Source organism: Aeoliella sp. (assembly GCF_965227375.1).
In the GTDB taxonomy this organism is placed as follows: Bacteria; Planctomycetota; Planctomycetia; order Pirellulales; family Lacipirellulaceae; genus Aeoliella.
In genome coordinates this window covers 2,471,894-2,702,579 of record NZ_CBDDFX010000001.1, presented here as the reverse complement: position 1 = coordinate 2,702,579, position 230,686 = coordinate 2,471,894, and the positions used below count along the sequence as shown (strand labels likewise).

Genomic DNA, 230,686 nt, shown 5'->3' with positions numbered 1-230,686 from the left:
CCACGTGGTTTGCCCCAACGAGCACTGCGGCCACTACATGGGCCGTCAGATGGTGCAGGCGGCTTCGTAGCGGCGCGCGGCGCGGCATGACGACGTAGGCCTTAGACGCTTTCGCCACCGCCAGCGCCCGCCATTCCGTTTTCCCATTCCTTGTCACTCGCGCGAGGGAGTTCCGTGGGCAAGACCGCATTTCTGTTTCCAGGCCAAGGCGCGCAATCGGTCGGCATGGCTGCCGAACTGTGCGCTGAGTTTCCCCAAGCCAAGGAGCGATTCGCTCAGGCGGAGGAAATCCTCGGATACGACCTGCTGGCGCTGTGCACCAACGGTCCGGCTGAACAGCTCGACTCGACCGCCCACAGCCAACCAGCGATTTACGTCGCCAGCCTGGCCGCGCTCGAGCGACTCGACGCCGAGCGGCCCGAGATCGTCGACTCGTGCGTGGTGACCGCCGGGCTGAGCCTGGGTGAGTACACCGCGCTGACGTTTGCCGGTTCGTTGTCGTTCGCCGATGGCTTGCGCGTGGTGGCCGAACGCGGCGCGGCGATGCAGGACGCTTCCGAGGCGTCGCCCAGCGGCATGGTCAGCGTGCTGGGCATGGAACTGGCCGATATCGAAAAGATCGTCGAAGAAGCATCGCAAGGCGAAGTGCTGGCCGTGGCCAATCACTTGTGCCCTGGCAACATCGTGGTTTCCGGCGCGAACAGCGCGTGCGAGCGAGCCGCCGAATTGGCCGAACAAGGCGGCGCCATGCGTGTGGTGCCACTGGCCGTGGCGGGAGCGTTTCACACCGAGCTGATGCGATCGGCCGTCGCCCGACTGGAAGCGGTGCTGGAAACGGTCGACCTGCGCCCACCGCGAATTCCCGTGATTTCCAACGTCGACGCCCAGGCGCACGACGACCCGGTGGAGATCCGCCGGCTGCTGGGCGAGCAAGTGGTCAATCCCGTGCGCTGGGAAGATTCGATTCGCAGAGTGCTCGCCGACTATGGAATCGACACCTGCTGGGAAATCGGTCCAGGCCGTGTGCTGCGTGGCCTGCTGAAGCGGATCGAGCGGAAGTTCCCCTGCGAAGGTGTCACCGCCTAAGCGTTTGTGCGTGTCATTTCGAACGAATGACACGAGACTGAAGCCGACTGCCCCTCCAACATTGACAACCTCATGCCCTCCCTCACAGTCGATCTTTCTGGCCAAACAGCCCTCGTAACCGGCGCGTCACAAGGCATTGGCAAGGCCATCGCCCTGTCGCTCGCCAAGAGCGGCGCTAAAGTAGCCTGCCTGGCGCGCAACGCCGAGAAGCTCGCGGCCACGGCCGACGAAATCGAACAAGCGGGCGGCGAAGCGATGGTGATCGCCGCCGACGCCACCGACAGCGAAGCCGCTCAGGCGGCCGTGGATAAAGTGGTCGAGGAGTGGGGCAAGCTCGACATCCTGGTGAACAACGCCGGCATCACCCGCGACACGTTGTTGCCGCGGATGAGCGACGAGGACTGGGACGCGGTGTTGGCCACCAACCTGCGGAGTGTGTTCCTCTACACCCGAGCCGGCGCGGGAGCCATGATGCGTGCGAAGAAAGGCCGCATCATCAACATTTCCAGCGTCTCGGGCTTGATGGGCAATCCCGGCCAGTCCAACTACTCGGCCTCGAAGGCGGGCATCATCGGGTTCACGCAAACGGTCTCCCGCGAGCTGGCCAGCAAGCGTCGCCAGATCACCGTGAACGCGATTTGCCCTGGCTTTATTGCCTCGGATATGACCGACGCCCTGGGCCCCGCCCTGGAACAGGTGATCAAGGAGAAAATCCCGTTGGGCCGGCTGGGCGAGGCGGACGAGATCGCTCAGGCGGTGCTGTACCTGGCTAGCGATGCTGGCAGCTACGTCACGGGGCAGGTGCTCGTGGTGGACGGCGGCCTAACCGCCTAAGCCGGCGAGACTTACAACCGGCGGCTACCCGAGCGGAAGCCGCCTAGACACCCATAGCGAAACGCGGTATATCTTGACCACTCTTGTGTAGACGCTCTATCTTGAGAGGCTTACACACGACCCATTAATCGGTAACCACCCGAGGCCGGTACCCTACCGGTGAACAGGCGCCCCGGCGGACCCGGACTCCTGATGCCTCGGTTTTGACAACATTGTGCGGTATTTTAGGAGGACCTGACGTGGCCTCAGTTCTGGAACGAGTAGCAGACATCGTCGCCGAACAGCTCGGTGTCGACAAAGACAAAATTACGCCCGAAACGTCGTTTGTGAACGACCTGGGCGCCGACTCGCTCGACACTGTCGAGTTGGTTATGGAACTGGAAGAAGAGTTCGACATCAACATCCCCGACGACGCAGCGGAAAAGATCCAAACCGTCGGTCAGGCGGTGGAATACATCGAGGCGAACGGTAACGGCTGAACGCCGCCGGCGACCGACACCGCGCCGATACCCTTGTGGCGGTGCGCAGAACTATCGAAGGCGCACGCTTCAACAACGTGCGCCTTTTTTATTGAATAGAGTCAGTAAGTGAGATTGGTGGGATCAACCGCGATTTACCCCCTACAGCACTCACTCACCCGATACGCTACTCACCCAACCCGGAAAGCGACAGGACGATGAAACGGCGCGTGGTAGTAACCGGCCTGGGAACAGTGACTTCACTGAGCCTGAAGGTGGACGATCTGTGGCAGAAAATTCTCGCCGGACAGAGCGGTATCCATGAGTTCAAGCTGTTCGACACCACCAATCACAAGGTGAAGTTCGGCGGTGACATCCACGATTGGAACCCGCAAGATTACATCGAACGCAAAGACCTCAAGAAGCTCGATCGCTTCACGCAGTTTGCTTTGGTCTGTGCGGTCGACGCCGTGAACGACTCGGGACTCGACTTCTCCAAGGAAGATCCCTTCCGCTGCGGGGTGATCGTCGGTTCGGGTATCGGCGGGCTGAATGAGATTGAAGAGCAGGTCGGACGACTCATCAAGAAAGGTCCCGATCGTGTTTCGGCATTCACCATTCCCAAGCTGATGGTCAACGCGGCAGCCGGGCACGTGTCGATTCGCTACGGGCTGCGGGGCATCAACTTCGCCGTGGCCACCGCGTGCGCCAGCGCCACCAACGCCATGGGCTCCGCCTTCCAGTCCATCCGCGCTGGCGAGACCGATATCGTTATCACCGGCGGAACCGAAGCGGCTTGCACGCCGATGGGCCTGGCGGGCTTTGCCAACATGAAGGCGCTGAGCGAGCGCCACGACGATCCACAGGGCGCCAGCCGACCGTTCGATTCCGACCGCGACGGCTTCGTGCTCTCCGAAGGCGCCGGCCTGTTGGTGTTCGAAGAGTACGAACACGCCAAGGCACGCGGCGCGGACATCTACGCCGAGATCCTGGGCTACGGCGCCAGCGCCGACGGAGGTCACATCACCCAACCCGACGCCGAAGGCACCGGCGCCGGTCACGCCATGGCCCTAGCGCTGAAGGACGCGGAGATCTCACCCGAACGGGTCGACTACATCAACGCCCACGGCACCAGCACTCCGCTGGGCGACAAAGCCGAGACCACCGCCATCAAGCGCGTGTATGGCGACCACGCCTACAAGCTGAGTGTCTCGAGTACCAAGAGCGAACTTGGCCACCTGCTCGGCGCGAGCGGCGGCGTCGAAATGATCTTGAGCCTCATGGCGCTCAAGCACAACGTGGTTCCGCCAACCATCAACCTCCAATCGCCCGACCCCGAGTGCGATCTGGACTACACTCCCAACGAGCCCAAAGAGAAGCAGCTGAACATCGCCATGAGCAACAGCTTCGGCTTCGGCGGCCACAACGCCAGCATCGTGGCAGGTCGAGTGTAGCAGCCTTCCAAGGGCTTGTTGTTTCGGCGTTTTTCTCCGCACATTTCGTCCTAAATACTCCGAAAGGGCGGATTGGTGGTTGTCCGCAGATGGCTCCAGGAGGATACTACGCACTCTTTGGCCGCCCGCGCCGCGTGAGTGCTTCATGACGCGGCGTTTACTCCTTGAGAAAGAGACCTCTGATGCGCCACTGCCAGTCTGCTGCCGCGATACACACGGTTCTCCTGCTGATGTTCATCGGCACCCCTTTGGCCATGGCCGGCGCGCCGCTACCCGACCCGGGGCTGGCTGAATTCGACAACGAGACACTGTTTCTCAACCAGACCGGCGGCAGCACCATCGAGCTTCCCGGCGGCGGAGTGCCAGGCACACCAAGCTTCGGTGGCGTGACGATTTCCGCCCACACCGGGTCGACGTTGGCCAACAATGTGACGCCGCTGTTGGATCCTGATTTCGGCCTCAGTGGCGTTGAGAGTTTCAACGTCGCGCTCGACAGTCCTGCCTTTGGGTTCGGCTTCCAGTTCGTCGATCAACCGGCGGTCGCATCGACCTTCTCTTTCACGCTTTACAACAGTGGCCCGTCTGGGCTCCTGGTCGACTCGTTGTTGTTCGAGCGCCCCATCACCGGCGTTGGGTTCGTGGGTGGTGTGAGCAACACCGCGTTCGACTACATCGAGATCCGCGAGATCGTCGGCAGCGACGATAACGAAGGCTTCGGCAGGCTCTCGATTAGTTCCACGCCGGGTAAGTTCTGGGGCGAGTCGGACGGCAGTTGGGACACCGGCGCCAATTGGGCCGACTTCGTTGCGCCGATCTCCACCGACAACGTGTTCATCACGCCCAGTGCCTCCGTTACCATCGCCGGACCAGCCGCCGCGACGACCGTGGCATCGCTCACCATCGACAACCAGGACCACACCCTCTCGGGCGGCGCTGGAACCACCACGCTCAACCTCGATGGTGGACCGCTAACTGTTACCGGTGGGCTCGTGCTGGGAGCGACCGCTACCGACTCAGGTAGTTCGCTGCTGAACGTTGGTACCGGCACGTTGAACGTGGGCGGCGACACCAACATCCGCCCCGGCGGAACTCTGAGCATCCCCAGTGGCGGAACGTTTGCACCCACCGGTGCGGTGAATCTCGAAGGGGGAACACTATCGGTCGACTCCATCGGTTCGCTCACGCCCACTTGGACCAGTGGCACACTGGAAGTGACGGGCGCGGGTGGTTTCTCGGTGAATGCTGGCGGTCCGCTGGGAGGCAATCCCATCGACATCGGTTCGGGCAAGACCTTGAGCGTGACCAACACGCTCAACATCTTTCAAGCGGCCGACTTTCAAGTCACTGGTGGAACCGTTAACGCCGGCTCTTATACCAGCTCGACGCTGGGCACTCTGACGGTCACCAGCGGCGACGTGAACATCGCCGGCACGCTGGATAACCAGGCCGATGTCGTGCTCCAAGGCGGCACCACCACCGTCAACACGTTCGATACGCGGTTTGGCAATTTCGCCTTCGACGACGGGGAGTTGGTGATCGATGGTGGCTCCTTCATGCCTTCGGCGTTGTCCAACGACTTCAACCTCTCCGGCGACCCCGGCACACCGACTTTGACGCTCCAGAACGGCGCGACGATGGCCCTATCGACCGCGGGTACATTCAGTGTCGCTCTTGGAGCAAACGATAACGCGGTGCTCAATATTCACAGCGGAAGTACCGTGACTTCCGGCATGGCCGATGTCGGCGGGATCTCCTACGCCTCGGATGCCATTATCAATGTCGACGGAACTGGCTCGAGCTGGGAGGTCACTGGCAATCTCGAGCTTGGCCACGGAAACGTCACCAACCAAGACAGCAACCGTGGACGCGATCAGCTCAACGTCTCGGATGGCGCGGAGGTCGAAGTTTCTGGTACGGTCACCATCGCCACCACAGGCATCGTCACGCTTTCCGGCGGCAGCATTACCGCCACGACTTGGGTTCGCAACGCCGAAAGCCAGTTCACCCACACAGGTGGTACGCTCACCATCGATGGTGGCAGTTTCGGTTCTGGCAGTAGCAACTTCTCGCTGACCGGCGCCGACCGTCCCGAGATCCAGATGATCAATGGAGCAACACATAGCGGTGGCAACATTAACGTTATCAACGGCGAGTGGCAATTGCTTTCCGGATCGACCATCAACGCCACGGACTTCCAGGTCTACAACGCAAGTGGATCCGCCGGATACGCTCAGATCGATGGCGCGGATTCAACCGCCACTTTTTCCAGCATCGTGTCGGTCGGAACCCTCGGTGGCCATGGCGTGATGCACATCACCAACGGAGCATCCGTCAGCAACAACAACTACTTCGAGATCGGTGCCGGCGAAGGCGTCAACGGAGTCCTCCTGGTCGATGGCACCGACACGACGCTAAACGTCAGCGGCGGCAGTGGCTTGTTTGTCGGCAACGAGGGGCTCGGCCTCATGGACGTCACCGGCGGCGCGGTTGTCACGGCCAACATCCTCACGGTTGCCGACAGCGACGTGGGGGGCAATTCGCCGACCAGCGTGTTGACCATCTCTGGCGACGATGGCAATGGCAATCTTTCCACGCTCAGCGTGATCGGCAGCAGCTTCATCGGTGGATCGACCAACGAAGACGGTGGCACTGGAGTCCTGATTGTCGAAGCCGGCGCGCGGTACAACTCCAACGGTGGTATCATCGGCAGCGGCGATGGCTCCGGACCCGATGGCACTGGCACTGTGACTGTGACCGGTGCAGGATCGTTTTGGAATTCGATCGCCAACGGCACCAGTGACATTTATGTTGGTGACACCGGGTCTGGAAAGCTCGATGTCCTAGAGGGCGGCCGAGTCGATGCCGACGCGATGTTCATCGGAAGACTAGCAGGCTCCGAAGCGGCTTCGGTAATCATCGATGGTTCCACGTCGGTTGTGAACGTGAGTGGCGTCATGGTCGTCGGCAGTCAACGCCGTGGCACCCTGACGCTCACCGACGGCGCCACTCTGAATACCAGCACGGCGGGAAATGCTGAGTTCCTAATTGGCAACACCACCACCGCAGACAATTCGCCAGTGCTGGTCGACGACTCGGATATCGTTCATAACGGCACTGGCCGAGTCGCCGTGGGCGATGAATCGAATGGCACCGCGTCGTCGCTCACTCTACAGAACGGGGGCACTTTCACTGCAGCCAATAGCACCCTATTCGTGGCGGACATCAGCGGCTCGACGGGCGCACTGACCGTCGATGGCGAAGGATCGCTTCTGAGCGTCGGCCCGCGCATCGCCATGGGCGACAACGGTATCGGCACCATGACCGTCAGCAACGGCGGCGACGTGGAAGTAACCGACGCCAGTGGCTACTTCGAGGTGGCCGCCGCGTCCGGCGGCGGCGGCATGCTCACCGTTACCGACCCCGGCTCAACGCTCACGGTCGGCAACTACCTTTCTGTGGGTGATGAAGCCAACGTTACCGGAACTCTTGCCATTCAAAATGGTGGGCTGGTTTCCACCGGAGGCCACGCCTACATCTCCCGCCAAAACAGCGGAACCGTCGGCGTGATCACTGTGGAAGATCTCGATCTGAACGACGGTTCGACGGGCTCGACGCTCAACGTCGGCGAAGGCCTCTACCTGGGTGGCAACGTTTCCGGGGGCGGCGGCAATGCGACGCTGAACGTCAACGCTGGTGGCACCGTGAACGTGACGACTCTGCTGAAGCTGTGGGACAACGGCAAAGTGAACCTCAACGGCGGCACCATCAACACCGCCACGTTCGACCTGGAAAACCCACCCGAATTCCCGCAGCCGGACTTCATGTTCACCAGCGGCACCTTCCGCTACACCGGCGGGGCAACGCTCAACGCAGAGACGCTCAACGACCTCTTAGGTCCTGCTGTGCCGACACTCGCCGCTGGCCAGAACTTGGTAGTCACCGATCAGGCAGTGCTCAACTCGGCACTGCGGCTCAACGGAGGCTCGCTCTCGGTTGGCTCGGTATTCGGTAACGACCTGTCCACGCTCGACTTCGACACCGGCACGTTCAATCTCACCCAAGCGAACCTCACCGTGGGCGCTGGTGGGTTGTTCGGCTCGGCCATGGTGGTCGACCTCGGCCAAACGGTGAACGTCACCAACCAGGCGACCATCGACGCTGGCTCGGAACTCACCATCCTGGGCGACTTCAGCTCCGGCGGGCTTACCAACAATGGCGACCTGATCGTCATCGACACCACCGGCAGCGGAAAGACGATCAACGGATCCATCAACAGCCCCGCCGGATCGAACATCACGCTGGTTGGCAATATCGAGTTTGCCGACGGCGTCAGCGGCGGAGCCGACTTCTTTGGGCCGGGCACACCTGAGTTCGCCGCCAGCTACAGCCCAGGCGACAGCCCGGCCGAGGTGTTCTTCGAGAGCGGCTTGACGCTGGCCGAGACCAATACGCTGCTGATCGAGATCGCCGGCGCGATTGCGGGCGATGAGTACGACACGCTGAGCGTCGCCGGCGACGCCATGCTCGACGGGGTGCTCAGCGTTGCGCTCGATGGCTTCACGCCCACCGCAGGGCAGCAGTTCACCATCCTCACGGCCAATAGCGTGATCGACAACGGTCTCGTGCTCGGCGGTCCGGACGCCAGTTCCTTCAGTCTGCTGGTGAATAGCGACAGCGTCATCCTCCAAGCCCTCGACGGCACCGCCCTGCCCGGCGACTTCAACGGCGATGGAACCGTGAACCTGGCCGACTACACCCTGTGGCGCAACCACCTCGGCGCGGCCGACGACACGGCCATCAACAACGCCGGCGACAACGTGCCGGGCATCACCACGGCCGACTACGACGTTTGGAAGGGCAACTTCGGGGCGACGAGTTCCTCGGCGGCAGCTATAATCGATCCGGTGCCGGAGCCCTCGACCGCTTGCACGCTGCTGTTGGTCGCGGTGGGTCTCGGCGGTTGGCGAGCCCGACAGACGATACTCTCTTAACGTTATGAATCAGCGCGGTTTGTTTGTCTTCCTCCTCGCCCTGGCCATCGGCAGCAACGCCGGTGCGTACACCGACCTCGTGGTGTTCGGCGATAGCCTGTCCGATGCGGGCAACTCGACGTCCGTCTCCCTGGGTGTGGTCCCCGGTGCGGCGTACTGGAAGGGACGTTACTCCAACGGGCCGATCTACGTCGAACGACTGGCCAAGCACCTGGAACTCGGCGAAGTGAAGTGTAGCAACGCCGGTGGAAACATCTTCGCCTCCGGCGGGGCGCACACCTCGGGTACCAAAGGCAACCGCGAGGCGTTCGTCGACGACCTGGATGAGCAGGTCGCCCGATTCCTGGCACGCAAGAAGGTCGACAGCCAAGCGCTCTACGTCATCTGGATCGGCGCGAACGACCTGCTCGACGGACAGCGCAATGTGAAAGTGCCGGTCACGAACATCGGCAAGAGCCTCACGAAGCTGTACGACGCCGGGGCGCGACGGTTCCTGGTGATGAACTTGCCACAACTCGGCAGCGCACCCCGCTACCACCGCCGGCCCGATCGCGCCAAGTACATGAACAAGCTGACACTCGACTTCAACCAGCGACTGGCTCGCGAGTTGAATCGTATCGACAGGCGTCTCGGCGAGGCGGAGTTGCTGCGGTTCGACATCCAGGCGTACTTTGAAGACGTGGTGGCAAACCCCGACAAGTTCGGCCTGACCGACACCAGGAACTCGGCCGCTCCGGGGCTCGACGTGGGCACCTTTTTGTACGACAAGCGAGTCATCTCTCCCACGCCGGAAAAATTCCTGTACTGGGATATCGTGCACCCCACCACCACCATGCACGCCCAACTTGCCGACTCGCTGCACGCGTTCCTCCAAGAACAGGATGAGCAACACCCCGTCGGCTCGACTGCGGCGGGAGGCGAGTAGATGCGCGCGCCGCCAAAAACCGCTTCGCTGGCAGGACACCTGGCCTGGCTGGTCGCCCTGGTCATCCACGGCAGCCCCGCGAGTGCTTACAGCGACCTGTTCGTCTTCGGCGACAGCCTCTCCGACGTCGGCAACACACAAGCGGCAACCGCCAGCACCATCTTCTTCGTGAATCCAGGTCCGAGCTACTATCAAGGTCGGTTCTCCAACGGTCCTGTCTACTCCGAGTTGCTCTCCGAGCACCTCGGCTTGGGCACACTCAGTCGAAGCTCGGCGGGTGGAGACAACTTCGCCTACGGCGGGGCCAAAACCGAGGGCACCGATGGCATTAGCGGCCTGTTTATCGACGACCTGGCCGAACAGGTCGCCGACTACGTCGACAACCGCACTGGCGACCCCGACGCACTGTACATCGTATGGGCCGGCGCGAACGACCTGTTCACGGGGCAGCAAAACATGTCGATCCCCGTCGGTAACATCACAAGCAATATCCAGAACCTCTACGACGACGGAGCGCGGCAGTTCCTGGTAATGAACCTGCCCAAGATCGGCGCGACGCCCGACTACAACGGCACCGCCGCCAGCCGAGCCGACTGGAACAACCGCACGCAAGTGTTCAACACCACGCTCGCCGGCGGGCTCGACAGCCTGGAAGCGACCATCGCCGACATCTCGATCCAACGCTTCGACATCGAAGCGCTGTTCGACGCCGTGCTGGCTAGTCCCGCCGAGTACGGACTCTCCAACATCACGAGCCCGGCCGCGCCGGGACTCGAGTCGGGCGACCTGTTCTACGACTCGGACAACATCGTACCCAATCCCGACGAATACTTGTTCTGGGACGGCGTGCATCCCACGCGCGCGATGCACGCTCACTTGGCCGACGCCATCTACGAGTTCCTCACCACGCCCGCAGCTCTCACCGGCGACTTCAACAGCGACGGCCTTGTGAGCATCGCCGACTACACCGTGTGGCGCAACAACCTCGGCGCGACGGACGACGCAACCATCGGCAACGCGGGCGACGGGGTCGCTGGTGTGGATGCTGGTGACTACTCGGTTTGGCGGGACAATTTCGGGGCAACAAGAGAGTCGTTGGCGCTGTCTTCCCACGCGTTGCACGTGCCCGAAGCGAGCGGTTTGTCGATGGCGGTGCTGGCCTTGGCCGCGAGTTTGCTGACCGCCCAGCATAGCGTTTTGCGCACGCGTTTCTCGCTTCAGCGATAAAGTGGTTCGAGTACCCGAAAAAGGGTCGCTGGGGTGCGACTTCGGTTTGCACGTCTCGTAAAACGCAGGCAAAATGCGGAGATGACAAGCTGCCCTCGCCTGCCGCACACGTGTGCCTCGTTCATGAAAATCTTCAACCTCGCCAGTTGCCTGCTCGCGCTGTGGTTCTGCGCGCCGGTAGCCGTGGCCTTGACCACCATGTCGGCTTGGGACGCGGCCGAGTTCCGCATCTGGGGCTTCGTGCCCGATTGGACTCCGCAGTCGCAGGTCACTTCGTTCTCCACCGACGGCGTCTACGACCATGTGTCGGACGTGCTGTACTTCGGCGGCGTCCGACCCACTGCTAGTGGCAACTTGGTCACCACTTCCGCAGGCGCGCAGCACCTCAGTAAGCTCACCGCTCACTCGGCAGCGCACGACTTCCGCTTGCACATGAGCATGTTCACCGTCTCGGGCGGCAGCGTCGACGACGTATGGAATTCCATCGTCGGCAGCAGCACCAACCGGGCCAACTTCGTTTCCAACGTGGTCGACTTGATGGACACCCACAACATGTCGGGTTTCAATCTCGACTGGGAACGGCCCAGCACCGACACCGAATGGGCGAACTACACGCAACTGGCCAAGGACCTGAAAGCGGCGTTCGGTTCTTCGCGCGAAGTGTCGGTCGACGACTTTGGTTTCTCCGATTCCGATTGGGACGACACGCCGGTGTTCGACGCGCGGACGTACGACCAGTTGTTCATCATGGGCTATCATTACCCGGCCGATAATGGAACCAACCTCGACTACCAGTCGTTCGCTGGCTACAAGCGCAATTTGACCGACCAAGGCGTGGAGAAGGCCTTCGTAAACGAACAACTGGTGGTCGGCATCGGCACATGGGGAGCCGATGGCCCCGCGACGGTGAGTCTCAAGAACATTGTGGCCGTCGATCCCGACCTGCCGGCCGATGCCACCTCGTTCACCGGAACAGTCGCCGACCTGAACGGCACGCTGCGGACCGGCACGTGGGACATCGAAAGCCGTTACGAAGTGCGCGACAAGGTGAAGTTCGCCATCGACAACAACATGCCGGGCGTGATGTCGTGGACCTTGCATTACGACGCCACGAACGAGTACAGCCTGCACCGTGTTGCCCACCAATACGCGATGTTCCTGCAAGAGATTCCCGACTTGAATCTCGATGGCCTGGTCGACCACCAGGACGCGAACATCTTGGCCGACAACATGGGCACCGTGCCAGGCTGGACCGGCACCAACACGGACGCCCGCCTCGAAAACTACTACATGCGCGGCAACTGGGAGCGCGGCGACCACGAAGGCAACGGTTTCGTGCGCCAGGACGACGCCGATTGGCTGGCCGAGCGGTTCAGCGCGCTGGGCATGACCCTGCCCGACCGTCTGAGCTACACCGGCACCTTCGAGAACTTCGCCGACGCCCGGGGCACCGTCGGGCGATGGCTCGCGGGACGCGACACGGGCGGCAACCTCGAAGAGACCGGCAACTTCACCCAACATGGCGAAGGTCACTTGACGTTCAGTGCCACCGGCATCGGCGCAGCGATGCACAGCACCTCGGCGATCACGATTCGCAACCAGAACGCGGCCGAGCGATTCGACACGCTCAACACCGATCCCCGCACGATGAGCATTCCGCTCGATGCGCCGATCGACCTGAACACCGAGGACGAGCGTTACTTTACAATGCTGGTCCGTCAAAATACCGATCCTCTCTTGTCGGCCCACGAAACGTCGCTCGATCGCCAGCTGGCGCTACAGTTCCTCGACTCGGCCGGCGATAACCAGTTCGATGTCGCCCTGCACGGACTGCAAGAAACCGTTTCCATTCGCAGCCAGGCCGATACCGCGGGCGACGATGTCTCCACCACGGGCTTCGCACCCGATGCCACGTTCATGCTGGTCGGCCGCGTGCAAGGCAACGGGTCCGGCGCGAACACCATCTCCGTGTCGCTGCTGGCGGAAGGAGCCAACATTGGCAACTTCGCCGCCGACAGCTTCGTGTGGGACCTCACCGCCAACGGCAGTGGTGGATTCAACCCGGTGATCACGGATCTCGGCCTCCAAAGTTTGTATGAGGGACACTTCACGGTCAGCAACGTGTGGGTCGGCACCGCGGCCGAACTGTTCGCCCTGCCGTCGGCCGCGATGGGCGACTTCAACGGAGACGGTGTCGTGAACCTCGCCGACTATTCCGTGTGGCGAAACTCGCTCGGCACTACCGGCAACTACCTCGCGGCGGACGCAGATGGCAACGGGACCGTCGACCAGCAAGACTACGCCGTGTGGAGGAGCAATTTCGGCTCGTCCACCCCTGCTTCGCTGGAGAGCGTAGCGGCTGTGCCCGAACCTCGGACTATCCTACTATTGAGCCTCGCGCTTTCACTGCTGGTTGTCCGGCGACGCTGAAGCGTTGTCGGTGTCGTCGAAGAAGTAATCGGTGTAGTTGAGTTCGAGCAGCCCTTTCTTCACGTCGCCGTCGTCGTGGCATGCGTAGATCTCCTGCTTCAACCGCTGCAAGTTCTCCTCGTTCAGTAGCGGGTCAGCGGAGCGCTCCCGCCAAGCGGTCAGTTCCTGCTTCAGGTCGGCCAGCACCTCCGCGTGCTCGGGATCGTCCGCCAGGTTGTGGAACTCGTACGGGTCGTTCTTCAAGTCGTACAGTTCGAACTCCGGCGGATTCTGCAGTCGGGCGTATACCGCTTGCAGATCGCTCGAGGCCGTCTTGATGTGCTGCTCTTCGAAGCCGGGCGAGAACCTTGAGCTCAGCGTGTGCGCGTAGTCGGGATGCTCCTCTCCCACCAGCAGGCTTTGGATCAACTTGTATCGCTCGTTGCGCACGGTCCGCTGGGGATAGAAGTCATGCGCCGAGTGCGTGTGGTACTCGGTAAACAGATGCTCCCGCCAGTCGGCCTGCGAGTCGCCAAACAGCGGTAGCAACGACCGCCCCGCCAGGTTGTCCACTCGGTGAGCCATCGCCACCTGCAGGAACGTCGGCATCAGGTCAAGCGTCGAGACCAGCTCGGTGCGGACCACACCCCCTTCGGCATGTTCGGGCCAGTAAACGATCATCGGCACGCGCACACCGCCTTCGTAGGAACTCCGCTTCCCACGAAACATGTCGGCGCCATGGTCGCCGAAGTACACGACCAGCGTATTGTCCGCCTTACCCGATCGCTCGAGCGCTTCGAGCAAGTCACCGATGAGCGCATCAAGTCGATTCATGCAGTTGTAGTAGTCGGCCGTCTGCTCGCGCAGCTCCTGGCAGTCGAGTCCCATGTACGCCAGCGGCTTCACCTCCTCGGCGGTCAACACGTTCTTGGGCAGCTTGGCCGCGCGCGGAAGGAACGGGCGGTGGGCGTCGGGGTAATTCACCGCCAGAAAGAACGGACCGTCGTCGGCGGTCATGAACTCCTCGGCATGCTTCGCGTAGCGGCCGAGGTTCTTACGGCCAAAGTTGGCGCCAGGGATCTTCTTGTAATCAAACGGAAACGCCGACTCGGGGTTGATGTGCAGCTTGCCAATGATGCCGGTGCGGTACCCGGCGTGCTTCAAGTTGCGCGGCAGGTTTGGCGTGTCCTCGCGGTACAAGCTGAACTTCCACGTCGCCAGGCCGATCTGCCCATTCTGGTGCGGGTACAGCCCGGTGAGGTACGCCGCCCGCGACTGGCTGCACCCAGCCTGTGGCACGTAGGCGTTCTCGAACCGCACGCCCCGCTCCGCCAGCCCATCGAGCACCGGCGTGGTGACGTACCGGTCGCCGTAGCAACCGAGTTCCGGGCCATTGTCTTCCGAGACGATCACCAGGATGTTCGGCCGCGACACGTTCGGCGCCTCGGTCGCCAGTGCCTGGCCGGCCATCGCGACGATCAGTAGACACTTCCAAGCATTCATGCTCATGCTAACTCCGTAGTTCGTCATCGTTGCTTCAAGCGGTCGATTGCCAGACACCATATTAAGTTCAGGTTAACCGTAATAATACCGCGCCGCGATTTGCTAGCTGCCCGCATGCTCATTTATTGGGCACTCCCCGCTTGCTGGACCTTCGCACCGCCAACCCTGGTGTCCCAGGCCGGGTGCAACGATCCACAATTCGGACGTTTCTTCTCGGGAAATCGGAACTCTGTCTGCGGAAAGGTGCGAAATCGCATTCATTGGCACGACGGTTGCAAACGGTATGGCTCCCTCCCCAACCATAGGCCTCGCCGGCCAGCAGACCGCCGGCCCCGAGGCTCCCACCAACGATCCCTCCCTGCGGAACGAGACGATGAAAAAAGGATTCCTGATTGACATGGATGGAGTGATCTACCGCTCCAGTGAGCTGATTCCCGGCGCCCGGGAGTTTATCGCGACACTCGAGCGGTGCGAGATTCCGTTCATGTTTTTGACCAACAACAGCCAGCGAACCCGCCGCGACGTCGCTACGAAGCTCGAGCGGATGGGCATTCCGGTGACTGAAAAACACATCTTTACGTGCGCGATGGCCACCGCGCGGTTCCTGGCGCGGCAGCAGCCAGGAGGCACCGCGTACGTAATTGGCGAAGGCGGCCTGCAAACCGCCCTGCACAAGAACGGCTACGCGGTGGTCGACCGCTCGCCCGACTACGTGGTGGTGGGCGAGGGCCGCACGCTGTCGTTCGAGATGCTGGAGACCGCTGTGCAGATGGTGCTCGACGGGGCGAAGCTCATCGCCACGAACCTCGACCCCAACTGCCCCACCAAATCCGGCACCCGCCCTGGCTGCGGCGCGATCGTCAGCCTCATCGAGGAAGCGACCGGCATCAAAGCGTTCAGCGTCGGCAAGCCCAGCCCAGTGATGATGCGGCAAGCTCGCAAGGAACTTGGCATGGCCACCAGCGAGACCATCATGGTGGGCGACACCATGGAGACCGACATCCTGGGCGGCGTGCAAATGGGCTACCGCACCGTGCTGGTGCTGTCCGGCGGCACCAAGCGCGAGGACCTGGCCAACTACGCCTACCAGCCCGACCTGGTCGTCGACTCGGTCGCCGACCTGTGCGACACCTCGATGCTGATTCACCAGGTGCTGCCGACCAACAACCGCGAAGACGACACCCCGCTGGACATCGACGCCTGGAGCAAAGCGCACGCGTAAGTCGAATGACGAAATACCCAAACACCCAAATACCCAATCAGCGACGCTTGCGCGCTGATTGGTCATTGGGTGCTTCGAGATTGGGTACTTCATCATTGGGTATTTCGTCATTGGGTATTTGGGTACTTCGCCGGGGTTTTGGGCCAGTTTTGGGGCAAAACGATCCATTGGCCCAAAACCCCAACCGGATTGTCCCCTCCCGTTTGCAGAAACCGCTTGTTTTTCCGAGCATTTCTCAACCCCACGGGTCCAAAACCCTCCACGTTGTTCCCCGCATGTCTCACCGTTGGCCCAAAACCCCACAAGCTCCCCTCCCGGAGATAGTGGCCGTTCGCTCCGCGCTCCAAGCTTGCGCTGCGCCAACACTGAATTCCCGAGCCCGCGCACACCTCCCCGTCGTCGAACTCACAAGAGTTCGGACACCGCGCTGGTTCACAATTCCTCACCCCGCATTCTCCCCCACCGGGTGTAAGATTCCCACCAGCACCGCACAAGAAATAGAAGAAACCTGGAGGCCCCTACGTGCCTTCCACAAATGTGGATTCTCACGGGGTAGTAGGTGGCGGCTTCCAGCCAAGGGGGTTATCAAACAAGTCGCAACCAGCGATCGGCTTCTCCTTGGCTCCTTGGACGCTAGTCTCCCAAAGAGTGAACTTCCCAACGCCTGAAGGGCCATTGGGCCATTCTTCGCTCAAAAAGAACAGACGATTGCCGCCATGCGTGAAGGTGGGTCGATAGCACCCACTGATGTTCGGCGTGAGGACACGTTCCGATTCTCCATCCGCATCGGTCACGACCACTTTCAAGTCGCCTGAGAACTTCCCCTTGGAGTAGGCAATCAAATTTCCATCAGGGGATGCCACAGCACCGGCAGGACCAGCAACGGGTTGAGGTGCGGCTGTACCGTCCACCGCGATCGACATCCTGCCATCCGCACTCGAGTACACGACTCGCGTTCCATCGGCGGTGAACGACGGCTCGAAGGCGTAGTCGTCGTCGGAAGTCAGCTGCCGCAGGTTGGCTCCGTCGGCATCCATCACACATATCACGCCCCCTGGCTCCCAGTTGGCAGCCAGACCACCCCACTGGTAGGTCTTGTCGCGAGCGAACACGATCTGCTTGCCATCTGGCGAGAATCGCGGCGAGGTATCGTTCGCGTCGATGTCGGTCAGTTGTGTCTTCTCACTCCCGTCGAGTCGCATCTTAAACAGATGATCGGCACGGTCGCCCGGCACACCAGCCGCGTAGACCACCCATTGTCCATCCGGCGAAAAGCTCGCCGCGGTCTCGTAGTCTGGCGTGTCCGCGATGCGTGTCACATTGTGATCGGACAGAGCGAGGAGAAACAGATCGCGCCCACCCGATCCGACTGCATTGAAGAGAATTGCATCGTCCGCGGGCGACACCGCAATCGTAATGTCCCCGTGCCCTGGCGGACGGTAGTGATCGCGGGGCGTACCGAATGGACAACCACACAAACAAACGAGGAACGTACAGACCAACAGGCGGAGTGCAATACGCATGGTCTCCCCAAACTTGTCCTGGGGTGAAAACATCCAGCATCAACGCAAAGCTCCCTCTCAAGATACCCGCGGCAGGGACGAGCCGTCCAGAGAATTCGCACAGACCAACGATAGTCGCGATTCGCTCCGCGAATCAGCGCAGGCCCAAAGATCAGGACGCCTTGCCCGCCAATGAACACCAATCCTCGCGAATAGGCCTCGGCTACACGCCTACCCCGAAGGGGTATCGTCAAAGTAGCCCAGGGTTGCGTTCAAGCGAGTCCTGCGAGCTTGGACGCTACCCTGGGTACTGTGATGAACGCACCAAGCGGTCGAGGAGTACGCTCTCCACTAGCCGGAGCGTTGCCGAGACCGCAACGATTCCGCGATATCCATGAGTAGCGATTGGGATTCTAGATCACTCCCTCACGTGTTACATTGCCCCCTGCGGATGGCCTAATTCTCGGATGTCCAGCCTGTTGATGCTTTCCATGGAGGAATCCGCTCGTGACGAGATACATGACGTCGGTCGTTGTTTTGGCATTTGCGATCCTTGATACTTCGGCGCTGGCCAGCACGCTCATTCCCATGAGCGATCATAACTTCGAGCATACCTACGACCCGGTTCGCAATCGGCTCTACATTCCTACAAAGAATGGAGTCTTACAGCGGTATGACATCGCTACCAATCAGTTGCTCGATCCTGTCGCAATCGGTAATGATCTCCGGGGCTCGGACATTACGCCCGACGGAAGCCATCTATACATCACCGACTTTCGCAAGACTGGTACATATGCCGAACTCTACAAGCTAAATCTGGATACTCTCGAATACCAAACAATCGATTTGCCCACGTTGGGTCCCGAGGGAACATACGACGTCGTCATTACCCTGGACGGCTTGGCGTTCACTACAGGGCCTGTTCCATGGAGCCCAGGTGGTTTGAAGATCTTGGCGGTAGATACTGAGACGGAAGTCTTGGTTGGCATTCAACCGGTGAGCAATCCCGATAACAATGTTATATCTCCCGCGTCCGCTGCCCGATCCGCCGATCGTTCTTTGGCAATCTTTGTCAGCGCGGGTACGATTGGAGACGGTGTCGCCCGCTACGACGCTCGTGCGGAGTCATATCGCTCCTACAAAGAGCGCATCTCAGGCTGGACGCACAAGGGGACTGTTGCTGTCAATCGTGATGGGTCACTTCTGGCGGTGGATGGGAAGGTTTACGAGCCGGATGCGACGTTAGTTTATGAGTTTCCTTTTAACGACTATCACATCGGTGGTTTGGCGTTTGATCCGTTGCAGGATGTGCTGTACGTGGCCGATCGGCGGTCGGATGCCATTGAGGTGTACGACACCAACACTTGGGACGTGCTGGGCGGTCTGCCGGTGGGAGAGGACATCGGCGCGGAGTTCTCACCGGTGCCTAACTTCGTATCCACCTCGGCCAATGCCCGACTGTTGTTCGTGAACACCGGTTCGGGCGTGCGGATGCTGGAGAATCCCTTCGCGGTGCCGGAGGCAAGTTCGCTGCTGCTCTCCCTCTCACTTCTGGGCTTCGCGACGCTTCAAGGTGCATTGAATCCCCAGAATTTGCGATCCCCGTGACGCACCTGTATATTGAGCGGGATGCTCGGGGAGAACGGCTGACAGATTCTGGGGGATCTGCTGTCAGGTTCTCTGGGGTGATGGCTGTTGCCTCTTGTCTGGTTGCGCTTCACGCAAAGGGGAATTCCATGTACCGGCCAATCTGCCACGTGTCGTCGCTGCCTGCGCTTGCTGCGATCTTCGGCCTGACGATCGGTTGCTCGGGGGCCATGGCCCTCAACATCACGGTCAACTACGTGCCGATGGCCACCAACCCCAACGACCCGACGGGCGCGGGGGCGATTGCCGCTGTGGAGGCGGCTGCCAGCCATTGGGAAGACCTCATCGAAGACGCCCACAACATGACACTCAACGTGTCGTACTACGTGAACGACGGCATGGGCAACGGGGTCTGTGGGAACGGAGTCGCGACCGCCTGCGCGCCGGTGACCGCAACTTCGCAATTTAATGGCTTCGACCGCACGGCCACAGGCAACCTGTTTCTGTTCGCCAACCGCAACTGGTACATCGACCCGACTCCGGCGCAGAACTCGGAGTTCAATCTCTCACAAACCATCTACAGCGACCTGTCGATGTCCGATCAGACGGCTGGGTTCGATGGCACGAACCTGATTCCGCAACTCGAAATTGGCTATCGCGGATCCACCAACTTCAGCGACCCGAACGCGTCCAACTCGGTGGATATGGTAAGCACCGCGTTGCATGAGATCGGTCACCATTTGGGCGTGACCAACCAATTAGATTCGGCGATCAACGAACAGTCGGATGACGACTTCGATTTTCCTACTGCGTTGATTGCCGGAATGAACATGGCAGCCAACTCGGTATCGAACTTCCATCTGGTCGACGCCTTCCCGCTGATGAGCAACGTCGGCTCGCCCCTTGGCGAGCGGCGCTTTCCCACCGCCACCGACGTGCTGGCCGCCGCGGCCGGCAGCGGTTGGACCCAAATCGATCTGAAGCGACAGGACTACCTGAGCGTCAATGGCAACTTCGCCCAGGCGGCTCACTGGATCGGCAATCAGGTGCCCGGCCCTACCGATGATGCTTACCTGCGCCACGGCGGCATCGTGTTCCTCAGCGCCAACGACATCGTCAATTCGATCCTCATCAGCGAAGGTTCACATCTACGCACGTTTGCCAACTCGCTAATCGTGCAAGGTGCCGCCACGCTCGGCGACTCGAGCGGCGCCGGCGTATCGCGAATCGAAGTGCACAACGGTGGATCGTTCCTGGCCGACCAGGTGCAACTCGATGCGGGCGAGGTGATCCTCTCCGGCGGCCAGTTCGGTGTCTCCGCCCAGGGAGATGACATCGAGAACGATACCACGATCCGGGGACACGGCACCCTTCTCGTCGGCGACCGATTCATCCATCGAGGCTCGCTGAACGCCGAAGGTGGCACCCTCACCATCAACGAGCAAATCTCCGGAGTCGGCAGCATGCGGTTCGGCTCCGCGATCGACAACCCCATCGTACTGGCCACCAGCGGCAACATTGACATCAACGTACCGCTCGGCACCGCGCTGTTCGGTTCGATGACCATCGGTGGCGGACGCTTCGTCGACGTCGCTGGGCCATGGCGAATGCAGGGCGAACTGACATTGGACGGCACTGGCGCCCTGACAGCCGAGGTGCGCGGCGGCGATCTGCAACTGGCCGGCGACGTGGTGGTCGACCGCCTCGCCCTGCTCGACGCGAACGTACAAGTGACCGGCCTGGCCGACATCACCGTTCCCCAGGCCAACGACCAGCTCACTTTCGGCGGCAACACGACCTACCAGGGCGGCAACCACACCGGAGCGGGCACGCATGTTTACGATGGAGATGTGATCGTCCAGGCAGGCACGCTGGAAGTCGACAACATCGATGCCGATGGCGTTCCGTTTCTGCAGGAAGGCGGAACCATCGAGTTTGAGGAATTCATCGGCAAGTACGAAATGTCAGGCGGAACTCTTTCCACTCGTGGCAAGTCGGTGATCGAAGGATCGCTCACGCAGGGTGGGGGACAAATTGCCTTCTCCATCGGCGGGCCCGACGTGGGTGAGTTCACCACGCTCGCCATCGCCAGCGAAGCAGCTCTCGACGGACTGCTGCACGTGTCGCTCGCCAGTGGTTACATGCCGCCAGTCGGTCTGCAATTCCCAGTGCTCACGGCCGACAAGCTCGTGGTCGACTCGCTGTCCCTCATCGGCCCGGCGGCATCGCTGTTCGACCTCGACATCAACGGCGACACCATCGTTCTCGAAGCCCTGTCCGCGGTGCTCGCAGGCGATTTCAACGACGACGGCATCGTGAACATCGCCGACTACACTCTCTGGCGAAACAACCTCGGCGCGGCGAACGAATCGGCCATCAACAACGCTGGCAACGGCTCCGGCGGCGTCGGCGCGGGCGACTTTGCGGTGTGGAGAGACAACTTCGGAGCCACGAGCGGGGCGATCACCTCGCCAGTCACGGTGCCGGAGCCTTCCAATTGGATGCTCCCTACGGTTCTTGTGGGGCTAACCGTTTCTCGCTGGCTAAGTCGTCGTCTCTTGGAGAAGTGAACAGGCATTATTGAAGGCCAACCATGGTCTTGACCAGCCTTGAATTGCCGCATTCTGGGCAGATGACGTCTACTTCTACGTCGCTTACTGCAAGAGGAATCTCTATCATCCGGCGCTCGCCATTGGAAAACGCTTGACACAACCTCGCGCTGGCGCCAGGAGCATGGAGATCAACCGTCTCCTCGACAATCTTGCCTGGTATGTCGACGACGGAGATCGCATGCGAATCTCTGTCCTGAAAGACAAAGGAATACGTCCCATCGTAAAGGTCGGGAGCATCTCCAAATGCCTCGGATTTGTAGTCGCAAGAAGGGCAAGTGAGCTTAGACACGATCATTGTCGGCACCATCGGTTTACGTATGGCGATTTGAAAGCAGTACCGTAGGATGGGTCAAGCGAGTCTCAGCTCGCGCGGACCCATCATGGGGTGAACTACGAAATACCCAAACACCAAAATACCCAATGACGAAGCACCCAATGACCAATCGGCGCGCAAGCGTCGCTCATTGGGTATTTGGGTGCTTCGTCATTCGTCATTAAACCTCGCCGATTCTACTCCATCAAGCACGACGCCAGTTGCTCGCTGTCGCCGAACTCGATGGCTAGGGCCAGTTGCGAACAGCGGTCTTGGAATTGGGCGCCGGTGTCGCCGTGGCCGGCTTCGACCAGGGTGTCCCACAGTTCCGGCTGGTCCGGCAGCACGCAGCTTGCCAGGTGCTGGCGGCCGGCGCGGTCGAGCGGGCGGAACTCCACCACGCGGTCGACTCGGCCCGGGCGGGTCGAGCGTCCTTCGAGCGGAATGCCCAGTGCCGGGTCGATGCGGTCCAGGTGGTTGGTCGTAATCACCAACAGCAAACCATCGGCCCGCTGCACACCGTCGAGGCAGTTCAAGAGACAGTCAAACGTCAGTCCGCCCTTCTCGCCAGCCGCGACGTTTTCGCGACCATGGAACACCGCGTCGATGTCTTCGAGCAGCGCCATGCAGGGCACCTCGGTCAGCATGTGCGACCACTCGCTCTGCAGCTCGTCGTTGTACAAGCTCGCCAGGTCGAACGAGAACACCGGCAGGTCGAGGTCCTCTGCCACCGCGCGGGCGAAGGCCGTCTTGCCGGTGCCCGGCTCGCCATGCAGCAGCCAACCGCGCCGCCAAGGCAAACCGCGATCGCGGTGCCAGTCTTCGCTGGCGAGCCATCGCTCGGCCTCGGTCACCAGCTCGCGCTTCTCGTCGTCGAGCGCCAGGCGGTCGATCGCCTGATGGCCGCTACGCCGCGGCGTGCCCAGCTCGCTGAACTCCCACCGCAGCGGGCGGTATTGCAGGCAGCTACGCAGGTCGTTGTGCGAGCCGCTCCGCGCCCGATGGTTCTGCTGCGAACCACCGAACCGCATCTTGCCGGCCGAACCGAACACGTGCTTCACGTAGTGCCGGCCAGCGGCTTCGCAGTTCTCGTGCACTTGGCGGTTGAAGAACTCGGTGGCTTCGATCACCAGCTTGTCGGGGTTGAACATGCCGCGGAGGAACGTCAGGCAGAGGCTCTTCTGGTCGTAGTCGCTGGCGTTCACGCCGTCTTCGAGCGACACGCCCGAGCGGCCGCCGTTGGTAGCCCACAGCGGTCGCCAACCACGCCAGTAAATACGACCGGCCGGCGGAGTGATCTCCATCGACACCACCTGCACACGCCGCTTGGGCTGCACGTACAGCATCCAACCCACGTACGCCCGCGGTCCCCAACTCGAAGCGTTCATCTGACTTCGCAGGTAACAGAGCATCGCTTCGGATTGATAGCCGTCGAGCGTGACCGACATCAGCACGCGGCTGGCCATCACCTGGTACGCACTGCGCAGGTGCGACCAGAACGCGGCCAGCAGCGAACCAATCGCAGCGCCGGAAGCAAACAGCCAGGGTGAGTGTTCAGAAAACATGAGCTAGTCCTTGTGAAAAACCGTTCGAGGAAGGACAGCCGCAGTGGAGGAGAAGTTCGCACTAGATTACGCAAATACGAGAGGTTCTATTCCCGAGAACCAGTCGCGCGGATGATCGCCCGCAAATCCACGCGAATGACACGAATGGAAAAAGCGTTGGTCGAGATTTCCCAGAAGGGGAATCACAGCAGAGCGACGAAGCGCAGATCTCTCTGTGCAAGCAGTCACGCGTCCATCCCGAGATCGGTATCCCTGGTGGCATCCGGAAATAAATCGGCGAGCCACCCATGAACCTGGCGAAACCACTGCAGTCGCTCTGGCGAGAAACCATCGGAAGAGAGGGCAACCTCACCATTGACGTCAATTTGAATGTTGCCACGCCCCTTCGCTGGCTTCGAATACGCCAACTCGATCTCTCTTACGGTACTCGAGTGCCAAGTTGCCTCGTCGATGCCCGCGATGAGACCAAAACGGTCGTCATTGGGTGAAACCCAGCAAACCAGAGACGAGTTGTTGACTTCTTCCGTGTACCGCTGGCGTACAACTTCCGGGGTCAGATCGTGGCGTCCATCCGGGGCGACATAGTGGAGCCTGACCGCGACCGGCAGTGGTGCTAAGACGCGCCAAGTTAATTGGGACATGAGACTATTGGGGCGATAGACACCAGCAGTGAAAACCTGGGAACGACTCGTGCTATCATTATGCCCTCGTTCGCACGCCGCGGTCCACATTGCGGGGTCAGCAATGTCGAAACTTGCAATGACGCATTGACCAATGAGCATCGCTTGCGCTTCATTGGTCATTGGGTATTTCGTCATTGTGTATTTCACTCGTTGGGTACTTGGGTATTTCGTCATTCCCCGCCGATGGGTCTGCGTCGCTTAGGCTCCTGGACCCATCCTACGACGCTAGCATTGCTACTCTCGCCCCTCACCCCTCGATCCTCGCCCCTCCATTCTGCTTCGCCCTTGCCTGCTAAACGAGCCCTTCCTATACTCGCCGCCCGCGTGCGGCTCCTGGACGCCAATGCGCTTGCTACCGAACTCTTCCACGGACGGAGAACGACATGATGGGCGAACGAAATGTGGCCTTCTGCTTCGCCACCTTGCTGCTCGTAGGCTGTGGCAACGCACTAGCCCAGCAGCCTGGCGGTTGGCAATCGGCGGCGACCAGTCGCTACTCCAACGAGTCAGCCACCGCAGCACCGCTGCCTGCGACCACTCAACCGGCGGCCACCGCGACGACTCCGGCGGCCAACACGGCTCCCGCCGCAGCGCCGGCCACGACCGCACCCATCGCGCCGATTGTTGGACCTCCGCCGACCCGCGCCCGCGTGACCAAAGGCTCCGGTACGCTGCCTCGCGATCACGGACAAGTGTGGCGCGAGTACGACATTCGCCCTTACACCGCTCGCGCGCAAAGCTCCACCAAGCCCGAGCAGGCGGTGGTCGACTGGATCCTTCGCGAAACCGGCTACGAAGCCTGGCACAGCGAGCCGCTGGGCATCCTGAGCGCCGGCCGCGACACACTACGCGTGTACCACACGCCGGAAATGCAGGCGATGGTGGCCGACATCGTCGATCGGTTCGTCAACCAACAATCCGAAAGCGAGGCCTTCTCCCTCCGCGTGGCCACGGTCACCAACCCCAACTGGCGTTCGAAGGCGCTGCCGCTGATGACGCCGATCCCCGTCCAGTCGCCGGGCGTGCAGGGTTGGATCATGGCCAAGGAGAACGTCGCGGTGCTGCTGAGCGATCTGACGCGCCGCACCGATTACCGCGAATACAACTCGCCCACGCAATTGGTGGGCAACGGGCAATCGATTGTCATCAGCACCATGCGGCCCCGCGGCTACATCAAAGGCGTGATGCCCACGCCGCAGATCTGGCCAGGCTTCCAACCCGAGCAGGGTCAACTGCAGGAAGGTTTCTCGCTGGAGTTCAGCCCACTCATGGCGCTCGACAAGGCAACCTGCGACGCGGTGATCAAGCTCAAGTTGCACCAGGTGGAAAAGATGGTGCCAGTGAAGCTCGACATTCAAACGCCGGTGGCCGAACAGCAACGCATGGAGGTCGAAGTGCCGCAAGTCACGATGGCCAACCTGCACGAGCGATTCCGCTGGCCCACCGACCAGGTGCTGCTGCTTTCGATGGGCGTGATCGGCACCCCCGGCCCCACGCGCGACAACGCCCTCACGGCGGCGCTGCCCATCCTGAAGACCGCCCCCCGGGCCGACGCCCTGTTGTTCATCGAGGCCAAGGGCAGCGTGCTGCCGCCGGCCGCACCAAACGCCCCCGTGTCCACGGCCGGCCGCAACCCGGCCCAATTCCACGGACGCTACTAGGAAAGTCGCCGTTCGCTCCGCGAACGAGCGTTTGTAGCAGGGTCCGTTCGCGGAGCGAACGACCACTATCCCGAATCGGCCGCGATTTGCTATCCTGCGCAGACTATGACTGACTCCTCCGCCAAGTGCCGTCGCGTTGTGATTACTGGTATCGGTGTGATCTGCCCGCTCGGCAGCCATCCCGAAGAGCTGTGGAATGGCCTCTCCACCGGCACCAGCGGCGTGGTGACCTGCGACATGCTGCCCGTCAAGTCGGCGGGGCTCTCGCTGAAGTACGCCGGTGAGTGCCGCCAGTTCTCCGGCGACATCGACAACTTCGGCGACTTGGAAAAGGGTAAGAAGAAGTCCATTCGCAAGGCGCTGAAGATGATGTGCCGCGAGACGCAGATGGCCGTGGCGGCTGCAGAGCTCGCGCTCTTCGACGCCAAAGTGGCGGATGGCTCGCTCGATCCTGAACGAAGCGGCGTGGTACTCGGTAGCGACTACATGCTCACCATGCCCGAGGACTACATCGACAGCATCAACAAGTGCACCGAAGAGGGCAAGTTCGACTACGAGGACTGGGGCACCGACGGGCTGGGGCAAATGACTCCGCTGTGGATGCTCAAGTACCTGCCGAATATGCCGGCCAGTCACATCGCGATCCTTAACGACTTGCGCGGACCGAACAACTCGCTCACGCTCCGCGAAGCTTCCAGCAACATGGCCGTCGGCGAAGCGTTCACCACGGTGGCCCGCGGCCACGCCGACTTCATGCTGGCCGGCGCAACCGGCACCCGCATCCTGCCGATGCAGGCGATCCACGCGATGCAAACCGAGCAACTGGCCGACGCCGATTGCGACCCCGCGGCCGCCTGCCGCCCGTTCGACAAGAATCGCATCGGCATGGTGGCCGGCGAAGGTTCCGGCGTGGTGGTGCTGGAAGAACTCGAGCACGCCCAAGCCCGCGGCGCGAAGATCTACGGCGAGGTGACCGGTATCGGCTCCAGCCTGGTGGCCGATCGCAACCTGGTGGGCGATACCGAAAAGGCCATGGCCAACGCGATCACAGCCTGCCTGCGCGATGCGGAACTCGCCCCGAGTGACCTCGGCCACCTCAACGCGCACGGACTCGCCACGACAGAAGGCGACCGCAAGGAAGCCGCCGCCATCGGCACGGCGCTCGGCGACGCTGGGAAGAACATCCCGGTCACCGCGCTCAAAAGCTACTTCGGCAACCTCGGCGCAGCTAGCGGCGTGGTGGAACTCGCCGGCAGCCTCTTGGCAATGCAGCATGGCCAACTACCTGCGGTGCTGAACTACACCGAGGCCGACCCCGAGTGCGACCTCACCATCGCAACCTCTGGCGCCCAACCCGGCAGTAGCTTCTTGAATCTGAGCGTCACACCCCAAGGCCAGGCATCGGTCTTGGCGGTCGTGGCCAGCTAATCGGCGCCGATTGAACTTAGGCGAGCCGGAAGCGTCAGCGCCCGGAGTGTACTGGAATTTCCAAGAGCCGTCCCGCGATTCAAATCAGTCGCGGATCAGCGCGGATCAGAGTTCTTGGCAGTGCGCTGGTGGAACATTGTGTAGAATGGCAAACCGCAGTGCCGGCGGAACCATCCACCCACCCAATGTGACTTTTTGGGGAGCACCAAGATGGCGGAATTGAATCTAATCTCGGTTTCAGAGTCGTCATCTCGCGAGCTAACGGCCGATGGTGCGGAGATCGTCGTCCGGATCGCCGGGCAGTCATTTTTCACTGGCCAGCAAGCTTTCGAGAAGGCCAAAGAGGTTGCCGATTGCACAGCCGCGCTCACTCAGTTGGGTCTTGCTGAGGATGCCATCAGTCTCCTCAGTGTTCTCACCGAAGTGGAAACGGGCCTGCTGACCAAGTCTTCGTCGGCCATCTATCACTTGATGGTCAAGCTGACAGACTTCGAGTTGCTCGGCCCCGTGCTGGCCGCCATCAGCGCCCAAAAGAACGCGCTTGTGGAGTCCGTGGATTGGCAGTATTCCGAACTGGAATGCATCAAGCGAGAAGTGCTGCATCAGGCCGTGAAAAAAGCCAAGTCCTCGGCCGAACAAATCGCCGAAGCACTCTCGGCAACTCTCGCTGGAGTCCATCGCCTATCTTACAAAGTATCGGGCCTGGAAACGGAACCAAGCAGACTTTCGGATCTTCGTGCATTCGGCAGGGCAAAGGCAAGGCAATTCGCGGAGTCCGATCTGGCACAGATGTCGCTTAGTCACAAGACGCGTTTGACCGTAAGCACCTCAGCAGAATTCCTGGTGGCCGACCCACAGTGAATACCATGAACCCCCAAACATCCAGCCAAACCAACTTCTGCCTTCGCTGGAAGCCCGGCGACGGGCAGGCGCTCGCGCTGGAGGTCTACGCGCTCACTTGCCGAACCGACTTCGACGCGCCGGGGTTCTGTCTGGTGAATCTTGGCTCCACCATCGACTCGGTCACCTTTCGCCAGCGGATGGTCGAACTAAAACAAGCGATGGCGGCGATCCACGAGTCCCGCACCGGCGATACGCTGGTGTACCTTTCGGCCGGGCGGTTCGACCAGCAGGAGACCACCAAGCCGCACCTCGACGCCGGCCCCGAAGAGTGCTTCCTGATGCTTGGCTACGAGCCGAGCCTGGTGGAAGCGGAAGTCGAGATTTGCGACTATGCAAAGTGCGCCTTCGAATTGGGACTATCGCCGCAAGAGTTCATGGCCAAACACAACCCGATGTTCTGCACCGGCTACGAGATGCTGCGGCCGTACTCAACGCGGATTCCGTGCTTCTCGCCATCCGACTATCAGATCATCTGCATCAACAACTCGTCGGCCGCCTACAGCGCGACGAATCCCAAGTGGCAAGGCACAATGCACACCGCCACGATCCTTGCGCCAGACGAGTCGCAACGCCGCGTGATCAACTCCACGATGATCGCCACCGCACCAGCCGGCTCGGACGACCGCGTCACGGCGGCCGATCTCGATGAGTTCATGCACACCTCGCAGGTCCGACGCCGAGGGTACGACAAGCAGCACTTGGAGGATGATTGAACCTCGCTGCAAATTCCACCTCGAACAACAGACTGGCGAACTCATCTCACGCAAAGGCGCAAAGGCGCCAAGGAACTGAAGTTGGGCGAGTGTAGGCTATACAAATACGTCGGCCCGCCCGAGATTGCCAAGTCGGTCAATCTCTCGTCATCACGCACAGCGGTAACCTGTGGTGAGGACGTGATGAGGTTAACCTCCGGACGAAGCCTTACTTTTACGTTCATCATCGACCCACAGCGGACCCTATGGATCGCGGACCGGCAGAGTGAGCACGTTGCGTGCGCGCGAGGTGGTCCCGTCTTGTCGGCTGGCGAGATCACTTTCGAAGTCTCAGACGGCAAAGCGATCGCGACGTACGTCACCAACCAATCGACCGGCTACTGCCCCGAACCGGTGTCCTGGAGTGCGGTCGCCTCGGCGCTCGATCGTGCAGGAATCGAACACTACGGGCGATTCGACCTGGCATGCGAATTCCGCCGCTGCGACTGCGGGCAGATCAATATCGTGAAAGATGGTGTGTTCGAGTGCGCCGTGTGTGGGGCAGAACTTTCCAAGTTTTGGAACCTCGCGGAATAGCTGCGGCTACCATAATCAGACGCGGATCGGCGCGGATTTTGGCGGATTGTCGCCGATCTGAATACTATTTCGAAATCCGCGAAGATCCGTTCCAACCCGCGCCAATCCGCGACTAATTCTCCTAGGCGTGCAACTCCCGCGCAAGCTCCGCGGCCAACGCCTCCGCCAAATACTCATACTGCTCCAAGCTGTTATAAAGCTGCGCGCTAATGCGGACGTATCGGCGGCCGTTCCATGGCTGGCCGGGCTTCGACGGGCGGATGATCGGCACTTGGATGTGGTGGCGCGTCAGTAGCGCGTCCTGCAGAGCGTCGGCGAAGTAGGTCTCTCGGGCGAGCAGCTTCTCGCGGTTCGGTTCCGGCACGATCGGCAGCGGGATGGTTGCCATCGGGCCGACAAGTGCGTCGGCGTAAGGAGCTTCAGTGCCGAGCTTAGTGCAAATCAAGTCCCGGGCTTTCAGCACCAACGAACGATTGCGGGCGACGATGCCCGACCAGTCGCAGCCGGCGATCTTGGGTAGTACTTCGACCGCATCGGCAATCGCGGCGGCGGCCGTGTAGTCGTCGGTGCCGGTGTAGTCGAACTCCATTTGAAAGCGACTGCGCGCCTGGGCACCGAGTGGCAAGGTGGCCGATGCTTGTGCGTGGTTACTGAGCACGAGCGGCCGAAAGCCAGGTTGCAGGTCAGGCCGCACCCACAGCAGCGCCGAGCCCTTGGGCGAGCAGAGCCACTTGTGGCAGTTCGAAGTGTAGAACGCGCAGCCAAGGCTCTCGATGTCGATCTCTACCGCGCCAGGGCCGTGAGCACCGTCGACGATCGTCACCACGCCGCGCGATTCCAACTGTCGCACGATACTGGCGACTGGCAGCACTGCGCCGCTGGCGCTGGTGATGTGGCTGAGCAGACAAACGCGCGTGCGCGGTGTCACGGCGGACAATAGCGATTGGGTGATTAGCTCGCCATCGATTCTCGGACCTCCGTCGCGCTCGATGGGCATCTCGGCGACGACGACCTTCGCGCCGGTTTGCTCGGCGGTGCGCTCGAGGTTGTTCAGGCACGCGCGGTATTCGTGGTCGAGCGCCAGGAGTTCGTCGCCCGCTGCGAGAGGACGATCATCAATGAGTCCATGCCCCCGCGCGACGTTGTCCAGAATCGTGGCGATGGCCGTCGTTGCGTTGCGGCAGAACACATAGTCTTCGGCCCGCCCGCCCATCACGCTCACCAGCGCTTGTCGCGAGCGGTCGAGTAACCCGAACAGTTCTTGGCTCAAGAACGACACTGCGTCGGCTTCCATCCACTCGCGCAGCGCGGCTTGCGCTTCGAGCACCTCGATGGGGCACGCGCCGTACGAGCCGTGATTCAAATAGGTAAGCCCCGGCGCGAGCCGCCAGTGCCTGGCCTCGGGCGAGGGTTCGGGTGGAGTCTGCATGCGTGGGAGCATACACCAGTAGAGGGGGTCCGCCAACTTGTGGACGTCCGTAACTACGCTCGCCAGAGCTTGGATGGCCCAAACGCATGGCATCAGGGACAGCCAATGTCAGCTGCATGGCATCCACCGTCTGGCGACGGTTGCTACAGGAGGGCAACTACGGCAAATTCGGTATTTCGTGTCTGGTTTCGCTCTTTCCGCGGGGGGCGTGCCGAACGTAAAATAATATGCCAGCGGCAACTGCCGCTCCCCGCCCCCCTTCGCGACCCGCCTGGGTCGTCCCGCCTAAAACGTGATGGGAGTTTCCCTCGTGCCGCAGTTCGCGCGTTTGCTTTGTTGTGTTGTGTCGATGCTTTTGCCAAGTGTTGCCTTGGCGGCTGAGTCTTCCCTGGTCGATGTTTGTGCCAAGTACTCGTCGTATGATCGCACCGGCGACGGGACGCTGGAGATCGAGTCGCTAAAGCCACTGGCCGCCGAGAGTGCCGAACAACCGAGCGGACGGATGGTGCTGTTGGTGGAGCATCGCCTGATCGACAACGATACCGATGCGAAGTTGCAACCCGCCCTGGTGCAGTGGGCCGCGGACCTGAAGTCCGAAGGCTACGCGGCGGATGTGCTGGCGATCGACTTCGCACCGAGCGACGTTCACCGCGATGGAGAGTACCTGCTCGCGCTGCGCGAGGTATTGCGCGAGCTGCACCGTGATCATCAACTGAACGGAGTGGTGCTGGTAGGGCGTTTTCCCGATGCGTTCCTGGTGAGAACTTGCAACTGGCACCGAGGCGGCAACATCACGTTGCACAACAAGAAGCCAAACCAGGCGAGCTACAAGAAGGTGCGTTACGTGCGCCGCGTACCCGAGCCGGTGGCTCGCCGATGCGACATCGTGCTGGCCGACCTCGATGGGCACTGGGAAGATCTGTACGTTCAGCCGAAGACCGCTTTCGAGAGCATCACCGCCGTGTTCGAAGGCAAGATTCCCGCCGAAGGTGGCGAGGTGCTGGACGTGCAAACCAGTAGCAGAAGCTACGAAGACTGCTTCCACGTGGCCGACGGCTCGCTCACGATTGAACAACCAGCCGAAGAGGGTGGCAAGACCATCGTGCGATTGGGCAACGAGACCAGTAATCGCGAATGCACGCCGGCCGATCGCGAACTGCCGAACGTGATTTCGCATCCTGAGATCGTCGTGTCGCGGGTGAACGCCGCCGGCATCGCCTGGAGCCCCCGCGAGGATATTGTCGGCACCGCCGGCGAGAAGCTGCTCGACGCCAACGGCAAGCCACAAGCGGTCGCATTCGACAGCAAAGACAAGGTACCCGGCTGGAAGAACGATGTGTGGCAAGCCAACCCACAGATGGAACTCGAACTGCTGGTCGACTACTTCCAGCGCAACCACGCTTACCGCACCGGCGAGGCCACCGTGGCCTGGCGGCCTTCGTCCATTTCGTGCGATCTGCCCTCGGGCTACCGCGTGATGCGCCGCGCGGCCGACGACTGGGTTCCGCACACGGACAAATCCCTGGCAAACGTCGCCCGACGTCCGAAGCTCGACCAGTTCGCCGAGTGGATCAACTACCCGGCCATCCTTCGCACGGTCCGCGCGCACACCTTCCCGCAGGGTAGCCAGTTCCGCCGCGGTAATGTCGGCGAGCTCGACGAAATGCTCGCCGGCAACATCTGGTCGTGGACTCCGCGCGGCAATCGACTCGAGCCTTCGCTGTCGTCCGCGTGCGGACGCGGTATGCTCAACTGGTTCCTGCTGCGGTCGTTGTGGGAAAACGATCAAGTGGCCGAAGAACCCGCGTTCTATCACCACACCGGCTGCGACTCCGTCTCTCCCTACGGGGCCAGCAAGTTGCCGTTCACTCACCGGGACTACGGCCGCTATCAAAGCGCCGAAGCGTTGCTGCTGATGGGCAACGGGCTAGCGCTGGTTGGCAGGGCGAAGGTCTATTACGACGAGCCGCGCGGCTTCGTCGAATCGCTCGGCCGTGGCGAGACGTTCGGCACCGCGTGGAGTGACTACTTCGCCTACGAGTCGGGCGCGAAGGGCAAGCCTCACATGGGCGAGATCGGCCGCAAGCGATCTTACTTCTGGAACGTGCTGGGCGACGCGACGCTGGTGCTGAAGCGGCCAGAGAATGAAGAGGTCGAGGTGGCGCAAGCCGGCGATACAATATCGCCACGGTAACTAGCATTTCGGATTCACTCAGCGGGCGGACAAGATGCAAAACAACCAGGGCGGTCAGCAAGAGTCCCTTCCCGTTATCAATCTCAGCAGGCGCGGATTCCTGGCCACCGGCAGCGCTGCGATGGGGCTGGTCGCGGGGCCGTTCTCGCAGCAGTCGTTCGCCGCCGAGCAGGGCGCGCCGCACGAAGTGCCAGCCGACAAGCAACTAGCGCCCGACTGGCTCCAGTCGCTCAGCACGCGGGGCAAACCGCGCGTTTACCAGGGCGAAACCAACCAACGGGTCGGCATGCCGGTAGGCGGCGTGGCTGCGGGTCAACTGTACGTGACCGGCGATGGCACGCTCGACTGCTGGTGGATCCACAACCGCTGGAATAAAACCGGCCGCCGAGACAACTACCAACGCCCGCTGTCCGGCCGGAAACTTCGCCAAGGGTACGCGGTGCGGGTCCGCCGCGAAGGGGCCAAACAGCAGGTCCGCACGCTGGATCGCCGCGGTTATCCCGAAGTGCAGTTCATCGGCCAGTATCCCATCAATCGCGTGCTCTATCGCGAAGAAGGCCTCGGCCTGGCGATCGACATGGAGGCATTCTCGCCGTTCGTGCCGCTCAGTTCCAACGACTCGATGCTGCCAGCGACGCTCATGGAGTTCACGCTGCAGAACGAAACCAATGCCGCGATGGAAGTCGATTTGCTCGGCTACCTGCAAAACCCAGTAGGCGTTCTCTCCCGCGACGCCCAGGTCGAAGGGCAGTTAACGCAGCGCGTGGTGCGACAGGGCGACACAACCGCCTTGGAGTTCGCTGGTCGACCGCCAATCGCACGCCCCGACGAGGCAACCCCGCGACCGGCGATCGAACTTGCCAACTTCGAGGGCGACGACTACGGCGACTGGCAAGCCTCCGGAGACGCGCTCGGTGATGCCCCAGCCGATGGAGCGATCGGCAGGCAAAACCCGGTGAGCGGTTTCGAGGGCGAACAACTGGTGAACACTTACCGGCCCAACGACCGCACCCGCGGCACTTTGCGCTCTCCCGAGTTCACCATTCAGCGAAAGTACATCAACTTCCTGGTGGGCGGCGGCAATGCGCGGCGCGATACCTACCTGCGGCTGCTGGTCGAAGGCAAAGAGGTCGAGCGAACCGGAGGGCGCGACGCCGAAACGCTCGCCTGGAGCACTTGGGACGTTGCCGCGCACGAGGGCAAGCCCGCCCGCATCGAAATCGTCGACAACGCGACCGGCGCGTGGGGACATATTAACGTCGACACGATCGAGCAGGCGGACGAGCACCGCAACGGCGTGGGCGACTTCGTCGATCAATCCGATTTCGGCACGGCATGCCTGGCGCTGCTGGACGGCGATGACGTGCGGGCCACGGCCGACGCCGCAACGCCGCTCGACGTAAAGCGACTGCTGAGTGACGGGGACGGCCCAACCGAGGTGGCTTATCCGCTGGCCGAAACGTGCACTGGCGCGCTCGGCACCACGGTCTCGCTGGCCGCGGGTGAAAGGAAGACCTTGCGGTTCCTGCTCGCATGGCACTTCCCGATCCGCCGCGGGCCGTTCCTCCGCAACGGCCAACACAACAAGGAGGTGCTTGGTACCGAGAACATCGGCAACTACTACGCCACGCTGTTCAGCTCCGCCAGTGATGTGGTTCGCTACGTCGACGAAAACTACGACCGCCTGGCAGGCGACACGCGTCTGTACCATCGCACGTTTTACGAAGACTCGACGCTGCCGTGGTGGTTCCTGGAGCGCGTGGGGCAGACGCCCTCGATCCTGGCCACCGAAACGGTGCACGTTCGCAGCAATGGCCGGCTGTGGGGTTGGGAAGGCGTGGGCTGCTGCGGTGGCACTTGCACCCACGTGTGGAACTACGAGCAAGCCCTCGCCCGACTGTTCCCCGACTTGGAGCGCTCGGTCCGCGAGATGCAAGACTTCGGCGTGGGGCTCGGACCCACCGGCATCATCAGCTTTCGCGGCGACAGCTACACGGTCGAAGCCCGCTACGCCGCCGACGGCCAGGCGGGCACCATCATGCGGGCCTACCGCGAACACTTGATGAGCCCCGACGACTCGTTCCTCAAGCGCATCTGGCCCGCGGTGAAGAAGGCAACCGAGTTCTGCCTCGAGCGCGACGCGAACAACGACGGACTGATCGAAGACCGCCAGCACAACACCTACGACAACGACTTCTACGGCCCGAACACGCTGATTGGCTCCCTGTACTTGGGCGCACTCCGCGCGGCAGCCGAGATGGCCAGCATCGTGGGCGATGGGGCGTTCGCCGAGAAGTGCCGACAGGTGTTCGAAGCCGGCAAGCGCAAGAGCGGCGAGCGGTTGTTCAACGGCGAGTACTTTATGCATGACGTCATGCCGGGAGAAGGTCGCCAATACGGCCAGGGCTGCCTGTCCGATCAAATGATGGGCCAGAGCCTCGCGCATCAAGTCGGCTTGGGCTACCTGTACGAGCCCGAACAGGTGCGCTCCGCATTGTCGGCCGTGTACAAGTACAACTGGACACCGGACGTGGGTGCCTACAACAAGCTGCACGCACCTTGGCGATGGTACGCTCGCCAAGGCGAAGCAGGACTGTTCGTCTGCACGTGGCCCAAGTCGCCCCGCCCCGGCAAGACGGAACTGTCGTATCGCAACGAAGTTTGGAACGGCGTGGAGTACCACACCGCCGCCGGCATGATCTACGAGGGTCAGGTGGAACAAGGCATGGCCATAGTCCGCGGCATCCACGACCGCTACAACGGCATCCGCCAGAACCCGTTCAACGAAGTGGAATGCGGCGAGCACTACGCACGATCGATGGCCGCCTGGGGTTGCCTGCTAGCGGTGTGTGGCTACCACTACGATGGCCCGCAGGGAGTGCTACGATTCGCCCCTCGAATGCAGCAGGACAAGTTCCGCGCCTTCTTCACCGCCGCCGAAGGCTGGGGCTCGCTCAACCAACGCGAAGCCGATGGAGTGCGCACCTGCCGAGTGGAACTAGCATGGGGCAAGCTGCATCTAACGCAATTAGAGCTCGACGGCGCGAACGTAACCGACTCCGCGAAAACCAAAGTCGCCGTTAACAACGAGCCAATCGCAGCCAACTCGGTGAAACTGGTAAACGGCCGGTTGGTGCTTGAGTTGCCGGAAACGACCATCGAAGCGGGGCAGGCGATTGAGGTTACTTGCGTTGTGGGCTAGCGGCTAGCAACTTTCTTTCGTCATCTCTCCGAATTTAGCTCTTGATAGGATTCCATCTAGAGCCCTCATCCTCCGTCGAAGCCTTCTGCGATGTGAGTCTGACCCTTGAGCCAACCGCCTTGTCGCTTGGCTTGCCCCGCCCGAACTCCGCCAGGGTTGGGGCAAGTGTAGGGGCACATCTCATATATGAGCGAAACTCACGATTTTACCCACCACAATTTCGTGAAAAATCGGAAGAATATTGTCTGATAACGTAGAAGCCTATCGGCTCGATGTATGCGTGCAAACAATTCGGACTCGTTTTGTTTTTGCTTCTTGGAGATTCATGTAAAGTGGCTATACTCGCTGGTGCTTTCGCTTCTCACAGGACCTCGATTCCTACTTGCCACTAACTCTGAGAAGGTCTAGTACGATGCTTTTTAAATGCACCTATGCTTCCACAACCTTCGCTTGGCGACGCTGCCTTCTGGCGTGTGTCGCCGCGGCATTCGTTGCCCACCTTCCTCTGCTAGCCAATGCGGAAGTGAAGATCTATGACTTCGACGACGGAACTAGCCAAGGATGGTCGAGCGTCCTCCTGCCAACTTCGCCTGCTTTGGAATTCACCATCCAAGCGGACCCGCTGGGCCAAGGCAATGGCGATCACAGACCCTGGGGCTGGGAAGAAGCGCTGCCGAGTCCAACCTTCATGGTAGCAGTCAATCCGTTCAACCAGCGCGATCAGGCGCACGACGCACCCATGGTGTACCGATCGCCCACCTTCTCGCTGGTGCCGGGCGAACAGATTGCGGCATGGCTCTTGGGCGGCGATGGCGCAGGGTCGGGTGGCGACGCCGCGCTAGTGCCCACAAACTTCTCGACGTTGCCCACCGAGTCGTCCAGCACCAACCCCGATAGTGGCAATGGCTACCTGGGCATTGCCCTGCGTCGCGAGAGCGACGGGGCGTACCTGATGCAGGAGACGAGGGCCAACAACTCCAGGACAGGCTGGGACCAGATTGCGTTCACTCCCACTGAATTGCAACCCATCATCGCCAACAACCCGGGCGAGACCTTTACGCTCGACTTGATCGACACAGCCCACGGAAGCTGGGGTGCGGTTGCGCTGGATCACGTGAGCATTCCACATGCGGAAAGTGGTTCGCTGTTCACCGGGGGCGGCACTTGGAACGTTACCAATCGTTGGATGTTCGATCCCAGCGCCGAAGGTGGTTACCGATTGCTCAGCGTAGCAGCGGCCAGGCAACTGCTGGAGGAGCCCTCCAGCAATGAGAACATCCTCTACGAAGAGATCATTGATAACAGTTCGTACGAGACGATCAACTTCAACGACTTCGGCGCGTCCTTTATCGATGGCACCTCGTTCAATGGCCAGTTTGGGAACGACGAGTTCTTCGAGTATCAGGAAGACTTTGTGATCAGCGCCACCGGAACCATCAACCTCACCTCATCCGGCATGGTCACCTTCGGCATGCTTCTGAACGACGGCGGCGAGCTATTGATCGACGGCGAAGTCGTCGTCTCTGCCGATCGAGCTGGTGGAGCCCAGAACTTCTTGGGGGCGACGTTCCTCGAGGCGGGCGAGCACAGCGTGGAAGTGATCTACTTCCAAGACCTCTTCGCATCCACCGTCGAAGTGTTTGTGGCCACCGAGCATGGCGACTTCACTTCGAGTCCCACTCAGGCACCCGGCGACTACAACGGTGATGGCACTGTGAATCTGGCGGACTACACCGTGTGGCGTAACAACCTCGGCGCCACCATGGCACTACCAAACGAAGACCCGAATGCCACGCCCGGCGAGGTGACCGTTGAAGACTACGAGATTTGGAAATCGAATCTTGGCGCAGTCGCCGGCTTGGGCCAATCGATGAACGCCACGACCTTCGAACTGCTTAAGGTCAGCGCGCCCCTCTCCGCATCCGGGTCTGTTGCTGTGCCCGAACCTTCATCGCTGGTCGCCGCCCTTGGCCTGCTGTTGGCGGGATTCACTTTCTACGCCCGGTCGCCCAAGACGAGCTAGCCGGGCATTTCATCGGACCCAAATAAACTTGGACTCTATGGAACAACGAGAGCACATGCGAAACATGAAACGACAAGCGTTTACGCTGGTGGAATTGTTGGTCGTCATCGCGATCATTGGCATTCTGGTCGCCCTGCTATTGCCTGCCGTGCAGGCCGCGCGGGAAGCTGCCCGAGCGACGCAATGCAAGAACCAACTGAAGCAACTTGCGCTCGCCTTCCATTTGTTTCACGAGACCAATGACGCCTTTCCCTCGGCTGGCACGGAAATCGGACACGCCCCCGACCCAGACAAAGGGGTGGGAATCGATCAACCCGGTGGCTGGGCTTACTCCCTGTTGCCCTACTACGAGCAGCAAGCCCTCTTCGATCTCGGCACGGGACTCAAAGGAAACGCCAAGCGCGAAGCCAACGTCATTCGGCTCAGCACGCCGCTAGCCGTGCACTACTGCCCCAGCCGCCGCCCGGCGAAGAATTACCCCATCGACCAAACGTACCCCAAGATCTTTATCCAGCGCCCTACCGGGTCGAATCCTCTGGTCGAAGGGTGCCGCGTCGATTACGCGGTGAACGGTGGGCACGACAATTACTCGAGGGCCAACACCGATCACGAGCTTTGCACGGGCGTCACGAAGTTTCGGCACCAGTTCAGCTTGCGTCAGTTTCCGGACGGCACCAGCAACACTTACTTGATGGGCGAAAAGGCCATTAACACTCGATTCATCGAGAACGGAGGCTCTAAGGGCGACAATCAGGGTCCGTTTGCAGCCGACGACTACGACTCCATGCGATGGGCGTACTTGCAACCCGAGCAAGACCAAGACCTCCCAGGAGATGTGATCCACGAGAACTTCGGCAGCGCACACCCAGGCGGGTTCTTCATGGCGCTGTGCGACGGATCGGTCAACCGCTTTGCCTACGACATCGACATCAACCTGCACATCAATATGGCCAATCGCAAGGATGGCAGAGTGGGTGATGAAGCCGCGCCGTAGCGCATGCCGGGATGGCGTTCACCCCAATCCATCAGTTCGGCCCCGAAGGTTCTCGCGATGTCCAAGCGCCTGCTACTTACGCTACTCATTGTGCTTCCGGGTTGTGGCGGCAACGATATTGGCATCTCGGTTCCCGACTACAATCCGCCGAGTTTCGCCCAGGCCGTGGTCGCAGCGGCCGATGCGGACTCGAGCGCGAGCCTCTCGAAGCAAGAAGCCGCGAGCTTACCCGGAATCGCCTCAAGGTGGGATCGGTACGACACCGATGGCGACGGAGCGCTCACTATCGAGGAGATTGAGCAGCGCGCCCAGAAGTGGGTGGATCGCGATGTGGCCATCGGGGTGGTGGGGTTCAAAGTGATGCACCAAGGCCGCCAGATTTCGCAGGTCAGCGTTCAACTCGTGCCCGAAGAGGTTCACAACGGCGCCATCCTGCCGGGCATGGGCGAGTCGCAGGAGCACCGAGACGGCTACTTCCACATACCCAACGACCTCAAGGGCGAGAAGTGGAAGGACCGCCGCGGAATTCAGCTAGGTCTCTATCGCGTCGAAGTCAGCCACCCCAAGCTCGATCTTGAACTCGAGAATGACAGTCTGGGGCTCGACATCGGTCGATTGGACGAGGTCGACCCTGTGGTGATTCGCGTGAAGTCGAAACCCTAGCCGGCGCGAAGCTTGGCTCATGCTGTAGCATCCACGAATGGCGATTGGGATTCTATTGTCCCGGCGAGGCAACGCTCGCTGGCCTCGTCGCCCCGGTTGACACCCCCCGCTCAGCAAGCTAGGCTAGCGGATTACCGCCTGACTTTAAGTCTTGATCCTACAACGGGTTTCGTCGCCCCGAGCAGGTCGAGACCACCCCGCTCAGGCGGTCTACAATCCGACTCACAATCCGACAACTCGAATTGCCTCGCGCGGTAGGCGAATAGGCCGCGGGAAACAGGACTGCCATGAACGCCAGCGAAGTGCTGAGAATCGTCGACGCCATTCACCGCGACAAAAACATCGACAAAGAAATCGTGTTCGAGGGCATTGAAGCGGCCCTCGTCTCGGCAGCGAAAAAGCACTACGGCGAAGAGTCGGACATCATCGTCAACATCGACCGCCAGGACGGCACCATCCGTGCCAGCATCGATGGCGAGGAACTCGAGTCGGAAGAGGCCGTGGGCCGCATCGGAGCCCAGACTGCCAAGCAGGTGATGATCCAGAAAATCCGCGAAGCGGAGCGGGACGCCCTGTACGACGAGTACGAAGAGCTGCTGAACCACATGGTCAGCGGTATTATCCAGCGGTACGAGGGCGGCGCGGCCACCGTGGCCCTGACAAACGTCGAAGCCATCCTGCCCCGCAGCGAGCAGATCCCCGGTGAGACGCACCACGCCAACGAGCGGGTTCGGGCAACCGTGTACGAGGTTCGCAAGGCCGGCAGCCGCGTGAAGGTAATCCTCAGCCGCCGCTCGCCCAGCTTGGTGCAGCGGTTGTTCGAGCAGGAAATTCCCGAAATCGCCGACGGCGTGATCGAGGTCCGCGGCATCTCGCGCGAGCCAGGCTACCGCTCGAAGGTGGCCGTCTCCAGCAGCGACGCCCGCGTGGACTGCGTCGGTGCTTGCGTCGGCGTGCGTGGAAACCGCATCAAGAACATCGTGGACGAGTTGGCCGGCGAGCGAATCGACATCGTCCGCTGGGATGAGGACCTGGAGGTTCTGATCCCCAATGCCCTGTCGCCCGCCACCGTGGAGCAGGTGATCCTGTGCCGGATGCTCGGTCGGGCGATCGTGCTGGTGAGCGAAGACCAACTGTCGCTGGCCATCGGCCGCCGTGGCCAGAACGTGCGGCTCGCTAGCAAGCTATCGGGCTGGGACATCGAAATCATGACTCAGGAGGAGTTGGCCGAGTCGATCGATCGAGCGGTCGATGGCTTCAGCCAGCTGGAGGGCATGACGCTCGAAGTGGCAGAAAAGCTCGTGGAAGAGGGCTTCCTGAGCTACGACGACCTGTCGATCATCGAGCCCGACGACCTGATGCAAATGGGGTCGTTGAGTGAAGAAACGGTTAATTTGATCGTGGAACAGGCGGAAGAGCGAGCCGAGGCCGCCGAAGAAGCTGCCGCCGAGGCCCGTCGGCAGAAACGTGAACAAGAGCGGCTGGCGGCCGAAGTGGCCGAAGCCGAGGCTGCCGCTGCCGAGGCACGTGGCGATCAACCAGGCGAGGGCGACGGCGAAGCCGAAACGGCTGCCGAAGGTGGGGAGCCGGAGGCCGCAGAGGCCAACGGGACCGAATCGGCTGCCGAAGAGGGGGAAGAGAGCGAAAAACAGGCCGCGGACGCTGGACAACAGCCCCCCGCGTAGCCGATAGTACAGGGCTCGGCGGCTTAGCAAAGCTGCTGCCTCAGAGGACTGTTTTGCTCCCTGAGATTTTTCCCTGGCACGCGCGAGACTCCAAGCCACTGGCGCAACGACCAGATGGGGGCCCGCCAGGCCGGGGAGTTAACGTAACGTACAATACAGTTTAGTTTTAATCCGCAATCATCACGGGAGACGTGGCTATGATTCGGTGACCGATTTGTCAGGCCGACGGGCGACGCGACCGGGGCTGCTTTGTAGAGCAGCGGTCGACGAGAACCGAGGCCGAATGGAGAACGCATCTTGGCGGTTCGCATTTACGCTCTTGCCAAAGAGCTAAAACTTGACACGAAAGAGCTGGCTGACATCTGCACGCGCGCCGGTATTCCCGGCAAGGGTTCTGCGCTTGCCAGCTTGAGCGAAAGCGAAGTCGAGAAGGTCAAACAGTACATCGATGGCGGCAGCAAGAAGTCCGCCAAGCCGACCAAGGCCTCCGGCGCGCCGCCGGCGATGGAACGACCCAAGCAGAGTCCGGCGCAAAGCGATCGCATGAAAGTGATCGTCACGCCCAAGTCGGCTACCCCTCTGGAAGCGGTGAAAGCAGCCCGCGAGGCCAAAGCCACGGAGTCCGAAGAGACCACCGCGCCGCAAGAGGCTCCGGAAGCCGCCGAGGCTCAGCAGCCAGTAGCCGAGGCGCCCCCCCAAGTCGAAGAACCAACCGCGGCGCAAGACACCTCGCCATCGCCCGAAGGCGAAGGCCCGCTGGCAGGTATGGTGCGTCGCGAAGACTACATCGGCCCCGGCGCTGCTGCCGAAGGCAAGCCGCCGGTCGTGGGACAGCAACCAAAGAAGAAGCCCAAGCCTGGCGGAGCTGGTGGGCGCGCACGCCCGGCGATCAAGCTGGCGCCAATTCCCAGCCCCACCGAAGCGCCCAAGCCCAAGCCCAAGAAAGAGGAAGCCGCTCAGAAGCCCGATATGCGACTGCCGGCCGAAGTGTTGGGAGGCAAGGCCGGCGACAAGCCGCTAGCGGGCATCATGCGCCGCGCCGAGCGGAATCTCGAAGCCGAAAAGGCGCGCAAGACCGGCGGCTTCACCGACGGCGAAGAAGGAGACAACAAGAAACATGGCCGCGGCAAAGGCCGTGGGCGTGGCGGAGAAGAAAACCGCCCCATGCTGGGTGGACGCGAACAGCGCCAGCTCAATCGCCGTCGCAGCAACCGCGGCAACGACGAAGAGGGCGGTGGTGGTGGACGCTCGCGGCGCACTATTCGCCGCACCGCGCGTCGCAGCGGCGCCAGCACGGCCGCTCCGCGAAAGGAACGCGTCGCAGTGCAACTGCCATGTACGGTTCGCGATTTGAGCGAAGCGGCTGGCATCCCCGCCATGCAGATCCAACGGATCCTCATGGAAGAAGGGGTGATGGCGAAGATCAACGACACGATGGACGAGGAACTCACCGAGTTCGTCGCCGCCGAGTTGGGCGTGGATGTCGACTTCGTGCAAGCGGTCACGCTGGAAGACCAGATCCTCACCTCAATTCGCGACACCGAGGATCCCGAAGACGAGCTGGAACCCCGCCCGCCGGTGATCACCTTCCTGGGTCACGTCGACCACGGAAAGACCTCGTTGCTCGACCGCTTGATTGGCATCGACGTCGTAAGCGGCGAGAGCGGCGGTATCACTCAGCACATTCGTGCGTATCAAATCGAGAAGGACGGGGCGGGCATCTCGTTTGTCGACACGCCCGGCCACGAAGCGTTTACCGAGATGCGTGCTCGCGGAGCCAATGTGACCGACATCGCCGTTCTGGTCGTGGCGGCCGACGACGGGGTGATGCCGCAGACCGAAGAAGCCATCAGCCACGCCAAGGCGGCCGAAGTGCCCATCGTCGTGGCGCTCAACAAGATCGACATCCCTGGCGTCGACCCCAATAAGGCAATGGCCGACCTGTCCGCCAATGGCCTGCAACCCAGTGAGTGGGGCGGCGATATCGAAGTCGTGAAGACCAGCGCCATCACTGGCGAGGGCATGGACGACTTGCTCGAAACGCTGCTCACCGTGGCCGACCTGCACGAATACAAGGCCAACCCCAGCCGACCGGCGCTCGGTACTTCGCTGGAAGCCCAGCAGGAAGCCGGCCATGGTGTGGTGGCCAAGGTGATTGTCGAGAACGGCACCCTCCGCGTGGGCGACAACGTCGTGTGCGGCGAGTCCTTCGGCAAAGTGCGAGCCATGTTCGACACGCTGCGTCCGGAAGTCGGCATCCAGGAAGCCGGCCCCAGCACGCCTGTGAATCTTCTGGGCTTGGACGTCGCGCCGGCCGCCGGCGAACACTTCTATGTACTGGAAGACATTGCCCAGGCGCGCGAGTTGGCCGAGTCGCGCCGCGACCAGGCTCGCAAGGAGTCGCTTGGCAGCACGGGTCCGGTACACGTGACGCTCGAGAACCTGTTCGATCGGCTGGAGCACACCGACGAGGTGCAGACGCTCAACCTGATCCTACGTTCCGACGTGCGTGGTTCGCTCGAAGCGATCCAAAAGGAGTTCACCAAGCTCGATCACCCCGAGGTGAAGCTCAAGACGCTGCTGTCGACCGTCGGCGGTGTGACCGAGGGCGACGTGCAACTGGCGCATGCTTCCGACGCGGTGATCTTGGCGTTTAACGTCGTGCCCGACGAAAAGGCGCGGCAGTTGGCCGACCGATTGGGCGTGCAGATTCGCCGCTACGACGTCATCTACAAGATCACCGACGACCTGAAGCTGGCCCTCGAAGGCATGCTGAAGCCCGAGGAACGCGAGGTCGAACTCGGCCGTGCCCTGGTGCAGCAGGTGTTCCGCATTAGCCGTATCGGCGCGGTGGCCGGTTGTCGTGTCCTCGCGGGTGCGATCGAGCGAAACGGCCGCGCCCGAGTGGTTCGCGACAGCACGGTGATTGGCGACTACGCGATCGATACACTTCGCCGCGAGAAGGACGACGCCAAGGAGGTGCGCGAAGGTTACGAGTGCGGCATCAAGCTGGCCGGCTTTAACGACGTGAAGGAAGGCGACCTGTTTGAAGTGTACAAGGTAGAGGAGATCGGCCGTACGTTTGACGAGTAGCCGCTGAGCCCGCCGTGCCGAGTCACGGTGGCTGGTGCGACTGCCGCATGCTAGCCGGCCTTTCGTCGAACAGCCCCACACCAACGCCTTATGCCCTCCCGTCGAGTCTTAAAAGCCGCCGAAGCCATTCGCGAGGTCGTCAGCATGGCGATCCTCACGGACCTGCACGATCCGCGCATCGAAGACGTGACCGTCACCTACGTGGAAGTCACGCCCGACATGCGAGGTGCCAAGGTTCACGTGTCGGTGATGGGCAGCGAGAGCAAGCAAAAAACCTGCCTGAAGGGCCTGGAGAGTTCGGCCGGATACCTGCAGTCGAAGATCGCCCAACGGATCGATACACGCTACACGCCGCGACTGAAGTTCGAACTCGATCAAGGAGTCAAACAGTCGATCGCCATCAGCAAGATGCTCCGAGAGGTGCTGCCCGAGGACGAGACGCAAGGCGCCGCCGAAGCCACCGACAAGTTGGTGGCGGACGACACGGCGGACATCGAAAACCCACCGCACGAGGCGGATAACTAGTCACGGAAGAGTTTCCAGCAAGATCGGCAACCGCCGGTCGCCCGCGGGCAGCGGCCCGCCTCACCAGCACAACAGAGAAGTGGATCGACCTAGGGGCAACCATGACAGCACAAAACCGTGGCACACGCATCACCAAGCTCTTGGGTCAGATCAAGAAGCACTTTAAGCCGGTCAACGTGCCGAAAGAACGTTCGCTGATCGAGCACCTGATCTTCGCTTGCTTGCTGGAGAACTCGTCGCACGAAGCGGCCGAAGGAGCCTTCGAGCGACTGAAAACCGAGTACTTCGACTGGAACGAAGTTCGGGTAAGCACCAAGCGGGAACTCGCCGAAACGCTCAAGGCGCTGAACGACCCTGAGTCGGCCGCGGAACGCCTGAAACGCGCGCTGCACAGCGTGTTCGAGTCGGTGTACGTTTATGATCTGGAACACCTGAAGAAGCAGAACCTGGGCCAGGCGACCAAGACCATCGAGAAGTACGAAGGGACCTCGCCCTTCACAGTGGCGTTCGTCACGCAAAACGCACTGGGCGGCCACGCCATCCCCGCCAACCAGGGTTTGCTGACCGCCTTCCGCGTGTTCGACATCATCAGCCAGAAAGAAGCCGACGCCTGGCACATCCCCGGCCTGGAGCGGGCGGTGCCGAAGAGCAAGGGCGTGGAGATGGGCACCATTCTGCACCAGCTGGGTGTGGAAGTCGGCAAGAACCCGTACGGTCAGTCGGCCAAGAAGTTGCTGCAGGCGATCGACCCCGATTGCAAAAGCCGCTTGCCCAAGAAACCTGCTCCCGAGCCCGAGCCGGCCAAGCCGAAGAAGAAGAAAAAGGTGGCCAAGAAGAAGGTGGCTGGCGACGCCAAGCCGACCAAGAAGAAGAAGGTGAAGAAAGCCCCAGCACCGGCGGCCCCCGCACCAACCAAGAAGGCGAAGAAGAAGGTCAAAAAGAAGGTGGCCAAGAAAGCCTCCTCCACGGCCGGCAAGAAGAAAGCCGCCCCGACCAAAAAGAAGAAGAAAGTCAAACGCAAACCGCGCTAAGAACTGATCGCCCTGACACCCGACCCCTGACCCCTTCTCCCTGATCATGGCAGGACATTCGCATTGGGCGAACATCGCCCGCAAAAAGTCGGCCGTCGACGCAAAGCGCGGCAAGCTGTGGAGCAAGCTTTCCAAGGCCATCATCGTCGCTGCGCGGATGGGCGGCGGCGACCCCGACGCCAACCTTCGGCTACGCTACGCTATCAACGACGCCAAAGCGGTCTCGATGCCCAAGGACAACATCGAGCGAGCGATCAAGAAGGGCACTGGCGAACTCGACGGCGGCAACCTCGAAGAGGTGCTGTACGAGGGCATCGGCCCGGCGGGCGTGGCCATCATGTGCGACATCTTGACCGATAACCGCAATCGCACGGCTCCGGAGATTCGCAAAATGTTCGAAGTGTGCGGCGGCAAGCTCGGCGCAACCGGGTGCGCGGCCTGGACCTTCGATCGCAAAGGCGTGATTCTCATCTCGGCCGACAAGACGGACGAGGAGTCGCTGATGGAACTGGCCATCGAAGCCGGCGCCGACGACGTGCGCCGCGATGGCGACAGCTTCGAGGTGACCTGCGAACCGGACGCCTATTCTGATGTGTGCGACGCAGTGGCCGCGGCGGACCTCGAAACCGAGAGCCGCGAACTGACCTGGGTGCCCAAAGACACCATCGACCTGGCCGTCGGCGACGCCCGCAACGTACTGAAACTGATGGAACGCCTCGACGACCACGACGACGTGCAAAGCGTGGCGGCGAACTTCGATATCTCGGACGAAGTAATGGCGGAGATCGACGCGGAAGATTGATCGCTGCTCTGAACGCCCCAGAGCGAGAGAGCATCGAAAACGCGCACAGGTCTTGCGGTAGCCCAGCCCCCTGAGTTACCAACGCTATTGATCGAGTCAACTCAGTCTCGCAACCGGAGTCCCTCATGTTCCAACGAGCGGTGATGCTGTGCGTCTTGTTGTCCCTCGCTAGCGGTGTGCTGGCCAGCGAGCGGCCCAACATTCTCTTCTGCCTGGCGGACGATTGGGGATGGCCCCACGCGGGCGTGTATGGCGATCCGGTCGTGCAGACACCGACGTTCGATCGGCTCGCGCGCGAGGGAGCGCTGTTCGATCGGGCCTACATCTCCAGCCCCTCCTGCACGCCGAGTCGCAACGCGATGCTCACCGGGCAGCAGTTCTACCGGCTCGACCAAGGCGCGAACCTGCACAGTTCGCTCGATCCCAAGCATCCCAACTTCATGTTCCTGCTGCGCGACGCAGGCTATGAGATCGGGCACTGGCGGAAAGCATGGGGCCCCGGCGACCACACGGCGCTCGGCTACACCGAACACCCTTGCGGCCCAGGTTCGACGTTCAACAAGTTCTTCAACCAGCGCGACAAGGACAAACCGTTCTGCTTCTGGTTCGGCACCTCCGACCCGCATCGCAAGTACAAGAAAGGTAGCGGCGCCGAGTCCGGCATGGATCTGGCCAAGGTGCCGGTGCCGAGTTTCTATCCCGATGTGCCCGAAGTGCGTAGCGACATCGCCGACTACTACTGGGAAGTACAGCGGTGGGACAGCGACGTTGCTGCGGCCATCGAGTTGCTCGAGCAGGCGGGCGAGCTGGACAACACGATCATTGTGATGACCGGCGACCACGGCATGCCGTTCCCGCGGTGCAAAGGCAACCTGTACGACTGGGGCTCGCGCGTTCCGCTGGCGGTGCGGTGGGGCAAGCAGATCAAGCCAGGGCAACGATTCGACGAGTTCGTCTCGCTGACGGACCTCGCACCGACGTTTCTCGAAGCGGCCGGCGTCGAGGTGCCCGAAGAGATGACTGGTCGGTCGCTCGTGAGCGTCACGACCACCGGCGAAGACGACGCAGAGCGCGGATACGTCGTGTACGGCCGCGAGCGGCACACGCCGGCGCAGAAGATGCCTTCGATGGACGGCTATCCGTCCCGCGCGATTCGCACGGATCGCTGGCTGTTGATTATGAATTCCGAGCCCGACCGCTGGCCGGCCGGCGTGGCCACTGGTTCGACGCACCCGTACGACTCGTTGGCTGATTGCGACGCTGGTCCCACAAAGACCTTCCTGGTGGAGCATCAGAACGACCCCGAGTACGCACCCTTCTACGCCCTGTCATTCGCCCAGCGGCCGCCGATCGAACTCTACGATTGCCAGGCAGACCCCGACCAGATAAACAACCTGGCCAACGATCCAGAGCACGCCGAAACGGTCGCCGAACTCCGTGGCAAGCTCGTGGAGTACCTTCAATCGACCGGCGATCCACGGTTTAGCGAAGGCGATGCGCCGTTTGATGGCTATCCCTACCGTGCGAAGTACCTGAAGGCCTATCTGGAGAAAAATGGTTACTAGGAGTTCCCCATCAGAGAGATCGCTCCTTGCGAAACTGGCGGCAACGAGAAGATGCTGCGGCAACAACTGCGGCTGCCATCAGGAACATTGCACTCGGTTCCGGGACCGCTGAGACGCTTGTAACTTGTGCGGCGAGAGAGCCAACGACCACTTCGTCTCCCGTGGCAAACTCAATGCTTAGCAATCCCACTGGAAATGCCCGCCAAGTGCCAACATCCGACAATGCTGCACCTTCTTGCAAAACATCGTCTTGGAACAACAGAGTTGGCCGCCACTCTATTTGGTTGCTTCCCGGCACCTCGCCATGGATGCAGGTGAGGGAGTCATTGAGTCCTGCTGAGTAACAGCCAAGGGCGATGAGATCAAATGGTCCGAACACTGGGGGGCCACCGGTATCCCCAATGTAGAAATTGGAACGCATCCGGCCGTAAGCGTCTTGTATCGCAAGGGAAGATTGTTGAATCTCAGCTGTAATCTCGATACCCTCGATGTCGCCTGACATAAACTCAACCATCGGCACAGAGAATGTACCTCGAATTGTATCACTCTCATTGATGGTGAATGGCAAAGATGCCGGCGAAGAAATATCAGCACTAGCGACCACGGCCTCGAACTGAAATCTGGCTGTCGCAGCCTTGGATGACTTACAACCGATTAGCGTGACCACTAAGGCTATCAGGAAGTAATTCGGAGTGGTTGTCATTCTGATTCTTCCTAGACTTCTGTTCCGGAACTGAAGACTCAATATTGCAGCCGCATGATAGCCGTCTACTGAGTGCTACACCATATCGAACTGCAACGCAGGCTGCACTTGGCGCGCGAGTGTCAGCTAGCGGCCCAAGCGACCGAAAAACCCAGTCTTACACTCCGGTCGACCTCCGGTCGAAAGACCTTTGATTGTGTCCTATGCGGTGGGCTATAATGCACTCCTCCCACCTCCCCTTTCTCCCCACCAGGCGAGCCCTCTCATGTCTCGATTGCACCTGTGCTGTACGCTGTCGCTCCTGCTAGTTGCTTGTCACACCTGCGCGGCGGACGAGTGGACTTCGATGTTCAACGGCAAGACACTGGAAGGCTGGACGCTCAAGAACGGCTCGGCCAAGTACAGCGTCGAAGACGGCGCCATCGTGGGCCGCACAAACACCGGCAGCCCCAACTCGTTCCTCTGCTCGGTCGAGGAGTACGGCGATTTCGAACTGGAGTTCGAAACCAAGGTGCACAACCGGCTGAATTCCGGCGTGCAGATTCGCTCGCAAACCGAACAGGGGCCCGACAAGACCGTCTACAACACGGGACGCGTGAATGGGCCGCAGGTCGAGATTGAAGCGAGCGGGCGCGAGGGCGCCGAGGCGGGATACGTGTACGGCGAAGCTACCGGTCGCGGTTGGCTGGTGCCGGACGACAAGCGAACGCCGCACAAGCACTTCAAAGACGGCGAGTGGAATCACTACCGCGTGGTGGCCAAAGGTCCGCGGATCCAGACCTACATCAATGGCCAACTGATCTACGATCTCACCCACGAGGAGATCTACAAGACGCACCCCAAAGGTTTCATCGGCCTGCAAGTGCACTCTATCGGCGCGAATGAGGGTCCGTACGAAGTTCGCTGGCGGAATTTGCGGATTAAGAAGCTGTGAGCCCGCCTTCGGACTGCTTCTCCAACTCCTCCGGCGGATCAAAACTCCGTGCGTAGCGGAGCTCCGGGAACAGCCGTAGCCAGGCGAGAGTCACCAGGATGGCACCGGCGCCGCCGACGATTACCGCGGCCACTGGACCGATGAGCGCGGCGAGGAAACCGCTTTCGGCTTCGCCCAGTTCGTTGGAGGCCGAAATGGTGAGCATCGACACCGAGCCTACACGGCCGCGCATGGCGTCTGGCGTGTGGATTTGGATGAGCGTCTGGCGCACGAACACCGAGACCATGTCGGCAGCGCCCCACAACACCATTGCGGCGAGCGCGACGTTGAGGCTAATCGACTCTGGCATAAACGCAGTTGCGCCAAACAGCATCGTGGCGAGACCAAAGATCACTACCGACCACATCATCTTGGGACCAACGTTGTACTTCAGTGGTGAGTACGAGAACCAAATCGCCGTGAGCGCCGCGCCGATGCCCGGCGCGGCGGCCAGTTGCCCCAGTCCTTTCGAACCAACGTGCAGAAGGTCGTGCGCGTACACCGGTAGCAGCGCCGTGGTGCCAGCGAGCAACACCGCGAACAAGTCGAGCGTGATCGCGCCGAACACCAGTCGATTGCCGCGCACGTAGAGCAGCCCGTCGAGTATCTGTCGCACCGGGTGGCGGTCTTTCTGCGGCGGAGCTTGCGGCACGTGCCCCACCAGCACGAGTCCCCCTAGCGCCAGACCAAACAACAACGCGCTCAGCAAATAGGCGTAGTGCGGCGCCCACGCGTAGGCATAGCCGGCAATCGCAGGACCCACGATGGCGCCTGTTTGCCAGGTGATGGAACTGAAGGCAATCGCCCGCGGCAGGAGCAACGGCGGCACGATATTTGGCGCCAGCGCACCGATGGCCGGCCCCTGAAACGCGCGGACCGCGCCCAGCATGGTGGCCAGAAAGAAGATGAGCGGCAAGCTCACCCAACCACCGTAGCTAGCCACAGCCAGCACGAGCGACACGCCTATCAGGAGCAGTAGAGTTGTCTTGGCGATCAGGGTCCGCTTGATGTTATCGGCGACCAGACCGGCAACTGGCGTGCAGACAAGCAGTGGTACGAACTGGAGCAGTCCGATCAGCCCTAGCACGGCCGCTGCCCAGCCTGTTGACATCGTGTCGCGAGCGACAATGTAGGCTTGCCAAGCGATGATCAGCCGCATGCCAGTGGCGCTCACAATGGTGAAGAGCCTCACCATCAAGTACGAACAGAACGCCGGAATCAGCAGGGGATGCGTTGGTGAAAACTCCGCGCCAGGCTCTTCGGGTTCCTGAGGCGAGTCGTTATCGGTCGTCATGCGCTAGGGTCACCCGATCATCTTAACGACCAGCGCAGCGACTACCGCGCCGGCAATTGGACCGACCACGGGCACCCACGCGTACGGCCAGTCGTTATCGCCCTTCCCGGCAATCGGCAGGATCGCGTGAGCAATGCGAGGTCCGAGGTCGCGTGCGGGATTGATCGCGTAGCCCGTGGGGCCGCCGAGGCACAAGCCGATGGCCAGCACCAACAGTCCAACCGGAAGCGCACCGAGCGCGCCGAGACCAACCTCGGCGGTGACAGGCTCCTCAGCGCCAGGGGTAATCGGCGAAGGAAAGTCGAACGACGGGTCGACCGCCAACAGCACGGCCAGCACCAGCACGAACGTGCCGGCCGCCTCGGCGAGCGCGTTGAGCGGGTAGTTGCGGATCGCTGGCGCGGTAGAGAACACGCCCAGCTTGGCGCCCGGGTCGTCGCAGGCGGCAAAGTGATCTCGATGCACCAACCACACGAGCGACGCGCCGAGGATGGCGCCCAACATCTGCGCGATCACATAGCCGGGAAGTTCCGCCCATGGCAACTCGCCGGAGACAGCCAGGCCAACGCTCACGGCCGGGTTGATGTGCGCGCCGCTCATGTCGGTGACACACCACACGGCGACAAACACGGCCATCGCCCAACCAAAGGAGATGACGATCCAGCCACTCCCCTGCCCCTTGGTGAGCGGCAGCGACACGTTGGCATTCACCCCGCAACCAAGCAGGATCAACAGCGTGGTTCCCAGAAACTCGCCGAGGTACTTTTCCATCGAGACCGCCTTGATTCGTGTCCTGGAGTCAGCGCCGCGCAACCAGCAGCGCGGAAGACACGGTTATAACGGCTGGCGCACTGGCTGTGGAGAGTCCCGCTACTGAAGCGGTGTCACCAGCGTACACATCATCAGGGCAACCACCAGCAATGTCCCCAGCAACACTGCGTAATTCGCCAGTGGCAGAACATTGTCCGCCAAAAACCGGTTCCAGCCTAAGAGGCACACGATCACAATGTCGGCCACCAGCACCACGCCGACGATGGCATACCAGTACCAGACGGCGTACTTCGATAACGCTACCAATCCGATGACAGTGTGCGAAAGAGGTAGGTCCAAATCCTCATACAACTGCTGCAGTTGCGGCACTACAAAGATCAACACCATCAGCAACGCGACCAGCGCCACCATGTGCATCGTCACCGCCAACACAATACTGCCCAACCGAGGAAGCGGTGTGGTGTTCGAATCATCCATGCAACCAGCCTGGGAATTGGGACACCATGTCCATGGATTGACACCGATGAAACACGGATGTATTCCGCTCTAGCTTGTCGAGTCGGCCAGTTCGTCAGACGTGGGGGCGTGGCTCTTTTCCAGCCACGCGGCTCCGCCACCGTCGGTGTCGCACTGCATGATGGCGGTGCGCGGTACAACGTCGATCGGCTCATAGGAGGAGTGCTGCGACTCCTTGAACGGGCTGTTGGTGCGTGCGTTGTAGCAACAGATCATGCACCAGCGGGGATGGTCCGAGCGATTGGCGTCCGAGCGATGTAAGGTGTTGCCGTGGAAGACAATGATGTCGCCCGGATCGAGTTCGCAGTAGATCAACTCCAACTGGTCGCCTAGCGCGGCGATGCGCTCGGGGTCGGCGCCCGCTTGTTCGCCACTGCGAATGTGATCGATGCGGCCGAGGTGATGTGAGCCGCGCAGTACTTGCAGGCAGCCGTTTTCTTTGGTCGCCTTGTCGACCGCAATCATCACGCTGCACGTATCGGATCGCAGCAGCCCGTGGTGATACCAATAGCCGTAGTCTTGGTGCCAAGCGAAGGCTCCGCCGACTTGCGGCTGCTTCATGATCATCTTCGAGTGGAAATGATACGGCTCTTCGCCGATCACTTGTGCTGCCAGGCCGACGATGGGCTCGCAGCGGGCGAACATCCCGTACAGACCGTCGCCTGGCTGATTCCAGACCGCCAGCCGCGTTTGCCCCCCTTCCCCATCGGCTCTGGAGAGTTGGTGTTCGTCGAGCTGTTGGTCGCGACGCGCCGTGGCGCCCAGTCGCTCGATTTCCTCCTGCTGGAAGAACCCACGGAGGATCAGGTAACCGTCCTGTTGATACGCCCGCATCTGATCATCGCTCAGCACTTTGCCGTGCATTTTGATATCTCCAACTCAGTTATATGTCGGTACAACCCTCGCGCATTGCCGAACGCCGGGCGTACGGACCATCATACCGATTAAACGGGAGAAGGGGCTCAACTTCGCGGTTAAAAGATCCGGTTTCCCAGTTTGCAAGGACCAGCTAGCCCCGAGCAAGATTGCTCGGGCTAGGGAAGGTCCAGAATACTCAAGAGAATGAGAGTTCCTCGTCTCGGAGGTCTACTTTCGGCGGCGGTACCAAACCAGTGCCGCGCCGCTGCTCAACAGCACCAACGCTACGCTGCTGGGCTCTGGCACCATCGTGGCGTCGGCGATCGACGTAAGCAACATGCCGTCGGCCTCCGACAAACCCAACGAACCAAGCACGCCCGACAAGTCGATGTCGCTAGTGGTCGGATCGTCGTAGATGGTGCCGTACAGCACCAGGGCGTTGAGCAGCGTGCCGCGGTTGTTGGCATGGTAGATGTCGCCCGAGTAGAAGTTCAACGGAAAGCCGCCGTTCTCCCACGCATCGCCAGCCGGGGCGTAAAGCGCTGCGCCCCCATTGTCGATGATGTTATCGGTCGACATGAGATACCCATCGCGGAGTTCCGCTTGCATCTGGGCAGGGCCACCAGGAAACGCGGGGCTTCCACCGGTGTAGAACGAGTGTCCCGGGCCGCGGGCCCAGGTCTCGTACATTACGGCCGTCACATCCGCGCTGTGCGCGGCAACCTGTTGGTACATCGCAAGTGTGCTAGACAGGTGCAGCGGCAGATTGCCGATGTGCGTTGGGTTGGTGGAAAAGTCCTGCAGCACAACGAACTCCCACTCCTCGCCAGCGCCGATGCCGCTTGAAATGGGCGCGGTGTTGTTCGCCAAGTGCCACGAAATCGACTGGCCATCGACCGCCGCGTTGAAATAGTTGGGCGCGGGATGCCCGGCCGCGACGGCGATGTCCGACACCAAACTTGGCACCGAGCGCGACGCGCCGCAGCACCTCGCGTTGGTGAAGCTGTTGCCGTAGTACAGGATATCGATCGCCTGCGCCGTATTCGACACAGTTGAGGCCACGAGGCACGCGGCCCCACAGCAAGCTAGAAAGTAACGTAACATGCGACATTGGCTCCAGAAGTACATTGAAAACAATGAATCGCTAGACCGCCGTTAGCGGCGATAGCGCAGAGCCAGCAGCACTCCACCCAAGCCCAGCAGCGCAATCGTGCTCGGTTCGGGAATCGTGGTGCTCGTCACTTCCATGGCACCCAAGTAGAAGAAGCCAACGCCGTTGCTGTTGTTGGGGCCCTTCTCCACGGTGATGACGATCTCGCCGGCGGGCGTGGGAGTAATGCCGTTGACGTACGCCAGGTTGCTGGTGTTGTTGGCGGCGTCCAGCACGTCGTCGCCGCTGTTCAAGCCGGCAACCGTGTAGCGGGCGTCGCGGACATCGCTTACACCCATACGCGAAGCAAAGAACGAGAAGTCGTAGGTGGTGTTGCCACTGCCGTCCAGGCCGCTCATGGTCAGGGTGCCGGTGGTTCGAGGCGGAGCCGATCCCCAACCAGCGTTGGCGTGGCCGTAGAGGCTGTCGATCGTGGCGTTGGGATCGAGGCCTGCCGCGTCGCCGGCGGGAGCGTTGGTGCCGCTTTCGTTGCCGCCGAACTCATGGAAGCCAGCCGTCACCATCGAGATGCCGGTCGCTGCGCCGGTTGAATCGACGGCGTTGGGAAGATTGTGCGATGTAGCCGAGTAGACCAGATTGTAGTTGCCGCCCGCCTCGAAAGTACCGTTGCCAAAATCAAACTGCATCGTGGCGGCATTTGCGCTCGTACCAACCAGCAGCACAATGGCAGCAACCAAATTCAACTTCTTCATTAGACTCACCTTTCATTATCCAAGAGAGAACAAATCTTCGCTGCATTGAAAGTGGAATCCGCCGCAGCAACGAGAAGACGGTCGCCAGAAAGACGCATAGCGTCGCGTTCGCAAACACCCAGAAGGCGTGCGCTAGAGACCCCTTCGACTGAAAAACTCACAAGTTGGTGCTCGGCCAACCTGCAATCCAGGTACGCCAACGAGGCACCAGAGAAACACACCTGTCAGCGGCCAGCCGCTGTTCCTCCCCGTGCTGCGGGAGCGGCTGGCACGCCGGGGAACGCCGCAAAAACCGCGGTGCCCCCCTAATTCAACTACTTTACCAGCCCACCCCGAAGCGTTCAACTAAAAATTCCCCGAACGCGATAATTTACAGGGCTGCGAAGGAACTCATGGTGGCCGAAAATCCGCGGGCTTTGGGCTACCATGGCGGCTATGAATCTGCGAATCCTCCCCGTCCTGTTTCTGGCCAGCCGACTGCTCCCCTGTGCTTTGGCCACCGAGCTCTACGTGGCCACCGACGGCGACGACGGCAACGCGGGAACACTCGCGGCGCCGTTTGCCAGTCTCGAGCGTGCCCAGCGCGCCGCTTCTCCCGGCGATACGGTGTGGATTCGTGGAGGCGTTTACAAGTTCTCGGGCGGCCGGGACGCCGGCGCCGCCGCGGTGACGTTCGACAAGAGCGGCGCGCCGGAGCAGCGCATCCACTACTGGGCGTACCAGGACGAGCGGCCGATCTTCGATTTCTACGACTACCAACCGCGACAGCGGATTCGCGGATTCCGCGTCACTGCCGATTGGCTGCACTTCAAGGGGCTGGAGCTGCGCGGGGTGCAACAAACGATATCGCGGGCCAACGAATCGTGGGGCATCCGCGTCGAAGGTCGCCGTGGCGCGGACCACAACATCTTCGAGCAGCTCGACCTGCATCACAATGAAGGTCCCGGACTGTTCATCCAGAATGGCGCGCACAATCTGGTGCTGAACTGCGACTCGCACCACAACTACGATCCCGATCGTCGTGGCGAGAACGCCGACGGGTTTGGCTGCCACTCGGATGACGATGGCAACCAACTGATCGGCTGCCGCGCCTGGCATAACAGCGACGATGGTTACGACCTGGTGAACTCGCGCGGCCGTGTGGAGATGCGAGGGTGCTGGGCGTGGCACAATGGATTTGTGCCCGACAGCGACCGCCGCGCCGGCAACGGCGCCGGCTTCAAAGCGGGTGGTTTTCTGCTCGACGCCCGCCAGTTCCCTCCGCCCGACTTGGTACCGCGTCACTTGGTGCAGGGCTGTCTGGCGTTCGACAACCGCGCGCAGGGTTTCTACGCCAATCATCACCCGGGCGGCATCGATTGGGTAAACAACACGGCCTTCCACAACCCACATGGCTTCAACCTGAAGGCCGACGTCGAAACCGATACCTGGCCGGCCAGGCACATGCTCCGCAACAATCTGGCGTTCAGCAACCGCCGCGATGTGTCGAACGTTGACGCCAACAACGTGGAGGCTACGAACAACTCCTGGCAGCTAGATACCACCGTGAGCGAGGGCGACTTTCAAAGCATCGATCCCGCCGGCGTCGATGGACCGCGCGGAGCGGAAGGTGAGCTGCCCGAATTACGCTTCCTGCGTCTGGCCAAAGGCTCGCCGCTAGTCGATTCCGGCTTGGGAGCCATTCAGGAATCGAAGGAAACCGAAGCCACCAAGCCTCGCTAAGGATAGCCTGCAAATCCACGCGAGTAGCATGTAGGCCGCAACTAGCTTCCTCAGTTACGGCATGGCGGAATGGGCAGGTGTGTCACGCTTGGGCAGACTAACTCCACCATGTTTTCGGCCAGGGGCGGCGAAGCATCTGTGGCCGATTGCCGGAATCGCCACCATGGCTTCTCTAAATCACTCGCCCCACATATCCTTATTCATCTTGACCAGGCCGAAAGGCCAAAACTGAATTAAGCCTTCGCCATCTTGCAGGACATGTAGCTTGGGACGAGCTTTTTCGAGCTGTCGGATACCAGCCGGAGTGAGCTTGGTTCCACCGACGTACAGAGCTCTCAGAGTATGAATATCCAACAGGCGTGGGATGCAGGCATCGGTGAATCCGCTGTCAACCAAGCTCAGCCCGGTCAACTGCTTGAAACTCAACAAGTGGCACAGTCGGGCATCGGGTAAACTGCGACGCTCGAGTTGTATCCAGTGGACTCTGCCTTCTTCGTTGAGATGTGCCTGCTCCGGTCCGATCCCAAGTTCGGACATTGCTACACGTTCGGACCAATCATATTGTGCTTGCCAAGTACACTTACCATATCGCCAGTGGGATGGACGTTCGTGGAATGGTCGAGAGTCTAGAAATGTCTCAGACACAAGTGTCTCCTCTTCGGACAGGCTAATAGAGCAAGTGTAGCCGCTCCCGACTGGGAGGCATAATCTCCCTCGGTCACATCGTCCGAACACTCTCGCGGCCTCGGTCGCACACGGACTAATAGAGAACGTGTTACTTCGACCGCGAGTGCAGTGAATCTCCGCCGTCTGGCGACGGCAGCTACGGAGATTCGCTCGCTAGTTTTTGCCTTCGTGCTTCACCGGATTCTCTTCGCGGTCCCAGTATTCCTGGAAGTCGAAGTCGGGGGAGTTGTCCAGGTCGTGGCATTCCAGGCAGTTCTTCACCACGTCGCCCAGTACCTGGCCTTCCATGTTCCCTTCGTTGGGCACGACTTTCATCCGCAGCGCGGCGCGGAAGTTCTCGATCTCCACGTCCGTCGCGTCGATGTTGCCGCTCTCGGCGTCGTAGTGATCCTTGGCCGGGCCGTGGCAATTCTCACAGCCTTGCGTCACGAGATGAGGTGTCTTCTCGAGGCTCTCGTAACCCGACACGTAAGGGGCGAAGCCTTGCGGATTCCAACCCGTGACGTGGCAACTCAGGCACTCGGGGTCGAAATGCCGCGGCGGGTCGAGTTTCACCAATGTTTCGGTGGCGTGAGCGTGCGGGCTGTTCATGAACACTTCGCAGGCGTCGGTGTGGCAGTCGGCGCACACTTCGCTGCCGGCGAACCCTCCGCCACCGCGGGGCAGCGGCAACGGATTGCCACCGGTCAGTGGTTTGAAACTGCCTGCCGCGGTCACCAACGTCTTGAGCTGATCCTGGTAGTCGGCCAGCAGTTGCTGCATCTCGGGCGCGTCTTCGAAGCGATGATCCATCGGCACCTTCTGATAGCGGTACCGCGGCTCGCCCTGCTTGTAGATGCCAATCACCAACGCGTACATGCCCTTGTGGCCGATCTCGATCAGTCGCGCCCCCGACTTGGGAATGGTGGTGGGCTGCTTGGGTGGCTCGTCGCCTCCCTTGCCGGCTACGACCCAGCGGAACTGAGGGAACTTCTCGCTTAGGTCCTTGGCCTCGGCCACTTCGCCGTAAACCAGCAGCACCAGCTCGTCGCAGTTCTCGGCTAGCAACTTGGGCAGCACTTCGGCGATGGCTTCGTCGGGCGGCATGGTCACCAGGTCGCGCATCGCAGCGGCGGCCGCGGTCTCCTGCTTGCCGAGCACCGAAGTCATGCCGACCTTCATGCCGGCCCGCTCCACCACCAGGTAGCGTTTGGTAAACCCAGCGTCGAAATCCACCAGTCCGATGTTGGCCGACAATAGCGGATTCGGATCGAGGTTGGCCGCTTCGGAGAGCACATCGAGTCGCAGTTCCTTGTCGCCCAGTCCAACCGCCTCGTAGCCCATCTCGACGAGCCCCTCGTAGATGCGGGCGAGCTTGATCTGCGCCTGCGGTCCGAACCGCCGCACCAGGCCGCCGGTGTCCATGGCGATCAGCGGCCAGTCTTGCTGGCGCAGCTGCTTGACCAGGGTCATCCGCCGCTTGAAGCCGCCCTTCTGGTTCTCCAGCCCCGCGCAACCGCACGGTTCGAGGAAGCCCATCTGCTCGCCGGTGAACATTAGCGCCAGGTCGGGCTTGGGCCAATCGACGAAGATCGGGCCGTTCGCTTCGATGGGATCGACCTGAGGCTTCCCGCCAGCGGCCAGGCGGACCACTGGCTTGGAGACGAAACGGGCTTCGAATTTCGGGCCAACGCGGATCACGTCGTGAGGCGACTCGCTCGCCGCGCGGTTGGTCACTGCAAAAGTGGCCCACATGGGAGCGACAAACAGCGCGAGCATGAACACAAAGGGTCGCGAACGACGGATGGCGGGGTGCTTCGTCATGAGGGGATTTGGGGGGATAGTGTGCGGACTGGGGCGTACTCGGATTGTCGGAACTTCCGGCAAACTTCTCCACCCCCACCTGTGCGGGCTGGAAAAGTCGCCGCAAGCGTGAGTGTCGACCCTAGCTGGACGAAGCAGCTACCTGGTGACACCCGCACCTTTGATGACAAACCGGACGCCGAAACTGATCTCGGGATTCTTCGGATGGTTGGTCTTGAGTACCACGTGGCCCGCCTCGCCCTGGCCGGTGCCGTTCCGGATGACCGGTGGCAAGCCCGGCGGCAGTCGCACCACCAGCGGCACGTGGTACAGGTCGTCGCGGAGCTTACGCGGCTCGCCGAGTTCGATCTCAAGGTAGTCGGGATCGACCTCGCCGACTTCGAACGTGGTATCGGCAGCATGCTCGCCGCCCACGTTGATGAACAACTTGACCTCCGCTCCTTCGGCGCTCTTCACGTCGCCAAAGTGAATCGAACCGGTCACGTCGTTGTACGCCGAGGGACCGCGGAGTTCGATGTCGCCCACCACCGTGCCCATGATCGGCACGCGAAGTTCGCGGGCGCTTTCGATGTTGGTCTTGAGCAATACCCAATCATGCAGCGGGCCGAGCGCCAGCCCATCGAGCGGAGTGACATCCACACGATAGCCGGCCTTCGCCTGAGGATCGGGCAGTTCGTCCTTGGGCACTTCGACCACCTCGACCTTGTACTTACCAGCCGCTTCTTCGTTCTCGATCTCGGCCGACTCGATCACGAGTTCTTCGTCCTCGGTCGCCATGAGATAGATCGACTCGGTGCGGCCTTCGCCCAGGCGGAGTTTGTCGAAGAACCACTCCTTCGGCTCCACGGTGCTGACGTCAGTCACCATGCCTTCGACGGTCAGCTCCACGCGACGGGCGCGGGGGTCGTTGGTCTCCACCGTAGCGGTCTGGCGGAACGTGCCCACGTTCACTTTGGCCACCCAATTGAGTGTCAGGTCGACCGTCTCGCCCGGCGGGATTGGATTCTTGGCCATGTCGCCGGCGGTGCACTTGCACGTGGTGCCGACGACCTCGACGTTAAGCGGTTTGTCTCCCGAGTTGGTGACCTTGAAGCTGTGACTGCGAGAGGTGCCGCGCTGCATGGTGCCGAACTCGTGGCTCAGCGAGTCGATTTCGAATTTGGGCAGTTCGCTTCCGTCGCCCACTTCGTCGCCCCGCAGGGCGGCGATCTCTTCGGCCGTTCGCTGACTACCCACGCTGTGATACGCCGACCACGCGCCGACACCGCTTCCAAGGATCAACGACACCACAACAACCGGAAGAACACGCATCGGATAACGCTCGCTATGAATTACAACAGATAGAAGATGAAGACCTCCCCAAATCTTAGGCCGCGACGCCCCGACGGGTCAATCAATCGCCAATTCCTCGCCCGGCGGCCGGCTGCGGAGCGCCTGGCGGAGGTACCCCCGCGCGGTGGTAAAAAACTGCTGAAAGTCGGCCCGCTGGTAGTCGGGATAGGTCCACGGCATCGACTTCCAGCCGGCCGTGCGGGAGTAGCCGAGCGTGATCTCGGCGAAGATGCCGCGCGACAGATAGATACGGTGCGAGTGATTCTTGGTCGACGCCAGCACCAGCTTCGACTCGGCGATGTAGCCCGGATCGAGATTCAGCGGCCGCGGCTCAGCGTGATCCGCAGCAGCAGCATACTCGGCCTCCCACGCGTTGGTAAGGTGCTTCACCTCGGCCAACTCCCCCGGATTCGCCAGCGCCGCCGAGCAGACGAACTGCTTCTTTAGTTCGGTACCCATCTCGGCATCGTAGTAGTCGGTATCGTGAAACGCGAACGCGTCACTTACCAGCGCGTGCGGCCCCCACTCTGCCTCAATTTTGCCGCGTGCCCAAGTGAGCGCTTCGTCGTAGCGACTGACAATCGGTACGAGCCGCAGGACGGGTTGTGGGGGGTTTATAGAGCCCATGCACTGCAGGATACCACGGCTAAGCCGCAAGCGGCAGTCGCTTGCGGCTTAGCTCGCGCAGTGCCCTAGTAAGCTCGCGCGAACACTCCTCGCTGTGTGCTCTCCTCGCCGGTGAAGATGCACTTGCCTTTCTCCTCTTTCCCGTCGAGCGGGATGCACCGTGCGGTGAGTTTCATCGCTTTGAGCTTGGCTTCCATTTCCGGACCATCGACGAAGTGGCAGTAAGCCAAGCCGCCGGGGGCGTCGTCGGCGAAGTACTTTTCGAAGTCGGCCATCGTATCGATTTCAATGGTCGACTCGTCGCGGAGCTTGGCAGCGCGGTCGAACAGGTTCTGCTGCATCTCGGTGAGCATCTTGGTGATGCTGCCAACCAACTCGTCGCGGGGAGTGCCAGTGCCTTTGCCGCCAACGTCGCGTCGAGCGACGAAGGCTCCGCCGCCCTTCACGTCGCGAGGGCCGATCTCGGCGCGGATCGGTACACCGCGCTTCACCCATTGCCACTTCTTGTCGCCGCCGCGGATGTCGCGGTCGTCGAGCTTCACGCGGACCGCAGCGCCGTCGTAGGTTTGGGCTTCGAGTTCCGCTTTGAGCGACTCGCAGTACGGCAGCACTTCGGCGCGCTCCTCGTCGTTCTTGTAGATCGGCAGGATCGCCACGTGCGCCGGGGCGAGCTTCGGTGGGATCACCATTCCATCGTCGTCGGCGTGGGTCATGATCAGTCCGCCGATCAATCGCGTGGAGACGCCCCAACTGGTAGTCCAGGCGTGGGTGAGTTCGCCCGACTCGCTTTGGAACTTGATGTCTTGCGCCTTGGCGAAGTTCTGCCCCAGGAAGTGGCTGGTACCGGCCTGCAGTGCTTTGCGATCCTGCATCATCGCTTCGATCGAGAGCGTGTCGACCGCGCCCGGGAACCGCTCGCCGGCCGTCTTGCGACCTTTGATCACCGGCATCGCCATGTGCTTCTCGGCGAAGTCGGCGTACAGATCGAGGATCATGGCCGTCTCGCGCTGGGCGTCTTCGCTCGTAGCGTGCACCGTGTGGCCTTCCTGCCAGAGGAATTCGGCGGTGCGCAGGAACATTCGCGTTCGCATCTCCCAGCGGACCACATTGGCCCACTGGTTGATGAGAATCGGCAGGTCGCGGTAGCTCTGCACCCACTTGGCAAATGTCGCGCCGATGATCGTTTCGCTCGTGGGGCGGACGATCAGCGGCTCTTCGAGCTTCGCGCCAGGGTCGGGCATCAGTCCGCCTTCGCCGTTGTCGACCAGGCGGTGATGCGTCACCACGGCGCATTCCTTGGCGAATCCCTCGACGTGTTCGGCCTCTTTTTCCAGGAAGCTCATCGGGATGAACAGCGGGAAGTACGCGTTCTCATGCCCGGTGGCCTTGAACATGTCGTCGAGCTGCCGCTGCATGTTCTCCCACAGGGCGTAGCCCCACGGTTTGATGACCATGCAGCCGCGAACGTCGGACGTCTCGGCCAGATCGGCCGCCTTGATCACCTGCTGGTACCATTCGGGGTAATCTTCTTCGCGGGTGGGGGTGATAGCAGTCTTGGCCATGGGGGAGTGAGGATTCAGGGGGCTGGGGTTGGGGGGTCAGGGCCTCAAGGTCTCGACATTCTAGAGGAGTTGGATGTTCAGTTAAATCCGAGTCCCGTTTCCGGCGGCCCATCGATCGTCGGCTAGTGTCGATCCGCAAGAACGTGTTAACCTAAGCTCCCTGAACCCCGACCCCTGACCCCCGAATCCTCCGAAATGTCCCGACGCTACGCGACCCAATTGGCCCACAACGAGCAAGTTCACCAGGTGTTCATTGCCAGCGACAAGAATCTGCGGCCCAACCGCAACGGTAATTACTACCTGCAGTTGCAGTTGGCCGATCGTAGCGGCCAGATCGACTCGCGGCTGTGGAACGCCAGCGAGAAGGACTACAAGGACTTCGACAACGGCGACTACGTGCTGGTCGACGGTAATACGCAGTTGTTTCAGGGCAATATGCAGTTGATCATCAATTCGATCCGCCGCGCCCGACCCGACGAGGTGAACGAGGGCGACTTTATGGTCCGGCAGCCGGCCGAGATCGACCAGTACGCGACGCGGCTGGCCGAGATGCTCCGCGACATCAAGACACCAGAGTTGAGGAACCTGGCGGAGTGCTTCCTGATGGACGAGGACTTCATGAAGAAGTTCGCCACCGCCCCGGCCGGTATGAAGAACCACCACGCGTACCGTGGCGGCCTGGTGGAGCACGTGGTGAGCGTGATGGAACTGGTGCTGCTGGTCGCCCCGCGGTACCCACAGCTCGACCAGGACAAGCTGCTCATCGGCGCTTTCTTGCACGACGCTTCCAAGATTGACGAGCTGTCGTACGAACGGGAGATTGGCTACACCGACGAAGGCCAATTACTGGGCCACATGGTGATGGCCATGAGTTTGCTCGACAACAAGATCGTCGAAGCCGAACGACTGAGCGGCGAGCCGTTCCCCAAGCCGCTGGCCACCGAAATCAAACACATGATCATCAGCCACCACGGCGAGTACGAATACGGCAGCGCCAAACTGCCGATGACGCTCGAAGCAGTGGCCCTGCACCACCTGGACAACCTAGACGCGAAGATCAACAGCTTCGGCAACCTGATCGCCGACTGTCCGAACTCCGACAGCAACTGGACGCAGTACTTTGGGAATCTGGGGAGGAAGTTGTATAAGGGAGCGGCGGAGGAATGAGTGGGAGTAGGTGAGTAGGTAAGGATGTGAGTAGGTCGTGTCATCCTGAGGGAGCCTAAGCGACTGAAGGATCAACGTTGCCATTTGAGGAAGCTTGTATTAGCCACGGATGGACACGGATCGACACGGATTTTTTGAGCAGAGGGATCCTACGAGCACAGCTCCGAAGGAGCGAACTTCGAGAGTCCAGGGCGGCACTTCGGCTCGTCCCTCGCCTACGTTTTCCCTGGCCTGACATATTTCGCTCCTTCGGAGCTGTTCTAGCGATTCGCAATCACACAACTCGATCCGTGTTTCATCCGTGGCTAAATCCGATCATTGCCAATCAAGGCCAGTCTTCAATTTAGCGCTGTGGTACTTAGTTCCCTCAGAATGACACAATAACAAAAACCCCTACCGACGAGGCGTAGCTCGTCGGCTAGCTCGTTACGTACAAGCATCGCTTTGCATTCGACCTTCAAATGGACTTTGTCAACATGCCACAATCAATGCTCCCCTGCTTTGCCATTCTGCCGAAGGAGGCTTTCTCCTTCCAACCAATCATCGACAATCCGCTCGGCAGCCTGTTCACGCTGCTGATGCTCGTATTGCTGCAAGCGGTGCTAGGGTTCGATAACCTGCTGTACATCTCCATCGAGTCGAAGCGCGCGCCAGAGGACAAGCAGCAGTACGTGCGGCGGCTGGGCATTGGCATTGCCATCGTGCTGCGGATCGTGCTGCTGTTCGTCATTCTCAGTTTGCTGGAATACGTGCAAGAACCGTTATTCCACTTCAAGATTCCCGGACTGTCGAACGAACATGACACGTCCGGAGCGTTTACGTTGCATAGCTTGATTTCGCTGGCCGGCGGCGCGTTCATCCTGTACACCGCTGTGAAGGAGATTCATCACTTGATTGCCGTGGATCATCCAGAGCACGACGTCGAAGGCGGTGGTAAGAAAAGTGTCGGCGCGGTGATCTTCTGGATCGTGCTGATGAACCTGGTGTTCTCGTTCGACTCGATCCTGTCGGCCATGGCCCTGACGCACGACTTCTGGATTATGGCCACCGCCATTGTGATCAGCGGTGTGCTGATGATCGTGCTGGCCGACACCGTGTCGGCGTTCTTAAAAAAGAACCGGCTGTACGAAGTGCTCGGTCTGTTCATCCTGTTCATCGTCGGCATCCTGCTGATCTCCGAGGGCGGGCACCTCGCGCACCTGCATTTGTTTGGCTACATCGTCGAACCGATGGCCAAGAGCACGTTCTACTTCGTGATCGCGGTGCTGGTACTGGTCGACATCGTCCAGGGCCGCTACCAGAAGAAGCTGCAAGCGATGAACGAAGCCAAGGCAACTCACGCAGCGTAGCAAAGACGGGATTTACCACCGAGTACACAGAGATCGCAGTGGAGTTTTGGAACGCTAATCTGCGCTAATCATCACTGATTTCATTAGCGAAGATTAGCGTCGATTAGTGTTCCAAATACTCCGTGACTCGGTGCGCCGTGGTCAAGTACTCCTCGGCGCTAACTCCGGGCGCTGACGCTTCCGGCTCGCCAAGATTGCGGTCGGGCCAGCGAATACCGCTTGGAGACTCCAAGCCATGCAACGCTCGTTTCGACTTCGCAAGGACTATCTGCACTCCGCGATCTGGCCCGGTGGGTTGTTTGGATCGGTTTTCTTGGCATCCCTGCTCGCGAGTGTGTTGGATCGCGAGCTAACCCTCGCTTGGCTAGCTTTGGCATCGTTCTGGCTGATATTTGTGCTGATTGCAGGCTACCTGCTGTTGGCTTACTACCGAGAGCAACTGGATATCGACGATCGAAGCGTCAGAAAGCAGGGAGTGTTCTCCACGGGCGAGCTGTTGCTCGACAGTTCGGCCAATCTCAAGTGGCGATGCTGGCCTGTCAGTGGTTCGGTGGTTGCTCAATTGCCTTTGGGGCGAATCGCGATAGATCTGGCCAACTACGAGCGAGATGAGCGCGTCGCGCTGATCGATTACTTGCGTCAAGCGGTTCCCGCCGAGCAGCAAACCGGCTGGGAAGAGTTTTGCCAGCGGTGGGCACTGCCGCTGGTGGAAGAAAGGTCTCCGCCCGACAAGAACATTGTGCTGCTAACCCGGAGTCGCACCGACAAGCTCTTCCTCTGGATGCTAATCCCAACCGCAATCGTATTAGCGGTGATCATCTATCTGGATGGATGGAAGTGGTGGCCGAGCTTCTTTGCTCTCGCGCCCTTGTGGTTGATGTGCCGCCTCATGACACCCAAGCAGGGCGTGCCCGACACGAAGCTCACCGCCACGCCTGGGATGCGGTGGTGGCTGATCAGTTTCTCAGCATTGATCGTTGGTGTTTTCCTCCATGCGTGGATCAAACCGCTCGGCATTCTCTGTTGGATCGTCTCCGCAGCCGCCTTCGTGCAGTACTTTCGGCAAGTCAGCGCCGAAGATCGCCGTCGACGCGAGGTATTCTCGGAGCAAGCCAAAACGGCCGACGCCCGGTGGCGGGCACTACGAGCGAGCACCTGAGCCGCGGAGTTGCACCGGGAGGGACTTTGCAAGCCGCCGAGGGCACTTAGTTCCCAGAGAAAAGTTGGAACACTAATCGACGCTAATACTCACGAAGCGCATTATCGAAGATTAGTGCCTATTAGTGTTCCAAAAACTCCGTGATCTCGGTGCTCTCTGTGGTTATTAAGTCCTTCAGGCTCCCGGCTCGACGGTGAACTTCGCTCACTGCCGCGGGGTCTGGAATAAGAGTACCATGGATCAGATGACCAGCGAGGCAGCGATTTCTGCTCGCTTGCGACCCTGACCCCCGACCCCTGAATCCTCACCCCTTTCCCGCCATGGATTCCGACCTTCGCGTTGCCATTTTCACCTACACCAACCAGCCCGCCTACAAAGCGGTGAAGCCGGTGGTGATTGCCGAGCGGCTAGGGCTGATCGAAGAGGACCGCGTCAAGGCGGTGCGGCGGACCATCAAGAAGATGGTCAAGGCGGGCGAGCTCGAATACGGCCCCAACCATTTGGTCCTGCCAATCGACGAGAACCACCCCTCGCGAGCGAACCTCGCGCCGAAGAAGAAACCGAAGCGCGAAGACACCTCCAACCAGGTTGTCGGAACGTTTCGCCGCGTGTCGACCGGCGAGGGATTCGTCCGGCCCGAGGGTACCGCGGCCAGCGCCGGGCGCGACGCCGATATTCACATCGCCAAGCGGGCCGCGCTCGATGCCCACACCGGCGACAAGGTTCGCATCAAGATCGACAAGCAGGCCGGCTACAAGGGCAAAGCCGAAGGCCGCGTGATCGACGTGGTCGAGCGGGCGACCAGCCGGTTCGTCGGTACTTACTTCGAGCGGGCCGACATGGGCCTGGTGGAAGTCGACGGCAAGGTGTTCACCAACCCGATCTACGTCGGCGACCCCGGCGCCAAGGGCGTGAAGCAGGACGACAAGGTGGTGATCGACATGGTCCGCTTCCCCTCGCACACCCGCGACGGCGAAGCGGTCATCGTCCAGGTGCTGGGCGGTAAGGGCGAGCCGGGCGTCGACACCACGACCATCGTCTACGAGTTCGGCCTGCCGGGCGAGTTCTCCGACGAGGTGATCGCCAACGCCCATGAGCAAGCCGACAAGTTCGACGAGTCGATTGGCCCCGATCGCCGCGATCTGACGAGCGAGACCATCATCACCATCGACCCGGCCACCGCGCGAGACTTCGACGATGCGATCTCGCTCAAGCGAATCGACAGCCGCTACGGCGAAGGACATCACTGGCTCTTGGGCGTGCACATTGCCGACGTGAGCCACTTCGTCCCGCCGAAGACAACGCTCGACAGCGAAGCCTACAACCGCGCAACCAGTGTCTACCTGCCCGACATGGTGATCCCGATGCTGCCGGAGATCATCTCGAACAACCTGGCGAGCTTGCAGCCGAACAAAGTTCGCTATGCGATGACGTGCGAGATCGAACTCTCGGCCGAAGGTGTGCCGGTGGCGGTGGACGTATTCAAAAGCGCAATCAAGAGCTGCCGGCGGTTCACGTATGAGGAGGTGGACGAGTACCTGTCGGCGAAGAAATTAGTCGAGCGTCCCGCCCAAGACCCCCACCCCGGCCCTCCCCCAAAGGGGGAGGGAGAGAAGAAGGGAGAGGGAGTTGTTGCCTCTCTGACTTCCGAGGTCGACACGCTGCTGGCCGATATGTTCGAACTGGCGATGATCCTCCGCGGGCGGCGGTTCAATGCGGGGGCGCTCGAGCTGTCGATGCCCGAAGTGGAGATCGATCTGGACGACAACGGCAAGATGTGCGGCGCGCACGTCGAGGTGAATACCGAGAGCCACCAGATGATCGAGGAATTCATGCTGGCCGCCAATGTTGCAGTGGCCACCAAGCTGCGCGACGAGGGGATGATCTTCCTGCGCCGCGTGCATGGCGACCCTGATAGCCGCAAGCTCAAGTCGCTTACGAGCTTCGTCCGCGAGCTGGGCTTCAAGGTCGACAGCCTGGAAAGCCGGTTCGAGCTACAAAAGCTGCTAGACAACGTCGAGCGTGACCCTCGCCGGCACGCGGTGAACTACGCGGTGCTGCGTTCGATGCAGCGGGCGATCTACAGCCCCGAGGACGAAGGCCACTACGCCCTGGCGGCCGACTGCTATTGCCACTTCACCTCGCCGATTCGTCGGTATCCCGACCTAACGATCCATCGGCTGATTAACGCGCTGAACGAAGGCAAGAAGCCGCCGCAGAGCATGGAGGAGTACTTCATCTGGGGCGACCACTGCAGCGAACGCGAGCAGCGGGCGACCAACGCCGAGCGGGAACTCACCAAGGTGAAGCTGCTGCACTACCTGGAAAACAAGATCGGCATGGAGATGGAGGGCATCATCACCGGCGTTGAACGTTTTGGATTGTTCGTCGTGGGGCGCGACATTCCTGCCGAGGGATTCATCCACATCTCGGCCTTGGGCGACGACTACTACAAGTTCGATCGCGACAGCCACTCGATCACGGGTTTCCAAGCTGGTAATTCGTATCGATTAGGCGATATCGTCCGCGTGGCCGTCGCCACGGTGGACGTCGACGCCCGCGAGTTGGACTTCCGCGTGCTGGGCCACGTAAGCGGCGGACGCGCACCGAGCGGTCGATCGAGCGCCACGCCGCGGAAAGACCGTAAATCGAAGGGCAAGGGTAAGGGGAAAGAGAAAGGACGGAAGGGAAAACGGAAACGCTGATTCCGTTTTTGGCGCTGGCGCTGTTCTTGTGTCATTCCGACGGGAGCTCCGCGACCGAGGAATCTCGTTGAATTTGCGAGGTTCGCATGTGGCTCGCGGAGGCGTACTGGAAGTTAGCATCCCTCGATCTCCGATAGGTCCTCACCCCGGCTGCGTAGATCCTTCAATCGCTTAGGCTCCCTCAGGATGACACGGACGCACGAATCCGTCGGGCCCGTCCCCCTGGCAGTTCGCGCCGTACCGACTAGAATGCGGTATTCGTGTAGTAGAAGTCTCTCGGCACTCCCCTCCCACCGAGGTTCCCTCCCATGCCGACCACAGCGAACCTGGCTCAAACACCGCTCCACGACTGGCATGCTTCGCACGGCGGACGCATGGTCGACTTCGCCGGCTGGAGTATGCCGGTGCAGTACTCGTCGATCGTCAACGAACACAACGCCACGCGCACGGCCGCCGGGCTGTTCGACATCTCGCACATGGGCCGCCTGGCGTTTCATGGTCCCGATACGGCCAAGTTCCTCGACGCAATGGTCACCCGCCGCATCGCCGACATGAAGCCGGGGCAGATTCGTTACGGGCTGGTATGCAATGCCGATGGCGGCATCCTGGACGACGTGCTCGTTTATCGCTGGGATGGCGAATTGCAAAGCATGCCGAATCCGCCATCGTTCCACATGGTGGTGAACGCCAGCAATCGGCAGAAGATCATCGACTGGCTGATCGATCGGCAGATCGAGTTTGCCGCCCGCACCGAGGACCTCACGCAAACCACCGCGATGATTGCCCTGCAAGGGCCGCTGGCCATCGAGAAGACCGATCCGCTGTGCGACTGCGAACTCACGTCGCTGCGTTACTACCGCGGCATCGCCACGCGGGTGATGGGCTACGATTGCTACGTGAGCCGCACCGGCTACACCGGCGAGGACGGCTGCGAGATCATCTGCCCCGCCGAGAACGCGGTGGAGATTTGGGAGACGCTGCACGAGTCGATCGAAGAGTCCGGCGGCATGGCCGTCGGCCTGGGCGCTCGCGACACGCTGCGACTCGAGGCGGGCATGCCGCTGTATGGGCATGAGCTGTCGGAGAACATCACACCGCTGCAAGCGGGGCTCGACTTTGCGGTGAACCTGCCCGACCGCGACTTCATCGGCCGCGACGCGTTGGTCAGCGGCACCGAAGGCGCCCGCCCGGTGCGTGTCGGCCTGCAAATGGACGGCCGCCGCGCCGCCCGCGACGGCTGCCCCGTGCTCGAAGGCGACAAACCAGTCGGCACCATCACCAGCGGCACCTACTCGCCCACCTTCGAACGCCCCCTGGCGATGGCCTACGTCAAACCAGCGGTCTCTGCAATCGGCACCCCACTGACGGTCGACATCCGCGGCACCCAACTCCCGGCCACCGTAGTGCCACTGCCGTTTTACGAACGTGGAAAGTAATAGCGTACGAACACAACCTCCTCGGTAGCCGGATTCGCAAGAATTCGGGCCGCTCGCAGGGCTCCGAAGTCTTGCGACTCCGGCTACCAACCAAGTCTGCCCAACAGGAGCAACCTAACGATGAATCCCGAGACTTTACTCTACGCGAAGACACACGAGTGGGTATCGCTTGCCGAGGAAGGTGGCGCGAAGGTGGCCACGGTAGGTATTTCGGCGTTTGCCGTCGAGGCGCTGACCGACTTGGTGTTCATGGAATTGCCCAAAGTGGGCCAGCAGGTGAAGCCGGGCGACTCGATTTGCGAGATCGAGTCGGTCAAAGCCGTGAGCGACCTCTATAGTCCTGTTGAGGGCGAAGTGGTCGAGGTGAATGAGCCCCTGCCCGACAACCTGGAAACCCTCAGCGACGACCCGTTCGGCGGCGGCTGGGTCTGCAAGATCAAACTCACCAGCGACACCGGCCTCGACGCACTGATGGACTACCCCGCCTACCAAAAAGCGTGCGAAGAAGAAGCGCACTAGAGCTGAAATACCCAATGACGAAATACCCAATGACCAATTTCTCGAACATTGGTCATTGGTCTCTCAACATTGGTCATTTCATCACCAAGATCGATTGAACCCTAAACGGTATTTACAAACGTGCCTTACCTCTACAACACCGCTGACGATCAGGCGGAGATGCTTTCGGCGATCGGCGCTGGGTCGATCGACGAGTTGTTCGCGTCTATTCCCGATGAACTCCGTTTGAAGCGGCCGCTGGAGATTCCTCGGGCGCTGGGCGAGTTGGAACTCGAGCAGCACCTGCGTGAACTCGCGGGCCGCAATCTGCACGCGGGCAACGGCGTGTCGTTCCTCGGCGGCGGCAGCTACGACCACTTCGTGCCGGCCGCGGTCGACACGATTGGCCTGCGGAGCGAGTTCTACACCAGCTACACGCCGTACCAGGCCGAAGTGGCCCAGGGCAACTTGCAGGCGATGTTCGAGTACCAGTCGATGATCACGCGACTCACCGGACTCGATGTCTCCAACAGCAGTCTGTACGACGGTGGCAGCGCCACGGCCGAGGCAGTGCTGATGGCCGTCGACGTCACGCGCCGCACCGGCCGCGTGGTGATGGCCGAGAGCGTGCACCCCGAGTATCGCCAGACGGTTGCCACCTACCTGGCGAACCTGGGCGTCGAGGTGGTGACCATCGGCACGCCGGAAGGAACCGTGGACGTTGCCGAACTCACGGCCGAGGTGAACGACCAGACTGCCTGCGTGGTGCTGCAGCATCCCAACTTCTTCGGCGCGCTGGAAGACGCCGAGACAATCGCCCAAGTAGCCCACGACGCCGGCGCACTGGTGGTCGGCGTATTCGATCCCATCAGCCTGGGCCTTTTGAAGCGGCCCGGCGATTGGGGCGCGGACATCGCGGTGGCCGAAGGCCAGTCGCTCGGCACGCCGGTCAGCTACGGCGGCCCCGTGCTCGGCATCCTGGCCTGCAAGGACAAGCTGATCCGCCGCCTACCGGGCCGAGTGGTGGGCGAGACGACCGACCGCCGCGGCAACCCCTGCTACACGCTCACCATGCAAACCCGCGAGCAACACATTCGCCGCGAAAAGTCGACGAGCAACGTCTGCACCAACCAAGCGCTGTTCGCCCTGCGAGCGACAGTGTACCTGTCGCTGGTCGGCCCCGGCGGCCTGCGGGACGTGGCGAACCTGTGCCTGCAAAAAAGCCGCTACCTGGCCGACAAACTCGACGCGACGAGCCGGTTCGAACTGGTGTTCAACGCCCCCACGTTCAAAGAGTTCGTGGTCCGCGACAAAGAAGGCGCTGTGGAAGCCCTGGTGGCCGACGCAGCCAAAGAAGGCTACCTGGCCGGCATCCCGCTGGGCAGTTGGTACCCCAACCTCGCCGACTGCATGCTGGTGTGCGTAACCGAAAAACGTACCAAGGCCCAGATGGACGCCCTGGTCGAAGTACTCCAAACCGGCGCGGCGAAAGCCGCCGCCGACGAGTTAATCCAAGCGGGGATCTAAAGCGAGCCGGGAACCCTCTTCACCCTCCCCCCGGGAAGGTCGCGGTCTCAGCCGCGGGGAGGGTGCCTAACCAATAAGCTACAAATCCAACCAAAGATCACAAAGCCGCGACCGCTGGTCGCGCATGAGTTTTAGCCACGGACGGACACGGATTGCAGAAGAGGGTTACACCGACCAAATCCAGCCCCGAAGGGGCGAAATAGGATAGCCCAGGGCAAGCAGAGCGAGGAACGAGCGAAGCGCCGCCCTGGGTAACTAGCAACCACAAACCGCGGTCGAGGAACAGATTATCCACTAGCCGGAGCATGACCGAGACCGCAATTGGCCCGCCGATTGTCACGAAGAAGAAACTCACCACAGAGTACGCAGAGGACACGGAGTTGTGTTATCACCCGTTCAACGTCGAAGCAGTTTTCAATCTGCCAACGCATGGAACCAGCGTGATAATCGACGAAAGGTTGCAGGATGTGCCCGAAGCTAGGTTAAAGATCGGATCAAGGGTAGTTTTTCTCAAACAAGCGAAAAGTGCAGTAGAAACAGAAGTGACGGGAATTGAGATAGTTTCTGAGTTTTTCGAACGACGCAAATTTGCTTTCTTGATTCCTTTGGTAGAGAACTCGGAAGCATTGATCGGATCGCAAGTTTGGATCTGCTGTGAGTGATTTCAACTCCGTGACCTCCGTGGTTAACTAAACACCAACCCAACACCCCCCTTCCATCGCGAGGATGTACGCAATGTTCGCCAAACAACGGGTCTTCTGGGCCATTGTCATCCTCGCTGGAATCGGCATCGCGGGCTATCGAACGACCTCGGCCGATGCCCAACAAGACGTTCCTCCCTTGGCGACGCGATGGGAATACCAGGTGATCTCGCAGAGTGCGAACACGATTGCGTCGAAGCCAATCAATCAACTCGGAAAAGAGGGATGGGAACTCGTAACCGTCGTTCCCAACAGTGGGAACGTCCATTTGTACTTCAAACGACCCCGGTGAACCCGCTGTCCTGCGTAGTTAACTGAACCTAAAACCAAGCTGATTGTAGATTGGTGAATAAAAAACCAACCACAGAGGACACCGAGAGGCACAGTGAAGAAACTGAAACGCTAATCTCCACTAATCTGCGCTAATAGAGATTAGTGTTTATTAGCGAAGATTAGTGTTCCAAAAAACTCCGTGACCTCTGTGCTCTCCGTGGTTAACAAATACATATCCAACCAGCAAACAAACTCCGGGCGCTGACGCTTCCGGCTCGCCAGAACAGTTTTCCGATATGAAGAACACTCGCGACACCAAACTGATTTTCGAACTCTCCCGTCCCGGTTGCCGCGGAGCGGTGTTGCCGGAGTGCGATGTGCCGGCGTCGGACGCTGCCGCGCTGCTGCCGGCGGGCATGTTGGCCGAGGCTCCGCCGGCGCTGCCGGAGGTAACCGAGCCGCAGGTGGTGCGTCACTTCGTGAATCTGTCGCAGCTCAACATGAGCGTCGACACGCACTTCTACCCGCTCGGCAGTTGCACGATGAAGTACAACCCCAAGCGGAACGAACGGGCGGCCGCCATGCCGGGCTTTGCCGACGTGCATCCCTACCAGCCCGACGACACCAAGCAGGGCATGCTCGAGATGCTTTACGAGATGCAGGAGATCCTCAAAGAGATCTCCGGCCTCGAAGCGTGCAGCCTGCAACCGGCGGCCGGCGCGCATGGCGAGTTGACCGCGCTCTTGGTGGCCGCTGCCTACTTCAAGGACATTGGCGAAGAGCGCAAGAAGGTGCTGGTTCCCGACAACGCCCACGGCACCAACCCGGCCAGCGCCGCGATGGCGGGCTTCGAGAGCGTGACGGTCAAAACCACCATCGACGGCGGCGTCGACATGGACGACTTCCACGCCAAGCTCGACGACTCGATCGCCGTGTTCATGATCACCAATCCCAACACGGTGGGCATTTTCGAGTCGCACATGCAGAAGCTGGCCGACGAGGTCCACGCCCGAGGCGGTTTGATCTACCTGGACGGGGCGAACATGAACGCCATCCTCGGCATCACCCGCCCCGGCGACTTCGGCGCGGACATGCAGCACTACAACCCCCACAAGACATTCAGCGGCCCGCACGGCGGCGGCGGCCCCGGCGCGGGGCCAATCTGCGTCACGGGCAAGCTAGCTCCGTACTTGCCCGGCCCGGTGGTGGAGAAGGACTCAGCGGCCAGGGGCGAGGGACGAGGGGAGTCTCATTACTCGCTGGTTACTCCCGAGAAAACGATCGGCAAGGTTCGGGCGTTCTTTGGTAACACCGGGGTGCTGCTGCGAGCTTACGCTTACATTCGCACGCACGGGCCGGATGGCTTGCGCGAAGTGAGCGAGAACGCGGTGCTGAACGCCAACTACCTCTTGGCCAAGGTGAAGCACTTCCTGCCGGTACCGCAGGGCGAGCGGTGCATGCACGAGTTCGTCGCCACCGCGTCGAAGCTCAAGAGCGAGAAGGGCATCTCGGCGATGGACATCGCCAAACGGCTGTTGGACTACGGCTTCCACGCCCCCACGGTCTACTTCCCGCTCACGGTGAAGGAGGCGATCATGATCGAGCCGACCGAAACCGAGAGCAAAGACACGCTCGACGCGTTCGCCGAAACGTTGTTCCGCATCACCGAAGAAGACCCGGAACTGCTGCACGACGCCCCCCACACCACGGCCATCAGCCGCCCCAACGAAGTAGCGGCCGCGCGGAATCCGTGCTTGGCTTGCATGTAGGTGTGTCACGCAGAGACGCGGAGACGCAGAGGGGATGGGTCGCGGATCTTTGCGGATTTGAGGGAGAGGCAAGGCGCGCGTGAAGATGTGGCCCGGCTAATTCGCAGCCGCGGAGCGGCGACCGCGCATAGCCTGGGACGCCAGTCCCAGGAACATGTTAGGAACACACCCTCCAGCCACGGAGTGGCGGCAGCGAACACGACGTCAGATTTTGCTAGACTGACATTCTTCATTCGTTCGCTTGATTTGCCCTGGGGGCGTTAGCAGCCATGGCCAGCACATTTACTTGCTTGGATTACCATGTCGTATTCAGTACGAAATATCGCAAACCACTCATCCACGAACGGATGCGCGAGGAACTCTACCAGTATCTTGGCGGAATCATCCGTGGCGAAGGTGGATGCCTCCGCGAGATCGGCGGAATGCCCGACCATCTCCATTTACTGGTTGGTCTTCCTCCAACCATTGCTCTGTCGGATGCAGTACGGATCTTCAAAGCCAGTTCGTCTAAGTGGGTCAACGAACGGGACGATTGTGCGACGAAGTTCCAGTGGCAAACAGGCTACGCGGCATTTAGTGTTAGCTTTTCACAACGGGAAGCCGTCCAGCGTTACATTCAAAACCAGCGGGACCACCATCGCCAAAGGAGCTTCCAAGAAGAGCTCATTGAGTTGCTTGAGCGGCACCATATCGAGTACGATCCGCAGTATGTGTTCGAACAAGAGCATGTTGGTTAGAGTCGCTGTCGCCGCTCCGCGGCTCTAGAGAACAATCGCTCGTGTTCCTGGGACTAACGTCCCAGGCTATGCGCGGTCGCCACTCCGTGGCTACACGGCGACTTGGCCAACCGTGAAACTCCCGCCCAAGTCCTAATCCGCGAACATCCTGCCCAATCCGCGTCCATCCGCGTTCCTATTTCCTAAACTCCGCCGTCTCTGCGTGACATCCATCCCATGACCAACTGCCAAGCAATCATCGACCCGCCGCAGCCGGGCAGTTGGAATATGGCGGTGGACGAGTGGTTGCTGAATCGCGCGGCGGATGAAGGAGCCATGACGCTGCGGCTGTACCAGTGGAGCGAGCCGACGTTGTCGCTGGGATACTTCCAGGCGCATGACGATCGCGCGTCACACGATGCCAGCGCTAACTGTCCCGTGGTGCGGCGGGCTTCGGGCGGCGGCGCACTGGTTCACGACCAGGAGCTGACCTACAGCCTAGCCGTGCCGCCGGGGCATTCGCTCGCCCGGAGTGCCGAGCAGCTTTACGATGCCGCGCACACCGCATTGGTTGCCGTGTTGACGCAGATTGTCCGACCCGCAGGGTCGGAATTTTCGCGATGCCGGAAAACCGAGGGGCGTGGATCCGGCGAACCTTTCCTCTGTTTCTTGCGTAGGGCAAAGGGCGACGTGATCTACACGTCCAGCAAGTTGGCCAACCCGCTGGTGGCCGATGGCAGCTACAAACTCTGCGGCAGTGCTCAACGCAAACACCGCGGAGCGGTGCTGCAGCACGGCGGCGTGCTGCTCGGCCAGTCGCCCCAGGCGCCAGAGCTGCCCGGGCTGGCGGAGCTCACGGGCTGCGGAATATCGGCCCAGCAGTTGGGCGAATTATGGAGTAGCTCGGTCGCCGACCAGCTTGGCCTCCAGATGACCAAGGCCCAGCCCTTGTCCGCCGGCGAGCGAGAGGCCATCCAGGCCTTGGAGACGGCAAAGTTTGCCAGCGATGCGTGGACGCATCGCCGTTAGGCGCGACATTTGCTTTCTCCTTACAGCGCAGAAATATTGCCCGTTTGCGCCACATCGAATACCAACGCGCTTTCGGATACCCGGAAAGTTCCTAAAATCGATCGAAAAAACGGAAAATTGTGCTCCGCGTGCTTTACGGATTGCAGGTAAGATTTAAAGTAGATGCCAGCTTGGTGGATACCCTTTAATACTATTCCCTTTCATCCTGCCGAGCTGACCATGCCGATATAGGTTCATGGACGACCTTGGTCGCCCCTTTTCCCAACAGGCTGTGACGTTGAACGACTTTCTGTAGATCTGTGCTCGCCCCCCAATCGGACTATTCGTCTAGTCATTTAATTCACGAGTGCAGACGAGGCAGGAGTAGGAAATGAAGTTAGTAGTTTTGGCAGGAGCCAAGCAAGGCACGGAGATACCGCTGAAGCGAAGCAAGTTCGTTATCGGCCGGGCGAGCGACTGTACGCTCCGCGCTGGCAGTGAGGCGATCAGCCGCCACCATTGCGCGATCCTGCGCGGCGAGGCGGGCCTCAGCATACGCGATCTGGGCAGCCGCAATGGCACCTACGTTAACGGCGAGAAGATCGACGCCGAGGTGACGCTCAAAGGTGGCGACATGGTTCGTGTCGGCACGCTGGAGTTTCGTGTCGACCTGGGCCAGGGACTCAAGAACCAGAAGAAGCCCAAGGTGGCCAACGTGGGCGAAGCGGTCTCCCGCTCCACCGGCGCCGACCATGAGTCGGGCGAGTTGGAAGACGACATCAGCCGCTGGCTGATCGGCCCCGACCCCTCCGATTCGTCCGCGACACGCGAGACACGGTCGTTCCGCATGGACGAAACGCAGACCATGCCGGAGATTGCCCCGGTGAATCCGGAATCGCTAGATCCCGAGCAGGTCGACGTCGCCGCGGAAGCCGAGGCCGAACCCGAAGCGAAGGATGGGAAGAAGGGCAAGAAGTCCTACGGCAAGCTGCCACCCATTCCGAAGAAGTCGGCCAAGGATAGTCGTGAAGCGGCCGCGGACGTTCTTCGCGAAATGACCCGGCGTCGCTAACTGGCCCCAAAGCATCGGGGGGACTGTAGACGAGTCTTGCGAGCCCACCGTGTTGCGTCTGCGCTCGGGGGTAGCCGCATCCTTACTCGCGCCTAGAATGGAGTGCGCACATCGCGATCGCGTTGTGCAGTCGCCCCTTTTTTTGAGCGGAACCCATGCCTGATAAGAACCGACCCGCGAAGCCTGACGGCCAGAACCCAGTTCTGCTGGGCTTGGCGTTCGATGCCGACGACGGTCACAAGCGCCTCACCCGCGCTCAGGACTTCGTGCTGGCCGGCGGTTCGGAAGAAACGCACGGCATGATGCGGGAGACGGTGATTCGCGTGACCGAGAAGCTCGACCACCGCGGCAAGTCACTCCGCGAAGTCTCGGCCGAGGAACTCCGCGACACGCTGGAAGACGTGTTGTCTTAAAGCGCTTTCAGCATTAGCCCGCCGCGCATCAGAAGTCAAAGTTGTCCGGGTCGGGGCCGAATCGCTTGCCGCAGTCCATGCTGTCGATGAAGGCGACGTCTTCCGGGTGCAATTCGAAATCGAAAACGTCCGCGTTGGCGACGATCCGCTCCTGCTTGGACGACTTGGGAATCGTGGCCACGCCCTTCTGCAGGTCCCACCGCAACACGATCTGTGCGATTGACTTGTTGTATTTCTCGGCCAGCGTTTGCATCGCTTCGATCTTGAACACATGCCCTTGCATCATGGGCGACCAGGCTTGGTATTGGATCTGGTGCGCATTGCAGAAGTCGACCAACGGCTGCTGAACCAGGAAGGGATGAAACTCCATCTGATTGACCATCGGCATGGTGCTCGCATCGGCCATCAGATCCTCAAGGTGATGCTGCAGGAAGTTGCAAACACCGATCGCCCGCACACGTTTCTCCCGGTACAGGGTCTCCAGCGCACGCCAGGTCTCCTTGTACTTGCCCTCGACGGGCCAGTGGATCAGATACAAGTCCAAATAGTCCGAGCCGATGCGCGCCAGCGTGTCGTCGAACGCGCGGAGCGTCGAGTCGAACCCTTGGTCGGCGTTCCATACTTTGCTGGTGAGGAATACTTCCTCCCGCGGCACCCGACTCGTCGCGACGGCGGTGCCGACTTCCTGCTCGTTCGCGTAGATCGAAGCGGTATCGACCAAACGGTAACCAGCCTCCAGCGCCGAAGTCACCGCCTGCACGGCGTCGTCGCACTTAAAGACCCCGAGTCCAAGATAAGGCATTTTCACGCCGCCGCTGAGCTCAAATGTCCCACTCAAATCGGTAAGCTGACGATTGGTCCCTGGCATTGGATCCTCCTTGGTTTTGCGATTCCTCGATTGTGTGCGATTGCACTTCGTGGGGCAACTATACCGCGACGGTGTTCGCCGCGTCGTTGTGTCGCGACGAGGTGACTGTGCTATATTCTCCTTCTTGCCATCCCGGCCTTGGTCAGCAATGTCAGACGGAGCGGAGCGGTGCGATGAAAACTCCCTTGACGATTGAGGACATCACGCCCGAATGGCTTACCTGGGTGCTTACCCGAGAGGAACACCTATCCGATGCGGCCGTGGTAGGATTCGAGGCGCGGCCGATCGGAGTGGGCATCGGGTTTCTGAGCTCGATCGCTCAAGTTTCACTCCAGTACGACCGGCAAGAGTCTGCTGGGCCGGCATCGGTCGTCGTCAAGCTTGGCCCCAGCACACCTGCGCTGCGCAATATTAGCGACGAAGTTCACGCTTTCGAGCGCGAGGTTCGGTTCTATGGCGAGGTCGCTCCACAGGCCCCCATTCGGCTACCCCGGTGCTACCACGCATCGTTAGAGCCGCCCAACGCGGTGCTCGTTCTGGAAGACCTGACGTTCGCCACTCCCTGCGATCAGGTGCAGGGGCTCCATGCCACGGCCGTGGTTGATGTAGCCCGCCTCATCGGTCGACTGCAGGGCAAGTTCTGGAACAACGACGCCCTCGCGAGACTAAATTGGATGCCGACGACGAATCGTCGACTCTGGGTCCACTTTGATGACCTCTGGAATTCGTTTCTCAGCGACTTCGGCGGTACGTTGGATGCGTCGGCGCGGGAACTCGGCCAGCGCCTCCTTGGCAAGTGCCAATGGTTGGAGCAGGAAGTCGACCGTCAGCCACCAACACTGGTCCACTCGGACCTCAAGGCGGATAACGTGCTGTTTGGTCCGCCGGGCACGCCTGAGGCGATTCTGATTCTGGATTGGCAGTTGGCGATTCGTAGCATGGGGGCGTTCGACGTAGCCCGCCTGATGGGCGGCAGCGAACTTCCCATGGAACGCCACGGTCACCAATTGGACGTTCTTCGCGCCTGGTACGATGCGGTGCATGAGAGCGACGTGGAGTACGACTGGGAGCAAGCACTCCGCGATCTGCGATTGGGTGGGCTGCAAATGGTCTGTTGGGCCATCCAGTTCTACGCATTCGTAGCTGGATCCCAGGGGCGTCCCCGCGAGTTGGTCACCCGTATTTGCGAGCGGGCGTTTGACTCGGCCGTTGAAATGAACGCGGGCAGCATTCTTCCGCCAGACTGAGTCGGCGATCGAAATGGATGCCGGGCAGCGGCTCGATTACCCAACTCCGCTCAGCTACACAGTGGCCAGTTCGGCGCGTGCCGTGGCTGTGGAAGCCGGCTCGCCGAGCGCGTGTAGTTCTTGCTGGAACGAGTGGGCAAGTCGGTCGAACCGCCGGATCCGCTCATTGGCGGCACCAAGCACCTTGAGCAACTCGTCGCAGTCGGCGCGTCCGCTGTCGATGAGCGAAGACACCTCGTCGAACAACACGACAAAGTGACTGTAGTCCGACCTGGTCGCGGCCTCCGTCTTGCCATTGATTTGAATCGACCGCATCTCGATATATTGGTTCACGAGTTCCAGCACTTCCCCGCGGATGCGGCCGGTTTCCTGCTTGAATACCTGCATGCGATCCAAGACATCGTGGCACCGCTTCTGGAACTCTTCGATTAAGGCCTCCATGCTCTCCAAGACAACCGGGTCGCGGCCACCTTCCGAGTCTTCTTGAAGATGCGCGGCGAAGTCGGCGCCGACTTCGGCTTCGAATAGCGACACCGCCGTGCCAAACACCACGGCGTGGCAGGCTTGGTGGAGTATGCCGAGCCGGCTGGCGCGTTCGCTCAGTTGGGACTCCATCCGCCGCGACAATTCCCCGAGCGCATCGGCCACTGCCACCAGCACCGCGCCCGACGATCCGAGTCGGGACGCGGCAACCGTTGCGTTGACCGACTGGAGATGCAGCCCTGCCCCGAGCTTCTGCATCGCCTCGTACTTGGCGGCCAACTCACCCTCCAATCTTTGGAAGTCGTCCAACGCGTGGAACAAGCTGCCAATGATTTCGCCGATGTCTCGGCACGAGTGCTCGAGTGCCAGCAAGCCCGCGTCCTGGCTTGCGGTGGACGTATGGGCGGAAGGGCAACCGTTCTGCTCGATCCATTCGGCTCTGGCTGTTAGTTCCCGGCCCAGGGCAGCGCTCATGAACTCGTCGTAGTTGTCGTAGCCAGCCGCCGCCAGTTGGTCCATGATGTACTTCAGCGATGCATCCATCGCCTCGTTGCGATCACCGTTCTTCTGGTCGTAGTCGTGCTCGATGGCGAGGGCCGCGGCATAGATGTCGCGAACCTGGTCGAACAACGGGCCTTCGGGCTTCAGGCGAATGGACAGAAACCCTCCGTTGCACGGCGTGACCGTGGCCAGCACCCAGTAGTAACGTCCGTCGCTTGCCATGTTCTTGATGTAGGCGGCGATCGACTTACCAGCTTTAATGTACTGCCAAAGCAACTTGAACACCGCGCGCGGCATGTCGGGGTGCCGGATGATGTTGTGTGGCGAGCCGAGAATTTCCTCTTCCGAATAGCCTGCCAGACGTGTGAATACGTCGTTGCCGTAGCGGATGATCCCCTTGGGATCGGTCAACGAGAAGAACAACTCGTGCCGCTCGAACGAGCGGGGTTCGTTTACCGGGACGACTTTGGCTCTGGCCATGACATTCACCTCCGGGACATTAAAACGTGTACCCAACGCTAGGTCACGATTGCGGCATACCGGATGGGGTTCTCCACATTTCTTCCCGCGAACGCGTGCGGCTTCAAGCGGATTTTCCAGCCGCGCATTTCGGACCTACTTCATGGCAATTTACTTTCGGCCTACGTCCACGCAGCAGTTGGCAGATAACCCCTAGAAGAAAGGCCCACTTGGAGTGGTTCGGGTTCTACCGATCAAGACGTGCAGTTTGCAACGAGGAGAACGCGCAGTTGCCCACTGGGTATTGCTGGCGACATGCAACAGTGTAGCAGTGCGTCGTAGAGTGGCAGATAACTGACCGGCAGTTTGGGTGCCACTGGTGCCACTGCTGGTTTATCGCCGGTTGCCTTCCGAAGCAGGTTGGCGGGAAGTTGTGGCGTTAAGTTCACCCGCCACGTTGAAGCAGGCCAGCAGTGTTTGGAGGGTGCACTGCTCGAAAATCTCTATCGTCGCATCGGCACTGCTGGCTCGTTTCAAGCGGGCGGCGAATCAGCAGTTCTGCTTCGCTTTCAATAGGTGACGAGTAAACATCAGGCGATAAACCAGCAGTGGCACCCAAATGGGCGTCGATTATTCTCTGTTTTCTCTGTTGTCTCCTATTCAGAAGCTACGTAGGGTGGGTGGTTCTGCCGGCGCGGGGCTTGGCCTTTTTACACGATGTTCCACCGGCAGGTTCACCCACCATTCACCGTCATCGCCATTGGTGGGTGAACCCATCGGCGACAATGCTCCTTGGCCAATTCACGTTGTCGCCGCCGATGGAACCACCCACCCTACGGTCTGCGCGGTCAGTACTCGATGATCGTATTGCCTCCGGCAATGATCTTGCAGTCCGGCAGGCGTTTTTTGAGTTGCTTGATGCCACCGCTAGTGACACCTTTGCAGAACTGAAGCTGCAGGAGCTTGAGCTGCTTCAAATTGCCGAGGCCATCGAGTCCTGCATTCGTGACTTGAGTATCGGAAAGATAGAGTGTTTCAAGTCCCTCGAGGGCGCCGATCACCGGGAGCGCATCGTCTCCCACGTTGGTGCCATCGAGTCGCAAAAGCCGCAGCTTCTTCAGGTCTTTGAGGAACGCAATTCCCGCTTGCGAAGTATCTGTGTTCGATAGATCCAACTTCTCCAGAGCCGTTAGGCGGCTCAAGTTTTCGAGACCCGCGTCAGAAATCTTCGCGCCCATCAGGTGCAGCCGCTGGAGATGTGGAAACGCCGTTAGGTGTTTCAGATCATCGTCGGTCACCTCGGTATCGATGAGATCCACGCCACGCACGATTCCCGCATCGTCCGTTTCAACTCCAGCGATACCGCCCGGCAGTCCTCCAAAGAAACCGTCGGGCGAACTTTTGAAACTGCCCGTGGCCCCCAATGCTTGCAGGGCCTCGACAGCGAATGCCTGTTGCTGCGATTCACTATCCGTAAGCGTTATCACGGGCTCACCCGGTTCGTCCGGTTGGCCGGCGCCGTTCGCCTCCGCAACGCCTCCCGGTGGCTGATCCGACGAGCGCTTGCTACAGCCGGGCAAGGCGAGCGCCATGGTCGTAGCGCCAAGAACAACCAGGACCAATTTTCGCCAGACCAAGTGACTCATTCCATCACCTCCCTCTCCAAGCGAACTGGCTTGTTGCACCCAATCGCAACGATTCAGAGAGTCGCATCTTCCCGACATCTTGGCAGCATGCCGCTGTGTCGTCAACGCAAGGCTTCTGTTGCCGTAGTTATCCGGCGTTGTTGCCAGAGTCGTCGATCGTCGGTGAAACCAGGTTGCCAATCACGGCGGGAACAAGTGCAAGCAACCACCCTGCAGCAACGATCAACCAGTCGCTAAAAAACGCAGCGATGTAAACAACGCCCACCACGCCGATCACGCACGCTGCCCAACCGGCTCCTTTCCCATCTTTGGTGACTCCCGTGCTTGTCGATTTGGCTATTGCAAAAGCGAGCAACAGAAGCGGCATTCCGATTAAAGCAATCGCGAACGAAAGGCCGGGTGAATTGCTCTCGACGACAATGAACCACACCGCAAGAAGTAGTGTTAGAGCAGCCGATATCGCGTAGCAGATTCGTCCCATGAGGATCTCCTGACTTCGTGCAATGCTGCAATGATCGTCAATCATAGTGTAAAATCTCTGTTGCGCCATGGGGATCGCGTCTTGGAGAGTTGCCGATTCTGAGCCGCGGAATCCCTTAACTCGGGAAGTGACGTAGGGTGGGTGGTTCTGCCGGCGCGGCGCTTGGCCATTTTACACGATGTTCTACCGGCAGGTTCACCCACCATTCATCGTGGTCGCCATTGGTGGGTGAACCCATCGGCGACAATGCTCCTTGGCCGATACACGTTGTCGCCGCCGATGGAATTACCTACGAAGCGGGTAGCACCGACAGTCGGTCGCGCGCAGTAGTGCTACATCCAACACGCTTGTTCGACCGATTGTCGGTGTCGCTCGCGACAAGAGGTGTTCACACTGTCCATGGTGAAGCTTCATAACCTCCTGTGCTGCGCACACGGACAACTGGCCGTGGTGAACGTCACAAGTGGCCGGATCAACTCCGGCCAGCTGTCCGTGCTACCCACTCGTCCCCAGGCACCCTGTGGTGCGTTCTTGCTACGGCCGCACACGGCCATAGTACTTTTCGTTTTCTGCTTTCGTGCGTCTCTTTTTCTTACACTCGGCGTGGTATAAACGGGGTGCTACGAATAGTGTACGCGTGTTTACATTCCACGAATTGCAGGAGAAGTTGACATGGCTCGGCCACGGGTTTTGGATGATGTGAAAAAAGGTGAAATTGCCGCGCTGGTTTCGGCGGGGATGAGTATGGCGAGCATTGCTCGGTACGTAGGGTGCGATCGGAAGACGATTCGGCGGGAGCGCTCGGTGGACGAGGCGTTTGACGAGCGGGTTCGCAAGGCGGAGATGGGCGTGGAGTTGAGGTCGTTGCAGGCGATTCGCAACGCGGCGTCGACGCATTGGCGGGCGGCGGCTTGGCTCATCGAGCGGAAGGACAAGCAGCGTGCCGAGCGGCGGAAGGCCAAGGCGGAAGCGGCCGACAAGGTGACGCTGACGCGCGTCGAATTGGTGAAGCTGGCTGGGAAGGTCAAAGAATCGGTGCTGACGTCGGTGGTGATCCGGGAAGACGAAGCGTACGTCGCGCGGAAGATCGATCAGGCGTTCGTGAACGTGGTGCCGGAGCTAGCGGCAACGCCGGAGGTGCCGGATGACGCGGAGCTTCAAGCAACTATCAATGACGAAGCGAGTCGGCCGGAGGAAGCATCCGTAAACGAGCCGACTACTTCACCCCCGACTACGTTGCCACCAGTCGTTGGGAAGGTCAAACGGCCGAAGTTGAAGCCGGTGCGGGGGCAGACGTATCGCGAGTCGATCGCGATGCTGGAGAAAGCGCACCCGGAGAAGTATGGTCCGCCCGCGGAGCCGGAGTTCGATCTGGCGAAGGAGCTTCAAGGCTTGATGGAGCTAGTGCGGCGAGAGCGGATCCGACGTTTTGGGCCGATCGAGTACACGTGCGGGGAACAACGCGGTGGGGCGAAACTCCCCGCGGAGCGGAATGGCTCGGTAAAAGCAGGGGATTGTGATGGAACGTAAGGGCAAGACTGTGGGGGTTTTGGGCCCATGGATGTGAATTGGGGAACTACGATCCCAACTCGTCCTCCGTCTGGCGACGGAAGCTACGGAAAGTGGATTGCTACGCGGTCCGCGAAGCTACGAAACCCGCATAAATACCGTATTTTCGCTGTAGTAGCCCTTCGTCCGGGGTGTTCTAATAGGAATTCCGGTCACCGCGGGGCTTAACAGCCAATATCCTGAAACCGAGGCCGAACTGCCTGGGTATCTCTCTACGAACACCACCGCGATTGGTATAGCAACTTGTCCGACAACGACAGACAACCGGGCCAAGAGGATGAGGTTGACCGGGCGCTCGCACTGCAAGCGCGCGGGGGCGACCAGTCGGCCATGCGCCAGCTGGTCGAACGTCATCAGCCGATGGTGCTGCGGTTGTGCCAGCGGATGCTGGGCAATCGGCACGACGCCGAGGACGTGGTGCAGGAAAGCTTCGTTCGGGCGCTGCGCAGCCTCGAGCGGTGGGACAGCACTCGGGCGTTGCGGCCATGGCTGCTGGCGATCGCGGCAAACCGTTGCCGCACTGCCTTGTCGAAACGCAAGCCGCTCGTGTGCGACCAGCAGGTGTTGGCCGACGAGTTGCCGGCTCGCCGGGACGGAGCGCAGCGACTGAAACAGTTGACAGAAGAAGTGGCACTGGCGTTAGGAGAACTGCGACCCGAGTATCGTCAGGCGTTCGAGCTGTTCCATTACGAACAACTGGCTTACGCGGAGATCGCCGAGGTGATGTCGGTTCCGGTGGGCACGGTGAAGACATGGATTCACCGCGCCCGACAGGAGACGGCCGCTCGGCTGATTCGTCGTGGTGTCGTTGAGAAAGTTGAAGAGAGAGTCGATCGTAGCGAGATACAACATGCACTGCCTGCAATTCCAAGAGCGGCTGCAAGCCTTACTGGATAGCCGCCAAGACCCAGCCGACGACCAGGCCATTCGTCAGCACATGGCCAACTGTCCCGAATGCGAAGCGTTAGCTATCGCATACACGGCCGTTGCGCGCGTTCCTGCACCCGCGGCCGACGAGCCAACGATCGACGGACTGGCCGACCGAGTGATGGCCGATCTCAACAAGCCAGTTGCCCAAACGACATCGGCAGCCAACTCCGCGCGCACCCCATGGCTGCAATGGGCCGTAGCGCTAGCGGCTTGCGTGCTGGTGGCGGTAGGCGTACTGCGCCAGAGTGAAGACGTGGCCACCCCGCCAGGGCAACCTGCGGCCGATCGCATGGCGGTGGACGCAGGTGCTTCGACGATCGCCACGCCGGCGGTCGACATGCCCGGCAGCGAGATGTTCTACCGCACGGGCCAGGGACTTGCTTCGTTCTCGCTGGTCGGCATGCAGACGCAAGGCAGCCAGGCAGTCGAGACAGAAGCTTCGAGCGACGGGCAGTTGTTCCGCCGCGCTCTCGACACGTTCCGGTCCATCTGGCCGGGTGAGTCGGAAGTCGGCCCCGCCACGCAGGGCGAGACAGGTTACCTGGAGCCCCCCACTTACGCGTTGGTCTCGTAAGGCAAACCTGCCGTCGCCTGCCCAGCGTGTGACTTAAACGAGTTCGGCTTCCAATTCCGCTTCGTCCAGCGCTTCGTCGTTGACGGGCTCCGAGTCGATCGGCTCCTCGGGAGCGCGAGCCGCCAGTTCGGTCGGCGAGAGTTGCACATAACCCAGCCCGCGAATCACCTCCAGCACTTCGCTGCAGGTGGGGAACATGCGGCCGCTGGTCCGCTTGTATTCATCCAGTGCATTCATGAACTCCACTTCCTGGTCGCTGTAGTCGCGTTCGCAGGTGGTGGGATCGATTTGACGGCGACGGTTAACCTTTTTGCGACGCTCGAGCTTGGGCTCGGCGGCGGTGTTTTCTTCCTCACGGCGATTCTTACGGCGGCGATCGATGGTCACCTCTTCATCACCGGCCTTCTTGGCGGAGGCCTTCTTGGCAGTCTTCTTCGTAGCGGCCTTCTTCTTGGTGGCACGCTTCTTCGTGGTCTTGCTAGCAGAGCCGCCGGAGGCCCGCTTGGGGCTGGCCTTCTTGGTTGCCTTCTTGGTGTTCTTCGCTTGGCTGGTCTTACGCGTGGGCACGACGGAGGTCTCCTGTCGAAGCGGGAAACTTAGGGGGTCCGCAGCCTGCCGATGGCCGCTGACTCGCCGATGGGTGACAGCACCGTCCGTGTGAAATTGAAAATCGGAAAGCTAGCACTGGAAAATGTACCTCCTAGGAAAGAACTGCGATTTAAGCAAAATTGCCCGATTTTCCGGCTGCGCCAGTCGGGGCAAGCAGTTACGGCTGGAGCGGGCTCGGAGGTTCGTATTGCGTCGGTTTGGACCACTTGGTACGGTTCTGCCGCCGAGAAAATGGCGCCAGCGGGATCCGTGTACGGATGCACGACCCGCCAACCCGCGGCCCTGCCAAGGCAGCGGGCAAAACTCGTCCCCCGAAGTGCGAGGCCTTCGACGTGTACGCCCAACCCCAGCGATGGATCGCTCCTGCTACCGCCGCGCTGCTGCTTGCCGCGCTGTCTGGCTGCAACAACCTGAACAGCCAGGCGCTCAACTCCGAAGGAGTGCGGCTTTACCAACAAGGCAACTACCAGCAGGCGTCGGTGCGATTCCAGGAAGCCATTGCCAACGATCCCGCGTCGGCCAACGGCTACTACAACCTGGCCGCGTCGCTGCACAAAGCGGGCACCATGTACAACCGGCCCAACGACCTGACGCAAGCCGAGGTGTTGTACAACCAATGCCTGGAACGCGATCCCAGCCACGCCGAGTGCTACCGCGGTTTGGCCGTGCTGTTGAGCGAGACCGGTCGACAGGAGGATGCGTTCCGCCTGCTCTCGGCCTGGATCCAGCAAAGCCCGACCGATCCCTCGGCGCGGATCGAACTAGCCCGACTGTACGAAGAGACCAGCCGCCCCGAAGACGCCAAGGCCACGCTGGTCGAAGCGCTGAACATCGATCCCAACAACGCCCGCGCGCTCACGGCGCTCGGCCGCTTGCGCGATCAGTCGGGCGACCACGCTCAGGCGCTGGCGAACTACAATCGCTCGCTGGAGATCAACCGCTTCCAGCCCGATGTCGCTGCCCGCGTGGCCACGCTCAACGCGGCCGGCAGCCCGGCGGTTCCGCCGATGACCAACAACTCCGGCACACGCCTGGGCGCGAACTGGCAGCCTTCGGTGAAGTACTAACGGTCAGTCGGACGAAGTTAGGGTGCCTGTGGTTGAGTCTTGCGAGCCCACAGAGTTCAACCTGCTGGGGGCTCGCGGAGCTCGTCCCCAGCCACCCATTAGCTATCGCCGACGCGTTCCAGCAACTCGCACGCGCGGTCGAGTCCGCTAGTCTCGCACATTCGTGCATACTTCTGGCAGCTTTCGGCGACCGACTGAGAACTCGTCAATCGCTCGACCGCCTGTGCAACGCGCGGCGTGGTGAATCGTTTGACGCGCAGCTTCTTGGCGACGCCCAAGTGGCAAAGCCGTGCGGCGTTGTCGTACTGGTCGAACGCCAGCGGCCGGATGAGTTGAGGCACACCCGCGGCCAAGCCCTGCGAACAGGAACCGATCCCGCCGTGGTGGACGAACGCGGCGCAGCGGGGCAGCAGTACCGAGAGCGGAACGAACTCCACGTGTTTGACGCTCGGAGGCAGGTCACTCGGCACCTGATTGGCGAACTTGGTAAGCAGCAGCCCTCGCCGACCAAGTCGCTCGCACACTTCGACGGCCACGCGAAAGAAGTCAGCAGCCTGAGTGTTGGCCGTGCCGGGCGTGAAGACCAGCGGCGGCTCTCCGTCGGCGACGAACGCTTCCACGTCCACCGGCAGCGGTGTGGTGTCGCCTGCATCCCACAGCGGAAAGCCCACGGCTTCGACCGGCCGCGGCCAGTCGGGCTGCACCGGACCGAACCACTCGGGGAACAGACAGATGTTCGTATCGGAAGCGAACCACCAGTCGGGGAACAGCCTGCGGACCGGCGGAAGGTCGAGTTCGCGACGCCACGCGTTGAGCGGCTTGGTAAGCGCGGCATCGACCACCAACCGATTGCCAAACCAGAACACGGTCTCGTTCCACCACCGCGGCCACGCCGGACCAACGGGCACCGCGCCCAGTTCGGGCGCGCGGTGGCGGCTCCAGATGGCTTGCGGCGCGAAGGTGACCGTGGCCACTGCCGCGCCGGCTCGTTCGCGGAACACGCGACTGGCAGCGTCCAACGTGTGAGCCGCCACGACCGACTCGCCGGGCGTGTACAGTTGGTCGATCAACTCGTACATCGGGCGCATCAGGTTGACGACCGCCTCGCGAAACAAGTACGGCACGCTCTTCGTGGGATGCCAGACGTGCGGGTACTCAATCAGCCGCTGGTAGTCGTCGGCCGTGAGGAGGCCGGCCAGTTCGAGCCCGGCTCGTTCGACCACCGGGGCAAAATAGGGGTTCGAGACCACAGTCACGCGGTGCCCCCGCTCGGCGAGCCGCTTGCCCAAGCCGACCATCGGATGCACGTCGCCGTAGCTGCCGATGGCCGTTACAATGAAGTGCATCAGTGGTCCGTTGTCCGTGGCCGTTCGTGGGTGGTGCCGGTAGGCAGTGCTTCGGGTCTCGGGCAAGTATAATCGGACCAGCGCCCACACGTGACCGCCCCCCTTCAACGCACAACTCCAAACACCAACCTCGCATGCCACCGCTGGACGACGAATTCGATCGCGAGACGTTCTACCGTGGCGAAGATCCGGACGCCGGGGAGGAGGACGACTACGAGTTGATGCCGCCCGACGAAGAGATCATCGCCGGCGAGAAGCGCCGCGCGGCCGAGGCGGTCGATCAGGCGTCGAAGTCGGTCGACATCGACGACCTGTACCGCGACCAGGCGGCCATTTCGGATGATATCGAAGACTATGTGAAAGGCCTGCGGTTTCAGTTCGGCGTCAAGCACCTGCTGTGGGCGATGACCGCGCTAGCGGTGATGTTTGTCGTCGGCAAGTACATCATCGGTGGCCTGGGAGCGATGCTGCTGGTGCTGACGTTCCTCGGCCTGGCGGCCGCTTACGGCTGGTTCACCTGGCAGGAGCAACAGCGGCTGCAACAGTGGGAAGCCAAGCGCGACGAACTCTACCGCCGGCACCAGGAGCGGTTCAAGGACGACGGCGTGTCGAAGTTCGATCGGCCTCAGAACGATCCGCCCAAAGCCCCGCGCGCCAGCGCCCCGCCGGGTGACGATACTATGACTTTCACCAATCCACCGCACTTTGCGTTTACAACGCAAGACTTGTTGATGCTGGCCACGATGACCTGCGTCGTGCTGTTCACCATGCTGCGATTCGGCTTCGCAGCGGGCACGTTGGTCCTTGGCTTGTTGCTGGGCGCCGCGGTGATCGCCTCGGCCACCTTGCCCAACCCACCCCGCGCAGTGGCCACTGGCGCCTGGCTGCTGCTGGTGTTTTATGTGGTGATGAGTTTTCTGTCGGTTCTGGTGGGGTAGCGTGGGGGGCGTGCATCGCCTCCGGTTTGACCAACCCCTGGCCACCAGGGACAATAGCATCCTTCCCCCTGCCCTTCCCGCCCTGCGATAGATCATTCCGTGGAACTGTTCGGCGTCCCTGTGGTGCACATCCTGATTGGCATCGCCGCTACCACGGTGGGGGCCATGGTGCAGGGTTCCGTGGGCTTCGGGCTGGCGGTGGTGTCGGCGCCTATCTTGTTGATGGTCTCTCCGCGGTTCGTGCCTGGCTCGCTGATGCTGGCGGCCACAGTGCTAACCGTGATGATGTTCATGCGCGAGCGTCACGCGGTGGTCAAACGCGAGGTGATCATCTCGTCCGCCGCCCGACTCGTGGCCACGATTCCCACCGCGTACGTCGTGAGCCAAATCGACGAGCGACTATTCAGCATCTTGTTCGCCGTGGTGGTGCTGGTGGCCGTGGGCATCAGCTTTAGCGGATTCTCGCTGCCGTTTACCACCACGAACCTGGTGCTCGCCAGTTGTGTGTCGGGCATCTGCAACACCGTGTCGGCCATTGGCGGCCCGGCGATGGCGCTGGTTTACCAGTCGCAGCATGGCTCGCACATTCGTTCGACGCTGTCGGCCATCTTTGCCATCGGCGCGACGATCTCGATGGTCTGCCTCGCAGCCGTGGGCGAGTTCAACTTCAAAGACATCCTGCTCGGCCTGCTACTGCTGCCTGGCATCTTTCTCGGCTTCGCCATCTCGCGCTACACCGTGCGGCTACTCGACCAGCACACCACCCGCCCCGCAGTGCTGGGCATTGCAGGACTGTCGGCCGTGGTGATCCTCGTGCGAGCGCTGCTGACCACGACAAGCTCTTAGCATTCAAGACAACCGCTAGCAGCTTCCCTGGGAGTACTCACTCGCTCTCTTTCACGCTCTCCACCCACGCGCGCACGTTCTCTTCCAGCACGTCCAGCGGCACGGCTCCGCTTCCCAGCACCACGGCGTGGAAGTCGCGGACGTCGAACTTCTCGTCCAGTTCCGCTTCGGCCATCGCCCGCAGTTCGCGAATTCGCAGTTCGCCAATCTTGTACGCCACGGCCTGGCCGGGCCAACCGATGTAGCGGTCGACCTCCGAGCGAATGTCGAGCATCGACAGCGCGGTGTTCTCGGCCATGTAGTCGATGGCCTGCTGCCGCGTCCAACCGAGGTAGTGCATGCCCGGGTCGACCACCAACCGGCAAGCTCGCCAGATCTCCATCGACAGCCGGCCGAAGTCGCTATACGGGTCCTGGTAGAAGCCGACCTCCAACCCCAGTCGCTCGGAGTAGAGCGCCCAACCCTCCACGTACACGTTGAACCCGGCGAACTTGCGGAACTCGGGCAGGTCCTCCAGTTCGTACTGTAGCGCGATCTGCAAGTGATGGCCCGGCACCGCTTCGTGGTACGAAAGCGCCTCGAGCATGTACAGCGGGCGGCTCGGCAGGTCGTAGGTGTTCAAGCAGTAGTACCCCGCGCGGGTTCCGTCGCCCGCCGGTGGTTGGTAGTAGGCCGCGGTGGTCTTGGGGGCGATGTAGTCGGGGATCGGCCGCAAGCCGTATGGCATCCGCGGCAGCACGCGAAACAACTCGGGCAGCTTGCCGTCCATGCGTTTGCAGATCAGTGCGGTGTGTTGCTGCAGCTCTTCGGGAGTCTTGGCGTAGAATTTTGGATCGGTCCGCAGGTGCTCGACGAACTGTTTGAAGTCGCCTTCGAAACCGACTTGCTCGATGATCTCATCCATCTCGCCGCGAATGCGTTTCACCTCCGCCAGCCCGCGACGATGAATCGCCTCGGGTGTGATGTCGTCGAGCGTGGTGTGCTTCACCGCGCGATACCGATAAAACTCCGCCCCATCGGGTAGCGCGCGGGCGGCGATCGTGTCGCGGCAGTTGGGCAGGTACTCGGTCCGCATGAACTCGCCAAACCGCTCGTAGGCCGGTACGACACTCTTGGTGATTGCCGCGCGGGCGGCCTCCTGCAAGCGCTGGTGTTCGCTGGCCGGCACGGTAGCAGGAATCTCGCTCAGCGGTTCGTACATCAAGCTCCGCTCGGGGTCGCTCACCACGTGCGCGTCGACCGAGTCGAGGCTGCCTTCCATGATCACCGAGGGCATCGTGTAGCCCAGCCGCACGCCCTCGCGCATCAGCGCGATGTGCTCGTCGGCGTAGCGGCCAAAGTCGTTCAGGCGGGCGATGTAGTTCTCGTAGTCCTTGGTGGTCACCAGCGGCACGCGGCGGCGGAGTTCGGGGAACTCGATGTGAAAGCCCGAGCGATTGTTGATCGGTGTCAGGTGAGTCTTGAAGCGGTGCTCGGCCAGATCGTTGTCGAACTCGCGCTGCAGCACCGCGTAGTGGATGCGATCGTCGCCGGAAAGCTCGTCGCGGTTGATCGCTTCCAGCCGCTGGAGGAACTCCGCGGTCTTGGCCGCCCTCCGCTCGATGTCCTCCGGCGTCAGCGAATCGAGGCGGTGGTTCGCTCGATGGTCGCCCACGGTCGTGGCCATCTGGGGCGACTCGGCCAGGCGGAACTCCCAGCTGTCGTCGATCAGCTGGTGCAGCTTGTCCGACTCCGATTCGGCCAGCACCGCCGCGGCGGGCAGAATTATCAGAGTCGCGGTCTGCAAAAAACGCCGATATGTTGCATTCATCGAGGATCATCTCCGGGCGGAAACAGGCGGCCTACTCAGCGAACCTGCCATCTTATCAGTTGCCCGGCTTCGCGACATCCGGCGCTGCTGGAGTCTCGGGCGGCGCGTGGTTAAACTGGGGTGGTATTCCCCTGCCCACCTGCATCCGGAGTTCTTCCCATGCGTTTGCTTCCCAGGCTGTTTGCATCCTTGCTGTGCGTTGGCGTCGCGCCCGTCGTGTTGGCGGAGTCGTCGATTGATTTCGAAAAACAGGTCGCGCCGATCCTCGAAGCCAATTGCTATGGCTGCCATGGCGCGGAAAAAGGCCTGGGCGGATTGAAGCTGCACACGGTCGACGCGATCCAAGCCGCGGCCAAGAAAGACGACCACCTGTTGGTGGCCGGCAAGCCCGACGAGAGCGAGCTGTACGAGCGGCTAGTGCTGCCGAAGGACGATCGCAAGCGGATGCCGAAGAACGCCGATCCGCTAAGTAAGGAAGACATCGAAATCATCAAGCAGTGGGTCGCCGAAGGGGCCAAGTTTGCCACGGCCGACGCACCCGCCGCCGAAGCGATGGAAGAGAAGCCGACCGACGAGGCCCCGCTGCCCGAGCGCCCGGAACTCGAAGCCGCCTCGCCCGACGCGATCGCAGCCGCTGAAGAAACCGGCGCGCTGGTGATTCCGCTCTACTCCGGTAGCCATGAACTGCGGGTGAGCTTCCCCTCGTCGCGCGACCAGGTGACCGATGAAACGGTCGCCAAGCTGGTTCCGCTCGCGGGGCAGTTGGTCGAGCTCGATCTCTCCGGCACCAAGATCACCGACGCGTCGGCCGAGTCGCTCAAGCAGTTCAAGTACCTCGACACGCTGCACCTGGAAAAGACCGAAGTCGGCGACGCGACCGCTTCGGCGCTGGCTGGCATGACGTACCTCAACTACCTGAACCTGCACAGCACCAAGGCGACCGACGCTTCGCTCGAAGCACTGAAGGCCGCGCCCAGCCTGCGAAAGCTCTACATGTGGCAAACGGCCGCCAGCTACGACGCCGCCAAGGCCCTCGAGAAGGCCACGCCCGGCTTGGAAGTAAACCTCGGTTGGGATCATCCCGGCGTGGTCCGCGAGCGTTTGAACGCCGAGCTGAAGCGCGTCGAAGAGCAACAAGCCACCGCGGCCAAGGCGATTGAGGAAGCCAAGAAGACCCTCGAAACGGCCGAAGCCGATCAGAAGTCGGCCACCGAACGCGCGGCCGACATCAAGAAGCAACTCGAAGCACTCGACAAGCCGGCCGAGGCGCCCGCCGAGCAAGCCGAAGAGAAACCAGCCGAGGGCGAAGCCGCCTGACGCTACATCTATTACACCCTCCCGCTTGCGGGAGGGTCGGACGCCGTAGCGGCCGGGGAGGGCAACACCACGGCGACCGTTCCGGAATCTCGCATCTCCAAACTTACCTCCCCAAGCTTACAGCTTTCCTGTTGACCGACACTCCTCCTAAACCGCTCCAAGTGCTGCACTACCTCGACGCTGTTCGCGAGGAAGCGGGCGGTGTTGTGCGGTGTGTGATCGATCTGTGCAACGTACTGGCTGCACAAGGCTGCGAGGTCACGCTCGCGACGTACGATGCTCAGGACGTTCCCGCCGCGTGGGGCAAAGAGCCCAATACGCCGCGGGTGATCGACGCCGGCGCCGACGAAGCGCTAAACCAAGCGTACGAAACGGCCGATGTCGTCCATCTGCATACGCCGTGGGATCGACGCAACACGTCAGCGGCCAAGCGTGCGCAGGCAGTGCGCAAACCCTACATCGTCAGCGTGCACGGCATGCTCGACGATTGGTGCATGGCGCACAAGGGACTCAAAAAGCGGGTGTACCTGTGGCTCGCCGGGCGGCGGATGCTCGAAGGGGCGTACCGCGTGCACTGCACCGCCGAGGGCGAAGCCCAGCAGGCGGGCAAGTGGTACCCTCGCGCCCAATCGGTCGTGCTGCCGCTGGTAGTCGACATGCCAGACCCCGAATCACTGCCGGGCCCTGAGCTAGCCCGCGAGACCTTCCCGGCGCTGGCGACCGACGAGGCCAAGCTATTGTTCCTCAGTCGATTGCATCCCAAGAAGGGAGTCGACCTGCTGTTGCGCGCGGCGAAGCTGCTCGTCGATCGCGGCACCAGCTTTCAACTGTTCGTCGCCGGGCCAGGCGAAGCGGCGTACATCGAGCAGCTCAAGTCGCTCGCCAGCGAGCTGGGCATCGCCGACCGCACGCACTTCGTCGGTCTGGTGCAGGGCGACACCAAGTTGTCGCTTTACCAGGCGGCCGACTTGTTCGTGCTGCCGACGCACCAGGAGAACTTCGGGCTGGTGCTGCCCGAGTCGCTGGTGTGCGGCACGCCGGTCGTCACCACGCGCGGCGTCGACATTTGGCCGGAGATCGAAGCGGCCGGCAGCACCATCACCGACAACCAGCCCGAGCCACTCGCGGAGACGCTCGCCAAGCTACTCTCCGATCGCACGGCCCTCGCCGCGCGCGGCGAGCAAGGTCGCCAGTACATCCAACAATGGCTCGACTCCGACCGCGTCGCTCAAGGGTACATCGATCTGTATCGCGAAGCGGCGCAAAGCAAACCGTGAAGCCCAAAGCCAATCACCGTTGGGATCTCACACCAAGCGAAGCGCGCGAGCTGCAGGAGAAGCTGCGTCCGCAACTAGTGCTCCAACCACCCCGCCACGCGCCGCGCCTGGTGGCAGGTGTCGACGTCAGCGTGACCGGCCCGCGGTGGCGTGAAGCGACTTCCAAGGCGGCGGTCGTGGTGTTCGACTACACGACGCTCGAACCGCTCGAAGTGGCCACTGCGTCAATGCCCTCTCCATTCCCCTACGTGCCCGGGCTGCTCTCGTTTCGCGAAATCCCCGTGCTGCTCGAAGCGTTCGAACAGCTCACGCACAACGTCGACCTGGTGATGGTAGACGGCCACGGCTACGTGCATCCGCGCCGACTCGGCATCGCGTCGCACCTGGGCCTGGTGCTCGACGTATCGACCATCGGGTGCGCGAAAACTCACTTCATCGGCCAATGGGACGAACCAGCCGAGACGGCCGGCAGCTACACCGAAATCATCGACCCGAACACCAAGCCGCCCGAGGTGATCGGCGGTGTGCTCCGCACCCGCGACTCGGTGAAGCCAGTGTTCATCTCGCCCGGCCACCGCATGGACCTACCCACGGCGCTCGACCACGCCCTGGCTTGCAGCACCGGCTACCGCCTGCCGGAGCCAACGCGCCGCGCCCACCAGTGCGCGGCTGGGAAGACGTTGGAGGAGTTGCATGCGGATTGGCGACGCGCGGCCGGCGGTTAGGGTTGAGTAGACAGTTTACTCGCTCAATGCTGGCCACCAGCCCGCCGGCGCGGTACAAACACGTGGGTTGTTTCTTCCCACCGCTCACGTGAGGGCCCCACGATGGCATTGGAAAACCAGCTCCCCCGGCAAGGGTTGACTCTAAACGGCCGATGGTCGCGGCGGCGAGTGTTGGGGCTTTCGGCCGTGCCGCTGTGTTCGATGGTGTGGCCCATGGTGTCGAGGGCGGCGGTTGGCTCGCTGAAGGGTCCTGTGCGGATCGGACTCATTGCCGACTTGCACCATGACCTCATGCACGATGGTCCGGAGCGGATGCAGGCGTTCGCCGACTCGATGAAGGAGCATGAACTCGACGCGGTGATGCAACTAGGCGACTTTGCCTATCCGAATGAAAAGAACCGCGCGGTGATCGACCAGTTCAACTCGCTGCACAAGAAGTCGCTGCACGTGATTGGCAACCACGACACCGACGCCGGGCACACCAAGCAGCAATGCCTCGATGTGTGGGGCATGCCCAAGCGGTACTACACGGCCGACGTCGGCGGCGTGCAACTGGTGGTGCTCGACTGCAACGAAAAGGGCTCGCCCACGCACCAAGGGGGCTACCCAACGTACGTCGGCAAGGAGCAACTCGAGTGGCTGCGCGAGCAACTGGCCACGCTCACCGGCCCAATCGTTGTCGCGTCGCACCAGCCGCTGGCCGGCGCGGTGCCGATCGACAACGCCGAGCAGGTTCAAGAGGTTCTCTCGGCCGCGGCCGATAAAGTGATCCTGGCCATCAACGGCCACACGCACATCGACGACGTGCTGGTGATCGGCGGCGTGAGGTACATGCACCTCAACTCGGCATCGTACGCCTACCTGGGCGGCAACTATCAGCACTTCAGCTACCCCAAGGAAATCCACGCCAAGCACAAGGTCCTCGAGTTCACCTGCCCCTACCGCCAAGCCCTGTTCGCGGTGCTGTCGATCGACCCAGAAACGCTCACCGTGACGATCGAGGGACGAGAGACCGAGTGGGTGGGCCAGTCGCCGGCCGAACTCAAGGTGGCCGATCGCCCGAACATGGTGGTGGGGGAGGAGATTGTGTGCGAGATTCGGGATCGAGAGTTGGAGCGGGCGAATAGCCGGACATCGAAAGCGCCTGCTACTAGCTAGGGCGCGTGAACCCACTGACCAAAGTGAAGTGCCATGTTTCGGCTTCAGCTGGCATCACTCGCAATACCGGTCCTCCTGGGCAGCTTGGCGATCTGCCTCGGATGTCGCGAAGGTATGACTTCTAGTTCAATGCCCATTGAGGGGCAAGAGTTCATTGAACAGTACTACCTGAAGAACGCTGACCTGGGCGGGGCGAAGCTAGTAGCCTACCAATGGGCCTTACGCGAACAACTAAGCGCTGCGAACACCCCATCCACGATCGTGCTGTGCGATTTAGATATGCTCGACAAACGGATCGTAGGCACTCTCCAGGAGCAGTATCCCGAGTTGATTGCCCTCCGAAAATTCAAGGCGGATTCGGGAAGCGTCACTCTATTGCAGGCAAATGTCGCACTCGCCAAAAACAACGACGCGTACATCATCATTTCGATAGATAATGGGCCTAATAGATTTCGAAGCTTCTTCATGAGACTGAAATACAGCAAATCGGAGTGGCACATCCAGCACGTAGAAGAAATGGAGGTGACATAGGCCGGTTCCATTTTACCAAGCAAGACTGGAGCACAATCATGGATCAGCGACACGGGTTAGCAATGATGCTCCTGCTGCCGATCACGCTACCTGCTGGCGTCATCTTCGGCTGGGTTAGCGGCCATCTGCTTGCCGTTGCCTTCGACTCACAAGAAGCAGAGCTGGGTTACACCCTGTTCTTCGCCGCCTTCCCTGCTGCTATAGCCTTTTTGGTGGGGTGCCTGCTTTGCCTGCTCGGGTTGACACTTGTGAAACGGCACGGGCTTGTCTTGGCAACGACATTTAACGTAGCGTCTTTCTTGCTGGGTTTGCTCTCGTATAACGCTCCGCTCTTGTAAGAAAAGGGTAGACTACAATCGGTGCAGGCCACTAGTGGATTCACAAAAGTCAAAACCTAACATTCTCCCCACACTTTCCATGACTAACTTCCAAACCATCCCTGCATCGATCGTACTCCTCTTAAGTCTCTCCCTAGCAAGCTGGGCTCTCGGAGACACTCCTGCGCCCACGAGGAAGTTGCCGGTCGAGGGGCAGGTGTTTTCGTTAGACGGGCACACCGCGTTTCTCATTCTGCCGGAGGATGTCGACGACGAGGAGCCAACTCCTTGGGTCTGGTACGCCCCCACGGTGGGCAGGTATCCGGCCAAGGAGGAGAAGTGGATGTTCGAGAAGTTCCTGGCCGAGGGGATCGCCATTGCTGGCGTCGATGTCGGTGAGTCGCATGGCAATCCCAAAGGTCGCGAGGTCTACTCGGCGCTCTATCGCGAGCTGGTCGACAACCGCGGCATGGCAAAGCAGCCGTGCCTGCTGGCCCGCAGCCGCGGCGGACTGATGCTGTACAACTGGGCCGTCGAAAACCCCAAGTCCGTGCGGTGCATTGCCGGCATCTATCCTGTCAGCAATCTCGCCAGCTATCCGGGCCTCAAAAAGGCCAGTGCCGCCTACGACATGCCGGCAGAACAGCTAGCGAAAGAACTGGAGAAGCACAATCCCAACGATCGCCTGGCGCCGCTGGCCAAGGCGAAGGTCCCCATCTTCCACTACCACGGCGACATCGACAAAGTGGTTCCGCTGGAGAAGAACTCGCAGGTGCTGCACGATCGGTACAAGCAGCTCGGCGGGCCGATGACCCTGCGCGTAGCGGAGGGACGTGGCCATACGATGTGGGAGGGCTGGTTCCAGAATCAGGAGCTGGTGGACTTCGTGATTTCCCACGCGAAACGGGAGACTTCTGGGGAGTAAGAGCTTCTGGCGGCGTCCTTTGGGAGTCAGCGATCGCCTGCATCGGACAATTCCTTCATGCGCCGCGACATGAATTCTTGCATAGCGGCCGCCACTTGGTCGCCCTCTTGGTCGATGCGCGAAGCGATTGTCGAGTGGTCGCGATCTTTCACTTCCAGGAAGGTTGCGTCTCGATGACCCGTGTTCTTCACCGCGGCGACGAAGTACTCGTTTTCCAAAGACCTTAACGGAAGGTCCCGGTTGCCGACGATGCAGAGAAACGCTGGCAACCGCTGGTCGACATTACCCAGCGGCGAACGGGCGTCGACCACTGGGCGGGTGCGGGGCGTGCCTTCTTCGCCGCGTACGGTCGAGTGGGTGATCATCTGGCCCGAGATCGGCATGCAGCCCGCGATGCAATCGGCATCGACGCCCAGTTGCTTGAGCCGCGGGCGATCCACCGCGACCATCGCCACCAGGTAGCCTCCGGCCGAGTGCCCGGCGAGGAATAGTCGGTCGGGGTCACCCCCATGCTCGGCGATGTGCTGGTGCACGTACGCCAGCGCCGCGGCAATATCGTCGACGTACTCGGGATAATGCACGCGGGGACTCATCCGATATTCCACCGAGGCCACCGCGTAGCCCTGGCGAACAAACGTGGACACCACGCGCATGGCGATGTCGTCGCGTTTGCCGTTCGGCGGACTGCTATCGGCCTGGATCCCGCCCCCGTGCACCCAAAGGAGCGTCGCAAAGCTGTCGCCGGTTTTCGGCAAGTACAAGTCCAGTCGGCATTGCTCCTGCTCGTAGGGGGTTGCTGCGTCCGGGCGGTAGAGAAGGTCCAAGTGCTGGCGCGGCGAATTGTCTTTGGCACTGGTGGTGCTGGCGACCAGGCAACACAGTACTGCGGCGAGGAAAACAAGCATCTCTCTACTAGACATGAGGGGATCCTGCGTTGTTGTGTGGGGATGGCTCCATTGTACATCACGGAAGTCCAAAGGACGGAGTCACAGGCCTCGAAAAACCCTGGCAAACCCAGCTCCCTGCGGCTATGATCGCGGTTAGCCCGTGGCCTCATTGCTTTTCTTGATTTCTTTTTCCGCTCGAGTTCACTTCGACCATCCGATGCGCGTCGACGTCACCAACCCCGAGAGCTTTGCCGACACGTATGCATACGTGGTGGATCGCGAAGGGACCATTGTGCTGCATCCCCGCTATCCGGATGTCGTAGGCACCAAGCCTTGGGATTGGGCAATTGGGGCCGATAAGGAAAAGTGCCGCGAACATTATGTCCAGGCGTGTATGTTCCGCGAGCCGCAAGGGCCGTTCGTTGTCTCGATCCACTACAGCGAGGAAACCTATCCGCTGCGTTTCCATTTGTTTCCGCTCGATGAGGGGCAGGTACTGGTCTACTACACTCGTGTATTCAACGGAGATCTGACCGACCGCGAGCGACACGTGCTGGTGTTGGTGGCCGGCGGCGCAAGCGCCAATCAGATTGCCGACGCATTGGGCATCAGCGCCTCGACAGCCCGCGATCACATTGCCAATCTGAAGCGGAAGCTGCACATCCATCACGCCGATGGCTTTCGTATGGCAGCGCATCATTTCGGCTTGGGCAAATAGCGTAGCGCGCACTCGATGCCAATGGAATCACTGGCCAACCCTGGCAAGTGCGGCTATGATCGCTGATGGCGCCCCGCCACGCTGCTTGTCGGGATATTTCAGAACTCGGACACGCCTGCGAGTACCATCCGATGCGACTCGACCCCAACAATCCCGAAGGCTTCGCCGACACCCAGACCTTTGTGGTCGATAGCGAGGGAACGATTGTACTGCACCCCCGCTTTCCGGACGTGACGAACATCAAACCGTGGGAGTTGGCGGTGGGGCCCGATAAAGAAAAGTGCCGCGAGCACTTTGTCCAGGCGTGCATGTTTCGCAAGGAGCAGGGGCCGTTTGCTGTCTCCATTAGCAATGATAACGACATCGTCCCCCTGAAGTTCCATTTGTTCCCGCTCGACAACGGACAAGTGCTGGTGCTCTACACCCGCGTGTTCACCGGTTCGCTCACCGACCGCGAGCGACACGTGCTGGTGCTGGTGGCTGGCGGGGCGAGCGCCAGTCAGATTGCCGACACGCTGGGCATCAGCGCCTCGACCGCCCGCGACCACATCGCCAACCTGAAGCGGAAACTACACATCCAACACGCCGACGGCTTCCGCATGGCGGCGCATCATTTCGGGCTGGGCGGGTAGCGGAGTTCGTACTATGGCCGCCTCGGCCGTAGCGCGTCTCGTGTCATTCCGACAGGAGGCTCGCCGACTGAGGAATCTACGCTCCCTAGCCAGAGACGATTAGCCATTTGGGGAGCTTGGAATGCCACGCTGCAACCTATCGCAGCTCCACGCTAGATTTCTCGGTCGCTGGACTCCCTGTCGGAATGACACGAGGTGGTACGGCCGGGGCGGCCATACTACACAGGAGCGACCTTACACCAAGGTCAGCGTGCCGGTGCTGTCGCCGACCGATTCGACCGGGGCGCCGACTTCTTGCAGCATGGTGAGGAACAGGTTCATCAGCGGTGTCTTGGCGGGGAAGATCTGGTGGCGGCCGGTGATCATCTTGCCGCCCAGGTTGCCGGCCATCAGCACGGGTACGTCGTGATGATCGTGGCGGTTGCCGTCGCGGATGGCGCTGCCGTACACCAGGCCGGTGTTGGCCAACAGCGTTGAGTCGCCCTCTTTCACTTCGTTCATCTGCTTGAGGATGTAGGCCAGTTGCTCGATGTGGTAGCGGTTGATCTGGCGGATGGATTCGATCTTGTCGGGATCGTGCTGGTGGTGCGAAATCTCGTGGTGGCCGCCTCGAATCTCCAGCTCGCGATACCGGCGATTGCTCCCCTCGTTGGCGAACATCAACGTGGTCACCCGCGTCAGGTCGGCCTGCAGGGCCAAGATCATCAGGTCGCCCATCAGGCGAATGTGCGCGCCGTAGTCCTTGGGCACTCCTTCGGGTCGCTTCAGATCGGTCAACGTCTGGCGGCTCGTCGGGTCGTTGATTCGTCGCTCGACGCCACGGATGCTCTCCATATACTGATCGAGCTTGCGGCGGTCGGCCGTGCTGATCCGCCGCTGCAAGCGCTTGGTGTCTTCGGAAACGAAGTCGAGGATGCTCTGCTGCCGCTGGTGGCGGCGGAACTGCGACTCCGGCACGTCGGATGCGGTGCCGCCGCCGAACAGGCGGTCGAACACCAATTGCGGATTGACCTCTTTGCCGGACGGTTGCGAAGGCGAACGCCACGAGATGCTGTTGGAGTACGCGCAGCTATAGCCGCTGTCGCACGTGCCCGCCAGACGCCCTGCTTCGCAGCCCAACTCGAGCGTCGGGAACGGCGTGTCGCCGGCGATGTACTTGGCGGCGATGTGATCGACCGACACACCGGCGCGGATGTCGCGGCCTTCGGTCTTCACTGGGTGCATGCCGGTGAGGAACGCCGCGGCGCTGCGAGCGTGGTCGCCAGGGCCGTCGCCTTTGCTGCGGGCGTTGTCGCAACCGAGGCCGCTGAAAATGGAAATATGCTGCTGCACTTCGGCCAGCGGCTCGAGGATGTTCTTCAGCTTGAAATCCTCGCCCACGTCGTCGGGTGTCCAATCGGACATATTCACGCCGTTGGGCACGTAGAGAAACGCCAACCGCTGCGGCGCTTTGCTGGCCACCGGCGCGGCTGCGGCGATGGGGGTCATCGCTTCGAGCGCTGGCAGCGCAACAGCAGTGCCCAGACCACGCAGGAACGTGCGACGTGCAATCGGTTGGAAAGGCATCATGACCTCACGAGGGTTAACGCCTGGCTCGAACCGTCCATGATCTGGGTCGAGCTGGGCAGGAGTTCATTGTAACAAAGCCGCTGCGGGACCGCCCTTGGTAGGTACAATCTTTTCGATTTTGCCATCTGGACCGAACGTGACCTGCTGGATGGCGCATTGACGCACACCCTCGAGCGGCGGTTCAGTCTTGGTGGTGGGCCAGTAGTGATAGGCGATGTACCACTGGCCCGTCTGGGGATGCTGGAAAAACGAGTGATGCCCCGTGCCCTGGAAACCACCCTGCGAGTTGAGAATCGCACCCTGGTACTCCCACGGACCGGTGGGCGAGTCGGACGTCGCGTAGTGCACCGAGTAGTTCGGGTTGTTCCAGCCTCCGTGGCTGTAGGAGAGGTAGTAGGTACCATCGATCTCGTGCATGAACGCCCCTTCGGTGAAATTCGGCGGGGTGTCGACCTCGATCTCTTCGCCCAGTTCCACCATGTTGGGTTTCAGTTTCCACACGCGGAGCGTCGCACCGGCGCTGCCGCCAGCGTAGAAGTAGCTGGTACCGTCCTTGTCGTGAAACACCATCGGGTCGATCGCTTCGAACCCGTCGCCGCCGGTCAAAAGTGGCTTGCCGCTATCCTTGAACGTACCGTCGGGCGTATCACTCACAGCGACGCCGATGCGGCTGGGCGTGGGGTTCTGCGGCCCTACGCTGTAGTAGAGATAGTACTTGCCATCCTTCTCCGTAATGCCCGGCGCCCACAACCAGTGATCTCGCGCGCCGTCGTCCTTGATCCAGGAAATGTCCTCGATTTTCAGGACGGGTTCGGTGGCCTCCCAGTCGATCAGGTTCTTCGACGAGTAGGCCACGATGTCGAACGCGTGAAACTGCGCTCGCGCATCCGGCGTGTGCGTCGGGTAGGCCCAGTACTTGCCCGCGAGCACGGCGACGTGGGGATCGGCGCCCGGGAAAGCAGGATTGTCGGCCAGGGCGGCCAGCGGCAGCGCAAAGGCTGCGGCCAAGACGACAGATAATCGGCAAGCGTTGAGGTGTTTCATGGAAAGTCGTTGCGTATCTCTCATCGCGAAGCTACTTGGGGGATTCGTATCGGCGTTGCTGGAAAGGTGCGCTTTCGATCACCGCCAGGATCAACGCTCGCATCTTGTCGTCTTCTTCGGCGGTGCGGCGAGCAATCTCGCGGACCGCGCATTCGTCGTAGTATTCCAAGCCGCGGCCCAGAGCGTAAATCATCAGCTTCTCGGCCAAGCAGCGGCGGAACCCTTCGCGACGCTCCAGCAATACGGCCGTCAGGTCGGACGCACCGTTGATCTTCTCGCCGGAGGGCAACTCGCCGGAAGCATCGATCTCGCCGACGCTGTCCTCGGTTCGCCAACGCCCGACCAGGTCGTAGTTCTCTAGCGCCAGTCCGATGGCGTCCATCTGCTCGTGGCACACCGCGCACGATGGATCCTCACGATGAAGTGCCATCTGCTCGCGCATCGAGAGCGGCTTGTCGCTTTTCTTGGTTACTTCCTCCAGCGCGGTAATGCCCGGCGGAGGGTCGGGCGGGGGTGCGCCTAGCAGTTCGCCCAGCACCCACTTGCCACGCTTCACCGGCGAAGTGCGGTCGGGGTTCGACGTCGCGGACAACACGCCCGCCATGGTGATCACACCGCCGCGCTCGCCGGCAAAAGGTTCAATCTTTGCAAACTCCACGCGGCGGAAGTGGCGTCCCTCGACGCCGCTGATGCCGTAGTGTTTGGCGAGCCGCTCGTTCAAGTAAGTAAAGTCGGCGTCGAGCAGCGTGGTGATCGGCAGGTCGCGACGCACCACCTCGGCGAACAGCATCTGGGCCTCGCGAGCCATCGCCCTGCGCAGGGGCCCATCGAACGAGTTGAATTGCTTCTCGTCGGGCACCAGGTCCACTAGCAGCCGCGTACCGAGCCACTGGCCGGTGAAGTTCTTGGTGAACTGCTCGGCGCGGCGGTCGCGGAGCATGCGATTGACCTGCGAACCGAGCTCCGCCCGCAATCGCCCCTCGCCAGCCAGCCGCAGCAGCGTGGCGTCGGGCATCGAACTCCACAAGAAGTAACTGAGCCGCGCGGCCAGCTCGTATTCATCCACCGGATAACCGCGCTGGTCGCCCTCGGGCTTGAGCGGCTCGTGGTCGATGTTGCCTATGAACAAGAACCGCGGCGAGACCAACATCGCTTCGAGCGAAACTTGCACGGCGCGCTCGTAGGTATCCCCCGCCTGGCGGCGGACGTCGAGCAATTCAATCAAGCGGTCGATCTGCTCCTCGGGCACCGGGCGGCGAAAACAGACCGTGGCAAATTGTTCAAGCGACTCTCGTGCAATCGGCCGCCACGCTTGCTCGTCGCGCCACTGGTCGGCGGTGGGTGATTTGGCAAACCATTTCTTATGGGCACGCGGCGCGCTGTCGATCAGGTCCTCGTAGGGACCGATCAGTTCAAACTTGCGAATGAACAGATTGCGATCACCATCCTCACTATAGTCGTTGGTAAACGCGACTCCCAAGCGACGCTTCCCCCGCTCGACGTCGAACGCGACGGTGAACTCCTCGGAAGTCTCGTCGTTGACATGCACTTCGATCGTCTGCACAACGTGGCTCTTGTCGAGGATCGCCATGTGCACCGGATCGGGCCCAGCCTGATCGGCCGACACGCGAACTCGCAACCAATAGCGACCCGGTTTGGGGAACTCGTACACGAACTCCACCGCCCCGTTGCTCCACAGCTCGCGGCGGCCGTCGCGATCCGACTGTCCGCCCTGCCAATGGAGTCGCGGTACGTCGTACACGTTTTCGGTCTGCGACTCGGGCACCAACAGCGCCTGGCGCGAGATATCCCGTGCGGCATTCAGGTACTTCTCCAGCAACACTGGAGTGAGCGACAGCATATCGGCGTTGTTATCAAAGCCGTACGCCAGATCGTCGGGCGGGAAGGTCTTGGCCGGCTGGAAGTCAACCATCAGCAGGTCGCGAATCGTGTTGCGGTACTGATCGCGGTTCAGCCGACGCAGTGTCACCCAGCCCGGATCCTGCGGCACGCTGCAGTCGAGTTGTGCGAGCTTCGCCTCGATCCAACCCACTAGCTTCGCGCGTTCTTCGTCGGTGGGCGCGTCGTAATCGGCCGGCGGCATGTCGCCCGCCTTGAGCCGAGCCACGACGTCCTTCCACGTATTGCGATCCTCCTGAAAGCGGTCGCCCGACTGCAGCTTGTCCAGTTCGAGCCCCGCCTCGGCCGAGTCGCCCGAATGGCAATCCGAGCAGTACTGCTCGACCAGCGGGCCGGCCAGATGCTGGTAGTCGGCAATCGGCTCCAGCGGTTCGCTCAAAGCAACCTGCGCACCGCAAGCGCAAGTGAGCAGGAGAGCGATGCACAACGATAGGCGGGGCATAGGTGGTCGCTCGGCGGGCCGGGAGGATAGCGACACAAGGTGGGAGTTGGCCCGCGATTATACCGGGTTCTACCGAAAATTGCACGAACAACTTCAGGAAATCGCAATTCGGCGAAATGCCGCAGATTGGCCCACTTCCCCTTACGCGCTGAGTCCCGGCTACTCGCTCACCGTGCTCGTCATCGCAGCCCTCAGGTCGTCGCAGGCGCCGGCCATCGCGGCCGAAAGGGGCTGGCTTGCCGACTCATTGCCCTCTGTGTCTTCATTGGCGGGCGCTTGCCAGGTTGGCTCGGCGGCAAGTTGCTCGTCGAGCGGCAGGCACTCGGCGCCGTCGTGAATCCACGTGCAGTTGCGGCCGTTGTGCTTCGCCGCGTAGAGCGCCTCGTCGGCCCGCTTTACGAGCGTCGAAACTTCTTCGCCCGGTTCAATCGAAGCGATGCCGGCGCTGGCGGTGATGGGCCGCTCGAGCTGTTGGAACTGATCGCTCAGCATGCGGAGTGCTTCTTGAGCTTTTGCCACCGCATGGTGACCTTCGTCGAGCGTGGTATGCGGCAGAACGATGGCGAACTCCTCGCCGCCGTAGCGACCGACGAAGTCGTGTCGGCGCAACGAAGTGCGCAGCGCCCCCGCCAGGCTCACCAGCACATCGTCGCCCATCTGGTGGCCGAAGTCGTCGTTGATCTGCTTGAAGTGATCGACGTCCACCATCACGACCGAGAACGGAGTACCATGCTTGCGGTAGTCGCCCAGGCGGGTGGCGAGTTGTTCGTCGAGCGCGCGACGATTAGGCAATCGGGTCAATGGATCGGTCAACGACGTGGTCAGGTGCGACTCGATCTCCCGCGCCTGCTCCGCGATCTGGTCCTCCGCTGCGTGCAGCTCCTCCTGCAACTGTCGGTTGGCAGCCAGGATCTCACCCACCACGCCCACAACCAGGTCGGTGGTGGGATGATGCTTGTCGGCGGGCGCTTCCTGCAAGCGGGCGCTGGCCGCTTCGAACCGCGAGCGATGGTCGGCCACGCGCATCCCGATGCTCTGCGTCAGCCCATGCAGCTCGAGCGCCAACGATCGGGCGCGGCCCAGGTCGACGTCGCGACTACCGGGCGCGGGGCGGCGAAGCCACCATCCGATGGCGACTCCAACAACTAGTTGCAAAGCACCCAGCAGGCATCCACCGAGTATTATGAGTACGGTATTGGTCATCGTCGCGGCGCCCCGACAGGAAAGTTCGTTTCCTGCAAACGTAGGCCACGCGACCCCCCCGGGCAGCCGTGCTGCGGCAACTAGCCACGCCTGCCGCCAACGGCTGTAGCCGCCGTGCGGGCTTTAACGGTTCTGCGGCCCAGGGCCCCACGCCAAGGGGATCGTGGTCTGCTAAGATACGGGGCCACGATGTGTTTTCGAGTTATTAGCCTTGGTACTACTGCATGTCCCTCGCCGAAACCTATTCCACCGACCAACTCAGCCTGTCGTTCGAGTTGTTTCCTCCCAAGACCGAAGCAGGCGAGAAGGCCCTGTTTCGTCACGTCGAGCGGCTCGTCGAATTCAAACCGGCCTACATCACTTGCACCTACGGCGCTGGCGGTTCCACCCAGGGTAAGACACTCGACATCGTGGCCCGCGTGCGCGAAACGAGCGGCCTGCCGGTCGCCACGCACCTGACATGCGTCAATCGCACAGCCGACCAGTTGGCCCAGTACCTGACCGAAGCTCGCGCGCGAGGCGTCGACAACGTAGTGGCCCTGCGCGGCGACCCGCCCAAGGGCGAGGATGCTTTCGTGGCCACTGAAGGCGGCTTTCGCTACGCGAACGAGCTGGTGGGCTTCATCCGGGAGCAGTTCGCCGACATGGGCATCGCTGTGGCCGGCTATCCCGAGAAGCACCTCGAAGCCCCCAGCATGGACGTCGACCTGGAGAACCTCCGCCGCAAGGTCGACGCTGGCGCCGATGTGGTGATCACGCAACTGTTCTACGAAAACGCCGACTTCTTCGCGTTTCGCGACCGCTGCACCACGCTGGGCATCAACGTGCCGATCGTGCCGGGCTTGCTGCCGGTGACGAACTTCGCCCAGATCCAGCGAATCACCTCGCTGTGCGGCGCCAAGCTCCCGCAGGCATTTGTCGACGCACTGCAATCGGCCGGCGACGACGAAGCAGCGCAATTCGACACCGGCGTCGAGTTCGCCACTCGCCAAATGGAAGACTTGGCAAAAGCCGGCGTCCCCGGCATCCACCTCTACGTGCTCAATAAGTCCGAAGCAGCCAGCCGAGTGCTGGAGAATCTGGGGATGGGCAGCAAAGCATAAGAATCTTCACAAGCACTACTGCTTGGCCTCTTCAAGCTTGCGCTCGATATACTCCACCGCTGGATGATCCAAGTCTTCTTCGATCGACAGCGCTATGACAAAGTCCTCTTCCTCCTTGGGAGTGATCCACACGAGCGTGTCCTCTATCCAATTGTCGCTGAATTCCGTTTCGATCTCCGCAATGTTGGCGTAGTCCGCTTCCTCGACGAACAGTTCGCCATCCTCTTCCTGCATGTAGGAGACGACACGCTGGTTGGTGATCAGGTTGCCGTCTTCTTCCCAATCCCACACGCCCGTGCTGTAGAAAAAGGCGATTGTCTCGCCGGGCCGTAGCGTGATCGCTTTGTTGATGGCCTCGAGCGCCGGCTCGCTCAAATCTTCGCCGGACACGATCACGGTGTCGGGCACAGCCCCCGACTCTATCTGAAGCCCGATCCACATCGCTCCCATAAACAGCACAACGACCAACAAACCAAACGCGATGGCAAGGCCGATAAGGAAAGTTCTCATAGCACCAACTGGTCCAGCCCGAAAAGGAATGTAGAGCGGACAGAGCGACCCCCAATGTCGCCCCCCTGTGGCGTCCATACTACTCTACGGTTCTCGCGCCGCCAACCAGAGCGTGATGGACCGATATTTTGGAAGGCGAGCGGTTACTGAAAGTCGTCGTAGATGATCTCCACCTGCGACACGTCCGGCCCTTGGTAGCCACATTCGGCCAGAGCATCTTCGATCAGTTTCTGATGCTCTTGCTTCAGCCGACTCTCGATCGCCACCACGTCGGCCCATTCGGCGGAATTTTTGCCAGCCTCGAACGCAGCAAGGTGGGCTTGCTTCCGTGAGTATGATCGGGGGATTGTGAGCTCTACGTGCACTGCCACCTCTATCGAATCCTTATCGCTGGGCTGCGACTTGGGAACGAAATCGACGCTCAACTCGAATTCAGGCTTGCCGTCCAACAGCGTCCGCAGTCGCGGCTCGAGTTCGTCGGGATCAATCTGATGAACTTGCTCACCCGTCGATTTCGATGTCGGAGTCGGCTTTGTCGCCTCCTGCACATCGTGATAGAAAGTCACGCTCACTTGTTTGTACTCATCCTCTCCCAGCGACAAATGTGGCAGGATGTTCTGTACGATCCGTTCGACGTTCAACTTGACGTCACTTTCCACCGCCAAGTAGTCCGTGTCGATCACCTGCGCGAAGTCGACTTCCGGATTCTTCTGCTGGATGACCGCGAACACATAGTCGCGCGGCACAGCAATCGACGCGTACAGTGCCCGTGGCTTGTACGATTCGGCAGTCGAGTCTTCCACGCGCATCATCTCGGCGCTCACTGCCACGCGCACGCCTGGAATGTAGCTCAGGATGCTCTGTAAGCGGTCGCGATACGCCTGCTCGATTCGCTCACGAGCCTGCGAGTAGGGATCTGTCGCACTCTGGTTTTGCCCCTCGGCGTCCAGCGCCGCTAGTTTCTTCTCATTGATCTCACTGACGAATAGCTCCACCTGGCTGGTGTAGGCTGAAGGGATGCGCACTCGCAGCCGGCGCGTTCCGTGAACCTCCGCAATCGGAACGGCATCGGACTTCGTGGACGAATAGTAGCCCGAATAGTGCTCTCTGATTCGGTCCGCAGCGTCGGTGAGCATTGCGAGGTTTGCCGCCAGGCCATGATCTTCCTTCAAGCGGAACGTGATCCACTCGTTCGCTTCGTCGGTGGCAATCGACTCGGAGCAATCCTGCTCGAGCCGCGCGCCGCCAGCAACCTGCCCGGCGTCCTCGACCACCCCGCGGGCCACTGCCATGTTTTCCGGGCCACCTCCGGCGCTATCCTGCAAGTGCACCGACAGCAGCATCAAACCTTTGATGCCGCGATCATCGAGCGAGGTCACCTGACAGTCGAGCAACTCCCCGGCACCCGCGCCGCCGGCGGGAAGTTGCGCGGACACACGCACTGGCACCAGGTGTTCTTGATCATTGAACCAGTCCGGCGGATTGATGGGCACTCCAGCGCGGCGAGCCTTGTTCAAGAACACAGCAAGCTCTGCACTGCTGGGTCGCGGCTCCAATCGCATGATGGCTTGCGGATCGAGCGCAAGGCCGATGCCGACCAGCTGCTCCACCTGGGTCGTCTCGACCTCGAACAGTTCACTGAGCTGAACTTCGCTGGCACGGGCGGAACAGACCAAGACAGTCGAAAGGGCAAGGGCAAACATCGCATGGGACATCGTCGAATCCTCCATGAGTCGATAGGGTGGAACTACCAGTGTGGTCCGCAGCGGGATCGCGCGTCAACTTCAATCGAAGGTGAAGAGAAGTGCTAGCTGTGCGACTGGCCCATCGACCTAGTCCGCAAGCGACGCGCTGCGATAGACCACTTCTCCCCCCACGGCGGTCAGCTCCACTTCGATGTCCTTGATCGTCTCGGGCGCCACGGTGCGAGGGTCGTCCGATAGCATGACGAAGTCGGCCAGCTTGCCCACGGTGAGCGAGCCCTTGATGTCCTCTTCGAACGAAGCGTACGCGCTGCCCATGGTCCAGGCATAGATGGCTTGTTCGACGGGGACACGTTGCTCGCGCCCGTACACTTTGCCCTCCTTGCTGGTGCGTGTCACCATGCTCTGGATGCGCAGCAGCGGCACCGCAGCGCTAACGGGCGAGTCGCTGTTGCCGGCCACAGGTATCTCCATTCGCATGGCCGTGCCATTGGCGTGCATCCACGGCCACCGCTGCGGGCCGTAGGCTTCCATCTTGTCGCCATGTTCCCACACGTAGGAATGCGGCGCCAGCACCACGCCCAGCCGTTTCACGCGGTCAAGTATCTCCTGGTTGCAGATGCTGGCGTGCTCGATGCGATGCCGGTGGTTGGCGCGCGGCTCGGCCTCGAGCGCCGCTTCGTAGGCGTTGAGTACCATGTCGATCTCACGGTCGCCGTTGGAGTGGATGCAAGCCTGCATGCCGGCGGAGTGAATCTCGAGCACGCGGCGATTGAGCGTTTCCTGCGACGCCGCGGGAGGAATTCCGTAGTAGCCGGGTCGACCATCGTACGGTTCGTACAGCCAGCACGTGCGGCCGGAGAGCGAGTTGCCGTGGTACGTCTTGATCGCTCCGATGCGGAGCCACTCATTCCCCCGGCCCGACTCGGCAACCATCTGCTCCAGTTCGTCCAAGTACTTGCGGCGGAGCATCACCGAAATCCGCACGCGCTGCTCCTGGGCTTGCAGCAAGGCGTACTTGCGCAGCGTGGTGGGGCTCGTGCCAGCGTGCTGGATGCTGGTGATGCCGCACTTCGAGTACTCGCGAAAACGGCGCTGTATTCCTTCGATCCACTCGCTCTTCGAAGGACTGGGAGTCGATGGACCTGCCCCCAGCACCTTGCTCTGAGCCGACTCGCGACACACCCCGTTGGGGCGTCCATCGTCGTCGCGATCGAATGCACCGCCGCGCGGATCGGGTGTTTGATCGGTGATGCCCGCCTGGTCGAGCGCCAGCGAGTTAACCGACGACAGATGGCCGCTGGAATGACTGACATACACCGGGTGCGAGGTGCTCACGCGGTCCAGGTCGTCGCGCGTAAGGTAGCGTCCCAGCTTGGTGTCCTCGTAGCGCGAGCCACGCACCCACTTCCCCGCCGGCGTGACGGCCGCTTTCTTCTGCATCCGCGCGACCAGCTCGTCGATCGATCCCACGTCGTTCGGCCCGCACGGCACCTTGCCCAGCGGCGACAGCTCATCGAACATCGGCGAGGGATGAATGTGAGCATCGTTAAAGCCCGGCACCAGCACCTTGCCGTGGGCGTGCAGCACTTTGGTCTTCGGTCCGATGAGCGGACGAACCGCCTCGCCCGAGCCGACCGCCACGAAGCGGCCATCGCGCACCGCCAAGGCTTCGGCCTCCGGCGTTTCGGCATCCATGGTCAGGACCACCGCGTCGAGCACCACCAAGTCGGCCGGAACATCCGACGCTGACGTGGCCACCGAGAATGAGAGAACAGCCAAGCAGGCCGCTACGAACCGGGCGGTCACCGAGTGATGAGGCATCGTGGAAACCATGATGTTTGTTGAGACTTTGAGTTGTACCCACCGCGCGCCGTGGATAGCTTAACTCAATAGCGCAACACGTACCAGCAGCGCGGACCGCGTGGCGGTTAGAGAGGCGATCATGATCAACGGACATCACAGGTCGCCCATCCTCCTGGCCATCGAGACCATGAAATATACGACTGGTAGCTCCGCTAGCGCTAGTAGAACACTTATGACGGCGATAACGCTGATTTGTCTACTCAGAGCAACGACCCCAAGAATTAATGCGGCAATAGCACCGCTGGCCATCGTGACGACCACCGCTGCGCGAACGGTGGGCGTCGGTGACGGCAAACCGGATAGTGCCGCAATGAGAGTAGCCATGACAACACACGGTACTACCATGGCAGCTGCAAGGCTCCACCAACGTAGTCTGTATCTGTCCGATGTCCGCTCTTTCTCGCCAGGCTGCTTTTCGGTAATTGCCCTGGGCGACTGGAACGGATTCTCGGCTCCGTCGCTGGCATTGTCGACGCTTGCCACTCCGACCTCACTCCAGCTCGAAACAAGCGATCGACGTTTCCCCGCGTACATAGAGTCGGTTGCCGACAATGGCGGGGTGGCTGTAGAGTTCCGCTTCGCGGGTTTCTTCGTCGTCGAACAAGAAAGTGCGGCTGGTGATCGTGGGCTCTTCGCCAGTGATGTCGACCAGCAAGAGTTCGCCGCCGTGGCCCAAGATCAGCAATCTCTGGTCGTCGGCAATGATCGGGGCGTAGTCGCCCAGCGCGGGGTCTTCCAGTCGGCACGACTCAGTGAGCTGGTTCGCCAGGTCCAAGCAGTACAGTTTCTGGCACACGCAGTACAAACGATTGCCAACCACGACCGGCGTGCTCATGTCGGGCGCTAGTTGCATTTGCACCGCGATCGGCTGCTCGATGATCTTCCCCTCGCCATCGAACGCGTAGAGCCGAGTTCCGTTGCCTTCCGTGGTTACGAGCAGCTTGCCATCGATCTCCATCGGTGTCGGCACGTTGAAGTCGCCGCTACGGGGCGGGGTGAGCGTCCACAGTCGCTCGCCAGAGTCGATGTCCCAACCGCCCAGCGTGGTGCGGTCGTGGCCGACGATCTGCCGCTTGCCGCCCAGCGTGGCGATGTTCAGCGACCCGTAGCCAGCCGTTTGACCAGGCGTTTGCCAGAGTGGCAAGCCGGTCATCAGGTCGAGCGCAACGATCGAAGCTGCTTCGGCGCCGGGATTCAGGATCAGTTTGCCATCGACCACCAGCGGCGACGAGCATGTGCCCCACACCAGTTCGCTCTTCGCGCCGAACTCCTCGCGAATGTTCTTCTGCCAGTAAACAATACCGGTCCCCAAGTCGGCACAGCTCAAATGGCCAAACGCGCCCAGCAGAATCACGCGCGTGCCCAGCAGTTCGTCGTCGCTCTGGACAATCAGCGGCGTTGCGCGGGGCGTGTTGTCGTAATCTAGCGAGCCTTCGGCCGGATAGTCGACCATCCACAGCATGTTGCCGGTGGCCGCGTCGTAGCAACGAAACTCATCGCCTGTGTTGGGCAGATTGCGGTCGCCGATCACCACGTACTGGTCGGTGGCGGCGATGCCACCCAGGCCGGCGTGCGCGAGAGGAACTTGCCAGACCTGCGGGAGCTTCTCGGGGAGACGGGTTGGCAGAGCTCGCACGCGGCCATCGCGGTGCGGGCCCCGCCAACCGGTCCACCCGAGGGTCGCCCCATCCGTGGGTGGTGTGTTGGCGGCGGCCGCCGGCGGCCCTTCGCCCGGCGGATCCCCATCGGGCGACGCGCCGAGCTTCTCGCCCGGCGGCGCCTCCTCCGTTTTCTTCTTGTACTTCTCTTTGTACTCGTCGGTCAGCGGCACGAAGCCCCGCAAGGTTTCCAGCGACAGCAGCAACTCCGAATCGTCCATCACGCCGATCAGCGATTCGCGAATCGCCGACTGGTCGGCGTCGGCCAGCTTGTCGTTGACGAACGCAGCCACGAATGGCACTGGCTTCGTCTCGCCCACCACGCGCAGGTCGCCCTTGTTGATGGTCCCGCAACCTTCCAGGAGCGGTGCGGCGTAACTCGAAATCACCGCGGCGGCGTTCTCGGTATCGCCCCACTCGATGATTTTGCACGCCCCATCGCTGCACGCGGCGCTGGTTTCGGCTTGTTCGGCAGCCACCACGTCGATGCCGGCTTCCTCGAGCATCGCCCGCGGGGCGGCGAACTTCTCATCGCACTCCGGCGGACCGTAAAGAATGCGGTAGCCGCTCAGGTCTTCGACCTTCTTGGCCGAGTCGGCGCTGCGAACAACGATCAAACCGGTCTGCGTGGTCGAGCCATCTTTGCCGGTAAGCTGGGCGACCGGCACCGCTTTGACTTTGAGCTTGGCCGAGTCGGCCCGCACCACCGAGTCCTTGCCGATGATGATGTGCACCTCGTCGAACTCGCCCTTCTCCTTCGCCCGCTGGACCGATTCGCCGAAGGCCACCTTCACTTCACGGCCCAGCTTCTCGGTAAGGTACTCGGCCAGCTTCTCGTAGTTACGTTGGGCGTAGCCTTCCACGCAAGGGCACGACAGCGGCAACGCCAGCGGGTCCATCACCACCATGTTGAGCGGCCCAGGCTCCTCGGCCGCCAGTGGCCCGGCGGCGCAAAGCGGCGCCAAGGCCAGGATCGCCAAGCAGGCAAAGCGCATTGGTAAACTCCCCTTGTTGGACTCGGGTTTCTAGCAGGTGGAATGTCAGGGCGATCGGCCTATTCGGCGGGCGCCTCGACAGCAATCGCTTTGGCCTGGATGGCGGGCCGCACCCGCAGGGCACGGACCGCTACAGCGCGCTTGACGGCCGTTTGGGAGACCTGGCCGGCGTCGGACTCTGCTTCTTCCGACTCGCCCTCGGCAGCTTCTTCGGCGGCCTGAGCTTTGGCGATCATCTCCTTCCGCTCTTCAGTCGGAATGCGATCCATCATCACAATGTGGTCGCGAGTGATGTCGAGCATGAACACGCGGTTGCCGTCCTTGCTCACGCCGATCGACACCTTCTTACAACCGGGCACCAGGTCGGCCGAGCCGACCACCTGCAGCAGTTCGCCTTCGGCGGTGTACTGCTTGATGCGGCCGGTGCCGCTCTCGGCGGTGTACACGGTGTGATCGGGACCGAAGGCCACGTTCATCGGGTTGCAGCAGCTACCGAAGCCACGAATGCCTTCGCGCGCCGAGTGGCCCCAATGGGTGACCTCTTCGCCTTCGTGGTCGAAGCACACCACGCGGTCGCGCGAGTTCTCGGCCACGTAGATGCCGCGATCGTTCACCTGCACGTCCATCTGGCCGCAGCAGCCGCGCAGATCGCCAATGATCTCTTCTCCCTCGGAGAAGTCGTCGCTGATCGACCACACGCTATAGCCATAGCCAACGGCCGCCGAGCAGGCGATGTACACGTGGTCGTCCACGGCGCTGATCGAAGCCACGGCCAGCTTGCGGGCGATTTGCGACTCGATCTGCCTTTGGATGTCCTCTTCGGAAGGTTCGGCTTCGCCGAGCTTCTCGATCCGCTCGTTCCACAGCTTCTTGGTGCGCTCGAGGCTGGTGACGCTCCGCTCGAGTTGCGAAATCTGCTTCTCGAACATCTCGCGTTGCCGCGCGGTAGCCGAGAGCTCTTCGCCTTCGGCAGCTTCGTCGGCTGCTTCTTCAGCGGGCAGTTCGTCGAGCCTGGTTTGCAGCTTCTCCAACTGGGTGCCGATCAGCTCGATCTGCTGGTCGTAGATCTTGGCCTGGTTCTTGTACATCTCGACGCGCGACGTGAGCTGGGCGACCACCGCCTCGCGCATCTTCTCGGCTTGTTCCTTGCTTACCGAAGCGTGCGGCGAGGGCGCGTCGGCCACCAGGCTGCCGGTGTCGTCCAGTTCGACCAACCGACCATCGCCAGCGACGAACACGTGACCGTCGTTAGCGCGAACGTTAATCGCTTCAACCTTCACGGGCGTCGACCACGATTCGACGTAGTCGCCTTCGGAATTGAAGACGCGAATCTCGCCATTGTCTTTGCTGGTGCCGCAGCCACCCAGAATGCGGCCATCGAGTGTCATGCAGAAGCAGTTGAGTTTGGTGTTCGACAGACCTTCCTGATTAGCCTTGAGGATCTTCACCTGGCGGTGGGTCGGAGTGCCGAGTTCCGCTTCGCTTTCGGCGGACGAAATTACGGGCTTGTCGGTCGAGGCGGCCACGGTGGTGGCCTTCAGTGGGCAGTTCTCGCCGGTGCAGGTGCCGTTCTCACAAGCTTCGCAGCGGGCCTGCGCGCCAGCGGTCTCGTCGCACTCGCCTTCGGCACATTTCTTCGCGGGGCAATTGGCGTCGGTGCAAGTGCCAGCCTCACAGGCGGGGCAGTTGGCACAGGGAGTCTTGGCCTCGCCCGTAGCCGCGTCTGTAGTAGCGGCATCCGCGGTGGAAACTGCCGTGTCGGCATCGGCCACCACTTGGTCGGCAGTGGTGGGCAAGGCGATCCAAACGGCCACGGCCAGCACGGCCAAGCCGGCAATGAACAATTGAGTGATACGCAACATAATCGTATGCCTCCCTGTGTTTAGGTGTCGATGCGACATGACTGGGATCGAGAATTGCAAAATTGGGCCCACCAGATACGCGACGGGTGGACCTCGTGAAAGCCTTCGAGGATTATCCCCGCTTCTTGGTGCCGACGCTATGCGAATCGCGGAATTCTACCAGAATATTCCGCCAACGGATGACTGCCAAGTTTGTTAGACGCCAGAGGCCGCCGATTAGTTCCACAGATATTGCGGGAATATAGGCAAGCTTCGCCGGTGGCCAACGCACATCACTGCATCTGCAGCGCTGGCACGCAAGGACGCTAGCCCGACCGCCGAACTCCAAGGTTGTTACCCACTGAATGGCTTCCGTTGTTTTGAAAAAGGGCCAAGCCTGCCCCAAATGGCCGGAATTCAAATGCCAGTGGCCCTGTTCTGCCATGAACAGGCCGTTTGGACTAGAATGAGCAGGTTGGCGATCACCATCACTCCATATAATGAGCCCCCGCTGCAGATCGCCACGACAGTTCAACCCGCCCTTCCGCTATTCCTTGCTGCCACCGTTGTCCGATCTCACTGGCACGCTGCTGAACGACTATCAGGTGCTCCGCCGGCTTGGGCGGGGGGCGATGGCCGATGTGTACCTGGCCGAGCAGCAGTCGCTCGCCCGACAGGTGGCGCTCAAAGTGCTATCGCGCGAACTGGCCTCGCAGCCGGCCTATGTGGAACGCTTTAAGCACGAAGCCCGCTCGGCCGCCGCGCTGGTGCATGCAAACATCGTGCAAGTGTACGAAGTCGGGCAGTCGAACGGCTCGCACTTCATCGCCCAGGAATACGTCGCCGGGCAAAACTTGGCCGAGTGGATGCGCCGCCATGGGCGTGTGGAGCCGGGACGCGTGCTCGACATCATTCGCCAGGTCACCGCCGCGCTCTCGAAAGCACACGAGCGGGCGATCGTCCATCGCGACGTAAAGCCCGAGAACATCATGCTCGCCCGCAGCGGCGAAGTGAAAGTGGCCGACTTCGGCCTGGCCCGCGCCACGACCGACGAGACCAACCGCACGCAAGCCGGCGTGACGATGGGCACGCCGCTGTACATGAGCCCCGAGCAGATTGAAGGCCGCGCGGTCGACAGCCGCAGCGACATCTACTCGCTGGGCGTGACCGCGTATCACATGCTGGCAGGCGAACCACCCTTCCGCGGCGAGACGCCGCTGGCCGTAGCGGTGCAGCACATCAATAAGGAGCCGCCGCCGCTCGCCGAGCTTGCGCCCGAGACCCCCAAGGCGTTGGTGCAACTAGTCGAGCGGATGATGGCTAAGAAGCCGGAAGACCGCTTCACGGATCCCATGGCGCTGATGCGCGAACTGCGGATGCTGGCCAAGCAAGCCGCCGCCGAGGGTTGGGCGGAAGGACCCGAGAATTGGTCGCTCAGCGACCTGTCCGCTTACGGCGGCAAGATCGAGGCCACCGACGAGTTGGAACAACTGATGCAAGGCACTCGCGCTCTGCAGGTGCCCAAGACCGATCGTCGACGGCTCGTGGCACTACTGGCCATCGCTGCGTTGGTGGGCGCGCTACTCGCCGGCGCGGCGCGCCGGCCGTACGTGCTGGCCGAGAACGAGCCGACCGTGGTCCGCTGCGAGACGGCTCAGAAGCAGCTCTTCCACGCCAAGATCGTCGACACGCCGGCCGCCTGGGAGGCGGTGTGGAAGTATCACCCCACGCCCGATGCCTTCGAAATCAACCAGGCCAAGCAAGGTCTGGCGCGATACTACATGCGGGCCGAAGACTACGAAAAAGCGCTCGACCCCCTGTTAGAACTGGCCAACGTGCCCCAAGCCCAGCGCGTGACGCGCAACTTCGCGAACGTGGCACTCACCGTGGCCTACGCCGAACTAGGCGACAACGACAAAGCCCGCCAGCACAAAGGCCAAGTCTCCGCCTCGGCCCTCGAAAACATGCGCACCGACGACCCGGAGCTGTTGGCTCGGTACGAGACGCTGAAGTTGTAGTGCCGCCCACTTAGCACTTTTCTACCACACGGCGGATGCTGGCTTCTCGCCAGGAGTTAGCGTATCATCCGGTCATCCTTGAGTGCGCCGCAACATAGGTTGACTTCGGATGGCCAACTCTTCTCGCCTGCAACAGACGATCGACCAACTGCTGGAAGCGCAGCGGGACGATCAGCGGTTGCGCGATCATCTGGAAGGTCTGACGCGCGATGAGGAGTTCCCGGGGCTCACGTGGTTCTGGGGACCGCTGCTCTACGAGCGGAACAAGGTGATGTTCCGCGGCCTCGTGCTCAACTCGTTCTCCGATTGGGCATTCACTGGCAAGAAGTGGCATCGCGTGAAGTGGAGCGACCACGCGAAACAACTCGAGTCGTGGCTCGACGCGGCGCGACGCTCGCGCGATACGCCCATCGTGCGCCGGTTGCTGCGGTGGAAATACGCCGACAACAAATGGGGCTTGGACGAGAAAGCATGGAACGCCGCGCTGGTGGACGACTACCAGAAGGCACGCGGACCCGCCGCCCGGGCGATCGTGCTGGACGAATACGACGACTGGTTTCAACTCGACCAGCCCACCGCGGTGGCCCTGTATCAAACGGACCGCGCTTGCGGGCCGTTCGTGTTGAAGCATCTGCCACACTCGTTCTGGGGTGGCGAGAAGCGCGAGCTGTGGCAAGAACTGTACGACGCGGCGAAAGCCGAAGGCGACCAGGAGCTGTGCGATCAGATCTATCGCAAGCAGGCGTCGCTCAAACAGTGGCGCGCCGATGCAATAGCGGCCGCCAAGACTATCAAAGACCCCGACGAGTTCACCGCCGAGTTGCAGCGGATTCATCCCGAGGGGTACGGACTGAAGCGGAGCGACACGGCACTACTATTGCTCGAAGAGCGCGGGCGCGAAGCGATTCCTTACGTCCGCGCGAATCTGCGCGACCTGCTTGGCGGCTGGTGGGGCGGCGACGCCAAGCCGTACGTGAAGCTGGCCGCGAGTCGCGGCTGGTGGGATTTGTGGGCGGCGGCCATTCGCACCAATCGCGACGCCAAGATGATGAACAAAGCCATCGGCAACTTGCTCGACGATCAGCAAATTAGCGATAGCGACCGCACCAGTCGTCTGGGCGCTTTGGCCGGCGTATCTCGCGAATGGAACTGGGGCGGGTTTGGCTTCGCCCAGATTCACGCCCTGGAAGACGGCGTCGCGGTGCGCCTGTACGATCGCTACCCGGAGCTGATCCATGGTCCGTTCAAGCCGAACGTCACGCCCACCTGGTGGCAGGGCTATCCGGAACTGCTGGCCGCGGCCAAACGGCAGGACGACGACGAGCTGGTCGACCTGATGGCCAGCCGCTACGCGACGCAAGTTCGCTACGAGCACGCGTACTATGCAGGGAGTGGACGCAACAAGATTTGCGACACGGCCGACGCGTTGGGTGGGTACTATCAGGAGATCCGCGACCGCGACCCACAGGAGTTCGCCCGCCGCGCGGCCAACGTGCTCACGCGCATTCCGGCATTCGCCATTCACTCTTATCCGCAACTGCTCAAGACGAACCAACTCGCGCGGTTGCTGTTTGTTCGCTCGTTCGACGCCTACTTGGAAGTTCCTACGGCGGTCCGCGACCTGGTGGAAGGCTCCGAGATTCGCGTGCAGATGCTCGCGTACCGCGTGCTGGCGCAAGACGATCCGCGGGCGAGGGAGCTGGCCGCCGATTCGCTCGACATTCTGCTCGGCACCCTGCTGCGGCCGTTGCATCGCAAGACGCGCATGGCTGCGTTCGGCGCGCTGGCCAACGCGGCGCGGCACGATATCGACTCGGCTCGCCGGGTGCTGGACAAAGCCAAATTGTCGCTGCGCCTGCCCGACCAGCGTTACCCCAAGGAACAGTTGGTCGGCCTGATCGGAACCCTGCTGCACGAGCGACCGGAGCTGCGTGGCCCGCGCGAGCAACCTGTTGTGTACGGGCTCGAGGAGGTGGCAGGATGATCGTGCTGGTAGACTACGCCTCGCCTTCGGTGCTCGACGCCCGCCGCGACGAGTGCCAACTTGGCCTCTCGGCGAACGCCCGCCGCCCGGTGCACTTCCGTGGCACGGTGTCCAACCACGCGTTTAACTTCCGCATCGCGCTCCGCGCACTGGGCGAGTTGATCTGGTCGGACGACACCTGGTACGCCGAAGGCGACATCCTCGATCCGGTGGTGACCGTTCATCCCGATCGCATCTTCTTCGAAGCGTTCAGCCAGGACCAATCGGCCTATGGATGCCTGGAGGTCGATCCCGAGGTGTTCCAAGCCGAAGGCGAAACGATCACCGGCACGACGAATGTCGACTTCACCGCCTGGCTGTGGGGCGCGCTGGGCGAGATGCGAACCAGCCGCACTACCACCTTCAGTGTCGGCGCCGAAGGCATCGAGCTGTCGACCACAGGAGCGGGTGGGCGATTCGAAAAGAAGGTCGACTTGCCCGACAACTGGGTGCGTGGCTTCCTGCAAGTGCAAGCCGCAATGGCGATGACCGGCACACGGCTCACGGTGAGCCCGATCGACCTGTTGAGCGCCATTCGTTTTATGCGTTACACCAAGGCCAAGGTCTCACCGCGGGCGTTGCGGTACGAGTTCCCACCCGGCGAAGACGCTCGCGTGATGCTCGAACCGTGGGAGCACGTCGTGCCGCTCGAAGGCGCCGAGCACAACTACAGCGCGCCGAAGAACATTCGCGTGTGGGGACGTCGGCGGCTGCGGCTGATCGAAGGATTGCTGCCGTTCGCCGAATCGGTCGACGTCTACCTTAAAGGGCGCTCGCTGCCGAGCTTCTACGCGGTGAAGCTGCCCGGCATGACTTTTATGCTGGGCATCACCGGCTGGTCGGGCTCCGGATTCACCGGCACTGGCGGATTCGACTTGATGGCCGAGGCGGCCGAAGCCGATGACGTGCTGGTGGCTACCGCGCTCGAACTGCTGCGAAGCGAGTACCATTTATCGATCGATCAACTTGCCGAAAAGCTCAGCGTCGACAAGCCGACCGCCTCGCGGGTGTTGGTGCGGCTGTGCCGGCAGGGGCGCGCGATGTTCGACGTACAGCGCCGCGACTATCGCAGCCGCGAACTGTTCGAAACGCCGGCCGACGAGGCGAAGTTCTTCCCGCCCGACTTGCGACGCGAGCGGGCGGCCGAGATGCTCGCCGCCGGCCAGGTGAGCATCCGCTCCTGCCAGGTGGAGGAGAATCGCAAGCAGCGCCGGTTGAAGACGCCCGATGGCCCCGTGTTCCGCGAAGTGGTGTACCGCGACTGGCGCGTCGTGGGCCAAGCGGGTGATGCCGATCCCGTAGAAATCGTGATCAACGACTCCGGTCGCATCATCTTCGGGCGTTGCACCTGCGAGCATTTCGAACAACACTTGATGAACGAAGGCCCCTGCGAACACATGCTGGCCGTGTTCCAGGCCACGGCCGACCAACGAGTCGACACCGCCAGCAGCGACCCGGCCAACCCCACCGAGGCGGTCGCCAAGAAACCGTCGCCGTGGGAAGTGGGCGGTTACTAACGAGCACACAACCAACAACAGAATCGAGACAAACGATACCCGCGCCCGGCGCGCGCAACCAGCCAACGATGCCGCGGTGTTTCGCCGCGGTGGCTTGCTACAGGTATTACGCCGCCACAGTTCCCAGCGTGCGCAACGCCGGGAGCCACGGGTCCAAGGCCTCGCAAGTGGTTAACCGCCGGGCGTGGGTATCGTCTGCCTCGAATCGAACCTCAGCGGACTTCTCATGGGACTCTTCAACTGGCTGCGATCGCTATTCGGTGGCTCCAAATCGCCAGCGGAGGTGAAGCGCAACGTCGGCAGCCTGGCGACCGGCGACGACGCCGAGGTGGTGGAAGAGACCATCGACACCTCCGGCGGCCCGCTCAAGCCGGATCATCATCGCCGCACGGTGCGCGACAAGCGATTGCTGCCCAAAGCGAAGCCGAAGATCGATCCCTACGTCTGGCCGCGGCCCAAGAAGCCAAAGATCATGCCGGCCGAAGAGGCCAATCGGCTGTTCTCCGACACCATGCGGACCAATAATCGAGACATTCGCGATCTGGCGGTCGATGCCGAGCAACTCGAGCGATATCAACTGCCCGTTTGGAGCAACGAAGCCGAACTGGCGGCGGCGCTGGGGCTCAGCGAGTCGCAACTGCGTCACTACAGCATCCACCGCCAAAGGGAAACGACACCGCACTACGTGACCTTCGCCGTGCGCAAACGGAGCGGCGGCCATCGACTGATTCATGCCCCTAAGCAACGGCTAAAAGCCATTCAGCGCAAGCTCAACGATCTGCTGGTGTCGCGTCTGCCGGTAAGTGAGTGGGCGCACGGTTTTCGCCCTGGGCGGAGCGTGGCCACCAACGCGGTGCCGCATGTCGACAAGCAGATGGTCGTTAAGCTCGACCTGGCCGATTGTTTTCCTTCGATTCACTTTGGTCGGATTCGCGGGTTGTTGATCTCCTTGGGTTACTCGTACCCGGTCGCCACGACGCTCAGCGTGCTGATGACCGAGTCGACGCGACAGCCGGTCGCCGTGGGCGACGCGACGTACCACGTGCCGATCGGTCCGCGCGTGGCGGTGCAAGGTGCGCCAACCAGTCCGGGCATTTGCAACGCGGTGTTGATGCGGCTCGACCGCCGATTGGCAGGGCTGGCGCGGAAGTTTGGTTACGAGTACACCCGCCACGCCGACGACCTGACGTTCTCGGGCGACGACTCCGCGGCGGCCAAGCGGCTGGTGCACCACGCTCGTCAGATCGTCGAGGACGAGGGTTTCAAGCTGAACGCCGCCAAGACTCGGCTCTTGCGCCGCGGCTGCCGCCAGCGAGTGGCCGGCGTGGTGGTGAACGACCAGCTCGGACTATCGCGGACCGAGCGACGCCAGCTCCGCGCCGCCATCCACCAGCTCGATCCCAGCGATCACAAGACCGTGCAACGCCTGGCTGGTAAGCTCGCCTACCTCGCCATGCTCAACGAGGAGCAGGCCGCTCCGCTTCGCGAAGCGCTGGCGGCGAAGCTGGTTGCATGATTCAAGGCTCGCGGCCCCACACGCGGTGCTTCTTCGCCTGGGTGACAAATTCGTCGAATTTAGCTTCAGTCACATCGACGACTCCCTCGTCGGCACCTTGCTCGATACCTGCTTTGCTAAACAGCTCCTTCGTGTTGCCATTGTAACCGATTACCTTCAGGTGAGCGTAAGCGTCACGAAGCCAGTTTACCGCATCCGGCATCGAATCGAGCGATTTGTCGGCCGGCGCGATGACTACCGCGTCGAACAACACCGACGGTGCACCGGAGAGGAAGTGATCGGGCTCCACTTCCTTGCCACCGCTGGTTTCCAGCGGACCAATCTTGGGTGCGATCACCTGCACTTGAGCCGACTCCTGTTTGGCAGCTTTGACCAGGGCGTTATATAGTTTCGACTCGACGCCGCTCGTGGTCAGCAGGCCGATCTTCTTACCAGCAATCGAGTCAGGCGCCTCGGCGTACTGCGACAGCGCCGGGCTTGGCTTCATGTTCATGGGTTCCACCGCTGGCTTGATCTTGTCGGCTTGGCCTTTCATGCCGAGCGCTTCGGCAACTTCGGCGCACAAGTCCTTATCGATGTTGCGCAAGTGTCCCAGCATCCGCGTACGGACTTTAATCTCCTTGCACTTGCCCAACTCGAATACCAACCCGCCGACGATATGCTTCTGCTCGGGCGTAGTCATCGAGTGGTAGAACAACCGCGCCTGCGTGTAATGATCGGCGAAACTTTCGGGTCGTATGCGTTGCTTCGAGCCCCCCTCTTCGGCTGGGAAGCTGGCAAAGCCTGCCTTCGGGTTTTCGCGAGGTGAACCATCGTCGAGCGTATTTGGCTCATTCGCCACGCGGCCCGTTGGAACCTCCATCTGCATGTGACCATCGCGTTGAAAGTTTTGCACTCCGCTTTTCGCCGCGTTGATGGGAATCTGATGGAAATTGGGTGAACCAAGTCGAGAAAGCTGCGTGTCGAGGTAGCTAAACAAGCGTCCCTGCAGCAATGGATCGTTCGAGAAGTCGATACCTGGCACGACGTGGGAGGGGCAGAATGCTACCTGCTCCGTCTCGGCGAAGAAGTTTTCCACATTGCGGTCGAGTACCATACGACCAAGCGGCGTCAGCGGTACTTCCTCCTCGGGGATGAGCTTCGTTGGGTCGAGTACATCGTATTCGAACTCGGCCGCCTCGGCTTCGGTGAAGGCCTGCACGCTCAACTCCCACTCGGGATAGTCGCCCGACTCGATGGCGTTCCACAGGTCGCGACGATGGTAGTCGGGATCGGCACCAGCGATTTTCACCGCCTCGTCCCACACCAGCGAGTAGGTGCCCAACTTTGGCCGCCAATGAAACTTGACCAGCGTGGCGTCGCCCTGCTTGTTGATCATCCGAAATGTATGAATGCCGAAGCCTTCCATCATCCGGAACGATCGCGGAATCGCCCGATCGCTCATCACCCACATCAGCATGTGCATGCTTTCGGGCGTGAGGCCGACAAAGTCCCAGAAGGTGTCGTGTGCCGATTGAGCTTGTGGAAAGTCGCGATCGGGCGCCGGTTTCACGCTGTGAATCAGATCGGGGAACTTAATGGCGTCCTGGATGAAGAACACCGGAATGTTATTGCCCACCAGGTCGTAGTTGCCCTCGCTGGTGTAGAACTTTACCGCGAACCCGCGCACGTCGCGTGCTGTATCAGGCGAACCGGCACTGCCAGCCACGGTGGAGAATCGTACGAAAACTGGTGTTCGCTGCTGGGGGTCCTGCAGAAACGCCGCCTTGGTGAGCTTCGCATGCGACTTGTACGGTTCGAAGTAGCCATGCGCTCCGTAGCCGCGGGCGTGAACAACGCGTTCCGGAATGCGCTCGTGATCGAAATGCGTGATTTTTTCCCGCATCAGGTGATCTTCGAGCAGTTGCGGACCGCGCGCGCCGGTTGTCAGCGTGTTCTGATCATCCGAGATCGCAACGCCCTGGTTGGTCGTAAGTGACGCTTGAGGATCGCTGGTTGTTTGATGCAGTTCGCCACCGTTGCCACGGTTGCTACCCTGATGATTCTTCTTTGCCATTGATAAATGCTCCTTGCTTTGTTGCGGTGGCCGCGCCGCCCCCTAGATGTGGTTGCGTGCAATTGAGGCCCACGAGAACGCAAACCGGATGCCAATCGATGCGGGGATTCCCACAAGCCGGTCCACACAAGCAGGATTCTGCAGCAGTCAAGCGATTAAGAGTGCCAACTGAGATAGCCGACTGCAAGCTGCGCGGTCAATGTGATTGAGTAAGCACCACGCCGAGTTCACAACGCTCCCGCTACCCCGATTGGGCCGCCGTTTCCAGCAGCTTCTCCGTCTCGCGGAAGCGTTCGCCGTAGAGCCATCGCTCCCACCACCGCGCGGAGCGGAGATTAGGGTCGCCGAGCGGCACCGTGTGTTCTTTGCCGGTGCGCGTGATCAGCAGCACCTGGTCGTCTTCCAGGCAGTCCTTCACCACCCAGTACTTGTCGACCGTGTAAGCGTAGGTCTCGCCGGAGGGAGCGGCAGCCACGTCCTTCGCCCGTGGGCCGGGCGAGGTACTGTGCTTCTGCTTTCGATAGACGACCCAATCGCCTGATGCCAGTCCCTTCGTCAACATCCTACCTTACCGCAGGTGGCGGTTCCCACACGATCCCTGTTTAAGTACGTTGCGCTCGCTATCTGCTAGCCTAACCCGATTGCGGTTGCAGAACAATCCGTTGTTCGGATTTGTTTCGAGCCAAATGACTCTTCGAGCGCGATGCGCCAGAGCCACTTCGATGCGTTGAGATGACGAAAGTCGAACGGACGGACGAACGCAAAGGAACCGCGCCAACGGTTCGGCGCACTGTTAGTTAGTGAAAGTGCGCGCGATGCGGTTCATTCGCCGAGTCGAAACGAATCTCACGAGCGCGGTCGAGCGAATCGCGGACCATCATTCCGCCAATGAAGACCCAGGCGGATACAAAGCAGGTGCCGAGAATGGGCATCACAACATCGAAGGGCATGGCAGCGGTCCGGGCGGGTGCGAGCGGGGGCGTGCACTCCTCCGTGGTGCGCGGGGCGCCGGCAATCCATGCCTGCTAAGGGGTGTTATCGAACCAGGTCGCGGCGCGCCTTGAATGCCGCCGGTGGGCTAACGAGTGTGCCGATTAAAGGGCCCAACCGGAGGGCCTTCCCCCTCGGTTCGGGGGACACAAAAAGTACATAAATTTTTCCGGCCAGGCGTAGTTTTTGGACACCATTCGTGCTACCTTTGTGTCATGAATACTGAACACCCGAACACTAGTCGCCAGGGCGAATTGGAAGACGAAATCTGGGAGGTTTTCCTCCCCGATGGCGAGGACGAACCCCTACCGGAGGAAGGGGATTTCTGGTTCCAGATTTTGGACGAACCAGAGGATTAGTGCGCGGCACCGGTTCTGCCCATTCGCCCAACTCCAACCCCACACGAAGGCCATGCTTAGCCAGACGAAAGTCAATCGGATCGTTGAATTGCTCGAGCAGAAGGAGCTCACTCGGCGGCAGATCGCCAAGCGAGTCGGCGTGAGCCACACCAGCGTGTACGCCATCGCCAGCGGACGCCGCGGGGCGCACGGCCACGATCCCAACCAGCGCCCGCCAGTCCGTACCGCGTCGCGGTGCCCGACGTGCGGCGTGCGCGTGTACTTACCCTGCGTGGCCTGCCGCGCCCGGCGGTTCCACATCCGCACCCGCCGGCGTGGCAGACCGGCCGCGCACCTGGAAGCCGCCACATGCTTCGCGGCGCCACGGAGCGACCGCGTCGCATAGCCACCACATCGTAGTATGGCCGCCCCGGCCATACACCAGAATTCCTTACGGGCGAGCCGTAGCACAGCCACCAAGTTCACCAATCGGAACAATCGTGCGCCGCGAGGCAAGTATTCGGTGAAAACTAGGTACCTACTTACGACCCGCGTCGGAATTGGGGGTAATGATTCATCGGCTTACCACTTGGCCACGATGTGTTATCGCCGGCTGGCCAGCACCGCTCGCCAGCCGGCGACAACCATATTCTTGTGGGTCTTAACCCCGCGCGACCAGCACTTCGCCACGGCCGCCTTCCAGGAGATCGCCGTTGTAGATGGCGACGTCGGTGGTAACGTTCTGCGCCGCGGCGATGCCCTGCCCCGTGAGGTCTCGAAGCATCAGCCCCAGCGCCTGTGGGGCGTAGTCGCAGGCGTAGCGGAACGTGGGGAGCAGCTCCGGCGCGCCGCCCAACAGGGCGATCGTGCCGCGCCGCATCGACGCGCCGGGGCGTGGGCCGCAGTTGCCAAACACCATCAGCGTGCCCGCCCGCATCTGGTGACCAGCCCACTCGCCGCAGTCGCCCAGCACGGTGATCCAACCGCGCCGCATTCGCTCGGCCGCGTGCGTTCCAACGTTGCCGCGAACCAATATCCGCCCGCCGCGCACGCCAACCTTCGCAGCAACCAGCGCGCCGCCTGTGTGGTCTCCCGCGTCGCCATCAACGTCGATCGTGCCGCCGCGCATCGCCGCGCCGAGCCAATCGCTGGCGGTACCTTCCACGACGAGCATACCGCCGCGCATCTCCTGGCCTGCGTGGCGGCCGGCGTCACCGGCCAGGTGGACCTCGCCGCGCCGCATGCCGCTGGCGATGTGGTGCACGCTGGAAAAGTCGCCTTCGAGCCGCCACTGAAGGTCCGTGGCGGTGCCGGCCACTTCAAACAACTCGGCCAGTGGAAGTTGGCGGTTGCCTTGCCAGATGGGCAACTGCTCCAACTCCTTAAGCGACTTCTCGGCCAGCGCATCAGGCGTCGCCCCGGCGAGCGAGACCGGCAGTGCATCGAGCGAGCGTGGGCGAAGTACGAGTGGCAAGTGGCTAGCGGCAAGTGACCTTTCAACAACAGCCGACGAGCTACGCCCCGCCGGTTCAATCGTTTACTATAGACGGAAACGTGAACCGCCAAAAGCGAACGAGCAGGTTCTGGATAGCCACAAAGAGGACAAGAAGGCACGAAGACGATTAGCAATGCCAAAACTCAAGTCGTGCCCTGACCCGAGGCTCGCATGTGCCCCACTTTTCGTGAGTTTTCTTCCTTTTCGCGGCTATTGTACCACCGTCCTTCAAAATGCTCCGGAATTGAATTCCCTCGCCTGCCTTTCCTGACAACATGTCCGCCGATCGTGAGTCCCCAAACCCGTTTGAATCGCCCCGCACCGTGGCGACCGGCGATGCGAAAGAGCCGCCGCTCGAATTGGGCCCTCGGCTGCGCGATTTGAAGTACCAGATCATTGGCTTTGCAGTGCTGGCCGTCACGGGCGCTATTGGGATTGCTGTGGCGGCTGGACTATTCGTGTTTGCCAACAACCTGAGCATCAGCCCGCGATGGGACTGGATCGATTCGGTGTTGCGATTCGTCGGCGTCGTGCTCGTGGCGATCGGCATTCCACTGTTCGGACTCTGCGCTCCGTGGACACTGAAGTGCGCGGTGCAGTTCGCCTTTTTATGGTACAGCGGCCGTGGTCCGTCGCGCGAGGGCAAATCATGAACCTGTGGGCAGTCATCCTTTGTGGCGGCGGCAGCCGGCGGATGGGCAGCGACAAGGCGACACTCGACTTTCGCGGCGAGCCGATGCTCTCCTACGTGGTGCGGCGACTAAGCGCGGCGATCTCGCTCGAGCAAATGGTGTGCGTCGCCGCGCAAGGGCAAACGCTTCCCAAGCTGCCCGCCGAGGTAAGCGTGGTCCGCGACCGCAACCGCGATTGCGGCCCGCTAGAAGGACTCGCAACCGGATTGACCGCAGCCCAAGACGCCCACGGGGTGTTCGTCACTACCTGCGACGCACCGCTCGTGTCGCCGGAGTTCGTGACGCTGCTGGCTAGCATGCTCAAGGACCACGAAGCGGTAGTGCCGCAGATCGACGAGCAGCTGTACCCGCTAACAGCCGTCTACCGTCCAAGCGCTGCGAAGCTGGCCGACGAGCGACTCCGGCGCGGCGAGCGGCGGGTGATCGACTGGGTGGCGGAACTCAATACGCGGTACATGTCGCGCGGGGAGCTTGCCAAGGTCGACCCCGAGCTGTGGAGCTTGCGGAGTTGTAACACGCCGGAGGAGTACACGGCGCTCGTGGAGTTGGATTCTCGGTAGGACTCGTGTAGCTGGCACACCGTGCCAACTACCAATCAGACAAATCAGGGTTAGTGGGAATCGTGACGCCTCTACTGGCGAAGAAAGGCACCAACCGTTCATAGAACTCACGTGTTCGATTTGGCTCAAACGCCTGGAAGAGATTGCATTCTCCGAGCATGAGCACCTCTTCCAACAATTCCCCAGTCTCGGTTGAAGTGAGATTATCTGGAGTTACCTTGTTGCACGCCTCTTCCCACGCGTCCAGTCGCCTGATGTCCCGGTAATAAGGAATGCCTCTTACTACGTGCAGCAAGCACGCTTCCTCTGGTGTCAGGAACGGACGTTGCTCAGCAATAGCGTCCGCGAGGGCGACAACGATTTCACACAACGGCATGGTTTTTCGGCAGGGTGATGGGTGAACCTGACGGCGGCAGAATAATCTTCACTTATTGGTTGACCAGGTGTCGTGCGGTACCGCTCAAGGTCATGGTATCGATGCTCCAGAGCGGCCAGAAGTACCAACTGACCTAGAGAGACAGCTTCGGCACAAGTGAAGTTCCGTCACCCCAGGAGTCCCTTGGATTATCGTATCGACCTCACAACAACTCCCGGACGACCCCGACTACCACACCGCGAGCGTTGTACCGACTCGCGATAGGATAAATGGGGGCGTCCTTCGAAACAACCTCATGACGGGCCCCACCTGGCGGCACCTCGAATAGATGGTTGAGCGTTCGTGAGAACAGCTCCCAGAAACAGGTCGCAACGGAAAATCCACAAAACAACAAACAGACCAGTTGACACGTAGCCGTTGATAGATGGGTCAAGCGAGCCTCCGCTCGCGCGGACCGATCGTGGTGCTACCGCCAACAGAACATCCCCCGTCCTGGAGAAGCCAAAAAGCAAGCCCGCAGGCCATTTGCCGGCCTGCGGGCTTTGTGAATCAACGTTTTCAGCACGCGCTTATTTGCGGCACTTGCGATAGACGCCGCAGCCGATCAAGGCGCCCAGAGCGAGAATCATGGTGCTCGGCTCTGGCACTTCAGGGCCGGTGTCTTTGCCGATGATATCGGTGTCGTCACGCCACGCGGCAGTGAAGCCGGGGCGGAAGTTGGCAAACTCGATGAACTCTTCCAGATACTCGTCGCCTGCGTTGTCGACGTCGGGCCAGAGCGTGAATTCGCCACTAGAAAGCAGGTCGGGCGGGCTGACATTCACCTGAACCGCTCCGGCGCGTCCTGCATAACTGTTCGGAGTGTCGGGCAAGGATCCGTCATCGAACAGCACGTTCGATCCGCTCAGATCGAACAAGACACTATTGATACTTTCGTTCGATAGGTTGTCGAGTGTCCAATCCGCCAAGAAAGTATCGCCGGTCACAGAGAACCGGAACCAACCCGCGTCGAGCGCCAAACCCTGCTGGGGAGCACCTGCGCCGATGATCATATCCCGCGCGCCGGTTGTGTCGAAGTTCACGGTGATTTTAGCGCCGGCCAGTTCGTCCCCGTACGACTGAGCCCCCACGATCACCGCTTGAGAATCTTGAGCCACAGCAAAGAGTAGCGAAGTGATTGCCACGACGATGGCAGAAGCAAACGTGCGATGTGTAGTCACTAACATTGGGTCTCTCCTTCAAAGGATGCAAGTCGGACGCTCCCTCGAACATCGAGGAAGCAATCAAAACAACACGCCAGAGAAGCACCGAAAGAAAGCAAGCTGGTGACGGCCCTGGCCCGATAACCTCCTGCGACTATTTCGCAGAATGAGCTCTCGTGTTGCCGTTCACTAGCGACACCGTTGGTGCAAGGAGATTGGCTACCCTACCATTGAAACGCCTGCGTTCCCCAACACAGGCTCAAGCGACCGGCCGCATTGTAACAACTAAGTTAGAGATCGGGAGTAGTATATCTGCAATTCTCCACATTTTTGTTTTGAATGGCGCTCATCATTTTGGCGCGCCTCTTAGCTTCGCGACGATATTTGCAACAACCTCGGTCGACTCTGCGCAACGGGGCGGTCGACCGCAGCGTTGGCGCTGCAACAGTTTGGTTGCTGCCGATGCTTGCATGTTCGGCGGTGGAAGCGTCTACACAATCAAGGATTGGGTAGGCTGCTGCGACGATAGAAGTAGATGTTATCGCTCGTCGTGTCGTGGTAACAAGTAAGCAGGTCGCTCTCAAATGCGTTTCCGTATTCGGGAAGCGCCTCGTCATCGGACCATAGCCTGAGCTGCAGCAATGAGATGGTCCCTTCGCTCAAGTCGTTGGATTTTGCGATTTTCTGCATGAGTTCCGGCGACCCTGCTACGATCCCATACGTGTGGGTGCCATCGTTGAAGGAATCGGCGGATCGCAAATGCAGGATGCTCTCAGCGGGCACTTCCACGTTCAATGCCGAGGCCACGCGCGACGTCGGTAAGGCCGAGTAAAATGTCCCGCCGATGGCAGCGAATGCGACCACAAGCATCGCCGCCCAGCCGATGTGCGAACCGAACTTGCGCGCCAAGAACGAGAATGGCAGCGTGGCAACCAGTGCCATGAAGAACATAAAGGGCAAACCCAGATAGAACCACCCGGCCGTCTGCAGCCCGAAGAAGGCAGCGCCGGGCTGGTAGTCGATCGTCGACATCCCGAGCCACATCCATACAAAGAACAGAGCGATGCCAACGATGGTGAGTGCGATTGGTTTGAGCAGATTAGACATGGTTGGTTATCGGCCTTCGACAAGCAGTCACTCAGCACCCATATTGCTTTCTTCCGAATCGAAGGGGGTTATGAGAATACCGTTCTCTCTCACCAATCCCTGCCTACGGAGTTCCCGAATTCTCACTCGAGTGGGAACTCTCTGAGAAGCATAGAGCAGGTACTCATCTGAATCTTGGAAGCATAGGTCCTTCTGTGGGTCGACCACCGCAGCTTGAGGCCACTCGACTAAGCACATATAGGGAATCATAAACTGTCCCCAAGTGGTTCTGGCGGGGCAACCTGTATTGACCGTTACCGAAAGACAAGGCAACTCGGAATCAAAATATGGCTCTGCGGAAGAAGTTCGAAGTTCTCCCCAAACGGAAGACTCACCGACTGCAACACGCCAAACGCCTTCTTCAAGTGTGACTGGACCAAAGACACCGAAGATCTCAATACACGATTCTTCCGTGATTGTTCGGCAAAACACCCTTAAGTCGTAGCTCATTTGGAATGTCAGACTTCTATACTCTTCGGTACCGATTTGGAACTCGACCCATCTCCTCAGGCGCGATAAAACTTCGCTCGAGGTTCAACCGCGCAGACATAGTCCAGATGCTAACGCCCCAACTCCTCTTCGCTCACCGCGAAGTTCTCAAACTCCAGCGAGTATCGCGAGTTGAACCACTCGGGCAGCTTGGCCAGGCGGGCTTCGTCGTACGGGACGTCGACGTGCAAGGTGCGGCCGGTGGTGGCGGTGCGGATTTCGCCTTGTTCGACCAAGAGCTCGCCGGCTTTGAAGACCATGCGCGGCAGTTGGAACATCTCGGCGTAGTTTTCGCTCGGCGTGTAGATCGTGATGTCGGCGTCGGCGCCGGGGCCGAGGTGGCCTTTTTGCTTCAGGCCCAATAGTCGCGCCGGGCCGGCACGGGTGATGATGGCAATTTCGTGGAGCGTGTACTCGCGGTCCATGTCGGCGAGCGCTGTTCGTTCCAGCAAGCCTTTGGGGCAGGTGGCCAGCACGTCACTGCGGTAAGTGCGATCGGCGAGCAGGCGGATGATCTCCGGGTAGGCGAGGAACGAGCCGCCGTTGGGGTGGTCGGTGCTCATCACCACTCGCCAGGGATCGTCGACCGCCAGGTACCACTCCAGGCCGATGGCCCACTGCAGGGCGTGCACCAGGTTTTTGTTTTTGTACTCGATCGGCATCACGCCGCAGCCCGACTCCACCTCGCCGTCGGCCGAGTACCAGCGGTCGCCGTAGATGTTTCGCAGGTAGTAACCAAGCGGCCCGTCGCCGGTCATGCTGGTCGTGTTGCCGAACATCACCTGGCCGACGTCGACCGAAAGGTTCTGGTGCGAGTTGACGTACTCGGCCAGCTCGGCGACCTGGCTGCTGAGCGAGGTCTCCTCGGCATCGCCGCCGCCGTAGCTGTGAAACTGAATGTGCGTTAGATGGCCGCGGTGACCTTCGAGCGCATTCATCGTTTCGAGCGTGGTGCGCCAGTTGCCCGGCATGCCGAGTTGGTTGCAGTGAATGTGCACCGGGTGAGGTAGCCCCAGTGTGTTGGCCGCGCGGGTGATGCCGAGAATGATCTCGCGGGGCGTAACGTCGAACGTCGGCACGAGGTCGTCGAGCCCGGTCGACTGCCCGGCGCCGAGCTGCTTCCACACTTCGACGCCGCCGGGGTTCACCAGCTTCGGCGCGTAGCTCTTGGTGGCCGAGAGCAGCCACGCGAGGTACGCCTCGACGCCATCGGGCTCGCCGGCGGCGATCTGCTCCATCAAGTAATGGTTGTTGCCGACCAGCGTGTAGAAGCCGCGGTCGATCGACGGCGTGTCGGCAAGTTCCTGATGCGCCTGCCGCGCGCCGAGCGGCGGCACCGCCGCATCGAACGCGGCCGTGTAGCCAAGCGCGGCGTATTTGTAAGCGGTGGCAAACGTCGACGGAACGCTGCCGAGCGTGCCGCTGCGAGCCCAGCCGCCATCGCGCAGCCGAGTTCGCTCGAGCGCCGCACCCGGATCGCGGCGATCGTCCGCCCGCAATTTGCGACCGACATTCACTTTCGGCCCGGCGATGTGGCAGTGCATGTCGACCCCGCCCGGCATGATCACCAGACCGGCCGCATCGATCACACGATCGGCCTTCACACCTGGATCGCTTGGCGGCGCGACCATTCTGCCAGCTGAAAACCACAAGTCGCGCACCTCGCCCTCGATCCCATTGGCTGGATCGTAAACAGTTCCCCCGGCGATTTTCGTGAGCGTGGCCATGGGGACTAGTTTGACGCAAAGACGCGGAGAGGGGAAGACGCGAGACGAAGGGGCAACACTGATCTCCGCTAATCGATTCGATGGTAGGATGGTTCAAGCGAGTCTCGGCTCGCGCGGACCCATCGCCGAGAAGTAATGAACGAATGACGAAAAACCCAATTGACCAATCAGCGCGCCAGCGTCGCTCATTGGGTATTTGGGTACTTGGGTATTTCGTCATTACACCGCCCGATGGGTCCGCGCGAGCTTAGACTCGCTTGACCCATCCTACGGGGCTAATCTGCATCAATTGCTTAGTGGAGATTAGCGCTGATTAGTGTTCCCTTTTTACGGAGTTGCATAAAGCACTCCCCCGCCACTACTGGCGTGAATCTGCGTTTTTGGCAGGGCCTGTTGCAGCGTCTCTAGTCCATCGAGAGGCGCGGAAGTCATGAAAAAGTTGACCGATCTTAGATTGCTAAGTTGCTCCAGCTGCCCGAGTCCGAAGTGCGTCACCTCCATGTTGTTGATCCACAGAACCTCCAGTTGTTTTAGCTCGGCGACGTGCCTAAGACCCGCATCCGTGATCTGCGTGCCAGCGATACCAGTCATGGTGTTACCATAGAGCGTTAGGACTCGAAGATTCGGCAGGTTCTTGATCGGAATCAAGCCATCGTTGGTAACTTGCCCGCCGCGGATTTCCAGATCTTCGAGCGACTCGATGCGGGCGACGTATGGCATGGCCGCGTCCGATACACGCTGCGCCGTGATCGATAGCAGCTTCAGTCGTTCGAGTCGTGCCAGATGGGCAACACCGACATCCGTAACGCGAGGACCTGATACTCGAAGTCTTTCGAGTCCTTGCATATCGCCGATCGTTTCGAGGCCATCATCGGTCACCTGGGTAGACCTGACAAACAGGTAGCGTAGTCGCCTGAGCGGAATGAGCTGCCGCAATGTTGCATCCGTGACTTGTGTATTGTAGGTATACGTCCCGCCGCCTCGCGCGGAACTGGTGAGGAAGCTCACACCGACGACCGTGACAAAGTAGTCTTCGCCAATGGCATTGCGTAGCCAGGCTGGCGCCCAGGGAGTTGCTTTGTCCTGGAACGCGCCATCTTCGTTGAACTGATAGTCGTAGAGAACTTCGCCCCCCACTTCGCGAATGGCGGCCACCGCCACACGCTGGTCATGCGCGACCTTGGCCTTGAAGGCGAGCCAAACACAGATCACCGTAGTGAGGACTAACAGCGTCCGCAGTCGGAAGCGCAGCCAACCGCATTTCTCTTTCGTTTCACCGGTGGTGGTTGATGTTGGGGTCAATGCAGTGAATCGCTGTGCATGGAGTCGCTGAAGCCTGGCGACAAACCGCCTACCAGAATACAGGTTTTTTCTGACGATCGCTATTTCCGCCGCGCTGAATGGCGTGCTCCCTTTGGACGCCCCGGACGCATGAGAATTCCACGCCTACTCGGAAATACCGCGCGGAATTTTGGAATTTCTGGAGCCCGGGTGGTGTCATAATAATTGCTCCCTCCCATTCTCCCGAGTTCCAGCAGCTAGCAGCGACTTCAGCGCATGACCGACCACGATCCGCCACAGAAACAGGAGCTGATCGACGAGCTGTGCAGCGACTACGTCGATGGACTTCTCGATCAAACCGAGACGCAACGGCTGATCCACGGTCTGTTGATCGACGACGAGTTGCGCAGCGCACTGCAGCGATGGATGCTGCTGGATGACTCACTCCGCCTGATGGTCACGAGGGGAGAGACGCTCGGTGCGGAAGGTTGAGCTTACTGGTTGATTGGTACTTCGCTAGTGAGGCCAGTTGCAATTGGGCGGGTGATTTAACTCGAACTCCGTGCCTGCGACAAGTTCATCACCATCGAGCTGCAAATCAGGCAGTTTGGACTTGCGAGGTTCCCAGCCTTGCTCCAGGGCAGTGCGAATGACGTAAGCAACCACCTTGGGAGTAATCACCCGATCCTCTTCGAATACAATCCGAAGTCGTTGGCCTGGATCTTCTGAAGCCTCAATCGCAATGATATGCCGAGGCGATTGAAACTTAGACACCCAGCGATAGTAAATGTCGCCGACACAAATGACTCTCGACGATCTCTTGGGTAACGTCATCGGGTAACCAGGTGGTGCTAGTGAATTTTCGCAGGTTGGGTCAGGCTACGGAACGTCGGCCGCTTTGGCTCGTATCAACTGCCGGTGCGCTTGGGTTTCGGGCCAAGAAAGGACTTCTGCGAGTTTCTCTGCGGGCACTTCGATGGCGGTCATGTGGGCGGTGGTCAGACGGTTGTCGAATTTGCCTTCCAGGTAGCCGAACGGCTCGCGTGCGGCGGCTTCCGCTTTAGTGATGTTCTCCTCCCGCGCGGGGATGAACGTAGTCCAGAACTTGCGCGTGTCGTTCTCTGTGAGTAGCTCACCGAATCGCTGGCGAATTTGCGTGCCGGCAGGTGTGTCGTCGGCGTTGCGCAGCACGAGGATCGCCTGATAGGCTAGTGCGCGGTTCCAGTGCTTTTCGGTCACCACGTAGTGGGAGAAGTGCAGGCGGTCGTCGAAGCCGAGGCTCAGGGGGTTGGTCGGAGCGGTCGGAAGCGACTTGCCGGCGGCCAGCATATCTTGCATTTTGCGGGCGTCTTTGCCGCGGACCGCGTACATGAAGTGCATGCCGCTGAACGGCGTGGCCCAGGCGCCCTGGCGGACCGAGTCGGCCAGGCGAATCACCACGTCGCCGTATCGCGGCGAACCGTCCGGCGGGCCAACGCTGGCGAACACGCAGTCGTACGCGCCGTACAGCTCGTCCTCCAGCGCCGGCGTGGTGTGCGCCAGGTGGGCCCCCTGCTCTTCTTCCACGTAGTACGACGAAAGCTGCCCGCTCTTGAGCACCGCGCGCAGGTCTTCGAAATGCAAACGATTGACAATCGGCGCAGGCATCGACTGCATCTTATCCAGCAGCTTCTGCTCGTCCGTCGTGAGCGGCGCGAGGAACAACTCGAACTCCGCCATGGTGCAGGTCGAAGCAATTTGCATCCACTTGGCGATCTTCTCCGCGTCGAGTTCCCCATGGAACGCCCGAGCGTCGATGGCCGTTTGCCGCGCATGGGCGAGCGGCGCGCCGGCCAGGTCTTTGCTTGGGGTTTCGGCCGACGCAACCAACGTCGCGACGAGGCTAGCGGCAAGGGTGAGGATGGATAGGCAACGATATCGCATCGTGAAGTCCAATCGGTGTTTCGTGGTCGCGTATCTTCCAGGGTAGCGGCATCGCCACAACCCTTCGCTGGGAGTACTCGTGGTCATCTTACTCCTTGGCAAACTTCAAAGTACCACTCGAGAAAGTGCCGCACGGGCGTGCGATTGAGCCAGTCGAAGCTTAGCACATAGATCGCCTCGACGACTTCCGGCGGCTGGCGAGGCCAAATCGCAATCGCCAGCAGGTAGGAAGTAAAGTACGACCACAACACGCCGAGCACAAACATCGCGTCGCGCATCCTGTCGGGACGCACGAATCTTGCCGACCAGAAGATTGCCACGGCGATCCCGATCGCCGCGAGGACGACCGCCACCTGCGGCGCGTGTACTAGCAGCGCGAGCCACAGGGCAACGCCGGTCGTGAGCACCAGGATCGAGCGGACGGTGAATCTCATGCGGGAGATTATACCGTGGCGCAGGTGACGCTGCTTTGCTGGCGATGAGGATGGGAGGAACACTAATTTGCGCTAATCTTCGCTAATATTTCGAAGGCCGGAACATGCTCCGCGCGGTTCCGGCAGGCTCACCAGCTAGCCAGCAACCAGCCAGTAGAATACTCGAAGCGCCAGACCGCCAAGAGCATGCAATCCAATGGTCAGCCAAAACGCGGCGGGCTAGTTCTGAGGTGGGAGAGTTGCTGCATTAGCGAACGTGCGTAAATCGCTCGACAATTGAGATCAGAGTAGCTTTCTCACAGGAGGTAACAAGTGAGGGTTCTCCACCTGCGGGTCGATGAAAAACATATGAATAAAGTCTATTCCATGTCGAAACTCTGATTCAACAATTCCAATAAACTCAACCGCTAGAATGGACACATCGAACTCGATTTGATGAATCGAACACTGCACATCTACATCCTTCGAGCCAAACAACAATCTACTAACAATCGGGCCCATTTCACCATTGAGGTTCATGCTGGGGTTACTGATCCACACAAATCCCATGGAAGGAACGATCTTTGTCCAGGTGCCTGGATTAAATGGAGGAAGCAGAGTCGAATAGAGTTCACCCTCTTCAGATACTTCCAGCATTTCATTCATGTCGTCGACCTAGTTTTCTTAAAACAGGTGAACGTAGTTGCCAAAACGTCCCCTTGCGGATTTCTATTCTACGGGCACGCACTTTCTCAGCTTTCTTAGCCGGTGGTTGTAGTTATTTTACACCGGCTGTGGGAAAATGCGGAGTCGATTGCTTTCGTGAGACTTCCGTCGTCAGGCGGTGGGATGTGCTGTTGCGTGCGCTGGTGACTTGGGTGATTCGTGCACGGCTTTGCTTGGCTTTGCTACGGGAGCTCGTTCGGCGGAGCGAACGGCCACTATCGGGTTTTGGGCCAAGGGAGAGTTTTGGTCCAACATGCGGGGAACAACGTGGTGGGTTTTATCGCACCCCCGATTGGTTTGGTCGAGAAAACAAGGGGTTTTGCCACTTGGGTGGGACCATAACGACTGGAGTTTTGGGCCAATGGTTCAATATGTGGGACAAAACAAAAAGGAACACCAATCTCTGCCGACCTTCACCCATTGGCGAAGGCCGGCGTCGATTGGTGTTCCCTGCATTTCCATACGGAGTATGGAGGTACTTTAGTCTTCCAGGTCGATGATTCGCATCTCGCCGTGGCTGACCCAGCAATCGCCGTCGCGGTAGGTGACGCCGGTGTAGCTGTCGACGGCCTGCAGCACTTCGATCACCTGGTCGACTTGGGGTTTGACCATGCCGATCATGGCCACGGTGCCACCGCCGTCTTCGCCGGACTGCTCGATGGCGACCTGGATGCCGTAGTCCATCCACGGCTTACAGGCTTCGAGGAACGCGGCAAATTTGAAGTGGCCAGCGGACAACAGCGGGCGGTCGAAATCGGCCGCCGGGCCGTCGAGCTTGGGCGTCGAGCCGGCCATGAGCTTCTCGCTCAGCTCCGGCAGCACGCTCAGCACCAACACCGAATCGCTCAAACCAGCATTAGGAGCTATACGATCATTCACGCCCCACTCGCCAGGCAAACCGTACGAATAGATGGTGCCCGCGCTGGTGGTCGACTCGGCGGGAACCGGCAAGACGAACTTGGGAACGTCGTCGGGGCTAGCCTGGTGAGCCTTGTCGATCGCTTGTTGAATGACGTCGTAGTACACCTTGGCACCCTCGCGAACCGCGCCAGCGTCGCTCACGCCGGAAACCAGCGCGATGGTCGGCAGCGGCAGTTCCTTTTCCGAGGCCGGCATCAAGTCGCACCAAGCTTCGTCCGCCACGCTGGCGTCAAACACGATGGCGCTCTGACCGTCGGCGAAGCCGGGGATCAGGAACTTGCGGTTCGCTTCGTCCAGTTGCTTCAACAGCGGCAGCACCTGGTCGCGGACTGCCTCGTACTCTTGCCAGTCGCTTTCAGACGATTGCTGCTCGGCAACCATCTCGAAGTCGGCCATGCCACGCTTGCACCACTCGACGAACTTCTCGTAGCCCTCCGGCGATTGCTTGCCGCGGGCGACGAACCAGCCGAGGGAGTCTTCGCCCATGTGATCGATGAGCGTGAGCTTCTTCGAACCGTCCATGGTCGAGGGCTGCTCACCCCAGTTGTAGGTGAAGGTCTCGTAGCCGCGGTCGGTAGTGAACGTGGTCGCGGCCACCGCGCCCGGCTCGGGCAAGTAGTGGAGGATGTCGTCCTTCAACTCGTCGATGTCCTTGTCGATCGATTCTTGCTGCTCTTCGGTCAGATTGGCCATCGACAACAGAGCCTTGCCCATCACGGCCAGGTCGCCGAACGATTGCTCCTGCGAAGCGAGGGCCTTCATGAAGTCGCCACTGGCGTAGGCCATGGTGATGACGTTCTTATCGGCGTGCTCGGAAAGTCGCTTGAACTCCTTGGTGTCGGCCAGCGAGTCGCTGCCTTGGCCAAAGTTCTCAAAGAAGTCGAGCGAGCCGGTCATCGTCATCAGCATGTAGTTGTCGACGATGCCCATGGCGAGGACCCACTTCTTGTCTTCCATCAGCGACTGGATCTTCTTGAACAGTTCGGGCGAGTCGGCCAGTTCCGTTTCGATCTCGTCCCAAGGCAACATGTCGCCGGTTACGGTGAACGTGAGCAGCTCGTTACCGTTGACCTGCCGGCGCTCGAGACTCTCCAGCACCCATGCTGGCACGTCGTCTTCGCTCTCGAGCAAATCGCGAAGGCGATTCTCGGCGATGTCGAGCACGCGCGAAGCGCGGGCCTTGTCTTGAATCACAAAGCCGGCCACCAGGTTGGGAACCTCGAGGTCGTCGCTGTACTTGTCGAGCAGCTTGATGACGTTTTCTTTGGTGATTTCGTCCTCGTCCACTGCGTCCGGTCCGCCAAACTGCTGCAACGCCTGGAACTGGGCGCGGGACATTTCGGAGTTCATGTCCATCAGCACTTGCAGCAACGTGGTGACGGAGCCGTCGCCGTAGACGAAGAACTCCTCGGCGAACATTTCCTTGCTCAAGCCGAACACGTCCTGGCCTTCTTCGCTGTCGAACCAGTTCTTGAACGCCACGAGTTCAGGCTGAGTGGGAAACTGCCACTGCGTTTGGGCCTGCATCCATCCCATCTGTACGACAGGAATGGACATGAACTTTTTCCAGGCGTTGCTGTTGGCAATCGCCTCGATTTGCTCCTGGTTCTTCACCCAGGACACGTAGAAGGCGGAGTCTTTCGGCGCGACGCTAAGCGACTTGGCGTGGTCCGCCATGTCGGCGGCCACGGCCACCGAGCCGGCGACCAGCACACTGGCGGCCAATGCGGCGCGGAGCAAAGAGTGATAAGGACGCAAAACAATAGAACGCATGACGGGTACTCCTCGCCGAAGGAAGGAAGTGAAGCCTAAGTTGAATAAGACAATGGTCGGTAGCTGAGCGGTCCGCCCTGGCCAGTTTGATCCAGCCTGTTTAATCCAGCCTGGGTGATCCAATCGGTGTGTGCCAGAGGGTGTGTTGTAGTCCAGCGGGCCGGGATAGGCAAACCTCACAACCTGCCCCGCCGCGAGCCGCAATCACTCCGCCCACAAAGGTCTACTGCTGGTTCGGCCGCCAAGTTTCATTCTTGCCCCGCGGGGCGGCCAAATATGGTAAAAAACGGGCTCCCGATCCCCACAGCGATCGAGCCTTTGAGTCATTTTCCACCATGGAGAAGTGTAGCATGAGTTTCCGCGCCACCACGATTTTCGCTGCTTTTCTCGTCGCCGCCGGGCTCGTGACCTCCTGGGTCGTGGCCCAGGATTCACCGTCACAAACCCCATCACCGGAAGCCGAGGCGGCGAAGGAGAAGTCGGCCGAGGGGGAGAAGAAGGACAAATCGGGAATGATTCGCCACGTGGTGCTATTCGAATTCAAAGAAGACGCCCCAGCCGAGAAGGTGGCCGAGATCGAAAAGGCGTTCGCCGCCCTGCCGGAGAAGATCGAAGAGATCGCCGACCTGGAATGGGGCAAGAACAACAGCCCCGAAGGCTTGAACAAAGGCTTCACCCACTGCTTCCTGATCAGTTTCGACTCCGAAGCCGACCGCGCAGCGTACCTGCCTCACCCCGACCACAAAGCGTTCGCCAACCTGCTGCGCCCCCACCTGAAAGACGTGCTGGTGGTGGACTACACGCTGGGGGGAGATAAGAAGAAGGAAGGTGAGAAGGAAAAGGAGTGACGGAAGTTCCCTCCCCCGGGTGTTTTGGCGTGGGGGGAGGTTTGCGTGCTAACACCGCGGGCTTATGGCCACGGTACATAAGGCCGGAAAGGGAAGCGATCCTTGTTCAGTGGCATCTACAACCAACAGATGACCTGGGCCGGGCTCGTGTCCGAGGAACGTCTGCTGCACGACCGAGAGTTTCGAGAAGAGGCACTCAATGTAGCACGGGCGATTATGCGCAATGTTCGCAGGAACATCGAGACGATCGTGGAGCGTCTGCACGCTCGCAACTATTGCTTCATTCACCCAGATTCCGCCTACGTTCCTCCCCCTAACGACGCCACCAAATGGGCCGACGACTTGGCGAATCTCGGAGTGTACCTGCCCATTTCTTATCGAGCTTTTCAGGAAGTCGTAGGTAGTGTGAATCTTATGGGCACGGACAATTCCTGGCCGAAGTCTGGATACAGTGGAGTTGGACCATCGGAGACGTGGGAAACGGATCCGTTGGTCGTGGAAGGTGACAAGAACTACATATTGAATGAACTCGAAGACTGGAGTAACTGGACCAAGGAAAAGGAGCCAAGTGAACACTTTCCGTTTACCGTTTCATTCGCTCCTGACGATTTGCACAAGGCAAACATCAGTGGTGGGCCAGCCTATGCGATTCCAGTGTCACGACCAAGTGTTGATTGCTTGGTCCTGCACGAGAGGCACTGCATGAGCTTCGTTGCATATCTTCGCAATGCATTCCAATGGGGCGGGTTCCCTGGGTTCGAGCTAATCCAAAACGCGCCAGAGGGATTTCTAGCAGAGATGCGGCGAGATTTGCTGCCCGTGTAGCGCGCTCTTTCTACCATGGACGACCCGAAGTACTACATAGCTCAGGCGTATCGCCATTTGATGACGGAGAGTGAGCTGCGCGCGAACCAAGCACTGATCTACGATATCAAGTCGAAAGGAGATACCTGGCTCGACGAGAGGAGAGACCAGTTGCTCGCCACCCTGGAGGCCGCCGAATTGTTCCGCAAAGGAAGAGATCAGTTTCTCTCCGACCTGATGCAACGCCTGCTTACGGATCACCCCAACGAAATCGTGCGGTGTGAAAAGTGCGGACACATTGTTCGAACGGCCAAGGCGAAACAATGCCTGCGATGCGGCCACGACTGGCACTGAGCCTGCGTCAATTCGACATGACTGTTCGCTGCCGGCGTGCCCACCCGACCAGCCCCACCAAGGCCAATCCGCCCAGCACTACGCTTGCCGGTTCGGGGATGACCTGGCCGCGGGTGGCGCCGCCTCGGAAGCCTTCGGTGTGCACGTTGAGGTAGAGTTCCATTTGGCTTAGTTCGTTGAGCATCGACGCGGTGAGGGCCGGGGTGTCGCTGGCTTCCCACGCGCCGCTGATGGTGCCGGCCACGGCGTCGACCATCAGGTCGTCGGCGTCGTCGGTGAGCGCCGGGTTCAATGTTCCGCCGAGCGTCGGGCTGCCCAGGATGCCAAACACCACTGGACCGTTGCTGCCGGCCGGGGCGTTGTGGAAGTGCAGGCCGATGACGTCGTCGTCGACGGTAGCCGTCTGGCCGCCAAGGTCGACGCCGCTCAGCTGGATCATGTAACTCAGCGTCGAGTGATCTTCCGAAAGCACCAAAGTCGCCGAACCGGTGGCATTTGCGTCGGCTCCGGAGAACATCGCGCTATAGTGCCGCTCCTGCGCGAGCAGGCTGGTCGTCATCAGGCAAGTGGTAAGCAACGTGCAAACAGACATCAACTTCATATCGTGCTCCTTCCAAGTGATCCACAGGATGGCTCAAGAATAACTTCCGCGTCTTTATTAGCCCCCTCTCCTAGCCTCTCCCCGCAAGGGGGAGAGAGAAGAGTGGAGAAAGTTATTCTTGAGCCATCCCTACAAAGCCAAATCGCGCGCAGACCTTCCCCTCGTCGGCGGCGAAAGTACGAACATCGCCACAGAAACATTTCTCGTCTTCTTCATTAGTGTCGCGAGTTAGCCCATCGATTGCAGAAATATAAAAAGCCGTGCAGATTGTCGCGAAGAAGCTGTGTACGCTGCTATTACAATGAAGGTGGCCGCAGGGTTTCGTGTAACGACCGCCGCCTGGGGTAGCCCCATTCTTCGTTTCCACATCACTGATTAGCGGCCCGTTTGAAGCCCGATGAACATGCTGAGACCTCCCTTCTTTCGCTCTCGCTGCACGACCTTTCCGCTCCTCACCATCGCGCTGCTGCTGGGAACCACGTCGGCGGTCGAGAGTTCCGCTGTAGCGCTGAAGCAGGTGCTCGTCTTCGAGCAGGGCGAGTCGGGCTACGACACGTTCCGCATCCCCGCGATCGTGAAAGCCGCCAACGGCGACTTGCTGGCGATGGCCGAAGGGCGAGTGAACAGCACTAGCGACACCGGCGACATCGACTTGGTGATGAAACGCAGCACCGATGGCGGCTCGACTTGGGGACCGCTCCAGGTGGTGCAAGAAGACGGAGTCAACACGGTTGGCAACCCGGTCCCCATTCTGGACAGCAACACTGGAGACCTCGTGCTGCTCACCACCCGCAACCTGGGTCATGACACGTCGAGTGAAATCATCGGCGGCACCAGCGATGGCACCCGCACGGTGTGGGTTCAGCGAAGTACGGACGATGGCGCCACGTGGTCGACGCCGGTCGAAATCACCGAGGACGTCAAGGCTCGCAGTTGGAGATGGTACGCCACGGGGCCGGGTGGTGGGATTCAGCTGCGATACGGAGAGCACGCGGGCCGGTTGGTGGCCGCGTCGGTTCACAACAGCGGCCCCGGCAACGGCCCCGGAGGCGGCGCGCACGTGATCTACAGCGACGACGGAGGACTCACCTGGCGGCGCGGCGCGCTGATGGTGAACGACTCGACCACCGCCTACCTGCCCAGCGAAAGCCAGGCGGTGGAACTGGTTGGTGAGACGATCAACGTGAACTCCCGCAACCGAGGCAACGGCCGAGCCAGCAGCCTGTTGGGCGACGCGGGGCTCACGTTCCTGTCGGGCGTGAAAGTCGACGAGCTGGTCGACCCAACGGTCGAGGGCTCGATCCAACGCTTCACCTGGCAGGCGGATGGCCACGATCAGAACCGCATTCTGTTCGCCAATCCCGCGCACCCCGACGATCGACGGGAGATGACCGTCCGGCTCTCGTACGACGAAACCGCCACCTGGACCAACGGCAAGTTGGTACGCCGCGGCCCTTCGGGGTATAGCGACATGGCGTTGATCTCCGATCCCGCTGCGCCCAACCCCGTGGCCGGGTTGCTCTACGAGAATGGCGTGAACGACTATCGGGATTTCATCACGCTGGCCATCTTCGACCAACAGTGGCTGGAAAGCCCCGACTTGATGCGAGTCGGTTTCATCGGGCAGAACCCGGGAGCAATCATCGAGTCGGGCGCGTCGGTGCTCGATACCCATGGCAACGGTCAGAACGCGACCTTGCTCGGAGGAGGAGCCACGGTGGTTGAAGGCTCCGGCGTGTATGGCATTGGCAACAGCGGCGCGCTGCGATTCGATGGCGTCGACGACCGGCTTCAAGTGCCCGACACGTCCAACCATCTGTTCGACTTCGAAGGCGACGAGAGCTTTACGCTCGAAGCGGTGTTCGCCACCACCCATCACTCCACCGGCGGCAGCGGCGGATCGGGTCCGCTGTTGGCCAAAGATGTCGGGCCGGGGCAGCCCAGCTATTGGCTGCGAATCCAGGATGGAAACTTACGCTTCTTCGTCGGCGACGACTCACAGACGGCCGTCGCCTCGAGCGGCAACGTGACCGATGGCCAGTGGCATCACGTGGCCGCGGTGTTCGATGCTGTCGACAACGAACTGCGTTTGTACCTCGACGACCAATTGGTCGACACCCAGGCGACCGCGTCGTGGGGTTCGCTTGCCAATGGAAACGATCTGTTGGTGGGCGCCTTCAACGACGGGCTGAAGTTCTTTCAGGGCGACTTGGAGTTCGCTCGCATCTCGGCCGGCGCGCTCGAACCCGCGCAGTTCCTGCAGCCGCTGTGGACTGGCGTGCTGGGCGACATCAATCAGGATGGCGTCCTCTCCGGCGACGGCACCGGCCCTGCGGCGACCGACGACATCTCTGCACTGCTCGCCGGCTGGGGTTCGACCGACTTGCCGGCCGCGATGGACCCGCTCGCCAGCTACATGCAGGGCGACTTGAATCTCGACGGGAGCACCAACTTTGCCGACGCGATTTTGATGCGGACGTATCTCATCCAAAACGGCATGTCGGCCCGCGCCCTGGCCAATCTGCCATCGCTCACGGTGCCCGAGCCAGCAGGACTTGGCCCTTTGGCCGTTGGCGTCGCCATTGCCGCAGTCGTGACGCGCCGGGCGATCCGCTTTTAGAGCGCACCGCGTCACTGCAAGTCGCCTTGCGATTCTCGAACCGCCTGGTCGAGCAACTTTTCGACCGGTGGCCAGCGGTCGTTGGACTGCATGAACTTGATTTCGTCGCCGAAGACCGACGGGGTTTTCAAGAACAGAGTCACATGCCGCGTGCTGCCACCGGGAGCCACCTTGATGTACTGCAGATTCTCCAGGGCAATGGACTCCTCCTGCCCTGCGTTGTGGACGACGATCTCGCCATCGCCCAGCCACACCTCGTCCACCAACTGAAAGTTGCGGTCGCGCATCGCCAGGTAGCCGACCACGCCAAAGAAAACCGGCGCAACCAACACGGCCAACGAAGTCCAGTGCTCCGATACACCGTTGAGCAGATACACCAGCACCAACACCACCACGCCAAAGTAGATCATCGGCAACAGCCACTTCACCACGAACGTCGATGGAGAAGAAATCTGCTGCATGCTCGATGTTTGGCCATTAGATGACATGCGTGAATTGTACCGCGGTGGGCGTCGTCGTGCGTTTCTTAGGGCGAGTTGGAACAAAGACTCTTCGCTGGAGGCCACACTTTATTGGTGGAGCGGTTACTTTTGCTGGGATTCGTTCTCTTGGGGTTCTTTGGCTCTTCTATGGGACAGTCGGAACTGGCTAAGCTCCTTGGTTCCCACTCCAATCAGCGGCATAGCACTGCACCAGACTCGCACCGAGTCGCGATGAACAATCACTTCAGATTTCGCTGAGGGGAATCAGCATACTTCAGGGCTTCCAATATTAAGCTTACCGCGATGTCGACATCCAGCACATCGCACGAGACCCATTGGTTCGTCGGCCGAATACCGACTACTCGTCGGAACTTCACACGATACAGCACCTTGCGGGGCGAAGACTTCGACTCAACTGCATCTATATAAACAAAGGAAGGAATACGGTCGTAGTAGTTGGCAACATCGCGTGTAACGAGATTGAGCGTCGAGTGAGAGGTCCCTCCCCATACGCTTGGCCCATCCATTGCTTCCAAACGCAGCAAGAGATATCGCATTGCCACGCCGCGACTAGACGAACCAAAGGAGTCAAACAACCCATGTCGCGTCTCCCACTGATTGGATAGTCCTGAGATTTCCATTGTTGGTTCCGGCTACTCGCACACGGGCTCGAATTCACAACTAGTTGCAGCCTGGATTCAGGTTGCGGTTGAATCTGTTCCCAACCGCTCCTAATTTTTCTTCGCCTTCTTCTTACGCGCCGCCTTCCGTCTCCATTTCACGCGGGCGTCCTCGACGATCTTCCCGAGCCTTTTGTTGTACGTGATTTTGCTGCTGATGTAGTACTTCAACCGGACCGTGGGATTGGCGCCCAGTTCGATCAGGCGTTTCACGGCCGGGATGCTTTCGAGGAAAATCGCCCGCATCAGAGGGGTTTCGCTTTCGCTGCCGCTGCGACGCTCGATGTCCACCCCTTGCTTCACCAGCAGGTTGATGCAGGGCGCGCTGCTGGCGCATTGCCACAACAAGGTCTGGCTTTCGGTGTCGGTGATCTCCGGGTTGAGGCCCGCTTTGAGCAGAGGGCGCAAGACGCGGACGCTGCTGATGTTGGTGAAGGGCCACTGGCGGTCCTCGATTTGGCTCAGGTCGCCTAGCTCTTTCACCACGCGTTCAATCTCCTCGATCTTCTCAGGCGTGTGCTCGTGCTGCATCAATCGGAACAGGCCCTTCACACTGGCTTTGGGTTTCTTGCCGGAGACCGATGCCTCCGAAGCTTCCTCCGCGGATTCAAACTCTTCCGCCTCATCGCCGAGGAAGGTAGCCACGCGGGTGAGGAACTCGTCGAACGAGCCCGCCAACAGGTAGGCAGCCGATTCGTAGTAGTTGCCGTCGTCGTCTCCTTCGTCCGTCTCGTGATTCCACCAGTGAATCGCGCCGAACGTCTTGGGCTTGAGCGAGAGCGTAAACAGATCGCCTTCGGATGCCACTGGCAGGTAGCCTTTGGGAACCACACCCACGCAACGATCGATCTGCTGTGTGAGCTCGTTCCAAGCAGGCTTCGACGGCTTGAGATGAAAGAACTCTCCCACGCCAACATTGTCGATGTATTCGATTCCTGGAATCTTGACGCAGAACGGGTTCGGCAGTCCACCATTGCGCTGCATGAGAAACTGCCGGTACTCCTCAGGCAACTTGCAGCCGATCTTCTTTTCCAGGGCCGCCACTTGTTTCTCCGTGGCGCCGCGGACGCCCTTGCTTCGCTCGATCTCCAGCCGCAACGGATCGATCTCGGTGTAGCCGCCACGGATCTTCGCGGCGATGAGCTTCGCCGAATTCTCCTTGGCCTCCGCGGCGCTCTTGAACTTCTTCTTCGTCTCCCGAAGCGATCCAGTCAGCCGTCCGTACTTCACGACCTGCGAAGTCCCCTTCACCTGCACCTGCCAACGCTTGCGGGAGTCGCCATCGTCGAAGAAGAATCGTCGGAACTCGGACATCACTTACTCCCAGAGGCACGTCCATCGAATTGGCACCCGGCGTGGGTTGCCGGGGCGGCCATACTACTTTTCGAACAGCTTCTTCAACCTCTCCAGCACTTCCTCGGTCGTCGGCGCGTCGGTGGTTCGCGCCGCTCGCATGGGCAGCATCACTCCGTCGGCACGCTGCGTGGTGCCGGAACATTCAACGCCGGGGCGGGCGGTGCGGATCGCTACGGTGGCAGAATTCATTGCATCGGACGATTGCCAATCGAGCGCGATGGTGGGAATCGAGGTCGTCTCGCCAATCGAACCCACCAGCAGCGCCGCATTGGCTTCGCCACGATCTAATAGCGCCTTGGTGGTCCACTCGCCCGGACCGTATTGGGGATAGCCTTCGGCCAGGCTCACGCCGAGCGGGTAGCCGGTTTGCCAGGTGAGCACGCTCGCCGCACCGGACTTGTTGCCGGCGCTGCCGGCGGGCACGGCGACCCAGCGGGTGTGGGCGGTGAGGTCGGCCATCAATTGCGTGAGCGCGATGAGCGACTCGCGGCTGGCGGACAGACTGCCACCATGGATTACTGAGCCGAATTTGGCCTGCTTCATCTTGTCGACAAGCTCTTGCCACTCGGTGAGCGGTACTCCGGTTTGCTGCTGGACCTTCGCGGCATCAAGTGGGATGCCGGCTAGTAGTGAGCGCAGCACGACGAGGGCTTCGTAGTCGCGATTGGGAGCGAGTTGGAAGTACTCGTCGGTCATGTGGGCAGTCATCGCCGACACGGGATCAATCACCACCGGTGTTCGATCCGCGCGACCGCTGATCCACTGGCTGGTCGGCTCGAGCGAGTACCGCTCAAAATGTCGCGGGTGCGTGGTGGCGAGATCCAAGCCCCAGACCACGACCATGTCGGCCCGCTGCGCGACTTCGCCGAGCGTCGCGGTCACGCTGCCGGCAGATTGCAGGGCGAGCGTCGAGGCGGCGTCGCTGTCGCTCGCAGTCCAATCGACACACGCGCCCACCTGGTCGGCGAGCGCCACGGCCGCGCGAATCGCTTCGGTGGTCGCATGCTGCAGCCCGGTCACGAGTGGCAATCGCGCCGCCGAGAGAATCTCCACCGCCCGGGCGAGGGCATCCTCGAGCGTGGCCTCCTTGCCCTCAATCATTGCCACCGGGCCGTCCGCCGAAGGGAGCGCAAACCACTGCCGTCCGATTTCACAAGCATTCGCGGCCTCGCCCACGCTGCCTTCGGCATCAATCGACAATCGAATGTCGTCGCAGGTACAGCCGCAGGCGGTGCAAGTGGTGAGCGTGGAAGGCATGGCGAGGTTAGTGTTAACTGCGTGTCATTTCGAAGGGAGTCCGGCGACCGAGAAATCTATGTTGCTGGACCTTGGTACTTTGGAACTTCGGGAACTCGGCCAACCAACCTTCCACTTAAGTGGCGCCTTAGGCAAACAAGATTCTTCAGTCGCTTAGACTCCCTCAGAATGACAATTATCTTGTTTTTCCAGCTTCATCCTGTCGTCAAATGATGATCCGTCTGGTCCGGTGACTCCAATCGCATGACGTCGAGGTCGTGGATGTGCAGGTCGGCCGTTTCGACGTAAAAGCCAAACGCCCCTTCATCATAGCGACTATCGGCCAGCGTGAGGATCACGTTGTCGTTGATCGACAGTTCGTGGTAGCTACCAAATACCGTCAGCTGGATGCTCACGCTGTGGCGATCGTCGGCGTAGTAGTTGCCCGTCTGCAGCGAGGCAAAACGCATCATGTCCTCGCCCGAACGTTTGGGTCCGGTTCCCCAGGCGCGGAGTTGGGCGATGCCTTTTCGCAGGTCGAGCGAAATGTAGTAGCCGTCGTGCGTCTGGCGGTCGATGCGGTACAACAGCCCGCACTTGCCGGCGCCGACCATTCGCAGCTTGGCCGAGAGCCGAAAACACTCGGCCTGCTGGCGGAAGACGTACGCCTGGAAGCCCGCCTCGCTGCTGAAGTGCAAGTGGTCGCCTTCAATCTCGCAGTAGTCCTCGCTAGTGGCGTCTTTCAGCGTGATGACGGCGCCGATTTTGATGGGTTTGATTTCCCGCTCTCTAAGCCCTTCGTACGACCGCGCCTTAAGGTGCCCCTCGGCAGTGTGCACCAACCGCTTGGGCAACAACATCTGGTTGCCGTGCTGGCGGTCGTGCAGGTTGGCCGTGTAGAAATTCCAGAGCAGCGTCCCTTTGTCGTCGTGGCAAATCCGCCCGGCATAGTTGCCGGTGGGCAGCAGGACGTTGTCGGAGTAGTTTCGCCACGGCTCGCCAATCTTGTGCGTGTGCCAATAGCGAATCTTGGCGTCCTCGCGGATGCTGCCGACCAGGTAATACGAGTCGTCCATCTTGAACAGATTCGGCACCTCGATGTCGTCGTAGTGCATCGGCTCGTACAACGGCGGGCGGACCTCGAAGCGGTTGGGCGCCACTTCTTTCATCACGCCCACGCAGCCCCGCCGCACCAACGGGCCATGGTTCGAGCGGGCGGCCATGATCAGATAGCCCTGGCCGTTCTCGCGGTAGTAGAACGGATCGCGGAAGCTGATCCAGTTGCGATCGTCGTCGTACGAAGCCTCGTAGTATTCGAGATTCGGCTCCAGCGGGTAGGCGCTATCCGCGTCGTGCGTGGCCTTGATGCGAGTGCACTGCTGAGCCTCGAGGTCGTGAATCACCTTCTTGATGGCCGCCGGGTCGCGCTTGCCGCGACGATCCTCCCACCAGGTGGGCACCTTCTTCCAGCGATAGAGGTCGTCGCTCACCGCCAGCCCGATGCGCTGCTTCACGCCTTGGTCGCAGCGGCTCAGTCCCGTGTAGAACATCCGCCAACTGCCCGGCTTGTGGGGATCGGGCGAGACGGCCATGGTCCACAGCATCAGGTCATCCCAACTGCCGGGGTCGCCGATGAAGATGGCGTTGTCGACTCGCCGCCAGTTCACCGCGTTGTCGCTCACCGCGTGGGCGATGAAGTCGTGGTTGGGCAGCACCAGGTGGAATAAATGATAGAGCCCGTCGTGGTACACCACATCGACGTCGCCAATCGACTTTCGGCTCCAGTTGGATTCGGAAAACATAGGGTGATTCTCAAAAAGGTGGTGAGGACTTGCCCTACACTACGTTGCCAGCGGCCGCAGGCCAAGAGGTGTTTTACTGAGGCGCTTTCCGCGAAGGGCAAGCTGATGGTTGGATTGAGAGCAAACTCTCTGCGGGCTTGCCCCTATGCGGATTGCACACCTTGGCTCCGGCTCGCATACTGAGACCCCATGTCGCACTACCAATACACGCTCAGCTTCCAACTCACCGACGACTGTCCGCAGTCGGTCGTCGACTTCTTCGCGCAACTTGCCGACGGCCAAACGCCTGAGGTGGTGCCGGAGGTCGACGAGCGGCAACTCGAGACTTCGCCCGGCGAAGTGATCGCGCTGGTCGCGAATCGGACGACGCTAGCAGACCGTAGGGTGACGATCGCCGGCGCCGCGTCGGCCGAGGAGTTCTTCATGCCGTTCATCGCGCTGGCGGAGTGGCTCGCGCGGTGGTCTGCCGATGAAGGACCGGTGGGCTACTATCACCTCACCTCGCTGGCGCATCCCACGCTGCTGTACTTCGCCCAAGGCAAACCTTACATGCTGCAAGCAACCGGCACGCCGGTGGGTTTGGCGGACGGCGAGGAAATGCCACAGGAGGAATGACGAAGTACCCAAATACCCAATGACGAATGAAGCGCAAGCGTGAGTATGGTTGGGTATTTGGATATTTGGAAATTTCGTCATTAGGTACTTCACATTCCCCCAGATTTGGGGGCACGGAAATTATCCGTTTCTGCTGACTATTCTGCTGGTGTTTTCCACAAATCTGGTAGATTGACGATTACGCTCCCGCTGCCCGGCGTCGCGTTCGAGGTTGATCTTTTCAGGCGTGCGACTTGAATGTGGTGTTCGGCTGCGCTAGCGAACGTCCGTTGTTTCGGCGGCAGCCCGACCGCCTCGTAGGTCGTCGTGGCCGCTGCACGTCCGCGTCTTGGAGTCTCGAGATGAAGATCTACGTCGGCAATCTGTCTTACAACACCACGCAAGCCTCGCTCGAAGAACAATTCGCTGCGTATGGGCAGGTGGAAGAGGTTGCCATCATCAACGACCGGGAAACAGGCCGTCCTCGCGGCTTCGCCTTTGTCACCATGGCCAACAACGAAGAAGGCCAACAAGCCATTGAAGGAATGAATGGCGTAGAACTCGATGGTCGCACGCTCACAGTGAACGAAGCGCGTCCCAAGCCGGCTGGAGGCGGAGGTCCTCGCCGGGGCGGAGGTGGAGGGGGCCGCTGGTAACCGCGACACCATTTGCCAGCCCGCTGGTCCACTGGAGCACCTTGGTCGCCGGGCGTACTCTGCGAACTCTGGGTAAGACCTGCGGGGAATCGCCAAAGCTTGGCATCTGCGTAGTGGCGTCGCAATCCTTCGGTGAATCGCTATAATGCGGCGATTGTTAAACGCCGTGCGCCCCCGGTCCGGAGCCTTCGATCCGCAGCTAGCCGTCCAATCCACGGAAGATCTGCTGCGCGATCGCCAAGCTTCGCGGCCGTGAAAATAGCCTCTAAATCGCTTTTGTTACCGTTCAGGCTTCGATAAGTATCAGGAAAAGACGAGTCACGTTATGAGCCAGGTAGAAGATGGAACCGTCGCCGCCATTGAGCGGGTCAACTGGACCGAAATCACCCCCCAAGCCTTGTACAACAAGCTGCAATCGCTCGCCAGCAACCTCTGGTGGAGCTGGCACCCGGAGGTAGTGAGCCTGTTTCGCGACCTCGATCCCGTGCGGTGGCGGCAACTCGACCATAACCCCATCGCCCTGCTCGCGGAGATGAGCCCCGAGATCGTGGCCGAGCGAGCCGGCGAAATGGTGATGTACACCCGCATCAACCAGGCCCACCGCCGGCTGAAGGACTACATGGCCGACGTCCACCAAACCTGGGGCGGCCAAAACGCAGGCGTACTCGGCTCCAAGCCGGTGGCCTACTTCTCGGCCGAGTTCGGCATTCACGAATCGGTGCCCATCTACTCCGGCGGCCTCGGCGTGCTGTCGGGCGACCACATCAAGAGCGCCAGCGGGTTGGGAGTGCCGTTGGTGGCCATTGGTTTGTTCTACGACCAAGGCTACTTCAAGCAGCACCTCAACGGCGAAGGCTATCAGCAGGAAGAGTACCTCAATACGAAGGTCGAAAACCTGCCGATGGAAGCCGCGACCGGTCCGGATGGCAAGCCAATCACCGTGAGCATCGACACCCGCGACGGCACGCTCATCGCCAAAGTGTGGCTGATGACCGTGGGCCGCGTGAAGCTGTACCTGCTCGACTGCGACGTGGAAGGCAACAGCCCGCAAGACCGCGAGTTGACCTCCCGTCTGTACGGCGGCGACCGTCGCACCCGCATTCGCCAGGAACTCGTGCTCGGCGTGGGCGGCGTGAAGGCGCTTCGCGCACTGGGCATCACGCCCGGCTGTTACCACCTGAACGAAGGTCACAGCGCTTTCGCACCTTTGGAAGTGATTCGCGAACGCATGCAGGGCGATGGCCTGACGTTCGACGACGCGCTGCGCGACGTGGCGCAACACACCGTGTTCACCACGCACACACCGGTGCCGGCTGGCCACGACCGCTTCGACGCCTCGCTGATCGAAGAACACTTGGGCCCGCTGCGCGATCAACTTGGCATCTCGCACGAACAACTGATGGGCCTCGGCCGGGTCGAACCGCAGAACGAGCACGAGACGTTCTGCATGACCGTCATCGGCCTCAAGCTGTCGCGACGGGCCAACGCGGTTAGCTCGCTGCACGGGCATGTCTCGCGCCGCATGTGGGCGCACCTGTGGCCGTGGCGCGTGGAAGAAGAAATCCCCATCGGCCACATCACCAACGGCGTGCACATTCCCAGTTGGATTGCCCAGCCGATGCAGCAGTTGTTCGAGCGGCATCTGGGCCAGGGCTGGCGACTGCGGCTCGAAGAGCCCGAAGTGTGGAACAAGGTCTACCAGATCGAGCCAGGCGAGTTGTGGGAAACGCACCACGCCCTGAAGAGCCGGCTGCTGGAGTTTGTCCGCCGCCGCTTGAGCCGCCAATGTCGCCGGCGGAACGAGGACGAAACCGCGGTGGAAGCCGCCCGCTCGGCCCTCGATCCCAGCGCGCTGACGATTGGCTTCGCCCGACGATTCGCCACGTATAAGCGTGCCGACCTGTTCCTCCGCAAGCTCGACGAGATCGCCGAGCTGATCAACGACCCGGAACGCCCGGTGCAGTTCATCTTCAGCGGCAAGGCTCACCCGGCCGACGAAGGGGGCAAGAGCTTCATCAAGAAGATCGCCCAACTGCGCCGCGACCCGCGGTTCGCCGGGCGCGTGGTATTCGTCGAGGACTACGATATCAACGTCGGCCGCCACCTGACGCAAGGCGTCGACGTGTGGCTCAACAACCCCCGCCGCCCGCTGGAAGCCTCTGGCACCAGCGGTATGAAAGTCATCCTAAACGGCGGTCTGAACTGCTCGATTCTCGATGGCTGGTGGGCCGAGGCCTACAACGGCCGCAACGGCTTCGCCATCGGCAACGGCACGCAGCACGTCGACGATAACATCACCGACGAGCGCGACGCCGAGAACCTGTACAACGTGCTGGCCGACGAGGTCATCCCCACGTTCTACGATCGCGACGCCGACGGACTGCCATCGCGGTGGATTAACATGATGATCGAATCGATCGCCACCTTGGCCGAACGATTCAGCTCGCACCGCATGGTGGTCGACTACGTCCGCCACTGCTACGTACCCGCCGCCGGCGGCCTTAGCAGCCACATGCCTTAGGGTTATTGGCTGCAAGCGGTGGGCTACACGCCGATCGCTGCGTACAAAACTGAGTACTCAAAGCCGCCGAGGTTCGCCTCGGCGGTTTTTTTTTGTAGGTGGTGTCCAACTCGATCCACTTGTACACCATGCGTTTACCCCATTCCTGCATCCTGGATGCATATGTGTTAGAATAGGGTCACTCTCGTTTGTTTGAGTCCCTCGACCCTATTGGAGACCCATGCCTGCCACGCGCCACCGGATTCAATTTCCGCCCATTGGATCGCACGACCTCGCCCAGGACGAAGCATACTTCTACCTTGTGGATGGTCCGGACAGGAAGAAACGCAAACTGCTGCTGCACGACTACGACAAAATCTACAACGAGCGGGGGCTCTACGAGCAGTTGTTCTACGACCGGCTGCAGTGCAACTCGCCTGCCAAAGTGGCCGGCATTCTTCATCAGACACTCGAAGCGGTCGGGCAGTATGTCTCGGAGTTGCGAGTGCTCGACCTGGGCGCCGGCAACGGCATGATGGGCGAGGAACTCAAGCAACATGGGGTCGCGCGGCTGGTGGGCGCCGACATCATTCCCGAGGCCCGCGACGCGTGCATCCGCGATCGTCCCGAGTTGTACGACGAGTACTACGTGGCCGATTTCACGGACCTTAGCGCCGATACTGCCGAGCAGATCGGCGAGTGGAACATCGACTGTTTGACGAGTGTGGCCGCGCTGGGGTTTGGCGACATCCCGCCCACGGCGTTCATGCAGGGACTGCGGTTCGTCAACGAAGGTGGCTGGGTAGCGTTCAACATCAAGGAGACGTTTCTCGACGCCTCGGACAATACCGGCTTCTCGCGCTTCATCCGCGAACTGATTTTCTCGGAGTATCTCGACGTGTTCCACCTGGAGCGATACCGCCACCGCCTGTCGATGGAAGGGCTACCGCTGTTCTACTACGCGCTGGTAGGTCGCAAGAACGCCAACATCCCGGACGACTTCTTGCAGTCGCGTGGGATTGAGGATTGATTGGCCAAGGAAGTCAACATCCGGGGTAGCACAAGAGGTTGTAGCTGCTCGGGGTGAACTGCCCCGGCATTCAGCCACGGAGTAGCGGCGCATAGCCTGGGACGTCAGTCCCAGGAACACATCTGATTGTTCTCCAAAGCCACGGAGTGGCGACAACGATCCAGGCAGGTAAATGTGTCGTCGATGGCTACCAACGTCCCTGGAGATTTCAAGCGAGCAAAATCTGACGCGGCATTCGCCGCCGCCACTCCGTGGCTGGAGAGTGTGTTTCTAACTCTAACCTGGGACTTGCGTCCCAGGCTATGCGCGGTCGCCACTCCGTGGCTGCTGAATCATCGCAGCAGGGAGGAACTTACTTCCACCGGCTCCGGCTCTTTGACCAGTTCCTTGCGGCCTAGGACTACGTCGTCGCCAATGTTGCGGTCGAGGGTGAAGCCGCGGTTGGCGAAGATGCTGAGCATCCGCTGGTTCTGCGGCGAAGTCTCGGCCACGATGGTGTGAATGCCCCAGTTGGTGCAAATGTCGAGGCAGTAGTCGGTCAATAGCGAGCCGAGTCCCTGCCCTTGGTACGAGTCGGAAACTAGCACGCCGTATTCGGCGTTGGTGCGATCGGCGTCCGGTACCAGCCGGCAAACGCCAACCAGTTGGCGCTCGTTCTCGTCTTCGATCTCGGCCACGATGGCAATCTCGCGGTCGTAGTCGATGAAGCAGAACCGCGTGGCCATCTCGTGCGTGCTCTTCTTGAACAGATAACGGAATCGGAACCAGATCGACTCCTTCGAGCAACTGGCCAGCAGCTTATGCCACATCGGCTCGTCTTCCGGCTTTATGGGACGTAGCAGCACGCTACGGCCGTCCTTCAGTTTCACTCGCTTCGTGTACTCCTCGGGGTAAGGACGGATCGCCAGGTGCGAGAACCGCCGCGGCGGATTGAGCACCATGTCGTGGTCGAGGATCACCCGGGCGTCGAGCGCGATCACGTCTTCTGGCGTGACCAGTAGCGGGTTGACGTCCAGCTCCTTGATCTCCGGATAGTCGGCCACCAGGTACGATAGCCGAATGAGCGACTCGATCAGCCGATCGACGTTCACTCGCGGGCGGCCGCGGTAACCGTCGAGCAGGGGCCAACTCTTGAGCGACTCGAGCATCCGCCGAGCCAGTCGTTCGTTCAGAGGTGGCAACTCCAGCGCGCGGTCTTTGAACAACTCGGCTGCGGTGCCGCCAGCGCCGACCAGCATCACCATGCCGAACACGTTGTCGCGCCGCGCGCCGACGATCAACTCGCGGCCCACCGGGCTGGTGATCATCCGCTGCACCGTGACACCCTGCACGTCGGCGTCGGGTCGCTCGTCTTTGGCGCGGTTGACGATGCGGTGGAACGACTCGATCACTTCCGTCTCGTTCGCCAGGCCCAGTTCCACTCCGCCAACGTCGGTCTTGTGGGTGATGTCGGGCGAGAGCACCTTCAGCACCACCGGATAGCCCACCCGCCGGGCGAGGCTCACCGCGTCGTCCATGCTGCGGGCCACGAACGGCTTGGCGACCGGAATCTCGTACGATTCCAAGAGCGCCTTCGAGGTGCTTTCGGTCAGCGTGTCGTGACCTTCGCTCAGGATAGTGTCAAACACGCCGCGGAGCTTACCGCGGTTCAACGGGAATCCCACCGGCACTTCGCGCGGCGTCTCGTACAGCACTTCCCGCGTGCGGGCGTAGGAAACCAGGTACATGAACGCGCGGACCGCCTGCTCGGGCGCCGCGTACGTCGGAATGCCCGAGCGATTGAACAGGTCGATCGCGCCGGTCATCGACGCGCCGCCCATCCAAGAGGTGAGGATTGGCTTCCGCGACCCCTTGGCCACCTTGATCACCGCCTCGGCAGCCGCGACCGGTTGGCTGATCGCCTGCGGCGCGAACACGGTAAGCACGGCGTCGACGTTGGGATCGTCGAGCACGACCTTCAGTGCATTGGCAAATCGATCCGGCGTGGCGTCGCCCAGCACGTCGATGGGGTTGCTCTTCGACCAGGCGGCCGGCAACTGGGCGTTGAGTTTCTCGATCGACTCCTTGGAGAGCCGCGCGAGCACGCCGTTGCGATCCAACAGGGCGTCGGTGGCCATCACGCCGGGGCCGCCTGCGTTGGTGACGATCGCCAGCCGCGGTCCTTTGGGGGTTTGCTGGCGGGCGAGCAACTCGGCGCAGTCGAACATGTCCGTCATCTCCGAGATGCGAACAATGCCCGCGCGGTTAAACGCCGCTTCGTACACGGTGTCGACGCCGGCCATCGCGCCGGTGTGCGACGCAGCCGCCTCGGCCGACTCGGTGAACCGACCCGCCTTGTAGGCGATGATCGGCTTGTTGCGCGCGAACGCTCGGGCGGCGGAAAGGAACTCGCGGGCTTCGGTAATTGACTCGACGTACAGGATGAGCGACTCGGTCCAGTCGTCGGTGGCGAAGTAGTCGATCAGGTCGCCGATCGTCACGTCGATGGTATTGCCCAACGACACGAAGTGCGAGAACCCAATGTGCTCCTGCAGCGCCCAATCGAGTACCGCCGTGCAGAGCGCGCCCGACTGTGAGATAAACGCCACGCGGCCAGGTGCGGGCGTAGTGTTGCCGAAGCTGGCGTTCAGCTTCGAATGGGGCGACATGATGCCCAGGCAGTTGGGACCGATGATCCGCAGGCCCGGGTACTCTTCGGCCGCTTCGCGAAGTTCGACCTCCAACTCGCGTCCCTTCGCGCCGGTCTCGCGAAAACCGGCCGACAGAACCACCAGCCCCATGATCCCCGCGTCGCCACACTCACGCACGAGGTCGGGCACCGTCGCGCCGGGCGTGCAGACCACCGCCAGGTCGGGCACGGTTGGCAGACTGGCGACGCTCTCGTAGCAGGTCGTGTCCCCGATCTTCTTGTACTGCGGATTCACCGGGTACACCGCACCCGGGAAACTCGCATCGGCCAAGTTCCGCATGACCGTGTGTCCGACACTGGTCGCCTTATGACTGGCGCCGATGATGGCAACACTTTGCGGATGGAAGATTTTGTCGAGATTGCGAACTGGCATCGGGAATTCCTCTTCAGCTGTGTTCAGCGGGACCGCCGCACCGCTAGGTATTCAGTAGGTTGCATTGTCAAAACACCGGACTAAGGCAATCGGATTATTGGACAGCCATGTTAAGGTTTTACGATTCGGTATAGTGGGTCGGCTTAGTGGGTTGCTTGCAAAGTGGTAGCCAAGCGTTGCACGGTGTGCCGGGTGGCACACATGCGTGCTGCGGTTTAGCACCACCAGGAGAAGGAACCAACCGCCCTGCTCGATAAATAACGGCGGAAGGATGGAATGGGAATGAATAGTAGACCACCGTGCAATCCATATGCCGCTAACCGCAGATGCGACAGAATACCGCACGGGCGCCCGTATCGGGTGATTCGGAGACGTTTACCTATTGGTCTGGAATTCGGGTAAACTTACGAGTCCTCACTCCGCGCGTGCGAGCAAAAGAAGCTCGTGACATTCCCGCCAGGTTGGCACTTCCAGTTTGCCTAGCAGCCGATGGATGGCATGGGTTGGCACCGGCGCAGAGCGCGCGGCGTTCTGGCGGAGGATCACCTCAAGCGGCGGTTCGACGTAAACCAGTTCGATCCGCGCGCCGTAGTCGGCAAACAAATCGACCCACCGCGAGCGCGTCATCACCAGCAAATTCGTCGCGTTGAACACAAACGATGTTCCCGCGCGCAATAGCTCGCGGCACCGCTCCCTGGCTGCTTGGACAACGGGCCCCTGGTTGTCGGTCGGGTCGATGCCCAACTCGCTGCGCAGGCTGTCTAGTGACACCATCGGCACGTCGGCGCGGTGGGCTGCGACCCAGTAATCCTTGCCGCTGCCCGGCAGGCCGGCGACCATCGTGACGGTCGACGCGTACGCCTCGTGCGGCACGTAGAACAAGTCGGGCGACTCGCTGCGGAAGAACACAAACCGCGCCTTCGGGTTCGCAAAGCCGAACGGCTTGCCGAAGCAGTCGTTCTCTTCGGCCACCATTTTCCACAGGTGCAGATTCTCCTCGGGGCGCGTCATCTCCTTGGTGCTCCGCCCGCGGGTGTCGGCGAGCGCAAACAAGTACAGCAGCCGATTCGACACCATCCACGACAGGCGAATCACCTCGTGCGCCGGCTGGTCGCGTTCCAACAGAAATGCTGGGCGGCCGTGGAAGCGGACCATCCGCACGATCTGCTCGCGCAGCTGCAGCGGGCAGCCCAAGTCGCGCAGCACGCCGCGAGCGAGGTGCTCGCCTTTCACCGCGTGCTTGGGCGAAGTGGTCCGTCCGGTTACCGGGTCGATCGTGGTGGTGAGCGGTTTGGCCGCGTCGTGCAGCAGAGCGGTCCACAACAACACTGTCTGCTCGCGCGGCGACAGGTCGGGCCACTCATCGAGCGCGGCGACCTGCTCGCAGACCAACTTGGTGTGCGTCCACACGTCGCCCTCGGCATGCCACTCGGCGTCCTGGTTGCAGGCGCGCATCGCTTGCGCCCAAGGCTCGTCTGCGGCCCAGTCAACCACTTCGCTCGGCGGGAGCGCTTCGAGTTGTTGCCAGTTCATGTCCACAGGTCGACTCCGTCGGCCAGACGGTTAGGCACCATCTGCTGGTGCTGCCAATGTGTGCTCTGCTTGATCTTCTCCACAAACTCCGGCCGTACGACCTTCGCCCGCGCGACAACCGCTCCCTCGACCTCGGTGCGAAGGTACAAACCCTCCATCAGGTCGTCACTCTGGCCAGTCGTAGGATTGTCGAACCGGCTATCGTACTGCGACGGGCCGATCAGTTGCTCCAGTCCACTACGATCGATCGCTCCCTGATGCACCACGGGCACCGTGCAGACGCCGGTTCCGTCGATGAGCTCCAGTCGCCGAGCGAGGCAGAGGAACTGCCCGGCTTGTTTGTCGTAGATGTCGAACTCGAAAAAGTAGTGCGGCAGCCGCCGGTAGTGCACCGAGTGCCGGGCGTAGAGCCACTCGCCGAACAGGATGTACCGCTCCGCAAGCCGCTCCTGGAGCACGTGGCGTTTGACCATCACCCACTGCTTGAACAGGTCGTACTGGGGGTGCATTCCCTCGGTAATCAGGTGGCCGCGACACTGCAGCACCGGCTCGCCGTCGGCGAAGTGAATGCCAACGTTCGTGCCGTCGAGCTTCTCTTCGACGATGAGCGACCCGTCGGCGATCATCGCCAACGAATCGCGCTCGCCCAAGTGCTTATCGTCATCGGTGCCACGCGACCCAAACAGGTGCGGCGTCCGCGGATATTTGACAAAATCTCCATGCGAGCTGCCCATGGCGCACCACCAGAGTAGAAAACGTGTAGAGTAAACCCTGTCGCGAGCGGACACCAGATTGGACGGGTAGGTTCGCACCATTCTGTGTGGCACCGGGCGCACTGCTGGTTTACCGCCACTTGTCTCTCCTTGAAGATTGATATTAAGCTGAGATACTGCAATTGGCCACGATTCCGGGCAGTCCAGCGGACGCGTTCGGCGGTCGAATCCTGAGGGTAAGCTGTGATGGATGACTGGCGAAAGCAGATTGCGCTTGCTCACTTGGTAAAGGAGAGGGTCGCCGAGCTTGACATCCAAGGTCTTTGGCCGCTTCATCTACCAGAGATTGCAGCGACCGAAGATCAAATCAGAGCTGCCGAACAAAACATTGGAGAGAGTATCGACCCCCATTATCGCAGCTTCTTGGGCTACGCCAACGGATGGCGTTGCCTCTTCCAGACAATCGACTTGTTTGGAACCAACGATCTGGTTAGTGGGGATGCTTACAAGAAGGCAAGTCAGTTACTTGACTCGCTCAAAGACCTTCGATCTGTGTGCGGTCTGGACGCCTCCGAAGTACTTCCAATTGCTGTATCTCAAGACAGCATCGACGTGATGGTGATCGGCCGACGGTCGACATCTAGACCGGGCGAGGTATTCTGGGTGGCCGGTCAACTAATCGACAGCTTCCCAGGTTTTGATGAGTTCTTTCTGGCAATGGTTGACTACAACCGTGAAGAAGCCAAGGCATTCGAACAACAACAGTAGTTGGCCGTTTGCCAGTAGTACGAGTGGACGTGAGTGCCTGACACGGTTTTCAAGGTGGACAACGAAACAATGCTCGACGTTGACGAATACAAGAGGGCGTGGCCAAAGGGGTCAGTGACCTACTCAACTCTATCCAATTTCGGCCTTTCCCATGCAACCACCACATTCTTGTCTTCGGTTGGCTTGCCCAAAGGTCGGGAACCGGAATGGTGCTTTAGTGGCAGCCTTGAGGAGTTGCCACCTCACGGTTTAGTTCTTGGAAACCACGGTATGCCGAGTGCACTATTCCGGTAGCGTCATATGCCCCGACGCATTTAACTCCATCAGCGGATTGTGGGCCACTTCCCACAGATGCCCGTCGGGGTCGGCGTAGTAGCCGGAGTAGCCGCCCCAGAAGACCTTCTCGGGCGGTTTGGTGGGCGTCGCACCGTTGGCGACCGCGTGGGCGAACGCCGCGTCGACTTCTTCGGGTGAGTTGTAGTTGGTGGCCAGCGTCACTCCGTCGAACGTGGAGTGAGTGTTCTCGATGCCAGCGTCCTCTGCAAGTGCTTCGCGCCCGTACAGCCCGAGCACGGTCCCACCGGATTGAAAGAACACGACACTTTCGTTCGACGCACTGGACGCCCGCCAACCGAGCCGCTCGTAGAACTCTCGTGATTTGGCAATATCCGCCACGCCGAGCGTGACCAGTGTGATTCGCGAGGCAACCATAGCGCATCCTGCTTAAATGACGAATGACGAAATACCCAATGACCAATGTAACAGACAATCGTTCGTCATTGGGTGTTTGGGTATTTCGTCATTTGCTTGCGCAACACCATCGCGCGCATGATGCACCTCCTTCGGAGCAACCTTGGCTCTGGGTGCATTGTACTACTTGAAGGAAACGGCTACTCGTCCTCCGTCACCTTTTCTTCCGCGGCGTGCTCTTCCTCGGCTTTTTCCGCCTTGTCGACCTTCTTGTCCTTCGCGCCTTCGGCCTCCTCTTTTTCGGCAATGACCTCGCCGAGCTTCTTGTGCAGGGCTTGAGCTTCCTCCAGCGACATTTTGGAGATCACAGGCCAGAAACCCTTCTCTTCGTCGACCAGAATCAGCGTCACCCGATCGTCGACAATTCGCTCGCCGCGCTCCGTGATGCCCACGTACCGCGGCATTACCTTCCACTCGAGCCCTTTCGGCAACGGATAGGCGCCGTGCTCTGTAGCCTCGTACGGCTTGGTGTACAACGTGCTTTCCATCGCCGCCGGCGCGGGCTCCTCACTCGGCTGCTTCGCCACCAACGTCGCGCTCACCCCCACCGCAACCATCACAACTGCCAACCTTCGAAAACGCATAGCGCCCTCCCTTGATCGAAGTACACAAAGACGGTCATCGAGTCGCCGTCATTGTAGGTGATGTATGTTCGCCGTGGACCATAGAAATATCAAAAATCGCGATGCCGATTTGTGAGTTCAGAATCTACTCAATTTTTTTCCACTTGCCTTCGAACCCTTCACTGCTAGCAGCGTAGTAGTCGGTGGAGATCGCCTAGAGCGTACTGATGGTCGGTGTGCTGGCTTAGCGCCGGGGTGCGAGTCCTATGCGCGGAGGCCGATGCAGGTGGAGTTCGCCTAAACGCATGAAGTTCAAGTTCATCCTGCCCGCACTGACCGAGGCGACCAGCCCGCTGTTTCGGCCGGTGAAGTACAGCCTGTTCCCCCCATTGGGGCTAGCGACGCTGGCCGGCTACTTAAGCGACGACGACGAAGCGACGATTCACGACGAACACGTCGAACGATTGAACCTGGACGACGAGCCGGACGTGGTAGTCATCCAGGCGTACATTACCTCCGCCTATCGGGCGTACGAAATTGCGGATCACTACCGCGCGAGGGGCTCGTACGTCTGTTTAGGCGGACTGCACATCACGTCGCTGCCGGACGAAGCGGCCGCGCATGCCGATAGTATCTTTCTCGGGCCGGGTGAGGACATCTGGCCGCAGTTCCTCGACGACTTTCGCAGCGGCCATCCCCAACCGCGCTACCAGTCGAAGGTGCGCACGCTCGTTGGGCTGCCGGAGATTCGCCGCGACTTGATCAAGCGGCACTTGTACCTGGTGCCCAACTCGATCGTCGTGTCGCGGGGCTGCCCTCACCATTGCGACTTCTGTTACAAGGACGCGTTCTTCGAGGGAGGCCGCGGCTACTACACGCAAACCGTCGACGACGCCCTGGCCGAGATCGACCGCCTGCCGGGCAGGCACTTGTACTTCCTCGACGATCACTTGTTCGGCAACCGCCGATTCGCGACCGCACTGTTCGACGGCATGCAAGGCATGGGGCGGCTATGGCAGGCGGCGGCCACCGTGAACACCATCTTGCAGCCGGGCTTGCTCGAGAAAGCGGCCGCCGCGGGCCTGCGAAGCTTGTTCATCGGCTTCGAGACGCTCGACACGGCGAATCTGGCCGACCACGCCAAGACGCAGAACCTCGACCGCGACTACACCACCGCCATCCAGCGTGTGCGCGACGCCGGCGTGATGATCAACGGCAGTTTCGTCTTCGGCATGGACCAGGACGACACGTCGGTGTTCGATCGAACCGTCGAGTGGGGCGTCCGCCAGGGCATCGAAACCTCCACGTACCACATCCTCACGCCTTACCCTTCGACGGGACTCTACCAGCGAATGGAGCGCGAGGGCCGACTGCTACACTCGCGGTGGAACCAGTACGACACCCGGCACACGGTGTTCCGCCCCGCACGAATGACGCCTGGTGAGTTAGAGACCGGCTACTGGGATTCGTACCGCCAGTTCTACACGTGGAAGAATCTCTTCACTGCCGCGGCCACCAAGCCAACCTGGCCCCAGCGCGGCCGCCACCTCGCCTACGCAGCAGGCTGGAAGAAGTTCGAAGGCCTGTGGAACGCCGTGATCCGCCTGAAGCAAATCAGCCAAATGCGCCCGATGCTCGAACAAGTGCTCTCCGGCTTGGGACGCATCGAACCAAACAGCGGCGATTCGGTGCGTGAGCGTCCAAGTACGCTACTGCCCATCGTGGCGGAGCAAGAAATGACTGGGTGAAACACCCAATGACGAAATACCCAAATACCCAATACACGCGCAAGCGTTCATCATTGGGTGTTTGGGTCTTGGATTGCCTCGTCATTTACCACAACCGGGCGGTCTTGCCACTTGGGGAATTGTATACGGCCGGTTGTCGGTGTCGCTTGCGACATGAGGCATGCGAGTTCACCAGCTTGGCCAAGACGGTGTGGCCGAGGTAGGTTGCTGGCTAGATCGATGAAGTCAATTGCGCTCCATTAGAATGACGGGACGCACGCTGATTCGGAGCAAGTCAAATGCACATTGAGCATCATCTACGGTTCGAATTCATAAACGGACTTAGAATTCGGAACGAACTGAAGCAACTTCTCACGGGACGTTTGCAGTTGGGGCCGTTCGAGGATTACTTCACTGAGCCGTCAAATTTCTACTTGCAGGGCTACCCCGATCAACCCGGTAACTGGCCAGCATTCGCCGAACTAATGCTCCTCCCTCTATGGCAGCACCAGGAAGAGATTTATGCGGTAGATGTTGGCACTGAAAGGGTAGTTGCGTGGTACATTGAGTGTCCCGAAGAATATAGAGTTGTTGCGTCGCTGGACACTGCAGTTTTCGACATGATTGAACTTCACGTATGGGAATACGGTGGCGGAGAAAAAGAAGCAAACGAAGCCATCCACTTTGCAGAGCAGATCGCTTTATCGAACGTGGATCAATTGCGACGACTTATGGCCGATTTCGAGAACTGTTCCGATGAGAGAATAGCCGAGTATAGATCAGGCCTTTGACGATTCATTGAGCCAAGCTTCCTTTGGCGTGACACGCCGAAATGTGGTTAGATCCGGCCGATTGTCAGTGTCGCTTGCGACAGGAGAGATCCTACGCGCGGCGCGCAAACTCGCAATTCAAAGGCGGTTTGACCGGGTATATTACAGCCGTTCTTCAACCTCCATGCGGCAGCGGCAACTGGTGGATCCTGCATCGAACCACACAACGATCTCATCGCCAAGCCCATCGCCGGCTTTGATGGGAAATCGAAACTCCATTTTCGCGCCAAAGCCGCCTCGTTTGACAAGTCCGTCGTCAAGAAACAGGCGTTCTGCCCACAAGCTGGTGTTGTCGAGCCGAATCGTGTGGCTTTTGTAAGTGGCTTCGAATACCTGATCTCGTTTCAGCCTCGACGAGATCCACCCCAGGATCACCGACACCACAACCAGGGCGAGAGGAATGTAGATCGGCAAGCTTCTCGTCACAACGTAACAGAGCGCCGGTAACAGTAATCCGACCCCCAGAGAGAGCGTCCATTGCTGAAGTCGTCGGTTGTTCGACTTCGTTTCATCTAGTAGCTTGTGCAGCCGGATTTCGCCCGAATTGGTTTTGTCGCCGGAAGTCAATCGCACACTCGCGTCGGAGGCGAGCTGCGCAACGTCGGCCTTGACTTCACTGGCGTGTTGATAGCGTTTCTCTGGCTCCGACTCCAGCGCGCGCAGTACAACGTCGTCAATTCGCACGTCCACTGCCACTTTCTTCGAGGGAGGAGCGAACCACCCTTTGGGGATCTCTCCGGTCAGCAACTCGTAGAAGATCACTCCCAGCGAATAGATGTCTGCTCGATGATCGACTTGCTTGCTGGTTGACATTTGTTCGGGCGCCATGTAATTCATCGTGCCCATCACTTGATGGGTGCGCGTCAGATTGGGTGGCTGCTCGGAGCCCCCTAGCAGCTTGGCGAGCCCGAAGTCGGCAATTTTTATGCGGCCGCGCCGGTCGAGTAGGATGTTCTCGGGCTTGATGTCGCGATGCACTACGCCTTCGTCATGCGCGTACTGCAACGCTTCGCAGAGTACGGGTACGATTCGAAGAGCCTCCTCAGGCGTGACTCCGCCGGCCGCGATGGAGTCACGAAGCGTGACACCATCGACATATTCCATGACGAAATAGAACAGGTCGCCAGCGCGGCCGAAATCGTAGACCGTGACGATGTTGGGGTGATTGAGCTTGGCGAGCGTTTGTGCTTCGCGGACGAAACGATCTCCGAAGCCAGGGTCGTTCTGTACCTCGTTAGGGAGAACCTTGACAGCGACAACGCGATTCAGATGCTCCTGGCGGGCGGTATAGACAGCTCCCATGCCGCCGCGACCGATCAACTCCAGGACTTGCAATCCTGGCAGTTGGCCGCTGAGCTCGGACGGTTTTGGCGGCGTAAAGCCTGCCCCCGATTCAAAAGCCTCGGTGTTCTCGTCTTCATCCAGCTCAAGGGACGACACCTCGGCCGCCGTTTGGAGTAGGCAGCCGGGGCAAAGTTCCGCATGCGGATTGGCGAGTTCCACTCCGCATTGTGGGCACTTCGATGTCTTGGACGTGGATTGTTGATCAGTCATTGGTAAGTTTCCCGAGGTTTTCGATTCCGAAATACCTACCGGCGTTCTCCAAAGCCGTGACTGGTTTTTCTTGAAAAAGCTTCGGAGCGGAGAGCAGACCCAGTCAGCTGAGGGATTGAAACATCTGTCGAATCTCGTCCTCGACATCGGCGGAATCGTGAACTATCAGCGCCACCTCGGCTTTCAAGAGCTCGCGAAAACGCCCCCGCAGCCGCGAAACCGATTTTCGAAAAGCCGCCGGGGTGAGATTGAGTTGGGCCGCAGCTTCTTGACGGCTTGATGTCGCGCCCTGAACCAGAAAGGGCTCCAGCACATCGAATTGACTAGATTGTCCTTGCTGCTCGTAAACCGTCCGAAGCGATTCGCGCACATCGCGAATCAACTTTAGCGTCCACATGCGGTCAAACTGCTTTTCCGGCGTCGCATGGTCGACTCGGGCGTCTAGAAATGCTCGCTCCGCCTCTTCAAAGTCAAGCGGGATATGAAGGAGGTTTCCGCCGCGCCGTTTTGTAGTTGCACGAGCATTCTCATTCGAGATGTAGTTCTTGAAGGCAGCCAAAAGGAAAGTACGAAACCGCCCGCGATCGCGGTCGGCATGTCGCAGCGTATTCTTCGACAAGATGTGTTCGAAGAAACCTTGCGTCAGATCCTGGCAACGGTGGACGTCGGAGAATCTCTGACGAGCGAAAGCGTAGAGCGGTTGCCAATACTTCTGGCACAGCGCAGCCAACGCCGAATCGGCGTCGGGGCCACTCAGCGACGCAAGGTCGGACCAACTCGTGGTCTCAAAATGTACGAATCTCTGCGACGACATACGCCCATTGTACTTTGGCGCAGTAATGAAAACTATCAAGCCGTGTGGGCCTCCCTGGAGTCTACATCACGTCGGCGACTTGGCGGCCCCGCTTGGCTTGCCCCGGCGTGGTACTTCGAAGCGTCACACCTTCACTGCTTGTACCCCCAACGGCGAGCGGACATTGTCGCCCGAGCTTCACCGGGTCAATTCACCCCGAGGCAGCAGCAACCTCAAATTCGGCCGGTTGTCGGTGTAGCTTGAGACAGGAGGCATGCGAGTTCACCAGCTTGGCCAAGACGGTGTGGCCGAGGTAGGTTGCAGCCGCGGAGCGGCGACCGCGCATAGCCTGGGACGCCAGTCCCAGGAACACATGTGATTGTTCTCCAAAGCCACGGAGTGGCGACAGCAAACACCACGTCAGATTCTGCTAGGCTGATACTCTTCTTTCGTTCGCTTGATTTGCCCTGGGGGCGTTAGCAGCCATGGCCAGCACATCGCCAAAGAAGCTTCAAAGAGGAGTTCATTGAATTGCTCAAGCGGCATCACATCGAGTACGACCCGCAATATGTGTTCGAGCAGGAACATGTCGGCTAGCGTCGCTGTCGCCACTCCGTGGCTTTGGAGAATAGTCGCACGTGTCCCTGAGACTGGCGTCCCAGGCTATGCGCGGTCGCCACTCCGTGGCTGCGAGAGTGTCAAAAATCGGCTGTAGAAATCGTACAGCGATTTGATCTAATAGTGATTGAGGGGCGGTGCGCGATGGGTCGAATGCTGATGCGCCGCCCTCTCGCCACTTGCCACTGAATTGGGTTTTGTCGCACCTGCGGTGAACCGAGCGCAACAACTGCCTGAGTTTTGTCGCACCCCCCGAATGGTTTCGGCTGTTTTTTGAGGGTGTTTTTCAACTCAGGTGCGACAAAACCACTCGAGTAAAGTCGCAGTGAATCGTTTTGCCGCGGCGCTGCGACATTTGGCTGCGACAAAACTCCCGGCCCACGGGCCAACTACACTGGTAATCCCATGAGCATCGACCGCATCACCTCGCCCGACTCCCCTGCCCTGGCGGACCTCTGTGCGCAGTTGGCTGCGAAGGCCGATGCGGCCGATCTGTCCGGGGCGTGGCCGGCGGAGCAGTTGCGGCTGTGCGGCGAGGCGGGCGTGTACGAGTGGTTTCTGCCGGAGGCCATCAATGGTCAATACTGCGGCGGGCAGGACTGGAGCGATCTGGACGTGGTGCGTGGTTACCTCGCCCTGGCGGCGGCCGACCTGACGACCACCTTCATCATCACGCAGCGGACCGGAGCTTGCCGGCGAGTTGCGGCCGGGGAGAACGACGAACTGAAGAGCCGCGTGCTGCCGATGCTCACCAGCGGCGAGAACTTCGCGACCGTGGGTATCTCGCATCTGACCACCAGCCATCGCCATCTGAAGAAGCCGGTACTCACGGCCACGCAAGGTCCCAGCGGGTGGGTGCTGAACGGGTTCTCGCCCTGGGTCACCGGCGGCGACCACGCGCGGTGCATCCTGACCGGCGCGGTGGTGATGGATGGCGACGAGCCAACCAACGAACAGATTCTGGCGTTCGTGCCGACTTCCGATGCCGGAGTCCGCGCCGACGAGCCGGCCAAGCTGGTCGGCCTGTCGCACAGCCACACGGGGCGCGTGTTCTTCGATGGCGTCACGGTGAGCGACGAGTGGTTGGTCGCCGGGCCGCTGGAGAACGTGATGGCCGCTGGCCGGGCGTCGCGCCCGGGAGGGCATGAGACATCGACACTCGCACTTGGACTGGCGAGCGCGGCGATTGACTACATGAAACAAGAATCGCTCCAACGCGAAGAGTTGCGCGAGTCGCAGGAGGCCTTGGCCGCGGAGCTGGCAGGCGTGGTCGAGGACCTGATGAGCGTCGCCCAGGGCGAAGCGCGGTGCAGCAACGAGTGGCTGCGACAACAAGCCAACAGCCTGGTGCTCCGCACCACGCAAGCCGCGCTGGCCGCCGCCAAGGGGGCAGGCTACCTGGCCGGCCATCCCGTGGGGCGGTGGTGCCGCGAGGCGCTGTTCTTCCTGGTATGGAGCTGCCCGCAGCCGGTGATGAACGCCAACCTGTGCGAGCTGGCCGGGCTGTGGGATGAGGATATTCGGTTGTGAGTGGTTAGTAGGTGGAGTAGGTGAGTAGGTAGAGCAGGTGAGTAGGTGTTGGGGGTGAATGAATGGGCAAGGAGTACTTTATCGAGTGTGGGGCGGTGCCGGAACGGGAGTTGGAACAGTGGTTGGCCGGGGTCGATAATCCGACGAATCAGGAAGGTTGGCGGGCATTCGATGCGACCGTAACGGAACAGGGTTTGTACTTCTGCGACCATTGCTGGTCCGAGGCAGCTTCTGTTGGTTTGAGAAAGCTGATTGACCTCGCACTGAGCCGTAGCGAACGCGTGGTTGTCAAAGAGGAATAGATGCGTGTACGGTAGTCACTCTGGGCGGTGACGCTGCTGGCTCGCCGACGTTCATTGGTCATTGGGTACTTCGTCATTCGTCATTTATAGAATATGTCCGATCCTAAAGTAGTTTGGCACGATCACTCGGTATCTCGCGACGAGCGGGAGCAGCTTAATGGGCATCGGGGGTGCGTGGTGTGGTTCACCGGGCTGTCGGGCTCTGGCAAGAGCACCGTGGCGAATGTGGTGGAGCAGAAGCTGTTCCAAGCAGGCGTGCGGACCTACCTGCTGGACGGCGACAACGTGCGTCACGGGCTGAACGCGACGCCGCAGATGCTAGCCGAGCGGCACGGCGCCGAGTTCGCTGAGCGGTTTGGGCTGGGTTTCGGACAAGAAGATCGCGAAGAAAATATTCGCCGGATCGGCGCGGTGGCCAAGCTGTTTTGCGAGGCCGGGTTGCTGACGTTAACCGCGTTTGTGAGCCCCTATCGGCGCGATCGTCAGGCGGTGCGCGAGATGCTAGCATCGGGCGACTTCGTCGAGGTGTTTGTCGACACGCCGCTGGAGATCTGCGAGTCGCGCGATCCCAAAGGCCTGTATAAAAAGGCCCGCGCGGGCGAAATCAAGAACTTCACGGGAATCGATGACCCGTACGAATCGCCGGAGGCAGCCGAACTAACTCTTCCGGGTGGGGAGTTGTCGGCCGAGGAACTTGCCGATCGCGTAGTGACGTACCTTCGTAAGCAAGGCAAGCTGGGCGACAAGTGAAACGGCAAGTAAGTGGATATTCATTCCAGCAAAGTGAATCGTTGCAAAGTTGCGTTGACAAACCCTACGCATTAACCCTAGATTGATCCTTTCAGCGAAGTCTCCACGGCGAGCATCGACCGGAAGATGTTTGCCCACTACAGGGACGGTTCTGCCATGGCAAGACGCATTTCTACCAGCGTGGTGCGAGGCGGTTGGCAGTTGTCAGACGACAACCCAGGCGGTTTTTACGAAGGAGCTACAGTTATCGCCAGTCACGTCACCACCAGCGACCTATGCCAGGCTATCCGCGACCGTATCGTGCAGCGTTTGAACCGCCGTGTCCGTGATCTCGAGGTCGAAGTCACCACGCAGGGTGTCGTACTCAGCGGCATCTGCACCAGCTTTCACGCCAAGCAGCTCGCGCAGCATGAAGCGCGAGAGTTGAGCGATCGACCACTCGAGAATCGCATCCAAGTCGCTGCGTCGTAACGCGCGGAAGAGCTTGGGCTCAGGCGAGTGAAGAGTCTTACTCTTCGCCCTCGGGAGGAGTGTCGGCCTCAGCAGGAGCATCGGCTTCAGCGGGAGTATCCGCCTGGGCAGCCTCGGCTGTTGCGTCGGATTCCGTCTCCGGAGCAGGTTCGGTCTCGGCTGGAGCCTCCATTTCGGGCTGCTCGGAAGCTTCGGGCTGCTCTGTGGTGGGCTGCTCGGCCTCGGGCTGTTCGGCGGGCGGTTGCTCGGCACCGCCGCCACCGCCGAGGATGTTTGGCAGGCCGGGAATCATCGCACCTGGGTTGCCAAAGAGCGACTGGTTAGAATCACTGCCCGCAGCGTCTTGGGCGCCTTCGGCGGGTTCTGGGGTGGTGATCACCTGGTCGCGGCCGAGGTGGACCTGCTTGAATACGTCGTTAGGAATCACGTAGTACCAATCGCCAAAGCGTTCGTTGAGTTCCTCCACCGCCTTCTTACCGGCTTCGACCTTATCGTTGTACTCGTCCTGCGCCCGTTGGTTGTTCAGCTTGATCCGCTCGCGCTCGGCTTCGATCTCCTCTCGGCTAGGCTTGGGCGGTTCGGGTTCAGCGGCTTCGCCTTCGGTGGCCTGCTCTCCGCTGGCTTCGTCTTCGCTAGTTTCCTCTGCGGACTCTTCGGTGGCCTCTTCAGTGGTCTCTTCCTCCGCAGGAAGCTCGGGTAGCTCCTCCGGGGTGGGCTTCTCGATGGCCGACTCGTTGAAGCGGGCCATCACGAACAGGAAGCGGTTGAGCCCCTCGCCGCCCTCGTCGACGCCGGCGGCGACTTCCGCAGCGGCGGGCTCCTCGCCTTCGGCGGCGTCGGCGTCGAGTTGCAGATCGCCGAACCGCAGGACGTACTCGACGCCGTTTTTCTGGGTGACGACGATCTCGCCCTCGCTGGAGAGCAAGGTAACTCCGCCGGCGGGGTTGTTGGGATCGGCGGTGGCCAGGAATCCTCGTCGGGCGAGGCTCATGACCGTCTCGCGACTGTTGATGAAGTCGTCGCCGGCCTTCAAATCGGTGCTCAGGCCATCGGGCTTCTTTTCAACGTCGACGATCACCAGGTCGTCCAGGGCGTTCTTCAACTCGCGAAGCGTGTCCTCGTTAATCGTCTGGTTCTCGGCCAGCGTGAAGGGCTCGTACGTTTCCGTTTCATTATTGAACTGCTCGAGCGACGTGGCCTCCCACTTGTTCTCGCCTTCGTCGAAGGTCAATCGCATCCTCGCCCGACTCACGAGATTCAGCCGCTGCTCCAGCTGCCCTTGCCGATTGATAACGACCTCGGGCGAGGAGGAGTAGTCGTCGATGTACACCTGGGAGACGTCCATCGGGTTGAGGCCCAGCAGATCCTTCTCGATCCAGTTGCCGAAGTCGGTCGAGAATTTATCGAGGTCGACTTCCACCTGGTAGACGACGTCCTGCTTCTCCTTGCGAACGTAGTATTGTCCATCACGACCTTCAATTGGTTTGCCAATGATCAAGTCGGCCAACACCTTGTCGTCGGTGCCGGTCAGTTGCACGTGGGTGCCGAAGCCTTCGTCGGCCGTGGCGTCCAGCGGATCGACCACTCCGTACTTCACGTGGTCGCCGCTGCCGGCGTTGATGACATCGAGGATCTTGCGATCCACCACTCCTTCGACGGCCGCGGCCATCTGCTGCGTGGCGTCGGCCGGGTATCCGCTCCGCGAGGGGATGCTCCACAGTCCGTCGATCTCGGCCACTTCAAACTCTTTGAGGTCGCCGGTCTCTTCGCTGCGCGTGGTGATCTGCAATCGCTTCGGAGCGTCGGTGGGAAACTCCTCGAAGAGCAAGTCGCCACGGATATCGTCGACGTCGAATTCATGCGCCGACGGGTTCGTGAACACCGCGACTGTCACACTGACCAGGGCGACGACAAAGAAGATGGTGGTCTTGTTGAGTTCGGACATGGCGAGGGAGGAAGGGGGTCAAAGGTCGGGGAGCAGGAACCGTCGGGGGGCGAGTGACGACCCTAGGCGGCGTCCTGCTGGTCTTTTTGGTTAAAACGCAAACGGGTCTTGGAGACACCTTCCCGCTCGCTGCTGCGGCGGTGGAAGTAGACCAATATGCCCAACAGAATCGGCAGGATCGGTGGCAGCACGGCCGCGTACAGCTTGTAGCGGTCCTGCACGCGACGCACATCCTTTTCCAGCTTTCGCTGCGTGCGAAGCACCTCGCGACGCAAATCGTTCTGCAGACGCTCCAGCGTACGATTCAGTTTGCGCTCGCCACGATCTCGGGCTTGCTGGATCTTGAACACTTTTTCACGATCGTCCAGGTTGGGGTCGTTCTCAATGGCCTGGATCGTCTCGTTGAATTTCGCGCGGGCTTCTTCTTCGGCCGCCTCGAGTTCCTTGCGGGCCGCTGCGATAGTCTTGCGCGACTCTTCGCGAGAGTTCTTCGTGGCTTCCTCGATCTTCGTCAGCACCCGGTGGGGCCGGCTCCGCTTGCGAATGTCGAGAAAGCGGTCGTCCTTGGCAAGATAGTCCAGCACGTTCAGTACGAACGCAACGTTCTGAAAGTCGAGATCGGAGAAGCTGGAGTTGCTCTGCTCGCCGCGGGCGCGGATGGCGAAGAACTCGTCGTACAGGCAGTCGATGTCGCTCACCACCACGGCGGTGATGGGAGTCTTCTCGATGGCCTTCTTCGAGGCGTCGGTCGAGTCGTCCTTCTCGTCGCTCAGCTTCAGCGCGTCGGTCAGGTCGTCCGTGTCTTCAATCTCGCCTTCGATCAGGGCGGAGAGAATATATGAATCCTTGGACTGCGAATTCTGGCGAACCAGAGCCGAAGGATCACGCAGCGATCGCAGCACGCGGGCGGGCACGGTCGCGGTGAGTGTTCCAGTAACGGTCAGCGGGCTGAATTCCAGCTTCGAGCCGTCTTCTTGACGCAGCGAACCCGGGGCGGCAAACAGAATCTGCTTGAAGCCGGCGGAGATCTCCTGCTCCTCGTTGAACGGCTGCGGCGCGCCGTACGCTTGAAGGCCTTCGTCCACGAAGACGAAGAACGCGGGGAAGGGATACTCGGGATAAGGATTGTAGTCCTGCAGGATGGCTTCGTCGGGATACATCTCGACACCCAGCAAATCCCACAATTGGTTAATATCGCCCTTGGGCTGCTGCTGTCCGCCACCGAACATGGCCATCTGGCCGCCGCCAGCCATCCGTGGGTCGCCGGTGCCAGGCACCTGCCAGAACACGGGCACGGGATCCTCGAACACCGCGATCGGCAATCCACGCTTCACCGCGTCGACCAGGTTGTTCATCGCCTCGGGCGCCATGGCCGAAGGCTGCACGGCCAGCAGCACATCGTAGTCGTCGGTAATCGGTTGGTTGGGATCGACCTGCACCACTTCGTATTGCTTGCGAAGTTCAGCGATCAACTGCGACTCGTTGCGGGAACTCATCCGCTGCATGTCGAAGCCGCCGAACAGTTCGACGTCGGTGGTCACCACGCCCACGCGCTTTCGCGAGTCCTGCGCAACGGTTGTGATGGAGCGGACCAGTTCGTACTCGATGGGGATACCCTTGTCGATGAATGGCACCACCACCTTGTCGAGCTTATGCCGCACGGCGACGCCCATGAAGATTTCTTCTTCGGTCATCACGCCCCGCGACATGGTCGGGACCGATTGGGGAGTAATGCCGAAGGCGGTGTCGGCGGTCTCGGCTTGCTCGCTGAAGTTCTCGATCTCGTGAATGTTGGCTTGAATCCTGCCGCCACTCTTCGATTCGATTTCCTGCAAGGTGCCAATCAGATTCAGTTTGTGGGCAGCGTACTCGCTAGGCACGGTGGGGCTGACGTAAGCGTCGACCAGGATGGTATCGACCTCGTCGTTCCTGCGGAGCTTCTTGAGCAATTCATCGGTCGAGTCGGAAAGCGAGTTGAGCTGCTCGGAGGTCACGTCGGCCCGCAGCGAATTGTAGTTCGACAGCACGAAGTTCAGCGAACCAAACACGATGACCAGCGCCAGCGCGCGACCCAGGTAGTGTGCCCAGCGGCTGTCGCCATCTTCGCCGGTGCCCCAATGTCGCTTGCCAATCAGCACCATGCAGATATACAGCATCACCACCGCGAGGCTCACAAAGTAGGTAATCCCCGGCAGGCTGATGACGCCCCGCTCGAAGTCGGCCAACTGGGCATCAGCGCCCCAGCGAGTGATGAACTGGGCCCATTCGGGATCGTTCACCAGCCAGTCGCCAAAGCTGAGCACCGCCAACGGTGCGTTGAACGCCATGCCGAGCACGAAGCCCACGGTCAGGTTCTTAGTGAGGAACGAAGCCACCATGCCCACCGCCAGCATGGCGATGCCCAGGAACCAGTAGCCCAGGTAGGTGCAGAGGAACAAACCACCATCGGGGTTGCCCAATCCCCAACTGAACACCAGCCAGATGCTGAACATCGAGAACAGCAGCGACACGGTGAAAATCGCCACGCCGGCCAGGTACTTGCCGATCACCACGTCCATGTCGGAAGCAGGGATCGTCAGCAGCAGTTCGTCGGTTCCCTGCCGCCGCTCTTCGCTCCACATGCTCATCGTGATGGCCGGGATGAACACCAGCAAGATGTAGGGAATCCAGTTGCTCAGCTGGTCGAGGTTCGCCAGGTTGTTGTTGAAGAACGCAGGCGGCCAGAAGGCGGCAAACGAACTGAGCATCACGAACACACAGATAAACACGTACCCCGTAGGGTTCGAGAAATAACTGATGAAGTCGCGTTTGAAGATCGCCTTGACGACTGTGAGATTCATGTTTGGCAGGCGTTAGGAGTTAGGAGTTTGGCTTGGCGTGGGAAGGGTGCATCCACGCCGCTAGGCCGCTGATAACTTACAACGAACGATTTACGACTGCGCCCCCACGACGCCGGTCAACTCGTGGAACTTCTGATCCATCTCGCCGGGCGTGGAGCCGAGTTCGCTAGGGTTTCCATCGAACACCACGCGGCCTTCGTTGATGAAGATCACTCGGTTACACATCGCTTCGACTTCCTGCAGGATGTGCGTGGAGAGCAAAATGGTCTTGGTCTCGCCCAGCTGGCGAATCAACTTGCGGACGTCGCGAATCTGATTCGGATCCAGACCCGAAGTCGGCTCGTCGAGAATCAGCACCTCGGGCTCGTGCAGCAGCACCTGGGCCATGCCTACACGCTGGCGATAACCCTTCGACAGCTTGCCGATCGGCTTGCCCAGTACCTCGTGCAGGTTGCACAGGTCGATCACGTCGTGCATCCGCCGATTGATCTGGGTGGAGGACATGCCGCGGGCTTCGCCGAAAAACTTGAGCAGCGCCCGGGGTGTCATGTCGGGATACAACGGCCCGTTTTCGGGCAGGTAACCCAGCACCTGCGAGGCCTCGAGCCGCTCGGTCTGGGTGTCGAAGCCACCGATGAAGGACCTGCCCGTCGAGGGGGACAGGTACCCGGTGAGCAGCTTCATGGTGGTGCTCTTTCCGGCGCCGTTGGGGCCCAGGAAGGCAGCCACTTCGCCCCGCTTGATCTGAAAGTTCACATCTTGCGTGGCGGCAAAATGACCGTAGTACTTCGAGAGCCGCACGGCCTCGATCATGGTGTCGTTGTTAGATCCCGTTGCCGGATCGCTCATCGCTAGTTACTCCGCTCGTTTACGCAAAGCGTTGAGAGGTAAGAATTTGGGGAGAATCCGCAGGTGGGCAGCGAGTCGAGGCATCGAGGGAAATCCCCCCGCCGGTCGCCTGTTTCCCGCTGAGCTAGAAACTGCCAGGGTAACCACCAACCGGTCGTAATGTCCATACCATGCGGTACTTGTGGCTACGTCGGCCACAATCCGCCGGTTCGCCCCGCCACAGAAAACCGAACGCTCCGAGCCTCCTGTGATGGGGTCCTCAAGCCGGGGCGTAGTCCACGACCGAGCCGTCGCGGAGCAGAATGTGCTTGCGCCAGTGCTGGTCGTCGGTTTCGAGGTAGTCGTGCCGCAGGTGCACGCCCCGCGACTCGGTGCGGAGCCTCGCCGATTCGACCATCAGCCGCGATACGGTCAGCATGTTCTGCAGTTCCCAGCCCGCCGGGTGGGTGAATTGGCGGGTCAGGGCGTAGCGGATCCAGCGGTCGATCATCCGGGCGGCGTCGACCAACACCTCCTCGTTCCGCCACACGCCGGCGTCGCGCCACATGAGGCTTTTCAGCGAGTTGCGCACGTCGGCCAGGTCGAGCGGTTCGCTGCTCTGCGACACTTCGACGTTCTCTAGCGGAATTGCCTGGAACTTGTCGGGCTCCTCGAGCGCCGCGCGGCTGGCGGCCCGGCCGGCGTGCGCGCCGTACACCAGGCCTTCCAGCAAGCTATTCGAGGCCAGGCGATTCGCACCGTGCAGCCCGCTGGCGGTGGCTTCGCCGGCTGCCAGCAGCCGCGGCAATGAGGTGCGGCCCTCGTGATCGACCCGTACACCGCCCAGCATGTAGTGAGCGCCAGGGCGTACGGGGATGGGGTCGCAGGTGATGTCGATGCCGAACTCGTGGCAGGTGCGCGCGATGCCGGGGAATCGCTGCCGCACCCACGCGCCGTCCAAGTGGCTCAGTTGCAAGTAGACGCACGGGTGGTCGGTCTTACGCATCTGGTCGACGATCGAGCGACTCACCACGTCGCGCGGCGCTAGCTCGGCTCGCTCGTCGTACTCGGGCATGAAGCGGTGGCCGCTGGCGTCGACCAGTTGCGCGCCTTCGCCCCGCATGGCTTCGGTGATCAGGCTTCGACTCGAGCCGGCGATGTACAGCACCGTGGGATGGAACTGCATGAACTCCATGTCGGAGAGCACCGCACCGGCGCGATAGCACATGGCGTGACCGTCGCCGGTGGCCACCGCGGGGTTGGTGGTTTCGCGATACACCTGCCCTGCCCCGCCGGTGCAGAGAATGGTTTGCTTGGCCCACACGAACGTCTTGCCATGCTGGGCGTTCCAAACCAGCGCGCCGCGGCATTCGCCTTCGGTGGTCAACAGGTCGATCGTGAAGGTGTTGGGCCAAACCTGCGCTTTTAGTTCATGGTTCACCCGGCGAATCATCGCCCGCATGATTTCGGCCCCAGTGGCGTCGCCCAGCGCGTGCACGATGCGGTGGTGGCTATGCCCTCCCTCGCGGCCGAGCATCAGTTCGCCACCTTCTTCGGTATCGAACTTGGTGCCCCAATCGATGAGTTGGCGAATGTGGCCCGGCGCCTCGCGAACGACCATCTCGACCACTTTGGAGTCGCACAGATTGGCCCCGGCGGTGAGCGTGTCGGCCACGTGGTTCTCGAACTTGTCGGCCGTATCGAGCACCCCGGCGATGCCGCCCTGGGCGTAGGTGCTGTTCGACTCCTGCATCTGGTCCTTGGTCACGATCAGCAGCGACAGCCGCGGATCGACCTCCATCGCCGCCCGCAGGCCAGCAATGCCCCCACCGATGATCATCACATCGACAAAGTGGTGCGGAATCCGCTTGGGTTGAAACGGAACCAGATAACGAGGCGGCGAGAAGTTCATACCGCGATTATAGTGAGCGCGGGCTGCAATTGCAGCGGCCTAGGTTTCTTTGCCCGCGAATCCACGCGGATGGACACCAAATGAAAGAGCGCGGCACCGCAAGGTTCCTGCCAAACCTGCGCCACAGCAGCTCAACTTAGGCCCGTCGTTTACGCGCGTCTATGCCGGGTTCGTCGCCATACCACCCACGCGGTCGAGCAGTGAATCGTCCACTGCGTTGCCGCCGTGCAGGTGGGAAATGGGATTGAAGCAGGGCTATAATGCGGCACAAGGAACGCGGGGCAGTGCCTGCGGTGTCGCGCGAAGATGCGGGGGTTGAATACACACTCCCCATCATTCCGCGGATTGCCCTACAAAGCTGTTGCTGTTGGAATTGGGAGTGAAACTTGAAACCGCAATCTTTCTCTAGAGTCCATGCTTTATTCTCATGATTGATCTAATGTGCCATTGGCATTCAGGCAGCATTCTTGGTGTAGTCACCTCGTCGGGAAGTTCGGCGGGAAGTGGAAGCTGGACCATGTTGGTTGTCTTCTTCTGCCTCGCGATCCTCGTCTCTTTCGCCTGCTCGATCTTTGAAGCCGTGCTGTTGAGCGTGAGTCAACCTTTCATCGCGACGATGAAGGCTACTCAACCGATCGTGGGGAAACGATGGGAGGCTTTGAAAACTCAGATTGATGGCCCGCTGACTTCCATACTGACTCTCAACACCATTGCTCACACCGTGGGATCGATCGGCGTTGGAAAAGAAGTAGCAGGCCTTGCCAGAGGTTCCAGCCACAGTGGCTGGATTGAGGGCCTAACCGCGGCGCTGATGACATTTGCCGTGCTTGTTCTCTCGGAGATCATTCCCAAGACCGTGGGAGCCAGATACTGGCGCAGGCTCGCTCCGATGGTCGGATTTCTGCTGGAGAAACTTACCTGGCTGATGACTCCTGTCGTCTGGTTCATTCGTCTGTTTGGCGGTTCGAGTCACAGTGAGGCCGCGTTCAGTCGCGAAGAACTCAAGGTCATGGCGGATATCGGTCAGAAGGAAGGCAAACTCCAGGAGGGCGAATCCCGCATTCTCAAAAACCTGCTGCACATGCGAGACAATGAGGTTGGCGACGTGATGACACCGCGCGTTGTGGTGTTCTCCCTTCCCGAAGAGAGCACCGTGGGAGAATACATGGAGCACCACGAAGCTTCCCCATTCTCCCGGCTGCTCCTCTATCGCGGCACCCTAGATCACGTCACGGGGATGGCTCTGCGTGATGATGTGTTACGTGCCGCAGCCGGGGGCCAGAGCGAGGCTAAGCTCTCGGAGTTTTCACGCCCCGTTCCTTCTGTGCCCGAATCACTTCGATTGACCCAGGCGTTCGATCAGATGGTCACGAACCGGCATCACATCGCGATCGTAGCCGACGACTATGGCGGCTTAGCAGGACTCGTAACACTCGAGGACATTGTCGAGACGCTGCTCGGACTCGAGATCGTGGATGAGGCCGACACGCGGACCGACATGCGGGAGTTTGCCCGTTCGCAGTGGGAGAAGCGAGCCAAAAAGATGGGGCTATCCATTGAAGTTAGCCCTCCGCCCGGCACTGGCGAGGTTCCCCCTGGGCCAGGGCCAGAGGCTGATGGCCTTTGACGCACCCCGTGGGCAAATCTGCCCTTCGCTCCGAAACCACGCCTACTCGCTGCCGCTGCCCCGCGAAACACCTTCGGTATACGCCTTCAAGCGGTCGCGGTATTTCAGTGGCACCTTGTCGCTGTACCCCTCGCGAAGATCGCGGAAGTCGTCCTTGGTGCGATTTCGCGTGCCACCCTTGGGACCGAGCGTCTCGCCCAAATTGCGGAGTCGCGCGTCGAGTTCCTGTTTCGCATCGCCTGCGTCAGGTCGAGCGGCCTCGGCGCGGAGGCGATTCCAGCGATCGACAAAGCGACGCAGGTCCTCTTCGCTCCAACCCAAGTCGTCGAGCATCTCCTTGTCGACGTCGCCCTCGTCGAGTTGATCGGAGAGTTCCTCGAGCATCAGGTCGGTTTGCTTGCGGGTGTATTCCAGATTGGCTTCGTCGCCCTCGGCCACGGAGCCGTCGAACTTTCCGCCTGCTGGTCCCTCGCTGCCATCGTTGCCGCCGGGCTGACCGTTGTTCATTTGATTGCCGCCTTGCTGCGATCCATCCTGTGGCGGCTGCTGATTGGGATTCTGTTGATTGGGATCTTGCTGACTGGGATCCTGCTGCTGATTGGGTTGCTGCTGGTTCGCAAGTTGACCTTGCTGATCGGTAGTTTGCTCGCCCGGTTGGCCCGACTCGCTTGGCTTCTGCGCTTGGGCGTCGCCTTGGCCTTCGCGCGACTGGGAGCCGTTGCCTTGTTCTTCGCCGGGCTTGCCAGTCTCGCCATCGGCCTGCTGCGAGTCGCCACCGCGCTGGCCAGTTTCGCCCGGCCCCTGATCGCCCGACTCGCCGGCTCCTTCGTCGGCGGCCGAATGCTGACCGGCGCTGCCGGTGCCTTCGCGGGGTGCATCCTGACCGCCACCTTCTTCGCCACCGCCGGCGCGATCGCCACCCTGCTCGCCCTGCGAGTCGCTCTCGTGCTTGCTATGGCCAGGCGTGGGTGGTTCGGTTTGGTCGGTCTCCGAGTCCTCCCCTTCGCGCGCGGTCTTGTCGCGCTGCTTCATTTCTTCCTGAGCGTCGGGCGCGCCTTGCGACTCGGTTTCGTTGCCCGCTCCCGGGTCGCCCGAGGCGTTGCGCTCCTCGCCGCCGGCCGATTCGCTGCCGGCTTCGGGCTTGGTGTCGTTGGCCTCGCCACCTTCGCTCTGGGGAGCGTCGTTCTTGGTGTCGGCGCCGGAGCCTTCGGCCTCGCGCTGTTCAGCGGTGCCTTCCTGTCCGTCGGGCTCACCGGTGCGCTCGGTATCGCCCTCTTCCGGCTCGCCGGAGCCTTCGCTAGGGTCGCTCTGGCTCTCGCCCATCGCAGGGTTGTCTTGCTTTTCACCCTGGCCGGAGGCTTGCTTCTGGCCGCTGGCCTTCGGATCGTTCTGGGCGTCGGCCTGGCCCTCGCCGGAGTCAGTCTGCGAGTTCTGGGGATCGCCCTCGGACTCGCCGCCGCCGTTGGGTTTCTTCTGTTTCTCGGCGTGCTTGCGCAATTCCTCGTCCAGGTGCTTTTGGAACTTTTCGAAAGCTTCCGAATCGTGACTGCCATCGTTGGGCACAGGCTTGGCGTTATCGCCACCGGCTCCGTCGGCACCTTCGCTCGGCTCGCCACCTTCGGCGCCCTGCTGCTTGTCGCTCGACTTGCTGCCGCCGCCCTGCTGCTCGCCTTGGGACTGGCCTTCTCCTTCTTCGGACTCGCCATCGGCCTGGCGCTCTCCGTCTTGTCCGGATTCACCGCCCTCTTGCATCTCGCCGCCTTCCTGCCCGGCGCCGTCTTGCTGCTGGCCTTCGCCGTTCTGCTGGCCGCTATTGTTCTGTCCGCCGTTCTGGCCTTCTTGCTGTTGCTCGCCCTGGCCTTCGCTGCCTTCGCCTTGCTGACCTTCGCCTTCGCCTTCGGCGCCTTCACCCTCTTGGCCCTCGCCTTCTTGGCCTTCTCCCTCGCCACCGGCGTCGCCGCCCTCGCCCTCGTTGCCATCTTGCGACTCGCCTTCGCCGTCGTTGCCCTCTTCGGGCTTGCCTTCTCCTCCGCCGCCCTCGCCCTGCTGCTTCTCTCCATCCTGCTGGTCGGGGTTGCCGACGATGCGGAATTGCTTGCGGTCGCTGGCGGTACGATTGGCTTGCGGGGTGCGAACGTCGGTTGCCTCGGCCCAGTACTCGACCACATCGCCCGGCTTGAGGTTGAGTTCCTCCGGCGTGAAGTCCCATTTACCGTCGTAGCGACCTTTGTGCCGGCCGTCTTTCAACAGCGCCTGCTCGTGTACCTCGGCGCCGTCCTGCTTTACGAACTTCAGCGTCACCGTGCGGAGCGCAAAGTCCGGGTCGCGTCCGTCGACCACCATCTCCACCGTCTCGTTCACGCGGACGTCGCGGGTACGTTCCTCGGGCTCGAGTACCTCGATCTCCGGCGCGTAGTCGGGCAGAATCTCCAGGCTGTGCTGTGGTGGGTCGTGGTTCTCCAGGCCTTCGGTGCTGGTGTATCGCAGCATGTAGCTGGAGGTCTTGATCTGCCGCCGATCGCCCTCCAGTCGCAGCGGAAGCTCCACTTCCGCCAACGCCCCCTCCGACTTCATTCGCTTGTCACGCTTGCCATCGGAAGCCAAGTCGATGTAAGCCTGGTCGATATCGGTGTTGGCCTCGGCCCGCACGGTGACTTTGGTTCCTTCGATGGCGCGGATGTCGCCGCGGCCCTCCACGGTGCGATCCCGGTAGCCGGTGTAGTCGGGGAAGTCGTAGTGCACGCTGCGCACGCGGATGTGCGGCGCGGTGAGCACGTGGATCGTGTAGTCGATGCTTCGCCCATCGCCGGCAATGACGCGGTACTTGAGATCCTGGTCGATGCCGGAGAGGCCCATGCCATCGGCGGGCAGCGTCACGGTGAACTTGCCCGCGTCGTTCACCGGCTGCATGGTCGCCCGCTGGTCGAGTCGTTGACCATCAACCACGTCGTAAGATACTTCCACCACGTCGTCGTCGTTCAGGCCGAACACGCTGGCGGTGACGGTCACGGTCTCGCCCTGGATGACTTCCGTGTTGCCCGGCTCGATGTTTTCGATCCGCACGCGGCTCGGCGCGGCAATGTTGGCCCACGGCATCAGCACTCGCGCCGCGGTGGCCAGCGAACTCTTGGGCGACAGCGACGTGTAGGCGGCCGCCGCGACGATCACCCCCAGCAGCACCAAGCCCAGCTTCACCAGCACCGAGCGATCGATCGAGTCTTCCACCGAGGTGACCGACAACCGCTGCGCGGCTTGCTCTTCGAGCGCCTCGTACACCGCGGCGGGCATCTCTTGTTTGTGCGTGCGGAACAACAGGAAGTTCAGCAGGCTATTCTTGAGCGTCGGGTGCTCGCGCTCGATGGCCGCGGCCGCGTACGCCGGGTTGATGGAACTGGCGAGCAGCGGCCACACGTAGCGAACCGTGTAATAACCCAGCCCGCCGAGCAACAGCGCGAACATCGCCAACCGGCCCAGCGTGCTCAGCCCGCCGGCAAATACCCAGTGCTCCAGCACCGCGGCCGTGAGCAGAAACGCCACCAGGCCGATCACCAGCACCAACAGCGACTGCGTCAGATCCACCAGCTTCACCGCGCGGCGCGTCCGCTCGACCTGCCGGTCGATGTACTTGTCGTACTCCACGTACTCGACGGCCGGATCCTTCCGAGGCGGTGCAGGCGTTTCAACAGTGCTCATAAGTTATCCAGCCATCGACGGAAGTCGATGGTTCTAGTGTCGGATCAGTCTCATAACTTAGACGCTCGCGCGGGGGCTCACGTTCCGTGCGGCTCTGGCTGTATTATACGATTCTTCGCTTCGATGGCTGCTGATTCCCGAGGTTTCCCAAATTCCCCGCATTTTTCGCACTTCCCCCACCCCACCACGTGTTAGAGCCCTCCGATTTTTACGACCTGGTCAGCGGCCGCAAGCGGGGCGTCGTGGCCACCGGCATGCGGGTCGGCCTGCGGGCCGCCGAAGTGCTTTATGCGACCGGAGTGCAGTTTCGCAACCGCCGATACGACGCCCAGCGGGCGGAAATCACCAAGGTCGCCGCGCCCGTGGTGAGCGTTGGCAACCTCACCCTCGGCGGCACCGGCAAGACGCCGATGGTCAAATGGATCGCGCGACACTTGAGAGCACGCGACCTGCGGGTGGCGATCCTCAGCCGCGGATACGGCGCCGAAGAGGGCGCGAAGAACGACGAGGCCCTGGAGCTCGAGCAGTCGCTGCCAGACGTGCCGCACCTGCAATCGCCCGACCGCGTGGCGATCGCCACCGCGGCCATCGAGGAACTCGAAAGCCAGGTGCTGGTGCTCGACGACGGGTTCCAACACCGCCGTCTGGCCCGCGACCTGGACATCGTGCTCTTGGACGCTACGCAGCCGTTTGGCTTCGACCACGTCTTCCCGCGCGGCACGCTCCGCGAGCCAGCCAAGAACCTCCACCGCGCCGGCGTGGTGTGCCTGAGCCGCGCGAACCTGGCCACCGACGCCGAGCGGGCAGCGATCCGCCAGCGAGCAAACAAGCTCGCGCCTGACGCCGCGTGGTGCGAAGTAGCCCACGCGCCGGCCACGCTGCTCAACTCCTCCGGCAGCGAGCAACCGCTCGACACGCTCCGCGGGGCGAAGGTCTTTGGGTTTTGCGGCATCGGCAACCCAGGGGCGTTTCGCAAAACGCTCGAAGCGGCCGGCGCGGACATAGTCGGCTGGCGCGAACTGGCCGACCACCACAACTACACCGCCGACGACGTACACCAACTGGCCGCAGCCGCCACCGAGTCCGGCGCGAAGATGGCCATCTGCACCCAGAAAGACATGGTCAAGCTCCGCGCGCCGATGCTAGGGGCAGTGCCGCTCTGGTCGGTCGTGGTGGAGATTGAATTCCTCGAAGGGGAAGACGCGATGGTTGCCGCGCTCGCGAAGTTGCCGATCGCCGCGGAATAGCTGCGTACTCTGGGCCGTAACAAGCTGTAGGATGGGTCAAGGAGCCTAAGCGACGCGGACCCATCGCGTGCCAATGACGAATGACGAAATACCCAATGACGATTCAGCGCGCAAGCGTGGCTCGTTGGGTACTTGGGTACTTGGGTATTTCGTCATTTACCCTCGATGGGTCCGCGCGAGCTGAGACTCGCTTGACCCATCCTACAGAAATGACTTGCAGCCACCTCGCCAAGCTCCCGCAAATCGATACAATGCTGCATCGCGCTATCTGAAGCGCACCAGCCACTTGGCGCCAGCAAGGACGAAAAACTCACATGGCCAAGACCTCCCGGGTCGAGATCAAGACGCGTCGTTGGAAGAAGTCGGACATCCCGGCGATTGTGGAATGCCAGAACGCGGCCTACCCGCACATCGACCGCGAAAGTCTGTGCGACGAGCGGAAGCTCGAGATGCAACTGGCCATGTTCCCCGAGGGGCAGTTCCTCGCCGAGTCCGCCGGGCGGGTGATTGGCTATGCCACGTCGCTCATCGTCCTGCTCGACGACGACTCGCCGTGGTATTCGTACAACGAAATCACCGGCTGCGGCACCTTCAGCACGCACGACCCCAGCGGCGACACGCTGTATGGCTCCGACATCGCGGTACACCCCGATTTCCGCGGCCAGGGCGTTGCCAAGAAGCTCTACCAGCGGCGCAAGTCGCTGCTCAAGCGGCTGAACCTGCGGCGGATGGTCGCCGGCGGGCGGATACCGGGGTACGCCGAGTACGCCAAGAAGATCTCGCCGCAGCGATACATCGAACGCGTGAAGGCGGGCGAGTTGAAGGACATGGCGCTCTCGGCGCACCTCAAGGCCGGCTACGAAGTGCAAAGCGTGCACTACGCCTACCTGAGCGACGCGGAGAGCATGAACTACGCGACCTACCTGGAGATGCAGAACCCGTTGTTCGACCCGGCCAAGCGGTTGATCGCCGCCTCGCCGATCAGCCGCCCGGTGCGAAAGGTTCGCGTGTGCGCTGCCCAGTACGAGATGCGACCGATCGAAAGCTGGCAGCAACTCGAAATGCAGGTGGAGTTCTTCGCCGAGACGGCCAACGAATACCACTGCCACTTTCTGCTGCTGCCCGAACTGTTCACCGCGCAATTGTTCAGCATCCTGCCGCCCGACATGGACTCGCTGCACGCGGTGAAGGAGGTCGCCCGCTACCACGAGCATTATTTGGATCTCTTCAAGCGGTGCGCCGAAAGCCACGGGCTGTACATCATCGCCGGTTCGACGCCGGTCGATCTGGGCGACGAGCTGCGGAACGTGGCCCACCTGTTCACGCCCACCGGGCATGTCTACACGCAGGACAAGATGCACATCACATCGGTCGAGCGGCAATACTACGACTGCCAGCCAGGCGACAAGCTGCAAGTGTTCGACACGCCGCTGGGGCGGATCGGCATCGTGATCTGCTACGACGTCGAGTTCCCCGAACTGGTCCGCCTGCTCACGATGCAGGGCATCGACGTGCTGTTCGTGCCGTTCGCGACCGACGAGCGAAAGAGCTACCACCGCGTACGGCACTGCGCCCAGGCCCGGGCGATCGAGAACATCATCTACGTGGTGTTGGCCGGCTGCGTCGGCAACCTGCCGCAGGTACGCAGCTTCCTGGTGAACTACGGCCAGGCGGCCGTCTGCACTCCGTGCGACGTAGCCTTCCCCAAAGACGGCATCCTGGCCGAAGCCGACCCCAACTGCGAAACGGTGGTGATCGCCGAACTGGATCTCAACGACCTGGCCGTGCAACGCGACCTGGGCAGTGTGAAACCGCTACAGGATCGGCGGAATGATATCTACCAGCTGCACTCACGGGTGCCGGTGGAGGTGGTTTACACGCAGTGATTTTTTTATTCACCCTCCCTCCGGGAGGGTCGCGGTCTCAGCCGCGGGGAGGGTAAGTGCATCGGGCTGGCCCACAGAAAGGTGGGAATGGTGAGTGCCACCCATGCCGATCATCATGTTTTTTTGCTACGAATAAGGCACTACTTCATTTCGCCTGCCACATTCAGTCTCTAGTGCATGCACCGCTCACCTGAATCTGCTATCATGTGACCACTCCGCTGGTGGCTGCAGTAGTAGGAAAACTGTATTTTCACTCATTATCGTCTCGCCCAACACGTCAACGAACATCACTGTGCATCACAGAGGTAGACTAATGAATCTACAAGTCGTGAGGTTACTTCCCTTGCTTGGCTGCCTACTAGTTTGCGGCAGCGTCTCCCGTCACTCATGGGCCGCCGGGCCGCTGTTCAATCCATTCGACTTTGACGGCACTGAGGTATTTTTTGGAGGGATCGAGCCGAGCAACTTCGGTTCATCTGCCGACGGACTAACCCCCTCGGCAGGTTCCCAGCTCTTCGGCAGCGGAAACGGCAACAGTCATACGACATTCTTCAATAGTGGCCTCATGAAGACCTTGGGCGGGACCATTCAAGACTCCGTCTACCTGGTTCAACTAAACATCGCTTGGTACAACACCGGCCAAAACGGCGGACTGATCCTGAGCGATTTTGACGAACTCTACATCGGATCCGAAGAGGGCGCGATGGACTGGGTTTCTACTCCCCAGCCGACTGTGGAGGACCAATGGTACACCTGGTCGGGAGTGTTTACTCCTACGGCCGCTGACATCGGGCAACCCTGGACCTTAAAGATGGTGTACGACCTACCGCCGAAGCGTGACATTGCCATCGACCTTCCGGCCAGCGGTTTCGCCCGGGTGATCCCAGAGCCAAGTGGTGGCCTTATCGCCATGACCGGCCTGTGCACCCTTTCTCTTTTCGCAACGCTGCGGAAGCGCCTTCGCACCGGGGCGACACTGTTATCTCGCGTGCAGGAACACTGTCGCTGACTAACTCTTGGCCGTGCGTTGAGGGCCGCCACTGCGTTTGCGGCGGGGAGGTTGAGGACGGTGGAGCCGCGCATCATTGATAGAGTTTCGACATCGATAGCACGTCTTCCCCGATCACCACACTCAGTTGGTTTTCCGCAGACAATGCGGCATGATGTAGTTTGTCACTTTGGTGCTCGACGAGTCGAAGAACTCGTTCTATGGTTGAAGCCGAGATCTGAGACAAGGCACACCCAAAATAACGGTAGTTCCCGTCTGCAATTACAGCTACCAGTTGCAAATGCGGATCTAAATCAATCGACCAAACGACGCTTAGGGACAACCTATCATTGTGCCAAAGACCAACCCCCAGTGCCGAAAGGTCTTCATAGACGTTTTCAGTTGGTAAAGAAAGTGACTCCAACAATCGGCAAAATGCACGCTTGTCTAATTCTCGATCGTCCGCTTGTGTGTTCATTTGGAAGTACCGTTGTGAACTGTGAATGACCGGGAGAATCAACTCTCCCGTCCTAAGCAGCGATGCCCTGAGTCCCAGAACCCACACGCGCGAATCGGGTACAGCGGTATCGAATGTTCGGGATCGTAGATCGAACAGTAACAGCAACTCGCCTGCACGAGGAACTGGATCTGAACGTCGTTATACGACGTGACGAACAGGTGGACGTACCGCGGGAACCGCTCGCGCCTCCAGAGGTGATCGAGCACCGCCTGCTTCGATAGTGCGTCGCCCAGGAACCTACCGACGTTAGGCGCCATCACGACTTCGTCCGCGAATAGTTGAGTGCCGTTGAAAACGCACTGCTCTAAGGCAAAGACGTGGCTGCGCTTCTGCGGAGACTCGGCTTGCAGATTGCACACGGAGATGCAGGCGTCCACCGCATCAGAGAATCGCTGCATGAATAGCTCGCGGGGCATAGCGAGCCCCGGCTGGCTCAGTACGACCGTGAACTGGCTGCCGTTGATGGCTTTGGGTTCGATCATGCGTATTGGCTTGGTAAGAGTATATCCAGGCTATGCACACCGCACGTTGTCATCACTTTGGATGGTCGTCCGGTCTCTCCTTGAGCAAAGTCTTGGTCACCTGATCCAGCAACTGCCGGAACACAACTCTCGTTGGTTCTATGTCATTCCCCTTCCCATCGTGGTCGACGTACACGACATCTGGGTCATTCATTGCGTATAGGAGAGAATCACCATCAAAACCAGCTGCGAATTCAAAATACTGCCAGTTGTAATTCCTGCACATCTCGATGCTCTCGTCGGTCATCGGCGTAAAACTCTGAATCCCAAGACACCCGCCGCCTAAGTCACAATCCAAGGGAGTGTTCATCAACGCATCCCCTAATGCGTATAGCTGAGATAGCAGTGGCGGAACACTGACTTTGAACCTCTTTTCAAAGAGTTCGAAATCGGGGTCGCGTAGACGCTGGCGCAACTTCTCGCGTTGCTGATTAACATACGCCGCGCAATCGAAATCGTCACTCATTGGTTTCTGTGATGGCAATCTGCCGGAATTGTGTAATGGTAGTTTAATATATGAGGTTGTGGCGGTGGCCAGTGCCATCGTGCCGTGGCACCTATTCCACCTTGAAATCCAGCAAGCTGCTAAGAATCTTCTTTACGAACTTGACGTCGTCGTCACCAGCCAATTCGTTATAGACGGTTGGTGCTATCTCCGGTGAATTCGATATTGCTTCATACAAAGTACTTGCGACTTCCGTGCAAGTTACTTGCCCGGCCTTCAGCCGCGAGATTTGGTCGGACACAAGCTGCGCGGGAGACATTTTCTATCCGTTTCGAAATGTAGAAATGGAGAGACTGTTAGTGACGCTCAACTGCTCGCGGCGTTAAGCGTCCAACTGCCTATCCATCTCTGTATCAGCTTCGCTCAAGATGTTCCTCACAGTCTCGATGCTGACAAGGCAGCGATCAACAAAGGTGCATGATTCCGTCGTTTCGCCCTCTGGCAACTCGTAGATTCGATATTCCATTCCACCGGATTCGATTGCCCTGAGCACGCTCCGAATTAACGCTGCATGATCGTCGTAGTTTGCATCGAATATCTCTTGCTCAATTACAGGCTTGCCAGACGCAATTACCCTGCGAACTTCGCTTAGGGGAAGACCTGTGGCTCGATGCAAGTCTATGAGACCCGACGCGGACACGTTTGTCGTGTCAACGTAGATCACAATGTTGGACATGCTCAAAACTCCTCTGCCCGTGCATCGGACTACCACAAGACCACCGAGCCCCATCAGAAACTTGAGTGGTCGTTAGCACAGCTCAAACCAGTAGTGTAACCGCACCGGAGCGCAAACCGAACTCCGCTGGCGGAGTTTCGACTCGGAGAGTCGAGCTACAAAGAACCGGCGTCTTCTGTGCGCACTAGTGTGCGCACTAGTGGTAGAAGAACACCATGTCCTGCCCTTTCTCATCCGCCGTCTGAAGCCAGCCGACGTACTCTTCGAGCAATTCCGACACGTCCTCGTCCTTGGTGGCCGCCAGGCGGTCTTTGGCTGTGGTCAATTCGGCCGCGACTTCCGCGCGTCGCAAGCAGCCGATCGATGGAAAGTCGTTGTTCGGTGGTAGTTCGACTGGTGGCTTCGTCTTGGTTAGCAGGTGTTCGAGGCCGCAAGCTTCTACGGCTGCCCAGCGGGCGGCGTCCCATAGATCGCACGGTTGTAGCTCGCCGCAGTAACCGCAGATTTCGATGAGTGCATAGCCATACTGGTGCGCTTCGTCCGTATCTTTCTCCTGGTCCATTACCAGATGCTCGATGGCCGTTGAGAGCCACAGCTCATCGTCGTCGAATTCTTCCTCTTCGTCGTCGAAGAACTCCGCGTTGTTGGCCTTAATCGCTTCGACCAACGACGCATCCTTCGAGCCGACGATGGCTTGCAGTTTGTCGATATCCACTAAGTAGGCAGTCAGTACGTAGCTCATTGAAAGTGGTTCCTTGTGTTAGGTGTGACACCCGTAGTGTAACCGCACCGGAGTGCAAACCGAACTCCGGTGACGGAGTTTCGACTCGGAGAGTCGCTTCTACAATGTTGTAAAAAAATCGGCGTTGAAATCGCGCGGGGGTGTGGTCCAATGGAGGTGCGGGAGTTTGTGTTGGTGGTGGATCTTTGGCAATTTGGTGGAGGTGAGTTGGTGAAAGTTCCTAGCCGACAACCTACGTGTTGTCGGAATGCACTCATTCGCGGAGCGAATGGCGACTATCGTTTTGTCCCCATCGGAAACATGCGGGGAACAACGTGGGGGTTTTGTCGCACCCCCCGATTGGTTTGGCCTAGAAAAACAGGGGTTTCGCGACTTGGGTAGGACCAATACGACTGGGGTTTTGGGCCAATAGATCGAATGTGGGGACAAAACCCATGGACCAAAACTCAGTTGGACTACAACTCCGATTCCGGAGAGGCGTAGCTCTCCGGCTATGGGTTTACTGGAATCGCAGGAGATTCAGTGGGCGGTTGGTAGTTCTACCCAGAAGCGGCTGCCTTGGCCTTGGTGGCTTTCGACGCCGACCGAGCCGCTAAAAGACTGCACCAGGTGCTTGACGATCGACAGGCCGAGGCCGGTGCTGCCGAGTTCGCGGCTGCGGGCTTTGTCGACGCGGAAGAAGCGTTCGAACACGCGCGACGCATCGCCGCGCGGGATACCCGGCCCGTTGTCCTGCACTTCCAGCAGCACGGTGTCGCCGTGACGGCGCCAGCGGACCTCCACGCGGCCCCCTTCAGGCGAGTACTTCACCGCATTGTCGATCAGGTTGTTGCAGATCACGCGGAGGCCTTCCTCATCGGCGCTGGCGTAGGTCTTTTCCGACGGCTCGCTGAGCAACAGCTCGATCGACTTCGCTTCGGCTTGAGGAAGATAATCATGCACGCATTGCGATACAACTCCACCGACGTCAACCGGTTCGATCTCGAACGGTTGCTGCGCGGTCTCGATGCGGGCGAGGCTCAGCATGTCCTGGATGAGGTTATTGAGCCGCTCGCCCTGCTCGATGATGCGGGCCAGGAAGCCGCCGCGGATTTGTGGGTCGTCCATGGCGCCGCTCTGCAGGGTTTCGGCGTAGGCCATGATGCTGCTGAGTGGTGTCTTGAGTTCGTGCGACACGTTGGCGATGAACTCCTGACGGATCGTCTCCAGGCGGCGAAGTTCCGAGTTGTCGTGCAGCACGATCACCGCGCCGACGTCGACCGAACCGGGCAGCGGCGTAATCTGCGCGGCCAGGATTTTTGGCGTGTCGAGCTGCCACTCGAACTCCAAGGTGCGCGGCTTACGGTTCTCGAGCACTTCGGTCACCACTTCGAGCAGCGTGTGCTGGCGGACCACTTCGAGCAGCGGTCGTCCCTCGGCGCTAGGTGGAAGGAAGCCGAACATCTTGCCGGCCGCCGAGTTGGCGAACAGCACGTGCTCCTCGTTGTCGACGGCGACCACCCCTTCGACCATGCCGCCGAGCACGGCCGCCTGACGTTCGTCGCTGGCATGCAGTTGCGAGAGCCGCTCGCCGAGCTCGGCGCTGATCTGGTTCACGGAGCGAGCCAGGTCGCCCAGTTCGTCGTCGGTCCGCACTGGCACGCGCTGACCGTAGTCGCCGGAGCTGATGGCCCGCGTCGCGCGGACGAGCTCCAACAGCGGACTGACGACGTTGCGGACGATGAAGTAGCTGAGCACCGCCGCGACGGCCAGCACGGTGAGCACCAGTCGAACCAGGAGCGTGCCGAGTTCGGGGCTATCGTGCCACTGGCGGGCGAGCGTGGCTGTGACGATGGTCGCCACGGCCGCGAGGCCAAAGATGGCGAGGAAGCGTCGGAGGAACAATCGAGTGCGGAGAATCATGCCCCCCATCATGCCCGGCAAAGCTTGGGCTGCGTAGGGGGCAGGCGAAGTAGCGAGCAACGCACCTACCGAGTGTCGACTAGCGGAAGGGATTGCCTTCGGCCGGCTCGACCGCCACGCGCTCGTCGCCCATCGGCGGCTCGGGCAGATCGGTCGTACCCAACTCGTCGGTCATCGAGAGCGGCTTCAGCAGTTCGAGCTTCGACAGCGGGCTGGGCAGCTTTACGTCGTCCAGGGTGGTTTCGGGCTCGGGCGGCACCAGCTCCTCGAGCGGCATCGCGGGATCGAGTTGCAACTCGATTTCCTGAGGAGCTTCGAGCTCTTCGGTGGTCTCGACCGACTCGACCGTTGGGAAGCCGGAGTCGCTGGGGTGCTGGTCGTAGGCGCCATGGCTCACGACCGGCGCCAGCGACGAGGCGTAGCTCATCTGGCGTGGGCGGCCGCGGCGTCGCTCGAGCGCGGCCGCGTCGTGGTACGCCTTGTCGGGCCACTGGCCCTCGGCCAGGTAGACGCCGTCGTACTCGAGCAGCGTGCCTTTGGTGAAGTGAACGTTTTTGATAGCCACCGCGTACTCGGCCAGCGTGCGGTAGTAGTTAGTCTCCGAGTCGGACACACGACGCTGGGCTTCGAGCAGCAGGTCGAGCGAGACCTTGTCCGACTCGAACGCGGCCGTGACGGCGGCCAGTTGTTCGCGACTGGCTTCCAGACGATTGAAACTGGTTTGGGAAACGACCAATGCGCGATCCAACTCGGCAATGCTGTTCGACGCCGCGTACACCACGCCCCGTTGCTGGTCGCGGAGGATGGCCCGCGCCCTGGCGAGTTCCAACTCGGCGTTACGCACCGCGGAGTGAGCGCGGCGGAAGCCGATGGGCACGTCCAACTCGAAGCCCGCCTGCCACTCCTGGAAGTCGCCCGACATCAAATCGCCGTAGGCGTTGTCGAACCTTGGAAGCGGAGTATCGCTGTTGTGAATCAGGTCCTTACCGAAGCCGCGGAAGCGATACCGGCCGACCACGTCGAGCCGCGGCAGCAGGTAGTTCTTGCTGGCGATCAGCTCCAGCTCCTGGCGTCGGACCGCGAAGCGTTGGCGGCGGAGCTCGGCACGGCGTTCGACCGCTTCGACCGAGACCTCGCCCCAGTCGAAGTCCACCGGAGCGAGCACCGGTTCGTCCGACGGGCGAAGCAGCTCGCCGTCGCTGGCGGGCAGGTTCAGCAGTCGTCGCAAGCGTCGCTCGGCCACCAGCACACCGCCGGTGCCGCGGAACGTGCCAGCCAGGCTGCCGTTGCCGGTGCGTGTTCCATCGAACAGGCGCCCGCTCAGCGCGTTCTGCACTTCCTCCTGGAAGCGGTAGTACTGCTCGCGAGCCTGAGCTTCCTTCTCGGCCTCGCCGCCGCGCCGACCAGCGTCGTACAACGCCCGCACGCGTCGCCACGTGTCGAGAGCGGCGTCGCGAGCCTTGATCTTGGCGTCGAGGTCGCGGTAGGCGAAGTACAAGTCCCAGTAAGCGTTCTCGACGTTGCTCACGTAGTCGCGCACGGCGATTTCGAAGTCGGCCAGCTCGATGTCGGTGTTCACGCGAGCCAGGACCACGCCGTCGTACACGCCGGGCGTGCGGTTGGGTCCGGCGATGCGATTGAACTGCAGTCCGCTACCTTGCAGCAACGGATGCCGCACTTCGCCTTCGACCTTCACGGTCCAGGCGCTGTCGAACTCGTTGCCCGGGGCGTTGTTGCCGTCGAACTCCACGATCTTGCGGGCCGACAGCTCGGTGCCGGTCACGGCGCGCTTGGAGAGTTGCGACTGGAACGAGCCAACGTTCTGCTGCAACGTTCGGGTGCCGCCGCCGAAGAACTCGTTGTTGATCTGGCGGTCGTTGTTCTCGGAGAACAAGCTGGTGGTCCACTGCGCGTCGAAGTCGCTCAGTGCCGCTTCGATGCCCAAGGCCGGATCGGTTTCGACGATGGCCGGGTCGAACTTGGTAATGGTGTTGTCGGGGAAGCGTATCACCGCTGCGCCGACGTCGCGAAGCACCTCGGTGCTGGCGAACGAGATCTGCACGGCCTCGGACAAGGAGATGTCGCGGTAGTTGGCCGGCTCGGTATCGGAGATCATCCGCGGCGCCAGCGAGTCAACCGTCATGTCGCACTCGGCCTGCGAACAACTGTTGAGGGCCGGGTATTCGATCTCGGCGCTTACCAGTTCGTAATGACTGTCGACCTTGTCGCTGCACGCCTTGAACTCGCCAACACCCTTGCATCCCACCAAACTGGTGGAGAGCAGGACGATCGACATTAGGATGCGAAGCGTGCGATGCATATTATTCGACGAGTGTGTGGCAAACGCTGGCGTCTGCCCGGTGTCCCCCACCTTGGCGTGACAGCACGCGACGCGCGCGGATGCGCCGTGTGGTCGTCGTACGTCATCGGCCAATCACCGGCGGCACATTCACTACAACCCGCAAAAATTACCAGGATTCGCGTGGCGAGTTTCCTGCTCACCGGCAGGCGGAATCCTCGGCTACCACTATACTGAAGGTTATGCGCCCCGCTGCCAGCAACCCGACCGACGCACCGCCCGCCGACCAATCGGTGTGGGACGACCTGTCGTTGGTGCTCGATCAGCTCGACGATCTGTCCCGCAGCGACGCCAGTCCCGACGACTTTTACCGACAACTGATTGGTAGCATCGCACCGCTGCTAGCTGCCAATCAGGCGGCCGTGTGGCTGCGCGAAGCGAGTGGCACCATGCGCGTGGCCGCGCACACCGCTGGTTGGGCCGAGTCGATCGACAACCGCGCGAGCCACCAACAACTCATCACCGCCGCGCTCGACTCGCCCGGCGTGCTATCACTCTCACCGGGCGCGGCGCTCGACGCTGCCAGCAACACTTCGAGCGATCACCTGCTGCTCGCGCCGGTGTCGCTAACCGACTGGACCCAACAGCCCGAAGCAGCCGTGGCGGTGATCGAGCTAGCCTTGCCAGCGGGCCGTGCTCCGTCGAGCTACGCGGGCGCGGTGGAGTTGATGCAAGCGGTTAGCGCTCAGGCGGCCGAGTACCACGTCCGCCGACGGCTCGCGCAACTCTCGATCGATCGCTCCGGGCGCGACGCCCTGCTGGCGTTCGGCGAACAAGTGGGCGGTACGCCCGACCTGAACCTCACCGCGCAGAAGATCGCCAGCGAAGGGGCGCGGATTGCCAACTGCGACCGGTTGAGCGTGCTCACCGCCTCGCGGCGCAGCGCGCGACTATTGGCCACAAGCGGAACCGATCGCGTCGAGCGGCGGGGCCGTGCCGCCAGGGCGCTCGAGCGTCTGGCAACGATCGCAGTGAAGCTCGACAAACCGATCTACTACACCGACGGCGCCGGCGAGCAGCAAACCGACGCCCTGCCCCAAGTGGCCGACGTGGTGAGCCGCTACGTCGACGAGTTCCACGCTCGCAGTCTGGTGGTGCTCCCCATGCCGGCGAGCGACGAAAGCAAGTCGCCCTCGCGCGGTGTGCTGGTGGCCGAACAGTTCTCTGCCGAGCACGGCACGCTCGACCGACCACTCCTCGGCGAACTAGCCCGCGCGGCTTCGCCGGCCATGACCAGCGCGCTGGCGTGGCACGAGTTGCCACTCGGCGGATTGCTCCGCACGCTCGGTTGGCTGCGGATGCCGCGGACGCTGTTCCGCATGGCGGCCGCCGCGTTGGTGCTGGCGGCCGTGGCCACGGCGCTGCTCACGATTCCCGCGCCGCTCTCAGTCGACGTGCGCGGACACTTGGTTCCCACCACGCGGCAAGAAGTGTTCGCTCCTCGCTCGGCGATCGTCGACCAGGTGTTGGTGGCTCACTCCGACGCGGTCGATGTTGGCGCGACGCTCACCAAGCTTCGCGACCCGGAACTGGCGGTGGAGATCGAACGGGTGCGCGGCGAACAACTTAAAGTGCAGCGGCAACTCGAGTCGGTCCGCGCCACCCGCACCACGGCCGACGCCACGACGCGCGACCCGCTCGAGATTTACAAGCTGAGCGCCGAGGAAGAGGAACTCAAGACCCAGCGCGACAACCTCAAAGCGGAGCTCGAGCTGCTGGAGACGGAGGCCAAGTCGCTGGTGGTCGAGAGTCCCATCGCCGGCAGTGTAACCACCTGGAAAGTGGACGAGCGACTGGCCGAAGGCCGGCCGGTAGAGCGCGGGCAGGTGCTGTTGTCGGTGGCTGAGACCGATGGTGCGTGGACGCTGGAACTCGAACTGCCCGACGAACGTTTGGACCTGCTCCGCAACGCGAAGACTGACAAGCTCACGGTCGAGTATCGACTCGGCAGCGACAGCAGCACGATGCACACCGCCATCGTGACGCGCATCGCCGATCGCGTGGACCTGGTGACCAAACCAACCGGCGAACAAGAACGCACCGTGCTGGTCGAAGCCACTCCGGACGCACCGCTATCCGAGGAGCTCCGCGCCGCCGCGCTTCGCCCCGGTGGTTCGGTCCGTGCGCGAATCATCGTCGGCGAAGCATCACTCGGCTACGTACTGACCAGCGACCTGTGGCGAGCCATCCGCAACTGGTGGGAGTTTTGATCGATGACGAACACGAAGAAACTGAACTTCGGACAACTGAGCATCGTTGGAGCCGCGCTCTGCGTGCTCGTTTACACTCCCACATTCAGCTTGGCTCAAACCATCGAAGTCGAGTCGGTTGTGCTGCGACTGATCGACGAAGCCGACCTTGCCGCTGGTGAAAGTGGCATCGTGGTGGAGTTAGACGTGAGTGAAGGTCAAATGGTCAAGCGGGGCGACGTGATCGCGCGCATCGACGACACGGCCGCGCGGATCGACGAACAAACGGCCCGGGCCGAGTTGGCGCTCGCCAAGGCCAAGGCCGAGAACGACGTAGCGGTTCGCGCGGCCGAGACCGCGCAGCGCGTGGCCGAGGCGGAACTCGCCCGCAGCGAGGAGTCGATCGCCCGGTTTCCCAAGAGCGTTTCGCAATCGCAACTCGACGTGGAACGCTTGAGCGTCGACAAGCTGAAGCTCGAAGTCGAAGCAGGCAAGCAGGAAATCCGTCTGGCGGGCCTCGCTCAGCAAGTGGCCGAACGCAAGGTGGAAGCGGCCGAACTGCGAATCAAGCGCCGCAAGATTGTCTCGCCCATCGACGCGATGGTCGTCGAGGTCGAAGCCGCGGTTGGCGAGTGGGTCGAGCCGGGCCAGAAGGTCGTCCGGCTGGTGAGCACCCAACGACTAAAGGCCGAGGGCTTCGTCTCCGCCACCCAGGCGGCCGAAGATCTCTCCGGCGCGACCGCACTAGTGCAACTCGACAACGGGCAAACGGTCACAGGCCGTGTGGCGTTCGTAAGTCCCGAGATCGATCCGATCAACAAACAAGTCCGCATCTGGGCCAAGCTGGATAACAAAGACGGAAAGCTCCGCCCTGGGCAACCGGTTGCGATGACACTGAAGAACGAAGATTGAGTTTGTTTGTGATCCATGGATGAACAGGAGTTGTTCTGAACAGGAGGCAACAGAGAGAACAGAGACTATAGAGAAGCATTTAACAAGAGTAGCTCCGAAGGAGCGAAATATGATAGCCCAGGGCAAAGCGAAGGTGAGGGACGAGCCGAAGCGCCGCCCTGGGTTGTAGAAGCGTAGCTAACAGCGGTCGAGGAGCTAACTATCCACGAGTCGGAGCATGAACGAGACCGCAACTGGGCCGCGATTACATGAATGAGTTCCTTCAGCCACGGATGAACACCGATAGACACGGATTCGTTCTGAAAAGAAGGCAACAGACAAAACAGAGACTACCTTCTAGCAATCCCCTCTGTTCTCTCTGTTCCCTCCTGTTCGAAAAAGACGATGCGCCACTCTCAAAGAAAATAAAATAGAGCGTCGGTACGGTTGGCCGATTCCCTCCCCGCCGCAAATGCAGCGGCGACCCTCCCGGAGGGAGGGTGAATGATGCTGGCACTTTTCTCCGTTCGCTCCTGTTTAATAAAAACCAACACGCCCCGCCATTCGAATGCTCCAATTCCCCGCCACCAATGATGCACCGCTCGCGCTCGACGCGCGGCGGGATGTATTGGCCACGGCGGTGTGGGTGCCGGGGCGGGCGACCTGGGTGCTTAAGGACCCGGTGACGCTTGAGCAGCATGAGTTGGGCGAGGCGGAGTATCTGTTGCTCACGTCGCTCGGCGACCGGACGTCGCTGCGGAACTTGCAGCGAGCATATCAACGTCGATTTGCGCCCAAGACGATTGGCGTGGTCGAACTGCAAAGCTACCTCGGACGATTGCATCGCGCGGGGCTACTCGTGTCGCGAGCGCGAGGACAGGGAACCGCGCTCGTGGAGCGAGCGGGCGAGGACCGTGCGCGGCGGCTGCGTTGGAGCTGGACCGAACTGCTGGCGATTCGATTGCGCGGTTGGAACCCCGATCGGATGCTCGATGCGTTGCTGCCGCTCGCGCGGCCGCTGCTCTCGCCGATCGCGATGTTCTTCGCCGCGCTATTGGTACTGGCAGCGGTGGGACTCTTGGTGTCGCACAGCGAGCAGTTCGTTGCGCGGCTGCCATCGCTGTCGACGCTCACCGCGCCGAGCAACTGGCTGTGGCTGGCGGTCACCGTGGCGGTGGTGAAGCTGCTACACGAGCTGGCGCACGGCTTGGTGGCCAAGCACATGGGCGCCGAGGTGCACGAGATGGGCATCCTGCTGTTGGTGTTCGTGCCGACGCTGTACTGCGACGTAACCGATATCTGGAGCCTGGCAAGCAAGTGGCGACGGATGGCCGTTTCGGCGGCCGGCATGGCCATGGAACTGGTGCTTGCCAGCGTGGCCACGTTCGTGTGGTGGTCGACCGAGCCCGGGCTGGTAAACATGCTCGCGCTGAACACGATGGTGGTTGCCTCGGTCGGCACGCTGCTGGTGAACGCCAATCCGCTGATGCGTTACGACGGATACTACTTGCTATCCGACCTGTGCGAGGCTCCCAACCTATGGCAACGCTCGCGCGACGCGCTACACCAGCGCACTGGTTGGCTGTTCTTCAAGCCAGCCAAGCGCACCCAGCGCGAACCGCTGTGGCTCGCTTGCTACGGTGCCATGTCGAAGGTGTACCTGACGTTGGTGCTGCTTTCGATCTTCTGGATGGCAGCGCTCACGCTCAAGCCGCTTGGTTTGGGTGTCATTGCGTACGCCTTGGGCGGAGTGATGCTGGCCGGCGTGGTGGCGCGGCCGGTGCAGCAGCTGTCCGAGACGATGAAGAACCCCGTGCGCCGCCGCGACTTCCGCCCTGCGATGTCGCTGTTGGTGCTGCTGGTTGTAGGTCTGCTGGCGGCCGGGCTGTGGCGTTTGCCGATTGCCGACCGCGTTGAGTGCCAGGCCCGGGTAGTTCCGGCGCGCGGCATGCCCGTGGTGACCACCATGGCGGGTCGGCTCGAGATGACTTTGCCGCCGGGCAGCGAAGTAACCAACGGACAAGTGATTGCCCGGCTGGCGAGCTTCGACATCGAGCGCAACGCAGAGACTTTGGCAGGCGAGCTGCGCCTGGCGGAATTGACCGTCGAGCAACTCGAAGCCTTGCGCGCCCGCGATGCCGAGTCGAGTCGCAAACTCCCCACCGCGCGAGCCGCGCTGGCCGATGCCAAGCGGCGCGTGGCGGAACTGGAGCGCGAGAAACAGCGGCTGGTGCTTCGCGCGCCGCGCGACGGAGTGCTGTTGCCGCCTGCCAAGAAGCCCGTGGAAGAAGAAGCGGTGACGCTCGCCAGTTGGACCGGTTCGCCGCTCGACACCCTGAACGACGGCGCCTGGCTGGAAGCCGGCACCACGATCGGCACCATCGGCGACGTCGAAACCCGCGAAGTGGCTTTGGCGATCGACGAGACGGACATCGAGCGCGTCGAGCTGGGCCAGCGCGTCCGCGTGCAACTTCACGCGGTGGGTAGCGAGCCACTCGAAGGAGTAATTCGCGACATCGCTCGCGTAGGAAGCGAAGCAGAAGCCGCCGATCCCGATGGTCTGGCCGCCTGGCTGCCGAGCGAGCTTGCCACGACCACGAGTTACGAAGCCCGCGTGGTGCTCGACGCCGAGCTGGTCGAGTTGCCCATCGACAGCGGCGGGCGAGCCAAAGTAGACGTCGGCCGCACCACGGTTGGCGAGTGGATCATGCGGCAAGTGCGCGATACGTTTCGGTAGGGCCCCTTCTAGCAAGACGAAGTTGCCGAAAGGTTCACAAGCACACGAAGCTCAAGTAGCCGACGAGCTACGCCTCGTCGGTCGTTTCACGACGAGGCGTAGCTCGTCGGCTATCGGCTTCCTTTCGCACTGTCCTACGGCAGTACCAAGATCATCCACGCAAGCGTTCCAGCTTCGACTGAACCGCCCAGCGCGTCGCAAGGCCAGCAGTGGCGGCGGTATGGTGGGCAGCTTCCCGCACGGTAGTGGCCCAGCGTGTAGACACACTCTCCTGGGCAGTTGCTGGCCATCAGGTAAGGTAGCGCGGGAATCGTGCCGAAGAAGTGCGCGGTCGAGACGAACGGCTGCGTTACCCAGTTGCACGAGTAGCCGTATCGCTCGGCGTTCACTTCCTCGAAGTACAACGGGTTGTGCCGCGTAGCAGCGGGCGCCCAGGTGTAAACCTGCGTAGGCCACGGGCGCGGCATATCGCCTGCCAGCAATGGTGCGGCCTCGATGATCTTCGAGGCCTCGCTCTTGGGCAGCTTGCCGGGCGGCAAACCAATGTCCACCCCTAAGGAAGTAATTGGCACCTGCTGTGGTTTGGCGAATTGCTCGCTGCCTGGCTCTTCGCCTTCGGTGTTCTGAGCAAGGCGCGCTTCCATCGCCAGCCAACGCGCAGTGCGGAAGGGGTTCTCCACAGAATCGTCGGCCGTAGCCTGAGTGCAGAACACCCCTATAAGTGCTAGCGCGAGATACCAGTAATTTTGGCAGTTGGATGTTCGCATCGCTCCCCCCTCGAGCAAGACCGGTGAGCCGTACGTACCGGTTTTCTACTTTTCGACCGCACTGGTGGGCAACTTCAGTGAATGTTGCTGGAGAACAAGAGCAACAACCAGTGATTGAGATCAGCGAGACCAGAAAGGTCAAGCACTTTTTGTCGGTATTTTCAGGCTCAAAGTCGCGCCAAAAGTTTGACAGTCCGGCTAGCGGCTCGTGATAATAGAGCTTGGTACCAACTCCACTTAAGCTGCCCACCTTGTCACCACGCGCTAGCGTGGCCTGCCCCCGCTGTTTGTCTTTGGACGCTACTACCGATGAGTCGCAACCCTTGGCTAGACCGACTGTTGCACTCTTCGCGCGGCGAGCACGATCGCCATTCTAGCGAACTCTCCATTCGGCACCTCGAACGCCGCCGGGTGCTCGACGCCACGTTGCCCACCATCTTGGTTTCGCCCACTCCCACAGCCGAAGGCGACACGGTCACCGTGTCGGCCGACGCTGGCGAAGTTGCTTCGCCGCAGTTCGATTGGACCATCTCGGTCGACGACGTGGTGATCGCCACCAGCAACGCCGCGCTGTTTGAGTTCACGCCGCCCGACGATGGCAGCTACACCATCGACCTGGTGGTGACCGACGCCAGCGAAGAGCAATGCTCGACTAGTCGCACGATCGCGGTGAGCAACACGGCTCCGCAGCTCACCGTGGTGGGCGATCAAACGGCCGCCGAGGGCACGCCGCTGGTGATCGAGAATCTGGGCCAGATTATCGACGCCGGCTTCGCCGATGCAACGCTCGGCACCGCCGAGACATTCACCTACCGCGTCGAGTGGGGCGATGGGCACATCGATGCGGGCAACGCGACGATCGATCAGCTCGGCGGACCCGGCGTGCCGACGCTGGCGTCGTTCGACGCGACGCACATCTACGCCGACAATGGCGAGTACAACGTGCGAGTCATTGTGCTCGACGACAACGGCGGCCGCGCCTCTGGCAGTTTCAATGTGGCCGTTAGCAATCTCGATCCGACTCTCACCACCGTGGGCGATCAAACCGTGCTGGAAGGCACGCCGCTGGTGATCGAGAACCTGGCGGAGATCAGCGATCCGGGATTCGTGAACGTCGTGCTGGCGAACCAGGAGACATTCGACTACACCATCGACTGGGGCGATGGCTCGGCGGTGGACTCCGGCGCGGCCACGATCGACCGCATTGGCTCCGAGAACAATGCCACGCTGGCCTCGCTCGACGGATCCCACACCTACGCGGCCAACGGACCCTACATGGTTACCGTCACGGTGACCGACGACGATGGCGGCATGGCGGTTGGCAAGTTCAACGTCAACGTGCTGAGCGCCGCGCCGACGCTCACCGTGGCCGACAACCAAAACGTCGATGAAGGTTCGTTGCTGTCGATCGAAGACATCGGCAAGGTGAGCATTCCCTCGTTCGCCCAAGGCGATCGGGTGAACTACACGATCGACTGGGGCGACGGCTCCCCGGTGGATGTCGGCGTGGCGACAATCGACCAACTCGGCTCGCCGACGCTCGGCTCGTTCGATGGCCAGCATACCTACGCCGACGACGGAATCTACACGGTCTCGATCACGATCGACGACTTTGAAGGCGGCACCGACAGCGGCTCGCTGACCGTCACAGTCGGCAACGTCGTGCCGACGCTCACCCTGGCGGAAGATCAATCGATCACTGAAGGCGCCCTGCTGACGATACCCGACTTGGGACAGATCAGCGATCCTGGCTACCGCAACACCGAGTTGGCGACCGACGAGACCTTCACCTACCACATCGACTGGGGCGACGGGCACATCGATGCGGGCGATGCGACGATCGATCAGGTTGGCAGCGAAGGCGTGCTGACGCTCGCCTCGTTCGACGGTGCACACACTTACGCCGACAATGGCACGTATACCGTCACGGTCACCGTAACCGACGACAACGGCGGCGAAACTTTCGACACGCTCACGGTGTCCGTCGACAACGTCGCCCCCACGCTCACCGTGCCAGTCAATCAGAACGTCGACGAAGGCGCGCTGCTCTCGATCGAGAACATCGGCCAGATCAGCGATCCCGGCTACAAGAACGTCGCCACCGCAACCGACGAGACTTTCAGCTACTCGATCGACTGGGGCGATGGAACCGCGCCCGACATGGGCATCGCCACGATCGACCAGTTGGGCTCCGAAGGAGTGCCCACGCTCGCTTCGTTCGACGGCGCCCACACCTATGCGGATGACGGGACCTACACAGTAACCGTGACCGTGGTGGACGACGATCTGGGCGAGACTACCGAGACATTCGACGTGATGGTCGGCAATGTCGCGCCGACGTTGACCGTAGCGGCGAATCAGAGCATCGACGAAGGTGCACTGCTCTCGATTGAGAACATCGGCCAGATCAGCGATCCTGGCTACAAGAACGACGCCCTGGCGACCGACGAGACGTTTACTTACTCGATCGATTGGGGCGACGGAACGGCGCTCGACACCGGCGCGGCGACGATCGATCAGATTGGTTCTGAAGGCACGCCGACGCTGGCCTCGTTCAACGGCCAACACACCTACGCCGACAATGGTCAGTACACCGTGAAGATCGTCGTCGAAGACGACGATGGCGGCATGACCATGGACACCTTCATGGTGACCGTGGGCAACGTGACTCCGACGCTCACCGTGGCGGAAGACCAGAGCACCGACGAAGGCGCGCTGCTCTCGATCGAGAACATCGGCCAGATCACCGACCCGGCGTTCGGCGGGGTGAAGGAGTTCAGCTACTCCATCGATTGGGGCGATGGCACCCCGCTCGACAGCGGCATGGCGACCATCGACCAAGTTGGCTCCGAGGGCACGCCAACGCTGGCTTCGTTCGACGGCCAGCACACCTACGCCGACAACGGAACCTACACGGTGAAGGTCACCGTCGCCGACGACGACGGTGGCATGACCATGGATACGTTTTCGGTCACGGTTGCCAACATCGCGCCGACGCTGACCGTTGCGCCCGATCAAACGATCGACGAAGGCGCGCTGCTCTCCATCGAGAACATTGGCCAGATCTCCGATCCTGGCTACAAAAACGACGCCATACCGACCGACGAGACGTTCAGCTACTCGATCGATTGGGGCGACGGAACCGCGACCGACACCGGCGCGGCCACCATCGACCAGGTTGGCAGCGAGGGAGTGCCAACGCTCGCTTCGTTCGACGCCCAGCACACTTACGCTGACAACGGCACCTACACGGTAGCGGTCACCGTGGTGGACGACGACCTGGGTGAGGTCACCGAGACGTTCGATGTTACGGTCGCCAACATCGCGCCGACACTGACCGTTGTGCCCAATCAGACCATCGACGAAGGTGCACTGCTCACAATCGAGAACATTGGCCAGATCACCGATCCTGGCTACAAAAACGACGCCATACCGTCTGACGAAACATTCAACTATTCGATCGATTGGGGCGACGGAACCGCGACCGACACCGGTGCGGCCACCATCGACCAGATTGGCAGCGAGGGCATCCCAACGCTCGCCTCGTTCGACGCCCAGCACACCTACGCAGACAACGGTACCTACACAGTAACGGTCACTGTGGTCGACGACGACCTGGGTGAGGTTACCGAGACGTTCGATGTTACGGTTGGCAACGTTGCGCCGACGCTCACCGTGGTGCCCAACCAAACCATCGACGAAGGCGCGCTACTCTCGATCGAGAACATCGGGCAGATCGTCGATCCTGGCTACAAGAACGACGCCATACCGACCGACGAGACGTTCAGCTACTCGATCGATTGGGGCGACGGGACCACGACCGACACCGGCGACGCGACCATCGACCAGATTGGTAGCGAGGGCATCCCCACGCTCGCTTCGTTCGACGCACAGCACACCTACGCTGATAACGGCGTTTACACCGTAACTGTCACCGTGGTCGACGACGACGGGGGCGTGCACGAACAGACGTTCGATGTGACTGTTAACAACGTCGCGCCGACTCTGGTGGTGATCGAGGATCAAACGATCGACGAGGGCGCGCTGCTCACGCTCGAAAACATCGGCCAAATCACCGACCCGGGCTACCAGAACGACGCCTTGGCGACCGATGAGACGTTCGGCTACGTGGTCGATTGGGGCGACGGAACTGCGACCGATACCGGCGACGCGACCATCGATCAGATTGGCTCCGAGGGCACCCCAACGCTCGCATCGTTCGACGCCCAGCACACGTACGCCGACAATGGCGTCTACACGGTCACCGTGACCGTGGTGGACGACGACATGGGCATGGCGGTCGAGACCTTCATGGTCACGGTGAACAACGTCGCGCCGCAACTCACCGGTGTCGAAACGCCGCACGTGCTGGACGAAGGAGAGATCTTCACGCTCGGCGGGTTGGGCGTGGGGCTGAGCGATCCGGGATTCGATAACTTCGGCATGGGAAGTCCCGACACGACCTTCCCGCTTAGCACCGAGACGTTCACGGCCACGACCATCAATTGGGGCGACGGCACCATCACCTCGCCGGTCGATGTGGTCGATCGCGAGAGCGGCTCGCCCGGCGAGTTGACCACGGCCGGCTTCGATCACGCAGCGCATGCCTACGCCGACAACGGCACCTACACGGTGACTGTCGAGTTCGCCGACGACGACGGGGGCATGGTCAGCGAGTCGTTCACGATCATCGTGAACAACGTCGCGCCGACGCTCACGCTGACCGACGAGTCGTTCGTCATCAACGAAGGCGACACGCTCAGCATTCCGCTGCTTGGTTCGTTCACCGATCCCGGCTACAACAACCCCGACCGACCGGGTGGGGCGTCGGTCGAAACGTTCCACTACGAAATCTCCTGGGGCGATGGAACTCCGCTCGAAACCGGCGTGCTGCCCAGCAGCGTAACCGACGGCGGCCAGGGCGTGCTGACCACCGGCTCGCTGGCCGATAGTCATTTGTACGCGGACAACGACGTCGACAACACGTTCACCATCACGGTCAAGCTGTTCGACGACGACGGCGGCTACGATGTCCAGAGCTTCGACATCACCGTGTGGAACGTCGCCCCGACGCTGATGCCGGTCGCGGCGATCGACATCACCAGCGGCGGCAACACGATCCTCACGCTGACGTTCACGGACCCTGGCGCCGACTCGTTCGACATCCTGGTCGCCTGGGGCGAGAACCAGGAAGTGCCGGTCGAAGATCGCTGGGTGGTCGAGATGCACCACGACGGCGCGACGCCGGAGACGTTCGTGCTGTTCCATCACTACGAAGGCCCGCCGAATCCCGATAACATCTCGGCCGACGTGCCGATCAGCGTGGTGATTCGCGACGACGACTTTGCCTCCGACACGACGCTGGCCATTGGTCAGAGCAACATTCAAACCGTGTTCGTCGGTCAACCGGGTGTCGAGGACGCCAAGTTCGCCATCGACACCACGGCTGACATTCCGACGATCGAGTTCCCGCAGCTCGCCGAGGCGCCGCAGGCCTACGAGACATCGGCCAGTTACGTGCCGTTCTCCAACACGAACAACCTTGAGTCGGGCGGCGGCGAAGTCTCTTCGGCCACCGAACGATTCTTCCGCTTGCACATCGTGCTGCCCGACGGTCGCATGCTCGAAGGCATTCGTCTACCGGACGGAATGATGGACGACCTGCCGGCGTTGTTTGCAAAGCTGCCGGACAATCACTACCGCATTTACTTCGTGCGTGGCGATGGTCAATCGGAACGGTTGGTGGTGGACGTGGTGCTGCGGAACCATCGCCCGACCGATCCCGCGGACGCCTCCGACGGAACGCGCGACCGCCCGCCCACCGAGCAGTTCCAGCAGCCGGGCGAGATGATCGAGGACCCCGTCGAGGACGATCCGGCGGCCGCCGAGTTGTTCGACGAGCAGACCTCGACGCTGCCGGCCACCGAATCGCGCGGCACCTCGAACACCGCACGACGGATGGCGGCCGCTTCGGCCGTGGCGGCCGCGGCGCTGGTTTTGGACCCAAAAACGGACTGGGCGGTACGACTGGACCGCGCATTTGCCCGGGCGGACCACCGTCACTGGCAACGGCTTCGCCGCCGGCGGCCTCGGTAAGTACACTGGAAGGTACACCGACACATCATTGCAGAACATAATGGGGGGAGCGGGGCGTTTGCCTCGAGCTGAGCCCACGCTTTTCCCACAGCTTGCCTCGAGCGTCCTTTCGTCCCAACAATCTCCTCCTTTGCAAACCATCTCATGCCGCACTGCCCGCACTGCGCCCGAGAACTCGACGCCCAAGCCATGGCCGGCATTGCATGCCCCCATTGCAATGGTCTGCTTCCACTGGGCGACGAAAGCCTGGCAGGCAAACAAACGTACGAGCTGATTCCCGGCAGCGAGTCGGACGACGACGTATTGGGCGACATCGATTTGTCGCTGGACGACGACGATGCCGAAGCCACACTGCCGTTCGGCGGCACGGTGGAATTCCAGCGACCAGCGCCGGAGAGCTCGGAGTCGGTCGACGATTTGTCGAGCGACGAGTTTGCAGACAAACAGTCGAGCGATCAATCGACGATCGATCACATCAAGCTGGACGACACGGTGGAGACGGAATCAACCGACGACGCCGACGTGATCGACGAGGCTCCGCTGGAGCCTGACGATCCATCGGCCACCATCGACTACAAGCCGGACGCCACGATCGAGCTCGAGGATCCGGTGGCAAGCGAATCATCGGAACTGGACAGCGAGCTAGACCATCTCGAGGAGGAGCAGAACGAGTCGACCCTCGACTACTACGAACTCGAAGAGTCGGGTTCGGCGGACGCCACGATCGACGAAGTGGCGGTAAGCAACATTGACAGCGACACCGACGAAGCCGACCCCACGTCGACGCTCGATTACGTGTCCGACCGCACAGTGGAGTTCGATGCGTCCGGCCCAGCGAAGCACGATGCCACGATCGACTTCGACTCCGACAAGACGATCGACCTGGCGGAGTCGAATCCCGAGTTGGCGGAGAAGATGAGTAGCCAGTGGGCGGGCACCATCGACTTGGGAACGCCCCAGAACCAGACCATCCGCCAGCAGGACGAGGACGGAGAGGGCAAACCCAAGCAGCGTTCGACCGTGCCGGTGAAGAGCCGCACGATGAGCGAGGCGGCCGACTCCGACAATGTGTCGTACATCCGCCCCAGCGACGCACCCGACTACGAGTTGCTCAAGCAGATCGGCGCCGGCGGCATGGGCGTGGTGTACGCCGCGCGGCAGTCGTCCATCGCTCGCACCGTGGCCGTGAAGATGCTCAAGCCTGGCGGCAAGGAGGGCGCGGATCAGCGAGACAAGTTCATCAGCGAAGCGGTGGTGACCGGCGAACTCGATCACCCCAACATCGTGCCGATCTACGATCTGGGCGCGAACGACCAAGGCGCGCTGTTCTACTCGATGAAGCACGTGCAGGGCACGCCCTGGGAAGACGTGCTGGAAGAGAAGAGCCTGGACGAAAACCTGAACATCCTGCTCCGCGTGGCCGACGCGGTGGCCTTCGCCCACGCCCGCGGCGTGGTGCATCGCGACTTGAAGCCCGAAAACGTGATGTTGGGAGAGTTCGGCGAAGTGCTGGTGATGGACTGGGGCCTCGCGCGGGTGACGCAAGTGTTCCGCAGCGCCGGTGCGATCCACCAAACCGGCTCGCTAGGCGGCACACCCGCCTACATGTCGCCCGAGATGGCCCGCGGCCCGGTCGAGGTGATCAACCACACCAGCGACATCTACCTGCTGGGCGCCATCCTGTACGAACTGATCGGCGGACGCCCCCCGCACTCCGGGCGCGACGTGATGCAGTGCCTGATGTCGGCCGCGCAGAACGCCATCGACCCCATCGACTACGTAGGCGAACTGCGCGACGTGGCGCTGCGAGCGATGGCCACCGAGCAAAGCGATCGCTACCAGTCGGTCAAAGAATTCCAGGAAGCGGTTCGCACGTACCTGTCGCACTCCGAGAGCGTGGTGCTGGCGTCGCACGCCGAACATCGCTTGGCCGACGCGCGGCTGCAGAAAGACTATCAACTGTTCGCCCGCGCGATGTACGGCTTCGACGAGTCGCTGGCGTTGTGGTCGGACAACACCAAGGCGCGCGAGCTGCACGAAACCAGCGTGCAGGAATACGCCGAGCTAGCGCTCTCCAACGGCGACCTGGACCTGTCCAAATCGCTGCTCGACGAAGCCAACCCCGCGCACGAAGAACTGCTCACACAGATTCGCAAAGCCGAGAAGGAACGCAACTCGCGACAATCGCTCCTCAAGTGGTCGAAGCGGGCCGTGGCGGCGCTGTTGGTGGCGATTGTCGGCTTAGGCACTTACTCGTATATCGAGATCGCCAAGGGTCGCAAAGAAGCCCTTACACAGCGCGACGAGGCAAAACGGCAAGAAGGAATCGCGAAGGATAATGAGAAGATTGCGATTCAGAAAGAGAAGGAGGCGAATGAAAGCGCCGTGCTGGCTGCCATGAAAGCAAAGGAGGCAGAAGAAGCGCGAGACGACGCGGATCAGAAGCGAATAGAAGCGGAAGAAGCCAAAGAGCGGGAAAGGAAGCAAAAGGAACTTGCCAATTCTGAACGGATTAGAGCGGAAGCGAGTGAAAAAGATGCCATTGTAGCCAAACAAAAGGCCGAGGACGCCGAAGACGCGAAGGAATACGAAGCCTACGTAGCCGGCATTGGTCTGGCGGCGGCCAAGATTGATGAGAACGCTTACGACTTCGCCCAACAGTTGCTGGATGCGTCGCCCGCGGAGCGTCGCGACTGGGAGTGGGGCCGCTTGGGCTACCTGTGCCAGTTGAGTGCGGCGGTGTATGACCTTGGTGCGCCGGTCGACGCGGTAGCCTACTCGCCCGACGGTCAGTTGATCGCCACCGGCGACCGTGGTGGCAAGCTCACCGTGCGCCACGCCGACAGTGGCGACGTGGCGTTCGACTCCGACATCGGACAGTACGTTTACTCGGTAGCGTTCAGTCCCAGCGGGCAGTACATGGCCGCGGGAAGCGCCGATGGCAAGATTCGCATCTTCGGCAGCGCCGATGGGCGGTTGCTACGCACCCTCGAAGGTCACCAGGACGGCGTGCTGGATGTCGACTTCTCGAGCGACAGCCGGCAACTGGTATCCGCTTCGTACGACAACACCGCGCGGGTGTGGGACCTGGCGAGTGGCAAGTCGATCGACACGCTGTCGGGCCACAACTGGTGGGTCTGGTCGGCAAGGTTCTCGCCCGACGCGGCGCGAATCGTCACCGCCAGCCAGGACAGCAACGCGATCGTCTGGCAGCGCGACAACAGTGGCAGTTACCAACCCAAGTCGTACTTCACCGATCACGAAGGCCCCGTGTACGCGGCCGCGTTCTCGGCGTCGGGCGACCGCGTGGCCACCGGCGGGTACGACAAGACAATTCGCGTCTGGCAGCCCGACCAAGTGGGCGAGCTGGACCTGGCCGCCGAATTGCAGAGCACAACCGAGGACGACTCCGCAGCCGTGGTGCTCACCGGTCACGAAGCGGCCGTGCGAAGTGTCGCGTTCGGCCCCGCGGGTCAGACGTTGCTCTCCGGTAGCCACGACAACACGCTGCGACTTTGGAATCTCGGCGAAGCGGTGGAGCTGAAGGCCCTGCGTGGCCACGGCAGCCGCGTGGAATCGGTGGCGCTGGGCCCCGAAGGCAAGTTTGCCGCCTCCGGCAGCCAGGACGGCACTTTGCGGGTGTGGGACGTTGATGGCTACGTCGAATCACAAACGCTGGGCAGCAAGACCTTGGCCGGGCACGCCGATGCGGTGCTTGCCGCGCGATTCGCTGCCGATGGCCGCGTGCTTACCGCCAGTCGCGATCGCACGGCCAAGCTGTGGGACACCGAAGGAAACGAGTTAGCAAAGTTCGCCCAAGGTCATGAGTACCTGGCCTCCACCGCGGTGTTCTTCGACGCGGGGCGGAAACTCGCCACCGGCGCAGGCGACAACACGGTGCGAATCTGGAACGTCGGCACCGGCGCCGAGCTGCAAGTGCTCCGAGGTACCGGGCGCGTTGGCACCGTGGCCGTCGATCCGTCCGGTCAGTGGCTGGCCACTGGCGGCGCGAACAACCTGGTGCGGTGGTGGGATCTGGCCAGCGGCGAACAACTCGCCTCGCTCGAAGGGCACGAGGCCGAAGTCACTGCCGCGGCGTTCCATCCCGAGTTGGCATTGCTTGCCACCGGCGATGACCGTGGCGAGATTCGGCTGTGGCAATTCGACGGCCAACAAGCGTCGCTGAAAGAGGCGCTTCGAGGGCACAACGGCACCGTGACCGAGCTTGAGTTCGGCCCCACTGGCGAGCTGCTTTACTCGGCCAGCGGCGACAACACCTGCAGCGCCTGGAACGTAGCGACCGGCGACGAAGTGCCCGACGCCATGCTGAGCCATCCCGATTGGGTAGCCGCGATGGACGTTTCGGCCGATGGCCGAGTGGCAGTCACAGCGTGCGAAGATGGCCACACCCGCGTGTGGGATCTCGACGCCGGCAAAGTCGTAGCCGACGCGTCGCTCGACTCCGGTTCGGCGACCGGCGTGGCGCTGTCGCCCGACGGGCATCAAGTGCTGGTCACCTCGAGCGAGAACCGCAGCGTCTGGGTGTGGAACTACTCTGCCGCGCCGAATGCCAACCTGAGCCAACTTCAGCCCATCGTCACCACCCGGGCTGCAGGCACGCTGTGGACGGCGAAGTTCTCGCCCGCCGGCAATCGATTCGTGACCATCGGCGGCAACGACGCGCGGATGGTCGATCTGGCGACCGGCGAGGCGGGCGTTCGCTTCAGTCCGCACGGCGCGGTAGCCGCCGTGGCGATCACGCGCGACGGCCAACTGGTGGCCACCGGCAGTTGGGACGGGACCGCCAAGCTGTGGGACACCACCACCAAGCAAGTGGTGCATCAACTGGTCGGCGGGCACTCGGGCTACATCAACAGCATCGACTTCTCGCCCGATGGATCGATGGTCGCCACGGCCAGCGACGACGGCACCGTGCGACTGTGGAGCACCCAAAGCGGCGAAGTACTGCCGATGGCCTTCAAGGGCCACACCGGCCGCGTGCACTCGGTGCGGTTCTCGCCCGATGGACAACAACTGCTCACGACCAGCAGCGACCGCACCGCGCGACTGTGGGACACCGACTCGGTACAGACACTGCACGTACTCACCGGTCACCAATGGGGCGTGTTGTGCGGTGCGTTCTCCAGCGATGGACAGCACGTCGTGACCGGCAGCGAGGACAACACGGCCAAGCTGTGGAATACGGCCACCGGCGCGCTCGAACGAACCATGTCGGGCCACACCTCAGCGGTGACTGGAGTGGCGCTCACGCCCGATGGCCGGCGACTGCTGACCGCCAGCCAGGACACCACCGCCAAGCTGTGGGACACCGAGACCGGCGGAGAGATTCTCACGCTCAGCGGCCACAATCAAGACTTGACCTCGGTTGACTTCACCACCGACGGCCGCACCGCCCTGTCCGCCAGCCGCGACGGAACCGCAGTACTGTGGCCCACCATCGACTGGCACGCCGGCGCTCCGCTGGAGTAGACGTCTGTTTGCTGGGCGAGCATCCGCGCTCGCACGAGCGACTGCATTGCCGGAATACGAACGGCCAGATTCCGGTTTCTCGCTAATTCGCACCAACGGTTGCAACTCGCGCCGCCGAATCTTTGACCTCGCCAGTTCACGCCGTTTAGACTGGATGTCGATGGTTGGCGGCTTGGAACCTGGCTTGAGCACCAACTGACAGCTCGGGTCGAGTTCGGCGACTGGGCTCGCGGAGCTCGTCCCCAGCCACCCAGATCCTCTGGAACAGATACGACGTAGCTCGGATCAAGGAACAGGCGAAATGAGGCGGAACCACTGCGGGCGATTCTTCTTGTGCACTCTGGTTGCAGCGGCAGTTGGGTCGGCTACCGAGGCGGTGGCCCTGGACATCAACTTCCAGGTCACGGTCAATCCCATTCAGGTGTGCGACAACAACGGGTTCAACTGTGGCAACCCGGATCTCGAGCTGTACCTGGCCGAGACCGACAAGATCTGGCGTCAGGCCGGCATCGACATCAAATTCCTCGATTGGAAGCTGATGCTGAACTCCGACCTGGTGAACAACGCGAACATCGGCCCATTGCGCAGCGCGGACAACAACCAGGAACTGGGCGGCGACATCATCAACATGTGGTTCGTCAACACCATCGAAGGCGGTTCCTACGGCCGGGCCGGTTCTGGCGACACGGTAATCGCCAACAGCGTGTTCTCCTTCTCCGGCGGCAACGGACGACGGGACACCATTTCGCACGAGATCGGTCACGTGCTGGGTCTGCCGCACATCAGTGGTGTGGTTCCGCTGAACCTGATGGAAGAAGGTGGCGATCGCGACGCGGTGACCAACATCAGCCAGATCTTTCCCGACGGACAACAGCGCGGACAACTGACCGCTGCTCAGATCGACGACGTGCTCGATAGTTTCCGCGTCAACTCGCTAGAGTTCAGCATCCCGGGCGACGCCACGCTCGACGGCCAAGTCAACGAGTTGGACATCGACGCCTTCATCGCCGGCTGGCGTCACCAGCAGCAGGACCCCGATCTCGAGTCGTGGCAGAAGGGCGACTTTAACCACGACGGGCTAACCGACCTGCACGACGCGTACATCCTGCGCCAAGGCCTCATTGGTAACGCCGCCGCACTGGACCGCTTGTCCTTCGCTGTGGAAGTGCCCGAACCAACGAGCGGTGTGCTGGCGCTGGCCGTCGCAGGGCTGGTCTGGTTCTTACCTCGCACCACCCGACGCTAGCGCGTGCGGCTCACGCGGTTTAACACGCAGCGTGCTACGGCAGGTCGCCGGAGATCTCTACGGTGATGATGGCCGGGATGCGGCCCTTGGTGTAGATCAGGTCGCCATCGACTTCGCCGCTCATGCCACTGTCCAGATCGAACGGGGTGACGTGCCAGACATCGCTGCCGAGCACCTGGCGGTTGCGGTCCAAAGCGGTGTAGACCACTTCGACCCACTCGTAGTCGTCAGGGCCCGAGTTCTCGACCGTTCCCTCGATGCGCACCTTACCGAGCACCCACTCCACTTTTCGTGGCTTGAACGACAGGGCCACACTCGATGAGGGAAGTACCTCGAACTTGACCGACTTGAGTTCGCGCGCCGCAGATTCTGCTGGCAATGCAACGAATGCGGCCAAGACTGCAACGGACACGACTGTTTTGAACATGGGTAGACTCAGCGTAGGCAAAAGGTGAAAACTCTCAGGGGTGTGACTTACCGCAGGTCGATGTCTCTATCAAAAACCTATCACACAATCGCCGAGGCGCGTGCTTTGGATTCGTCGGCTTTCCGGTGAACGGCCGGTAAATGCCGAAGGCTCCGTAGATCAGCGCGATCAGAGGGGCAGTCCCGTCTCGTTCGTCCGCCAAACACCCATAGTCTGGCAGCAGTACTAGCAAGTCGCGATCACAGCCCGCAAAACCGGACGAATCCTCAAGGCTCCCCCAACCGTGTCCCGATACTTGCCCAAGAAGGCATGTCGCGCCCGTTGGATGCGCGCTGCATGGATGGTTGGCAAAAGACAGGGGCACATCGCAAGTGAGTACTTTAAATCAGAGCGAAAGCCAAAGCACCGCTCCGGAACAACCGCCGGTGCTTGCCCGCGTGCCGTGGCTGGATCGTCCCATCGAATCCGCGCCGCTAGCGGTCGCACCTGCGACCGAGCCGGTGTTTGATGCGACGTTCTTCCAGCCCCATCAGTTGCTCGCCACGGCCGACCAGCCACTGGAGCATCTCGCGCCGGTTCCCACCGTGGTGCGATTCGATCCACCTCAGCCGCTGGCCGCTTCCTCGCCCGCGCACCAGCCACCGCCTGCTGTCACCCAGCGCGATCAAGAGGAGACGACCGCGCCGCAGACAATCGTGCGGTCCGCCGAGTCGCGCGGCTCCGACGGCGTCACTCAGCTGCGGTTCGATCCGCCCGTGGTCAGCCAGCCCGAGCCACAACCCGTGGCCGCGCTCCATCGCGCGCCCGAACCATCCGCCTGGCACCAGACGGTTGCTACGCTAGACAACACCATTCGCCAGTACCACCGCTTCATCATGCTGGCGGCGCTGCTCACCGCGGCGGGCCTAATGATGCTGGTACTGGAAAGCCAGCAAACCGAGGTCGAACCCGCCGGCGAAACCGTTACGCCCGCGGCCATCGACACCTTGGCCATGCAGCCAATGCCAATGGCCGAGGCCAGCAGTGAACCCGCTGAGGAGCCGCCCCAGCAAGTCGCCATGGCCAAAGGCCCTCAGGCGATTTCGCGCGAAGCTTGCTCCGAGCCGGAAGAAGCAGCGTGCGAGACTTCGCCCGCGCCGCTGCTCGAAGCCCAGCAACGAGACATCACGATCCTGCCGCGGATCGATGCACCTATGGAGTCGCTCGACGAGGGAGGCTACCAGAGCACGGGACTGCCGGCCTTCCAACTGGCCACGCCCACGCCGAGCAGCGCGTCGCAGCCTCGGGCTCGCTTGTCCAAAGACCTGAAACCCGCCAACCCGCAGACCAGGTAAATGACCGCTACTAACAAAGCCTTTATCGATGCGTACAACAGTTCGCCCAGTCGCCCGGTCGCGCGGCACGCTCCTCAGCAGCCGCTGGAGTTGGAGCCGCTGATGAGCAGCAGCCAGATCGTGCTCAGCGAGCCGTTCACGTTCGACTCGGCCAATCTGCCAGAAGTACAGCCAGCGCAACCGAATGCGACCGAGCTTTCGGACGCCAAGCAACCCGCGGTACGCCGACCGTTGTCGCAGGTGCAAGCGGGCGAGTTGTTTGGGATCAATCCGGCGCCGGCGCGGACCTCCGAGCCGCAATGGCCCGAAGGATGCCAGCAACTCATCGCTCGAGCGGCCGACCGCTTCGACAGCTTGTTGCGGCAAGTGCCCAGCAGTTCGACCGGCACGCTCATCGGAGTAGCCGGCGTGGCGCCGGGCGTGGGGTGCACGACGACCGCGTTGTGCCTCGCGCTACGCAGTTCGGCACTCGGCCTGCGAGCAGCTCTGGTCGACGCCAACCTGCCAAGCTTCGGGCTGGGCAAGATGCTCGAACTCGACCACTACACTTCGTGGACCGATGCACTCGTCACCGGCGAGTCGATCCTGAACACGGCGCACACGGCAACCGAGGTGGGCGTTGACCTGCTGCTAGCCCGATCGCTGCCCGACGCCCAGCTTAGCTCCACGGCACGGTTCCGCACGTCGCTCGCGGCCGGAGCGCTCCGCCGACAGTACGACCGGGTGGTCATCGACCTGGGCTGCCCGACCAGTGGCCAGTCGGCCGCGGACCTGGCGGCTGCCATGGGCGTCGACTACTTGATCGCCTGCCGCACGCCGGCTGCCAACGACGACCAAGTGGCGTCGACCGTCGCGGCAATGGGCGAGTTTGGCGTGCAAGTCAACGGACTGGTCGAAGCGGCTTAAACACCGAAAGACAATGCCCCGAGCGAACTTGCTCAAGGGCGACTCGACTTGCACCCCTTCATCAACTTCGGCGGACTCAACTGATGTACCTCGACCACTGGCAACTGGCCGCCAAACCGTTCGAACCTTCTGCCGATGGACTGTTCTACTATCCGTCGGAGTCGCACATGGGCGCCACGTTGAAGTTGCGCTACGCCATGGAGAACCACCGCGCAGCTGCGGTCTTAGCGGGACCCAGCGGCGTTGGCAAGACGCTGTTGGTGCAACAATTGCTCGGACAGCTACCGGGCGGCGAGCAGCCGGTCGTCCAGGTGGTCTACCCGCAGATGCCCAGCCGCGAACTGCTGGCCTACCTGGCCGCGCGACTGACGTCCGCGGAAGAAACTCCGCAGGTGACGCCCAGCATCGACCAGAGCCTGCTGCGCATCGAGCACTACCTGACCGCTGCAGCCGAGCGCGGGGAGCGTCCGATGGTCGTGATCGACGAAGCGCACCTGCTGGAAGACGCCGGCACCCTGGAGTGCGTGCGACTGCTGCAGAACCTGCAGCGCGAGGGCACGCCGCTGTTGTCGCTGCTGCTGGTGGGGCAAAGTTCGTTGCTGTCGACGTTGTCGCGCACTCCGCGACTGGAAGAGCGAATCGACATCACCGCGCTGGTCGACCCGCTGTCGGCCGAGGAGACTCACAGCTACGTCCAACACCGCCTGGGAGCCGCGGGCGCGACGCACGAGTTGTTCACTTCGGCCGCCGTCGACACTCTGCATCAACTGGCCCACGGCGTCGTGCGGCGGATCAATCGTCTGGGCGACCTGGCCCTGCTGCTGGGCTACGCAGGCGGCGCGACGGTGGTCGACACGCCACTGGTTCAGTCGGTGGCCAGCGAACTTGCCTTCGCGCGAGCTGCGTAGCTGGCCTTTGCGTTGGAAATTGCCACCGGTGTTTGCGCGGAGATATATCCGCCCACCAGCGGATACCCGCGACCATCGCCAAATCTTCACGGCCGATTCGTAGCGTTGGTTGCAGCGAGCAGCTATGATGTGTTGTTTTCCACAACTTCGCTGCCGCCCGCCTATGCCCCGCACGAATCCGCTCCGTCTGTTGTTGCTGCTAGTTGCTTGTTGGGGTTCGGCTTCGGTTGCCGACGCGCAGCTTCGCATCGTGTCGTACAACACGCTCCAAGGTCCTAACACGGGCTTCGATGCCGTGATGGAGGCCATCGGCGAGGAGTCGTACAGCGGTTTTTCTAAGCCGGTCGACGTGCTGCTGTTGCAAGAACAAAACGACATTAGTTCGCCTAGTGGCAGTACGCAGCAGATCGTCGATATCCTTAACGGCATCTACAACACCAATACGTACGTCGCCGGCACGCAGAACAGCAACCCGCCGGGAGGCATCCGCCAGGGGATTGTCTACGACTCGGCCACCGTGCAGTTGGTCGACGAGTTGGCCTTCGGCAGCCTCAGCACGTCGGGCCAGGCGCGGCAGACGTTGCGGTATCAGTTGCGCCCGGTCGGTTATGACTCGGCGGCCGACTTCTATGCTTACAACAACCACTACAAGGCCAGCAATTCGGCTACCGACGAAGCGCGCCGTCTGGTCGAAGCCAACGCAGTGCGCAACAACTCCGACGCTCTGGGCGAAGGTACGCATGTCATCTACGCTGGCGACTTTAATATGTACCGCTCAAGCGAGGACGGCTTCCAGGAACTGATCTCCTCAGGGCCGGGCCAGGCGCACGATCCCATCAACCAGATTGGCTCGTGGCACACCAACCCCACGTACGCCGAGTGGCACACGCAGAGTCCCCGCGGCAACTTCGGCGGCATGGACGATCGCTTCGACTTCCAACTGGTCACCGGCGAGATGCTCGATGGCGAGGGCGTCGACTACATCCCCGGCAGCTACCATACGTTCGGCAATAACGGTAGCACCTACAACGATGCGATCACCAACGGCAACACCATCACGTTTAGCGGCATCACTTCGTTCACCAAGTCGCAGGTGCTCAACGCCCTGGAGTCGACCAGCGACCACTTGCCGGTGGTGGCCGACTACCAGATTCCCGCAGTGCTCGAGGCCCTCACTGGCACGGTTCCCACGATGCTCAATCAAAACCAGCCGTTCTCGCTCGACCTGTTGGTGCGTAACGCGGCCAACGTGCTGGTGGCCGCCGGTGCGGACGAACTCGATTTCACCTTTAGTACCACCGGCGACTTGTCGGGCAGCGGTTCCGGCATGGCCCTGCCGCTGGCGGCTGCGGGCAGCTTTCCCATCACGCTCGACACCAGCACCGAGGGCACGAAGTCGGGCTCGATCATCATCGAGACCACTAGCCAGGGTGCGGCCAACTCCTTCGTAAACATTCCCATCAGTTACCAAGTGGGCGAAGGCTCGCCCGTCGAGCAGCAGGTCATCGCCCGGGCGCTGTTTCCCAACGTGGCCGACGACATCAACGTCACCGACTTCCAGTTCGGCGGCGGGTTCACCACCGAAGCAGCCTTGCCTTCCGATGCACGCACGCTTGCCTTCTCCGATCCTGGCGACATGTTTGGTATCGAAGACCGCAACGACGATCCGCCGTTCAGCATCATGGACGACTCGGCTGGTTCGACCCCCAGCGATACGCTTGGCATCATCGGTGCCAACGACTTCGACAACTTCTTCGGAGTGGTCGACCTGGAAAACGACGAGAATTCCTCGGCGCTCACCGCGCAGTGGGCGTTCGATATCTCTTCGGCCACCGGCAACTTGAGTTTATCGATCGACATGGCCGGCATGGGCGATTTCGAACCCACAGACGTTCTACTGTTCGAAACTTCCATCGATGGCAGTCCCTTCACCACGGCGTTTGAGATAACCGTCGACGATGATGGCTCGTTGGAGTACGTGATGGATGATGGCGATACTCGCACCGAGAACGATCCCCTAGTTCTCGACGGTACCTACATCACCAACGACTTCCAAACATTTATCCAGTCGATTGCAGGCTTCGGTGATGAACTCACGCTGCGATTTACGGCCTTTACCAACTCCAACAGCGAGATCTTCGCCTTCCGCAACATCGTGATCGAGGGCCTCGTCGCGGTCGATGCGTTGCCGGGCGACTACAACGGCGATGGCACCGTGAACATGGCCGACTACACCCTGTGGCGCAATTCGCTCGGTGCGGTGGTCGAACAAGGCACCGCCGCCGACGGCGACGGCAGCGGCACCATCGACGCCGGCGACTTCCAAGTGTGGAAAGACCACTTTGGCGAGTCACTCAACAATGCCGCCGTGGCAAACTCTGCGGTGCCGGAACCAGCGGCGCTGGTCCTGTTGGCAACCGGAGCAGTGTGCTGGCTGGCGAGTCGCAATCGCAGGCCGTAACAAGCTACGCGCAGTTGCGGCGCGACATCCTCTACCCTGCCCTGTCAAACTGCGGCACTGCCAACTGCTCGCCACCCTTCCTTGCCGACTGATGGGCCACGATGCCCGGCACGGTCATGGCCAGCGATTCGTAGAGGTCGATCGCCGGCGGGCGGTCTTCCACCAGGGCGTTGATGAACTCGGCCGACAGGAACGTGTGCGAACCACCGTGCCCCGAGTTGTGACGCATCGCCTCGGGTAGCATGTCGGTCTGCCAGTAGATCGGCACGTCCACGTCGCCACCGTCCTGCACCGGCAGATCGTAGCGCGATGCCGTCTCGCCCGCGGTGCGGAAATGCAGCTTCGGCCCGTGCACTCCGCCTTTGTCCATGTACAGCATGGCGTTGTCGCCCATCCATTGGGCGCGTTCGCCGTGCGCCGAGCAGAGCCAAAACACATTGCAGCGCAGCATGTTCCCGCGGTCGGTCTGCATGATCGACGCTTGATTCCAGTAAGGATTGTCGTACGCGTTGTCGGTGACATACGGATGCTCATGGCCGCCCCAGCCCAGGCAACTCACTTTGGTGATCCGCTCGCCGGTCACTCCCACCAGCAGCCCCGTCGAGTGCGTCGGGTAGTGCATGGGAGGCAGCCCCCACCGCCACGAGTGCGAACCATCCGGCTCGAAGAACCGTGTCGACTTGTCCGCAGCCAGTCGCTCGAGGTCACCGCGGTCGTGGTAGTACTCTGCTTCGGTGTAGAACAGATTGCCGAACGCCCCCTTGGCATGCATCTCGCGCGCAAGGATCGCCGGCTGGCGATAGTAACTGGTCTCGGCCATCATGTAGCTCAGCCCGCTACGCTCGGCTGCCTCTTTGAGTTGCTCGGCCTCTTCGAGCGTGAAACAGGCCGGCACGGCGGAGACGACATGCCATCCGCGCGCGAAGCACATCTGTGCATGCTTCACGTGGTCGAGCGCTCCCGAGAACACGGCCACCGCGTCGATGTCGTCGGCCCGCTCGCTCATCTCTTCGAGCGAATCGTACACCGCGTCGCAGTGATACACGGCCTTGAGTCGCTCGCGCCGCTCGGGGCGCAGGTCGGTCACCCCGGTCACCACGCAATTCGGATGCTCATGCCAGTAGAAGCTGGTCCCAAACCCGCCGCCGACCACGCCGAGACGGATCTTCCGCTCACTCACCGGCGCGGCCCGACCAACTCGAAATGTCATCGCCCCCGCCACCGCCGCCGCCCCCGCGCCCGAGAGCCGCAACATGTCGCGGCGCGAGAGAGTGTCGGTGGATTCAGAAGACTCCTTAGCATCGCGACGAAGCTCGTTGGAAGACATGCTGTACTCCATGTAAGGCCTGGTGGGTGTGACATGTAGCGATCGACATCGCTTATGGTTTGTTCGCGCCCGGCGTCCGCTGACCGTCTCCTTGGGGTTGTGCTGGCTGCCTCGGCCACCTCGGCGGCCGCACGCGCGCTGGGGGATCTGTGAGGTCCAGTTCTTCCTTGAGCAGTCCGGGAAACTCGGATTCGTCGATCGGCTCGATGGGCTCAAGTTTAATCCCTCGCTCCTTGGCAACCGCTTCGTAGCGGAGCAGCACTACCTTCGCTTCAGCCAGGTGCACCCGAGCTTCCAAAACCGCTGTTAGCGGAGAAAGACCTCTTTCCTCCGCCTGTACGAGCGCACTTTGAGCGTACTCACTCGCCTTTACCGCGAGTTGCGCTAGTCGGTAAGACTGCTGATACTCACCCTCCGCCCAAGCAAGCCGCGACGCCGCCACAAAGTAGGCTGCGGACGCCTGTGCCATATCGCCCGCCCGGCTCAGTCCCAAGGAGTGCAATTGGTAGCTTCGCTGAACAGTCGCCCTGCGTGCTTCGCGCAACTCCTTTAGGACCTTGATCTCTGCCTCCTTGTCGACTTCGATTGCCCGATCGTCCCACGGACCAACGGCCAGCGCCGCCGAAGTGGTAATCCAGGTAGCAAGAAAGACCTTCGCAAGCATGGGAATGCTCCTTGTAAGGAACCGAGTTCTCATCATCTTACCGGATACAATGTGTCACTTAGGGTTTGTTCGCGCCTGGCGTGCGCTGACTATCTCCTTGGGGGCGTGCTGGCTGCCTAGGTGGCCGCACACGCGGCGGGGGTTCTGGGAGGTCCAGTTCCTCCCTGAACAGCCTGCGAAACTCCATGTGGTCGATTGGCTCGATGGATTCAAGTTCAATCCCTCGCTCTTTGGCAACCGCTTCGAAGCGAAGCAGCACAACCTTCGCTTCGGTCGCCTGCTCCTGCGCCACCAACACTAGCTGGGTTGAGGCAAGACCTCTTTCTTCTGCGCTTACGACCGCACTTTGGACGTACTCACCCGCCTTTGCCGCGAGTTGCGCCAATCGGTACGACTCCTGAAACTCACCCTCAGCCCAAGCAAGTCGCGACGCGGCCACTAAGTAGGCTGCCGACACCTTTGCCAAATCGCCCGCCCGGCTCAGTCCGTGGATGTATGACTGATAAACTCGCCGAGCAGTCAAGCTGCGTGCATCGCACAACTTGTTTAACACCTCGAGCTCTGCCTCCTTGTCGACTTCGATTGTCCAATCGTCCCACGGACTCACGGCCAGCGCCGCCGAAGTGGTAATCCAGGTAGCAAGAAAGACCTTCGCAAGCATGGGGATGCTCCTTGTACGGGACCGAGTTCTCATCCTCTTATCGGATCCAATATCACTTACGGTTTGTTCACGCCTGGCGTGCTCTGCCTTTCTCCTTGGGGGCGTGCCGGTTGCCTTGGCGGCGGAATCCGCGCTGGGCGTTCCGGGAGGTCTAGCTCCTCCCGCAACAGGTTGAGATACTCGGTGTGGTCGAACGGCTCGATGGATTCAAGCTGGATCCCTCGCTCTTTGGCAACCGCTTCGTAGCGAAGCAGCACCAACTTCGCTTCGGCCACCTGCTCCTGCGCGACCAATAGCTGATCGATCGAGACAAGACCTCTTTCTACCGCGAGCCCGATCGCTCTTTCGAACTGCTCACGCACATTTGCCGCTAATTGTGCCAATCGGTAAGACCGCTGAATCTCACCTTCCGCCCAAGCAAGTCGCGACCCCGCGACAAAGTAGTCTGCAGCCCCACGTGACAAGTCGCCGCTCCGGATCAGTCCGTTGAGGTGCAATTCGTAAGTTCGCCGAGTCATCCTACGCTGAGCATCGTACAACTCCTTTAACTCCGCGATCTTTGCCTCCTTGTCGACTTCGATTGTCCGATCGTCCCACGGACTCACGGCCAGCGCCGCCGAAGTGGTAATCCATGTAGCAAGTAAGACCTTCGCAAGCATGGGGATGTTCCTTGTACGAGAGAAAAGGATGGGAGTTTCGGAAACTACAACAAGGTGACTTTGCTCCGCGGTCGCCATGGGGGTCCCTAGGGGATGAGTCACCTCTGCCAATCGCTAATCGAAGTTGCTCGAAGGTAGTCAGCTTCCGGTACTTCATCGGACAGCCCATTTTCATCGAGGGCGTTGTAAACAGTCATAATGGATCTCTCGAAACGAAACGACAGAGCGAAAGGATACCAGCGGCTCGTCTGCGACCCGACGTCTTCAGGGTGCTTTGCGTCAACTAGCACCTGAAGCGTCTCGCAGTTCTCGATGAGTGAAATGTTCTGCAGAGTCTGACCAATAGAAACTCGGATGGAGTCGATTTCACAAGGTCGCCATTCAATATCCAGCTCTCCATAACAACCAAACCAATTGGGCGGATCGGCGAAGTCAATCGTCTTCCATTCCAGTGTGACTTCATGTGTCTTCCAGAATACAATCGATAGACATAAGTCACCGAACGTTAATACCACAGGCTCATCTGCGAACCATGAGTCATCATCTTTATCCCACGCCACCCAGGCTTCTGTGAGTTGTTGCCCACAGAGCGCCGACAGGCGCTGACCGTGCAGTAGGGCGATTGCGTCTGCTGAGTCTTGAAATGGTGAAGACATTGGATAGTTAGCAAAGCGGCTCGCTGTCTTGCGTTGGAAGAATTGATGACCCTCTGTCGTCTTCCAAGTGCTTCGATTCACGACTCGGAGCAATGCGGTCAGAGACCATGGGTTCATAAACGATCTAGAAGATTCCAGCACATCGGCTACTAGCTTCACAAATCCCCGGCCACTCGAAGTCGGATTATACCAGTCGGAGCCACACTTGGCTCCGCGAACCTTTGCGTGAGACCCTGCTGAGCAAGTTCCCCCTTGTGCGACCCTCGCGTCGGAAAAACAAGGCGTTTCCGCAACCTTCGAAGAATTCCTCAAAAAACTTGGCGGCCCCTGGCGGACTTTGTTGATTGGCCTTCTGTGCACCGCTGGCGCGCGGCGGTTGCACACTTTGGCAAAGCGAAATGCTCCGTGGCTACGGAGTTCGCAAGATCGACTTTGGTTCCGATTTTCTTGAAAGGGGCGAGACTTATGAGTGGTGCAACAAGAGTTCAAGCGGCTTGTGTTTCGGCTGCGGCTATCCTGCTCACCACGGCGATGCCGGCGTGGGCCACGATTCCTTACGGCGGGGCCGGCGGGCCGTTTCCCGGGTTTGGGCCGGGCGTGATCGACGACGACCTGGTGGGCGGCAAAGAGTACTCTCACGACCGCGATTCCACGACCATCGGCGCTGGCGCCGTGGGCCCGCCGCCGTACGACGCCCAACAGGTGGTTGCCTGGGACGGCAAAGGTGGCACGGTGGACGTCACCGACTACACCGGCACGCGTCCTTCCTACACACCCGAAGACGACATCGACGCACTCGCCAACCGCGGCGACTTTGCTTATCGCGAGTTGAAAACCGAAAGGGCACACCTGCTGTTCTCGCTCGACGACACGTACAACGTCGTCAGCCCTGCCACAGGCGGTGTGTTTCCGATGTTGCTGCCGTCGGGTAGCAGCTCGCCGTACCCAGGTCCCGGTGTGGTGACTTTGGGCAATGGCAACACCGTCGGAGGCGCCGGGGAAGTCTCCTTCGAACTCGGATTGATCGGCGGCAACCCACCCGACACCCAAGGTGTGTGGGCCAACCAGAAAGAAGTGAACGGCATGCCGCTGCCGGACGACATCGACGCCCTGGAAGTCTGGGGACCCGAACCGCCGCTGGGCGACGCGAACAAGTACTCGCTGATGGACGACGTGTTCAGCGGCGGGGCTGGACTCGGAGCCACCTCGGTATGGAATGCATCGGGCACGCCGTACATTCCGCACGCTGCGATTGTTGGTGCGGTCACTTCGCTGCTGCCCGGACCGATT

181 protein-coding genes (2 of these 181 cut by a window edge) are annotated in these 230,686 nt (G+C 61.1%); 100 read left to right on the top strand and 81 right to left on the bottom strand.

The genetic code is table 11. From position 1 onward, the window contains the following. From rpmF to ACQK2L_RS11025, 9 genes are all read left to right on the top strand, one after another. Positions 1-70: the end of a 50S ribosomal protein L32 gene (gene rpmF, locus ACQK2L_RS11065; protein WP_425397024.1), read on the top strand. It extends 116 nt beyond the left edge of the window; 70 of the gene's 186 nt are visible here — the last part of the coding sequence; the start codon falls outside the window, past its left edge; its stop codon occupies positions 68-70. Between the two features lie 104 nt (positions 71-174). Continuing rightward, a complete protein-coding gene (gene fabD, locus ACQK2L_RS11060) occupies positions 175-1,086 on the top strand; it encodes an ACP S-malonyltransferase (RefSeq protein ID WP_425397023.1) in 912 nt (303 codons plus the stop codon). A gap of 60 nt (positions 1,087-1,146) precedes the next feature. Next, positions 1,147-1,920 (top strand): 3-oxoacyl-[acyl-carrier-protein] reductase, encoded by a 774-nt coding sequence (gene fabG, locus ACQK2L_RS11055; protein ID WP_425397434.1) that lies wholly within the window; start codon positions 1,147-1,149, stop codon positions 1,918-1,920. A gap of 239 nt (positions 1,921-2,159) precedes the next feature. Then, positions 2,160-2,399 carry an acyl carrier protein gene (locus tag ACQK2L_RS11050; protein WP_425397022.1) on the top strand — a complete coding sequence of 80 codons (240 nt, stop codon included), beginning with the start codon at positions 2,160-2,162 and terminating at the stop codon, positions 2,397-2,399. A gap of 197 nt (positions 2,400-2,596) precedes the next feature. After that, positions 2,597-3,832 carry a beta-ketoacyl-ACP synthase II gene (fabF, locus tag ACQK2L_RS11045; protein ID WP_425397021.1) on the top strand — a complete coding sequence of 412 codons (1,236 nt, stop codon included), beginning with the start codon at positions 2,597-2,599 and terminating at the stop codon, positions 3,830-3,832. Between the two features lie 182 nt (positions 3,833-4,014). Continuing rightward, complete coding sequence (locus ACQK2L_RS11040; protein WP_425397020.1) at positions 4,015-8,823, top strand: beta strand repeat-containing protein; 4,809 nt, start codon at positions 4,015-4,017, stop codon at positions 8,821-8,823. A gap of 4 nt (positions 8,824-8,827) precedes the next feature. Continuing rightward, positions 8,828-9,748 (top strand): SGNH/GDSL hydrolase family protein, encoded by a 921-nt coding sequence (locus ACQK2L_RS11035; RefSeq protein WP_425397019.1) that lies wholly within the window; start codon positions 8,828-8,830, stop codon positions 9,746-9,748. Next, positions 9,749-10,975, top strand: a complete 1,227-nt coding sequence (locus ACQK2L_RS11030) for an SGNH/GDSL hydrolase family protein (protein WP_425397018.1) — start codon at positions 9,749-9,751, stop codon at positions 10,973-10,975. Between the two features lie 123 nt (positions 10,976-11,098). Further along, positions 11,099-13,405 carry a glycosyl hydrolase family 18 protein gene (locus ACQK2L_RS11025; protein ID WP_425397017.1) on the top strand — a complete coding sequence of 769 codons (2,307 nt, stop codon included), beginning with the start codon at positions 11,099-11,101 and terminating at the stop codon, positions 13,403-13,405. Here ACQK2L_RS11025 and ACQK2L_RS11020 read toward each other — a convergent pair. Continuing rightward, positions 13,379-14,893, bottom strand: coding sequence for a sulfatase family protein (locus tag ACQK2L_RS11020; protein ID WP_425397016.1), 1,515 nt, complete (start codon positions 14,891-14,893; stop codon positions 13,379-13,381). The two genes, ACQK2L_RS11025 and ACQK2L_RS11020, sit on opposite strands and share 27 nt — an antisense overlap. 367 nt (positions 14,894-15,260) lie before the next feature. Here ACQK2L_RS11020 and ACQK2L_RS11015 point away from each other — a divergent pair, with 367 nt between their 5' ends. Then, on the top strand, positions 15,261-16,109 hold the full coding sequence (locus ACQK2L_RS11015; RefSeq protein WP_425397433.1) for a TIGR01457 family HAD-type hydrolase: 849 nt from the start codon (positions 15,261-15,263) through the stop codon (positions 16,107-16,109). Positions 16,110-16,654: 545 nt separating this feature from the next. On the opposite strand, the gene ACQK2L_RS11010 is transcribed toward ACQK2L_RS11015, so the two are convergent. Next, positions 16,655-17,632, bottom strand: a complete 978-nt coding sequence (locus tag ACQK2L_RS11010; protein ID WP_425397015.1) for a TolB family protein — start codon at positions 17,630-17,632, stop codon at positions 16,655-16,657. 486 nt (positions 17,633-18,118) lie between these two features. Here ACQK2L_RS11010 and ACQK2L_RS11005 point away from each other — a divergent pair, with 486 nt between their 5' ends. Next, on the top strand, positions 18,119-19,219 hold the full coding sequence (locus ACQK2L_RS11005; protein ID WP_425397014.1) for a YncE family protein: 1,101 nt from the start codon (positions 18,119-18,121) through the stop codon (positions 19,217-19,219). A gap of 128 nt (positions 19,220-19,347) precedes the next feature. After that, on the top strand, positions 19,348-21,768 hold the full coding sequence (locus ACQK2L_RS11000; protein ID WP_425397013.1) for a hypothetical protein: 2,421 nt from the start codon (positions 19,348-19,350) through the stop codon (positions 21,766-21,768). A 7-nt stretch (positions 21,769-21,775) separates the two neighbouring features. Here the strand turns inward: ACQK2L_RS11000 and ACQK2L_RS10995 are convergent, their stop codons facing one another. The 3 genes from ACQK2L_RS10995 to ACQK2L_RS10985 all read right to left on the bottom strand — a co-directional run bounded on the left by ACQK2L_RS10995 (position 21,776) and on the right by ACQK2L_RS10985 (position 24,491). Further along, positions 21,776-22,099 (bottom strand): hypothetical protein, encoded by a 324-nt coding sequence (locus ACQK2L_RS10995; RefSeq protein WP_425397012.1) that lies wholly within the window; start codon positions 22,097-22,099, stop codon positions 21,776-21,778. A gap of 221 nt (positions 22,100-22,320) precedes the next feature. Then, positions 22,321-23,688 carry an AAA family ATPase gene (locus ACQK2L_RS10990; protein WP_425397011.1) on the bottom strand — a complete coding sequence of 456 codons (1,368 nt, stop codon included), beginning with the start codon at positions 23,686-23,688 and terminating at the stop codon, positions 22,321-22,323. A 224-nt stretch (positions 23,689-23,912) separates the two neighbouring features. Further along, on the bottom strand, positions 23,913-24,491 hold the full coding sequence (locus ACQK2L_RS10985; protein WP_425397010.1) for a hypothetical protein: 579 nt from the start codon (positions 24,489-24,491) through the stop codon (positions 23,913-23,915). Positions 24,492-24,754: 263 nt separating this feature from the next. On the opposite strand from ACQK2L_RS10985, the gene ACQK2L_RS10980 reads away from it, so the two are divergent. From ACQK2L_RS10980 to ACQK2L_RS10960, 5 genes are all read left to right on the top strand, one after another. Further along, positions 24,755-26,032: a hypothetical protein gene (locus tag ACQK2L_RS10980; RefSeq protein ID WP_425397009.1), complete on the top strand. Its 1,278-nt coding sequence runs from the start codon at positions 24,755-24,757 to the stop codon at positions 26,030-26,032. Between the two features lie 105 nt (positions 26,033-26,137). Further along, positions 26,138-27,460, top strand: a complete 1,323-nt coding sequence (locus ACQK2L_RS10975) for a beta-ketoacyl-[acyl-carrier-protein] synthase family protein (protein ID WP_425397008.1) — start codon at positions 26,138-26,140, stop codon at positions 27,458-27,460. A gap of 210 nt (positions 27,461-27,670) precedes the next feature. Beyond that, positions 27,671-28,321: an SIMPL domain-containing protein gene (locus ACQK2L_RS10970; protein ID WP_425397007.1), complete on the top strand. Its 651-nt coding sequence runs from the start codon at positions 27,671-27,673 to the stop codon at positions 28,319-28,321. 5 nt (positions 28,322-28,326) lie between these two features. Beyond that, positions 28,327-29,076, top strand: a complete 750-nt coding sequence (locus ACQK2L_RS10965; protein WP_425397006.1) for a hypothetical protein — start codon at positions 28,327-28,329, stop codon at positions 29,074-29,076. Positions 29,077-29,157: 81 nt separating this feature from the next. Then, the gene (locus ACQK2L_RS10960) at positions 29,158-29,652 is read left to right on the top strand and encodes a hypothetical protein (RefSeq protein ID WP_425397005.1); all 495 of its coding nucleotides are present in this window, start codon (positions 29,158-29,160) and stop codon (positions 29,650-29,652) included. Between the two features lie 121 nt (positions 29,653-29,773). Here the strand turns inward: ACQK2L_RS10960 and ACQK2L_RS10955 are convergent, their stop codons facing one another. After that, a complete protein-coding gene (locus ACQK2L_RS10955) occupies positions 29,774-31,081 on the bottom strand; it encodes an aminotransferase class V-fold PLP-dependent enzyme (protein WP_425397004.1) in 1,308 nt (435 codons plus the stop codon). Positions 31,082-31,376: 295 nt separating this feature from the next. On the opposite strand from ACQK2L_RS10955, the gene ACQK2L_RS10950 reads away from it, so the two are divergent. From ACQK2L_RS10950 to ACQK2L_RS10900, 11 genes are all read left to right on the top strand, one after another. Next, positions 31,377-33,275 (top strand): hypothetical protein, encoded by a 1,899-nt coding sequence (locus ACQK2L_RS10950; RefSeq protein ID WP_425397003.1) that lies wholly within the window; start codon positions 31,377-31,379, stop codon positions 33,273-33,275. Between the two features lie 34 nt (positions 33,276-33,309). After that, positions 33,310-36,477, top strand: a complete 3,168-nt coding sequence (locus ACQK2L_RS10945) for a GH116 family glycosyl hydrolase (RefSeq protein ID WP_425397002.1) — start codon at positions 33,310-33,312, stop codon at positions 36,475-36,477. A 412-nt stretch (positions 36,478-36,889) separates the two neighbouring features. Beyond that, complete coding sequence (locus ACQK2L_RS10940) at positions 36,890-38,500, top strand: hypothetical protein (RefSeq protein ID WP_425397001.1); 1,611 nt, start codon at positions 36,890-36,892, stop codon at positions 38,498-38,500. Positions 38,501-38,555: 55 nt separating this feature from the next. After that, entirely contained in the window at positions 38,556-39,494 is a 939-nt protein-coding gene (locus ACQK2L_RS10935) for a DUF1559 domain-containing protein (RefSeq protein WP_425397000.1), read from the top strand. 57 nt (positions 39,495-39,551) lie between these two features. Next, the gene (locus ACQK2L_RS10930; protein ID WP_425396999.1) at positions 39,552-40,157 is read left to right on the top strand and encodes a hypothetical protein; all 606 of its coding nucleotides are present in this window, start codon (positions 39,552-39,554) and stop codon (positions 40,155-40,157) included. 287 nt (positions 40,158-40,444) lie between these two features. Then, on the top strand, positions 40,445-41,842 hold the full coding sequence (nusA, locus tag ACQK2L_RS10925; RefSeq protein ID WP_425396998.1) for a transcription termination factor NusA: 1,398 nt from the start codon (positions 40,445-40,447) through the stop codon (positions 41,840-41,842). 297 nt (positions 41,843-42,139) lie between these two features. Further along, positions 42,140-44,935, top strand: coding sequence for a translation initiation factor IF-2 (infB, locus tag ACQK2L_RS10920; protein WP_425396997.1), 2,796 nt, complete (start codon positions 42,140-42,142; stop codon positions 44,933-44,935). A 90-nt stretch (positions 44,936-45,025) separates the two neighbouring features. Beyond that, on the top strand, positions 45,026-45,460 hold the full coding sequence (gene rbfA, locus ACQK2L_RS10915) for a 30S ribosome-binding factor RbfA (protein ID WP_425396996.1): 435 nt from the start codon (positions 45,026-45,028) through the stop codon (positions 45,458-45,460). Positions 45,461-45,561: 101 nt separating this feature from the next. Then, on the top strand, positions 45,562-46,491 hold the full coding sequence (locus ACQK2L_RS10910) for a hypothetical protein (RefSeq protein ID WP_425396995.1): 930 nt from the start codon (positions 45,562-45,564) through the stop codon (positions 46,489-46,491). Between the two features lie 46 nt (positions 46,492-46,537). Then, positions 46,538-47,293 (top strand): YebC/PmpR family DNA-binding transcriptional regulator, encoded by a 756-nt coding sequence (locus tag ACQK2L_RS10905; protein WP_425396994.1) that lies wholly within the window; start codon positions 46,538-46,540, stop codon positions 47,291-47,293. Positions 47,294-47,418: 125 nt separating this feature from the next. Continuing rightward, on the top strand, positions 47,419-48,858 hold the full coding sequence (locus ACQK2L_RS10900; RefSeq protein ID WP_425396993.1) for a sulfatase family protein: 1,440 nt from the start codon (positions 47,419-47,421) through the stop codon (positions 48,856-48,858). 10 nt (positions 48,859-48,868) lie between these two features. Here the strand turns inward: ACQK2L_RS10900 and ACQK2L_RS10895 are convergent, their stop codons facing one another. Then, a complete protein-coding gene (locus tag ACQK2L_RS10895; protein ID WP_425396992.1) occupies positions 48,869-49,561 on the bottom strand; it encodes a PEP-CTERM sorting domain-containing protein in 693 nt (230 codons plus the stop codon). Positions 49,562-49,826: 265 nt separating this feature from the next. On the opposite strand from ACQK2L_RS10895, the gene ACQK2L_RS10890 reads away from it, so the two are divergent. Beyond that, a complete protein-coding gene (locus ACQK2L_RS10890; RefSeq protein ID WP_425396991.1) occupies positions 49,827-50,495 on the top strand; it encodes a 3-keto-disaccharide hydrolase in 669 nt (222 codons plus the stop codon). On the opposite strand, the gene ACQK2L_RS10885 is transcribed toward ACQK2L_RS10890, so the two are convergent. The 6 genes from ACQK2L_RS10885 to ACQK2L_RS10860 all read right to left on the bottom strand — a co-directional run bounded on the left by ACQK2L_RS10885 (position 50,482) and on the right by ACQK2L_RS10860 (position 55,836). Beyond that, positions 50,482-51,828 carry an MFS transporter gene (locus ACQK2L_RS10885; RefSeq protein ID WP_425396990.1) on the bottom strand — a complete coding sequence of 449 codons (1,347 nt, stop codon included), beginning with the start codon at positions 51,826-51,828 and terminating at the stop codon, positions 50,482-50,484. The genes ACQK2L_RS10890 and ACQK2L_RS10885 overlap by 14 nt on opposite strands. A 9-nt stretch (positions 51,829-51,837) precedes the next feature. Further along, a complete protein-coding gene (locus tag ACQK2L_RS10880) occupies positions 51,838-52,599 on the bottom strand; it encodes an MIP/aquaporin family protein (RefSeq protein WP_425396989.1) in 762 nt (253 codons plus the stop codon). A 99-nt stretch (positions 52,600-52,698) separates the two neighbouring features. Then, entirely contained in the window at positions 52,699-53,076 is a 378-nt protein-coding gene (locus tag ACQK2L_RS10875) for a hypothetical protein (RefSeq protein ID WP_425396988.1), read from the bottom strand. Positions 53,077-53,145: 69 nt separating this feature from the next. Continuing rightward, positions 53,146-53,979, bottom strand: a complete 834-nt coding sequence (locus ACQK2L_RS10870; RefSeq protein WP_425396987.1) for a phytanoyl-CoA dioxygenase family protein — start codon at positions 53,977-53,979, stop codon at positions 53,146-53,148. Between the two features lie 222 nt (positions 53,980-54,201). Further along, positions 54,202-55,077: a PEP-CTERM sorting domain-containing protein gene (locus ACQK2L_RS10865; protein WP_425396986.1), complete on the bottom strand. Its 876-nt coding sequence runs from the start codon at positions 55,075-55,077 to the stop codon at positions 54,202-54,204. 51 nt (positions 55,078-55,128) lie between these two features. Next, positions 55,129-55,836, bottom strand: coding sequence for a PEP-CTERM sorting domain-containing protein (locus ACQK2L_RS10860; RefSeq protein WP_425396985.1), 708 nt, complete (start codon positions 55,834-55,836; stop codon positions 55,129-55,131). 435 nt (positions 55,837-56,271) lie between these two features. Here ACQK2L_RS10860 and ACQK2L_RS10855 point away from each other — a divergent pair, with 435 nt between their 5' ends. After that, positions 56,272-57,558, top strand: a complete 1,287-nt coding sequence (locus ACQK2L_RS10855; protein WP_425396984.1) for a right-handed parallel beta-helix repeat-containing protein — start codon at positions 56,272-56,274, stop codon at positions 57,556-57,558. Positions 57,559-57,735: 177 nt separating this feature from the next. On the opposite strand, the gene ACQK2L_RS10850 is transcribed toward ACQK2L_RS10855, so the two are convergent. The 5 genes from ACQK2L_RS10850 to proS form a co-directional block, all read right to left on the bottom strand. Then, positions 57,736-58,095, bottom strand: a complete 360-nt coding sequence (locus tag ACQK2L_RS10850; RefSeq protein ID WP_425396983.1) for a hypothetical protein — start codon at positions 58,093-58,095, stop codon at positions 57,736-57,738. Between the two features lie 303 nt (positions 58,096-58,398). Next, positions 58,399-60,048, bottom strand: a complete 1,650-nt coding sequence (locus ACQK2L_RS10845; RefSeq protein WP_425396982.1) for a multiheme c-type cytochrome — start codon at positions 60,046-60,048, stop codon at positions 58,399-58,401. A 138-nt stretch (positions 60,049-60,186) separates the two neighbouring features. After that, positions 60,187-61,359, bottom strand: coding sequence for a DUF1573 domain-containing protein (locus ACQK2L_RS10840; protein ID WP_425396981.1), 1,173 nt, complete (start codon positions 61,357-61,359; stop codon positions 60,187-60,189). 78 nt (positions 61,360-61,437) lie between these two features. Continuing rightward, entirely contained in the window at positions 61,438-62,037 is a 600-nt protein-coding gene (locus ACQK2L_RS10835) for a DUF4416 family protein (protein WP_425396980.1), read from the bottom strand. 35 nt (positions 62,038-62,072) lie between these two features. Next, positions 62,073-63,569 (bottom strand): proline--tRNA ligase, encoded by a 1,497-nt coding sequence (gene proS / locus ACQK2L_RS10830; protein WP_425396979.1) that lies wholly within the window; start codon positions 63,567-63,569, stop codon positions 62,073-62,075. 195 nt (positions 63,570-63,764) lie between these two features. Here proS and ACQK2L_RS10825 point away from each other — a divergent pair, with 195 nt between their 5' ends. The 14 genes from ACQK2L_RS10825 (at position 63,765) to ACQK2L_RS10760 (ending at position 79,362) form a co-directional block, all read left to right on the top strand. Then, complete coding sequence (locus tag ACQK2L_RS10825; RefSeq protein ID WP_425396978.1) at positions 63,765-64,736, top strand: 3'-5' exoribonuclease YhaM family protein; 972 nt, start codon at positions 63,765-63,767, stop codon at positions 64,734-64,736. Positions 64,737-65,212: 476 nt separating this feature from the next. Next, positions 65,213-66,085 (top strand): TerC family protein, encoded by an 873-nt coding sequence (locus tag ACQK2L_RS10820; RefSeq protein WP_425396977.1) that lies wholly within the window; start codon positions 65,213-65,215, stop codon positions 66,083-66,085. 235 nt (positions 66,086-66,320) lie between these two features. Continuing rightward, the gene (locus tag ACQK2L_RS10815; protein WP_425396976.1) at positions 66,321-67,244 is read left to right on the top strand and encodes a hypothetical protein; all 924 of its coding nucleotides are present in this window, start codon (positions 66,321-66,323) and stop codon (positions 67,242-67,244) included. A gap of 320 nt (positions 67,245-67,564) precedes the next feature. Beyond that, positions 67,565-69,949, top strand: coding sequence for a ribonuclease R family protein (locus ACQK2L_RS10810; RefSeq protein ID WP_425396975.1), 2,385 nt, complete (start codon positions 67,565-67,567; stop codon positions 69,947-69,949). 308 nt (positions 69,950-70,257) lie between these two features. Then, positions 70,258-71,385 carry a glycine cleavage system aminomethyltransferase GcvT gene (gene gcvT / locus ACQK2L_RS10805; RefSeq protein ID WP_425396974.1) on the top strand — a complete coding sequence of 376 codons (1,128 nt, stop codon included), beginning with the start codon at positions 70,258-70,260 and terminating at the stop codon, positions 71,383-71,385. 120 nt (positions 71,386-71,505) lie between these two features. Further along, positions 71,506-71,904 carry a glycine cleavage system protein GcvH gene (gene gcvH / locus ACQK2L_RS10800; protein WP_425396973.1) on the top strand — a complete coding sequence of 133 codons (399 nt, stop codon included), beginning with the start codon at positions 71,506-71,508 and terminating at the stop codon, positions 71,902-71,904. Between the two features lie 120 nt (positions 71,905-72,024). Beyond that, a complete protein-coding gene (gene gcvPA, locus ACQK2L_RS10795) occupies positions 72,025-73,410 on the top strand; it encodes an aminomethyl-transferring glycine dehydrogenase subunit GcvPA (RefSeq protein ID WP_425396972.1) in 1,386 nt (461 codons plus the stop codon). A gap of 305 nt (positions 73,411-73,715) precedes the next feature. After that, on the top strand, positions 73,716-74,072 hold the full coding sequence (locus ACQK2L_RS10790; protein WP_425396971.1) for a hypothetical protein: 357 nt from the start codon (positions 73,716-73,718) through the stop codon (positions 74,070-74,072). A gap of 73 nt (positions 74,073-74,145) precedes the next feature. Next, entirely contained in the window at positions 74,146-74,403 is a 258-nt protein-coding gene (locus tag ACQK2L_RS10785) for a DUF4177 domain-containing protein (RefSeq protein ID WP_425396970.1), read from the top strand. A gap of 277 nt (positions 74,404-74,680) precedes the next feature. Then, positions 74,681-76,153: an aminomethyl-transferring glycine dehydrogenase subunit GcvPB gene (gene gcvPB, locus ACQK2L_RS10780; RefSeq protein ID WP_425396969.1), complete on the top strand. Its 1,473-nt coding sequence runs from the start codon at positions 74,681-74,683 to the stop codon at positions 76,151-76,153. Between the two features lie 269 nt (positions 76,154-76,422). Then, positions 76,423-76,890, top strand: a complete 468-nt coding sequence (tnpA, locus tag ACQK2L_RS10775; RefSeq protein ID WP_425396968.1) for an IS200/IS605 family transposase — start codon at positions 76,423-76,425, stop codon at positions 76,888-76,890. Positions 76,891-77,106: 216 nt separating this feature from the next. After that, positions 77,107-77,898: a lipoate--protein ligase family protein gene (locus tag ACQK2L_RS10770; protein ID WP_425396967.1), complete on the top strand. Its 792-nt coding sequence runs from the start codon at positions 77,107-77,109 to the stop codon at positions 77,896-77,898. Positions 77,899-78,268: 370 nt separating this feature from the next. Next, positions 78,269-78,949: an FHA domain-containing protein gene (locus ACQK2L_RS10765; protein WP_425396966.1), complete on the top strand. Its 681-nt coding sequence runs from the start codon at positions 78,269-78,271 to the stop codon at positions 78,947-78,949. A 155-nt stretch (positions 78,950-79,104) separates the two neighbouring features. Then, positions 79,105-79,362: a hypothetical protein gene (locus tag ACQK2L_RS10760; RefSeq protein WP_425396965.1), complete on the top strand. Its 258-nt coding sequence runs from the start codon at positions 79,105-79,107 to the stop codon at positions 79,360-79,362. Between the two features lie 28 nt (positions 79,363-79,390). On the opposite strand, the gene ACQK2L_RS10755 is transcribed toward ACQK2L_RS10760, so the two are convergent. Then, a complete protein-coding gene (locus tag ACQK2L_RS10755) occupies positions 79,391-80,230 on the bottom strand; it encodes an aldo/keto reductase (protein ID WP_425396964.1) in 840 nt (279 codons plus the stop codon). 173 nt (positions 80,231-80,403) lie between these two features. Between ACQK2L_RS10755 and ACQK2L_RS10750 the strand changes: the two genes are divergently transcribed. Next, entirely contained in the window at positions 80,404-81,477 is a 1,074-nt protein-coding gene (locus tag ACQK2L_RS10750) for an oxidoreductase family protein (RefSeq protein ID WP_425396963.1), read from the top strand. Positions 81,478-81,531: 54 nt separating this feature from the next. Here the strand turns inward: ACQK2L_RS10750 and ACQK2L_RS10745 are convergent, their stop codons facing one another. The 3 genes from ACQK2L_RS10745 to ACQK2L_RS10735 all read right to left on the bottom strand — a co-directional run bounded on the left by ACQK2L_RS10745 (position 81,532) and on the right by ACQK2L_RS10735 (position 85,092). Beyond that, a complete protein-coding gene (locus ACQK2L_RS10745; RefSeq protein WP_425396962.1) occupies positions 81,532-82,941 on the bottom strand; it encodes a PAS domain-containing protein in 1,410 nt (469 codons plus the stop codon). 827 nt (positions 82,942-83,768) lie between these two features. After that, positions 83,769-84,566 carry a hypothetical protein gene (locus ACQK2L_RS10740; protein ID WP_425396961.1) on the bottom strand — a complete coding sequence of 266 codons (798 nt, stop codon included), beginning with the start codon at positions 84,564-84,566 and terminating at the stop codon, positions 83,769-83,771. Positions 84,567-84,693: 127 nt separating this feature from the next. Next, positions 84,694-85,092: a hypothetical protein gene (locus ACQK2L_RS10735; protein WP_425396960.1), complete on the bottom strand. Its 399-nt coding sequence runs from the start codon at positions 85,090-85,092 to the stop codon at positions 84,694-84,696. Between the two features lie 627 nt (positions 85,093-85,719). On the opposite strand from ACQK2L_RS10735, the gene ACQK2L_RS10730 reads away from it, so the two are divergent. The 3 genes from ACQK2L_RS10730 to ACQK2L_RS10720 all read left to right on the top strand — a co-directional run bounded on the left by ACQK2L_RS10730 (position 85,720) and on the right by ACQK2L_RS10720 (position 88,120). Then, positions 85,720-86,577, top strand: a complete 858-nt coding sequence (locus ACQK2L_RS10730) for a helix-turn-helix domain-containing protein (protein WP_425396959.1) — start codon at positions 85,720-85,722, stop codon at positions 86,575-86,577. 282 nt (positions 86,578-86,859) lie between these two features. Then, entirely contained in the window at positions 86,860-87,513 is a 654-nt protein-coding gene (locus tag ACQK2L_RS10725) for an RNA polymerase sigma factor (RefSeq protein WP_425396958.1), read from the top strand. Then, entirely contained in the window at positions 87,467-88,120 is a 654-nt protein-coding gene (locus ACQK2L_RS10720) for an anti-sigma factor family protein (RefSeq protein ID WP_425396957.1), read from the top strand. Before ACQK2L_RS10725 ends, ACQK2L_RS10720 begins: the two co-directional genes overlap by 47 nt. Before the next feature lie 33 nt (positions 88,121-88,153). On the opposite strand, the gene ACQK2L_RS10715 is transcribed toward ACQK2L_RS10720, so the two are convergent. Then, positions 88,154-88,687 carry a hypothetical protein gene (locus ACQK2L_RS10715; protein ID WP_425396956.1) on the bottom strand — a complete coding sequence of 178 codons (534 nt, stop codon included), beginning with the start codon at positions 88,685-88,687 and terminating at the stop codon, positions 88,154-88,156. A gap of 299 nt (positions 88,688-88,986) precedes the next feature. On the opposite strand from ACQK2L_RS10715, the gene ACQK2L_RS10710 reads away from it, so the two are divergent. Continuing rightward, complete coding sequence (locus ACQK2L_RS10710) at positions 88,987-89,796, top strand: tetratricopeptide repeat protein (RefSeq protein WP_425396955.1); 810 nt, start codon at positions 88,987-88,989, stop codon at positions 89,794-89,796. 98 nt (positions 89,797-89,894) lie between these two features. Here the strand turns inward: ACQK2L_RS10710 and ACQK2L_RS10705 are convergent, their stop codons facing one another. Then, positions 89,895-91,142, bottom strand: coding sequence for a glycosyltransferase (locus ACQK2L_RS10705; RefSeq protein WP_425396954.1), 1,248 nt, complete (start codon positions 91,140-91,142; stop codon positions 89,895-89,897). Positions 91,143-91,276: 134 nt separating this feature from the next. On the opposite strand from ACQK2L_RS10705, the gene ACQK2L_RS10700 reads away from it, so the two are divergent. Continuing rightward, the gene (locus ACQK2L_RS10700) at positions 91,277-92,080 is read left to right on the top strand and encodes a hypothetical protein (RefSeq protein WP_425396953.1); all 804 of its coding nucleotides are present in this window, start codon (positions 91,277-91,279) and stop codon (positions 92,078-92,080) included. A gap of 99 nt (positions 92,081-92,179) precedes the next feature. Next, positions 92,180-92,926, top strand: a complete 747-nt coding sequence (locus tag ACQK2L_RS10695; protein WP_425396952.1) for a TSUP family transporter — start codon at positions 92,180-92,182, stop codon at positions 92,924-92,926. A gap of 37 nt (positions 92,927-92,963) precedes the next feature. Here the strand turns inward: ACQK2L_RS10695 and ACQK2L_RS10690 are convergent, their stop codons facing one another. Then, positions 92,964-94,736, bottom strand: a complete 1,773-nt coding sequence (locus ACQK2L_RS10690) for a DUF885 domain-containing protein (RefSeq protein ID WP_425396951.1) — start codon at positions 94,734-94,736, stop codon at positions 92,964-92,966. Between the two features lie 159 nt (positions 94,737-94,895). On the opposite strand from ACQK2L_RS10690, the gene ACQK2L_RS10685 reads away from it, so the two are divergent. The 7 genes from ACQK2L_RS10685 to ACQK2L_RS10655 all read left to right on the top strand — a co-directional run bounded on the left by ACQK2L_RS10685 (position 94,896) and on the right by ACQK2L_RS10655 (position 100,986). Further along, on the top strand, positions 94,896-96,053 hold the full coding sequence (locus tag ACQK2L_RS10685; RefSeq protein WP_425396950.1) for a c-type cytochrome domain-containing protein: 1,158 nt from the start codon (positions 94,896-94,898) through the stop codon (positions 96,051-96,053). Positions 96,054-96,184: 131 nt separating this feature from the next. Then, entirely contained in the window at positions 96,185-97,330 is a 1,146-nt protein-coding gene (locus tag ACQK2L_RS10680) for a glycosyltransferase (protein WP_425396949.1), read from the top strand. Next, entirely contained in the window at positions 97,327-98,055 is a 729-nt protein-coding gene (gene nfi, locus ACQK2L_RS10675) for a deoxyribonuclease V (RefSeq protein WP_425396948.1), read from the top strand. The genes ACQK2L_RS10680 and nfi overlap by 4 nt, the downstream gene beginning before the upstream one ends. A gap of 102 nt (positions 98,056-98,157) precedes the next feature. Beyond that, a complete protein-coding gene (locus ACQK2L_RS10670) occupies positions 98,158-99,213 on the top strand; it encodes a metallophosphoesterase family protein (protein ID WP_425396947.1) in 1,056 nt (351 codons plus the stop codon). Between the two features lie 33 nt (positions 99,214-99,246). After that, the gene (locus ACQK2L_RS10665) at positions 99,247-99,744 is read left to right on the top strand and encodes a hypothetical protein (RefSeq protein ID WP_425396946.1); all 498 of its coding nucleotides are present in this window, start codon (positions 99,247-99,249) and stop codon (positions 99,742-99,744) included. A gap of 38 nt (positions 99,745-99,782) precedes the next feature. Further along, positions 99,783-100,082 carry a hypothetical protein gene (locus ACQK2L_RS10660; RefSeq protein ID WP_425396945.1) on the top strand — a complete coding sequence of 100 codons (300 nt, stop codon included), beginning with the start codon at positions 99,783-99,785 and terminating at the stop codon, positions 100,080-100,082. 79 nt (positions 100,083-100,161) lie between these two features. Then, complete coding sequence (locus tag ACQK2L_RS10655; RefSeq protein ID WP_425396944.1) at positions 100,162-100,986, top strand: alpha/beta hydrolase family protein; 825 nt, start codon at positions 100,162-100,164, stop codon at positions 100,984-100,986. Between the two features lie 26 nt (positions 100,987-101,012). Here the strand turns inward: ACQK2L_RS10655 and ACQK2L_RS10650 are convergent, their stop codons facing one another. Next, the gene (locus ACQK2L_RS10650; protein WP_425396943.1) at positions 101,013-101,906 is read right to left on the bottom strand and encodes an alpha/beta hydrolase; all 894 of its coding nucleotides are present in this window, start codon (positions 101,904-101,906) and stop codon (positions 101,013-101,015) included. Between the two features lie 184 nt (positions 101,907-102,090). Here ACQK2L_RS10650 and ACQK2L_RS10645 point away from each other — a divergent pair, with 184 nt between their 5' ends. Continuing rightward, the gene (locus ACQK2L_RS10645; RefSeq protein ID WP_425396942.1) at positions 102,091-102,591 is read left to right on the top strand and encodes a LuxR C-terminal-related transcriptional regulator; all 501 of its coding nucleotides are present in this window, start codon (positions 102,091-102,093) and stop codon (positions 102,589-102,591) included. Positions 102,592-102,722: 131 nt separating this feature from the next. Continuing rightward, positions 102,723-103,223, top strand: a complete 501-nt coding sequence (locus ACQK2L_RS10640) for a helix-turn-helix domain-containing protein (RefSeq protein WP_425396941.1) — start codon at positions 102,723-102,725, stop codon at positions 103,221-103,223. 234 nt (positions 103,224-103,457) lie between these two features. Here the strand turns inward: ACQK2L_RS10640 and ACQK2L_RS10635 are convergent, their stop codons facing one another. The 4 genes from ACQK2L_RS10635 to ACQK2L_RS10620 form a co-directional block, all read right to left on the bottom strand. Further along, positions 103,458-104,792, bottom strand: coding sequence for a DUF1552 domain-containing protein (locus ACQK2L_RS10635; RefSeq protein ID WP_425396940.1), 1,335 nt, complete (start codon positions 104,790-104,792; stop codon positions 103,458-103,460). A 63-nt stretch (positions 104,793-104,855) separates the two neighbouring features. Then, positions 104,856-105,836 carry a family 43 glycosylhydrolase gene (locus ACQK2L_RS10630; RefSeq protein ID WP_425396939.1) on the bottom strand — a complete coding sequence of 327 codons (981 nt, stop codon included), beginning with the start codon at positions 105,834-105,836 and terminating at the stop codon, positions 104,856-104,858. A gap of 31 nt (positions 105,837-105,867) precedes the next feature. Continuing rightward, entirely contained in the window at positions 105,868-108,198 is a 2,331-nt protein-coding gene (locus tag ACQK2L_RS10625; RefSeq protein ID WP_425396938.1) for a DUF1592 domain-containing protein, read from the bottom strand. Positions 108,199-108,357: 159 nt separating this feature from the next. After that, positions 108,358-109,401, bottom strand: coding sequence for a GGDEF domain-containing protein (locus ACQK2L_RS10620; RefSeq protein WP_425396937.1), 1,044 nt, complete (start codon positions 109,399-109,401; stop codon positions 108,358-108,360). Between the two features lie 224 nt (positions 109,402-109,625). On the opposite strand from ACQK2L_RS10620, the gene metF reads away from it, so the two are divergent. Then, a complete protein-coding gene (gene metF, locus ACQK2L_RS10615) occupies positions 109,626-110,504 on the top strand; it encodes a methylenetetrahydrofolate reductase [NAD(P)H] (RefSeq protein ID WP_425396936.1) in 879 nt (292 codons plus the stop codon). 15 nt (positions 110,505-110,519) lie between these two features. Here the strand turns inward: metF and ACQK2L_RS10610 are convergent, their stop codons facing one another. The 5 genes from ACQK2L_RS10610 to ACQK2L_RS10590 all read right to left on the bottom strand — a co-directional run bounded on the left by ACQK2L_RS10610 (position 110,520) and on the right by ACQK2L_RS10590 (position 119,098). Further along, entirely contained in the window at positions 110,520-111,014 is a 495-nt protein-coding gene (locus tag ACQK2L_RS10610; protein WP_425396935.1) for a hypothetical protein, read from the bottom strand. Positions 111,015-111,157: 143 nt separating this feature from the next. Further along, positions 111,158-112,729 carry a hypothetical protein gene (locus ACQK2L_RS10605; RefSeq protein WP_425396934.1) on the bottom strand — a complete coding sequence of 524 codons (1,572 nt, stop codon included), beginning with the start codon at positions 112,727-112,729 and terminating at the stop codon, positions 111,158-111,160. 117 nt (positions 112,730-112,846) lie between these two features. Then, positions 112,847-114,541, bottom strand: a complete 1,695-nt coding sequence (locus tag ACQK2L_RS10600) for an amidohydrolase (RefSeq protein WP_425396933.1) — start codon at positions 114,539-114,541, stop codon at positions 112,847-112,849. Between the two features lie 532 nt (positions 114,542-115,073). Beyond that, entirely contained in the window at positions 115,074-117,236 is a 2,163-nt protein-coding gene (locus tag ACQK2L_RS10595; protein WP_425396932.1) for a PhnD/SsuA/transferrin family substrate-binding protein, read from the bottom strand. Between the two features lie 59 nt (positions 117,237-117,295). Further along, positions 117,296-119,098 (bottom strand): hypothetical protein, encoded by a 1,803-nt coding sequence (locus tag ACQK2L_RS10590; RefSeq protein ID WP_425396931.1) that lies wholly within the window; start codon positions 119,096-119,098, stop codon positions 117,296-117,298. A gap of 545 nt (positions 119,099-119,643) precedes the next feature. On the opposite strand from ACQK2L_RS10590, the gene ACQK2L_RS10585 reads away from it, so the two are divergent. The 4 genes from ACQK2L_RS10585 to ACQK2L_RS10570 all read left to right on the top strand — a co-directional run bounded on the left by ACQK2L_RS10585 (position 119,644) and on the right by ACQK2L_RS10570 (position 126,151). Next, entirely contained in the window at positions 119,644-121,095 is a 1,452-nt protein-coding gene (locus ACQK2L_RS10585; protein WP_425396930.1) for a serine/threonine-protein kinase, read from the top strand. A gap of 109 nt (positions 121,096-121,204) precedes the next feature. Beyond that, positions 121,205-123,079 (top strand): hypothetical protein, encoded by a 1,875-nt coding sequence (locus ACQK2L_RS10580; RefSeq protein ID WP_425396929.1) that lies wholly within the window; start codon positions 121,205-121,207, stop codon positions 123,077-123,079. Continuing rightward, entirely contained in the window at positions 123,076-124,635 is a 1,560-nt protein-coding gene (locus ACQK2L_RS10575; protein ID WP_425396928.1) for an SWIM zinc finger family protein, read from the top strand. Before ACQK2L_RS10580 ends, ACQK2L_RS10575 begins: the two co-directional genes overlap by 4 nt. Positions 124,636-124,861: 226 nt before the next feature. Then, positions 124,862-126,151: a reverse transcriptase family protein gene (locus ACQK2L_RS10570; RefSeq protein WP_425396927.1), complete on the top strand. Its 1,290-nt coding sequence runs from the start codon at positions 124,862-124,864 to the stop codon at positions 126,149-126,151. A gap of 1 nt (position 126,152) precedes the next feature. On the opposite strand, the gene ACQK2L_RS10565 is transcribed toward ACQK2L_RS10570, so the two are convergent. The 3 genes from ACQK2L_RS10565 to ACQK2L_RS10555 form a co-directional block, all read right to left on the bottom strand. After that, entirely contained in the window at positions 126,153-128,207 is a 2,055-nt protein-coding gene (locus tag ACQK2L_RS10565; RefSeq protein WP_425396926.1) for a catalase, read from the bottom strand. 241 nt (positions 128,208-128,448) lie between these two features. Further along, complete coding sequence (locus tag ACQK2L_RS10560) at positions 128,449-128,769, bottom strand: hypothetical protein (RefSeq protein ID WP_425396925.1); 321 nt, start codon at positions 128,767-128,769, stop codon at positions 128,449-128,451. A gap of 235 nt (positions 128,770-129,004) precedes the next feature. Then, positions 129,005-129,157 carry a hypothetical protein gene (locus ACQK2L_RS10555; RefSeq protein WP_425396924.1) on the bottom strand — a complete coding sequence of 51 codons (153 nt, stop codon included), beginning with the start codon at positions 129,155-129,157 and terminating at the stop codon, positions 129,005-129,007. Between the two features lie 255 nt (positions 129,158-129,412). Here ACQK2L_RS10555 and ACQK2L_RS10550 point away from each other — a divergent pair, with 255 nt between their 5' ends. After that, positions 129,413-129,556: a hypothetical protein gene (locus ACQK2L_RS10550; protein WP_425396923.1), complete on the top strand. Its 144-nt coding sequence runs from the start codon at positions 129,413-129,415 to the stop codon at positions 129,554-129,556. Positions 129,557-129,608: 52 nt separating this feature from the next. Beyond that, entirely contained in the window at positions 129,609-129,941 is a 333-nt protein-coding gene (locus ACQK2L_RS10545; RefSeq protein ID WP_425396922.1) for a helix-turn-helix domain-containing protein, read from the top strand. Positions 129,942-130,196: 255 nt separating this feature from the next. Here the strand turns inward: ACQK2L_RS10545 and ACQK2L_RS10540 are convergent, their stop codons facing one another. After that, positions 130,197-131,009 (bottom strand): formylmethanofuran dehydrogenase subunit C, encoded by an 813-nt coding sequence (locus ACQK2L_RS10540; RefSeq protein WP_425396921.1) that lies wholly within the window; start codon positions 131,007-131,009, stop codon positions 130,197-130,199. Positions 131,010-131,305: 296 nt separating this feature from the next. Between ACQK2L_RS10540 and ACQK2L_RS10535 the strand changes: the two genes are divergently transcribed. Both ACQK2L_RS10535 and mobA read left to right on the top strand, forming a co-directional pair. Then, positions 131,306-131,683: a hypothetical protein gene (locus ACQK2L_RS10535; RefSeq protein ID WP_425396920.1), complete on the top strand. Its 378-nt coding sequence runs from the start codon at positions 131,306-131,308 to the stop codon at positions 131,681-131,683. Next, a complete protein-coding gene (mobA, locus tag ACQK2L_RS10530) occupies positions 131,680-132,282 on the top strand; it encodes a molybdenum cofactor guanylyltransferase (protein WP_425396919.1) in 603 nt (200 codons plus the stop codon). Before ACQK2L_RS10535 ends, mobA begins: the two co-directional genes overlap by 4 nt. 28 nt (positions 132,283-132,310) lie before the next feature. On the opposite strand, the gene ACQK2L_RS10525 is transcribed toward mobA, so the two are convergent. The 5 genes from ACQK2L_RS10525 to ACQK2L_RS10505 all read right to left on the bottom strand — a co-directional run bounded on the left by ACQK2L_RS10525 (position 132,311) and on the right by ACQK2L_RS10505 (position 138,524). After that, complete coding sequence (locus ACQK2L_RS10525) at positions 132,311-132,658, bottom strand: hypothetical protein (RefSeq protein ID WP_425396918.1); 348 nt, start codon at positions 132,656-132,658, stop codon at positions 132,311-132,313. 569 nt (positions 132,659-133,227) lie between these two features. Further along, positions 133,228-133,884, bottom strand: coding sequence for a PEP-CTERM sorting domain-containing protein (locus ACQK2L_RS10520; protein WP_425396917.1), 657 nt, complete (start codon positions 133,882-133,884; stop codon positions 133,228-133,230). A gap of 474 nt (positions 133,885-134,358) precedes the next feature. Then, positions 134,359-134,967: a hypothetical protein gene (locus ACQK2L_RS10515; RefSeq protein WP_425396916.1), complete on the bottom strand. Its 609-nt coding sequence runs from the start codon at positions 134,965-134,967 to the stop codon at positions 134,359-134,361. A 599-nt stretch (positions 134,968-135,566) separates the two neighbouring features. Further along, positions 135,567-137,222 (bottom strand): formylmethanofuran dehydrogenase subunit A, encoded by a 1,656-nt coding sequence (locus ACQK2L_RS10510; RefSeq protein WP_425396915.1) that lies wholly within the window; start codon positions 137,220-137,222, stop codon positions 135,567-135,569. A gap of 327 nt (positions 137,223-137,549) precedes the next feature. Further along, entirely contained in the window at positions 137,550-138,524 is a 975-nt protein-coding gene (locus ACQK2L_RS10505; protein ID WP_425396914.1) for a leucine-rich repeat domain-containing protein, read from the bottom strand. Positions 138,525-138,779: 255 nt separating this feature from the next. Here ACQK2L_RS10505 and ACQK2L_RS10500 point away from each other — a divergent pair, with 255 nt between their 5' ends. Then, positions 138,780-138,995, top strand: a complete 216-nt coding sequence (locus tag ACQK2L_RS10500) for a hypothetical protein (protein ID WP_425396913.1) — start codon at positions 138,780-138,782, stop codon at positions 138,993-138,995. Positions 138,996-139,382: 387 nt separating this feature from the next. On the opposite strand, the gene ACQK2L_RS10495 is transcribed toward ACQK2L_RS10500, so the two are convergent. From ACQK2L_RS10495 to ACQK2L_RS10480, 4 genes are all read right to left on the bottom strand, one after another. Further along, positions 139,383-140,426, bottom strand: a complete 1,044-nt coding sequence (locus tag ACQK2L_RS10495) for a hypothetical protein (protein ID WP_425396912.1) — start codon at positions 140,424-140,426, stop codon at positions 139,383-139,385. A gap of 83 nt (positions 140,427-140,509) precedes the next feature. Next, the gene (locus tag ACQK2L_RS10490; RefSeq protein WP_425396911.1) at positions 140,510-140,860 is read right to left on the bottom strand and encodes a hypothetical protein; all 351 of its coding nucleotides are present in this window, start codon (positions 140,858-140,860) and stop codon (positions 140,510-140,512) included. Between the two features lie 282 nt (positions 140,861-141,142). Then, a complete protein-coding gene (locus ACQK2L_RS10485; protein WP_425396910.1) occupies positions 141,143-141,505 on the bottom strand; it encodes a hypothetical protein in 363 nt (120 codons plus the stop codon). 540 nt (positions 141,506-142,045) lie between these two features. After that, a complete protein-coding gene (locus ACQK2L_RS10480) occupies positions 142,046-144,259 on the bottom strand; it encodes a hypothetical protein (protein ID WP_425396909.1) in 2,214 nt (737 codons plus the stop codon). Between the two features lie 350 nt (positions 144,260-144,609). Here ACQK2L_RS10480 and ACQK2L_RS10475 point away from each other — a divergent pair, with 350 nt between their 5' ends. The 3 genes from ACQK2L_RS10475 to ACQK2L_RS10465 all read left to right on the top strand — a co-directional run bounded on the left by ACQK2L_RS10475 (position 144,610) and on the right by ACQK2L_RS10465 (position 146,265). Next, positions 144,610-145,107: a Dabb family protein gene (locus ACQK2L_RS10475; RefSeq protein WP_425396908.1), complete on the top strand. Its 498-nt coding sequence runs from the start codon at positions 144,610-144,612 to the stop codon at positions 145,105-145,107. Positions 145,108-145,209: 102 nt separating this feature from the next. Then, entirely contained in the window at positions 145,210-145,932 is a 723-nt protein-coding gene (locus ACQK2L_RS10470; protein ID WP_425396907.1) for a hypothetical protein, read from the top strand. Positions 145,933-145,947: 15 nt separating this feature from the next. After that, a complete protein-coding gene (locus tag ACQK2L_RS10465; RefSeq protein WP_425396906.1) occupies positions 145,948-146,265 on the top strand; it encodes a hypothetical protein in 318 nt (105 codons plus the stop codon). A 7-nt stretch (positions 146,266-146,272) separates the two neighbouring features. Here ACQK2L_RS10465 and ACQK2L_RS10460 read toward each other — a convergent pair whose 3' ends face one another. Continuing rightward, positions 146,273-146,866 (bottom strand): CHRD domain-containing protein, encoded by a 594-nt coding sequence (locus ACQK2L_RS10460; protein WP_425396905.1) that lies wholly within the window; start codon positions 146,864-146,866, stop codon positions 146,273-146,275. A gap of 403 nt (positions 146,867-147,269) precedes the next feature. On the opposite strand from ACQK2L_RS10460, the gene ACQK2L_RS10455 reads away from it, so the two are divergent. Further along, entirely contained in the window at positions 147,270-149,486 is a 2,217-nt protein-coding gene (locus ACQK2L_RS10455) for an exo-alpha-sialidase (protein ID WP_425396904.1), read from the top strand. 11 nt (positions 149,487-149,497) lie between these two features. On the opposite strand, the gene ACQK2L_RS10450 is transcribed toward ACQK2L_RS10455, so the two are convergent. The 5 genes from ACQK2L_RS10450 to ACQK2L_RS10430 all read right to left on the bottom strand — a co-directional run bounded on the left by ACQK2L_RS10450 (position 149,498) and on the right by ACQK2L_RS10430 (position 155,042). Next, complete coding sequence (locus ACQK2L_RS10450; protein ID WP_425396903.1) at positions 149,498-149,974, bottom strand: hypothetical protein; 477 nt, start codon at positions 149,972-149,974, stop codon at positions 149,498-149,500. A 233-nt stretch (positions 149,975-150,207) separates the two neighbouring features. Further along, complete coding sequence (locus tag ACQK2L_RS10445; protein ID WP_425396902.1) at positions 150,208-150,609, bottom strand: hypothetical protein; 402 nt, start codon at positions 150,607-150,609, stop codon at positions 150,208-150,210. A 90-nt stretch (positions 150,610-150,699) separates the two neighbouring features. Beyond that, a complete protein-coding gene (locus ACQK2L_RS10440; protein WP_425396901.1) occupies positions 150,700-151,962 on the bottom strand; it encodes an SMI1/KNR4 family protein in 1,263 nt (420 codons plus the stop codon). Between the two features lie 63 nt (positions 151,963-152,025). Beyond that, complete coding sequence (locus tag ACQK2L_RS10435; RefSeq protein ID WP_425396900.1) at positions 152,026-153,261, bottom strand: formylmethanofuran dehydrogenase subunit B; 1,236 nt, start codon at positions 153,259-153,261, stop codon at positions 152,026-152,028. 194 nt (positions 153,262-153,455) lie between these two features. After that, positions 153,456-155,042 carry a glycosyl hydrolase gene (locus tag ACQK2L_RS10430; protein ID WP_425396899.1) on the bottom strand — a complete coding sequence of 529 codons (1,587 nt, stop codon included), beginning with the start codon at positions 155,040-155,042 and terminating at the stop codon, positions 153,456-153,458. A gap of 189 nt (positions 155,043-155,231) precedes the next feature. Between ACQK2L_RS10430 and ACQK2L_RS10425 the strand changes: the two genes are divergently transcribed. The 4 genes from ACQK2L_RS10425 (at position 155,232) to ACQK2L_RS10410 (ending at position 159,822) form a co-directional block, all read left to right on the top strand. Then, the gene (locus ACQK2L_RS10425; protein ID WP_425396898.1) at positions 155,232-155,657 is read left to right on the top strand and encodes a hypothetical protein; all 426 of its coding nucleotides are present in this window, start codon (positions 155,232-155,234) and stop codon (positions 155,655-155,657) included. A 341-nt stretch (positions 155,658-155,998) separates the two neighbouring features. After that, positions 155,999-156,292 (top strand): RNA recognition motif domain-containing protein, encoded by a 294-nt coding sequence (locus ACQK2L_RS10420; RefSeq protein ID WP_425396897.1) that lies wholly within the window; start codon positions 155,999-156,001, stop codon positions 156,290-156,292. A 325-nt stretch (positions 156,293-156,617) separates the two neighbouring features. Then, positions 156,618-158,813: an alpha-glucan family phosphorylase gene (gene glgP, locus ACQK2L_RS10415; protein ID WP_425396896.1), complete on the top strand. Its 2,196-nt coding sequence runs from the start codon at positions 156,618-156,620 to the stop codon at positions 158,811-158,813. 220 nt (positions 158,814-159,033) lie between these two features. Further along, on the top strand, positions 159,034-159,822 hold the full coding sequence (locus tag ACQK2L_RS10410) for a class I SAM-dependent DNA methyltransferase (protein ID WP_425396895.1): 789 nt from the start codon (positions 159,034-159,036) through the stop codon (positions 159,820-159,822). A gap of 332 nt (positions 159,823-160,154) precedes the next feature. Here ACQK2L_RS10410 and ACQK2L_RS10405 read toward each other — a convergent pair whose 3' ends face one another. The 3 genes from ACQK2L_RS10405 to ACQK2L_RS10395 all read right to left on the bottom strand — a co-directional run bounded on the left by ACQK2L_RS10405 (position 160,155) and on the right by ACQK2L_RS10395 (position 165,151). Further along, a complete protein-coding gene (locus ACQK2L_RS10405; protein ID WP_425396894.1) occupies positions 160,155-162,884 on the bottom strand; it encodes a GNAT family N-acetyltransferase in 2,730 nt (909 codons plus the stop codon). A gap of 414 nt (positions 162,885-163,298) precedes the next feature. Next, a complete protein-coding gene (locus ACQK2L_RS10400; protein WP_425396893.1) occupies positions 163,299-164,417 on the bottom strand; it encodes an AAA family ATPase in 1,119 nt (372 codons plus the stop codon). Further along, on the bottom strand, positions 164,414-165,151 hold the full coding sequence (locus tag ACQK2L_RS10395) for an RNA ligase family protein (protein WP_425396892.1): 738 nt from the start codon (positions 165,149-165,151) through the stop codon (positions 164,414-164,416). Before ACQK2L_RS10395 ends, ACQK2L_RS10400 begins: the two co-directional genes overlap by 4 nt. A 225-nt stretch (positions 165,152-165,376) precedes the next feature. Between ACQK2L_RS10395 and ACQK2L_RS10390 the strand changes: the two genes are divergently transcribed. After that, positions 165,377-165,898 carry an SMI1/KNR4 family protein gene (locus ACQK2L_RS10390; RefSeq protein WP_425396891.1) on the top strand — a complete coding sequence of 174 codons (522 nt, stop codon included), beginning with the start codon at positions 165,377-165,379 and terminating at the stop codon, positions 165,896-165,898. Positions 165,899-166,180: 282 nt separating this feature from the next. Here the strand turns inward: ACQK2L_RS10390 and ACQK2L_RS10385 are convergent, their stop codons facing one another. After that, positions 166,181-166,609: a VOC family protein gene (locus ACQK2L_RS10385; RefSeq protein ID WP_425396890.1), complete on the bottom strand. Its 429-nt coding sequence runs from the start codon at positions 166,607-166,609 to the stop codon at positions 166,181-166,183. Between the two features lie 179 nt (positions 166,610-166,788). Continuing rightward, complete coding sequence (locus ACQK2L_RS10380) at positions 166,789-167,232, bottom strand: hypothetical protein (RefSeq protein ID WP_425396889.1); 444 nt, start codon at positions 167,230-167,232, stop codon at positions 166,789-166,791. A 284-nt stretch (positions 167,233-167,516) separates the two neighbouring features. On the opposite strand from ACQK2L_RS10380, the gene ACQK2L_RS10375 reads away from it, so the two are divergent. Both ACQK2L_RS10375 and ACQK2L_RS10370 read left to right on the top strand, forming a co-directional pair. After that, on the top strand, positions 167,517-168,959 hold the full coding sequence (locus ACQK2L_RS10375) for a B12-binding domain-containing radical SAM protein (RefSeq protein ID WP_425396888.1): 1,443 nt from the start codon (positions 167,517-167,519) through the stop codon (positions 168,957-168,959). Between the two features lie 278 nt (positions 168,960-169,237). Further along, the gene (locus ACQK2L_RS10370) at positions 169,238-169,729 is read left to right on the top strand and encodes a hypothetical protein (protein WP_425396887.1); all 492 of its coding nucleotides are present in this window, start codon (positions 169,238-169,240) and stop codon (positions 169,727-169,729) included. Positions 169,730-169,870: 141 nt separating this feature from the next. Here the strand turns inward: ACQK2L_RS10370 and ACQK2L_RS10365 are convergent, their stop codons facing one another. Beyond that, positions 169,871-171,322 (bottom strand): serine/threonine protein kinase, encoded by a 1,452-nt coding sequence (locus tag ACQK2L_RS10365; RefSeq protein WP_425396886.1) that lies wholly within the window; start codon positions 171,320-171,322, stop codon positions 169,871-169,873. Between the two features lie 103 nt (positions 171,323-171,425). Next, the gene (locus tag ACQK2L_RS10360) at positions 171,426-171,941 is read right to left on the bottom strand and encodes a hypothetical protein (protein ID WP_425396885.1); all 516 of its coding nucleotides are present in this window, start codon (positions 171,939-171,941) and stop codon (positions 171,426-171,428) included. Between the two features lie 1,197 nt (positions 171,942-173,138). On the opposite strand from ACQK2L_RS10360, the gene ACQK2L_RS10355 reads away from it, so the two are divergent. The 4 genes from ACQK2L_RS10355 to ACQK2L_RS10340 all read left to right on the top strand — a co-directional run bounded on the left by ACQK2L_RS10355 (position 173,139) and on the right by ACQK2L_RS10340 (position 175,786). Next, entirely contained in the window at positions 173,139-174,263 is a 1,125-nt protein-coding gene (locus tag ACQK2L_RS10355; RefSeq protein WP_425396884.1) for an acyl-CoA dehydrogenase family protein, read from the top strand. 62 nt (positions 174,264-174,325) lie between these two features. After that, a complete protein-coding gene (locus tag ACQK2L_RS10350) occupies positions 174,326-174,565 on the top strand; it encodes a hypothetical protein (protein WP_425396883.1) in 240 nt (79 codons plus the stop codon). 93 nt (positions 174,566-174,658) lie between these two features. Continuing rightward, on the top strand, positions 174,659-175,315 hold the full coding sequence (gene cysC / locus ACQK2L_RS10345) for an adenylyl-sulfate kinase (RefSeq protein WP_425396882.1): 657 nt from the start codon (positions 174,659-174,661) through the stop codon (positions 175,313-175,315). A 156-nt stretch (positions 175,316-175,471) separates the two neighbouring features. Continuing rightward, positions 175,472-175,786, top strand: a complete 315-nt coding sequence (locus ACQK2L_RS10340; protein WP_425396881.1) for a BON domain-containing protein — start codon at positions 175,472-175,474, stop codon at positions 175,784-175,786. A 37-nt stretch (positions 175,787-175,823) separates the two neighbouring features. Here the strand turns inward: ACQK2L_RS10340 and ACQK2L_RS10335 are convergent, their stop codons facing one another. The 4 genes from ACQK2L_RS10335 to nadB all read right to left on the bottom strand — a co-directional run bounded on the left by ACQK2L_RS10335 (position 175,824) and on the right by nadB (position 183,311). Next, positions 175,824-177,731 (bottom strand): DUF4340 domain-containing protein, encoded by a 1,908-nt coding sequence (locus ACQK2L_RS10335; RefSeq protein WP_425396880.1) that lies wholly within the window; start codon positions 177,729-177,731, stop codon positions 175,824-175,826. 62 nt (positions 177,732-177,793) lie between these two features. Continuing rightward, entirely contained in the window at positions 177,794-180,571 is a 2,778-nt protein-coding gene (locus ACQK2L_RS10330; RefSeq protein WP_425396879.1) for a Gldg family protein, read from the bottom strand. A 90-nt stretch (positions 180,572-180,661) separates the two neighbouring features. After that, positions 180,662-181,420: an ABC transporter ATP-binding protein gene (locus ACQK2L_RS10325; RefSeq protein WP_425396878.1), complete on the bottom strand. Its 759-nt coding sequence runs from the start codon at positions 181,418-181,420 to the stop codon at positions 180,662-180,664. Positions 181,421-181,679: 259 nt separating this feature from the next. Beyond that, entirely contained in the window at positions 181,680-183,311 is a 1,632-nt protein-coding gene (gene nadB / locus ACQK2L_RS10320) for an L-aspartate oxidase (RefSeq protein ID WP_425396877.1), read from the bottom strand. Positions 183,312-183,828: 517 nt separating this feature from the next. On the opposite strand from nadB, the gene ACQK2L_RS10315 reads away from it, so the two are divergent. Continuing rightward, positions 183,829-184,938: a CNNM domain-containing protein gene (locus ACQK2L_RS10315; RefSeq protein ID WP_425396876.1), complete on the top strand. Its 1,110-nt coding sequence runs from the start codon at positions 183,829-183,831 to the stop codon at positions 184,936-184,938. Positions 184,939-184,980: 42 nt separating this feature from the next. Here the strand turns inward: ACQK2L_RS10315 and ACQK2L_RS10310 are convergent, their stop codons facing one another. Next, the gene (locus ACQK2L_RS10310) at positions 184,981-188,631 is read right to left on the bottom strand and encodes a hypothetical protein (RefSeq protein WP_425396875.1); all 3,651 of its coding nucleotides are present in this window, start codon (positions 188,629-188,631) and stop codon (positions 184,981-184,983) included. Positions 188,632-188,819: 188 nt separating this feature from the next. On the opposite strand from ACQK2L_RS10310, the gene lpxK reads away from it, so the two are divergent. From lpxK to ACQK2L_RS10295, 3 genes are all read left to right on the top strand, one after another. After that, positions 188,820-189,878, top strand: coding sequence for a tetraacyldisaccharide 4'-kinase (gene lpxK / locus ACQK2L_RS10305; RefSeq protein ID WP_425396874.1), 1,059 nt, complete (start codon positions 188,820-188,822; stop codon positions 189,876-189,878). Positions 189,879-190,192: 314 nt separating this feature from the next. Beyond that, a complete protein-coding gene (locus ACQK2L_RS10300) occupies positions 190,193-191,764 on the top strand; it encodes a GNAT family N-acetyltransferase (RefSeq protein WP_425396873.1) in 1,572 nt (523 codons plus the stop codon). 313 nt (positions 191,765-192,077) lie between these two features. Further along, positions 192,078-192,773 (top strand): hypothetical protein, encoded by a 696-nt coding sequence (locus ACQK2L_RS10295; protein WP_425396872.1) that lies wholly within the window; start codon positions 192,078-192,080, stop codon positions 192,771-192,773. Positions 192,774-192,846: 73 nt separating this feature from the next. Here ACQK2L_RS10295 and ACQK2L_RS10290 read toward each other — a convergent pair whose 3' ends face one another. The 8 genes from ACQK2L_RS10290 to ACQK2L_RS10255 all read right to left on the bottom strand — a co-directional run bounded on the left by ACQK2L_RS10290 (position 192,847) and on the right by ACQK2L_RS10255 (position 199,938). Then, positions 192,847-193,230 (bottom strand): hypothetical protein, encoded by a 384-nt coding sequence (locus ACQK2L_RS10290; RefSeq protein ID WP_425396871.1) that lies wholly within the window; start codon positions 193,228-193,230, stop codon positions 192,847-192,849. A gap of 38 nt (positions 193,231-193,268) precedes the next feature. Continuing rightward, positions 193,269-193,754 carry a hypothetical protein gene (locus tag ACQK2L_RS10285; RefSeq protein ID WP_425396870.1) on the bottom strand — a complete coding sequence of 162 codons (486 nt, stop codon included), beginning with the start codon at positions 193,752-193,754 and terminating at the stop codon, positions 193,269-193,271. Between the two features lie 52 nt (positions 193,755-193,806). Continuing rightward, positions 193,807-194,337 (bottom strand): hypothetical protein, encoded by a 531-nt coding sequence (locus ACQK2L_RS10280; RefSeq protein WP_425396869.1) that lies wholly within the window; start codon positions 194,335-194,337, stop codon positions 193,807-193,809. 13 nt (positions 194,338-194,350) lie between these two features. Continuing rightward, positions 194,351-194,557 carry a hypothetical protein gene (locus tag ACQK2L_RS10275; RefSeq protein ID WP_425396868.1) on the bottom strand — a complete coding sequence of 69 codons (207 nt, stop codon included), beginning with the start codon at positions 194,555-194,557 and terminating at the stop codon, positions 194,351-194,353. A 63-nt stretch (positions 194,558-194,620) separates the two neighbouring features. Beyond that, positions 194,621-194,974 (bottom strand): hypothetical protein, encoded by a 354-nt coding sequence (locus tag ACQK2L_RS10270; RefSeq protein ID WP_425396867.1) that lies wholly within the window; start codon positions 194,972-194,974, stop codon positions 194,621-194,623. A gap of 196 nt (positions 194,975-195,170) precedes the next feature. Then, positions 195,171-195,716 (bottom strand): DUF7691 family protein, encoded by a 546-nt coding sequence (locus ACQK2L_RS10265; protein WP_425396866.1) that lies wholly within the window; start codon positions 195,714-195,716, stop codon positions 195,171-195,173. A 519-nt stretch (positions 195,717-196,235) separates the two neighbouring features. After that, positions 196,236-197,618 carry a HAMP domain-containing sensor histidine kinase gene (locus ACQK2L_RS10260; RefSeq protein ID WP_425396865.1) on the bottom strand — a complete coding sequence of 461 codons (1,383 nt, stop codon included), beginning with the start codon at positions 197,616-197,618 and terminating at the stop codon, positions 196,236-196,238. Positions 197,619-197,697: 79 nt separating this feature from the next. Continuing rightward, the gene (locus tag ACQK2L_RS10255; protein ID WP_425396864.1) at positions 197,698-199,938 is read right to left on the bottom strand and encodes a TolC family protein; all 2,241 of its coding nucleotides are present in this window, start codon (positions 199,936-199,938) and stop codon (positions 197,698-197,700) included. 221 nt (positions 199,939-200,159) lie between these two features. On the opposite strand from ACQK2L_RS10255, the gene ACQK2L_RS10250 reads away from it, so the two are divergent. The 3 genes from ACQK2L_RS10250 (at position 200,160) to ACQK2L_RS10240 (ending at position 205,794) form a co-directional block, all read left to right on the top strand. Further along, entirely contained in the window at positions 200,160-202,187 is a 2,028-nt protein-coding gene (locus ACQK2L_RS10250) for an HlyD family efflux transporter periplasmic adaptor subunit (protein WP_425396863.1), read from the top strand. A gap of 3 nt (positions 202,188-202,190) precedes the next feature. Continuing rightward, on the top strand, positions 202,191-203,078 hold the full coding sequence (locus tag ACQK2L_RS10245) for an efflux RND transporter periplasmic adaptor subunit (RefSeq protein ID WP_425396862.1): 888 nt from the start codon (positions 202,191-202,193) through the stop codon (positions 203,076-203,078). Positions 203,079-203,625: 547 nt separating this feature from the next. After that, positions 203,626-205,794 (top strand): site-2 protease family protein, encoded by a 2,169-nt coding sequence (locus ACQK2L_RS10240; protein WP_425396861.1) that lies wholly within the window; start codon positions 203,626-203,628, stop codon positions 205,792-205,794. A gap of 134 nt (positions 205,795-205,928) precedes the next feature. Here the strand turns inward: ACQK2L_RS10240 and ACQK2L_RS10235 are convergent, their stop codons facing one another. Then, the gene (locus ACQK2L_RS10235; RefSeq protein ID WP_425396860.1) at positions 205,929-206,561 is read right to left on the bottom strand and encodes a hypothetical protein; all 633 of its coding nucleotides are present in this window, start codon (positions 206,559-206,561) and stop codon (positions 205,929-205,931) included. Between the two features lie 309 nt (positions 206,562-206,870). Between ACQK2L_RS10235 and ACQK2L_RS10230 the strand changes: the two genes are divergently transcribed. The 3 genes from ACQK2L_RS10230 to ACQK2L_RS10220 all read left to right on the top strand — a co-directional run bounded on the left by ACQK2L_RS10230 (position 206,871) and on the right by ACQK2L_RS10220 (position 219,393). Next, positions 206,871-212,657, top strand: coding sequence for a Calx-beta domain-containing protein (locus ACQK2L_RS10230; protein WP_425396859.1), 5,787 nt, complete (start codon positions 206,871-206,873; stop codon positions 212,655-212,657). Positions 212,658-212,801: 144 nt separating this feature from the next. Continuing rightward, positions 212,802-218,147: a protein kinase domain-containing protein gene (locus ACQK2L_RS10225; protein ID WP_425396858.1), complete on the top strand. Its 5,346-nt coding sequence runs from the start codon at positions 212,802-212,804 to the stop codon at positions 218,145-218,147. 301 nt (positions 218,148-218,448) lie between these two features. Beyond that, complete coding sequence (locus tag ACQK2L_RS10220) at positions 218,449-219,393, top strand: hypothetical protein (RefSeq protein WP_425396857.1); 945 nt, start codon at positions 218,449-218,451, stop codon at positions 219,391-219,393. Between the two features lie 34 nt (positions 219,394-219,427). Here ACQK2L_RS10220 and ACQK2L_RS10215 read toward each other — a convergent pair whose 3' ends face one another. Next, positions 219,428-219,820, bottom strand: coding sequence for a hypothetical protein (locus ACQK2L_RS10215; protein ID WP_425396856.1), 393 nt, complete (start codon positions 219,818-219,820; stop codon positions 219,428-219,430). Positions 219,821-220,191: 371 nt separating this feature from the next. On the opposite strand from ACQK2L_RS10215, the gene ACQK2L_RS10210 reads away from it, so the two are divergent. The 4 genes from ACQK2L_RS10210 to ACQK2L_RS10195 all read left to right on the top strand — a co-directional run bounded on the left by ACQK2L_RS10210 (position 220,192) and on the right by ACQK2L_RS10195 (position 225,429). Next, entirely contained in the window at positions 220,192-221,154 is a 963-nt protein-coding gene (locus tag ACQK2L_RS10210) for a hypothetical protein (protein WP_425396855.1), read from the top strand. After that, on the top strand, positions 221,155-222,060 hold the full coding sequence (locus tag ACQK2L_RS10205) for a tyrosine-protein kinase family protein (protein WP_425396854.1): 906 nt from the start codon (positions 221,155-221,157) through the stop codon (positions 222,058-222,060). Positions 222,061-222,143: 83 nt separating this feature from the next. Further along, a complete protein-coding gene (locus tag ACQK2L_RS10200) occupies positions 222,144-222,968 on the top strand; it encodes an ExeA family protein (RefSeq protein WP_425396853.1) in 825 nt (274 codons plus the stop codon). Positions 222,969-223,131: 163 nt separating this feature from the next. Beyond that, positions 223,132-225,429 carry a dockerin type I domain-containing protein gene (locus ACQK2L_RS10195; RefSeq protein ID WP_425396852.1) on the top strand — a complete coding sequence of 766 codons (2,298 nt, stop codon included), beginning with the start codon at positions 223,132-223,134 and terminating at the stop codon, positions 225,427-225,429. Between the two features lie 31 nt (positions 225,430-225,460). On the opposite strand, the gene ACQK2L_RS10190 is transcribed toward ACQK2L_RS10195, so the two are convergent. From ACQK2L_RS10190 to ACQK2L_RS10170, 5 genes are all read right to left on the bottom strand, one after another. After that, the gene (locus tag ACQK2L_RS10190; RefSeq protein WP_425396851.1) at positions 225,461-226,756 is read right to left on the bottom strand and encodes a Gfo/Idh/MocA family protein; all 1,296 of its coding nucleotides are present in this window, start codon (positions 226,754-226,756) and stop codon (positions 225,461-225,463) included. Positions 226,757-226,808: 52 nt separating this feature from the next. Beyond that, on the bottom strand, positions 226,809-227,420 hold the full coding sequence (locus tag ACQK2L_RS10185; RefSeq protein WP_425396850.1) for a hypothetical protein: 612 nt from the start codon (positions 227,418-227,420) through the stop codon (positions 226,809-226,811). Positions 227,421-227,478: 58 nt separating this feature from the next. Further along, entirely contained in the window at positions 227,479-228,081 is a 603-nt protein-coding gene (locus ACQK2L_RS10180) for a hypothetical protein (RefSeq protein ID WP_425396849.1), read from the bottom strand. Between the two features lie 56 nt (positions 228,082-228,137). Next, complete coding sequence (locus tag ACQK2L_RS10175) at positions 228,138-228,740, bottom strand: hypothetical protein (RefSeq protein ID WP_425396848.1); 603 nt, start codon at positions 228,738-228,740, stop codon at positions 228,138-228,140. Positions 228,741-228,838: 98 nt separating this feature from the next. Beyond that, the gene (locus ACQK2L_RS10170) at positions 228,839-229,477 is read right to left on the bottom strand and encodes a hypothetical protein (RefSeq protein WP_425396847.1); all 639 of its coding nucleotides are present in this window, start codon (positions 229,475-229,477) and stop codon (positions 228,839-228,841) included. Between the two features lie 384 nt (positions 229,478-229,861). Here ACQK2L_RS10170 and ACQK2L_RS10165 point away from each other — a divergent pair, with 384 nt between their 5' ends. Continuing rightward, positions 229,862-230,686, top strand: partial view of a PEP-CTERM sorting domain-containing protein gene (locus tag ACQK2L_RS10165; protein ID WP_425396846.1) — the 5' portion only. Its footprint extends 423 nt past the window's final position; only the first 825 of its 1,248 coding nucleotides appear in the window; it begins with the start codon at positions 229,862-229,864; its stop codon lies off the right edge, out of view.

Excerpts from the sequence above, each read along its gene's own strand:
- fabF (WP_425397021.1), top strand. The coding sequence starts at position 2,597 with ATGAAACGGCGCGTGGTAGTAACCGGCCTGGGAACAGTGACTTCACTG.
- ACQK2L_RS11040 (WP_425397020.1), top strand. The coding sequence starts at position 4,015 with ATGCGCCACTGCCAGTCTGCTGCCGCGATACACACGGTTCTCCTGCTG.
- ACQK2L_RS11035 (WP_425397019.1), top strand. The coding sequence starts at position 8,828 with ATGAATCAGCGCGGTTTGTTTGTCTTCCTCCTCGCCCTGGCCATCGGC.
- ACQK2L_RS11030 (WP_425397018.1), top strand. The coding sequence starts at position 9,749 with ATGCGCGCGCCGCCAAAAACCGCTTCGCTGGCAGGACACCTGGCCTGG.
- ACQK2L_RS11025 (WP_425397017.1), top strand. The coding sequence starts at position 11,099 with ATGAAAATCTTCAACCTCGCCAGTTGCCTGCTCGCGCTGTGGTTCTGC.
- ACQK2L_RS11020 (WP_425397016.1), bottom strand. The coding sequence starts at position 14,893 with ATGAGCATGAATGCTTGGAAGTGTCTACTGATCGTCGCGATGGCCGGC.
- ACQK2L_RS11015 (WP_425397433.1), top strand. The coding sequence starts at position 15,261 with ATGAAAAAAGGATTCCTGATTGACATGGATGGAGTGATCTACCGCTCC.
- ACQK2L_RS11010 (WP_425397015.1), bottom strand. The coding sequence starts at position 17,632 with ATGCGTATTGCACTCCGCCTGTTGGTCTGTACGTTCCTCGTTTGTTTG.
- ACQK2L_RS11000 (WP_425397013.1), top strand. The coding sequence starts at position 19,348 with ATGTACCGGCCAATCTGCCACGTGTCGTCGCTGCCTGCGCTTGCTGCG.
- ACQK2L_RS10990 (WP_425397011.1), bottom strand. The coding sequence starts at position 23,688 with ATGTTTTCTGAACACTCACCCTGGCTGTTTGCTTCCGGCGCTGCGATT.
- ACQK2L_RS10985 (WP_425397010.1), bottom strand. The coding sequence starts at position 24,491 with ATGACCAATGAAGCGCAAGCGATGCTCATTGGTCAATGCGTCATTGCA.
- ACQK2L_RS10980 (WP_425397009.1), top strand. The coding sequence starts at position 24,755 with ATGATGGGCGAACGAAATGTGGCCTTCTGCTTCGCCACCTTGCTGCTC.
- ACQK2L_RS10975 (WP_425397008.1), top strand. The coding sequence starts at position 26,138 with ATGACTGACTCCTCCGCCAAGTGCCGTCGCGTTGTGATTACTGGTATC.
- ACQK2L_RS10970 (WP_425397007.1), top strand. The coding sequence starts at position 27,671 with ATGGCGGAATTGAATCTAATCTCGGTTTCAGAGTCGTCATCTCGCGAG.
- ACQK2L_RS10965 (WP_425397006.1), top strand. The coding sequence starts at position 28,327 with ATGAACCCCCAAACATCCAGCCAAACCAACTTCTGCCTTCGCTGGAAG.
- ACQK2L_RS10955 (WP_425397004.1), bottom strand. The coding sequence starts at position 31,081 with ATGCAGACTCCACCCGAACCCTCGCCCGAGGCCAGGCACTGGCGGCTC.
- ACQK2L_RS10950 (WP_425397003.1), top strand. The coding sequence starts at position 31,377 with ATGGGAGTTTCCCTCGTGCCGCAGTTCGCGCGTTTGCTTTGTTGTGTT.
- ACQK2L_RS10945 (WP_425397002.1), top strand. The coding sequence starts at position 33,310 with ATGCAAAACAACCAGGGCGGTCAGCAAGAGTCCCTTCCCGTTATCAAT.
- ACQK2L_RS10940 (WP_425397001.1), top strand. The coding sequence starts at position 36,890 with ATGCTTTTTAAATGCACCTATGCTTCCACAACCTTCGCTTGGCGACGC.
- ACQK2L_RS10935 (WP_425397000.1), top strand. The coding sequence starts at position 38,556 with ATGCGAAACATGAAACGACAAGCGTTTACGCTGGTGGAATTGTTGGTC.
- ACQK2L_RS10930 (WP_425396999.1), top strand. The coding sequence starts at position 39,552 with ATGTCCAAGCGCCTGCTACTTACGCTACTCATTGTGCTTCCGGGTTGT.
- nusA (WP_425396998.1), top strand. The coding sequence starts at position 40,445 with ATGAACGCCAGCGAAGTGCTGAGAATCGTCGACGCCATTCACCGCGAC.
- rbfA (WP_425396996.1), top strand. The coding sequence starts at position 45,026 with ATGCCCTCCCGTCGAGTCTTAAAAGCCGCCGAAGCCATTCGCGAGGTC.
- ACQK2L_RS10910 (WP_425396995.1), top strand. The coding sequence starts at position 45,562 with ATGACAGCACAAAACCGTGGCACACGCATCACCAAGCTCTTGGGTCAG.
- ACQK2L_RS10905 (WP_425396994.1), top strand. The coding sequence starts at position 46,538 with ATGGCAGGACATTCGCATTGGGCGAACATCGCCCGCAAAAAGTCGGCC.
- ACQK2L_RS10900 (WP_425396993.1), top strand. The coding sequence starts at position 47,419 with ATGTTCCAACGAGCGGTGATGCTGTGCGTCTTGTTGTCCCTCGCTAGC.
- ACQK2L_RS10895 (WP_425396992.1), bottom strand. The coding sequence starts at position 49,561 with ATGACAACCACTCCGAATTACTTCCTGATAGCCTTAGTGGTCACGCTA.
- ACQK2L_RS10890 (WP_425396991.1), top strand. The coding sequence starts at position 49,827 with ATGTCTCGATTGCACCTGTGCTGTACGCTGTCGCTCCTGCTAGTTGCT.
- ACQK2L_RS10885 (WP_425396990.1), bottom strand. The coding sequence starts at position 51,828 with ATGACGACCGATAACGACTCGCCTCAGGAACCCGAAGAGCCTGGCGCG.
- ACQK2L_RS10880 (WP_425396989.1), bottom strand. The coding sequence starts at position 52,599 with ATGGAAAAGTACCTCGGCGAGTTTCTGGGAACCACGCTGTTGATCCTG.
- ACQK2L_RS10875 (WP_425396988.1), bottom strand. The coding sequence starts at position 53,076 with ATGGATGATTCGAACACCACACCGCTTCCTCGGTTGGGCAGTATTGTG.
- ACQK2L_RS10870 (WP_425396987.1), bottom strand. The coding sequence starts at position 53,979 with ATGCACGGCAAAGTGCTGAGCGATGATCAGATGCGGGCGTATCAACAG.
- ACQK2L_RS10865 (WP_425396986.1), bottom strand. The coding sequence starts at position 55,077 with ATGTTACGTTACTTTCTAGCTTGCTGTGGGGCCGCGTGCCTCGTGGCC.
- ACQK2L_RS10860 (WP_425396985.1), bottom strand. The coding sequence starts at position 55,836 with ATGAAGAAGTTGAATTTGGTTGCTGCCATTGTGCTGCTGGTTGGTACG.
- ACQK2L_RS10855 (WP_425396984.1), top strand. The coding sequence starts at position 56,272 with ATGAATCTGCGAATCCTCCCCGTCCTGTTTCTGGCCAGCCGACTGCTC.
- ACQK2L_RS10850 (WP_425396983.1), bottom strand. The coding sequence starts at position 58,095 with ATGTCCGAACTTGGGATCGGACCGGAGCAGGCACATCTCAACGAAGAA.
- ACQK2L_RS10845 (WP_425396982.1), bottom strand. The coding sequence starts at position 60,048 with ATGACGAAGCACCCCGCCATCCGTCGTTCGCGACCCTTTGTGTTCATG.
- ACQK2L_RS10840 (WP_425396981.1), bottom strand. The coding sequence starts at position 61,359 with ATGCGTGTTCTTCCGGTTGTTGTGGTGTCGTTGATCCTTGGAAGCGGT.
- proS (WP_425396979.1), bottom strand. The coding sequence starts at position 63,569 with ATGGCCAAGACTGCTATCACCCCCACCCGCGAAGAAGATTACCCCGAA.
- ACQK2L_RS10825 (WP_425396978.1), top strand. The coding sequence starts at position 63,765 with ATGTCCCGACGCTACGCGACCCAATTGGCCCACAACGAGCAAGTTCAC.
- ACQK2L_RS10820 (WP_425396977.1), top strand. The coding sequence starts at position 65,213 with ATGCCACAATCAATGCTCCCCTGCTTTGCCATTCTGCCGAAGGAGGCT.
- ACQK2L_RS10815 (WP_425396976.1), top strand. The coding sequence starts at position 66,321 with ATGCAACGCTCGTTTCGACTTCGCAAGGACTATCTGCACTCCGCGATC.
- ACQK2L_RS10810 (WP_425396975.1), top strand. The coding sequence starts at position 67,565 with ATGGATTCCGACCTTCGCGTTGCCATTTTCACCTACACCAACCAGCCC.
- gcvT (WP_425396974.1), top strand. The coding sequence starts at position 70,258 with ATGCCGACCACAGCGAACCTGGCTCAAACACCGCTCCACGACTGGCAT.
- gcvH (WP_425396973.1), top strand. The coding sequence starts at position 71,506 with ATGAATCCCGAGACTTTACTCTACGCGAAGACACACGAGTGGGTATCG.
- ACQK2L_RS10790 (WP_425396971.1), top strand. The coding sequence starts at position 73,716 with ATGACCGAGACCGCAATTGGCCCGCCGATTGTCACGAAGAAGAAACTC.
- ACQK2L_RS10785 (WP_425396970.1), top strand. The coding sequence starts at position 74,146 with ATGTTCGCCAAACAACGGGTCTTCTGGGCCATTGTCATCCTCGCTGGA.
- gcvPB (WP_425396969.1), top strand. The coding sequence starts at position 74,681 with ATGAAGAACACTCGCGACACCAAACTGATTTTCGAACTCTCCCGTCCC.
- tnpA (WP_425396968.1), top strand. The coding sequence starts at position 76,423 with ATGGCCAGCACATTTACTTGCTTGGATTACCATGTCGTATTCAGTACG.
- ACQK2L_RS10770 (WP_425396967.1), top strand. The coding sequence starts at position 77,107 with ATGACCAACTGCCAAGCAATCATCGACCCGCCGCAGCCGGGCAGTTGG.
- ACQK2L_RS10765 (WP_425396966.1), top strand. The coding sequence starts at position 78,269 with ATGAAGTTAGTAGTTTTGGCAGGAGCCAAGCAAGGCACGGAGATACCG.
- ACQK2L_RS10760 (WP_425396965.1), top strand. The coding sequence starts at position 79,105 with ATGCCTGATAAGAACCGACCCGCGAAGCCTGACGGCCAGAACCCAGTT.
- ACQK2L_RS10755 (WP_425396964.1), bottom strand. The coding sequence starts at position 80,230 with ATGCCAGGGACCAATCGTCAGCTTACCGATTTGAGTGGGACATTTGAG.
- ACQK2L_RS10750 (WP_425396963.1), top strand. The coding sequence starts at position 80,404 with ATGAAAACTCCCTTGACGATTGAGGACATCACGCCCGAATGGCTTACC.
- ACQK2L_RS10745 (WP_425396962.1), bottom strand. The coding sequence starts at position 82,941 with ATGGCCAGAGCCAAAGTCGTCCCGGTAAACGAACCCCGCTCGTTCGAG.
- ACQK2L_RS10740 (WP_425396961.1), bottom strand. The coding sequence starts at position 84,566 with ATGAGTCACTTGGTCTGGCGAAAATTGGTCCTGGTTGTTCTTGGCGCT.
- ACQK2L_RS10735 (WP_425396960.1), bottom strand. The coding sequence starts at position 85,092 with ATGATTGACGATCATTGCAGCATTGCACGAAGTCAGGAGATCCTCATG.
- ACQK2L_RS10730 (WP_425396959.1), top strand. The coding sequence starts at position 85,720 with ATGGCTCGGCCACGGGTTTTGGATGATGTGAAAAAAGGTGAAATTGCC.
- ACQK2L_RS10720 (WP_425396957.1), top strand. The coding sequence starts at position 87,467 with ATGCACTGCCTGCAATTCCAAGAGCGGCTGCAAGCCTTACTGGATAGC.
- ACQK2L_RS10710 (WP_425396955.1), top strand. The coding sequence starts at position 88,987 with ATGCACGACCCGCCAACCCGCGGCCCTGCCAAGGCAGCGGGCAAAACT.
- ACQK2L_RS10705 (WP_425396954.1), bottom strand. The coding sequence starts at position 91,142 with ATGCACTTCATTGTAACGGCCATCGGCAGCTACGGCGACGTGCATCCG.
- ACQK2L_RS10700 (WP_425396953.1), top strand. The coding sequence starts at position 91,277 with ATGCCACCGCTGGACGACGAATTCGATCGCGAGACGTTCTACCGTGGC.
- ACQK2L_RS10690 (WP_425396951.1), bottom strand. The coding sequence starts at position 94,736 with ATGAATGCAACATATCGGCGTTTTTTGCAGACCGCGACTCTGATAATT.
- ACQK2L_RS10685 (WP_425396950.1), top strand. The coding sequence starts at position 94,896 with ATGCGTTTGCTTCCCAGGCTGTTTGCATCCTTGCTGTGCGTTGGCGTC.
- ACQK2L_RS10670 (WP_425396947.1), top strand. The coding sequence starts at position 98,158 with ATGGCATTGGAAAACCAGCTCCCCCGGCAAGGGTTGACTCTAAACGGC.
- ACQK2L_RS10665 (WP_425396946.1), top strand. The coding sequence starts at position 99,247 with ATGTTTCGGCTTCAGCTGGCATCACTCGCAATACCGGTCCTCCTGGGC.
- ACQK2L_RS10660 (WP_425396945.1), top strand. The coding sequence starts at position 99,783 with ATGGATCAGCGACACGGGTTAGCAATGATGCTCCTGCTGCCGATCACG.
- ACQK2L_RS10655 (WP_425396944.1), top strand. The coding sequence starts at position 100,162 with ATGACTAACTTCCAAACCATCCCTGCATCGATCGTACTCCTCTTAAGT.
- ACQK2L_RS10650 (WP_425396943.1), bottom strand. The coding sequence starts at position 101,906 with ATGTCTAGTAGAGAGATGCTTGTTTTCCTCGCCGCAGTACTGTGTTGC.
- ACQK2L_RS10645 (WP_425396942.1), top strand. The coding sequence starts at position 102,091 with ATGCGCGTCGACGTCACCAACCCCGAGAGCTTTGCCGACACGTATGCA.
- ACQK2L_RS10640 (WP_425396941.1), top strand. The coding sequence starts at position 102,723 with ATGCGACTCGACCCCAACAATCCCGAAGGCTTCGCCGACACCCAGACC.
- ACQK2L_RS10635 (WP_425396940.1), bottom strand. The coding sequence starts at position 104,792 with ATGATGCCTTTCCAACCGATTGCACGTCGCACGTTCCTGCGTGGTCTG.
- ACQK2L_RS10630 (WP_425396939.1), bottom strand. The coding sequence starts at position 105,836 with ATGAAACACCTCAACGCTTGCCGATTATCTGTCGTCTTGGCCGCAGCC.
- ACQK2L_RS10625 (WP_425396938.1), bottom strand. The coding sequence starts at position 108,198 with ATGCCCCGCCTATCGTTGTGCATCGCTCTCCTGCTCACTTGCGCTTGC.
- ACQK2L_RS10620 (WP_425396937.1), bottom strand. The coding sequence starts at position 109,401 with ATGACCAATACCGTACTCATAATACTCGGTGGATGCCTGCTGGGTGCT.
- metF (WP_425396936.1), top strand. The coding sequence starts at position 109,626 with ATGTCCCTCGCCGAAACCTATTCCACCGACCAACTCAGCCTGTCGTTC.
- ACQK2L_RS10610 (WP_425396935.1), bottom strand. The coding sequence starts at position 111,014 with ATGAGAACTTTCCTTATCGGCCTTGCCATCGCGTTTGGTTTGTTGGTC.
- ACQK2L_RS10605 (WP_425396934.1), bottom strand. The coding sequence starts at position 112,729 with ATGTCCCATGCGATGTTTGCCCTTGCCCTTTCGACTGTCTTGGTCTGT.
- ACQK2L_RS10600 (WP_425396933.1), bottom strand. The coding sequence starts at position 114,541 with ATGCCTCATCACTCGGTGACCGCCCGGTTCGTAGCGGCCTGCTTGGCT.
- ACQK2L_RS10595 (WP_425396932.1), bottom strand. The coding sequence starts at position 117,236 with ATGCGCTTTGCCTGCTTGGCGATCCTGGCCTTGGCGCCGCTTTGCGCC.
- ACQK2L_RS10590 (WP_425396931.1), bottom strand. The coding sequence starts at position 119,098 with ATGTTGCGTATCACTCAATTGTTCATTGCCGGCTTGGCCGTGCTGGCC.
- ACQK2L_RS10580 (WP_425396929.1), top strand. The coding sequence starts at position 121,205 with ATGGCCAACTCTTCTCGCCTGCAACAGACGATCGACCAACTGCTGGAA.
- ACQK2L_RS10575 (WP_425396928.1), top strand. The coding sequence starts at position 123,076 with ATGATCGTGCTGGTAGACTACGCCTCGCCTTCGGTGCTCGACGCCCGC.
- ACQK2L_RS10570 (WP_425396927.1), top strand. The coding sequence starts at position 124,862 with ATGGGACTCTTCAACTGGCTGCGATCGCTATTCGGTGGCTCCAAATCG.
- ACQK2L_RS10565 (WP_425396926.1), bottom strand. The coding sequence starts at position 128,207 with ATGGCAAAGAAGAATCATCAGGGTAGCAACCGTGGCAACGGTGGCGAA.
- ACQK2L_RS10560 (WP_425396925.1), bottom strand. The coding sequence starts at position 128,769 with ATGTTGACGAAGGGACTGGCATCAGGCGATTGGGTCGTCTATCGAAAG.
- ACQK2L_RS10555 (WP_425396924.1), bottom strand. The coding sequence starts at position 129,157 with ATGCCCTTCGATGTTGTGATGCCCATTCTCGGCACCTGCTTTGTATCC.
- ACQK2L_RS10550 (WP_425396923.1), top strand. The coding sequence starts at position 129,413 with ATGAATACTGAACACCCGAACACTAGTCGCCAGGGCGAATTGGAAGAC.
- ACQK2L_RS10545 (WP_425396922.1), top strand. The coding sequence starts at position 129,609 with ATGCTTAGCCAGACGAAAGTCAATCGGATCGTTGAATTGCTCGAGCAG.
- ACQK2L_RS10535 (WP_425396920.1), top strand. The coding sequence starts at position 131,306 with ATGTCCGCCGATCGTGAGTCCCCAAACCCGTTTGAATCGCCCCGCACC.
- mobA (WP_425396919.1), top strand. The coding sequence starts at position 131,680 with ATGAACCTGTGGGCAGTCATCCTTTGTGGCGGCGGCAGCCGGCGGATG.
- ACQK2L_RS10525 (WP_425396918.1), bottom strand. The coding sequence starts at position 132,658 with ATGCCGTTGTGTGAAATCGTTGTCGCCCTCGCGGACGCTATTGCTGAG.
- ACQK2L_RS10520 (WP_425396917.1), bottom strand. The coding sequence starts at position 133,884 with ATGTTAGTGACTACACATCGCACGTTTGCTTCTGCCATCGTCGTGGCA.
- ACQK2L_RS10515 (WP_425396916.1), bottom strand. The coding sequence starts at position 134,967 with ATGTCTAATCTGCTCAAACCAATCGCACTCACCATCGTTGGCATCGCT.
- ACQK2L_RS10510 (WP_425396915.1), bottom strand. The coding sequence starts at position 137,222 with ATGGCCACGCTCACGAAAATCGCCGGGGGAACTGTTTACGATCCAGCC.
- ACQK2L_RS10500 (WP_425396913.1), top strand. The coding sequence starts at position 138,780 with ATGACCGACCACGATCCGCCACAGAAACAGGAGCTGATCGACGAGCTG.
- ACQK2L_RS10495 (WP_425396912.1), bottom strand. The coding sequence starts at position 140,426 with ATGCGATATCGTTGCCTATCCATCCTCACCCTTGCCGCTAGCCTCGTC.
- ACQK2L_RS10490 (WP_425396911.1), bottom strand. The coding sequence starts at position 140,860 with ATGAGATTCACCGTCCGCTCGATCCTGGTGCTCACGACCGGCGTTGCC.
- ACQK2L_RS10485 (WP_425396910.1), bottom strand. The coding sequence starts at position 141,505 with ATGAATGAAATGCTGGAAGTATCTGAAGAGGGTGAACTCTATTCGACT.
- ACQK2L_RS10480 (WP_425396909.1), bottom strand. The coding sequence starts at position 144,259 with ATGCGTTCTATTGTTTTGCGTCCTTATCACTCTTTGCTCCGCGCCGCA.
- ACQK2L_RS10475 (WP_425396908.1), top strand. The coding sequence starts at position 144,610 with ATGAGTTTCCGCGCCACCACGATTTTCGCTGCTTTTCTCGTCGCCGCC.
- ACQK2L_RS10465 (WP_425396906.1), top strand. The coding sequence starts at position 145,948 with ATGGACGACCCGAAGTACTACATAGCTCAGGCGTATCGCCATTTGATG.
- ACQK2L_RS10460 (WP_425396905.1), bottom strand. The coding sequence starts at position 146,866 with ATGAAGTTGATGTCTGTTTGCACGTTGCTTACCACTTGCCTGATGACG.
- ACQK2L_RS10455 (WP_425396904.1), top strand. The coding sequence starts at position 147,270 with ATGCTGAGACCTCCCTTCTTTCGCTCTCGCTGCACGACCTTTCCGCTC.
- ACQK2L_RS10450 (WP_425396903.1), bottom strand. The coding sequence starts at position 149,974 with ATGTCATCTAATGGCCAAACATCGAGCATGCAGCAGATTTCTTCTCCA.
- ACQK2L_RS10445 (WP_425396902.1), bottom strand. The coding sequence starts at position 150,609 with ATGGAAATCTCAGGACTATCCAATCAGTGGGAGACGCGACATGGGTTG.
- ACQK2L_RS10440 (WP_425396901.1), bottom strand. The coding sequence starts at position 151,962 with ATGTCCGAGTTCCGACGATTCTTCTTCGACGATGGCGACTCCCGCAAG.
- ACQK2L_RS10435 (WP_425396900.1), bottom strand. The coding sequence starts at position 153,261 with ATGCCTTCCACGCTCACCACTTGCACCGCCTGCGGCTGTACCTGCGAC.
- ACQK2L_RS10430 (WP_425396899.1), bottom strand. The coding sequence starts at position 155,042 with ATGTTTTCCGAATCCAACTGGAGCCGAAAGTCGATTGGCGACGTCGAT.
- ACQK2L_RS10425 (WP_425396898.1), top strand. The coding sequence starts at position 155,232 with ATGTCGCACTACCAATACACGCTCAGCTTCCAACTCACCGACGACTGT.
- ACQK2L_RS10420 (WP_425396897.1), top strand. The coding sequence starts at position 155,999 with ATGAAGATCTACGTCGGCAATCTGTCTTACAACACCACGCAAGCCTCG.
- glgP (WP_425396896.1), top strand. The coding sequence starts at position 156,618 with ATGAGCCAGGTAGAAGATGGAACCGTCGCCGCCATTGAGCGGGTCAAC.
- ACQK2L_RS10410 (WP_425396895.1), top strand. The coding sequence starts at position 159,034 with ATGCCTGCCACGCGCCACCGGATTCAATTTCCGCCCATTGGATCGCAC.
- ACQK2L_RS10405 (WP_425396894.1), bottom strand. The coding sequence starts at position 162,884 with ATGCCAGTTCGCAATCTCGACAAAATCTTCCATCCGCAAAGTGTTGCC.
- ACQK2L_RS10400 (WP_425396893.1), bottom strand. The coding sequence starts at position 164,417 with ATGAACTGGCAACAACTCGAAGCGCTCCCGCCGAGCGAAGTGGTTGAC.
- ACQK2L_RS10395 (WP_425396892.1), bottom strand. The coding sequence starts at position 165,151 with ATGGGCAGCTCGCATGGAGATTTTGTCAAATATCCGCGGACGCCGCAC.
- ACQK2L_RS10390 (WP_425396891.1), top strand. The coding sequence starts at position 165,377 with ATGGATGACTGGCGAAAGCAGATTGCGCTTGCTCACTTGGTAAAGGAG.
- ACQK2L_RS10385 (WP_425396890.1), bottom strand. The coding sequence starts at position 166,609 with ATGGTTGCCTCGCGAATCACACTGGTCACGCTCGGCGTGGCGGATATT.
- ACQK2L_RS10380 (WP_425396889.1), bottom strand. The coding sequence starts at position 167,232 with ATGCGTTTTCGAAGGTTGGCAGTTGTGATGGTTGCGGTGGGGGTGAGC.
- ACQK2L_RS10375 (WP_425396888.1), top strand. The coding sequence starts at position 167,517 with ATGAAGTTCAAGTTCATCCTGCCCGCACTGACCGAGGCGACCAGCCCG.
- ACQK2L_RS10370 (WP_425396887.1), top strand. The coding sequence starts at position 169,238 with ATGCACATTGAGCATCATCTACGGTTCGAATTCATAAACGGACTTAGA.
- ACQK2L_RS10365 (WP_425396886.1), bottom strand. The coding sequence starts at position 171,322 with ATGACTGATCAACAATCCACGTCCAAGACATCGAAGTGCCCACAATGC.
- ACQK2L_RS10355 (WP_425396884.1), top strand. The coding sequence starts at position 173,139 with ATGAGCATCGACCGCATCACCTCGCCCGACTCCCCTGCCCTGGCGGAC.
- ACQK2L_RS10350 (WP_425396883.1), top strand. The coding sequence starts at position 174,326 with ATGGGCAAGGAGTACTTTATCGAGTGTGGGGCGGTGCCGGAACGGGAG.
- cysC (WP_425396882.1), top strand. The coding sequence starts at position 174,659 with ATGTCCGATCCTAAAGTAGTTTGGCACGATCACTCGGTATCTCGCGAC.
- ACQK2L_RS10340 (WP_425396881.1), top strand. The coding sequence starts at position 175,472 with ATGGCAAGACGCATTTCTACCAGCGTGGTGCGAGGCGGTTGGCAGTTG.
- ACQK2L_RS10335 (WP_425396880.1), bottom strand. The coding sequence starts at position 177,731 with ATGTCCGAACTCAACAAGACCACCATCTTCTTTGTCGTCGCCCTGGTC.
- ACQK2L_RS10330 (WP_425396879.1), bottom strand. The coding sequence starts at position 180,571 with ATGAATCTCACAGTCGTCAAGGCGATCTTCAAACGCGACTTCATCAGT.
- ACQK2L_RS10325 (WP_425396878.1), bottom strand. The coding sequence starts at position 181,420 with ATGAGCGATCCGGCAACGGGATCTAACAACGACACCATGATCGAGGCC.
- nadB (WP_425396877.1), bottom strand. The coding sequence starts at position 183,311 with ATGAACTTCTCGCCGCCTCGTTATCTGGTTCCGTTTCAACCCAAGCGG.
- ACQK2L_RS10315 (WP_425396876.1), top strand. The coding sequence starts at position 183,829 with ATGTTGGTTGTCTTCTTCTGCCTCGCGATCCTCGTCTCTTTCGCCTGC.
- ACQK2L_RS10310 (WP_425396875.1), bottom strand. The coding sequence starts at position 188,631 with ATGAGCACTGTTGAAACGCCTGCACCGCCTCGGAAGGATCCGGCCGTC.
- ACQK2L_RS10300 (WP_425396873.1), top strand. The coding sequence starts at position 190,193 with ATGGCCAAGACCTCCCGGGTCGAGATCAAGACGCGTCGTTGGAAGAAG.
- ACQK2L_RS10295 (WP_425396872.1), top strand. The coding sequence starts at position 192,078 with ATGAATCTACAAGTCGTGAGGTTACTTCCCTTGCTTGGCTGCCTACTA.
- ACQK2L_RS10290 (WP_425396871.1), bottom strand. The coding sequence starts at position 193,230 with ATGAACACACAAGCGGACGATCGAGAATTAGACAAGCGTGCATTTTGC.
- ACQK2L_RS10285 (WP_425396870.1), bottom strand. The coding sequence starts at position 193,754 with ATGATCGAACCCAAAGCCATCAACGGCAGCCAGTTCACGGTCGTACTG.
- ACQK2L_RS10280 (WP_425396869.1), bottom strand. The coding sequence starts at position 194,337 with ATGGCACTGGCCACCGCCACAACCTCATATATTAAACTACCATTACAC.
- ACQK2L_RS10275 (WP_425396868.1), bottom strand. The coding sequence starts at position 194,557 with ATGTCTCCCGCGCAGCTTGTGTCCGACCAAATCTCGCGGCTGAAGGCC.
- ACQK2L_RS10270 (WP_425396867.1), bottom strand. The coding sequence starts at position 194,974 with ATGTCCAACATTGTGATCTACGTTGACACGACAAACGTGTCCGCGTCG.
- ACQK2L_RS10265 (WP_425396866.1), bottom strand. The coding sequence starts at position 195,716 with ATGAGCTACGTACTGACTGCCTACTTAGTGGATATCGACAAACTGCAA.
- ACQK2L_RS10260 (WP_425396865.1), bottom strand. The coding sequence starts at position 197,618 with ATGATTCTCCGCACTCGATTGTTCCTCCGACGCTTCCTCGCCATCTTT.
- ACQK2L_RS10255 (WP_425396864.1), bottom strand. The coding sequence starts at position 199,938 with ATGCATCGCACGCTTCGCATCCTAATGTCGATCGTCCTGCTCTCCACC.
- ACQK2L_RS10250 (WP_425396863.1), top strand. The coding sequence starts at position 200,160 with ATGCGCCCCGCTGCCAGCAACCCGACCGACGCACCGCCCGCCGACCAA.
- ACQK2L_RS10245 (WP_425396862.1), top strand. The coding sequence starts at position 202,191 with ATGACGAACACGAAGAAACTGAACTTCGGACAACTGAGCATCGTTGGA.
- ACQK2L_RS10240 (WP_425396861.1), top strand. The coding sequence starts at position 203,626 with ATGCTCCAATTCCCCGCCACCAATGATGCACCGCTCGCGCTCGACGCG.
- ACQK2L_RS10235 (WP_425396860.1), bottom strand. The coding sequence starts at position 206,561 with ATGCGAACATCCAACTGCCAAAATTACTGGTATCTCGCGCTAGCACTT.
- ACQK2L_RS10230 (WP_425396859.1), top strand. The coding sequence starts at position 206,871 with ATGAGTCGCAACCCTTGGCTAGACCGACTGTTGCACTCTTCGCGCGGC.
- ACQK2L_RS10225 (WP_425396858.1), top strand. The coding sequence starts at position 212,802 with ATGCCGCACTGCCCGCACTGCGCCCGAGAACTCGACGCCCAAGCCATG.
- ACQK2L_RS10220 (WP_425396857.1), top strand. The coding sequence starts at position 218,449 with ATGAGGCGGAACCACTGCGGGCGATTCTTCTTGTGCACTCTGGTTGCA.
- ACQK2L_RS10215 (WP_425396856.1), bottom strand. The coding sequence starts at position 219,820 with ATGTTCAAAACAGTCGTGTCCGTTGCAGTCTTGGCCGCATTCGTTGCA.
- ACQK2L_RS10205 (WP_425396854.1), top strand. The coding sequence starts at position 221,155 with ATGACCGCTACTAACAAAGCCTTTATCGATGCGTACAACAGTTCGCCC.
- ACQK2L_RS10200 (WP_425396853.1), top strand. The coding sequence starts at position 222,144 with ATGTACCTCGACCACTGGCAACTGGCCGCCAAACCGTTCGAACCTTCT.
- ACQK2L_RS10195 (WP_425396852.1), top strand. The coding sequence starts at position 223,132 with ATGCCCCGCACGAATCCGCTCCGTCTGTTGTTGCTGCTAGTTGCTTGT.
- ACQK2L_RS10190 (WP_425396851.1), bottom strand. The coding sequence starts at position 226,756 with ATGTCTTCCAACGAGCTTCGTCGCGATGCTAAGGAGTCTTCTGAATCC.
- ACQK2L_RS10185 (WP_425396850.1), bottom strand. The coding sequence starts at position 227,420 with ATGCTTGCGAAGGTCTTTCTTGCTACCTGGATTACCACTTCGGCGGCG.
- ACQK2L_RS10180 (WP_425396849.1), bottom strand. The coding sequence starts at position 228,081 with ATGCTTGCGAAGGTCTTTCTTGCTACCTGGATTACCACTTCGGCGGCG.
- ACQK2L_RS10175 (WP_425396848.1), bottom strand. The coding sequence starts at position 228,740 with ATGCTTGCGAAGGTCTTACTTGCTACATGGATTACCACTTCGGCGGCG.